The sequence below is a fragment of the Allobosea sp. UNC402CLCol genome (assembly GCF_000745475.1).
In the GTDB taxonomy this organism is placed as follows: Bacteria; Pseudomonadota; Alphaproteobacteria; order Rhizobiales; family Beijerinckiaceae; genus Allobosea; species Allobosea spartocytisi.
Genome location: NZ_JQJJ01000013.1, coordinates 170483 through 395066, shown reverse-complemented (window position 1 = coordinate 395066; position 224584 = coordinate 170483). Strand labels below are relative to the sequence as shown.

The 224584-nt window shown below is 67.7% G+C and carries 215 protein-coding genes, 1 tRNA gene, 1 other RNA gene, 1 pseudogene and 1 riboswitch (1 of these 219 only partly in view); of the genes and pseudogenes, 103 read left to right on the top strand and 115 right to left on the bottom strand.

Going from position 1 to position 224584, the window contains the following annotated elements:
* Positions 1–186 precede the first annotated feature (186 nt).
* From recQ to mutM, 10 genes are all read right to left on the bottom strand, one after another.
* Entirely contained in the window at positions 187–2025 is a 1839-nt protein-coding gene (gene recQ / locus GY40_RS18120) for a DNA helicase RecQ (RefSeq protein ID WP_038365313.1), read from the bottom strand.
* 229 nt (positions 2026–2254) lie between these two features.
* A complete protein-coding gene (locus tag GY40_RS26655) occupies positions 2255–2608 on the bottom strand; it encodes a hypothetical protein (RefSeq protein ID WP_051988243.1) in 354 nt (117 codons plus the stop codon).
* A 5-nt stretch (positions 2609–2613) separates the two neighbouring features.
* Entirely contained in the window at positions 2614–3228 is a 615-nt protein-coding gene (locus tag GY40_RS18115) for a LysE family translocator (protein WP_038365006.1), read from the bottom strand.
* A gap of 76 nt (positions 3229–3304) precedes the next feature.
* The gene (recF, locus tag GY40_RS18110; protein WP_038365003.1) at positions 3305–4432 is read right to left on the bottom strand and encodes a DNA replication/repair protein RecF; all 1128 of its coding nucleotides are present in this window, start codon (positions 4430–4432) and stop codon (positions 3305–3307) included.
* A 13-nt stretch (positions 4433–4445) separates the two neighbouring features.
* Positions 4446–5561 carry a DNA polymerase III subunit beta gene (dnaN, locus tag GY40_RS18105; RefSeq protein ID WP_038365001.1) on the bottom strand — a complete coding sequence of 372 codons (1116 nt, stop codon included), beginning with the start codon at positions 5559–5561 and terminating at the stop codon, positions 4446–4448.
* Positions 5562–5715: 154 nt separating this feature from the next.
* Positions 5716–7179, bottom strand: a complete 1464-nt coding sequence (gene dnaA / locus GY40_RS18100; RefSeq protein ID WP_051988271.1) for a chromosomal replication initiator protein DnaA — start codon at positions 7177–7179, stop codon at positions 5716–5718.
* An 841-nt stretch (positions 7180–8020) separates the two neighbouring features.
* On the bottom strand, positions 8021–8287 hold the full coding sequence (rpsT, locus tag GY40_RS18095; RefSeq protein WP_038365000.1) for a 30S ribosomal protein S20: 267 nt from the start codon (positions 8285–8287) through the stop codon (positions 8021–8023).
* A gap of 181 nt (positions 8288–8468) precedes the next feature.
* Entirely contained in the window at positions 8469–9452 is a 984-nt protein-coding gene (locus tag GY40_RS18090) for a threo-3-hydroxy-L-aspartate ammonia-lyase (protein WP_038364997.1), read from the bottom strand.
* 108 nt (positions 9453–9560) lie between these two features.
* Positions 9561–10334, bottom strand: coding sequence for an enoyl-CoA hydratase (locus GY40_RS18085; RefSeq protein ID WP_038364994.1), 774 nt, complete (start codon positions 10332–10334; stop codon positions 9561–9563).
* 202 nt (positions 10335–10536) lie between these two features.
* Positions 10537–11427, bottom strand: coding sequence for a bifunctional DNA-formamidopyrimidine glycosylase/DNA-(apurinic or apyrimidinic site) lyase (gene mutM, locus GY40_RS18080; RefSeq protein ID WP_038364991.1), 891 nt, complete (start codon positions 11425–11427; stop codon positions 10537–10539).
* A gap of 114 nt (positions 11428–11541) precedes the next feature.
* Between mutM and ubiE the strand changes: the two genes are divergently transcribed.
* Together ubiE and ubiB are read left to right on the top strand one after the other, a co-directional pair.
* Positions 11542–12303 carry a bifunctional demethylmenaquinone methyltransferase/2-methoxy-6-polyprenyl-1,4-benzoquinol methylase UbiE gene (gene ubiE / locus GY40_RS18075; protein ID WP_038365308.1) on the top strand — a complete coding sequence of 254 codons (762 nt, stop codon included), beginning with the start codon at positions 11542–11544 and terminating at the stop codon, positions 12301–12303.
* A gap of 16 nt (positions 12304–12319) precedes the next feature.
* Positions 12320–13876, top strand: a complete 1557-nt coding sequence (gene ubiB, locus GY40_RS18070; RefSeq protein ID WP_038364989.1) for a 2-polyprenylphenol 6-hydroxylase — start codon at positions 12320–12322, stop codon at positions 13874–13876.
* A 123-nt stretch (positions 13877–13999) separates the two neighbouring features.
* Here the strand turns inward: ubiB and GY40_RS18065 are convergent, their stop codons facing one another.
* Complete coding sequence (locus GY40_RS18065) at positions 14000–15454, bottom strand: AMP nucleosidase (protein WP_038364987.1); 1455 nt, start codon at positions 15452–15454, stop codon at positions 14000–14002.
* Between the two features lie 160 nt (positions 15455–15614).
* Here GY40_RS18065 and GY40_RS18060 point away from each other — a divergent pair, with 160 nt between their 5' ends.
* Genes GY40_RS18060 through GY40_RS18050 form a run of 3 tightly spaced genes read left to right on the top strand, consistent with a single transcriptional unit; the run spans position 15615 to position 17042 of the window.
* The gene (locus tag GY40_RS18060) at positions 15615–15962 is read left to right on the top strand and encodes an ArsR/SmtB family transcription factor (protein ID WP_038364985.1); all 348 of its coding nucleotides are present in this window, start codon (positions 15615–15617) and stop codon (positions 15960–15962) included.
* A gap of 39 nt (positions 15963–16001) precedes the next feature.
* Positions 16002–16547 (top strand): SRPBCC family protein, encoded by a 546-nt coding sequence (locus GY40_RS18055; protein WP_038364983.1) that lies wholly within the window; start codon positions 16002–16004, stop codon positions 16545–16547.
* Positions 16548–16607: 60 nt separating this feature from the next.
* Positions 16608–17042 carry a VOC family protein gene (locus tag GY40_RS18050; protein ID WP_051988241.1) on the top strand — a complete coding sequence of 145 codons (435 nt, stop codon included), beginning with the start codon at positions 16608–16610 and terminating at the stop codon, positions 17040–17042.
* A 141-nt stretch (positions 17043–17183) separates the two neighbouring features.
* Here GY40_RS18050 and GY40_RS18045 read toward each other — a convergent pair whose 3' ends face one another.
* The 5 genes from GY40_RS18045 to GY40_RS18025 form a co-directional block, all read right to left on the bottom strand.
* Positions 17184–17939, bottom strand: a complete 756-nt coding sequence (locus GY40_RS18045) for an SDR family NAD(P)-dependent oxidoreductase (protein ID WP_038364980.1) — start codon at positions 17937–17939, stop codon at positions 17184–17186.
* Positions 17912–18949, bottom strand: coding sequence for a ketopantoate reductase family protein (locus tag GY40_RS18040; RefSeq protein ID WP_038364977.1), 1038 nt, complete (start codon positions 18947–18949; stop codon positions 17912–17914). The genes GY40_RS18045 and GY40_RS18040 overlap by 28 nt, the downstream gene beginning before the upstream one ends.
* Positions 18950–18962: 13 nt before the next feature.
* Complete coding sequence (locus GY40_RS18035; RefSeq protein ID WP_038364974.1) at positions 18963–19910, bottom strand: isoaspartyl peptidase/L-asparaginase family protein; 948 nt, start codon at positions 19908–19910, stop codon at positions 18963–18965.
* Between the two features lie 73 nt (positions 19911–19983).
* Complete coding sequence (locus GY40_RS18030) at positions 19984–21576, bottom strand: ABC transporter substrate-binding protein (protein WP_038364972.1); 1593 nt, start codon at positions 21574–21576, stop codon at positions 19984–19986.
* A 32-nt stretch (positions 21577–21608) separates the two neighbouring features.
* Positions 21609–22139: a MarR family winged helix-turn-helix transcriptional regulator gene (locus tag GY40_RS18025; RefSeq protein WP_051988240.1), complete on the bottom strand. Its 531-nt coding sequence runs from the start codon at positions 22137–22139 to the stop codon at positions 21609–21611.
* A 157-nt stretch (positions 22140–22296) separates the two neighbouring features.
* Here GY40_RS18025 and GY40_RS18020 point away from each other — a divergent pair, with 157 nt between their 5' ends.
* From GY40_RS18020 to GY40_RS18000, 5 genes are read left to right on the top strand one after another with little or no spacing between them, the layout of a single operon-like run.
* Positions 22297–22998: a creatininase family protein gene (locus tag GY40_RS18020; RefSeq protein ID WP_038364970.1), complete on the top strand. Its 702-nt coding sequence runs from the start codon at positions 22297–22299 to the stop codon at positions 22996–22998.
* A gap of 22 nt (positions 22999–23020) precedes the next feature.
* Positions 23021–23995, top strand: coding sequence for an ABC transporter permease (locus GY40_RS18015; protein ID WP_038364969.1), 975 nt, complete (start codon positions 23021–23023; stop codon positions 23993–23995).
* Entirely contained in the window at positions 23992–24870 is an 879-nt protein-coding gene (locus tag GY40_RS18010; protein WP_038364968.1) for an ABC transporter permease, read from the top strand. The genes GY40_RS18015 and GY40_RS18010 overlap by 4 nt, the downstream gene beginning before the upstream one ends.
* Positions 24867–26579, top strand: coding sequence for a dipeptide ABC transporter ATP-binding protein (locus GY40_RS18005; protein WP_038364967.1), 1713 nt, complete (start codon positions 24867–24869; stop codon positions 26577–26579). The genes GY40_RS18010 and GY40_RS18005 overlap by 4 nt, the downstream gene beginning before the upstream one ends.
* Before the next feature lie 11 nt (positions 26580–26590).
* Entirely contained in the window at positions 26591–27496 is a 906-nt protein-coding gene (locus GY40_RS18000) for a polysaccharide deacetylase family protein (protein WP_038364965.1), read from the top strand.
* 57 nt (positions 27497–27553) lie between these two features.
* Here the strand turns inward: GY40_RS18000 and GY40_RS28305 are convergent, their stop codons facing one another.
* Positions 27554–27850 (bottom strand): hypothetical protein, encoded by a 297-nt coding sequence (locus tag GY40_RS28305; protein ID WP_248311209.1) that lies wholly within the window; start codon positions 27848–27850, stop codon positions 27554–27556.
* A 537-nt stretch (positions 27851–28387) separates the two neighbouring features.
* On the opposite strand from GY40_RS28305, the gene GY40_RS27160 reads away from it, so the two are divergent.
* From GY40_RS27160 to thiC, 4 genes are all read left to right on the top strand, one after another.
* Entirely contained in the window at positions 28388–29842 is a 1455-nt protein-coding gene (locus tag GY40_RS27160) for an OmpA family protein (protein WP_248311208.1), read from the top strand.
* 141 nt (positions 29843–29983) lie between these two features.
* A complete protein-coding gene (locus GY40_RS17990) occupies positions 29984–30265 on the top strand; it encodes a hypothetical protein (RefSeq protein WP_038364963.1) in 282 nt (93 codons plus the stop codon).
* Between the two features lie 45 nt (positions 30266–30310).
* A complete protein-coding gene (locus GY40_RS17985; RefSeq protein ID WP_038364961.1) occupies positions 30311–30508 on the top strand; it encodes a hypothetical protein in 198 nt (65 codons plus the stop codon).
* 77 nt (positions 30509–30585) lie between these two features.
* A riboswitch (TPP riboswitch) is annotated at positions 30586–30690 on the top strand.
* Positions 30691–30769: 79 nt separating this feature from the next.
* Positions 30770–32647 (top strand): phosphomethylpyrimidine synthase ThiC, encoded by a 1878-nt coding sequence (gene thiC / locus GY40_RS17980; RefSeq protein WP_038364959.1) that lies wholly within the window; start codon positions 30770–30772, stop codon positions 32645–32647.
* A gap of 88 nt (positions 32648–32735) precedes the next feature.
* Here thiC and GY40_RS17975 read toward each other — a convergent pair whose 3' ends face one another.
* Complete coding sequence (locus GY40_RS17975) at positions 32736–33620, bottom strand: DUF1311 domain-containing protein (protein ID WP_038364957.1); 885 nt, start codon at positions 33618–33620, stop codon at positions 32736–32738.
* Between the two features lie 345 nt (positions 33621–33965).
* Here GY40_RS17975 and dnaK point away from each other — a divergent pair, with 345 nt between their 5' ends.
* Entirely contained in the window at positions 33966–35879 is a 1914-nt protein-coding gene (dnaK, locus tag GY40_RS17970; protein WP_038364955.1) for a molecular chaperone DnaK, read from the top strand.
* A gap of 154 nt (positions 35880–36033) precedes the next feature.
* A complete protein-coding gene (dnaJ, locus tag GY40_RS17965) occupies positions 36034–37164 on the top strand; it encodes a molecular chaperone DnaJ (protein WP_038364952.1) in 1131 nt (376 codons plus the stop codon).
* Positions 37165–37235: 71 nt separating this feature from the next.
* Here dnaJ and GY40_RS17960 read toward each other — a convergent pair whose 3' ends face one another.
* Positions 37236–37427 carry a CsbD family protein gene (locus GY40_RS17960; RefSeq protein WP_038364949.1) on the bottom strand — a complete coding sequence of 64 codons (192 nt, stop codon included), beginning with the start codon at positions 37425–37427 and terminating at the stop codon, positions 37236–37238.
* An 86-nt stretch (positions 37428–37513) separates the two neighbouring features.
* Positions 37514–38335, bottom strand: coding sequence for a helix-turn-helix domain-containing protein (locus GY40_RS17955; RefSeq protein WP_038364948.1), 822 nt, complete (start codon positions 38333–38335; stop codon positions 37514–37516).
* A 127-nt stretch (positions 38336–38462) separates the two neighbouring features.
* Between GY40_RS17955 and GY40_RS17950 the strand changes: the two genes are divergently transcribed.
* Positions 38463–38879 (top strand): hypothetical protein, encoded by a 417-nt coding sequence (locus tag GY40_RS17950; RefSeq protein WP_038364946.1) that lies wholly within the window; start codon positions 38463–38465, stop codon positions 38877–38879.
* 70 nt (positions 38880–38949) lie between these two features.
* Positions 38950–41151 carry an esterase-like activity of phytase family protein gene (locus GY40_RS17945; RefSeq protein WP_038364944.1) on the top strand — a complete coding sequence of 734 codons (2202 nt, stop codon included), beginning with the start codon at positions 38950–38952 and terminating at the stop codon, positions 41149–41151.
* Positions 41152–41469: 318 nt separating this feature from the next.
* Here the strand turns inward: GY40_RS17945 and GY40_RS17940 are convergent, their stop codons facing one another.
* From GY40_RS17940 to GY40_RS17925, 5 genes are read right to left on the bottom strand one after another with little or no spacing between them, the layout of a single operon-like run.
* Positions 41470–42273, bottom strand: coding sequence for a MetQ/NlpA family ABC transporter substrate-binding protein (locus GY40_RS17940; RefSeq protein WP_038364941.1), 804 nt, complete (start codon positions 42271–42273; stop codon positions 41470–41472).
* Positions 42274–42328: 55 nt separating this feature from the next.
* On the bottom strand, positions 42329–42994 hold the full coding sequence (locus GY40_RS17935) for a methionine ABC transporter permease (protein WP_038364939.1): 666 nt from the start codon (positions 42992–42994) through the stop codon (positions 42329–42331).
* On the bottom strand, positions 42984–44090 hold the full coding sequence (locus tag GY40_RS17930; protein WP_038365299.1) for a methionine ABC transporter ATP-binding protein: 1107 nt from the start codon (positions 44088–44090) through the stop codon (positions 42984–42986). The genes GY40_RS17935 and GY40_RS17930 overlap by 11 nt, the downstream gene beginning before the upstream one ends.
* Positions 44091–44097: 7 nt before the next feature.
* Complete coding sequence (locus GY40_RS27650; protein WP_156115993.1) at positions 44098–44259, bottom strand: hypothetical protein; 162 nt, start codon at positions 44257–44259, stop codon at positions 44098–44100.
* Between the two features lie 5 nt (positions 44260–44264).
* Positions 44265–44516, bottom strand: coding sequence for a hypothetical protein (locus GY40_RS17925; protein ID WP_051988237.1), 252 nt, complete (start codon positions 44514–44516; stop codon positions 44265–44267).
* Between the two features lie 422 nt (positions 44517–44938).
* Here GY40_RS17925 and GY40_RS17915 point away from each other — a divergent pair, with 422 nt between their 5' ends.
* Together GY40_RS17915 and GY40_RS17910 are read left to right on the top strand one after the other, a co-directional pair.
* A complete protein-coding gene (locus GY40_RS17915) occupies positions 44939–45322 on the top strand; it encodes a hypothetical protein (protein ID WP_038364932.1) in 384 nt (127 codons plus the stop codon).
* A gap of 92 nt (positions 45323–45414) precedes the next feature.
* Positions 45415–45894: a copper chaperone PCu(A)C gene (locus tag GY40_RS17910; RefSeq protein WP_081925515.1), complete on the top strand. Its 480-nt coding sequence runs from the start codon at positions 45415–45417 to the stop codon at positions 45892–45894.
* A 98-nt stretch (positions 45895–45992) separates the two neighbouring features.
* Here GY40_RS17910 and GY40_RS17905 read toward each other — a convergent pair whose 3' ends face one another.
* Both GY40_RS17905 and GY40_RS17900 read right to left on the bottom strand, forming a co-directional pair.
* Entirely contained in the window at positions 45993–46922 is a 930-nt protein-coding gene (locus GY40_RS17905; protein ID WP_038364930.1) for a dihydrodipicolinate synthase family protein, read from the bottom strand.
* 26 nt (positions 46923–46948) lie between these two features.
* Positions 46949–47635, bottom strand: a complete 687-nt coding sequence (locus tag GY40_RS17900) for a fumarylacetoacetate hydrolase family protein (RefSeq protein WP_038364928.1) — start codon at positions 47633–47635, stop codon at positions 46949–46951.
* A gap of 233 nt (positions 47636–47868) precedes the next feature.
* Here GY40_RS17900 and GY40_RS17895 point away from each other — a divergent pair, with 233 nt between their 5' ends.
* Positions 47869–48078, top strand: coding sequence for a cold-shock protein (locus tag GY40_RS17895; RefSeq protein ID WP_038364926.1), 210 nt, complete (start codon positions 47869–47871; stop codon positions 48076–48078).
* A gap of 238 nt (positions 48079–48316) precedes the next feature.
* Here the strand turns inward: GY40_RS17895 and GY40_RS17890 are convergent, their stop codons facing one another.
* From GY40_RS17890 to GY40_RS17885, 3 genes are read right to left on the bottom strand one after another with little or no spacing between them, the layout of a single operon-like run.
* Positions 48317–49555: a multidrug effflux MFS transporter gene (locus GY40_RS17890; RefSeq protein ID WP_248311207.1), complete on the bottom strand. Its 1239-nt coding sequence runs from the start codon at positions 49553–49555 to the stop codon at positions 48317–48319.
* Positions 49552–49698, bottom strand: a complete 147-nt coding sequence (locus GY40_RS27645) for a hypothetical protein (protein ID WP_156115992.1) — start codon at positions 49696–49698, stop codon at positions 49552–49554. Before GY40_RS27645 ends, GY40_RS17890 begins: the two co-directional genes overlap by 4 nt.
* A complete protein-coding gene (locus GY40_RS17885) occupies positions 49695–50330 on the bottom strand; it encodes a glutathione S-transferase family protein (RefSeq protein WP_038364925.1) in 636 nt (211 codons plus the stop codon). The genes GY40_RS27645 and GY40_RS17885 overlap by 4 nt, the downstream gene beginning before the upstream one ends.
* 168 nt (positions 50331–50498) lie before the next feature.
* Here GY40_RS17885 and GY40_RS17880 point away from each other — a divergent pair, with 168 nt between their 5' ends.
* A complete protein-coding gene (locus GY40_RS17880; RefSeq protein ID WP_038364923.1) occupies positions 50499–51200 on the top strand; it encodes a hypothetical protein in 702 nt (233 codons plus the stop codon).
* Between the two features lie 3 nt (positions 51201–51203).
* Here the strand turns inward: GY40_RS17880 and GY40_RS17875 are convergent, their stop codons facing one another.
* The 3 genes from GY40_RS17875 to GY40_RS26640 all read right to left on the bottom strand — a co-directional run bounded on the left by GY40_RS17875 (position 51204) and on the right by GY40_RS26640 (position 56577).
* Positions 51204–52151, bottom strand: coding sequence for a lysylphosphatidylglycerol synthase domain-containing protein (locus GY40_RS17875; RefSeq protein ID WP_162737798.1), 948 nt, complete (start codon positions 52149–52151; stop codon positions 51204–51206).
* Between the two features lie 197 nt (positions 52152–52348).
* The gene (locus GY40_RS17870; protein ID WP_038364922.1) at positions 52349–54631 is read right to left on the bottom strand and encodes an NADP-dependent malic enzyme; all 2283 of its coding nucleotides are present in this window, start codon (positions 54629–54631) and stop codon (positions 52349–52351) included.
* 122 nt (positions 54632–54753) lie between these two features.
* Positions 54754–56577, bottom strand: coding sequence for a methyl-accepting chemotaxis protein (locus tag GY40_RS26640; protein ID WP_051988235.1), 1824 nt, complete (start codon positions 56575–56577; stop codon positions 54754–54756).
* Positions 56578–56682: 105 nt separating this feature from the next.
* On the opposite strand from GY40_RS26640, the gene mutS reads away from it, so the two are divergent.
* A complete protein-coding gene (mutS, locus tag GY40_RS17860; protein WP_038364921.1) occupies positions 56683–59409 on the top strand; it encodes a DNA mismatch repair protein MutS in 2727 nt (908 codons plus the stop codon).
* 4 nt (positions 59410–59413) lie between these two features.
* On the opposite strand, the gene GY40_RS17855 is transcribed toward mutS, so the two are convergent.
* The 3 genes from GY40_RS17855 to GY40_RS17845 all read right to left on the bottom strand — a co-directional run bounded on the left by GY40_RS17855 (position 59414) and on the right by GY40_RS17845 (position 62139).
* Positions 59414–60271: a C40 family peptidase gene (locus GY40_RS17855; protein ID WP_038364919.1), complete on the bottom strand. Its 858-nt coding sequence runs from the start codon at positions 60269–60271 to the stop codon at positions 59414–59416.
* 51 nt (positions 60272–60322) lie between these two features.
* A complete protein-coding gene (locus tag GY40_RS17850; protein ID WP_038364917.1) occupies positions 60323–60676 on the bottom strand; it encodes a MarR family transcriptional regulator in 354 nt (117 codons plus the stop codon).
* An 80-nt stretch (positions 60677–60756) separates the two neighbouring features.
* Complete coding sequence (locus tag GY40_RS17845) at positions 60757–62139, bottom strand: leucyl aminopeptidase family protein (RefSeq protein ID WP_248311206.1); 1383 nt, start codon at positions 62137–62139, stop codon at positions 60757–60759.
* A 122-nt stretch (positions 62140–62261) separates the two neighbouring features.
* On the opposite strand from GY40_RS17845, the gene GY40_RS17840 reads away from it, so the two are divergent.
* Positions 62262–63146, top strand: coding sequence for a tetratricopeptide repeat protein (locus GY40_RS17840; RefSeq protein WP_156115991.1), 885 nt, complete (start codon positions 62262–62264; stop codon positions 63144–63146).
* A gap of 58 nt (positions 63147–63204) precedes the next feature.
* Here GY40_RS17840 and GY40_RS17835 read toward each other — a convergent pair whose 3' ends face one another.
* Positions 63205–63951 (bottom strand): IclR family transcriptional regulator, encoded by a 747-nt coding sequence (locus tag GY40_RS17835; protein WP_197062773.1) that lies wholly within the window; start codon positions 63949–63951, stop codon positions 63205–63207.
* Between the two features lie 28 nt (positions 63952–63979).
* Positions 63980–64753 carry an IclR family transcriptional regulator gene (locus tag GY40_RS17830; RefSeq protein ID WP_038364913.1) on the bottom strand — a complete coding sequence of 258 codons (774 nt, stop codon included), beginning with the start codon at positions 64751–64753 and terminating at the stop codon, positions 63980–63982.
* A gap of 163 nt (positions 64754–64916) precedes the next feature.
* Here GY40_RS17830 and GY40_RS17825 point away from each other — a divergent pair, with 163 nt between their 5' ends.
* The 8 genes from GY40_RS17825 to GY40_RS17790 are packed head-to-tail and all read left to right on the top strand — an operon-like array spanning position 64917 to position 71866.
* Positions 64917–65708 carry a shikimate dehydrogenase family protein gene (locus tag GY40_RS17825; RefSeq protein ID WP_038365281.1) on the top strand — a complete coding sequence of 264 codons (792 nt, stop codon included), beginning with the start codon at positions 64917–64919 and terminating at the stop codon, positions 65706–65708.
* A gap of 42 nt (positions 65709–65750) precedes the next feature.
* The gene (locus GY40_RS17820; RefSeq protein ID WP_038364910.1) at positions 65751–66419 is read left to right on the top strand and encodes an amino acid ABC transporter permease; all 669 of its coding nucleotides are present in this window, start codon (positions 65751–65753) and stop codon (positions 66417–66419) included.
* Between the two features lie 7 nt (positions 66420–66426).
* Positions 66427–67077, top strand: coding sequence for an amino acid ABC transporter permease (locus GY40_RS17815; RefSeq protein ID WP_051988233.1), 651 nt, complete (start codon positions 66427–66429; stop codon positions 67075–67077).
* Between the two features lie 37 nt (positions 67078–67114).
* Positions 67115–67960, top strand: coding sequence for a transporter substrate-binding domain-containing protein (locus tag GY40_RS17810; RefSeq protein WP_038364908.1), 846 nt, complete (start codon positions 67115–67117; stop codon positions 67958–67960).
* 53 nt (positions 67961–68013) lie between these two features.
* Positions 68014–68793 (top strand): amino acid ABC transporter ATP-binding protein, encoded by a 780-nt coding sequence (locus GY40_RS17805; RefSeq protein ID WP_051988232.1) that lies wholly within the window; start codon positions 68014–68016, stop codon positions 68791–68793.
* A 60-nt stretch (positions 68794–68853) separates the two neighbouring features.
* Positions 68854–69321: a MaoC family dehydratase gene (locus GY40_RS17800; RefSeq protein WP_038364906.1), complete on the top strand. Its 468-nt coding sequence runs from the start codon at positions 68854–68856 to the stop codon at positions 69319–69321.
* The gene (locus GY40_RS17795) at positions 69321–70850 is read left to right on the top strand and encodes an acyl CoA:acetate/3-ketoacid CoA transferase (protein WP_038364904.1); all 1530 of its coding nucleotides are present in this window, start codon (positions 69321–69323) and stop codon (positions 70848–70850) included. The genes GY40_RS17800 and GY40_RS17795 overlap by 1 nt, the downstream gene beginning before the upstream one ends.
* A gap of 29 nt (positions 70851–70879) precedes the next feature.
* Positions 70880–71866 carry an aldo/keto reductase gene (locus GY40_RS17790; protein WP_038364902.1) on the top strand — a complete coding sequence of 329 codons (987 nt, stop codon included), beginning with the start codon at positions 70880–70882 and terminating at the stop codon, positions 71864–71866.
* Between the two features lie 91 nt (positions 71867–71957).
* Here GY40_RS17790 and GY40_RS28565 read toward each other — a convergent pair whose 3' ends face one another.
* Together GY40_RS28565 and GY40_RS17780 are read right to left on the bottom strand one after the other, a co-directional pair.
* Positions 71958–72953: a cupin gene (locus GY40_RS28565; RefSeq protein ID WP_038365272.1), complete on the bottom strand. Its 996-nt coding sequence runs from the start codon at positions 72951–72953 to the stop codon at positions 71958–71960.
* A gap of 538 nt (positions 72954–73491) precedes the next feature.
* A complete protein-coding gene (locus GY40_RS17780) occupies positions 73492–74073 on the bottom strand; it encodes a TetR/AcrR family transcriptional regulator (RefSeq protein ID WP_051988231.1) in 582 nt (193 codons plus the stop codon).
* 79 nt (positions 74074–74152) lie between these two features.
* Here GY40_RS17780 and GY40_RS17775 point away from each other — a divergent pair, with 79 nt between their 5' ends.
* The 4 genes from GY40_RS17775 to GY40_RS17760 all read left to right on the top strand — a co-directional run bounded on the left by GY40_RS17775 (position 74153) and on the right by GY40_RS17760 (position 80919).
* Positions 74153–75277, top strand: a complete 1125-nt coding sequence (locus GY40_RS17775; RefSeq protein ID WP_038365267.1) for an efflux RND transporter periplasmic adaptor subunit — start codon at positions 74153–74155, stop codon at positions 75275–75277.
* Complete coding sequence (locus GY40_RS17770; protein ID WP_038364899.1) at positions 75274–78396, top strand: efflux RND transporter permease subunit; 3123 nt, start codon at positions 75274–75276, stop codon at positions 78394–78396. Before GY40_RS17775 ends, GY40_RS17770 begins: the two co-directional genes overlap by 4 nt.
* Before the next feature lie 367 nt (positions 78397–78763).
* On the top strand, positions 78764–79759 hold the full coding sequence (locus GY40_RS17765; protein ID WP_038365265.1) for a sterol desaturase family protein: 996 nt from the start codon (positions 78764–78766) through the stop codon (positions 79757–79759).
* The gene (locus GY40_RS17760) at positions 79756–80919 is read left to right on the top strand and encodes a GNAT family N-acetyltransferase (protein WP_051988230.1); all 1164 of its coding nucleotides are present in this window, start codon (positions 79756–79758) and stop codon (positions 80917–80919) included. Before GY40_RS17765 ends, GY40_RS17760 begins: the two co-directional genes overlap by 4 nt.
* On the opposite strand, the gene GY40_RS17755 is transcribed toward GY40_RS17760, so the two are convergent.
* Positions 80843–82357, bottom strand: a complete 1515-nt coding sequence (locus GY40_RS17755; RefSeq protein ID WP_038364896.1) for a glucosamine inositolphosphorylceramide transferase family protein — start codon at positions 82355–82357, stop codon at positions 80843–80845. The genes GY40_RS17760 and GY40_RS17755 overlap by 77 nt on opposite strands.
* 206 nt (positions 82358–82563) lie before the next feature.
* On the opposite strand from GY40_RS17755, the gene GY40_RS17750 reads away from it, so the two are divergent.
* On the top strand, positions 82564–84702 hold the full coding sequence (locus tag GY40_RS17750) for a GumC family protein (RefSeq protein WP_081925492.1): 2139 nt from the start codon (positions 82564–82566) through the stop codon (positions 84700–84702).
* A gap of 59 nt (positions 84703–84761) precedes the next feature.
* Positions 84762–86096: a VpsF family polysaccharide biosynthesis protein gene (locus GY40_RS17745; RefSeq protein ID WP_197062772.1), complete on the top strand. Its 1335-nt coding sequence runs from the start codon at positions 84762–84764 to the stop codon at positions 86094–86096.
* Here GY40_RS17745 and GY40_RS17740 read toward each other — a convergent pair.
* Together GY40_RS17740 and GY40_RS17735 are read right to left on the bottom strand one after the other, a co-directional pair.
* Positions 86038–87282 (bottom strand): glycoside hydrolase family 5 protein, encoded by a 1245-nt coding sequence (locus tag GY40_RS17740; RefSeq protein WP_038364893.1) that lies wholly within the window; start codon positions 87280–87282, stop codon positions 86038–86040. The two genes, GY40_RS17745 and GY40_RS17740, sit on opposite strands and share 59 nt — an antisense overlap.
* Positions 87279–88448 carry a DUF1972 domain-containing protein gene (locus GY40_RS17735; protein WP_038364890.1) on the bottom strand — a complete coding sequence of 390 codons (1170 nt, stop codon included), beginning with the start codon at positions 88446–88448 and terminating at the stop codon, positions 87279–87281. Before GY40_RS17735 ends, GY40_RS17740 begins: the two co-directional genes overlap by 4 nt.
* Positions 88449–88620: 172 nt before the next feature.
* On the opposite strand from GY40_RS17735, the gene GY40_RS17730 reads away from it, so the two are divergent.
* Together GY40_RS17730 and GY40_RS17725 are read left to right on the top strand one after the other, a co-directional pair.
* Positions 88621–89760, top strand: coding sequence for a glycosyltransferase family 4 protein (locus tag GY40_RS17730; RefSeq protein ID WP_051988229.1), 1140 nt, complete (start codon positions 88621–88623; stop codon positions 89758–89760).
* Positions 89757–91013, top strand: coding sequence for a hypothetical protein (locus GY40_RS17725; RefSeq protein WP_051988228.1), 1257 nt, complete (start codon positions 89757–89759; stop codon positions 91011–91013). The genes GY40_RS17730 and GY40_RS17725 overlap by 4 nt, the downstream gene beginning before the upstream one ends.
* 841 nt (positions 91014–91854) lie before the next feature.
* On the opposite strand, the gene GY40_RS17720 is transcribed toward GY40_RS17725, so the two are convergent.
* The 9 genes from GY40_RS17720 to GY40_RS27155 all read right to left on the bottom strand — a co-directional run bounded on the left by GY40_RS17720 (position 91855) and on the right by GY40_RS27155 (position 100579).
* On the bottom strand, positions 91855–92832 hold the full coding sequence (locus GY40_RS17720; RefSeq protein WP_038364889.1) for a type II secretion system F family protein: 978 nt from the start codon (positions 92830–92832) through the stop codon (positions 91855–91857).
* Between the two features lie 9 nt (positions 92833–92841).
* On the bottom strand, positions 92842–93819 hold the full coding sequence (locus GY40_RS17715; RefSeq protein WP_038364887.1) for a type II secretion system F family protein: 978 nt from the start codon (positions 93817–93819) through the stop codon (positions 92842–92844).
* Between the two features lie 30 nt (positions 93820–93849).
* Positions 93850–95289 carry a CpaF family protein gene (locus GY40_RS17710; RefSeq protein ID WP_038364884.1) on the bottom strand — a complete coding sequence of 480 codons (1440 nt, stop codon included), beginning with the start codon at positions 95287–95289 and terminating at the stop codon, positions 93850–93852.
* A gap of 75 nt (positions 95290–95364) precedes the next feature.
* A complete protein-coding gene (locus tag GY40_RS17705) occupies positions 95365–96633 on the bottom strand; it encodes an AAA family ATPase (protein WP_051988227.1) in 1269 nt (422 codons plus the stop codon).
* Positions 96630–97373, bottom strand: coding sequence for a CpaD family pilus assembly protein (locus GY40_RS17700; protein ID WP_051988266.1), 744 nt, complete (start codon positions 97371–97373; stop codon positions 96630–96632). Before GY40_RS17700 ends, GY40_RS17705 begins: the two co-directional genes overlap by 4 nt.
* A gap of 29 nt (positions 97374–97402) precedes the next feature.
* Positions 97403–98854: a type II and III secretion system protein family protein gene (locus GY40_RS17695; protein ID WP_038364881.1), complete on the bottom strand. Its 1452-nt coding sequence runs from the start codon at positions 98852–98854 to the stop codon at positions 97403–97405.
* Positions 98851–99639, bottom strand: coding sequence for a Flp pilus assembly protein CpaB (gene cpaB / locus GY40_RS17690; RefSeq protein WP_038364878.1), 789 nt, complete (start codon positions 99637–99639; stop codon positions 98851–98853). Before cpaB ends, GY40_RS17695 begins: the two co-directional genes overlap by 4 nt.
* Before the next feature lie 124 nt (positions 99640–99763).
* Positions 99764–100276: an A24 family peptidase gene (locus GY40_RS17685; protein WP_197062771.1), complete on the bottom strand. Its 513-nt coding sequence runs from the start codon at positions 100274–100276 to the stop codon at positions 99764–99766.
* A 129-nt stretch (positions 100277–100405) separates the two neighbouring features.
* Entirely contained in the window at positions 100406–100579 is a 174-nt protein-coding gene (locus GY40_RS27155) for a Flp family type IVb pilin (protein ID WP_081925490.1), read from the bottom strand.
* A gap of 452 nt (positions 100580–101031) precedes the next feature.
* Between GY40_RS27155 and GY40_RS17680 the strand changes: the two genes are divergently transcribed.
* The 6 genes from GY40_RS17680 to GY40_RS17655 all read left to right on the top strand — a co-directional run bounded on the left by GY40_RS17680 (position 101032) and on the right by GY40_RS17655 (position 106633).
* Positions 101032–101508 (top strand): pilus assembly protein N-terminal domain-containing protein, encoded by a 477-nt coding sequence (locus GY40_RS17680; RefSeq protein ID WP_156115990.1) that lies wholly within the window; start codon positions 101032–101034, stop codon positions 101506–101508.
* Between the two features lie 203 nt (positions 101509–101711).
* A complete protein-coding gene (locus GY40_RS17675) occupies positions 101712–102254 on the top strand; it encodes a TadE/TadG family type IV pilus assembly protein (RefSeq protein ID WP_038364873.1) in 543 nt (180 codons plus the stop codon).
* On the top strand, positions 102251–102847 hold the full coding sequence (locus tag GY40_RS17670) for a TadE/TadG family type IV pilus assembly protein (protein WP_038364871.1): 597 nt from the start codon (positions 102251–102253) through the stop codon (positions 102845–102847). The genes GY40_RS17675 and GY40_RS17670 overlap by 4 nt, the downstream gene beginning before the upstream one ends.
* A 108-nt stretch (positions 102848–102955) precedes the next feature.
* Positions 102956–103630 (top strand): response regulator transcription factor, encoded by a 675-nt coding sequence (locus GY40_RS17665; protein WP_038364869.1) that lies wholly within the window; start codon positions 102956–102958, stop codon positions 103628–103630.
* A gap of 179 nt (positions 103631–103809) precedes the next feature.
* On the top strand, positions 103810–104994 hold the full coding sequence (locus GY40_RS17660) for a sensor histidine kinase (protein ID WP_248311205.1): 1185 nt from the start codon (positions 103810–103812) through the stop codon (positions 104992–104994).
* A 298-nt stretch (positions 104995–105292) separates the two neighbouring features.
* Positions 105293–106633 (top strand): patatin-like phospholipase family protein, encoded by a 1341-nt coding sequence (locus GY40_RS17655; RefSeq protein WP_051988226.1) that lies wholly within the window; start codon positions 105293–105295, stop codon positions 106631–106633.
* Here GY40_RS17655 and GY40_RS17650 read toward each other — a convergent pair whose 3' ends face one another.
* From GY40_RS17650 to GY40_RS17640, 3 genes are all read right to left on the bottom strand, one after another.
* On the bottom strand, positions 106634–107149 hold the full coding sequence (locus GY40_RS17650; RefSeq protein ID WP_162720004.1) for a retropepsin-like aspartic protease family protein: 516 nt from the start codon (positions 107147–107149) through the stop codon (positions 106634–106636). It lies immediately after the preceding gene.
* 180 nt (positions 107150–107329) lie between these two features.
* The gene (locus GY40_RS17645) at positions 107330–108238 is read right to left on the bottom strand and encodes a ribokinase (protein ID WP_038364865.1); all 909 of its coding nucleotides are present in this window, start codon (positions 108236–108238) and stop codon (positions 107330–107332) included.
* A complete protein-coding gene (locus GY40_RS17640; RefSeq protein ID WP_038364864.1) occupies positions 108235–109131 on the bottom strand; it encodes a 2-dehydro-3-deoxygalactonokinase in 897 nt (298 codons plus the stop codon). The genes GY40_RS17645 and GY40_RS17640 overlap by 4 nt, the downstream gene beginning before the upstream one ends.
* A gap of 129 nt (positions 109132–109260) precedes the next feature.
* On the opposite strand from GY40_RS17640, the gene GY40_RS17635 reads away from it, so the two are divergent.
* On the top strand, positions 109261–110169 hold the full coding sequence (locus GY40_RS17635; RefSeq protein ID WP_248311204.1) for an aldose epimerase family protein: 909 nt from the start codon (positions 109261–109263) through the stop codon (positions 110167–110169).
* On the opposite strand, the gene GY40_RS26635 is transcribed toward GY40_RS17635, so the two are convergent.
* The 6 genes from GY40_RS26635 to trpA all read right to left on the bottom strand — a co-directional run bounded on the left by GY40_RS26635 (position 110154) and on the right by trpA (position 115502).
* Positions 110154–110837: a L,D-transpeptidase gene (locus tag GY40_RS26635; RefSeq protein ID WP_051988225.1), complete on the bottom strand. Its 684-nt coding sequence runs from the start codon at positions 110835–110837 to the stop codon at positions 110154–110156. The two genes, GY40_RS17635 and GY40_RS26635, sit on opposite strands and share 16 nt — an antisense overlap.
* Positions 110838–110971: 134 nt before the next feature.
* Positions 110972–111814, bottom strand: coding sequence for an aldo/keto reductase (locus tag GY40_RS17625; RefSeq protein WP_038364861.1), 843 nt, complete (start codon positions 111812–111814; stop codon positions 110972–110974).
* Positions 111815–111834: 20 nt separating this feature from the next.
* Positions 111835–112254: a hypothetical protein gene (locus tag GY40_RS17620; RefSeq protein ID WP_038364859.1), complete on the bottom strand. Its 420-nt coding sequence runs from the start codon at positions 112252–112254 to the stop codon at positions 111835–111837.
* A 48-nt stretch (positions 112255–112302) separates the two neighbouring features.
* Complete coding sequence (locus tag GY40_RS17615) at positions 112303–113625, bottom strand: bifunctional folylpolyglutamate synthase/dihydrofolate synthase (RefSeq protein WP_038364856.1); 1323 nt, start codon at positions 113623–113625, stop codon at positions 112303–112305.
* A gap of 28 nt (positions 113626–113653) precedes the next feature.
* On the bottom strand, positions 113654–114562 hold the full coding sequence (gene accD, locus GY40_RS17610) for an acetyl-CoA carboxylase, carboxyltransferase subunit beta (RefSeq protein WP_038364853.1): 909 nt from the start codon (positions 114560–114562) through the stop codon (positions 113654–113656).
* A gap of 94 nt (positions 114563–114656) precedes the next feature.
* Positions 114657–115502: a tryptophan synthase subunit alpha gene (trpA, locus tag GY40_RS17605; RefSeq protein ID WP_038365238.1), complete on the bottom strand. Its 846-nt coding sequence runs from the start codon at positions 115500–115502 to the stop codon at positions 114657–114659.
* Between the two features lie 156 nt (positions 115503–115658).
* Between trpA and GY40_RS17600 the strand changes: the two genes are divergently transcribed.
* Both GY40_RS17600 and hrpB read left to right on the top strand, forming a co-directional pair.
* Positions 115659–116540, top strand: a complete 882-nt coding sequence (locus tag GY40_RS17600) for an alpha/beta fold hydrolase (protein ID WP_051988224.1) — start codon at positions 115659–115661, stop codon at positions 116538–116540.
* Positions 116541–116604: 64 nt separating this feature from the next.
* Positions 116605–119109, top strand: coding sequence for an ATP-dependent helicase HrpB (hrpB, locus tag GY40_RS17595; RefSeq protein WP_038365233.1), 2505 nt, complete (start codon positions 116605–116607; stop codon positions 119107–119109).
* Positions 119110–119118: 9 nt separating this feature from the next.
* Here the strand turns inward: hrpB and GY40_RS17590 are convergent, their stop codons facing one another.
* The 3 genes from GY40_RS17590 to aroA all read right to left on the bottom strand — a co-directional run bounded on the left by GY40_RS17590 (position 119119) and on the right by aroA (position 122037).
* Positions 119119–119925: a DUF1194 domain-containing protein gene (locus tag GY40_RS17590; protein WP_038365230.1), complete on the bottom strand. Its 807-nt coding sequence runs from the start codon at positions 119923–119925 to the stop codon at positions 119119–119121.
* Between the two features lie 124 nt (positions 119926–120049).
* On the bottom strand, positions 120050–120697 hold the full coding sequence (gene cmk, locus GY40_RS17585) for a (d)CMP kinase (protein WP_038364850.1): 648 nt from the start codon (positions 120695–120697) through the stop codon (positions 120050–120052).
* A complete protein-coding gene (gene aroA, locus GY40_RS17580) occupies positions 120694–122037 on the bottom strand; it encodes a 3-phosphoshikimate 1-carboxyvinyltransferase (protein ID WP_038364847.1) in 1344 nt (447 codons plus the stop codon). Before aroA ends, cmk begins: the two co-directional genes overlap by 4 nt.
* 227 nt (positions 122038–122264) lie before the next feature.
* Here aroA and GY40_RS17575 point away from each other — a divergent pair, with 227 nt between their 5' ends.
* From GY40_RS17575 to GY40_RS17530, 10 genes are all read left to right on the top strand, one after another.
* Positions 122265–122669 (top strand): TIGR02300 family protein, encoded by a 405-nt coding sequence (locus GY40_RS17575; RefSeq protein ID WP_038364845.1) that lies wholly within the window; start codon positions 122265–122267, stop codon positions 122667–122669.
* A gap of 167 nt (positions 122670–122836) precedes the next feature.
* Positions 122837–122912: transfer RNA gene (locus tag GY40_RS17570), tRNA-Ala, on the top strand.
* A gap of 903 nt (positions 122913–123815) precedes the next feature.
* Entirely contained in the window at positions 123816–123905 is a 90-nt protein-coding gene (locus GY40_RS27150) for a K(+)-transporting ATPase subunit F (RefSeq protein WP_038364842.1), read from the top strand.
* A gap of 30 nt (positions 123906–123935) precedes the next feature.
* Entirely contained in the window at positions 123936–125639 is a 1704-nt protein-coding gene (gene kdpA, locus GY40_RS17555) for a potassium-transporting ATPase subunit KdpA (RefSeq protein ID WP_038364840.1), read from the top strand.
* A gap of 10 nt (positions 125640–125649) precedes the next feature.
* The gene (locus tag GY40_RS27640) at positions 125650–125826 is read left to right on the top strand and encodes a hypothetical protein (protein ID WP_156115988.1); all 177 of its coding nucleotides are present in this window, start codon (positions 125650–125652) and stop codon (positions 125824–125826) included.
* A 30-nt stretch (positions 125827–125856) separates the two neighbouring features.
* Complete coding sequence (kdpB, locus tag GY40_RS17550) at positions 125857–127920, top strand: potassium-transporting ATPase subunit KdpB (protein ID WP_038364837.1); 2064 nt, start codon at positions 125857–125859, stop codon at positions 127918–127920.
* A gap of 12 nt (positions 127921–127932) precedes the next feature.
* Positions 127933–128538, top strand: coding sequence for a K(+)-transporting ATPase subunit C (locus GY40_RS17545; RefSeq protein ID WP_038364835.1), 606 nt, complete (start codon positions 127933–127935; stop codon positions 128536–128538).
* Positions 128539–128587: 49 nt separating this feature from the next.
* Positions 128588–131293 carry a sensor histidine kinase gene (locus GY40_RS17540; protein WP_038364833.1) on the top strand — a complete coding sequence of 902 codons (2706 nt, stop codon included), beginning with the start codon at positions 128588–128590 and terminating at the stop codon, positions 131291–131293.
* Positions 131290–131982 (top strand): response regulator, encoded by a 693-nt coding sequence (locus GY40_RS17535; RefSeq protein ID WP_038364830.1) that lies wholly within the window; start codon positions 131290–131292, stop codon positions 131980–131982. Before GY40_RS17540 ends, GY40_RS17535 begins: the two co-directional genes overlap by 4 nt.
* Positions 131983–132022: 40 nt before the next feature.
* Positions 132023–132469: a PTS sugar transporter subunit IIA gene (locus GY40_RS17530; protein WP_038364828.1), complete on the top strand. Its 447-nt coding sequence runs from the start codon at positions 132023–132025 to the stop codon at positions 132467–132469.
* Positions 132470–132490: 21 nt separating this feature from the next.
* Here GY40_RS17530 and GY40_RS17525 read toward each other — a convergent pair.
* A pseudogene (locus GY40_RS17525) lies at positions 132491–132679 on the bottom strand (helix-turn-helix domain-containing protein); the annotation flags it as partial.
* 274 nt (positions 132680–132953) lie between these two features.
* On the opposite strand from GY40_RS17525, the gene GY40_RS17520 reads away from it, so the two are divergent.
* The 3 genes from GY40_RS17520 (at position 132954) to GY40_RS17510 (ending at position 135564) form a co-directional block, all read left to right on the top strand.
* Positions 132954–133397, top strand: coding sequence for a hypothetical protein (locus GY40_RS17520; RefSeq protein WP_156115986.1), 444 nt, complete (start codon positions 132954–132956; stop codon positions 133395–133397).
* A 225-nt stretch (positions 133398–133622) separates the two neighbouring features.
* Entirely contained in the window at positions 133623–134642 is a 1020-nt protein-coding gene (locus GY40_RS17515) for an MraY family glycosyltransferase (RefSeq protein WP_038365228.1), read from the top strand.
* A complete protein-coding gene (locus tag GY40_RS17510) occupies positions 134635–135564 on the top strand; it encodes an NAD-dependent epimerase/dehydratase family protein (protein ID WP_038364822.1) in 930 nt (309 codons plus the stop codon). The genes GY40_RS17515 and GY40_RS17510 overlap by 8 nt, the downstream gene beginning before the upstream one ends.
* Here the strand turns inward: GY40_RS17510 and GY40_RS17505 are convergent.
* The 3 genes from GY40_RS17505 to GY40_RS17495 all read right to left on the bottom strand — a co-directional run bounded on the left by GY40_RS17505 (position 135488) and on the right by GY40_RS17495 (position 139803).
* The gene (locus GY40_RS17505) at positions 135488–137443 is read right to left on the bottom strand and encodes an SDR family NAD(P)-dependent oxidoreductase (RefSeq protein WP_038365225.1); all 1956 of its coding nucleotides are present in this window, start codon (positions 137441–137443) and stop codon (positions 135488–135490) included. The two genes, GY40_RS17510 and GY40_RS17505, sit on opposite strands and share 77 nt — an antisense overlap.
* Before the next feature lie 70 nt (positions 137444–137513).
* Positions 137514–138110 carry a TetR/AcrR family transcriptional regulator gene (locus GY40_RS17500; RefSeq protein ID WP_038364820.1) on the bottom strand — a complete coding sequence of 199 codons (597 nt, stop codon included), beginning with the start codon at positions 138108–138110 and terminating at the stop codon, positions 137514–137516.
* A gap of 211 nt (positions 138111–138321) precedes the next feature.
* Positions 138322–139803, bottom strand: coding sequence for a cobyric acid synthase (locus GY40_RS17495; protein WP_197062769.1), 1482 nt, complete (start codon positions 139801–139803; stop codon positions 138322–138324).
* 324 nt (positions 139804–140127) lie between these two features.
* Here GY40_RS17495 and GY40_RS17490 point away from each other — a divergent pair, with 324 nt between their 5' ends.
* Positions 140128–141279, top strand: a complete 1152-nt coding sequence (locus GY40_RS17490) for an aminotransferase (protein ID WP_038364818.1) — start codon at positions 140128–140130, stop codon at positions 141277–141279.
* A gap of 7 nt (positions 141280–141286) precedes the next feature.
* Here the strand turns inward: GY40_RS17490 and GY40_RS17485 are convergent, their stop codons facing one another.
* From GY40_RS17485 to hisF, 6 genes are all read right to left on the bottom strand, one after another.
* Positions 141287–142660, bottom strand: a complete 1374-nt coding sequence (locus tag GY40_RS17485) for a hypothetical protein (RefSeq protein ID WP_038364816.1) — start codon at positions 142658–142660, stop codon at positions 141287–141289.
* Between the two features lie 116 nt (positions 142661–142776).
* Positions 142777–143127: a RidA family protein gene (locus tag GY40_RS17480; protein WP_038364814.1), complete on the bottom strand. Its 351-nt coding sequence runs from the start codon at positions 143125–143127 to the stop codon at positions 142777–142779.
* 120 nt (positions 143128–143247) lie between these two features.
* On the bottom strand, positions 143248–143694 hold the full coding sequence (locus tag GY40_RS17475) for a YqaA family protein (RefSeq protein ID WP_051988223.1): 447 nt from the start codon (positions 143692–143694) through the stop codon (positions 143248–143250).
* Between the two features lie 56 nt (positions 143695–143750).
* Positions 143751–144725 carry a type I pantothenate kinase gene (coaA, locus tag GY40_RS17470; protein WP_051988265.1) on the bottom strand — a complete coding sequence of 325 codons (975 nt, stop codon included), beginning with the start codon at positions 144723–144725 and terminating at the stop codon, positions 143751–143753.
* A 67-nt stretch (positions 144726–144792) separates the two neighbouring features.
* A complete protein-coding gene (locus tag GY40_RS17465) occupies positions 144793–145113 on the bottom strand; it encodes a phosphoribosyl-ATP diphosphatase (RefSeq protein ID WP_038364811.1) in 321 nt (106 codons plus the stop codon).
* 1 nt (position 145114) lies between these two features.
* The gene (gene hisF, locus GY40_RS17460) at positions 145115–145879 is read right to left on the bottom strand and encodes an imidazole glycerol phosphate synthase subunit HisF (protein ID WP_038364809.1); all 765 of its coding nucleotides are present in this window, start codon (positions 145877–145879) and stop codon (positions 145115–145117) included.
* A gap of 136 nt (positions 145880–146015) precedes the next feature.
* Between hisF and GY40_RS17455 the strand changes: the two genes are divergently transcribed.
* Positions 146016–146810 (top strand): transporter substrate-binding domain-containing protein, encoded by a 795-nt coding sequence (locus tag GY40_RS17455; RefSeq protein WP_038364807.1) that lies wholly within the window; start codon positions 146016–146018, stop codon positions 146808–146810.
* Between the two features lie 178 nt (positions 146811–146988).
* Positions 146989–147720, top strand: a complete 732-nt coding sequence (locus tag GY40_RS17450) for a carbonic anhydrase (RefSeq protein ID WP_038364805.1) — start codon at positions 146989–146991, stop codon at positions 147718–147720.
* Positions 147721–147723: 3 nt separating this feature from the next.
* Here GY40_RS17450 and hisA read toward each other — a convergent pair whose 3' ends face one another.
* The 16 genes from hisA to GY40_RS17370 form a co-directional block, all read right to left on the bottom strand.
* Complete coding sequence (hisA, locus tag GY40_RS17445) at positions 147724–148464, bottom strand: 1-(5-phosphoribosyl)-5-[(5-phosphoribosylamino)methylideneamino]imidazole-4-carboxamide isomerase (protein ID WP_156115999.1); 741 nt, start codon at positions 148462–148464, stop codon at positions 147724–147726.
* Positions 148452–149108 (bottom strand): imidazole glycerol phosphate synthase subunit HisH, encoded by a 657-nt coding sequence (hisH, locus tag GY40_RS17440; RefSeq protein WP_038364801.1) that lies wholly within the window; start codon positions 149106–149108, stop codon positions 148452–148454. Before hisH ends, hisA begins: the two co-directional genes overlap by 13 nt.
* The gene (locus GY40_RS26630; protein ID WP_051988222.1) at positions 149105–149593 is read right to left on the bottom strand and encodes a DUF2628 domain-containing protein; all 489 of its coding nucleotides are present in this window, start codon (positions 149591–149593) and stop codon (positions 149105–149107) included. Before GY40_RS26630 ends, hisH begins: the two co-directional genes overlap by 4 nt.
* A 10-nt stretch (positions 149594–149603) precedes the next feature.
* Complete coding sequence (hisB, locus tag GY40_RS17430) at positions 149604–150191, bottom strand: imidazoleglycerol-phosphate dehydratase HisB (protein WP_038364799.1); 588 nt, start codon at positions 150189–150191, stop codon at positions 149604–149606.
* Positions 150192–150399: 208 nt separating this feature from the next.
* Positions 150400–151596 carry an O-succinylhomoserine sulfhydrylase gene (locus GY40_RS17425; protein ID WP_038365216.1) on the bottom strand — a complete coding sequence of 399 codons (1197 nt, stop codon included), beginning with the start codon at positions 151594–151596 and terminating at the stop codon, positions 150400–150402.
* A 120-nt stretch (positions 151597–151716) separates the two neighbouring features.
* Positions 151717–152457 (bottom strand): pyrimidine 5'-nucleotidase, encoded by a 741-nt coding sequence (locus GY40_RS17420; protein ID WP_038364797.1) that lies wholly within the window; start codon positions 152455–152457, stop codon positions 151717–151719.
* A 209-nt stretch (positions 152458–152666) separates the two neighbouring features.
* Positions 152667–153563 (bottom strand): acetylglutamate kinase, encoded by an 897-nt coding sequence (argB, locus tag GY40_RS17415; protein WP_038364795.1) that lies wholly within the window; start codon positions 153561–153563, stop codon positions 152667–152669.
* A gap of 85 nt (positions 153564–153648) precedes the next feature.
* Positions 153649–154017 (bottom strand): DUF423 domain-containing protein, encoded by a 369-nt coding sequence (locus tag GY40_RS17410; protein WP_038364792.1) that lies wholly within the window; start codon positions 154015–154017, stop codon positions 153649–153651.
* Between the two features lie 114 nt (positions 154018–154131).
* Complete coding sequence (locus tag GY40_RS17405) at positions 154132–154407, bottom strand: hypothetical protein (RefSeq protein WP_038364789.1); 276 nt, start codon at positions 154405–154407, stop codon at positions 154132–154134.
* A 39-nt stretch (positions 154408–154446) separates the two neighbouring features.
* On the bottom strand, positions 154447–155112 hold the full coding sequence (gene yihA, locus GY40_RS17400; RefSeq protein WP_038364786.1) for a ribosome biogenesis GTP-binding protein YihA/YsxC: 666 nt from the start codon (positions 155110–155112) through the stop codon (positions 154447–154449).
* A 9-nt stretch (positions 155113–155121) separates the two neighbouring features.
* Complete coding sequence (locus tag GY40_RS17395) at positions 155122–155754, bottom strand: CatB-related O-acetyltransferase (RefSeq protein ID WP_038364783.1); 633 nt, start codon at positions 155752–155754, stop codon at positions 155122–155124.
* A gap of 52 nt (positions 155755–155806) precedes the next feature.
* Positions 155807–157690 (bottom strand): membrane protein insertase YidC, encoded by a 1884-nt coding sequence (gene yidC / locus GY40_RS17390; RefSeq protein WP_051988264.1) that lies wholly within the window; start codon positions 157688–157690, stop codon positions 155807–155809.
* A 37-nt stretch (positions 157691–157727) separates the two neighbouring features.
* Positions 157728–158159, bottom strand: a complete 432-nt coding sequence (rnpA, locus tag GY40_RS17385; RefSeq protein WP_038364781.1) for a ribonuclease P protein component — start codon at positions 158157–158159, stop codon at positions 157728–157730.
* Between the two features lie 53 nt (positions 158160–158212).
* Positions 158213–158347 carry a 50S ribosomal protein L34 gene (gene rpmH, locus GY40_RS17380; protein ID WP_038364779.1) on the bottom strand — a complete coding sequence of 45 codons (135 nt, stop codon included), beginning with the start codon at positions 158345–158347 and terminating at the stop codon, positions 158213–158215.
* Positions 158348–158541: 194 nt separating this feature from the next.
* The gene (locus GY40_RS17375) at positions 158542–158757 is read right to left on the bottom strand and encodes a hypothetical protein (protein ID WP_038364777.1); all 216 of its coding nucleotides are present in this window, start codon (positions 158755–158757) and stop codon (positions 158542–158544) included.
* Positions 158754–159488: a COG4280 domain-containing protein gene (locus GY40_RS17370; protein ID WP_038364775.1), complete on the bottom strand. Its 735-nt coding sequence runs from the start codon at positions 159486–159488 to the stop codon at positions 158754–158756. Before GY40_RS17370 ends, GY40_RS17375 begins: the two co-directional genes overlap by 4 nt.
* A 138-nt stretch (positions 159489–159626) precedes the next feature.
* On the opposite strand from GY40_RS17370, the gene GY40_RS17365 reads away from it, so the two are divergent.
* The 5 genes from GY40_RS17365 to recR all read left to right on the top strand — a co-directional run bounded on the left by GY40_RS17365 (position 159627) and on the right by recR (position 163392).
* The gene (locus tag GY40_RS17365; protein WP_038364773.1) at positions 159627–160193 is read left to right on the top strand and encodes a Chromate resistance protein ChrB; all 567 of its coding nucleotides are present in this window, start codon (positions 159627–159629) and stop codon (positions 160191–160193) included.
* Between the two features lie 60 nt (positions 160194–160253).
* Positions 160254–160350: signal recognition particle sRNA small type (gene ffs, locus GY40_RS27145), an RNA gene on the top strand.
* An 80-nt stretch (positions 160351–160430) separates the two neighbouring features.
* On the top strand, positions 160431–162296 hold the full coding sequence (locus tag GY40_RS17360) for a DNA polymerase III subunit gamma/tau (protein WP_038364772.1): 1866 nt from the start codon (positions 160431–160433) through the stop codon (positions 162294–162296).
* 36 nt (positions 162297–162332) lie between these two features.
* Positions 162333–162653 carry a YbaB/EbfC family nucleoid-associated protein gene (locus tag GY40_RS17355; protein ID WP_038364769.1) on the top strand — a complete coding sequence of 107 codons (321 nt, stop codon included), beginning with the start codon at positions 162333–162335 and terminating at the stop codon, positions 162651–162653.
* Positions 162654–162786: 133 nt separating this feature from the next.
* Entirely contained in the window at positions 162787–163392 is a 606-nt protein-coding gene (gene recR / locus GY40_RS17350; protein ID WP_038364767.1) for a recombination mediator RecR, read from the top strand.
* A gap of 73 nt (positions 163393–163465) precedes the next feature.
* Here recR and GY40_RS17345 read toward each other — a convergent pair whose 3' ends face one another.
* On the bottom strand, positions 163466–164167 hold the full coding sequence (locus tag GY40_RS17345; RefSeq protein WP_051988221.1) for an outer membrane protein: 702 nt from the start codon (positions 164165–164167) through the stop codon (positions 163466–163468).
* A gap of 238 nt (positions 164168–164405) precedes the next feature.
* On the opposite strand from GY40_RS17345, the gene GY40_RS17340 reads away from it, so the two are divergent.
* The 3 genes from GY40_RS17340 to GY40_RS17330 all read left to right on the top strand — a co-directional run bounded on the left by GY40_RS17340 (position 164406) and on the right by GY40_RS17330 (position 167697).
* The gene (locus tag GY40_RS17340; RefSeq protein WP_038364765.1) at positions 164406–165455 is read left to right on the top strand and encodes a YihY/virulence factor BrkB family protein; all 1050 of its coding nucleotides are present in this window, start codon (positions 164406–164408) and stop codon (positions 165453–165455) included.
* Between the two features lie 3 nt (positions 165456–165458).
* On the top strand, positions 165459–166694 hold the full coding sequence (locus GY40_RS17335) for an NAD(P)/FAD-dependent oxidoreductase (RefSeq protein WP_038364763.1): 1236 nt from the start codon (positions 165459–165461) through the stop codon (positions 166692–166694).
* A 133-nt stretch (positions 166695–166827) separates the two neighbouring features.
* On the top strand, positions 166828–167697 hold the full coding sequence (locus GY40_RS17330) for a VOC family protein (protein ID WP_051988220.1): 870 nt from the start codon (positions 166828–166830) through the stop codon (positions 167695–167697).
* Positions 167698–167703: 6 nt separating this feature from the next.
* Here the strand turns inward: GY40_RS17330 and GY40_RS17325 are convergent, their stop codons facing one another.
* From GY40_RS17325 to dut, 4 genes are all read right to left on the bottom strand, one after another.
* On the bottom strand, positions 167704–168156 hold the full coding sequence (locus GY40_RS17325; protein WP_038364760.1) for a GNAT family N-acetyltransferase: 453 nt from the start codon (positions 168154–168156) through the stop codon (positions 167704–167706).
* Positions 168153–169139, bottom strand: coding sequence for a cysteine synthase A (cysK, locus tag GY40_RS17320; protein ID WP_038364757.1), 987 nt, complete (start codon positions 169137–169139; stop codon positions 168153–168155). The genes GY40_RS17325 and cysK overlap by 4 nt, the downstream gene beginning before the upstream one ends.
* A gap of 100 nt (positions 169140–169239) precedes the next feature.
* Positions 169240–169692, bottom strand: coding sequence for an RrF2 family transcriptional regulator (locus tag GY40_RS17315; RefSeq protein WP_038364754.1), 453 nt, complete (start codon positions 169690–169692; stop codon positions 169240–169242).
* The gene (gene dut / locus GY40_RS17310; RefSeq protein WP_248311203.1) at positions 169689–170165 is read right to left on the bottom strand and encodes a dUTP diphosphatase; all 477 of its coding nucleotides are present in this window, start codon (positions 170163–170165) and stop codon (positions 169689–169691) included. Before dut ends, GY40_RS17315 begins: the two co-directional genes overlap by 4 nt.
* 279 nt (positions 170166–170444) lie before the next feature.
* On the opposite strand from dut, the gene GY40_RS17305 reads away from it, so the two are divergent.
* Positions 170445–171617: an AGE family epimerase/isomerase gene (locus tag GY40_RS17305; protein WP_051988219.1), complete on the top strand. Its 1173-nt coding sequence runs from the start codon at positions 170445–170447 to the stop codon at positions 171615–171617.
* Between the two features lie 6 nt (positions 171618–171623).
* Here GY40_RS17305 and GY40_RS17300 read toward each other — a convergent pair whose 3' ends face one another.
* From GY40_RS17300 to GY40_RS17270, 7 genes are all read right to left on the bottom strand, one after another.
* Positions 171624–173450 carry an ABC transporter ATP-binding protein gene (locus tag GY40_RS17300; protein WP_038364748.1) on the bottom strand — a complete coding sequence of 609 codons (1827 nt, stop codon included), beginning with the start codon at positions 173448–173450 and terminating at the stop codon, positions 171624–171626.
* Positions 173447–174337 (bottom strand): ABC transporter permease, encoded by an 891-nt coding sequence (locus GY40_RS17295; RefSeq protein ID WP_038364746.1) that lies wholly within the window; start codon positions 174335–174337, stop codon positions 173447–173449. Before GY40_RS17295 ends, GY40_RS17300 begins: the two co-directional genes overlap by 4 nt.
* Positions 174334–175272 carry an ABC transporter permease gene (locus GY40_RS17290; RefSeq protein WP_038364744.1) on the bottom strand — a complete coding sequence of 313 codons (939 nt, stop codon included), beginning with the start codon at positions 175270–175272 and terminating at the stop codon, positions 174334–174336. The genes GY40_RS17295 and GY40_RS17290 overlap by 4 nt, the downstream gene beginning before the upstream one ends.
* Positions 175273–175471: 199 nt before the next feature.
* Positions 175472–177025, bottom strand: a complete 1554-nt coding sequence (locus tag GY40_RS17285) for an ABC transporter substrate-binding protein (protein ID WP_038364741.1) — start codon at positions 177023–177025, stop codon at positions 175472–175474.
* A gap of 97 nt (positions 177026–177122) precedes the next feature.
* Positions 177123–177836, bottom strand: a complete 714-nt coding sequence (locus tag GY40_RS17280) for an SDR family NAD(P)-dependent oxidoreductase (protein ID WP_038364738.1) — start codon at positions 177834–177836, stop codon at positions 177123–177125.
* A 14-nt stretch (positions 177837–177850) separates the two neighbouring features.
* Complete coding sequence (locus tag GY40_RS17275; protein ID WP_038364736.1) at positions 177851–179008, bottom strand: NAD(P)/FAD-dependent oxidoreductase; 1158 nt, start codon at positions 179006–179008, stop codon at positions 177851–177853.
* A 13-nt stretch (positions 179009–179021) separates the two neighbouring features.
* Positions 179022–179450, bottom strand: a complete 429-nt coding sequence (locus tag GY40_RS17270) for a RidA family protein (protein WP_038364734.1) — start codon at positions 179448–179450, stop codon at positions 179022–179024.
* A gap of 356 nt (positions 179451–179806) precedes the next feature.
* Here GY40_RS17270 and GY40_RS17265 point away from each other — a divergent pair, with 356 nt between their 5' ends.
* On the top strand, positions 179807–181333 hold the full coding sequence (locus GY40_RS17265; RefSeq protein ID WP_038364732.1) for an ABC transporter substrate-binding protein: 1527 nt from the start codon (positions 179807–179809) through the stop codon (positions 181331–181333).
* A 154-nt stretch (positions 181334–181487) separates the two neighbouring features.
* Here GY40_RS17265 and GY40_RS17260 read toward each other — a convergent pair whose 3' ends face one another.
* Positions 181488–182810, bottom strand: coding sequence for an NAD(P)/FAD-dependent oxidoreductase (locus GY40_RS17260; protein ID WP_051988218.1), 1323 nt, complete (start codon positions 182808–182810; stop codon positions 181488–181490).
* A 70-nt stretch (positions 182811–182880) separates the two neighbouring features.
* A complete protein-coding gene (locus tag GY40_RS17255) occupies positions 182881–183627 on the bottom strand; it encodes a GntR family transcriptional regulator (protein WP_051988263.1) in 747 nt (248 codons plus the stop codon).
* 216 nt (positions 183628–183843) lie between these two features.
* Between GY40_RS17255 and GY40_RS17250 the strand changes: the two genes are divergently transcribed.
* Genes GY40_RS17250 through GY40_RS17235 form a run of 4 tightly spaced genes read left to right on the top strand, consistent with a single transcriptional unit; the run spans position 183844 to position 189383 of the window.
* Positions 183844–184857, top strand: a complete 1014-nt coding sequence (locus GY40_RS17250) for an SIS domain-containing protein (RefSeq protein WP_038364728.1) — start codon at positions 183844–183846, stop codon at positions 184855–184857.
* A gap of 18 nt (positions 184858–184875) precedes the next feature.
* Positions 184876–185712, top strand: a complete 837-nt coding sequence (locus tag GY40_RS17245) for a PfkB family carbohydrate kinase (protein ID WP_038364726.1) — start codon at positions 184876–184878, stop codon at positions 185710–185712.
* A 15-nt stretch (positions 185713–185727) separates the two neighbouring features.
* Positions 185728–187779 (top strand): hydantoinase/oxoprolinase family protein, encoded by a 2052-nt coding sequence (locus GY40_RS17240; protein WP_038364724.1) that lies wholly within the window; start codon positions 185728–185730, stop codon positions 187777–187779.
* On the top strand, positions 187779–189383 hold the full coding sequence (locus tag GY40_RS17235) for a hydantoinase B/oxoprolinase family protein (RefSeq protein ID WP_038364723.1): 1605 nt from the start codon (positions 187779–187781) through the stop codon (positions 189381–189383). The genes GY40_RS17240 and GY40_RS17235 overlap by 1 nt, the downstream gene beginning before the upstream one ends.
* A 20-nt stretch (positions 189384–189403) precedes the next feature.
* On the opposite strand, the gene GY40_RS17230 is transcribed toward GY40_RS17235, so the two are convergent.
* Positions 189404–190681: a phosphopantothenoylcysteine decarboxylase domain-containing protein gene (locus GY40_RS17230; RefSeq protein ID WP_038364721.1), complete on the bottom strand. Its 1278-nt coding sequence runs from the start codon at positions 190679–190681 to the stop codon at positions 189404–189406.
* Positions 190682–190771: 90 nt separating this feature from the next.
* Positions 190772–191239 carry an Lrp/AsnC family transcriptional regulator gene (locus GY40_RS17225; RefSeq protein ID WP_051988217.1) on the bottom strand — a complete coding sequence of 156 codons (468 nt, stop codon included), beginning with the start codon at positions 191237–191239 and terminating at the stop codon, positions 190772–190774.
* Between the two features lie 160 nt (positions 191240–191399).
* Between GY40_RS17225 and GY40_RS17220 the strand changes: the two genes are divergently transcribed.
* The 3 genes from GY40_RS17220 to GY40_RS17210 are packed head-to-tail and all read left to right on the top strand — an operon-like array spanning position 191400 to position 193950.
* The gene (locus GY40_RS17220; RefSeq protein WP_038364717.1) at positions 191400–192425 is read left to right on the top strand and encodes an ABC transporter substrate-binding protein; all 1026 of its coding nucleotides are present in this window, start codon (positions 191400–191402) and stop codon (positions 192423–192425) included.
* A 5-nt stretch (positions 192426–192430) separates the two neighbouring features.
* Entirely contained in the window at positions 192431–193183 is a 753-nt protein-coding gene (locus tag GY40_RS17215; RefSeq protein ID WP_038364715.1) for an ABC transporter permease, read from the top strand.
* Positions 193159–193950, top strand: coding sequence for an ABC transporter ATP-binding protein (locus GY40_RS17210; RefSeq protein ID WP_051988216.1), 792 nt, complete (start codon positions 193159–193161; stop codon positions 193948–193950). The genes GY40_RS17215 and GY40_RS17210 overlap by 25 nt, the downstream gene beginning before the upstream one ends.
* Here GY40_RS17210 and GY40_RS17205 read toward each other — a convergent pair.
* Complete coding sequence (locus GY40_RS17205) at positions 193947–194795, bottom strand: SDR family NAD(P)-dependent oxidoreductase (protein WP_038364714.1); 849 nt, start codon at positions 194793–194795, stop codon at positions 193947–193949. The two genes, GY40_RS17210 and GY40_RS17205, sit on opposite strands and share 4 nt — an antisense overlap.
* A gap of 187 nt (positions 194796–194982) precedes the next feature.
* Between GY40_RS17205 and GY40_RS17200 the strand changes: the two genes are divergently transcribed.
* A complete protein-coding gene (locus GY40_RS17200) occupies positions 194983–197181 on the top strand; it encodes a protein-disulfide reductase DsbD family protein (protein WP_081925512.1) in 2199 nt (732 codons plus the stop codon).
* A 21-nt stretch (positions 197182–197202) separates the two neighbouring features.
* Positions 197203–197841, top strand: a complete 639-nt coding sequence (locus GY40_RS17195; protein WP_051988214.1) for a thioredoxin family protein — start codon at positions 197203–197205, stop codon at positions 197839–197841.
* A 65-nt stretch (positions 197842–197906) separates the two neighbouring features.
* Here the strand turns inward: GY40_RS17195 and GY40_RS17190 are convergent, their stop codons facing one another.
* The gene (locus GY40_RS17190; RefSeq protein ID WP_038364713.1) at positions 197907–199112 is read right to left on the bottom strand and encodes a penicillin-binding protein activator; all 1206 of its coding nucleotides are present in this window, start codon (positions 199110–199112) and stop codon (positions 197907–197909) included.
* 173 nt (positions 199113–199285) lie between these two features.
* Here GY40_RS17190 and rsmI point away from each other — a divergent pair, with 173 nt between their 5' ends.
* From rsmI to gshB, 3 genes are all read left to right on the top strand, one after another.
* Positions 199286–200194: a 16S rRNA (cytidine(1402)-2'-O)-methyltransferase gene (gene rsmI, locus GY40_RS17185; RefSeq protein ID WP_038365196.1), complete on the top strand. Its 909-nt coding sequence runs from the start codon at positions 199286–199288 to the stop codon at positions 200192–200194.
* An 8-nt stretch (positions 200195–200202) separates the two neighbouring features.
* A complete protein-coding gene (locus GY40_RS17180; RefSeq protein ID WP_038364711.1) occupies positions 200203–200586 on the top strand; it encodes a YraN family protein in 384 nt (127 codons plus the stop codon).
* 71 nt (positions 200587–200657) lie between these two features.
* Positions 200658–201596 carry a glutathione synthase gene (gene gshB, locus GY40_RS17175; RefSeq protein WP_038364709.1) on the top strand — a complete coding sequence of 313 codons (939 nt, stop codon included), beginning with the start codon at positions 200658–200660 and terminating at the stop codon, positions 201594–201596.
* Positions 201597–201724: 128 nt separating this feature from the next.
* Here the strand turns inward: gshB and GY40_RS17170 are convergent, their stop codons facing one another.
* Positions 201725–202507, bottom strand: coding sequence for a HesA/MoeB/ThiF family protein (locus tag GY40_RS17170; RefSeq protein ID WP_038365193.1), 783 nt, complete (start codon positions 202505–202507; stop codon positions 201725–201727).
* Between the two features lie 162 nt (positions 202508–202669).
* Between GY40_RS17170 and GY40_RS17165 the strand changes: the two genes are divergently transcribed.
* The 11 genes from GY40_RS17165 (at position 202670) to GY40_RS17115 (ending at position 213646) form a co-directional block, all read left to right on the top strand.
* Complete coding sequence (locus GY40_RS17165) at positions 202670–203668, top strand: BMP family lipoprotein (RefSeq protein ID WP_081925482.1); 999 nt, start codon at positions 202670–202672, stop codon at positions 203666–203668.
* A gap of 25 nt (positions 203669–203693) precedes the next feature.
* Positions 203694–205223, top strand: a complete 1530-nt coding sequence (locus GY40_RS17160; protein WP_038365189.1) for an ABC transporter ATP-binding protein — start codon at positions 203694–203696, stop codon at positions 205221–205223.
* Positions 205220–206338: an ABC transporter permease gene (locus tag GY40_RS17155; protein ID WP_038364708.1), complete on the top strand. Its 1119-nt coding sequence runs from the start codon at positions 205220–205222 to the stop codon at positions 206336–206338. Before GY40_RS17160 ends, GY40_RS17155 begins: the two co-directional genes overlap by 4 nt.
* Positions 206338–207312 (top strand): ABC transporter permease, encoded by a 975-nt coding sequence (locus GY40_RS17150; protein ID WP_038364707.1) that lies wholly within the window; start codon positions 206338–206340, stop codon positions 207310–207312. Before GY40_RS17155 ends, GY40_RS17150 begins: the two co-directional genes overlap by 1 nt.
* A gap of 17 nt (positions 207313–207329) precedes the next feature.
* A complete protein-coding gene (locus GY40_RS17145) occupies positions 207330–207740 on the top strand; it encodes a cytidine deaminase (protein ID WP_038364706.1) in 411 nt (136 codons plus the stop codon).
* Between the two features lie 38 nt (positions 207741–207778).
* A complete protein-coding gene (locus tag GY40_RS17140) occupies positions 207779–208591 on the top strand; it encodes a purine-nucleoside phosphorylase (RefSeq protein ID WP_038364705.1) in 813 nt (270 codons plus the stop codon).
* Positions 208592–208594: 3 nt separating this feature from the next.
* Positions 208595–209356, top strand: coding sequence for a deoxyribose-phosphate aldolase (gene deoC / locus GY40_RS17135; protein WP_038364704.1), 762 nt, complete (start codon positions 208595–208597; stop codon positions 209354–209356).
* On the top strand, positions 209356–210681 hold the full coding sequence (deoA, locus tag GY40_RS17130; protein ID WP_038364702.1) for a thymidine phosphorylase: 1326 nt from the start codon (positions 209356–209358) through the stop codon (positions 210679–210681). The genes deoC and deoA overlap by 1 nt, the downstream gene beginning before the upstream one ends.
* Positions 210678–211622 (top strand): 2-hydroxyacid dehydrogenase, encoded by a 945-nt coding sequence (locus GY40_RS17125; protein ID WP_038364700.1) that lies wholly within the window; start codon positions 210678–210680, stop codon positions 211620–211622. Before deoA ends, GY40_RS17125 begins: the two co-directional genes overlap by 4 nt.
* 148 nt (positions 211623–211770) lie before the next feature.
* Positions 211771–213129: an esterase-like activity of phytase family protein gene (locus tag GY40_RS17120; protein WP_038364698.1), complete on the top strand. Its 1359-nt coding sequence runs from the start codon at positions 211771–211773 to the stop codon at positions 213127–213129.
* A gap of 154 nt (positions 213130–213283) precedes the next feature.
* The gene (locus tag GY40_RS17115) at positions 213284–213646 is read left to right on the top strand and encodes an SPW repeat protein (protein WP_038365186.1); all 363 of its coding nucleotides are present in this window, start codon (positions 213284–213286) and stop codon (positions 213644–213646) included.
* A 42-nt stretch (positions 213647–213688) separates the two neighbouring features.
* On the opposite strand, the gene GY40_RS17110 is transcribed toward GY40_RS17115, so the two are convergent.
* The 4 genes from GY40_RS17110 to nth form a co-directional block, all read right to left on the bottom strand.
* Positions 213689–214507, bottom strand: coding sequence for an ATP-binding cassette domain-containing protein (locus GY40_RS17110; protein ID WP_051988212.1), 819 nt, complete (start codon positions 214505–214507; stop codon positions 213689–213691).
* Between the two features lie 10 nt (positions 214508–214517).
* Complete coding sequence (locus GY40_RS17105; RefSeq protein ID WP_038364695.1) at positions 214518–215822, bottom strand: sugar ABC transporter permease; 1305 nt, start codon at positions 215820–215822, stop codon at positions 214518–214520.
* Entirely contained in the window at positions 215815–216861 is a 1047-nt protein-coding gene (xylF, locus tag GY40_RS17100; protein WP_038364692.1) for a D-xylose ABC transporter substrate-binding protein, read from the bottom strand. Before xylF ends, GY40_RS17105 begins: the two co-directional genes overlap by 8 nt.
* A gap of 128 nt (positions 216862–216989) precedes the next feature.
* Entirely contained in the window at positions 216990–217691 is a 702-nt protein-coding gene (gene nth / locus GY40_RS17095) for an endonuclease III (RefSeq protein ID WP_081925481.1), read from the bottom strand.
* 20 nt (positions 217692–217711) lie between these two features.
* On the opposite strand from nth, the gene GY40_RS17090 reads away from it, so the two are divergent.
* Together GY40_RS17090 and GY40_RS17085 are read left to right on the top strand one after the other, a co-directional pair.
* Positions 217712–218242 (top strand): DUF2244 domain-containing protein, encoded by a 531-nt coding sequence (locus GY40_RS17090; RefSeq protein ID WP_038364690.1) that lies wholly within the window; start codon positions 217712–217714, stop codon positions 218240–218242.
* A gap of 174 nt (positions 218243–218416) precedes the next feature.
* A complete protein-coding gene (locus GY40_RS17085) occupies positions 218417–219313 on the top strand; it encodes a methylated-DNA--[protein]-cysteine S-methyltransferase (RefSeq protein WP_038365178.1) in 897 nt (298 codons plus the stop codon).
* 6 nt (positions 219314–219319) lie between these two features.
* Here GY40_RS17085 and GY40_RS17080 read toward each other — a convergent pair whose 3' ends face one another.
* A complete protein-coding gene (locus GY40_RS17080) occupies positions 219320–221026 on the bottom strand; it encodes a hypothetical protein (RefSeq protein WP_051988211.1) in 1707 nt (568 codons plus the stop codon).
* A 98-nt stretch (positions 221027–221124) separates the two neighbouring features.
* On the opposite strand from GY40_RS17080, the gene GY40_RS17075 reads away from it, so the two are divergent.
* Positions 221125–221532, top strand: coding sequence for an energy transducer TonB (locus GY40_RS17075; RefSeq protein WP_038364688.1), 408 nt, complete (start codon positions 221125–221127; stop codon positions 221530–221532).
* Between the two features lie 39 nt (positions 221533–221571).
* Here GY40_RS17075 and GY40_RS17070 read toward each other — a convergent pair whose 3' ends face one another.
* Entirely contained in the window at positions 221572–222750 is a 1179-nt protein-coding gene (locus tag GY40_RS17070) for a fumarylacetoacetate hydrolase family protein (RefSeq protein WP_038364686.1), read from the bottom strand.
* A 199-nt stretch (positions 222751–222949) separates the two neighbouring features.
* Here GY40_RS17070 and ugpB point away from each other — a divergent pair, with 199 nt between their 5' ends.
* Together ugpB and ugpA are read left to right on the top strand one after the other, a co-directional pair.
* The gene (gene ugpB, locus GY40_RS17065; RefSeq protein ID WP_038364683.1) at positions 222950–224275 is read left to right on the top strand and encodes a sn-glycerol-3-phosphate ABC transporter substrate-binding protein UgpB; all 1326 of its coding nucleotides are present in this window, start codon (positions 222950–222952) and stop codon (positions 224273–224275) included.
* 76 nt (positions 224276–224351) lie between these two features.
* Positions 224352–224584, top strand: partial view of a sn-glycerol-3-phosphate ABC transporter permease UgpA gene (ugpA, locus tag GY40_RS17060; RefSeq protein ID WP_038364681.1) — the start only. 649 nt of this gene lie beyond the right edge of the window; 233 of the gene's 882 nt are visible here — the first part of the coding sequence; the start codon lies at positions 224352–224354; the stop codon falls past the right edge of the window.

Sequence of the window (224584 nt, the reverse complement as noted above, 5' to 3'; positions counted from 1 at the left end):
CGATGGCTTTTTCACGCGCCTACGCGTGCGTGTGCGTGGAGGGGCGGTTTGGTTCGCCTGCCTCGTCATTCCGGACAAGCCGCGAAGCGGCGCCGATCCGGAATCCATCGGAGGGCTCCGGCGTTCGACGATGGATTCCGGGTCTCCGCTTCGCTGCGCCCGGAATGACGACGGACAGGGTGAGCCTTAGCCTCGAAACTCCGAAATCGCCTCGACGAAGGCCTCGCCATATTGCGCGAGCTTGCGCTCGCCGACGCCCTCGATCGCCCGCATCTCGTCCAGGCCCAGCGGCCGCTCGCGCGCCATCGCGATCAGGGTCCGGTCGGTGAAGATGATATAGGCCGCCACGCCCTCCTCGCGGGCGATCTGGAGCCTGAGCTTACGCAGATGCTCGAACAGGCCGGCCGTGCCCTCGTCGAGCCCGTCGGCGCGGGCCGCGTCGCGCTCCGAGCGGCGGGAGCGTCGCTCGGCGAACGGGTCGGCCCGGAGCGCGATCTCCTCTCGGCCGAACAGGATGTCCTCGCCCTTCGGCGTCAGCTTGAAGCCGCCATGTTCGGCGCTGGCTTCGGCCAGCGCCCCGGCGGCGAAGAGCTTGCGCGTCAGCCCCATCCAGGCGGCCTTGGGCTTGTCGGCGCCGACGCCGAAGGTCTTCAGCCCGTCATGGTTCTGGCGGCGGATGACCTCGGTCGTCGTGCCCGTCAGGATATCGGCGAGATGGCCGGCGCCGAAGCGCTCGCCGGAACGGATCACGGCCGAGAGCAGCTTGCGCGCATCGAGCGTCGCATCCTGCAGTGCGGGCGCCTCGGCGCCGCAGAGATCGCAGCGGAACGGCGCGTTGCCATGCCGGCAAGGCGGCGTCTCCTCGCCGAAATAGGCCAGCAAGGCGCTGCGCCGGCAGAGCGCGTTCTCGCAGAGATCGATCATCGCGTTGAGGCGCTTGTGCTCGATGCGCCGGCGCTCGTCGTCGATCTGCTTCTCGTCGATCTGGCGGCGCCTCAGAGACATGTCGTCGACGCCATAGAGCGTCAGCGTATCCGCCGGCAGGCCGTCGCGCCCGGCGCGGCCGATCTCCTGGTAATAGCCCTCGATCGAGCCCGGCATATCGGCATGGACGACGAAGCGCACATCCGGCTTGTTGATGCCCATGCCGAAGGCGATGGTGGCGCAGACGACGACGCCGTCCTCCTGCAGGAAGATGTCCTGGTTACGGTTGCGCGTCTCCTGTTCGAGCCCGGCATGGTAGGGCAGGGCATTCCAGCCCTTTTCGCTGAGCGCCGTGGCGAGACGCTCGGTCTTGCTGCGCGAGGAGCAGTAGACGATGCCGGAGCCGTTGCGGTGCCGGCGCAGGAAGTCGTCGATCTGCCGGCGCGGCTGCTCCTTCGGCGCGAAGGCGAGTTTCAGGTTCGGCCGGTCGAAGGAATGCACCACCATGCGCGGCGGCTGCGGGAAGAGTTGCTGGGCGATATCGGCCTGGGTCTGCCGGTCGGCGGTGGCGGTCAGCGCCGTCACCGGCACGCCGCCCAGCGCCTCGCGCGTCTTGGCGAGCAGGCGATATTCCGGGCGGAAATCATGGCCCCATTGCGAGACGCAATGCGCCTCATCGATGGCGAGCCGAGTCACACCGAGCCGCTTCAGGCGGGTGACCAGTCCCTCGCCGGCCAAGCGTTCGGGCGAGACGAAGAGCAGCCGGAGATCGCCGGAATTGAGCTTGTCCCAGGCCTCGCTGGCCTCGCTCTCGCTGTTCATTGAGTTGAGCGAGGCGGCCGATACGCCGGCTCGCACGAGCTGGCCGACCTGGTCGCGCATCAGGGCGATCAAGGGCGAGACGACCAGCGTCAAGCCGCCCGCGACCAGCGCCGGCAATTGGTAGCACATCGACTTGCCGGAGCCCGTGGGCATCACCGCGAAGACGTCTTCGCCGTTGAGCGCGGCTGCGATCACCTCCCACTGGCCGGGGCGGAAATCATCGTAGCCCCAGACGGATTTGAGGATCGCGCGGGCGTCTGATTCGCGGGATGGCGACATGGACAAGGGATGTGCCGCAGCCGGGCGCGCTTGGCCAGCCTTTCGAGCCGAAAGCCTGTGTCGGTATCCTTCGGAGCCACCACCGTCATCCCAGGCTTGACCCGGGATCCATCGAAAGGCGCCGCGCTTTACGATGGATCCCGGATCTCCGCGGAGTTTAGCCTTGGGCCGATCGAAGATCGGACCCGAGGGCTTCGTCCGGGATGACGGCGTAAAGCTTGGATGGCTCTCAGACTTTGACGGCCAGCAGGTGGATCGCGATCGCCAGAGCAAAAACCGCCGTGATCAACTTCGACGGCCAGGGTTTGAGGTCGAACCAGATGAATTGCAGCGTCAGCCGCAGGCCCCAGAAGGCGGCGCCCACGAGCGGCAGCACAGGGTGGACGCGGCCTTGCCCGGCCAGCCAGATCAAGGTCGCGCCATAGGCGAGGAAGACGAAGGTCAGCATCGCGTTGAGCGTCTGCGTGATCGCCGTGTTCAGGCCGCCGGATGGCGTCAAACGCTCCGGCCAGCCGAACAGACGCCGGAACGCGGCATGAAACAGCGCGAAGCCGAGATCGATGAGGCCGGCTGCCAGAGCCAAGCCGATCAGCTCCGCGTTGCGATCGTGGCGGCTGCGCCGGCCATCACGCCGCCGGTCGTCCGGTTGATCCAGCGCATCGCGCGCGGGCTGGCGACGAGGCGCCGGGCCCGGTCGGCCGCATAGGCATAGGCCATCAGCGTCCCCGTGATGATCGGGGCGATCAGCGCGGCGACTTCGACGAAGGCCAGCGTGCTCATCGCGTTGAGGTCGATCACCAGCGGCAGGATCGACAGGAAGAAGACCATGACCTTGGGATTGCCGAGCGTCAGCGCAATGCCGCCGAGGAACAGGCGCGCACCCTCGCCGCGGGCGGCAGCGGAGGGCTTCGGTGCTTCGGCCGGCGCCGTCCAGGCCTTGTAGGCGAGGTAGAGCAGATAGGCGCAGCCGGCATATTTGATCGCGACGAAGACGCCGTGGAAGCTCTGCATCAGCACGCTCAAGCCCAGCGCGGTCAGTGCGAACCAGACGAGATCGCCCGCGACGATGCCGGCGAGGAACGGCAAGGAGCGCCGGAAGCCCGATGACAGCGAGCGCGCGACCAGCGCCGCGATGGCGGGGCCGGGCGAGGCGACGGCGAGGAAATACACGCTGGCGAACAGGGCAAGGCTGGAGATGTCCATGGAAAGCCTCCGAGACTGCCCGCGAGATTAGCAGGAACCTGACGAAGCGTCCCATCGCAAGCCGTGGCCTGACCGATCAATCGAGCGGATCGATCCGCCCCGGCGTCACCGAAAAGCGCTGCGCGCCGGCCGGCAAATCGCCGAACAAGGCAGCGTCGGCACCGGTCATCCAGACCTGGCAGCCGAGCCCGGTCAGCCCGCCGTAGAGCGCCGCGCGGCGGCGCGGATCGAGATGGGCGGCAATCTCGTCGAGCAGGACCAGCGGCGCGATGCCGCTCATCGCGGCGACCAGCCTGGCATGGGCGAGCACGAGCCCGATCAGCAGCGCTTTCTGCTCGCCGGTCGAACCCTGGCCGGCTGGAATATCCTTCGGCCCGTGCCGGACCTCGAGATCGGAGGCTTGCGGCCCCGCGAGCGTGCGCCCGGCGGCACGGTCGCGGTGGCGGCCCTGACGCAGCAGGTCGCGATAGGCGTCCTCCGCGTCGACGGCCGGCAGGCGCGCGACCAGCGCGTCGATCTCGCCGGAGAGCTCGATATCCGCGAAAGGGAAGGGCGAGGCCTCGTCTCGCGTCTCGGCGATGATGGCGGAGAGCCGCGCCACCGTCTCGGCCCGGGCGGCGGCGACCGCGACGCCGAGTTCGGCGACCTCGCGCTCGACGGCGTCGAGCCATTGTCCCTGATTGGGGCTCTCTTCCAGGATACGGTTGCGCGAGCGCAGAGCCCGCTCCAGCGCGTTCGAGCGGGTCGCATGGCCGGGATCGATCGCCAGCACGAGACGGTCGAGGAAACGGCGCCGGTCGCCGGCGGCGCCGCGGAACAGCCCGTCGAGATCGGGCGTCAGCCAGACCAGCCGCAGATATTCGCTGAAGGCCAGCGCCGAGCCGGCGGTCGTGCCGTCGATGCGGGCGATGCGCGGGCGGCGCCCTTCCGCATCGAGTGGTCCGAGCCCGATACCAAGCCGGCCGGCCTCATCGGCCAAGGTGATGGACGCGGCGAAGCTGCCGTCGCCGCCCTGGCGCGCCATGCCGGGCAGCTCGGCCCGGCGCAGGCCACGGCCGGGCGCGAAGAGCGAGAGCGCTTCGAGGATATTGGTCTTGCCGGCACCGTTCTCGCCGATCAGCGCAACGATTTGACCCTCGACCGGGAGATCGAGGGCCTCGTAGGAACGGAAATCCTGCAGGATCAGGCGCGTAACGGCCGTCACGGCCGAAAGCCCTTCACACGCGCATCGGCATCAGCACATAGAGCGCGGAGGCGCCTTCGCGGTCCTGGATCACGGTCGGCGAACCCGGGTCGGCGAGCTTCAGCAGCGCCGTGTCGCCGTCGAGCTGGGCGGCGATGTCCATCAGGTAGCGGGCGTTGAAGCCGATATCGAGCGGGCTCGCCTCGTAATCGACCTCGATCTCCTCGGTCGCCGAGCCGGAATCCGGGTTGGTGACGGAGAGCGTCATGCGCCCGTCCGCCATCGAGAGCTTCACGGCCCGGCCGCGCTCGGAGGAGATCGTCGAGACGCGGTCGACGGAAGCGGCGAAATCGCCCCTGTCCACCGTCAGCCGCTTGTCGTTGCCGGAGGGGATGACGCGCTGATAGTCGGGGAAGGTGCCGTCGATCAGCTTCGACGTCAGCACGACATCGGCGGCGGCGATGCGGATCTTCGAGCCGGAAAGCTCGACCGCGACCTCGCTCTCGCCATCCTCCAGCAGCTTCTGGATCTCGGCCACGGCCTTGCGCGGCACGATCACGCCGGGCATGCCGGCCGAGCCCTGCGGGGCGGCGGTGTCGACCCGGGCGAGCCGGTGCCCGTCGGTCGCGACGGCGCGCAGCACCGGGCGGCCATCGACATCGATGGTGTGGAGATAAATGCCGTTGAGATAGTAGCGCGTTTCCTCGGTCGAGATCGCGAACTGGGTCTTGTCGATCAGGCGCTTGAGCTCGCCGGCCGGCAGCACGAAGCGATGCGCCATCTCGCCGGCGGTGATGTCCGGGAAATCGCTTTCCGGCAAGGTCTGGAGCTGGAAGCGCGAGCGGCCCGAGCGCAGCACGAGGCCGGTGTCGCCGGTGGTCTCCAGCGAGACCTGCGCGCCGTCCGACAGCTTGCGGACGATGTCATAGAGGGTGTGCGCCGGCACGGTCGTCGCGCCGGACTCGGTGACATCGGCCGGAATCGTCTCCACCACCTCGATGTCGAGATCGGTCGCCTTGAGGCGCAGGCCTCCATCAGTGGCGCTGAGCAGCAGGTTCGACAGGATCGGGATGGTGTTGCGGCGCTCCACCACGCGATGCACGTGGCCGAGCGATTTGAGCAGCGTGGAACGTTCGACCGTGACCTTCATGATTGTCTAGTCTTCTGACGCTAGCCGCCCAGGCATGACGGCCCGGGCCCGAATGAATGGCCAGCGACATTGCCGGACAGCAGCCGGGCGCGCAAGGGCCGCGCATCCCGGCAACCACAACCATTTGGCAGGACAGGCGCGAGCGGCCGCTCCCTCACTCCTGCAGCATGCGCTTCAGGAGATCGACCTCCTCATGCAGCGAGCGGTCCTCGCTGATCGCCTTCTCGATCTTGCGCACGGCATGCAGCACCGTGGTGTGATCGCGCCCGCCGAAGCGCCGGCCGATCTCGGGCAGCGAACGCGGGGTCAGCGCCTTCGACAGATACATCGCGATCTGGCGCGGCTTCACGACCGCGGCCGTGCGGCGCTCGGAGAGGATATCGGCGCGGCTGACATTGTAGCGCGTCGCGACCAGCTTCTGGATGTCCTCGATCTTGACCCGGCGCGGCTCGCGCGTCCGCACGAGGTCGCGGATGGCCGCCTCCGCCGTCTCCAGCGTCACGAACTGGCCGGACAGCGTCGCATGGGCGAGCAGCCGGTTGGCAGCGCCGTCGAGATCGCGGCCATTGGTGGCGACGACGCGGGCGACATAGGCCACCACATCCGGGCTGACCTGGAAGTTGGGATGGGCGCTCTGCAGCGCTTCCAGCCGGGTCGCCAGGATCTTGGCGCGCAAGGCTTCGTCGAGTTCGCCCACTTCGACAACCAGACCGCCGCCCAGCCGCGAACGGATGCGCTCGTCGAGGGCCTCGAGCTCGCCGGCAAGGCGGTCGCCGGCGACGACGATCTGCTTGCCCGCATCGAGCAGCGCGTTGATCGTGTGGCCGAACTCCTGCTGGATCGACTTGCCCTGGATGAACTGCACGTCGTCGACGACGAGCAGGTCGATGCCGCGCAGCTTCTCCTTGAAGGCCAGCGCCGTCTGCGATTTCAGCGCCGCGACGAAGCCGTACATGAAGCGGTCCGCCGTGAAATAGGCGACGCGCTTGCCCAGCCGCCTGGCTTCCTGCGCGATGGCCTGCAGCAGATGCGTCTTGCCCAGGCCGACACCGGCATGGAGATAGAGCGGGTTGTAAGGGCTCTGTCCGGCCGGCGCCGCCGCGATGCGCTCGGCCGCGGCGAAGGAGAGCTGGTTCGACTTGCCGACGACGAAGTTCTGGAAGCTCATCCGCCTGTCGAGCGTCGTGCCGCAGACATCGACCAGCTCGGGTTCGCCGGACTGGGCGGTCGCCGCGCCGGGCTTGGCCGCCTCGGCCGGGACCGGTGTCGTCGAAGAGGCGGGGCGGCTGCGCATCACGGCTTCCGCCAGCGGCGCCGGCGTGGTGTCGCGTGAAGCCTGGCGGACCGAGAGCAGCACGCCCTTCGGCGCCGGCAGCTCGGCGATGCAGTTCACCCGCAGCCGCTCGGCGTAATGGGCCTCGAGCCAGCTTTTCAGGAAGCGAGTCGGGACGGTGAGATAGGCGATGCCCCCCACGATGCCGGCGATTTCGAGCCGGGCGAACCAGCTCGAGAAGACATCCTCGCCGAGTTCGGCACGCAGGCGCCGGCGCACACGCTCCCAGGCGTCCTGGAGCGACGCGTCCTCTGCTCCGACCGGAGCAGTCTCCTCGACCGCCATTGTCACCACCACCGACGCTGCCTCGACCGTATCTCCGATTTGCTGCCGCTCGAACATCAATGGCCCCATTTGCTTCAAAATTGAACACGCCTTCGGAGGGGCGATTGCAGAGGCAACCGCCTTCCCGGCGCTGTTGTCCGGTTAAAAAGGATCCCGGCCCGGCAGGCGCATCCGCCCGACAGGTCAGGAAATCCCGGTTCTGTCGATTACGCTTGGAAGGCTCGCCGCTGGCTGGAGCCGCGCTTCATCTCAATACAGAAGACAAAGAGCCGCATTCTCCAACCTCCCTGGTCGCGAGCCAAAACACCGATAATCTATGGAAACCGCCACCGCGTTCATTGCTGTCCGCCCGGCGATGAAGTGACCTTACAGGGCGCGCTCGACGGGCTGCAATATCCCTTTCAGCCGGCTTCGGAGCGAGGTGGCTTCCGCCCCCCGGATCGAACGGGGTCGGGGGGCTGCAATTGGTTGGGGAACTTAATCTTTTCTTTACAGCGGGCGCGCTCGCGGCGGCCGAATCTTTTTTTTCAAAGGGGCGAATGGGTGCCTTGGAGTCGCCGCGATTCTCTCACCTCAAAATCCTTTGCCCGCTAAGGTGATGAAAAATAATGACTTTCCATGTGCGGCAGACTCTCGCTGAAGCAGCGATTCCGCGCCCCGAAAGCGCCCGGAGAGTCAAGTCCGTAAAGCCGTGGAAAGATTGCCGAATCGGCTTGCCGTAACGATTTTTTTCTTCCGTGGCGGCGCGTGGCGAGGCGGCAACAGGGGGCCTTGAAGCCAACAAAAAAGCCCGGCGTCGAGCCGGGCTTTTAAACGATGCGATGCGGCCCGCGAAGGTGGCTCAGGAGGCCAGCGCGCCGATGCGATGGGCGAGACGCGAAACCTTGCGCGAGGCGGTGTTCTTGTGAACCACGCCCTTCTGCGCGGCGCGCATGATCTCGGGCTGGGCAGCCTTGAGCGCCTCGGCCGCGGCGGCCTTGTTGCCCGTGGCGATCGCCTCTTCGACCTTGCGCAGGAAGGTGCGCATGCGCGAGCGGCGGTTCTTGTTGACCTCGGTGCGCCGCGCGATCTTGCGCGTGGCCTTCTTGGCCGACGTCGTATTGGCCATCCAAACGTCCTCGTCTTCATCACGGTCCGTCGCCTGGCGTTGAGCCGGCGGTTCTGACCGCTACCTTGCTGGAAACACGTGAGCGGCGGCCGAGCTTGCGCGGGCCGCCGCGAGTGGTGGGGCTATAATCGCTCGCGCGGCCGCCGTCAACGCGGAATCCGCGTGAGCTTTACCATGAGGCTCACACTGACGGCGCGATGAAGCGGGCGAAGCTCGCCAGATCGACATTGCCACCGGAGAGAATGACGCCGACGCGCCGCCCTTCGACGGGCACGGCGCCGGTGAAGGCCGCCGCCGCAGCGAGGCAGCCGGTCGGCTCGACGACGAGCTTCATGCGCTCCGCGAAGAAGCGCATCGCGTCGATCAGCGCCGCGTCGCTGACCGTGACGATGTCCTCGACGTCGCGCTGGATGATCGGGAAGGTGAGATCGCCGAGGAAGGCGGTCTGCGCCCCGTCCGCGATCGTCTTGGGCACGCCGATCTTCACGATCTCGCCCTTGCGCAGCGACTGCTGCCCGTCATTGCCGGCCTCCGGCTCGACGCCGAAGATCCGGCAGCCCGGATTGAGCGCCTTCGCCGCGAGCGCCGCGCCGGCGAGCAGCCCGCCGCCGCCGAGCGGCACGATCAGGATGTCGAAGGGGCCGGCATCCTCGATCAGCTCCTTCGTCGCCGTGCCCTGGCCGGCGATGACATGGGGATGGTCGTAAGGGGGGATGATCGTCAGCCCGCGCTCGCTGGCGAGGCGATCCCCGATGGCGAGCCGATCCTGCGTATAGCGGTCATAGCGCACGACCTGCCCGCCATAGCCCTCCGTTGCCGCCACCTTCGCGGCTGGCGCGTCGTTCGGCATGATGATCGTGGTCGGCACGCCCAAGAGCTGGCCCGCATAGGCGATGGCCTGGGCATGGTTGCCGGAGGAGAAGGTGACGACGCCGGCCTTCTTCTGCGCGGGTGAGAGCGAGGCGATGGCGTTGTAGCCGCCGCGGAACTTGAAGGCGCCCATGCGCTGCAAATTCTCGGGCTTGAAGACCAGGCTCGCATTCGTCCGCCGGTTGGCGGTGGCGGAGCTCATCGCCGGCGTGTGGTGGGCGATGCCCTTCAGCCGCTCGGCCGCCGCCTCGACATCGGCATAGGTCGGGAGGGACGGTCCGGTCTGGGCGTTCATGGCGGGAAATCCTGCTGGCGAAAGACGTGTGCTATCTGCCAGCAGGAGCGCCGGTCCATCAAGGCGGGGCCGCTCGACGCCGCCATGCGGCAGGCGATGGCCGGTTGCTCAGGCGTTCCTGAAATCCGGCTTCCGCTTCTCGGCGAAGGCGGACATGCCTTCCTTCTGGTCGGCGGTGGCGAAGAGCGAGGAGAAGACGCGGCGCTCGAAGCGCAACCCCTCCTGAAGGGTTACCTCGAAAGCGCGCTCGACCGCCTCCTTCGCCATCAGCACGGAGGGCAGCGACTTCGTGGCGATCGCCTCGGCCGCCTTCAGCGTCTCGGTCAGCAGGTCGGCGAGCGGCACGACGCGCGCGACGAGTCCGGAGCGCTCGGCTTCCTCGGCATTCATCATCCGGCCGGTGAGGATCAGGTCCATCGCCTTGGCCTTGCCCACCGCCCTTGTCAGGCGCTGCGTGCCGCCGGCGCCGGGGATGACGCCAAGATTGATCTCGGGCTGGCCGAACTTCGCGTTATCCGCCGCGATGATGAAGTCGCACATCATGGCAAGCTCGCAGCCGCCGCCCAGCGCGAAGCCCGCGACCGCCGCGATGATCGGCTTCTTGCGCCGGCCGATCCGGTCCCAGTCCTCGAACTTGTCGTCGAGATAGGTGCCCGGGAAGGTGCGGCCATGCATCTCCTTGATGTCGGCGCCGGCAGCGAAGGCCTTTTCCGAGCCGGTCATGACGATGCAGCCGATGCCGTCATCCCGGCCGAAGCCGTCGAGCGCCGCATTGATATCGTCGATGAGCTGGCCGTTCAGCGCGTTCAGCGCCTGCGGTCGGTTGAGCGTGATCAGCCCGACCTTGCCCTTCGTCTCGACGAGAATGGTCTCATAAGCCATGGCGGCCTCCCGGATGGTCCTGCTCCGCCAGCTTTAGCGAGCGGCGCGAGAGCGGTCCATGCGCGTTGCGCACATCCGCGCATTCGCTGTCTCCCCCAGCGCGTCATGCTCGGGCTTGACCCGAGCATCTCGTGCAAGAGGAGGCTCCAGTGTCACTTCCGGCCGGAGATTCTCGAGTCAAGCCCGAGAATGACGCGTGTCTCTACCGCCTCGGCTGGCAGCTCTCGCAATAAAACGTCGAGCGGCCCGACTGCACTAGGCGCTTCACCAGCTTGCCGCAGCCGGGCGTGACGCAGGTCTCGCCCTCGCGGTCATAGACCTTGAAACGGTGCTGGAAATAGCCGAGCGAGCCGTCGGCATGGGCGAAGTCGCGGAGCGTCGAGCCCCCGGCCGCGACGGCCTCCTCCAGCACCTCGCGGATGATGCGGGCGAGCTCATGCGCCTTCTCGCGCGGCCGCCCCGTCGGCGTCGCGATCGTTCCGGCTTCCGCCTCTGGATGGAGCCCGGCCCGGAACAGCGCCTCGCAGACATAGATATTGCCGAGGCCCGCCACGAGCCGCTGGTCGAGCAGCGCGGCCTTCAAGGGCGCGAACTTCCCCGCGAACAGCTTCGCCAGCGTCTCGCCGGAGAGTTCGTTGCCGAGCGGCTCGATGCCCATCCCGGCGAAATGCTTCGATGTCGCCAGTTCGGCGCGGGGAACGAGATCCATGAAGCCGAAGCGGCGCACGTCATTATAGGTGACGCGCGCGCCCGTCCCCATCTCGAACACGACATGGTCGTGGATCAGGTGCCGACCGATCTCGTTATAATAGGAGCCCGGCTCGGTCGGGGGCGTGCCCGGCGCCTCGACGATGAAGCGCCCGCTCATGCCCAGATGCATGACGAGCGCCTGGCCGTCGTCGAGATCGGCAATGAGATATTTCGCGCGGCGCGACAGCGCCTCGATGCGCCGGCCGGTCAGCCGCTCGGAAAAATGATCGGGCAGCGGAAAGCGCAGGTTCGGCCGGCGCAGCTCGACGCGTGCGAAGCGCTCGCCCAGCAAGGCGGGCTCCAGCCCGCGCCGGACGGTTTCGACCTCGGGTAGCTCCGGCATATCAGCGACCTCAAATAAAGCCTGCGTCGAGAGGGCCCGCGACAAGCCCGCCGCCTTTGGCTATTGATCGGCTCAGGCGAATACAAGACAGATTTGCACAAGGCCGGCCCGACCGTGACAGCAGCTTCCGACACCACCCATTTCGGCTTCGAGACGGTGAAGCTCGCCGAGAAGCAGGCCAAGGTCGACGACGTCTTCCACAAGGTCGCAGACCGCTACGACCTGATGAACGACATGATGTCGGGCGGCCTGCACCGGGCCTGGAAGAGCGCGCTGCTGACCGCGATCAACCCACCGAAGGATCGTGCCTTCCATCATCTCGACGTGGCCGGCGGCACGGGCGACGTCGCCTTCTCGGTGCTGGAGGCCGGCGGCCCTGAGACCGATGTCACCGTGCTCGACATCAATGCCGACATGCTGCGCGTCGGGCGCGAGCGGGGCGAGAAGCGCTTCCCGGATAATGATCGCATCCGCTTCGTCCAGGGCAATGCCGAGGAACTCGGCCTGCCCGACAACCATTTTGATTGCTACACCATCGCCTTCGGCATCCGGAACGTGCCGCGCATCGACAAGGCCTTGGCCGAGGCCTATCGCGTGCTGAAGCGCGGCGGGCGCTTCCTCTGCCTCGAATTCAGCCATGTCGACGTGCCCCTGCTCGACAAGATCTACGAGACCTATTCCTTCAGGGTGATCCCGCCGATGGGCCGCATGGTCACCGGCGAGGCCGAGCCCTACCAGTACCTCGTCGAATCGATCCGCAAGTTCCCGAAGCCACAGGCCTTCGCGGGGATGATCGAGGATGCTGGCTTCCGCCGCGCGAAATTCACGCCGATGACCGGCGGCGTCGTGGCGCTGCATTCCGGCTGGAAGCTGTGATGCTGGCTGCGGCGGCATGATCTCCTCCTTCTTCCACATGCTGCGCGGCGTGCGCGTCGGCTTCGTGCTGGCGCGCGAGGGTGCGCTGGCGCTCGTCGACCCCTCCGTGCTGCCGCCGCTGGCACGAGGCCTGATCCGTGTCGGCCGGCTGATCGAGCGGCGCGGCGCCGGTTCTTCCGCGACCCGCCTCGCGGCGGCGCTGACGCGGCTCGGCCCCTCCTACGTCAAGTTCGGCCAGTTCCTGGCGACCCGGCCGGACGTCGTCGGCATGAAGATCGCCGAGGATCTGTCCGCCCTGCAGGACCGGATGCCGGCCTTTTCGATGGCGGAGGCGCGCGCCATCGTCGAGGCTGCGCATGGCGTGCCGCTGGAGACGCTGTTTCCCGAGTTCAGCGAGCCGGTCGCGGCTGCCTCGATCGCTCAGGTCCACCGCGCCCGGCTGAAGGATGGCCGCGAGGTGGCGGTGAAGATCCTGCGGCCGGGCATCCGCGACCGCTTCAACCGCGATCTCGCCGCGATGCGCTTCGGCGCCGAGATGGCCGAGATGCGTTCGGCCGAGGCGCGCCGTCTGCGCTTCACCGGCGTGGTCGAGACCCTGGCGCGCTCCGTCGCGATGGAGATGGACCTCAGGCTCGAGGCCGCCGCCCTCTCCGAATTCGCCGAGAATACCAAGGAAGACACCGATTTCCGCGTGCCGGAGCCGGATTGGCAGCTCACCGCGCGCGAGATGCTGGTCGACGAATGGATCGACGGCGTCCGCCTCTCCGATGTCGAGGGCCTGCGCGCCGCCGGCCACGACCTGCCGGAGCTGGCCCGCAAGATCATCCAGTCCTTCCTGAAGCATGCGATCCGCGACGGCTTCTTCCATGCCGACATGCATCCCGGAAACCTGTTCGTCGATGCGGAGGGGCGCCTCGTCGCGGTCGATGGCGGCATCATGGGTCGGCTCGGCCTGAAGGAGCGGCGCTTCCTCGCGGAAATCCTGCTCGGCTTCATCACCCGCGACTACACGCGCGTCGCGCAGGTGCATTTCGAGGCGGGCTATGTCCCCGCCCATCACGATGTCGCGGATTTCGCCCAGGCGATCCGCGCCGTCGGCGAGCCGATCCACGACAAGCGCGCCGACCAGATCTCGATGGCCAAGGTCCTGACCCTGCTCTTCGAGATCACCGGCATGTTCGACATGGCGACGCGCACCGAGCTCGTCATGCTGCAGAAGACCATGGTGGTGGTCGAGGGCGTGGCGCGCTCGCTCGATCCGCATCTCGATATGTGGGGCACGGCCGACCCCGTCGTGCGCAGCTGGATCACCCATAATCTCGGGCCGATCGGCAAGCTGGAGGAGGCCGGGCGCGGCGCCCGCTCCCTGCTCGGCTCGCTGGCGGCGCTGCCCGACACGGTCGTTCGGGCCGAGCGCATCCTGGGCCAGCTCGAGGACGCCTCGCGCCACGGCTTTGCGCTCGACGAGCGCAGCGTCGCCGCCATCGGCCGAGCCGAGGCGCAGCGCAATCGCTGGGGCACGGCGGCGCTCTGGGTGATCGCGGCACTGGTCGCCTACGGCGTGTTCGGCTAGGTCAAGCCTCAGCCGTCATTCTCGGGCGAAGCACAGCTTCGACCCGAGAATCTCTCGCAGGAAGAGGCGCCTTTCCGTCCTGAGATGCTCGGGTCAAGCCCGAGCATGACGCGCCTCTCTAAGTTACCGAAACGGCGGCTCGTCAAAGCTCCTGAGCTTGCGCGAATGGATCGCCGAGCCGGTCTCCTTGAGCTTCTTCAGCGCGTCGAGTCCGATCCGCAGATGCTCGCCCACCGCCCGTTCGTAGAAGGCGTTGGCGGCGCCGGGCAGCTTGATCTCGCCATGCAGCGGCTTGTCGGAGACGCAGAGCAGCGTGCCGTAGGGCACCCGCAAGCGATAGCCCTGCGCTGCGATGGTGCCCGATTCCATGTCGACGGCGATGGCGCGCGACAGGTTGATGCGGCGGCGCTCCTTGGTCCAGCGCAGCTCCCAGTTGCGGTCGTCCTGCGTCACGACGGTGCCGGTGCGCAGCCGCTGCTTCAACGTATCGCCCTTCTCGCCGGTGATGTCGGCCGCGGCCTGCTGCAGCGCGACCTGCACCTCGGCCAGGGCCGGGATCGGGATGTCCGGCGGCACCAGCTCGTCCAGAATGCCGTCCTGCCGGAGATAGGCATGGGCGAGGACGTAGTCGCCGATGATCTGCGTCTGGCGCAGGCCGCCGCAATGGCCGACCATCAGCCAGCAATTGGGGCGCAGCACCGCCAGATGGTCGGTGATGTTCTTCGCATTGGACGGGCCGACGCCGATATTGACCAGGGTGACGCCGTCGCCATCCTTCCGGATCAGGTGATAGGCCGGCATCTGGAAGCGGTGCCAGGGCGCCGACATCACCCGCTCGGCCGCCGAGACGTCGACGCCGTCGCGGTCGATGCGGATGCCGCCGGGCGCGACCAGCGCCTCGGCCGTGCCGGCCTCGATCTCGGCCAGGCCCAACCGGACGAACTGGTCGACATAGCGATGGTAGTTGGTCAGCAGCACCCAGGGCTGCACCGCCCGCCAGTCGGTGCCGGTGTAATGCACCAGCCGGCGCAGCGAATAGTCGACGCGCACCGCGTCGAAGAGCGAAAGCGGCCGCGGCTCGCCCTCGACGATGTCGAAGGTGCCGTCGGCGATCTCGTCCCCGACCAGCGCGAGCAGCGGGGTCGGGAAATAGCGCGCGAGCTCGGCGGCGGTGATCTTGCCGCGCCCCAGCTCGTCGCCACCTTCGAGCGCATAGGGATAGGGGATTTCCTGCTGGCTGATGCCGGTCTCGATCATCGCGCCGTATTCGGCGACGAGCGGCTTGAGCTGGTCGAGCAGATAGCTCCTGAACTCGGCCGGCTGGGTCACCGTCGTCGAGTAGATGCCCGGCGCGGCGAATTTGGCGTAGCCGCGCCGCGTCGCCGCCGGCAGCTTGGACGGCTCGTAGCTCACCCGCAGCATGGGGTAGCGATAGCGCTCCCGCTGCTCCGGGGTCGGCGGCTCTCCGGTCTCGAAGAAGCGCTGGAGATCGCTGCGCAGCGCGCCGCGCGCCTCCTCATAGAGCCGTTCGAGGCGGTCGATGGCGGCTTCGGGCGTCGCGGCGGTCTCGAAGCTCATGGGCGGCGGCATCCTTCTCTCCCGTCGGTTCTAACCATGCGCCCTCGGTCCTGACAACAACCGGCGGTCCGCCCCGCCAGATTGGGGGAAAGGACGGCTTGACGCGGGTGGAATTCGGCATTACTAAACCAATCAGTTAATTAACTGATTGGTTTCATAGATGTCGGCGGACCCGCTCAGCCTGACCTTCGCCGCCCTCGCCGACCCGACGCGCCGCGCCATCCTGGCCCGGCTGTCGGAGGGCGAGAGCTCGGTGAAGGAGCTGGCCGAGCCCTTCGCGATGAGCCTGCCGGCCGTCTCCAAGCATCTGAAGGTGCTGGAGCGGGCCGGGCTGATCACGCGAGGGCGGGAGGCGCAGTGGCGACCCTGCCGGCTCGATCCCGGCCCGTTGCAGGACGTCTCGGAATGGCTGGAGCATTACAGCCGTTTCTGGGACCAGAGCCTGGGGCGGCTGGACGAGGTCCTGCGCGCGATCAAGGCGAAACCGCCGGGGGAACCGGGCGTTTGACGTCCAGATCTCTTCAATTGGATCAAAAGGCTTCTCGTCATGCTCAAGACAGCTCTCCTCAGCCTGCTCGGCCTCGTCGTGATCGCCGTCGCGGTGGTGCTGATCCTTGCCGCCCGCAAGCCCGACACCTTCCAGGTCACGCGCACGGCCACGATCAATGCGCCGCCGGAGCGGATCTATCCGCTCATCGCCGATTTCAAGGCCTGGGGCGCCTGGTCGCCCTGGGAGAAGAAGGATCCCGCCATGACGCGCAGCTATGGCGGGCCGGAAAGCGGGGTCGGCGCGACCTATGCCTGGGCCGGCGACAAGAATGTCGGTGAGGGCGGCATGCGCATCCTCGAGGCCAACCCGCCCGCCAGGATCGCGCTCAAGCTCGATTTTCTCAAGCCATTCGAGGCGCATAACGACGTCGTCTTCGCTCTCGCCCCGCAGGGCTCCGCGACGAATGTCACCTGGACCATGACCGGCCCGACGCCCTTCATCGGCAAGATCATGCATGTCTTCATGGATATGGACCGCATGGTCGGCGGCGATTTCGAATCCGGTCTGGCAGCGATGAAGGCGGCCGCCGAGCGGCCCGCCTGAAGCCTGTCGCCGCAGGGCCTGAACGCCGCCGATACGCGATAATCAAAGGAGGAGACGACGATGAAACTCTCGACCTATCTGATGTTCGGCGGCAATTGCCGCGAGGCCTTCACCCACTACGAGAAGGTGCTCGGCGGCAAGATGCTGGCCATGATGGACCACAAGGGCACGCCGGCCGAGGAGCACGTCCCGCCCGAATGGCGCGACAAGATCCTGCACGCCTGCCTCGAGATCGACGGCCAGATGCTGATGGCCTCGGACGCGCCGCCGGATCGCAGCGACGGCCCGATGCGCTCGGTCTCTGTCAGCGTTGGGGTCAAGACGCCGGAGGAGGCGGAACGCATCTTCGCAGGGCTCTCCGAAGGTGGCGCCAAGGTCACCATGCCGATGGCCGAGACCTTCTGGTCGCCGCGCTTCGGCATGCTGACCGACCGGTTCGGCACGAGCTGGATGGTCGGGGCGGAGATGCCGGCGGATCAGGCGAATTGCGGTTGACGCTGCCGGTTTCCTGAGGAAACACGCTGTCATCCCGGGCTTGACCCGGGATCCATCGTAAGGCTCTGCGCTCTGTGATGGATCCCGGATCTGCGCGGCTTCGCCGCTTGTCCGGGATGACGGCGTGTTTCCGAGCCGCCTCTACGAGCGCCCGCCGTCGACCGAGAGCACCTGTCCGCTGATCCAGCCGGCCTGCTCGCTCAGGAAGAACAGCGTCGCGTTGGCGATGTCCTGCGGCGTGCCGAGCCGGCGGGTGTGGATGCTCTCGACCAGCCGCTTCTGCCCTTCCGGCCCGTACGCCTCCCATTGCCGCTCGGTCGCGGGATTGGAGCGGACGAAGCCGGGCGCCACCGAATTCACCGTGATGCCATGCGGGCCGAACTCCCAGGCGAGCTGCCTGGTCAGCCCGACCAGAGCGTGCTTGGCGCTGGCATAAGCCTGAATGCCGGTGAGGCTCGGGCGCAGGCCCGCGCCCGACGAGATCGTGACGATGCGGCCATAGCCGGCCCGTCGCATCACCGGAGCCGCGGCTTGCGCCAGGAAGAAGGCGGCATCGACATTGGCGGCGAAGATGGCGCGCCAATCCTCTTCCGAGATGTCCTCGATCGGCCGGCCGACCTGCCCGCGCACGCCGCCGGCGGCATGGACCAGGAGATCGAGCCCGTCATCCGCGGAGGCGATGCTAAGGACCAGAGCCTGCGCCGCCTCGGGCGAGCCGAGATCGACGGCATGGGCGGTCGCGCCGAGGCTCCGGGCGGTCTCTTTGACGCCATCCGCATCGATGTCGGCGAGATGGACGCGCGCGCCGGCCTCTGCCAGCGCCGTGGCAATGGCGCGCCCGATGCCCTGGGCGGCACCGGTGACGAGGGCTACGCGGCCGTCGAAACGGATTTGCATCGGTCGATCAGCACCTTCAGCGTCTCGAAGGCCATCGGGCGGCGGCCTTCCTCGATGTCGTGGATGAGCGAGACCAGGGTCTCCAGCGCCGGCGTCGCGACGCCGGCCTCGCGTCCGAGCGTGGCGATGATGCCGATCTGCGGATCGACCTCGGTCCTGCGCTTGCGCACCGCAAGGTCGCGCCAGATGCCGGAATGGGTCTTGGCCGTCCGCGAGGTGTAGTCGGCGAGCCATGCGATCGTCGCGACCTGCGGCCCCTCGGGCGCGCCCGGCGCGAACACCATCGGGTCGAATTCGCCGAAGCCGAGCGAGGTGATGCCGCGCTTGCTCGCCACCGCGCCGACCTCGCGGCCGAGCGCGAGCCAGACCGGCAGGCGCTGCGGGTCGGCGAAGTTCGCCGACATCGAATCGTCGGTCAGGGCCGTGGCGAACAGCATCGCGCCATAGGCGAGCTTGCCCCAGAGATAGCCCCAGATGTTATCGGTCAGGATCGAATCCGGCTCGAACAGGCTGAGCAGGCGATGCATCTCGGCCGCCCGTTCGCTGACGGAGCCGTCGATCTCGCCGACGACCACGGCACCGCGATTGCCGTAGAGGATCTCGCCGTCGCCCAGCCAGTCGGCCCCGAAATTGACGAAGCAGCCGAGCGTGCGCCGCTCGCCGACCGCCCTGGCGATGGCGAGCTCGTTGAGCCCGTTCTGGGCGGAGAGCACGAAACCGTCCTCGGCCAGATGCGGCTTCAGCGCGGCGAGCGCGGCCTCGGTCGCTCCGGCCTTCACGGCGAGCACGATGCGCCGATAGCGGCCGTCCAGCTCCTGCGGCGTCACGGCCGGCACGACCTGCCGGAAATCCTCGACCGGTCCGGAGATGGCGAGCCCCTGCGCGCGGCAGGCCTCGACATGGCCGGGTACGACATCGACGAGGAGCACAGGCACGCCGGCCCGCGCCCAATAGGCGCCGAGCGTCCCGCCGATCGCGCCGGCGCCCCAGATCAGGATCGGTTCGCTCATCCGCGCCGGCTCATCAGGCCTGCCCGACCATCTCGACATCGCCATGGGTGGCGACGTGCAAAAGCCCGTCCGGCGTCACCCAGCCGCGATACATGCCTTCAGTGTTGTAGGGCGCGACGATCGTGCCGTCGGCGCCGACAGCCACCAGCCCGGCGCCGATCTTGTGGTCGGAAAGCTCGCCCAGAACCTCCTGCGTCGCCTGATCCAGCGTGAGGCCCTTATAGGCGATCAGCGACGCGATCTCGTGGCCGACGCAATAGCGGATGAAATACTCGCCCTTGCCGGTGCCGGAGACGGCGCAGCGCCCGTCGCGGGCATAGGTGCCGGCGCCGATGATCGGCGAATCGCCGACGCGCCCGGCCGGCTTGTTGGTGTAGCCGCCGGTCGAGGTCGCGGCGGCGAGGTGGCCCTGCGCGTCGCAGGCGACGGCGCCGACCGTGCCGTGCTTCTCGGCCTCGCTGGCTTCGGAAGCCGTGCCGACGATTTCGCGGATCTTCATCGAGGCGAGGTTCTTACGTCGCCGCTCGGTCGAGAAATATTCGTTGGGGACGGTGTCGACGCCCTCATGCTCGGCGAAGACGTCGGCGGCCGGACCGGCCAGCAGCAGCGGATCGCCGCGCAACATCAGCGCCTTGGCCGCGACGATCGGATTGCGGATGTGCTTGGCGGCGCAGATCGCGCCGGCAGCGAGCGTCGCCCCATCCATGATCGAGGCGTCGAGCTCATGCTCGCCATCGGCGTTGAAGGCGGCGCCGTGGCCGGCATTGAAATGCGGCGAATCCTCCATGACGCGCACGGCGGCCTCGACGGCGTCCACCGCCGGCCCACCCTTGGCGAGGATGGTCCAGCCGGCGCGCAACGCGCCGGCGAGGTCGGAGCGGGCCTGCGCCCATTCGGCTTCGGTCATCTCGGCCTTCGGCAAGGTGCCGCAGCCGCCGTGGATGGCGAGAGCAAGTGTCATGAAAGAAATTCCGTCGAAGTGATCTGGTCCGTCCCGGCCGGCACGGGGCCGGCCGGGAGGCGGAGGCGAAGGGTCACTTCTTAACAGGCTTGATGTCCATCGCCAGCGTGTCCTCGTCGACGCGCGGCGCGATGGTGACCTTGTCCTTCTGCATCGCCCAGGCCGAGCCGACGGCGGTGATCGGCAGGCGCGGCCGGTCCTTGGCGACGATCGCGGCGACATCCGAGAGCATCTTGTTGCGCTTGGCCTCGTCCATCTCGATGGCCGCGTCCTCGATCAGCTTGTCGACCTGCGGGTTGGCGTAGTTCTGGACGTTGAAGGCACCGAGCTTCTTGGCCGGGTCGTTCGAATGCACCAGCGAGGACAGGGTGTAGTTGGCCTCGCCCGTCAGCGTGCCCCAGCCGGACATCGCCATCGAGAAATCCCCGCGCAGGCGGGCCGGGAAGAAGACGGCGCCGGGCTGGGCATTGGCGTTCACCTCGATGCCGATGCGCGCCAGCATCTGGGCGATCGAGGTGCCGACCTGCCGGTCGCCGGGCAGGCGGTCATTGGTGAAGGAGAAGGTGACCTTGAAGCCGTTGGGGTAGCCGGCCTCCTCCATCAGCTTCTTCGCTTTGGCGAGGTCGGGCTTCAGCGCCGGCAGCTCCTTGTTGAAGCCGGCGATGGTCGGCGTCACCAGCTGGTTGGCCGGGGCGCCCAGCCCTTCCATGGCGATCTCGGCGAGCGCCGGCCGGTCGATGGCGAGGTCGATCGCCTCGCGCACCCGGACGTCCTGCATCGGGTTCTTCGGCAGGGGCGAGCCGTCCTTGGCGCTGACCTGCGGGGACTTGTCCCGCATGTCGAGCTCCATGTTGAAGAGATAGACGCTTTCGATGGTGGTGACGGTGAGCTTCGGGTCGCGCTTGAGCGTCGGCACGTCGGAAGCCGGCGCGCGCACGATGATGTCGACCTGGCCCGCCTTGAGCTGCGCGACGCGGGCGGCGTCGTTCGGCAGTTCCTTGCGCACGACCTTGGCCCAGGGCTCCTTCGGGCCCCAATAGCCGTCGAAGCGCTCGAGCACGAGCTGGTCCTTCGGCGTCCAGGACACGAATTTATAGGGGCCGGTGCCGATCGCGGCCTTGCCGGAGTTGAACGCCTCGTTGGCATTGTCCTTGGTCAGGCCGGCGGCCGCTTTGTGCGAGACGATGAAGAGGCGGATGAAGTCGTTCGGCAGGTTCGGCGCGGGCCCGTCGGTGACGACCTGCACCGTCAGCGGATCGACGATCTTCACCTCCTTGACGCGGCGGACATAGATCGTCGTCGGGTTCGGGCCGGCGACGACCGGAATGCGCTCGATCGAGAACTTCACGTCCTCCGCCGTGAAGTCCGAGCCGTCATGGAACTTGACGCCGGGCCGCAGCTTGAACTCCCAGACATTGGGCTCGATCGCCTTCCAGCTCGTGGCGAGCCGCGGTTCGAGCTGGAGCTTGTCGCCCGACCAGATCAGCGTGTCGAAGACCTGCTTCAGGGCCTCGGCATGGGTGCCGGTCGCGGTGAAGTGCGGGTCGATCGATTCCGGGCCGGCGCGGACGCCGATCGTCAGCGTCTGGGCCAGCGCGCCGGTCGAGACGGTGGCGCCGAGCAGGGCGGCGAAGGCGGCGAGACGAAAGCTGCGTGCCAGATTCATCATGGATCCCCTGTTGTTGGCGTTGATGTCGTCTAGAGTTCTTGCGGCCAGTCGGGCGAGGCGATGACGAGCTTGTCCATCAGCGTGCGGAGCTGGCGCTGCTCTTCGGAGCTGAGGCAGGCGAGCATGGCCTGCTGCTGCTCCACCATCAGCGGCATGGTCTCGTCGAAGATCTTGCGCCCGGCCGGCGTCAGATGCAGCACGTAGCTGCGCAGATCGGCCGGGTCGCTCTCGCGCTTCAGGAGGCGCCGCTGCAGCAGCTTCTGGATCGCGCGCGAGAGCGTGTTCTTCGGCAGGCCGGCCGAGGCGACGATGTTCTTCGCCGCCACGCCCTCCTTGAGGCCGACCGCATAGAGCGCGACGAAATCCGGCCGGACCAGGCCGTAGCGGGTCTCGATCCAGCGATAGACCGGGTCGTTGAAGCGGAAGGCGACGAAGTTCAGCCGGAAGGACAGCCAGCAGGGGTTTTCCCAGAGCTTGGTCACGATCAAGGGATCGAGCGCGCCCAGCGCCGCTTCGCGTGCGGGATCGACAGGCGAAAGGGGGCTCGGAGAGCGGCTCATGACGGCTGTCTCTTCGGTCAAATTAGTTCCAGATGGAACTTGACCGTATCTTGGGACGGAGTCAAGGGTAGTGCCGGGATCGCGCCATCGCAATCCATTTAGTCTATCGCATTAGTAGTTTGTCCGTCGCTCCAATGACCCAAGCAAGGAACGCACCGTGCTGGTTGCCGAGATGAACTGGATGCAGATCGAGGCGCAGGCGCGCCGCGACGATCGCTGCGTCCTGCCCCTCGGCAGCGTCGAGCAGCACGCCTATCTCAGCCTCGCGACCGATGTGATCCTGTCCGAGCGCGTGGCACAGGAGGCGGCCGAGCCGCTCGGCATTCCCGTCTTTCCCGTGCTCGCCTATGGCCTGACGCCGGGATTCTTGGATTTCCCCGGCAGCATCTCGCTGAAGCTGAGCACTTATGCGGTCCTGCTGGGCGACATCTTCGACGGCTTCTACCGCTCGGGCTTTCGCCGGATCGTGCTGGTCAACGGCCATGGCGGCAATTCGCCGGCCCAGAACTTCGCCACCGAATGGCTCGATCGTCACCCGGATGCGAGCATCCGCCTGCATAATTGGTGGGCGGCGCCGCAATTCCAGGCGGCGGTCAAGGCGGTCGACCCGGCCGCCTCGCACGCCTCCTGGATGGAGAACTTCCCCTGGACGCGGCTTGCGGGCGTGGCCATGCCCGATACGCTGAAGCCGCCCTTCAACGCCGCCGAATATCAGGCCGCCAGCCCGGCGAAGCGGCGCGAGATCCTCGGAGACGGCAATTTCCACGGCCTTTACCAGCGGCCGGACGAGGAAATGCTGGAGCTCTGGCAGGTCGGCGTCGAGGAGACCCGTGCAGCGATGGTGGAGAACTGGCCGTGACGTCGCGCCGAAGGCTTCACGGATGCTAGGCCACATCGCCTCCCGCCTGGCTCAGGCCCTCGTCGTCATGCTCGTCATGTCGGTGCTGGTCTTCGTCGGCGTCTACGCGATCGGCAATCCCATCGATGTCCTGATCGGCCCCGATGTCAGCCAGGAGCTCCGGCTCCAGACCATCGCGCATTACGGGCTCGACCGGCCGCTTTGGGAGCAGTACCTCACCTTCCTCGGCCGCGTGCTGCACGGCGATTTCGGCCGCTCCTTTGTCTTCGGCATGCCGGTGATGGATCTCATCCTGTCGCGCCTGCCGGCGACGCTGGAACTGACGCTGGCTGCGGTCTGCGGCGCGGCGCTGATCGGCATCCCCGCCGGCATCTATGCGGGCTACAGACCAGACAGCTTCGCCTCCCGGCTAATCATGACGGTCTCGATCCTCGGCTTCTCGGTGCCGACCTTCTGGATCGGCCTCGTGCTGATCATGGCCTTCGCCGTCGAACTGCAATGGCTGCCGGCCGGCGGGCGCGGCGATACCGTTTCCGTCTTCGGCGTCGAGTGGAGCTTCCTCACCTTGAACGGCTTGAGCCACCTCCTGCTGCCGGCGCTGAACCTCGCCCTCTTCAAGCTCGCCCTGATGACGCGCCTCGCCCGGGCCGGAACGCGCGAGACCATGCTCTCCGACACCGTGAAATTCGCCCGAGCAGCCGGCTTGTCCGAGTGGACCGTGCTGCGCCGCCATGTGCTGCGGCTGATCGCGATCCCGCTGGTCACCGTCTTCGGCCTCGAATTCGGCTCGACTCTGGCTTTCGCCGTTGTCACCGAGACGATCTTCTCCTGGCCGGGCATCGGCAAGCTGATCATCGATTCGATCCAGTCGCTCGACCGGCCGGTGATGGTCGCCTATCTCATGCTCGTCGCCTTCGTCTTCATCACCATCAACTTCCTCGTCGACCTCGCCTATGTCGGGCTCGATCCGCGACTCAGGAAGGGGGGCGCGCGATGACCGATGCTTCTCCAGCAGCCCGCTTCTGGGCCGAGTTCCGCGAGAGCAAGGTCGCGGTCGTGGCGCTCGCCGTGGTCGTGCTGATGATCGGCATCGCCTTGCTGGCACCGCTCGTCGCGCCGCAGGACCCTTACGACCTCGCCAATCTCTCGCTTTCCGATGCGCGCCGTCCGCCGGGTTTCGTCGGCGAGGGCGGCTATACCCATTGGCTCGGCACGGATGCGCAGGGGCGCGATCTCCTCTCGGCCATCCTCTACGGCCTGCGGATCTCGCTGGAGATGGGGCTGGTGGCGGGCGCGCTCGCCTTCACGCTCGGCGTCGCGCTCGGCATCGGCGCGGCCTATATCGGCGGGCGCTGGGAAGCCTTCATCATGCGCGTCATCGACCTGCAGCTCGCCTTCCCGGCGATCCTGCTGGCGCTCGTGCTTTCGGCGCTGCTGGGCCAGGGCAAGCTCCAGCTCATCGCGGCGCTGGCCTGCGCGCAATACGCCTATTTCGCCCGCACCGCCCATGGCGCGGCCTCGGCCGAGCGCGGCAAGGACTATGTCGAGGCGGTGCTCTCGACGCCCCTGCCCGGCTGGCGCGTGGTGCTGCGCCATATCTTCCCGAACTGCCTGCCGCCCTTGATCGTCGTCGCGACCGTGCAAGTGGCCAATGCCATCGCGCTGGAGGCGACGCTCTCCTTCCTCGGCGTCGGCCTGCCGGTGACGGAGCCCTCGCTTGGCATGCTGATCTCGAACGGCTTCCAGTACATGCTGTCCGGCCGCTATTGGATCTCGATCTATCCCGGCATCGCGCTCATCGTGCTGATCGTTGCGATCAATCTCGTCGGCGACCGCATCCGCGACCAGGTCAATCCGAGGCTGAAGCGATGAGCGACGCGCCTCTCCTTCAGGTCACCGACCTCGCCACCCATTTCCACACCCGCAACGGCGTGGTGAAGGCCGTCGACGGCGTCTCCTTTGCGCTGAAGCGCGGCGAGGTGATGGGGCTCGTCGGCGAGTCCGGCTCGGGCAAGAGCATCACCGGCTTCTCGATCATCGGGCTGATCGACGCGCCTGGCCGCGTTGAAACCGGCTCGTCGGTGAAGCTGGAGGAGCGCGAACTCGTCGGCTTGCCTTCGGCGGAACTGCGAAAAATCCGCGGCAAGCAGATCTCGATGGTCTTCCAGGACCCGATGATGACGCTGAACCCGATGCTGACCATCGGCACGCAGATCAGGCTCGCACTGGAAGCGCATGAAACGGTCTCCGGCGCCGAGGCCCGCCGCCGCGCCGTCGCAGCCTTGGCGCAGGTCCGCATTCCCGACCCCGAGAGCAAGGTCGATTTCTACCCGCACCAGTTCTCGGGCGGCATGCGCCAGCGCGTTGCCATCGCGATTGCCCTGTTGCATCGGCCGAAGCTGATCATCTGCGACGAGCCGACGACCGCGCTCGATGTCTCCGTCCAGGCCGAGATTCTCGTCGAGATGAAGGAGCTCGTCGCCGAGCTCGGCACGGCGCTGATCTGGATCAGCCACGACCTCGCCGTCGTCGCCTCGCTCGCCGACCATGTCTGCGTCATGCGCTACGGCAAGATCGTCGAGGCCGGGCCGACGCTCGATGTCCTGACCCATCCGCAGCATCCTTATACGCGGGGCTTGCTCGATGCGCTGCCCTCCCGCTCCGAGCCCGGAACGCTGCTGGCTGGCGGCGCCGGCGCGGAGGCTGCTCCGCCGCCACGTGTCGCGAAGGAGACCGCGCCGCAAACCGGCGACGCCGTGCATTACGTCCGCATCGAGCATGTCGCCAAGCGCTTTGCCCAGACGCCCGGCCTGTTCCGCAAGCTCGCGCAGAAGGCCGGCCTGTCGAAGGCACCGGCCGCTGTGCAGGCCGTCGACGACGTCACGCTGGTGCTGAAGCGCGGCGAGGCGCTCGGTCTCGTCGGCGAATCCGGCTCGGGCAAATCGACGCTCGGACGCGTCGCGGCCGGCATCTATGCGCCGGACAGTGGTTTCGTGCGCATCGACGATGCGCCGGTGATGAGCGCGGGCGACCATCCGCACAAGGTCACGACGCGCGTCCAGACGATCTTCCAGGACCCCTTCGCCTCGCTTAACCCCCGCATGAGGGTGGGTGACAGCATCGCGGAAGGTCCGCTGGCGCACGGCCTCATCAAAAGCGGCGAGGCGAAGACTTACGTCCGGCAATGGCTGGCGGCGGTCGGGCTCAACCCCGATTTCGCGGACCGCTACCCGCACCAGTTCTCCGGCGGCCAGCGCCAGCGCGTCGCCATTGCCCGCGCGCTCGCCATGCAGCCCGATGTCGTGGTCTGCGACGAGCCGGTCGCCTCGCTCGACGTCTCCATTCAGGCGCAGATCATCAACCTGCTGATCCGCCTGCGGCAGGAGCTCGATCTCACGCTGATCTTCATCTCGCATGACCTCTCGGTCGTCCGCCATCTCTGCGACCGCGTCGCGATCATGTATCGCGGCAAGATCGTCGAGAGCGGCCCGGCGGGCGAGGTCTACGACCATCCGCAGCACGACTACACCAAGCGCCTGCTCGCCGCCGTGCCGGTATTACCGGGCGCCGTGACGACCTGAGGAGAGCGACCATGACGAGCCAGTCCGAAGAACTCCTGCCCTGGCAATGGCCGGAAGAGGTCTGGCGCGGCAAGGTCGAGCAGGTTCGCGCCGGCCGGAATCTGAAGCCCGCGAAGTGGAAGAACGGCGCCCGCTGCGCGGTCGCGCTCTCCTTCGACGTCGACCACGAGACCAACGAACTGCGCGACGGCGGCAAGTCGGTCGGGCGGCTTTCCTGGGGCCAGTACGGCAACCGTGTCGGCGTGCCGAAGATCCTCGATCTGCTGAAGCGTCAGGACATCAAGGCGAGCTTCTTCGTGCCCGCCGTCACCGCCTTGCTCTACCCGGAAGAGCAGCGCCGCATCATCGGCGAGGGCCATGAGATCGGCCTCCACGGCTGGATTCACGAGGTCAATACGGCGGTTCCGCCCGCCCACGAGCGCGAACTGCACCTGCGCTCGGCCGATACGCTGGAGAAGGTCACCGGCGTCCGCCCGGTGGGCATGCGCACGCCGTCCTGGGACTTTTCCGACGTGACGCTCTCGATCGAGCGCGAGCTCGGCCTGCTCTACGATTCCTCGCTCTTCGCCGATGACGACCCCTATGAGATCGTCGAGAAGGGCGAGCCGACCGGCATCGTCGAACTGCCCGTCGAGTGGATCCGCGACGACGCGCCCTATCTCAGCATGAACCGCTTCCAGGCGCTCCGACCCTATACGCCGCCGGAAGCGGTCTTCGACATCTTCCGCCGCGAATTCGAGGGCGCCTATGCCGAGGGCGGGCTCTTCCTGCTGACCATGCACCCGCATGTCATCACCTACCGCTCGCGCTTCTGGATCCTCGAGGAGCTGGTTCGCCTCGCCAAGGCCAAGGGCGATTGCTGGTTCGCGACCCATGCCGAGATCGCGGCCTATGTGAAGGACGAGGCCGGCATCTGACCCGCTCGGGCGGTGGAACCGCTGCCCGATTCCCGCCGTTTTCGCTTCATCGCCGGTTCAGGCCGCAAGGGCCCTGATACCGCGCAGGTTGAACGAATGACGGGAATCGCGATGCGCACGAAACGCTTGCTGCTGGTCGGAACGGTCCTGCCGGCCCTTATCCTCTCCCAGGCGGGGCAGGCCTTCGCGCCGTTGGGCGTCCAGCTCGCCCAGGCGCCGGGAGGCGACGACGATCGTGGCCGCGGCCAGCGTGAGCGCCAGCCCGGCCCCGGAGGAGGCCAGCCCGGCCAACCCGGTCAGCCGGGGCATCCAGGAGCCGGCGGCCAGCCGGGGCGTGCCGGAGCGGGCGGTCAACCCGGCCAGCCCGGCCGCCCGGGACAGCCGGGACAACCTCCCGGCGAGCGCGCCCCCGCAGCGCCCCGCCCGCCCATGCCTGCCGCGCCGGCACCGGCCGAGCGGACCGCCCCGCCGCCTCCGCCGCAGAGCCAGCCACGGCCTGCGCCGCCGGCCCTGCAGCCCCGGCCCGAGCGCCCGGCGCCGCCGAGCGCTGCGCCGGCTCCTCAGGAACGCCTCGCGCCGCCTGCCGCGCCTGCGCCGTCGCGGCCTGCGCCCGTGCCGCCGCCGGCAGCACAGCCCGGCGTGCCCCCGGTGCAGCGTCCGGCCGTTCCGCCTGCGCCGCAGACCGGCGCTCAGCCGACCCAGCGACCCGTGCCTCCCGCGGCACCGACGGCTCCGGCTCAGCCCAACGCGGCTTCGCCCGGTGCGCCCCAGCCCGGCCTCAGGCCGGATCAGCGCCCGGCTGCGCCCGGTGCGATCCCATCCACCCCGCAATCCGGCGCGCAGCCCTCACAGCGACCCCTGCCGCCGCCGGGAGCGCCCGTGCAGCGGCCCGTGCCTCCGCCCGCGCCGACGGCTCCGGCCCAGCCCAACGCGGCGACGCCGGGCGCGCCCCAGCCCGGCCTCAGGCCGGATCAGCGTCCGGCTGCCCCCGGCGCGATTGCGCCTGCGCCGCAACCCGGCGCGCAGCCGACGCAGCGTCCCCTGCCGCCTCTGGGAGCGCCGACACAGCCGAACGCCGCTACGCCCGGCGCAACCCAGCCCGGCATCCGCCCCGATCAGCGGCCCGTGCCGCCGATTCCGCCCGCCGTTCCCGGCCAGCCCTCGACCCCGGCTCAACCGGGTGCGGTTCCTCCTGCTGCGGCCCCGGTTCAGGGCCAGCCGAACCCGGCTGTGCCGCCCGGAGCTGCGCCCGGTGCCGCCGCGCCCGGCCGTCCCGGCGTCGCCCCGCCTGCACCTGGCGCCGTGCAGGGGCAGCCGCCGGCAGGTCTTCCCGGCCAACTTCCCGGTCAGCCGCCCCAGCGCGAGGGGCGTCGCGGCGGCATTTCGCCCGGCGTCGCCGGGGCGATCGGCCTCGGGGCCGGCGTCATCGGCGGTATCATGGCGACCCAGGGCGCCGAGCGCTTCGATGACATCCGCAGGGAACGGCAGGAGCAGCGCGAAGGTGACCTCACCATCATCCGTGAACCCGGCCGCACGATCATCCGCGACGATGACGGCCGCGCCATCATCCGCCGCGACGAGGACCAGCGCTTCCGGGATCTCGGCTGGCAGGGCCGCGCCGAGCGCCGCGACGGCGAGACGCGCACCGTCTTCGAGCGGCCCGACGGAACGCGCATCGTCACCGTCACCGACGAGGAGGGCCGGCTGATCCGCCGCAGCCGCATCGGCCGCGACGATCGCGAGGTGATCATCATCGACAACACGCTGCGGGACCGTCCGGGGCGCTTTGCCGACGATGTCGTGGTGCTGCCCCCGCCGCCGCTGCCGATCCCGCGCGAGCGCTATATCGTCAATGCGGACCAGGCCGATGAGAGCCTGATCTACGAGACGATCATGGCCCCGCCGATCGCCGCGATCCCGCGTCGCTACACGCTGGACGAGGTCCGCTACTCGCCCGACCTGCGTGCCCGCATGCGCAGCGTCGATATCGACACGATCAACTTCGAGACGGGCTCCTGGCAGGTCACGGCCGACCAGGCGCAGCGCCTCGCGGTGATCGCGGATTCGGTGCGGCGTGTGCTGCAGGGCTCGCCGAACGAGGTCTTCCTCGTCGAGGGCCATACCGATGCCGTGGGTTCCGACATCGACAACCTCTCGCTCTCCGACCGCCGGGCCCAGTCCGTCGCCGAGATCCTGACGCGCGACTTCCAGATCCCGCCCGAGAACCTGACGACCCAGGGCTATGGCGAGCAGTATCTGAAGGTGCAGACGCAAGCTGCCTCGCGCGAGAACCGGCGCGTCACGCTTAGGCGCATCACGCCGCTGCTGACGGGCCAGAGTCGCTGATCGGCGCGGCGTCGAAACGCCGCTATCGCACAGAGCGGGGCTGCACAAAGTGCAGCCCCGCTCTTCGTCGGAAGCAAGGAACCGCTGCTTCGTTTCGCCAGTTCTATCTTCCGGAGGAGTAGTCCGAAGGGAGATGAAGCCATGAAGAAGCTCTCCTTGATGCTGGCATGTCTGGTTCTGGCCGGATCACTTCTGGCGCCGGCCGCGCAGGCCCAGAGCACCTCGTCGCCCAGCCCTGCGGTCAAGCAGCGGGCGCCCGGCGTGCCGATCGCCCCGCAACCGGGGGAGGTTTCCCGCTTGCGGTCCGAGGAGCGAGGGCTGTTCCATCAATACGGGCGCGTGGCGCAGGACGGACGCGCGGCGCAGGAGGCCAATCGCGATCTGCCGATGCCGCGCGGCGTGCCTTCGATCATTGCGCCCTGAGAGGCGTTCAGGATTGTTCAACGCTTGCGGCCTAAGCATCGCCGCATGAGTGACGTTGCCGCCATCGCCCAAAGCCTCGTCTCGATGCAGTCAGCCTCGACGCAGCAGGCCCTCGGCACCGAGATGCTGCGGCAGAATGCCGAGGCCGAGCGCGGCGTGGTCGCCATGCTCGAGCAGGGCGCTGAGCAGGCGAAGGCCGTCCTCCCCGCAGGCCAGGGCCTGCAGGTCGATCGCACGGCCTGACGTTTTTTGCATGCCGGCCCCTGCGTGCCGGCTTTCCTTTGCCGGTTGCGTCTCCCCGGTCGAAGCCCTAACCTTGGAATCGTTCCGAGGGGTGCTCGCAAGGGCTGAGATGGCTGATGAGGCCGAACCCGTCGAACCTGATCCGGGTCATACCGGCGGAGGGACTGGAACGCGGGTCGGGCCGTACCTTATCCGCAGACAGCGACTGGACCGCTTCCAAACCCGGATCTCCTGAACCTTGGACCAAGGAGGAGATCCCGCATGAACGCCCATACCAAGCCGCAGAAGAACAGCGTCAAGACCGCGCCGCAAAGCGTGACCACGGGGCCAATCATCGGCTCGCGCAAGATCTATGTGCCGACACCCGAGGATGGCTCGATCCGGGTGCCGTTCCGTGAGGTGCAGCTCACCACGGACGCCGAACCGCCGGTGCGGATCTACGACCCGTCCGGCCCCTTTACCGAGACCGACGCGAAGATCGACCTCGATGCGGGCCTGCCCCAGCCGCGTCGTGCCTGGCTCGACGCCCGCGGCTTCGAGCGGGTCGCCGGGCGCGCGGTCACCGCCGCCGATAACGGCCATATCAGCGAAGCGCAGCTGGTTCCGGCCTGCCCGGCTGAGCGCCCGATCCTCGAGGCGAAGCCCGGCCAGATGGCGACGCAGTACGAATTCGCCAAGGCCGGCATCATCACGCCCGAGATGATCTATGTCGCGCATCGCGAGAATCTCGGCCGTGCCGCGATGATGGAAGGCGCCCGCGAGCGCCACGCCGATGGCGAGAGCTTCGGTGCCAGCGTGCCGGAATTCGTCACGCCCGAATTCGTCCGCGAGGAGATCGCCCGCGGCCGCGCCATCATCCCGGCCAACATCAACCATCCCGAGCTGGAGCCGATGGCGATCGGCCGCAATTTCCTGGTCAAGATCAACGCCAATATCGGCAATTCGGCCGTGACCTCCGGCGCCGCCGAGGAGGTCGAGAAGCTGGTCTGGGCGATCCGCTGGGGCGCCGACACCGTGATGGACCTCTCCACCGGCCGCAACATCCACAACATCCGCTCCTGGATCCTCAGAAACTCGCCGGTGCCGATCGGCACGGTGCCGATCTACCAGGCGCTGGAGAAGGTCGGCGGCGATCCGATCAAGCTCGACTGGGAGGTGTTCAAGGACACCCTCATCGAGCAGGCCGAGCAGGGCGTCGATTACTTCACCATCCATGCCGGCGTCAGACTTCCCTATGTTCCGCTCACGGCATCGCGAGTCACCGGCATCGTTTCGCGTGGCGGCTCGATCATGGCGCGCTGGTGCCTGGCGCATCACAAGGAGAGCTTCCTCTACGAGCGCTTCGACGAGATTTGCGACATCATGCGCAAATACGACGTCTCCTTCTCGCTGGGCGATGGCCTGCGTCCGGGCTCGATCGCCGACGCCAATGACCGCGCCCAGTTCGCCGAGCTGGAGACGCTGGGCGAGCTGACCCAGGTCGCCTGGAAGAAGGGCTGCCAGGTGATGATCGAGGGCCCCGGCCATGTGCCGATGCACAAGATCAAGGAGAACATGGACAAGCAGCTGCGCGAATGCGGCGAGGCGCCCTTCTATACGCTCGGACCGCTGACCACCGACATCGCGCCGGGCTACGACCACATCACCTCGGGCATCGGGGCTGCGATGATCGGTTGGTATGGCTGCGCCATGCTCTGCTACGTCACGCCGAAGGAGCATCTGGGCCTGCCGAACCGCGACGACGTCAAGACCGGCGTCATCACCTATCGCATCGCGGCCCATGCCGCCGACCTCGCCAAGGGCCATCCGGCCGCGAAGATCCGGGACGACGCGGTCTCCCGCGCCCGCTTCGATTTCCGTTGGGAGGACCAGTTCAACCTGGCGCTCGACCCCGACACGGCGCGCGAGTTCCACGACGAGACCTTGCCGAAGGACGCCCACAAGGTCGCGCATTTCTGCTCGATGTGCGGGCCCAAATTCTGCTCGATGAAGATCACGCAGGATCTGCGCGCCGAGGTTCTGGCGATGGGCGAGAACGAGCGCAAGGCGCTCGAAGCGCTCGCGGATGAAGGCATGGCGGCCAAGTCGAAGGAGTTCCTCGACAAGGGCGGCAGCATCTACCTCCCCGCGGCGGAGTGAACAGAGCCTCCGGAGGTCGCGACGCGGCTCGCGTTGCGGCCTTCGGGCGGCCGGAATAACCCGCCGGCTGTCGCGGACCGAGAAATCGCTACTGCGTGGGCGTAAGCGGGAGCGGCGCGGGCTTCGGTGCCGCCGGGCGCGGTTTCGGCTTGGCCGCCTGCTTCGGCTCGGTGCCGAGCCCGAGCCTCGCCCGCAGCTCGGCCGCGCGCGCCTCCGTGACCCGCGCGGCGCAGAAGCCGTATTGGCCCTCGCGCTGGAAATCGCGGCAGATCATCTCGCGCTCGCCCGAGAAGCCGGCCTGCTCACGGGCAAGCGTCCGCTGGTCGACCGCGTTCGCCTTCGCCGTCAGCGTCCGGTAGCCGTCGCGCAGTGCGCGCTCGGCCGCGCCGCGCGCACGTTCGATCGCCTTGGCCTGGCTCGCGACGACACCCTGATCCGGCCCCCAGAGCCCCCGTGGATCGATCCGGCATTGCGCGGCTTCGACGATGCAGGGCGCGGCTGGCTCCGTCACCAGCAGGGCGCCGTCGAGCACGTCGAAGACGATCGGGCAGATCGGCGCCTCCAGCCTGTAGCGCGGCAGGCCCGCCGGCTTGCCAAGGGGGGTGACGGGAAGGGGCGCATCGCCGAAGGAAACGGCGCAGGGTTCGACCAGATTGGCGGCCTGATAGCCGTCGAGATTGAGCTTCAGCCCGTAGCCGCCGCCGAGCTTCTCGAAGACGGCGGTACCATGGTGGCCGTTCAGATGCAGGGTCTTGCCGAGGATCGCCTCCTCGCCCGCGATCTTGAGGGCCGGCAGGCTCTGCTGGCGCGGCGCCGCAGGCGCGCCCGCCGCCGGCGGAGCGGCCTGGTGGGTTCCCGGAGCGTTGAAGGGCTGGGCGCCCGGCAGTTGCAGCGGCTGCGCCCATGCGGCGGTGCCGGCGGCTGCCTGAAGCAGCGCTGCGAGGCCGAGGACGATGCGCTTGCGTGCTTTCATCGGGTTCATGTCAAGCCAAACGGCCCTTTTGAATGAGCCGTGCTTTTGGCGTGCGCAAGGACGCAAAGGCCACACTCGGCCGGGAAAGCGCCGCAAAGATAACGTTAGGGCAAGTCCCGCCGCATACTCGGGAATGTGTAATCCCCGATTCTTAATCGGCTCGCCTGTCTTGCAAGGGCGGGAACACCCTCACTATATACGCGCCCAAGGGGCGGTTTCACCACCGTCAAACGTGGAATGCCGGGTCGTTCGCCGCTGAAGCGGGTGCGAGCCGGTCCATGGGCCGGCAGGCGGCGTGAACGCGTCGCAGGTCGGCGATCTGCTCAGTCGAAAGGGATCCCATCCATGGGTAAAGTCATCGGTATCGACCTTGGCACGACCAATAGCTGCGTCGCAGTGATGGAAGGCTCTACACCGAAGGTCATCGAGAATTCGGAAGGCGCGCGCACCACGCCCTCCATCGTCGCCATCACGGATGACGGCGAACGCCTTGTCGGCCAGCCCGCGAAGCGGCAGGCCGTCACCAATCCGGAGCGCACCTTCTTTGCGATCAAGCGCCTCATCGGCCGGACCTACGACGATCCGATGACGCAGAAGGATCTCAAGCTGGTCCCCTACAAGATCGTCAAGGCCCCGAACGGCGACGCCTGGGTCTCGGCCGACGGCAAGGAATATTCGCCGTCGCAGATCTCGGCCTTCACGCTGACCAAGATGAAGGAAACGGCGGAGGCCTATCTCGGCCAGCCCGTCACCCAGGCCGTCATCACGGTTCCCGCCTATTTCAACGACGCCCAGCGCCAGGCGACCAAGGATGCCGGCAAGATCGCCGGCCTTGAGGTTCTGCGCATCATCAACGAGCCGACTGCGGCCGCGCTGGCCTATGGTCTCGAGAAGAAGTCGTCCGGCACCATCGCGGTCTATGACCTCGGCGGCGGCACCTTCGACGTCTCGATCCTCGAGATCGGCGACGGCGTCTTCGAGGTGAAGTCGACCAACGGCGACACCTTCCTCGGCGGCGAGGATTTCGACATGCGCCTCGTCGAGTATCTCGCGGACGAGTTCAAGCGCGAGCAGGGCATCGACCTGAAGAAGGACAAGCTCGCCCTCCAGCGCCTGAAGGAAGCGGCCGAGAAGGCCAAGATCGAACTGTCGAGCGCCGCGCAGACCGAAATCAACCTGCCCTACATCACGGCGGATGCCTCCGGTCCCAAGCACCTCGCCATCAAGCTTTCGCGCGCCAAGTTCGAGAGCCTGGTCGACGACCTGATCCAGCGCACCATCGAGCCCTGCAAGAAGGCGCTCAAGGATGCCGGCCTCTCGGCGGGCCAGATCGACGAGGTCGTCCTCGTCGGCGGCATGACCCGCATGCCGAAGGTGCAGGAGGTCGTGAAGCAGTTCTTCGGCAAGGAGCCGCATAAGGGTGTGAACCCTGACGAGGTCGTCGCCATCGGCGCCGCGATCCAGGCCGGCGTGCTGCAGGGCGACGTCAAGGACGTGCTGCTGCTCGACGTGACCCCGCTCTCGCTCGGCATCGAGACGCTGGGTGGAGTCTTTACGCGTCTTATCGACCGCAACACCACGATCCCGACCAAGAAGAGCCAGGTCTTCTCCACCGCCGAGGACAACCAGAACGCGGTGACGATCCGGGTCTTCCAGGGCGAGCGCGAGATGGCGGCCGACAACAAGCTGCTCGGCCAGTTCGACCTGATGGGCATTCCGCCGGCCCCGCGCGGCATGCCGCAGATCGAGGTGACCTTCGACATCGACGCCAACGGCATCGTGTCCGTGACGGCGAAGGACAAGGCCACCAACAAGGAGCAGCAGATCAAGATCCAGGCTTCCGGCGGTCTCAGCGAGGCCGATATCCAGAAGATGGTGAAGGATGCCGAGGCGAATGCCGCCGAGGACAAGAAGCGCCGCGAGCTCGTCGAGGCCAAGAACCAGGGCGAGAGCCTGGTGCATTCGACCGAGAAGTCGCTGAAGGACTTCGGCGACAAGGTTTCGGAAGCCGACAAGTCGGCGATCGAGACGGCGGTCGAGGCGCTCAAGACCGCGCTCACGGGCGAGGACGCCGAAGCGATCAAGGCCCGCACCAACGAGGTGATGCAGGCTTCGATGAAGCTCGGCGAGGCGATGTATGCGGCCAGCCAGGCCGAAGGCGCTGCCGCCGAGGGCGAGCATCACGAGGAAGCCAAGAAGGACGACGTCATCGACGCCGACTTCAAGGATGTCTCGGACGACAAGAAGAAGAGCGCGTAACCGCGCGCTCGGGATGACGACGTCATGGCCGGGCTTGACCCGGCCACCACGTTCGGGAATGGCGTTGAGGCCAACTGACGACGCTTGACGCGCGGATGGCCGGGCTTTCGAGTCCGGCCGTCTTGCGTCGGGACCACAGGGACAGAACGTTTCGATGTCGAAGCGCGATTACTACGAGATCCTCGGCGTCAGCCGGACCGTGACGGATGTCGAGCTCAAGGGCTCCTTCCGCAAGCTCGCGATGCAGCATCATCCGGACAAGAATCCCGGCGACCATGAAGCCGAGATCAAGTTCAAGGAAATCAACGAGGCCTATCAGGTCCTCTCCGACGGCCAGAAGCGCGCAGCCTATGACCGCTTCGGCCATCAGGCTTTCGAGAATGGCGGCGGAGCCGCCGGCGGGGCCGATTTTTCCGACTTCATGTCGGATATCTTCGATTCCTTCTTCGGCGACGCCCGTCGCGGCGGGCCGCGGGGAGCCAATGCCCGCGAGCGTGGCGCCGATCTGCGTTACAACCTCGAGATCGGGCTGGAGGACGCCTTCACCGGCAAGAACGCCTCGATCCGCGTGCCGACCTCGGTTTCCTGCGAGGCCTGCACCGGCAGCGGCGCCAAGCCCGGCTCGAAGTCGCGTCAGTGCCCGACCTGCGGCGGCCATGGCCGCGTGCGCGCCAATCAAGGCTTCTTCTCGGTCGAGCGGACATGCCCGACCTGCAATGGCCGGGGCGAGGTCATCGACGACCCTTGCAAGAATTGCCAGGGCTCGGGCCGGGTCACGCGGGAGCGCACGCTTTCGGTCAACATCCCCGCCGGCGTCGAGGACGGCACGCGCATTCGCTTGGCCGGCGAGGGCGAGGCCGGCCTGCGCGGCGGCCCTGCGGGCGATCTCTACATCTTCCTGTCGATCAAGCCGCACGCGATCTTCCAGCGCGACGGTGCTGATCTGTTCTGCCGCGTGCCGATCGGCCTGGTCTCGGCCGCGCTCGGCGGCGAGATCGAGGTGCCGACGCTGTCTGGCGAGCAGGCCCGGGTGAAGGTCCCGGAGGGCACGCAGACCGGCAAGCAGTTCCGCCTCAAGGGCAAGGGCATGAGCGTGCTGCGCTCGCGCGAGGTCGGCGATCTCTACATCCAGGTCGTGATCGAGACCCCGCAGAAGCTGACGGCGCGCCAGCGCGAACTGCTCGAGGAGTTCGAGCGCGAGAGCTCGCACAACAACCATCCGGAGACCGCCGGCTTCTTCGGCCGGGTCAAGGATTTCCTCGGCGGGCTCGGCGGCACGGCCTGAGCCGCGCCGGAGCAAAGCAAGAAAAAGGGCCGCCCCGAGGGCGGCCCTTTCCGTTTCTGCGGGCTTGCGCCTCAAGCCTTGTCGACGACCTTCTTGATCGCGTCCTTGCCCTTGCCGATCGCCTGCTGGGCCTCGCCCTTGAGCTCCTGGGCCTTGCCCTCGGCTTCCCATTCCGGCTTGTTCACCGCCTTGCCGGCGGCCTGCTTGATGTTGCCGGCGGCCTCGTTGGCCAGGCCCTTGATCTTGTCGGTCGTGCTGCCCATGGCGTGGGATCCTTTCGATGTCGATGCCGCTCGCGCGGCCTTCGCATAGGCAACCGAGCTTGCCGCGAAAGGTTCCGGTCCGGTTCTCAAGCGCGTCCCGCGCCCGTCGCCGCCAGCACGCGCAAGGCCTCGGCGGTCGCCGGGTCGGCCGGGAAGAAGGTTTCCAGGGCAAGCTCCGATAGGGTCACGTCGACCGGCGTGCCGAACACTGTGGTCGTCGAGATCAGCGACAGCGTGGCGTCGCCGAGCCTGAGCTTGAGCGGCACGGCGATGGCGGGCTCGGTGCCCGCATCGTGCTGGGGCGGCGCAGAGCCTTTCGGATCGGGATAGGCCGAGAGCTCGGTGAGCAAGGCGCCGAGTTGCGTATCCGCCGTCGCCCGGACCTGCTGGCGCAGCCTTGCGAGCAGATGCCCCTTCCATTCCGCGAAGTTGACGATGAAGGCTGCGAGCCCGCCCGGATGCAGCGAAAGCCTGAGGACATTGATGGGCGGCTTCAGCAGCTCCGCCTCCGCGACAAGGCCGAGGAAGCCGGCCACGGCGTTGTTGGCGGCGAGCAGGCTCCAGTGCCGGTCGACCGCGAGCGCCGGATAGGGCTCGTGGCCTTTCAGGATGAGGTCGATCGCCGTGCGGGCGGCCTGCAAGGAAGGATCCTCCAGCGACCGCTCGCGGTAGACCGGGGCATAGCCGGCCGCCAGCAGCAGGGCGTTGCGCTCGCGCAGCGGGACAGTGAGGTGTTCAGCCAGCAGCAGCACCATCTCGCGGCTTGGCCGGGCGCGGCCGCTTTCGATGAAACTCAGATGCTTCTGGGAGATCTCGGCTTCCAGCGCGAGATCGAGTTGGCTGAAGCGGCGAAGCTGGCGCCAGTCGCGCAGCAGCGAGCCGATGGGCGGAGCGTGATGTGTCGTCATGCCAACAAGCTAGCCGGGCGGCCGGCCGGTTCCAATTACCTCCCGCTTAATCGACGGGCCGACGCGATGGCGCCAGCATCCCCCCCATCGCAACGGGCATTCGGCCCCAGACGAGAAGGAGACTGCCATGTCGACGATCCGCTCCTCGCGCTTCCTGCGCAACGCCCTGGCCCTCGATGCCGCCGCATGTGCCGGCATGGGCCTCGTGCTCGCCGGCGCCGCCGGCGCGCTTGCCGGCCCGCTTGGCTTTCCGCCGGGCTTCCTGCGCGGTGCGGGGCTGGTCCTCTTGCCCTGCGCGGCCCTGCTCGCCTTGTTCGCCAGCCGCGAGACGCTGCCGCGCCGGGCGGTCTATCTCGTCGTGGCGGTCAATCTGCTCTGGATCACCGACAGCGTCCTGATCCTGCTCATGGGCTGGTTCGCGCCGTCTTCGCTCGGCATCGCCTTCGTCCTGGGGCAGGCGCTTGCCGTGGCGGTCGTGACGGAGCTGGAGGTCGTCGGCCTGAAGCGTTCCACTGAGGCTCCAGCCCCGATGATTCCGGCCTGAGGACTGTCACGTGGCTGTCGCATAGGCTCTCTAGCCGACGGGTTTCTCCTTCAGCCAGCGGACCCGACCCATGCGCCAGCCCCTCGCCCTCGCGGCTCTCGCTTCGTTGCTTCTCGCCGGCACCGCCGGCGCGGAGCCGCTGTTCAACCGCATCGCGACCTTCTCGGTGCCGGACAACCTCCCGGCCGATCGTGATCGCAGCAAGAAGACCGTCTCGGAGATCATCGCCGCCAGCGAGGACGGCATGCTGCTCGCCTATACCGACGCGGAGCAGAAGGCGCTCGGCATCATCGACATCGCCGATCCCGCCAACCCGAAGCCGGCCGGCTTCGTGCCGCTCGAGGGCGAATCGACCTCGGTGACCGTCCTTGGCGACAAGGCCTTCGTCGCCGTCGTCACCTCCGGCGACAATTTCAAGGAGCCGGCCGGCCATCTCGCCACCGTCGATCTCAAGACCAAGCAGGTCGTGGCGACATGCGACCTCGGCGGCCAGCCGGATTCGGTGACCCTGACCAAGGACAAGGGCAAGATCGTCATCGCCATCGAGAACGAGCGCGACGAGAAGCTCAACAAGGGCGCCCTGCCGCAGCTTCCTGCCGGCAACGTGACGCTGATCGGCATCAAGGACGGCGCCATCGACTGCGCCTCGCGCCAGGTCGTCGACCTCACCGGCCTCGCCACCGTCGAGCCGACGGACCCGGAGCCGGAATTCGTCGACGTCAACCAGGACGGCCTCGTCGTGGTGACGCTGCAGGAGAACAATCACCTCATCATCGTCGACAGCAAGACCGGCAAGGTGGTGACGCATTTCTCGGCCGGAACGGTCGATCTGAAGAACATCGACAAGACCCGCGACGGCAAGATCAGCCCCACCGAGGAGCTGAAGGACGTGCCGCGCGAGCCCGACGCCGTGCGCTGGATCGACAATGACCGCTTCGTCACCGCCAATGAAGGCGACTGGAAGGGCGGCTCGCGCGGCTTCTCGATCTTCCGCAAGGACGGCACGATCGAGTTCGACTCCGGCTCGGATGTCGACCACCTCGCCATGCGGCTGGGCCATTATCCGGAGCGGCGCTCGGCCGCCAAGGGCAGCGAGCCCGAGGGCATCGAGGTCGCGACCTATGGCAACGACCGGCTGATCTTCGTCGGGCTGGAGCGCGCCTCGCTGGTGCTGGTCTACAAGGACGAGGGTCCGGGCAAGGCGCCGCGCTATTTGCAGGCGCTGCCGACCGGCATCGGCCCGGAGGGGCTGCTCGCCATCCCGCAGCGCGACCTCTTCGTCTCGGCCTCGGAAACCGATGTCGGCGAGAAGGGCGGCGCGCGCTCGGCCGTGATGATCTACCGCCGCGCCGAGCAGGTCGCTGCTTATCCGACCATCCGTTCGGAAAACGAGAACGGCCTGCCGATCGGCTGGGGTGCCCTCTCCGGCCTTGCGGCCCGTGCCGATGAGCCCGGCAAGCTCTTCTCGATCACCGACAGCGCCTATACGCCCTCGCGCATCCTGGAGATCGACGCCACGGCGAAGCCGGCCCGCATCACCGGCGCGATCACGGTGACGAAGGACGGCAAGCCCGCCTCCTACGATCTCGAAGGCATCGCGACGCGCGCGGGCGGCGGCTTCTGGCTCGCTTCCGAGGGCAATCCGGAGAAGAAGGATGCTGTTCTGCCTGACCTGCTCCTGCGCGTCTCGGCCAAGGGCGAGGTCGAGGAGGAGATCCGCCTGCCGGAGGCGCTGGCGAAGCACGCCGTGCGCTTCGGCTTCGAGGGCGTGGCCGTGACTGGTACTGGCGGGGACGAGACCGTCTGGCTCGCCGTGCAGCGCGAATGGCAGGACGATCCGAAGGGCAAGACCAAGATCCTGTCCTACAAGCCCGCCACCAAGGAATGGGGCGTGCTGCATTATCCGCTGAGCCAGCCGGCGAAGGGGCACTGGATGGGCCTCTCCGAGCTCGTCGCGCTCGGCGACGACCGCTTCGCCGTGCTCGAGCGCGACAATGCCTTCGGCGCTCAGGCCTTCAAGACGATCCAGACCTTCTCGGTGAAGGGGCTCAAACCCGCCGCGATCGGCGCGAGCGAGATCCCGGCCGTGACCAAGACCCTGCTGCGTGACCTGACGCCGGATCTGATGAAGGCCGGCGGCTACGGCCTCGACAAGGTCGAGGGCATGGCGGTGGACAAGGCTGGCCACCTCTTCGTCGTGACCGACAATGACGGCGTCGAGGATTCCTCCGGCGAGACCCAGTTCTTCGTTTTCGGGCCGCTGCCTCGGTAAGCCGGAACCGCGCCGTCATTCCGGGGCGGCCCGTAGGACCGAGCCCGGAACCCAGAACCGAGATGCCTGGCGTCATGGTCGGGCTTGTCCCGACTATCCACGTCTCCGTTCGGCGAAGGCGGAGTTCAAGACGTGGATGCTCGACAAGGGCGAGCATGACGTCCTTCCGAATTCGGTCGTGGTCATGGGTTCCGGGCTCAAGCGCTGCGGGCTTGCCCCGGAAAGACGGTTCCGGTCCCAGAAACAAAAAAGCCCGGATGCGTGAGCATCCGGGCAGGTGCCTGGCTGATGATCGAAAAGCCAGGTGGGAGGAGAGGGTTACCAGCCGGCGAGGACGGCGCCCTTGAAGCGCTCGGCGACGAAAGCCTTGATCTCGGGCGTGTGGTAGGCGCCGAGCAGGGTCTTGACCCAGGGCTTGTCCTTGTCGGCGCTGCGCACGGCGATGACGTTGACATAGGGACCCTTGGCGTCCTCGCGCAGGATGGCGGAGGCCGGGTCGATCTTGGCGTCGACGGCGTAGTTGGTGTTGATCGCGGCGGCGGCGACGTCATCGAGCGAGCGCGGCGTCTGGGCGGCCTCGATCTCGATGATCTTGAGCTTCTTCGGATTGGCGGTGATGTCGGCGACGGTCGGCTTGAAGCCGACGCCGTCCTTCAGCTTGATGATGCCCTTGTCCTGCAGCAGCAGCAGCGAGCGGCCGCCATTGGTCGGGTCGTTCTGGATCGCGACGCTCGCGCCGTCCGGCACCTCGCTCCAGCTCTTGTATTTCGACGAGTAGATGCCGAGCGGGAAGTTCACCGTCAGCCCGACCGTCTCGATCTTGAAGCCGCGATCCTTCACCTGATTGTCGAGATAGGGCTGGTTCTGGAAGGAATTGGCCTCCAGCTCGCCGGCGTCGAGCGCCTGGTTCGGCACGACGTAGTCGGAGAACTCGATGATCTTGAGCTCGACGCCCTGCTTGGCCAGCAGCGGCTTCACCTTCTCCAGGATCTCGGCATGGGGGCCGGGCGAGACGCCGATGCGGACGACCTGATTCTGCTGGGCGAGCGCGGGCACGGCTGGGCCGAGCGCCAAAGCGAGGCCGGCGGCGAGCGTGAGGCGGCGGGTGAGGGAGATCGTCATGGTCGATGGTCCTTTGGATGGAAGACGGGATGGCTGGAATCAGGCTTGGCGGTGATCAGCCCTGGCGCAGGCGCTTGTTGAGGCGGCGCGCCAGGCGGTCGCCGAAGCTCTGCACGAACTGGACGAGGACGATGAGCACGGCGACGACGGTCGCCATCACCTCGGGCATGAAGCGCTGGTAGCCGTAGCGGATGCCGAGATCGCCGAGCCCGCCGCCGCCGACCGCGCCGACCATGGCCGAGAAGCCGATCAGGCTGACGATGGCCAGCGTCAGGCCGAGCACGATGGCGGGCAGCGCCTCCGGCACCAGCACCTTTCTGACGATCTGGAGGGGCGTCGCCCCCATGGCGCGCGCCGCCTCGACCAGCCCCTGGTCGACCTCGCGCACCGCGCCTTCGATCAACCGCGCGATGAAGGGCACGGATGCGACCGTCAGCGGCACGATCGCCGCCGTGGTGCCGATCGAGGTGCCGGCGATCAGCCGCGTGAACGGGATGATCGCGACCACGAGGATGATGAAGGGCGTCGAGCGCGTGGCGTTGACCAGCACGCCGAGCGCGGCGTTGAGGGCCGGCGCCGCGAAGAGCTCGCCGCGCTTGCTGGTGGCGAGGAAGACGCCGAGCGGCAGGCCGAGCAGCGTGCCGATGCCGGCGGCGACGGCGACCATGCTCAGCGTGTCGAGCGTCGCCTGCCCGATCAGGCGCAGGATTTCAGGAGACATGGCCGATCACCTCCGCCTTGAGACCGAGATTCCGGAGCGCGCCGAGCACGGCCTCGCTCTCCGGGATGCGCGACGGCACCGAGACGAGCAGGCTGCCGAAAGGCTTGCCGGCGATGGCGTCGATCCGCCCGGCCAGGATGTTGACGTCAACCCCGACCACCGAGCTCAGCCGGCTGATGACGGGGGCGGTGGCGTTCTCGCCGGTGAAGGTGATGCGCAGCACGATCTCGGAGCCGGGACGGGCCTCCGGCCGGATGCGATCCGCGAGATGGGCGGGAACCTCGACGCCGGTGACGGCCTCGACGAAGCGCGCCGTCGTCGGATGCTGCGGGTTGGTGAAGACGGCGAAGGTCTCGCCCTCCTCGACGATCCGGCCGCCCTCGATCACCGCGACGCGGTCGCAGATTTCCTTGATCACCGGGATCTCGTGGGTGATCAGCAGGATGGTGATGCCGAGCTCGCGATTGACCTGCCGCAGCAGCGCGAGGATCGATTGCGTCGTCTCGGGATCGAGCGCCGAGGTCGCCTCGTCGCAGAGCAGCAGCTTCGGGTCGGTCGCGAGCGCGCGGGCAATGCCGACGCGCTGCTTCTGCCCGCCGGAGAGCTCGGCCGGGTAGCGCCCGCTCTTGTCGGCGAGCCCAACCAGCGCCAGCAGCTTCTCGACCTTGCTGGCGATGGTCGCCTTCGGCGTGCCGGCGATCTCCAGCGGCAGGGCGACATTGTCGAACACCGTGCGCGAGGACAGCAGGTTGAAGTGCTGGAAGATCATGCCGATCTCGCGCCGGCGGCGACGCCATCCGGCCTCGTTCAGCGCGGTCACATCCTCGCCCTCGATCAGGATCCGGCCGGCGGTGGCGCGCTCCAGCCCGTTGACGAGCCGGATCAGTGTCGATTTGCCGGCGCCGGAGCGGCCGATGACGCCGACGATGGCGCCGGCCGGCACGGTGAGGTCGATGCCCGACAATGCGGCCACGGCCTGCTGCCGGCTGCGGCCGGCATAGGTCTTGCCGACCTGCTCGAAACGGATGATCGGATCGGGAACGGCAAAAGGCCGTGCGCCGATGCCCAGAGCATCGGGTTTGACGGGGGCGTTCATCATGTCCTCAGAAATGCGGATGGCAGGACCAGTGGCTGATGCCGAGCTGTTCCAGCGTCACGGCCTGCACCGAGCAACGCTGATCCTCATTGCCGGCCGGCCCCGTTTCCGGAACCGCCCGGCGGAACCAGGCACTGAGCGCCTGCCACAGGGAGAAGACAATCCGCATGGCCGTTACGACGCCAGGCGGAGGGCCGGCGTACCCCGGCGGGGCCCGGCCAGCATGCGCGCGGCCAGTTCCGCGGCGCCGGGGGTGGCGAAGCGGTGGCCGTCGAGGGCGCGGAAGGCGGCGCTCGCCGCGATGAAGGTGAAGAAGCGCTCATCGGCGCGCCGGTTGACGAGGCCGGCCTGCGTCTCGCCGACCTCGATGACATAGGCTTGCTGGGCCGGGCTGTGCCGGCCGGCGGATGGCAATGGAAGGGACATGGCTCTGCTCTCGGGCCGCGTTGCGGCGTTGAAGGTGACGATGGAACGAAGGGGCTTGAGGCGCCCGATGGTCTCAGCGTCGACAGCGGCAGAGCGGGGAACGGAAGCGCGGTCGGTTCCGGAGGTCGTTCGCGTCGGTCATGTCAGTCTCCTCGGTCTGGAGCCCACGACCCAGTCGTGGCGCTTTAGCGTTTGGTGACGCGGCGCAAGCTGCTGCTCAAATCTCCGCGGCTCCCGGCACGCCGGAAGCACCGTCAATCTGGTTCAGGAAGTCCTGTTTGTCAATCGCTCCGTTCTTTTAAAGAAACGAGCCGTCGGAGAATAATCTTCTCCGCGACGAGAGGGCGAACGCTGCCGGGGCAGGCGCGCTGCGGCAAGAGGTGGGCTTGACCACAACCTCGAACGGGCGCCATGGATGCCGCATGCCGGCCCGTGCCCACCTTTTCCAACGGCTGCGCCGCTCCGTTCTCGGGGCGTGGTTCGCTGCCGCCTATGCGCTGACGGTGCTGGCGCTCGCTCTGGCGCCGACGCCTTCCGTCGCGTTAGGGCTGCCCGGCGGCGTTCTGCTCTGCTCGGGCGTGCCGGCGCCGGATGGCCGTTCGGAGATCCCCGCGGCGCCGCTCGGCGATCTCGCCCATTGCAAGGGCTGTCCGCATAATCCCGTTCTCGGCGCCCCTCCCGTGCTCGCGACGCTTCTCGTTGCGCGCCCGGGTGTCCGTCAGGTGCTTTCGCGGCAATGGGATGAGGGTCAGCTCTCCGTCGCCGCGACCGGCCTGCCGCCGTCGCGTGCGCCGCCTGCCATCTGAGCGGCACGTCTTTTCTTTTCGTGATTCCCTTTGATGCCGAAGTGCCGCCGAAAGCGCTGTCGCGCCGGCCGCCGTTCCGCAGGACCATTCCGATGAAGCTCTCGCTTTCCCTCGCCGCCGCCATGCTGGCGCTCTCGGCCGGTTTCGCCTCCGCCCATGACTTCAAGGTCGGGCCGCTCAAGATCGGCCATCCCTGGTCGCGTGCCACGCCGGCTGGCGCCAAGGTCGGCGGCGGCTACCTCACCCTCGAAAATACCGGGACGACGCCGGACCGGCTGGTCTCGATCGCGGTTCCCTTCGCCGCGCGCGCCGAAATGCACGAGATGGCGACCAAGGACGGCATCATGACCATGCGCCCGCTGGAGAACGGCATCGAGGTGCCGGCCGGCGGCAAGGTCGAGTTCAAGCCCGGCGGCTACCACATCATGTTCATGGAGCTGAAGCAGCCGCTGAAGCAGGGCGAGATGATGAAGGGTTCGCTGACCTTCGAGAAGGCCGGCACGGTCGATGTCGAGTTCAAGGTGGATTCGATCGCCGCCAAGGGCGGCGAGGGCGAGCACAAGGGGCACTGAGTCAAGCTTCAGGGGAGATGCCCGGGCTCGATCCGGGCATCTCCCCGACGAGAGTCTCGGGTCGCCGCGGCGCGGCGCCCGAGAATGACGCTGTCGTCTCAGATCTTCGCGCGCGGGTCGTGCTTGGCGATCCGGGCCAGCAGATAGTCGACCTCGGCCTTTGCCGCTGCGCTCAAGGCGGAGCCCGGCTTGCGCTGGGCGTCATGGGCCAGGATGCCGCGCTTGGCCATCACATATTTGCGCACGGCCAGGCCGACGCCCTGCTGCTGCTCGTAGCGCATCAGCGGCAGGTGCAGGTCGAAGATGTCATGCGCCGCATCGCGCTGGCCGGCCTTCTGCAGCCTGACCACGTCGATCAGCAATTCCGGGAAGGCATAGCCGGTATTGGCGCCATCGGCGCCGCGCTCCATCTCGAAATCGAGGAAGAGGCCGCCATTGCCGGTCACGATCGAGATCGGCCGCAGCGATCCCTCTTTCTGGAATTTGCGCAGCGTCGAGATCTTCTCCAGCCCCGGCCAGTCCTCGTGCTTCAGCATCACGCAGGAGGGATTGTCCATGACGATCTTGCGGATCACCGCCGGCGTCATCACCACCGAGAGCGTCAGCGGATAGTCCTGGATGACGAAGGGGATGTCGGTCCCGATCGCCTCGACGGCCTGCGCGTAATAGCCGGTGATCTGGTCGTCGGTGCGCAGAGAAGGCGGCGGGGCGATCATCACGCCGCCGGCGCCGAGATCCATCACCTGCCGGGCGAGCGAGCGCATTGCCGCGAAGCCCGGTGCCGAGACGCCGACGATGATCGGCTTGCCGCCCATCCTGGCGACGCAACGCTTGACCAGCTCGACCGATTCCTCCGGCTCGAGCTTGGGCGCCTCGCCCATGATGCCGAGCACGGTGACGCCGTCCGAGCCGATGTCGTGATAGAACTGGAACAGCCGGTCGGCCGAGGCCCAGTCGATGCTGCCATCCGGGTTGAACGGGGTCGGCGCGATCGGGAAGACGCCCGAGGCGTCGGAGGTCAGCGGCATGATGGTTCCTCGTCCTGCGCGTGTGATCAGACGATGCGGGTGCGGACGGTGCCGACGCCGGCGATCTCGCCTTCGAGCACGTCGCCCTTGGCGACCGCGGCCACACCCTCGGGCGTGCCGGTGAAGATCAGGTCGCCGGGCTTGAGCTCGACGAGGCCGGAGAGATAGGCGATCGTCTCCTCGACGTTCCAGATCTGCTTGGCGAGATCGGAGCTCTGGCGCACGACGCCATTGACGGTGAGCGCGATCTTGCCGGCGCTGGGATGGCCGGCCTGGCTTGCCGGCACGATCTCGCCGACCGGGCCGGACAGGTCGAAGCCCTTGCTCATGTCCCAGGGGCGCCCGGTCTTCTTCGCAGCGTTCTGCAGGTCGCGCCGCGTCATGTCGAGCCCGGCGGCGTAGCCGTAGACATGGGCGAGCGCCTCGGATTCGGGGATGTCCTTGCCGCCGGTGCCGATCGCGACGACGAGCTCCATCTCGTGGTGGAGATCCCCGGTCTTCGTCGGATAGGGCATGTCGGCGCCGTTGATCAGCAGCGCGTCGGCGGGCTTGGTGAAGAAGAACGGCTCCTCGCGGTCGGGGTCGCCGCCCATCTCGCGGGTGTGCTCGGCATAATTGCGCCCGACGCAGAAGACGCGGCGGACCGGGAAGGAGCCGCCGCCGGCAACCGGCACGGCGGTGATCGCCGGCGGGTCGATCACATAGTTGCTCATCGGATGTCTCCCTCTCGATTATCTCCGCGCCGTTCATGCGGGAGCGGCCGCGTTGCCGCAAGGGCTCCCGTTCCGGGAACGGGCCTGCGCGGGAGGCATTGCGCCTAAAGATCGAGGGGCTTTTCGCTCTCGCGGCAAGGTTTTGTGCACCGCGTCGTTGCAACCTCGGCGAAATGCCCCCTACAGTGTCGCGCCGGGTCGATCCGGCTGACGCGTATAGGAAGGGAACACACGTGAGCACGGGAACCGTCAAATGGTTCAACGAGACGAAGGGTTACGGCTTCATCACCCCTGATCAGGGCGGCGGCGACATCTTCGTTCATATCAGCGCTGTCGAGCGCTCGGGCCTGCGCGGTCTGAACGAGGGGCAGAAGATCAGCTATGATCTCGAGCCCGATCGCAAGACCGGCAAGAGCTCGGCGGTCAATCTGAAGGTAGCCTGAAGCGGCGGACCGGAAAGCGCAATCCGCTTTCCGGAGACATCCGGCGCTGAAACAACAGGATAGATCGCCAGTTTGCGCCTGATAAGGGCGCATGGCGATCTAGCGACCAACGACTACGGGAAGACGGGCGGCGGCGGCATCGTTTCCCAAGCCACGGCGAATCTCGATCGCACGGATTCGATTGCTAGGATTCCGGGCCTGTCCGTCGCCTATGGCGGCGGAACGAAGGGGAGGCGCCTCAGGAGCGCCCGGGCGCCGGATGGAAGAGCCGGCCCTTCTCGACGATCAGCACGATGCCGAGCGCGACCAGCCCGCACAGGAAGAAGCCGAGCGTGATCGGCACGACCGTGCCGTCGAAATGCTGGCCGATATAGAAGCCGAGCAGCGCGCCGACCACCGTGGTCACGAAACCCTGGACCGAGGAAGCCGTGCCGGCGACATGGCCGAGCGGGTCCATGGCGAGTGCGCCGAAATTCGGGCCGATCAGGCCGAAGCAGAACATGGCGCCGCCCTGGAAGAGCGCGAACAGCAGCAGCGTCTCATGGCCCGAGAGCGCGACCAGCGCATGGGTTCCAGTGAAGAGGATGTAGCCGATCAGCGCGCCATGCGAGACGCGGCGCATGCCGAGCCGCCCGACGATGCGCGAGTTCAGCAGCGAGGCAGCGGCCATGAACAGCGCGATCCCCGCGAAGACGATCGTGAAGAGGTGGGGCACGTTGAAGACGTCGACGAAGACCTGCTGCGCCGAGTTGATGAAGCCGAACAGCCCACCGAGCACGAAGGCCATGGCCAGCATGTAGCCGACGCCGATGCGGCTCGTGAGGGTGGTGCGGAAGGCGGCCGAGACATTGGCGACGTCGATCGGCTTGCGGTCCTCCGGGTGCTGCGTCTCGGGCAGCTTGAACATCACCCAGATCATCACCGCGGCGCCGAACGCCGTCAGGATGCCGAAGATCCAGCGCCAGGGCGCCACCAGCAGGATCGCCTGGCCGATCGAGGGGGCGAGAATCGGCACGGCCAGGAAGACGATCAGCGCCAGCGACATCACCCGCGCCATGTCGCGGCCGGAATAGCAGTCGCGCACGATCGAGACGGTGAGGACGCGCGTCGCGGCCGCCCCGATGCCCTGCACCACCCGGGCGATCATCATCGCTTCGAAGGAGCCGGACAGGGCCGCGCCGATGCTCGCCAGCACATAGACGCTGAGCCCGAACAACAGCACCGGCCGCCGTCCGTAGCGGTCGGAGATCGTGCCGTAGAAGATCTGCGAGACGCCGAAGCCGAGCAGATAGGCCGTGATGATCCATTGCCGCTGATTGGCCGCGGCGATGCCGAGCGCCTCGGCCATCTCCGGCAGGGCCGGCAGCATGGAATCGATCGCGAGCGCGTTCGTCGCCATCAGCGCGGCGGTCAGCCCTACGAAAGGATAAAAGCCCATGCCGTGGCGCGGCCGGACGATGGCTGTCATGTCGTTCATGGCGAAACTGCGAGGTAGGCGCGCAAAATGGCGCGCAAAGGCAAGCTGCCCAGCTTGCCTTCACCGTGTAAATCGGCCGGCAAGACGCGGCAACCCGCGATGTCGGCGGCGCGCCATGCGCTGGGCGCGAGGCCGGGCGTCATCCGGCCTTCTGCATCTGCGCCATCAGCTCGTCGTCGATCTGCTTGGCCCGCAGGGCCGCCGGCCGTGCGGCGAGCCGCGCGCCATAGGCTTCGAAGGCGGGGCGCTTCTCCATCGTGCCGAACTGCAACCCCCACAGGACCTGCGAGCCGACATAGACATCCGCCGCGCTGAAGCGGTCGCCAGCGATATATTCGCTTTGCGAGACCGCGTATTCGAGCGTGTCCATCGCATCGGCATAGGTGCCGTAACCGACCGATCTTGCCCGTTCGGGCGGAGCTTCCAGCCCGAAGGCCTTGTTGGTCACGGCAGCCTCGACCGGCCCGGCGGCGAAGAACATCCAGCGGTAATACGGTCCGCGCCGATGGTCGCCGGGCGCGGGCGCAAGCCCCGCCTGCGGGAAGGCGTCGGCGAGATAGGCGCAGATCGCGGCGCATTCGGTGACGACCGTCGCGCCGTGCACCAGGGCCGGCACCTTGCCCATCGGATTGATCGCCTTGTAGGCGGCGCCCTTCATCGGCCCGCCGAAGCCGACGATCTCGGCACGGTAGGGCTGGCCGAGCTCCTCCATCATCCAGCGCGCGATCCGGCCGCGCGACATCGGGTTGGTGTAGAGCACGAGTTCGTCGGACATGGGTTCCGCTCCTGAGAGATCGCGCGGCTTCTATCCTGCGATAGTGACACGCTCCTGTCAGGAGCGTGCCTGACGCGCCGGTGCCGAACTGTTAGTCTGCGCGCGAAGCAGGGCGGGAGCATGAACGAATCACAGCCAATACCCAGCGTCTCCGTCAGCGATGGATGGATGACGATCGACGGGCTGCCGCATCGGTATCAGCAGGGTGCGGCGCGCCGTTTCCGGCTCGATGCAGCGGCGCTGCGCGTCATCCGTGGCTATGCCAGCCGCGACGGGCGGCTCGAGGATGTGCAGCGGCTCGAGGCGGAGGCGCGGATCGTCGGGGGCGCGCTGCGCCGAGCCGGGCTGGATGGAGCGGCGGGCCGGCTGCGCCTGACGCTGCGACCGCTTGCGACCTCGAGCGAGGCGGCGCGGCTCCTGCTGCTGCTCGGCTATCGCGACGAGAACGGCGAGGCCGAGCCTTTCGCCGAGGGCTTTCTCGCGCCCTCCGTCTTCGAGGCCCTGAAAGCCGACATCTTGAGCGGCCTCGCGCAGGAGCTCTCGCTGGAGGCGACGACCAGCCTCTGGATTCGCGAGGAGGACCGCGACACCCCGGCGGGGCAGCCGGTCGACTGGTATCTGGGGCCGGCGGCGGATGGGCAGGGCAGCGCGCCCGCCCGTGGCTTCATCGAAAGCATCGAGTGGTGCCAGGCCGCCGCGGCCGAGGCGCCTGATCCGGCCGGATCGGAACCGACGGCTCCGCTCGATCACGCCGAGTCGGAGGACCCCCATCTGGATGACAGCGCCGACCAGCTCCGCCGCATCAACTGGAGCCTCAAGCAGCTCCTGCTGATTCTGGCCTTCATGCTGATCATCATCGCGATGAAATAGATCTCAGCGCTCGCGGCGCCGGATGCGGCGGATCATCTCGTTGAGCGCCAGCAGCACCAGCGCGAGGATGAAGGGCAGCAGGTAGTAGATCACCCGGAACAGCAAGAGCGCGCCCAGCACATATTCGAAGGGCAACCGGTTGAGCGCGACGAGCATCGTCGCCTCGAACACGCCCAGCCCGCCCGGCGAATGGCTGGCGATGCCGATCAGGCAGCCGAAGATATAGGCGGCGAGGAAGGTCGGGTAGTCGAGATTGTAGCCGCCCGGCAGCAGCACGAAGAGCACGGCGGCGGCGGCGCAGACCTCGCTGGCGCCGAGCGCCATCTGGCCGAGCGTCGTGCCGAGGCCGGGCAGGTGCAGGTTCCAGCCCTTGACCCGCAGCGTCCGCTCATCGGTCGCGACCCAGACGAGATAGCCGAGGATGCCGGCCGAGATCAGCCCGCCCACCGCCTGGACGACAAGCGGCGAGGTGCGCGCCAGCATCGCGACCGAATCGGCCGAATAGAACAGGCTGACGCTGAGGATGGCGCCGAGGCCGAGCCAGAAGGTGAGCCCTGCGATCACGGTCAGGCTCGCGACTTCCGAGGCGCGCACGCCCTTGGGCGCATAGATCCAGTAGCGCACCGTGCCGCCGGTCACGATCGGGAAGCCGAGCGTGAAGGACACCGAGTAGCTGGTGAAGGAGGCCAGCGCGGTGGTTCGGTAGGGGATCGACAAGCCCAGCCGGCGCAGCGCCAGGGCGTCGTAGCCGGTGAGCAGCAGATAGCTCAGCGCCGTGAAACAGGCGGCGAGGCCGAGCTGGCGCGGGCTGGCGTTGGAGAAGGCCGCGGCGAGATCGCCCGGATTCATCTGGCCGATGATGTGCCAGAGAACCGCGAGCGAGGCGCCGAAGATCAGGATGCTCGCCAGCGGCCCGAGCCACCACCAGCGGCTGCGCCTGCGCAGGTGCATTCCTGGCTCATGCGGGCCGAAGGACATACGCTCTCTTGGTCGGTTGCGCGCCGCCGGCGGGGAAGGCGGCGCGGTTGCGGAAGCGAGGTCGCCGATGGCGTCCCGGCCCGAGACATAGCGCTTCGACGGCGATGCACAAGCCGTCGAAGCGAATGGAGCGCATGAGGCGGGCGCCGGCCCGCCCCATGCGTTGGGCCTCAGCCGCCGATATTGAAGGCGGCGAGCGCGGCCATGTTGACGATGTCGGAATCCTTGGCGCCGAGCGGCACGATCTGCACCGGCTTGTCGAGGCCGACGATCAGCGGGCCGATCACAGTCGCCCCGCCGAGCTCCTGCAGCAGCTTGGTCGAGATCGAGGCGGAGTGGAAGGCCGGCATCACCAGCACATTCGCCGGCCCGGAGAGGCGGCAGAACGGATACTGGCTCATGATCTCGCGGTTGAGCGCGACATCGGCGGCCATTTCGCCGTCATATTCGAAATCGACGCGCTGGCCGTCGAGGATCTTCACGGCCTCGCGCACCTTCTCGGAGCGTTCGCCGGCCGGATGGCCGAAGGTCGAGAAGGCGAGCATCGCGACCCGAGGCTCGTAGCCGAGCCGCCGGCCGACGCCGGCGGCCTCGATCGCGATCTCGGCCAGCTCCTGCGCCGTCGGCATCTCGGTGATCGCGGTGTCGGCGACGAGCACGGTGCGCTCGCGCGAGATCACCACCGAGACGCCGATCAGCCGATGGCCGGGTTTCTCGTCGATGACGCGGCGGACCTCGTCGAGCGCGATCGAATAGTTCCGGGTCACGCCCGTCACCATCGCATCGGCATCCCCGAGCGCTACCATCGCGGCGGCGAAATGGTTGCGGTCCTGATTGATCAGGCGCTGGCAGTCGCGGAAGAGATAGCCTTCGCGCTGCAGACGCTCGTAAAGATATTGCGCATAGGCCGAATTGCGGTGCGAGAGCCGCGCATTCTGGACCTCGATGCCCTTGCCTTCGAGATCGACGCCGAGGAAGGTCGCCGTCTCGTAGATGCGCTCGTCGCGGCCGACCAGGATAGCCTGGCCGAGCCCCTGATTGACGAAGGAGGCGGCGGCGCGGATGACCTGCTCCTCCTCGCCCTCGGCGAAGACCACGCGTTTCGGATAGCGCCGGACACGCTCGAAGATGCCGTTCAGCGTGCCCGCGATCGGGTCGCGACGGGCCGAGAGCTGGGCCTTGTAGGCCTTGGTGTCGACGATCGGCTTGCCGGCGACGCCGGAATCCATCGCGGCCTTCGCGACCGCCATCGGCACGACATGGATCAGCCGCGGATCGAACGGCACCGGGATGATGTAATCCTTGCCGTAGCGCGGGCGGGTGCCCTGATAGGCGGCGGCGACCTCGTCGGGCACGTCCTCGCGGGCGAGCGCCGCCAGCGACTCGGCGGCGGCGATCTTCATCTCCATGTTGATGGTGGTGGCGCGCACGTCGAGCGCGCCCCGGAAGATGAAGGGGAAGCCGAGGACATTGTTGACCTGATTGGGATAGTCCGAGCGGCCTGTCGCCATGATCGCGTCGTCGCGGATGGCATGGACCTCCTCCGGCGTGATTTCCGGATCGGGGTTGGCCATGGCGAAGATGATCGGGTTCGGCGCCATCGAGGCGACCATCTCCGGCGTCACCGCGCCCTTCTGCGACAGGCCGAAGAAGGCGTCCGCCCCCTCCATCGCCTGCGCCAGCGTGCGCCGGTCGGTGACGGCGGCATGGGCCGATTTCCACTGGTTCATGCCCTCGGTGCGGCCCTGATAGATCACGCCCTTGGTGTCGCAGAGGATGACGTTGTCGGGCTTGAAGCCCATCGCCTTCAGGAGCTCGATGCAGGCGATGGCGGCAGCGCCCGCGCCGTTGATCACGAGCTTCGCCGAGGTGATGTCGCGCCCGGTCAGGTCGAGCGCGTTGATCAGGCCGGCGGCGGCGATGATCGCGGTGCCGTGCTGGTCGTCATGGAAGACCGGGATGTCCATCAATTCGCGCAGGCGCTGCTCGATGATGAAGCACTCGGGGGCCTTGATGTCCTCGAGATTGATGCCGCCGAAGGAGGGGCCGAGATAGCGCACCGCGTCGATGAACTTGTCCGGATCCTCGGTATCGACCTCGAGATCGATCGAGTCGACATCGGCGAAGCGCTTGAACAGGACGGATTTGCCCTCCATCACCGGCTTCGAGGCGAGCGCCCCGAGATTGCCGAGGCCGAGGATGGCCGTGCCGTTCGAGATCACCGCGACGAGGTTCGAGCGGGTCGTGTAGTCATAGGCGCGCGACGGGTCTTCCGCGATCGCCAGCACCGGCACGGCCACGCCCGGCGAATAGGCGAGCGAGAGGTCGCGCTGCGTCGCCATCGGCTTGGTGGGAACGATTTCGAGCTTGCCGGGCCGCCCTTGCGAGTGGAACAGCAGCGCCTCCTGGTCGGTGAAGGTCGGGCGTGAGCGCTTCGTCGGTCGGTCGGTCATGAAAGGCGTCTTTGTTCTTGAGCGTTTCCTCGGGGGCCGAGACCATAGGGCAGCGCGCCGCCGCACCACAAGCAGCGCCGTTCGACAATACCCATGCCGGAATGGATAAAATCGCGGAGGGGTCAGAGCCTGCTGCGGACGCGCCGCGCGAATTCGCCGACATAGCGGTCGAGCGCCTCGGTCTGCTCGTCGACCTTGCGCGCGGCGGCGGCGACCCGGATGGCGGCGTCGCCCGTAACGCGCGCCTCGGTTCCCACGGCGCCGATATTGGCGCTGACGGTGTTCGCGCTCGCGGCGACGGCCTGGGCGTCGGCCGCGATGCCGGTCGCGATGTCGGCCTGGCGATTGACCACGCTGGCGATGGCGCCGGAGGTTTCCTCGATCGTCGTCATCGTATCCTGGATATGGACCACGGCTTCGAAGGTCGTGGCGGCGGCGTGGCGGATCTCGCCCAGCGTCGCGGCGATGTCGCGCGTCGCCTTCTGCGTCTGCTCGGCCAGCGTCTTCACCTCGCTTGCGACCACCGCGAAGCCGCGACCGGCCGCTCCGGCACGGGCCGCCTCGATCGTGGCGTTGAGCGCGAGCAGATTGGTGCGGGCCGCGATCTCCTCGATGAAGTCGAGCACGGCGCGGACCTTGTCGGCGGCTTCCGCGAGGCCGGCCACGTCCTGGCGCGTGCTGCGGACATAGCTGGCGGCGGCGCGCACCGTCTCGTCGGCATGGCCGGTCTGGCGGGTCAGTTCGCGGATCGAGGCCTCGATCTCCTCGGCCGCCCGCGCCACGCTGCCGACGCGCAGGGAGGCCGTGCCCGCCTCCTGCGTCACGCCGTCGGCGCGGTGGGTGGTCTTGTTGGCGCTGTCGACCATCTGGCCGGCGGCCTGATGCATGTCGTGGATCGCCTCGCTGACATCGCCCAGCGCCCTGCCGACCGTGCGTTCGAGGTCGCCGGCGAGCTCGTCGAGCGCGGTCCGGCGCAGCGCTTCGATCTCGTCGCGGCGCGTCACCAGCGTCTTCTCGGCGGTGACGTCGAGCAGGATGCCGTCCCAGACATAGGTTCCGTCGGGGAGTCGGCGGCGCGTCGATTCGCTGCGCAGCCAGACCGTGCCGCCATCGGGGGCGTGATAGCGCCCCTCGAAGCGCCAGACCCCGTCATCGGTCATGTCCTCGCGGCGCTGGCCGTCGAAGCGGGCGCGGTCCTCGGCGAACATCTTGCCGAGCCAGACCTCCGGATCGCGTTCGACCTCCTCCCGCGTGATGCCGAGGGCCTTGTCGATGGCAAAGGAGGCGAACTGATAGAACAGCCGGCCGTCCGGCTTCAGGATGCACTGGTAGAGCGTGCCGGGCGCGCGCCGGATCAGCGTCCGCAGCCGATAGGCGGTTTCGCGGCGATCATTGTCGTGGATGACGACGATGCCGGTGAGGATGATGCCGACCGTGCTGACCAGGATCATGGCCGGCACGGCCTCGCGCAGGAAGCGCTCTCCCGCCTCGCCCGGGATGAGGGGCACGGAGGCGAGCAGGCAGACGGCATCGAGCGAACATAGCAGGATCAGGTCGCGCGCCATCAGCGGGCGCCTGCGCCGTGCCAGCCAGATCGCGAAGGCGATGCCGATCAGCATGCGCATCACGATGCCGCTGATGCCGGTGGTGACGCCGACGCCGCCCGTCAGGTAGCGCGCGATGACGAGGGGCACTGCGGTCAGCACCGAGGCCCATGGGCCGCCAATCGGGCCTGCCAGAATGGCGAAGGTGTTGCGCGAATCGACCACCAGCCCCGGCTGGAGCGTGACCGGGTTGGCCATGCTGACCAGCGCGCCGCCCGCGAAGAGCAGGCCGACGACGCAGGAGCGCAGCCAGCTCCGCCCGGCGAACCAGGGAGCGATCACTGTCAGCACCAGCCCGGCGAACAGCAGGAAGAACAGGCTCTGGACGAGATTGATCAGCAAGCGGGCGGCCTTCCGCCGGAAACGATGGAGCCACCCTGCTTTCAATTGTTGAAAGCCGTCCTAACGGATGGCCTTGGCCGCGCATTTTGCTAGCTTGCGCGGCCCATGCGTCACAGCCCTCCCAGCGAAGCCACCCGTTCCGCCGCCCCGGCCGAGGCTGCGCCCGAGCGCGTCACGCCGATGATGGCGCAGTATGTCGAGATCAAGGCCGCGAATCCGGACTGCCTGCTGTTCTACCGGATGGGCGATTTCTACGAATTGTTCTTCCGGGACGCGGAAATTGCCTCGCGCACGCTCGGCATCGTCCTGACCAAGCGCGGCAAGCACCAGGGCGACGACATCCCGATGTGCGGCGTCCCCGTGGACCGCGCCGACGACTATCTCCAGCGGCTGATCGCCGCCGGCCATCGCGTCGCCGTCTGCGAGCAGACCGAGGATCCGGCCGAAGCCAGGAAGCGCGGCAACAAATCGGTGGTGAAGCGCGATGTCGTGCGCCTCGTCACGCCCGGCACCATCACCGAGGAGCGCCTGCTCGAGCCCGGCCGTGCCAGCCTGTTCGTTGCCGTGGCGCGCCGCAAGACCGGCGAGGCCGCCGCCCTCTACGGCGTCGCCGCCATCGACATCTCGACCGGCCGCTTCACCGTGATGGAGACGCCGCAGGACCGGCTCTCCATCGAGTTCTCGCGTCTGGAGCCGCGCGAGATCGTCTGCCCCGATGCGATCCATGACGATCCCGAGCTGAAGGAGTTCTGGCGCGAGATCGCAGTGCCGGTGACGCCGCTTGCCCGGGACGGGCTCGATGCGGCTTCCGCCGAGCGCCGCCTCAAGGAATTCTTCGGCGTCGCGACGCTCGACGCCTTCGGCAGCTTCAGTCGTGCCGAGATCGCGGCCGCCGGCGCGGCCTTGGCCTATGTCGAGCGCACCCAGCTCGGTGCCCGCCCGCCGCTCTCCGCCCCGGTGCGCGATTCCGGCTCGGCGACGATGCTGATCGACGCGGCGACCCGCGCCAATCTGGAGCTGACCCGCACTTTGGGCGGCGAGCGCCAGGGCAGCCTGCTCGCCGCGATCGACCGCACCGTGACGCCGGGTGGCGCCCGCCTGCTGGCCGAATGGCTCGCCGGACCGTTGACCGAGCAGGACGCGATCGCCGCGCGCCATGACGCCGTGGAGCTGCTGGTCGCGGATGGCGCGTTGCGCGAGGATCTGCGGCGGGCTTTGGAAAAGGTGCCGGATGTGGCGCGCGCGCTGGCGCGGCTCTCGCTCGACCGGGGCGGTCCGCGCGATCTGGCCGCGCTCGGGGGCGGCCTGACCGCGGCGCGCGACGTCGCGGCCCTGCTCCTTCGCCGCGGCGACCTGCCGGACGAACTCGCGCGCGCCATCCGGGCGCTCGGCGAGACCGACCCCGATCTGCCCCTGCGTCTGACCGAGGCGCTTGCCGAGGAGCTACCGCTCAACCGCCGCGACGGCCGCTTCGTGCGCGAGGGCTACGATGCGGCGCTGGACGAATTGCGCCTGCTGCAGGTCGATTCGCGCAAGGTCATCGCCCAGCTCCAGGCGCGCTACGCCACAGAGACCGGCTGCCGCACCCTGCGCATCAAGCACAACGCGATGCTCGGCTATTTCGTCGAGGTGCCGCAGGCGGCCGGCGAGGAGTTCCTGCGCGATCCCTGGCGCGCGACCTTCGTGCATCGCCAGACCATGTCCGACGCGATGCGCTTCTCTTCGGTCGAGCTCGGCGAGCTCGAAGCCAAGATCGCTTCCGCCGCCGACCGCGCGCTGAAGCTCGAACTCGCGATCTTTGCGGCGCTCAGCGAAGCCGTTCTCGCCCAGGCCGAGCCGATCAAGGCCGCCGCCCTGGCGCTGGCGGCGCTCGACGTCGTCGCGGCGCTGGCCGATCTCGCCGCCCGCAAGGGCTGGAGCCGACCCATCGTCGATGCGGGCGCGGCCTTCTCCATCGAGCGCGGCCGCCATCCGGTGGTCGAAGCCGCGCTGAAGCGCGACGGAAAGCCCTTTGTCGCCAACGATACCGAATTGTCACCGCCCGGCACCGAGGTGACTGGCGGGCGCATCTGCCTGATCACCGGTCCGAATATGGCCGGTAAGTCGACCTTCCTGCGCCAGAACGCCCTGATCGCGGTTCTCGCGCAGATGGGCTCCTTCGTGCCGGCGGCAAAAGCCCATATCGGCATCGTCGACCGTCTGTTCTCGCGCGTCGGCGCCGCCGACGATCTGGCGCGTGGCCGTTCGACCTTCATGGTCGAGATGGTCGAGACCGCCGCGATCCTGAATCAGGCCGGTCCGCGCGCGCTCGTCATCCTCGACGAGATCGGGCGGGGCACCGCGACCTTCGACGGCCTCTCCATCGCCTGGGCGGCGATCGAGCATCTGCATGAGGTCAATCGCTGCCGCAGCCTGTTCGCGACGCATTATCACGAGCTGACGGCATTGGGAGACCGGCTCGACCGCGTCGCCAACGCGACCGTGCGCGTCACCGAATGGAAGGGCGAGGTCGTCTTCCTGCATGAGGTTGTGCCGGGCGCGGCCGATCGCTCCTACGGCATCCAGGTCGCCAAGCTCGCCGGCCTGCCGCCGGCGGTGGTCGAGCGCGCCCGCGCCATTCTCGGCGAGCTGGAGAAGACCGAGCGTGAGAAGCCGGTCGCTTCGCTGGTCGACGACCTCCCGCTCTTCGCCGCGCCGCTCCGGCGCCCGACGGCCGTGGTCACGGAAGATCAGCCCGACGGCTTGCGCGAGGAGCTGGCGGGGATCGAGCCGGACGAGATGACCCCGCGCGAGGCGCTGGAAGCGCTCTATCGGCTGAAGGGGCTGGCCTGAAGCTCTATCCCAGCCGCTTGATGCTGGTGATCGCGCCGAAGCTCTTGTCGCGGATGCGGTCGCGCGCCTCGCGCAGCGGCTCGCGATGCACGTCCATCGTATAGCCATTAGCGTGCAGCAGCGTGTCGGGAGCGGTCAGGATGCCGACATGGCCCTTCCAGAAGACCAGGTCGCCGCGTTTGAGCCCGGAGAGGCTCTCGTCGAAGGCGACGGCCGTGCCGAGCCCGGCCTCCTGCATGTCGGAATCGCGCGGCGCGGCGATGCCGGCGGCTGCGAGCGCAAGCTGCGTCAGCCCGGAGCAGTCGAGCCCGAGGCTGGTCTTGCCGCCCCAGAGATAGGGCACGCCGAGGAAACGCTCGGCGACCCCAGCGTAATCGGGCTCGAAGCGGTCGAGCGTGGCGAGATGCTTCAGGAAGACATGGCCGCCATCGCTGAGGACAGCGAAATCGCCCGTTTCTCCTGCCACCGTGACGGCGGCGTTGAGCGAGAGCACCGCGAGCGGCGGCAATTTGATCGAGGGACCGGGATAGACGAAGGTCCTGAGCGCGCTGACGCGATGCGTCGGAGCCGGAGCATCGGCTCGCAGGCAATCATCCGGCAGATAGCCGACATAGCCATCGCCTGCGAGCTGAACCCAGGCCCAGCCTTCATAACGCTCATAGACCTGCACCAGCTCGCCCGCGAGCGCTTCGGTATCGAGGGCCGCGTCCGGTCGCGGTTCGCGCCGCAGCGGCGCGGAGGCTGCGACCACGCGCATCGGCTGCGGCTCGGCGAAGGCCGGCGCCTTGACCTGCCCGCGCAGATGGCTGGCGGCGAGATCGGGGCGGAAGGCGGTGATGCGACGGTCGAGAATCACGGTCATGGCGGCACCCTAGAGCATGTCGGACGAGATCGTCATTGTGGGGAGGAGGTCTCAACTCGCCCCGATCTCCTTCGCATGCTCGGTGACGAGGTCTCCCAGCCGCTCCACGGCCAGCGCCCCTGCGACGGTGCGCTGGATCACGACATTGCGCCGGTCTTCCTCGTCGCGCTTGCGGGTGAGCAGGCCGAGCTTGCCGAGCGTGTCGAGCGCGCGGGTGATGACCGGCTTGGTCACGCCGAGCTGCCTCGCCAGCCCCCTGACCGTATGCGGCGGCAATTCGAGATAGACCGTGAGCAGGATCGCGGTCTGGCGGGCCGAGAGATCGGCCTGCCCGTCCCGCACCAGATCGAGATGCACCTGCCGCCAGAGCCTGAGTGCCTGCGAGGGCCTGATCTCCAACGGCATGTGGACGGGGTTCCAGATCGTTACGGACCCGTATCATTATCCTGCAGGAGGAAAGGCGCAATCGGCTTCGCCGATCAGCCTTAACCGGCCGGGTAGAGTTGCTTCGCCAGCGCATAGCTCAATCGCGCCGCCTGGCATTCGCCGCCTTCCGGGCGGCCTGGTTTGGTTGTGGGGTTCCAGCCATAGATGTCGAAATGGGCGTAGGACTGCGTGCGTTCGACGAAGCGGTTGAGGAAGAGCGCCGCCGTGATGGAGCCGGCCATGCCGCCGCTCGAAACATGGTTCACATCGGCGATCTTGGAATCGAGCATGCGGTCATAGGGAGCCCAGAGCGGCAGTCGCCAGACCGGATCGTTCACCGCGAGGCCGATCCGCGCGATCTCGGCGGCGAGCCCTTCGTCATGCGTGTAGAAGGGCGGCAATTCCGGCCCCAGCGCCGTGCGGGCCGCGCCGGTCAGCGTGGCAAAGTCGATCAGCAGCTCCGGCGCCTCCTCGTCGGCGAGCGCCAGTGCATCGGCGAGGATCAGCCGCCCCTCCGCATCGGTGTTGCCGATCTCGACGGTGAGGCCCTTGCGGCTCGGCAGGATATCGCCGGGGCGAAAGGCCGAGCCGGAGATCGCGTTCTCGACCGCCGGCACCAGCAATCGCAGGCGCACCGGCAGCTTCGCCAGCATGATCATCCGGGCGGCGGCGATCGCGGCCGCCGCGCCGCCCATATCCTTCTTCATCAGCAGCATGGCGGCCGCGGGCTTGATGTCGAGCCCGCCGGTGTCGAAGGCGACGCCCTTGCCGACGAGCGTGACCTTCGGATGGGCCGGATCGCCCCAGACCAGATCGATGAGGCGCGGCGCCCGTGGCGAGGCCCGGCCGACCGCATGGATCATCGGCAGGTTCTCGGCGATCAACTCGTCGCCGGCGATGCTGATGACGCTCGCGCCGCATTCGGCCGCGAGCACCTGGATCGCCGCCTCGATCTCGTCGGGGCCCATGTCGTTGGCCGGCGTGTTGACGAGGTCGCGCGCCAGCATCGCCGATTCCGCGATCAGGCTGATCTCCGCCCCGTCCACGCCCGCGGGCAGGACGAGCCGGGCCTTCGCCGGCGCAGGCTTGCGGTAGCGGTCGAAACGGTAGCCCTGCAGCAGCCAGCCGAGCGTGGCCAGGTCGGGATCGTCGATCTCTCCCGCGAGCGCATAGTCCCCCGCCGGCAATTGCGCCGCCAGCCGCGCGGGCGCGAAGGGATCGCGGTTGCGGCCCGGCCTGTCGAGGCCGAGCAGCACGGCGGCGAGCCGCCCTTGGGCATCCGGCAGGAAGCAATGCTGCCCCGTCCGCGCCGTGAAGCCCTGCGCCAGCGTGAAGCTGCGCTGCTCGGATGTCAGGCGTTCCTGAAGATCGGGCCAGCCCGGCGCGGAAACGGCATGAACGGGGATCGCGGCGGCGGCGGCGGAGGTCAGGAGGCTGTGCACGGGCGGGAACCGGTTTCGGGGCGGTGGGAGCGGCTGGTTAACAATGCATTAGGGTTAACGCTTTATCACCGGAGCGACCAGACGAACCCATCAGGACGTAAGTCCGCGAGGCTATCCGGCCCATGTCGCAAACACAGCCCGCTTCCCGCCCTCCGTTCCCGCGTCGCCGGCGTGCCGGTCTCGGTTTCGCCGTTGGCCTTGCGGCGCTGGCGCTCGCCGGCTGCCAGAGCCGCGGCGGCCCCGGCGACATCACCGGCTCGATCGGCCGCAGCCAGCCGGCTCAGCCGCGCACGGCCTCCGACTGGCAGGCCGAGCGCGATAGCTGGGCCAGGCGCTACGACGCCAATCCGAAGGACCGTGACGCGGCGTTCTACTATGCCCGTGCCTTGCGCGCCTCCGAACAACATGCACAGGCCCTCGCCGTTCTCCAGAACGCGGTGCTCGTGCATCAGGACGATCGCGAACTGCTCGGGGCCTATGGCCGTTCGCTCGCCGACAATGGCCGCCTGCGCGAGGCCGACGAAGTGCTCTCCCGCGCGCATTCGCCGGAGCGGCCGGATTGGCGCATCCTCTCGGCCCAGGGCACCGTCGCCGACCAGCTCGGCGAGCACGACCGGGCGCAGCAGCTCTACCAGACCGCATTGAAGCTCGTGCCGAACGAGCCGACGGTGATGTCCAATCTCGGCCTCTCGCTGGCGCTGTCGCGGAACCTGCCGGAGGCGGAGCGCGTCCTGCGCGAGGCGGCGGCTACGCCCGCGGCCGATGTGCGCGTCCGCCAGAATCTGGTTCTCGTCCTCGGGCTGCAGGGCCGCTTCGGCGAGGCGGAGACGCTCGCTCGCCAGGACCAGAGCCCGGCGGAAGCGGCGGCGGCCATCGCCTATCTCAAGCGCAGCGTCAGCCAGCAGAACAGCTGGGATCTGCTGAAGGGAAAAGCCCGCGTGCAACCGGCGCCGAAGCCGCCCTTGGCGCGAGGGCCGGGCGCGGCCAGCACACAGGATCAAGGCTGACCCGTCGAGGAGGACGCCGGCGATCGGCCGGCTACGAGCGTGGCCCGATCAGGGCCAGCTAATGAAGACTGAACAAGGGTGATGAAGCCGCCGCCGCGCCGAGTTCGTTGGCGCTCGCCTGCAGCCAGGGGGCAATCTCGGCCATCCGTTCCCGGGTCATCCGGATCGTCGGGCCTGCTACGCTGATCGTTCCGACCGGATGCCCGACGCCGCGCTTGCGGATCGCGGTGGCCATGGCTGATGTGCCGACCTCGTAGGCCTCGGTCACGCAGGCGTAGCCGAGCCTGCGCGTCTGCTCGATCTGCTCGAGCAGCTGATCGATCGTGCGCGGCGCGTTGGGCCCCAGATCCGGTCGATGCAAGCCTTGTCTTTCGACCACCATCCGCAGCTGCGCATCGTCGAGGCTCGCGAGCCAGGCCTGCCCGTTCGCGGTGGCGGCAAGATAGACTTCGGTCTCGGTATGGGGGACGTAGAACAGTCCGCTTTGCGCGCTCTGGGATTTGGCGACCCAGGTCAGATGGTCGCTTTCGACGACCGCGAGCCTCACCAATTCCCCCGTTCGCTTGGCGAGGTCGTCGAGAATGGGCTGGACGAGGTCGGTGATGCCGCTGGTTCCGAGATAGGCGAGCCCCAGCGCCGCGAGCTTGACGCTGAGGCGCACCGCGCCATCGGGCGAGCGGAAGACGAAGCCGCCTTCGACGAGCCCCTGAACCGTCCGCTCGGCTGCGGCCTGTGGAATCTTCAGCAGTTGCGCCAGTTCGCGCGGGGCAAGGCCGTTCGGATACTGCGCCAATGTTTCAAGCATGCCGAGAGCCCGGATTCGACTGGACATGTCAGTGCGCCGTCCCGGGGAACAAGGGCAGTTCCTCGCTGGCCTTGGCGATCGCCTCCGCCGTTTCGCGCAGCGGCGGCAGGATGCGATCCATCGCTTCGCTCGTCATGCGGATGACGGGGCCGGCAACGCTGATCGTGCCGATCGGGCGTTTCGAGCGCTCGCTGAAAGCCGCGACGGCGATGGCCGCGGTTCCTGGCTCGTAGGTCTCGAAGATCTTGGCGTAGCCCAGTTCCCGCGCGGTCTCGACGAAACCCAGCAGCTCGCGCATCGTCCGCGGCGCATTGGGGCCGTATCCCTCGCGCTTCAGGCCCTGCCGGGCCGCCAATTGCAGCGCCTCGTCCTCGTCCAGGCAGGACAACCAGGCATGGCCGTTCGAGGTCGCGGCCAGATAGACCTCGGCGCCTTCATCGGGGTTGTAGAGCAGCCCGCGCCGCGCACCTTGCGCCTTCGCGACGCGGATCAGTTTCTCGTCGTGGATCACGGCCAGCGTCACCAGCTCGCCGGTCTTGTCGGCGAGTTGGTCGAGAAGCGGCTGGATCCGGGTGGTCACCCCGGCGGAAGCCAGGTGGCTGAAGCCGAGCGCGACGATCTTGGCCGTCAGCCGATAGGCCCCGCCCTCGAACTCCTGGCGGACATAGCCTTCGTCCTTGAGATCGGCGAGCAGCCTATGCGTCGCACTGCGGGGGATCGCCAATGCGTCGGCGATCGCCATCAGCGGCAGGCCGCCGGCGTGGCGCGACAGCATCTCGATTATCGCGATCGCCCGATCCATGGCACCTCCATTCCAATTGGAAGCTTATTCAAATTGGAACGCAGTGTCACTTCTCTTGACCGCAGTGGAACTATGATATTTATGGAACCAGTTCCACTTTATCGAACGGGCCCGATCCGTGGCGGTAGCCTCCTTCGTCAACGACAAGCGCGATGCTCCAGCCGTGGAGTCGATCACCGGTCGCACGCGCCTCTTCGCCGTGCTCGGCGACCCGGTGGCGCAGGTCATGGCGCCGGCCATGATGAACCGGCTCTTCCGCGAGCGTGGCGTGGATGCCGCACTGATTCCGGTGGAGGTGTCGCCCGGCGATCTGGCTGCCGTCGTCGAAGGCCTGAAGCGGATCGGCAATCTCGACGGCTTCCTCGTCACGGTGCCGCACAAGCTCGCGGTCTGCCGTCACGCGGATCGGCTCAGCGAGGCCGCGCGGCTGGCGGGGTCCGTCAATGCGATGCGGCGCGAGGCAGACGGCAGTTGGTCTGGCGACAATTTCGACGGTGCGGGCTTTGTGCGGGGTCTTCTCGGCGCCGGCCACGCCATCGCGGGCAAGCGCCTCACCCTCGTCGGCGCGGGAGGGGCGGGCGTCGCGATCGCCGCCGCGGTCCTGCAGGCGGGGGCATCGACAGTGTCGGTCGTCGATATCGATCCGGTGCGGGCAGAAGCGCTCGCGGGCCGTCTTGGCGAGCGCTGGCCGGGTCTTGCGCGGGCCGCAAGCTCTCTCGATCCGGCGAGCGACGTGGTGGTGAACGCCACGCCGCTGGGTTTGCGCGAGGATGATCCGCTGCCCTTCGCGCTGGATGGCCTGCGCGCCGAAGCCATCGTCGCCGACATCATCATGAAGCCGGCGCAGACGCGGCTGCTGCGCGAGGCTGCTGCGCGCGGCCTGCGAACGCATCCCGGACTTCCGATGCTGAACGAGCAGATTCCCCTCTACCGGGAGTTCTTCCGCATCCCCTGAGACACCGACCCCGGCGAAAGACCGGGGCGCCTGGAGGAAACCTTGACGTATCAGTTCGATTTCTCGGTCCTGCTTCCCTACTGGGAGCAGCTGCTGCGCGGCTGCTGGCTGACGATCCTGCTCTCGGCGATCTCGATCTCGGCCGGGCTTACGATCGGCATCCTGACGGCGCTTGCCAAGCGAAGCCGGTTCACGACGGCACGGATCGCGGCCGGCACCTATGTCGAGATCATCCGGAACACGCCGTTCCTGGTGCAGGTCTTCTTCATCTTCTTCGGCCTGCCGGCGCTCGGCATCAGCTTCCAGCCCTGGAGCGCCGCCATCCTGGCGCTGAGCCTCAACTGCGGGGCCTTCTCGGCGGAGGTCATCCGCGGCGGCATCGACGCGATCGCGCGCGGCCAGTACGAGGCCGGCACGGCGCTCGGCCTCAAGCCGCTGCAGATCTTCCGCCACATCGTCCTGAAGCCGGCGCTGCGGATCATCTTCCCGGCTCTGTCCGGCCAGTTCGTGCTGACGCTGCTGACGACCAGCATCGTCTCCTCGATCTCGGCGGAGGAGCTGACCTCGATCGCCCAGTCGATCGATACGCTGACCTTCCGCAGCTTCGAGATCTACATCGTCGCGACGATCCTCTACCTGACGATGTCGTTCGGCTTCGCGACTTTGTTCAAGCTGATCGACCGCGTCTATTTCTCCTATCCGGTGAAGTGAGGGCGCCATGATCAGGCAATTCGGTCTGCCGGAAGCGCTCGCCATCCTCTCGGGTGTGCAGGCGACGATCCTTCTCTCCCTGATCGCCTTCGTCGGCGGCGGTGTCGTCGGGCTCGCGGTCGCGCTGATGCGCACTTCGGAACGGACATGGCTGCAGCGCTGCGCCGGCTTCTATATCGATTTCTTCCAGGGAACGCCGCTGCTGATGCAGCTCTTCCTCGTGTTCTACGGGTTGCCGGTGCTCGGCTACAAGGTGAACCCCTGGATCGCCGTCGCCATCGGCTTCACGCTGCATGCCAGCGCCTTCCTCGGAGAGATCTGGCGCGGCAGCATCCAGGCCGTGCCACGCGGGCAGACCGAGGCCGCCTATGCTCTGGGCCTGAGCTATGCCTCCCGCATGCGCAACGTCGTGCTGCCGCAGGCGATGCGGATCTCCGTCGCGCCGACCGTCGGCTTCATGGTGCAGCTCATCAAGGGCACTTCGCTCGCCGCGATCATCGGCTTCGTCGAATTGTCCCGCGCCGCCCAGATCATCGCCAGCGCGACCTACAAGCCGCTGCTCGCCTATGGCTGCGCGGCGATCGTCTACTTCGTCCTCTGCTTCCCGCTTTCACGCCTGAGCATGCGCCTCGAGAAGCGCTTCGCCGTGAAGACCTGACGACCCCTGAAAACAACATCAACCGGAGGAAACACCCATGAACTGGATTCAGACGTTCCGGCGTACGGCGCTGGCTTCGGCCATCGTGCTGGCAGCCGCATCCGCGATGGCCGGAGCCGCTGCGGCGCAGACGGTGGAGTCGATCAAGAAGGGCGGCGTGCTCAAGATCGGCTCGCAGGTCTCCCAGGTGCCCTGGGGCTTCAGTGATGCTTCCGGCAAGCTGACGGGCTTCGACATCGAGCTCGGCGAGATGCTGGCGAAGGATCTCGGCGTGAAGGCCGAGGTCACGCCGGTCACGTCGAGCAACCGCGTCGCCGCGCTGCTGACCGGGCAGGTCGACGTGCTGGCGGCGGTGATGGGCATCTTCGCCGACCGGCAGAAGGTCGTGCTGTTCTCGCGGCCCTACACCACCAACGACACGATCTATATCGGCAAGGCCTCGGCCAACATCAAAGGCTGGAACGATCTGAAAGGCGTCCGGGTCGGTGTTCCGCGCGGCACGCCGCAGGACATCGCCATCACCAAGGCGGCGCCGGCGGGTGCCACCATCCAGCGCTTCGACGACGACGCTGCGACCGTGCAGGCGCTGATCGCGGGACAGGTCGACATGATCGGTGGCGCCGCGACCCAGGTTCCGAACATCGCCCAGGTGGCCGGTCCCGGCAAGTTCGAGCAGAAGTTCATCGTGGCGCGCGCCTATAACGCCTTCGCGGTACGGCCCGGCTCGCGCGAATGGGCCGATTATCTCAGCGATTTCGTCGCCCGGAAGCTGGCGAGCGGCGAGTTGCCGGCGCTCTACAAGAAGTGGATCGGTGGTGAGCTCGCCGAGATGCCGAAGACGGGCGAGGGCGAAGCCGCGCTCCCGGTTTCGATGGTGCAGTGACCGCGCGCGGGCGGCGTCCCCGCCGCCCGCCACTCTCCGGAATGAGCAAGACCATGTCAGTCAATCCCGATCAACGAAGCCGCGCGAGCGCATCCGCCGACGCCCCGATCATCGAGATCGCGGGCCTGCGGAAATGGTTCGGCACCTTCCAGGTCCTGCAGGACATCGCGCTGACCGTTGCGCGCGGTGAGCGGATCGTCATCTGCGGGCCGTCGGGCTCCGGCAAATCGACGCTGATCCGCTGCGTCAACAGCCTCGAGCGCTATCAGGAAGGACGCCTCGTCGTCGACGGATACGATCTCGGCGCCGGGCAGAAGAACATCGACACCGTGCGCGCCGAAGTCGGCATGGTGTTCCAGCAGTTCAACCTCTTTCCCCATCTCACGGTGATGGAGAACTGCATGCTGGCGCCGATGAAGGTGCGCGGCACACGGAAGAAGGAGGCGCAGGAGCTGGCGATGCGCTTTCTCGCCCGCGTGCGGATCGCCGACCAGGCGCTGAAATATCCCGCCCAGCTCTCCGGAGGCCAGCAGCAGCGCGTCGCGATTGCCCGCGCGCTCTGCATGACGCCGAAGATCATGCTGTTCGACGAGCCGACCTCGGCGCTCGACCCCGAGATGGTCAAGGAGGTGCTCGACACCATGGTCGGCCTCGCCGAGGACGGCATGACGATGCTCTGCGTCACCCACGAGATGGGCTTCGCCCGCAAGGTCGCCGACCGCGTGATCTTCATGGATGCCGGACAGATCGTCGAGATGGGCAAGCCTGAGCCCTTCTTCGCGAACCCGCAGAATCCCCGGACGCAAGCCTTCCTCGGGCAGCTCCTGCACTGACGCATCGCAAGCCGCGCGGGCAGCGCCCATCGCCGCAGACGTTTTCCAAAGGGACCCATCATGCTTCCGGGCAAGTTCTACGAAGAGATCCAGATCGGCGACGAACGCCTGACGCCGCGCGTCACCGTCACCGAGGGCCATGTCCTGGCCTATGCCGGCGTCGCCGGCGACTTCTCGCCGATCCATATGGACGAGGTTTATGCCCAGTCGACGGTGTTCGGCGGACGCATCGCCCATGGGCTGATGGGCTTGTCGCTGACCGACGGCATGAAGGTGCAGTCCGGCTTCTTCCATGACGGCATCGCGCTCGGCTGGAGCTGGAACTTCAAGAAGCCGATCCGGATCGGCGACACCTTGCAGGTGAAGTTCCGCGTCGCCGATATGCGCATTCCGAAGAGCCGCAGCGACATGGGTATCCTGACCATCGCCATCGCGCTCCTCAACCAGCATGGCGAGGTGGTGCAGGAGGGCGAGCACCGGCTGATGGTGCCGCGCAAGCCTGACGCAGGCCAGGCGGAGGCCAACTGATGGCCCGCAACAAGTTCATGAGCGCCGATCAGGCCGTCGGGCTGATCAAGGATGGCGACACCGTCGCGCTGGTCGGCGGCGGCGGCGGCCTGATGGAGGCGACGCATACCTTCCGCGCGGTCTCGCGCCGCTTCCTCTCGACCGGCTATCCGCGCCAGCTCACCGTGCTCCATGCGCTCGGGATCGGTGACAAGAAGAGCGAGGGGATGAACCACTTCGCGCATGAGGGCTTGGTCAAGCGCGTCATCGGCGGCCACTGGGTCTGGTCGCCGAAGATGCAGGAGATGGCGCGCGACGAAAAGATCGAGGCCTATGTCCTGCCGAGCGGCTGCGTGATGCAGCTCTATCGCGAGATCGGCGGGCAGCGGCCGGGCCTGTTCACCCATGTTGGCCTCGGCACCTTCGTCGATCCGCGGCACCAGGGCGGCAAGATGAACGCCTCGGCCAAGGAGGATCTGGTCGAGGTCGTCAATCTCGGCGGGCAGGAGCTGCTCTGGTACAAATCCTTCCCGATCAATGTTGCGATCATCCGCGGCTCCTTCGGCGATGCCGACGGCAATATCAGCCTCGATCAGGAGGCCGCGAATGTCGATGTCTATGCGGCTGCCCTCGCGGCGCATAATTCCGGTGGCATCGTCATCGCGCAGGTCCGCACGGCCGTCGACGTCAACTCGCTGCCGGCGCGGTCGGTCCGGGTTCCCGGCGCCATCGTCGACGCGGTGGTGGTCGATCCCGACCAGCGCATGAGCTACGACCTGCCCTATGATCCGCTGATCTCCGGCGAGCGCCGCGGGCCCACCCCGCTCGATCCGCCTGAGCCGCTCAACATTCGTTCGCTGATCGCCCGGCGCGCCTACCAGGAATTGACCGAGGGCGACGTCATCAATTTCGGCGTCGGCATCGGCGAGGGCGTCGCCAAGATGGTGGCGGAGCGCGGCGAAGTCGGGCGCTACTACCAGACGATAGAGCACGGCACCTATGGCGGCTCGCTGCTCGTGGGCCTGCTCTTCGGCTTCGCGCGCAGCGCCTCGGCCATGATCGACGGCCCCTCGCAGTTCGACTTCTATGCCGGCGGCGGGCTCGACACGGCCTTCCTCGGCTTCGGCGAGCTCGACGAGGCGGGTGACGTCAACGTCTCCAAGCTCGGCGGGCTGACGGTCGGGCCCGGCGGCTTCATGGACATCGCGCAGAACGCGAAGAAGGTCGTGTTCTGCGGAACCTTCGATACCAAGGGCAGCAAGCTTCAGCTCGGCGACGGCAAGCTGACGATTGCACAGCACGGCCATGTGCGAAAGCTTGTCGGCAAGGTCGAGCAGATCACCTATTCCGGCAAACAGGCGCTGAAGCGCGGCCACAAGGCGGTGTTCGTGACGGAGCGGGCTGTCTTCAACCTCGAAAACGAGGGGCTCGTCCTGAGCGAAGTCGCGCCCGGCGTCGATATCCGCCGCGACATCCTCGAGCGGATGGACTTCATGCCGCTCATTCCCCGCGATCCGCAGCTCATGGACAGCGCGATCTTCACCGACTGAACCGGCCTTCGATCCGTTCCGAGGACATCATGGACTATCGCAATCTCGGCCGCAGCGGCCTCAAAGTATCGCGCATCGCCCTGGGCTGCATGAGCTATGGCGACCCGACCCGCGGCAATCATAGCTGGGTGATGGGTGAGGAGGAGGGGCGCCCCTTCATCCGCAAGGCGCTGGAAGCCGGCATCAACTTCTTCGACACGGCGAATGTCTATTCGGACGGCGCCAGCGAGGAGGTGCTCGGCCGCGCCATCCGCGACTTCACGACGCGTGAGGCGGTCGTCATCGCCACCAAGGTCTATGGCCGGATGCGTCCCGACGCGAACGGCCAGGGCCTATCGCGCAAGGCGATCTTCTCCGAGATCGACGCCAGCCTGAAGCGCCTCGGCACCGACTATGTCGATCTCTACCAGATCCATCGCTGGGATTATGAGACGCCGATCGAGGAGACGCTGGAGGCGCTGAGCGACGTCGTAAAGGCGGGCAAGGCGCGCTATCTCGGCGCGTCCTCCATGCATGCCTGGCAATTCATGAAGGCGTTGGGCTTGCAGCGCCAGCATGGCTGGGCGCCGTTCGTTTCGATGCAGAACCATCTGAACCTCCTCTACCGCGAGGAGGAGCGCGAGATGCTGCCGCTCTGCCGTTCCGAGGGCATCGGCGTGGTGCCGTGGTCGCCGCTGGCGCGCGGCCGGCTGACGCGGCCCTGGCAGGACGAGCCGGCGACGGCGCGTGCCGCGGCCGATGAGGTCGGCAAGGGCTTTTACGACAAGTCAAAGAGCGCCGACCGCGCCGTGGTCGACCGGGTGGGGGACATCGCAGAACAGCGCGGGGTTCCGCGCGCCCAGATCGCGCTGGCCTGGCTGCTGCACAAGAACGGCGTCACGGCGCCTCTGATCGGTGCCACCAAGATGGCGCAGCTCGACGATGCGCTGGCGGCGCTGCCTTTGAGGCTCTCCGAAACGGAGATCGCCGCCCTGGAGGAGCCCTATATCGCCCATGAGCTTTCGGGTTTCGCTTAGGTCAAGGACCGCGCCTTCGGTCACGCGATCATAAAAGCGACCTCCGCGAGGCGGGTATGCCAATCGCGGTCGTCCAACGCCTCGGCGGGCCTCAAGCCGGCGCGATGACCACGGCCTCGCAGGAGCCCGCGGACGCAGCCGGCCGATGCTCGACGCCGTGCGGAATTACGATGAACTCGCCTTCGCGCACGGTTTCCTCGCGATCGCGGAACTCCATGAGCAGGGTGCCCCTGTGCACGAAGACGAGCTTGTCGTCGTTCAGCTCGAAGCGCCAGGCCGAGGGGGACTCGATGCGGACGAGCTTGATCGCCATTCCGTTGATGCGGCCGGGGACGACGGCCTCGCCGGAGGTCGGCAACCCCGCGAAGGAGGCGGCGAGGTTGTTCTTGCTGAACGGCGAGAGATGGTTGTTCAGCCGCGCGACGTCGCGGATGATGGCGGAGAGCTGGTCGGGCACGCTCTTGCTGCCGGCGGGGTACTTGCCGTCAAGAGCGGCAGTGCCGATGGTGAAGCCGGCTGCACCAGCCTCCTTCACGATGGCGATGCGCTCGGGCGTGTCAATCGATCCGGCGATGTAGACCGGCTTCGAGACCGCCTTACAGACCGCCATCATCAGGGCTGGAACGTCGCCCTTGGAGCGATAGGCGAGGAGATCGAGCCCATGCACGCCGTCGCGCGCGGCGAGCGACCTCGCGCTGTCGACGATCTCCTCGATGCTGCCTTCCAGCACGCTTGGGTGGCCGACGATGCGCCCAGGGAAGGGGCAGTATTGGATCGACGAGCCTGCAATGATCGGCAGCACATCCTCGGCGTGGGTGCCGCCGAGCAGCATGTCGACACCGATGTCGAGGGCGGCCCTGGCCGATGCGGTCTCGCTGTCGCGGTCGAGCGAGACGACCTCGAGATAGGAGGTCGCTCCCCCCGCCTTGATCGCAGCGTTCAGTGCCTTGAGCTGCGAGATCGGGAGACCGATATCCTTGAAGCCGATATGGCGGACGCCGAGGCTGAGCGCAGTCTGCAGCTGCTGCGCGGCGTCCTCGACCGTGCGGTCGTTGCGCGTCAGCATGAAGATGAAGCGAAGTCCCATGACGCTGCCTTTCAGATGCGGCTGTTCGTGGCCCCGCATGGCAAGAGGCCATCGTCTCCATCGAGCGAATATTTGTGGAGTGGCCTCATGAGATTGCCGATTTGACCGCTGCCTGTGTGCGATAATTCAGCCCGAGTCGACGGAAGATCTGCAAACCGAGCCCGACCAGTGTCGAAAAAGCAGCTCTGCTTTTGCCGATGCCCCGGCCGACCGGAGGCGTCGGCATAGTCCTTGCGGTCTATGCTGTATCCGGTTGCAATCTTACGAGCGATCCGCATCGAGGATCAATCGCTTCTGCTCCACACCGACACCCCATGTACGCCGTCCGATTGGGAAAACCGTTCGGCGATATCTGCTATACCGGTGGTGGCGAAGTCGCACGGTACCTGGCGCGGCATGGCGGACTGGCAGGCCCGCCAGCGTGCCGAGGGCGGCTGGATCCGCGGGAAGCAGGACGATGGGGCCACTGACGACGTGGACCTCGGATCGAAGCGGATTGAGGCCCGATGCGGTCCGTTGAGCGCGGTTTCTGCTGCGCTTACTGCGCGTCTTTGGTCGTTTTCGTATGGCCGTCAAACTGGGAGCCGGCTGCGTTCAGGATCCGGCGCGCCAGCGTTTCGTCGTTGACCGTCCTCGACAGCAGGACCGCACCGACCATCATCGACAGTTTTGCCAGAAGCGCATCGCTGTTCTCCTCACCGGACAGGCTTGCGATCATGTCGAGGTTCGCGCGGATGCCGGCTTCGAACTCGGCCTTCACCTCCGGGCCCTGCCGGGCCGCGTCGGATGCGAGCGCGACGAACGCGCATCCTTCGGCGCGCTCCGCGACGTGCTCCGGGCTGAGGTAGAACTCCGCCACGGCCGAGAGCGGGTCTCCCGGGCGAGAGGCGGCTGCGGACGACCAGCGCTCGGCCGAACTGGCGATCGCTCGCCGCGATGCCAGCGCTGTCAATTCATCCTTCGAGGCGAACTGCTTGTAGAAGCCGCCCTGCGTCAGGCCGGCTCCGGCCATCAGGTCCTTGAGGCCAATGCCGTCGAAGCCGTGCTCGCGAAAGAGCCGGCTCGCCGTCTCGATCACCCGCTCCCTGTTCTGTGCCGCTTGCTCTCGGGAGACCCGCATGCCGTGCTCCAAAAAATTAGATTGCGTTCACACTCTATAACCGCCATAGATGTCGGACGCAATCTATTTGGTAAGCATCATGACAAGGAAATCCCGGTTCGCCCTGCTCGCAGTCGGGGGCATCGTGGTCGCCGCCGGGATCGGGGGCGCCGTTATGCTGATCGGGCACAAAGCCGCTCCTTTGGCGGCTGTCGACTCCCGGCAGGAACCGCCGATCGTGCGCGTGTCGACGGCAAGCCCGGTCACAGGCGCCGACCGGCGCTTTACGGGCGTCATTGCGGCACGCGTCCAGAGCAATCTCGGCTTTCGCGTCCCGGGCAAGGTCGTCGAACGGCTGGTCAATATCGGCCAGTCCGTGAAGGCGGGACAGCCGCTGCTGCGGGTTGACGAGACCGATCTGCGGTTGGCGCTCACCGCCAAGCGCAACGCGGCCATCGCCGCCCGGGCCGTGCTGACGCAGGCGACGGCCGACGAGGCGCGCTACGCGGTGCTCGTGAAGAACGGGTTCGCCGCCAGCCCCCAGCGCTACGAGCAGGCGAAGGCCGCGCTCGACACCGCCAAGGCCCAGGCCGCCGCGGCAGAAGCTGAGGCGAATGTCGCGGAAAACGAACTCAACTATGCCGTACTGGTCGCCGACGCGGACGGGATCATCGTCGAGACCCTGGCGGAGCCCGGGCAGGTCGTCGCGGCAGGGCAGGTGGTCGCCCGGCTCGCGCAGACGGGTCCGCGAGAGGCGTTGGTGGTCCTGCCCGAAACGGTCAGGCCCCCGATCGGCTCCGCCGCGCAGGCGACGCTCTACGGCGTCGCGGGGCGCAGCTTCCGCGCCACTCTGCGCCAGCTATCCGACTCGGCCGATCCGCAGACCCGGACCTATGAGGCTCGCTACGTCCTCGAAAGCGAGGCTGCGCTGGCGCCTTTGGGCGCGACCGTTACGGTCCGCTTGTCCGATATAGCGACTGACGCCGAGACGGAGATTCCGCTCGGAGCAGTTCTCGACGACGGACAGAAGACCGGCGTCTGGCTTCTCGACGATGCGGGCTCCGCCGTGACGTTCCAACCCGTGCGTCTCGTTCGCGTCACAAGCGAAACGGCGGTCGTCTCGGGGCTGCAGGCCGGCCGCCAGATCGTGTCGCTCGGGGCGCATCTCCTGCGCGAAGGCCAGCCGGTCCGGACTTCCTCGAACGTCAAGGCGGCCTCGCGATGAGCTTCAATCTCTCGGCCATCGCGGTCCGCGAACGCGCCGTCACCCTCTTCACGATCCTCCTGCTCGTCGCGGCCGGCGCCTACGCCTTCGTCAAGCTCGGACGTGCCGAGGATCCGAGCTTCACCATCAAGACGCTGACGGTCACCTCCGTCTGGCCTGGCGCGACGGCCCGCGAGATGCAGGACCTCGTCGCCGAGCCGCTGGAGAAGCGGCTGCAGGAGCTCGCCTGGTACGACCGCGTCGAGACGACGACACGACCGGGCTATGCCTACCTCACGGTCAACCTGAAGGACGCCACGCCGCCTTCCAAGGTGCAGGAGGAGTTCTATCAGGCGAGGAAGAAGCTCGCCGACGAGGCGCGCAACCTGCCGCCCGGCGTGCTCGGTCCCTTCGTCAACGACGAGTATTCCGACGTCAGCTTCGCGCTCTATGCGCTGAAGGCGCAGGGTCTGCCCATGCGGGAGCTGGCGCGGCAAGCCGAAACCATTCGGCAGGATCTCCTGCACGTTCCCGGCGTCAAGAAGGTCAACATCCTTGGCGAGCGCCCCCAGCAGATCTTCGTCGAGTTTTCCTATGCGAAGCTCGCGACGCTGGGCGTTTCCGCCCAGGACATCGTCACCGCCCTGCAGCGTCAGAATACGGTCACGGCGGCGGGCTCGGTCGACACCAAGGGCCCGCGCGTCTTCATCCGGGTCGACGGTGCCTATGAGGGCGTCCAGGCCATCGCCGACACGCCGATCGTCGCCGGAGGCCGGACCCTCAAGCTGTCCGACATCGCCGATGTCCGCCGCGGCTACGAGGACCCGCCGAGCTTCATCATCCGGCATCAGGGCGAGCCCAGTCTCATGCTCGCCGCAGTGATGCAGGACGGCTGGAACGGGCTGACGCTCGGGAAGGATCTCGAGAACAAGACCGCCGCGATCGGCCGGACATTGCCGCTCGGCATGTCGCTCGAAAAGGTAACGGACCAGGCGGTCAACATCGCCGCGTCCGTCGACGAATTCATGATGAAGTTCGCGATGGCGCTCGGCGTGGTGCTGCTCGTCAGCCTGCTCAGCCTCGGCTGGCGCGTCGGGATCGTGGTTGCAGCGGCGATCCCCATCACGCTCGCGGCCGTCTTCTTCATCATGCTGGAGACCGGCCGGTTCTTCGACCGGATCACGCTCGGCGCGCTGATCCTGGCGCTCGGCCTCCTCGTCGACGACGCCATCATCGCCATCGAGGTCATGGTCGTGAAGATGGAAGAGGGCATGGACCGCATCAAGGCGGCCGCCTATGCCTGGAGCCATACTGCCGCGCCCATGCTCTCGGGCACGCTGGTGACGATCGCCGGCTTCCTGCCCGTCGGCTTCGCCTCTTCCACGGCCGGCGAATACGCCGGCAACATCTTCTGGGTGGTCGGCTTTGCGCTGATCGTGTCCTGGATCGTGGCGGTGGTGTTCACGCCCTATCTCGGCGTCAAGATGCTGCCGGAGATCAAGCCGATCGAAGGCGGTACGCACGGGATCTACGACACGCCGAACTATCGGCGTCTGCGGCGGCTCATCACCTTCGCGGTCGACCACAAGTTCCTGACCTGCGCGATCGTCGGCATCGCCTTCGCTCTCTCCGGCGTCGGCATGGGCGGGCTGAAGCAGCAGTTCTTCCCCACCTCCGACCGGCCCGAGGTGCTCGTCGAAATCCGCCTGCCGGAAGGCAGCAGCATCGAGACCACGACCGCCGCAGTCCAAAAGGTCGAGCGCTGGCTCGAACGGCAGCCCGAAGCCAAGATCGTCACCAGCTATGTCGGTCAGGGCGCGCCGCGCTTCTTCCTCGCGCTTTCGCCGGAGCTGCCGGATCCGGCTTTCGCCAAGATCGTCGTGCTGACGCCGGACGCCCATGCGCGTGAAGAGCTCAAGCTTCGGCTGCGAGAGGAGATCTCGAACGGGCTCGCGCCCGAGGCCTATGTCCGCGCCACGCAATTCGTCTTCGGGCCTCCCTCGGTATTCCCCGTCGAGTTCCGCATCGTCGGTCCCGACCCGGCTGAACTCTACAAGATCTCCGAACAGGCCCTGCAGGTCATGCGGGGCATCCCCGATGTTCGGGAAGCCAACCGCGACTGGGGCAACCGCACGCCGGTCCTGCGCTTCGTGCCGGACCAGGACCGCCTCAACCTGATCGGCCTGTCGCCGGCGCAGGTCGGCCAGCAGCTCCAGTTTCTGCTGAGCGGGGTGCCGGTCACGCAGGTCCGGGAAGACATCCGCAACGTGCCGGTCATCGCCCGCAGCGCCGGCGCCGAACGTCTCGACCCGACGCGTCTCGCCGACTTCTCCCTGATGAGTCGGGACGGGCGGCAGATCCCCCTCGACCAGATCGGACACTCCGAGATCCGCTACGAGGAGCCGGTGCTGAAGCGGCGCGATCGGATGCCGACGATCACGATCCGCTCGGAAGTTAACGAGGCGACGCAGCCTCCGGAGGTCTCCAAGCAGGTGCGGGCCGCGCTCCAGCCGCTGATCGACGCGCTGCCGGCCGGCTATCGCATCGACATGGGCGGCTCGATCGAGGAGGCAGCCAAGGCGAACGATGCTCTCGGCAAGATTTTTCCGCTGATGATCGCCGTGACCCTGATCGTCGTCATGGTCCAGGTGCGGTCGTTCTCGATGATGACGATGGTGCTGTTCACCGCCCCGCTCGGCCTGATCGGCGTGGTGCCGACGCTGCTGGCCTTCAACCAGCCCTTCGGCTTCAACGCGATCCTGGGCCTCATCGGGCTGGCGGGCATCCTGATGCGCAACACCTTGATCCTGACCGACCAGATCAAGGAGAACCAGATCGCGGGTCTGGACGACTATCATGCCGTCATCGAAGCGACGGTTCAGCGCACGCGGCCGGTCATCCTGACGGCGCTCGCCGCGGTCCTGGCCTTTATCCCGCTGACCCACTCCGTCTTCTGGGGTTCGATGGCCTATACGCTTATCGGCGGCACGGCGGTCGGGACGGTGCTGATCCTGCTCTTCCTGCCGGCGCTTTATGCTGCGTGGTTCCGGATCAAGCCGACGGTCGCGACCGCCCATGAGGTCGAGGCCGGGCCGAGCGCCGAGACTTCGCCACTCGCCTATGCGCACGCGGCTGAGTAACCATGCGAGACAAGCGACAATTCGCTCTGGCGTGCGTCTTGCCTGGCGCCCGGCGCGCCTACTGTAAGATCTCATTCAAAATGAGCCTGGAGACGGCTATCCCCGCCCCAAATCTCATAGAAGCTCAAGGCCTATCTCACTTAAGCTGAGCCTGTGCGGAATTCGTCTCACTCAAGGTGAGGCTGTGCAGATTTTAAAAGGCGGCCGCAGGGCCGCCTCTTTATTCTGCGAGTGCGGTCGCCCGGGCTTAACCAGAAATGGCTTAACCCTGAGCAACGGTCTTTCATCGCATCGGCCGAAGCCTTAATCACCTGCGTGCCAAAGATGTGGCCCCGCATCGATGATTGAGATGCCGATGTTTGCGCAAATGACCGACTTCGTCGGCAAGATCCTCGACAAGATCTCGGCGACGAGCCTGATCGCGACCGGAATGCTCCTGCTGACGGCGCTCGTCAGCGCGCTGGTCGCCTATCTCAGGACGACGAAGGAGCGCAGCTTCCGCGAGTTCTTCGATTTCGTGTTCCCGCATGAGATCATCATGCATCCTTCGGCGAAGGCGGACCTGCTGTTCTGGGTCACGCGCAAGGCGATCATGCCCTTCCTGATGCTGCCGGCGGGGATCACCTTCGTCGTCGCGGTCGGCTATGCGACCAACCGGGTGCTGGCGACGCTCTTCCACATCGATCCGCCCCTTATCCCCGGCCCGGCCGGCCCGCTCACCACGGTGATCTTCACCGTGACGATGCTGCTCGCCTACGACATCTCCTATTACCTGTACCATGTCGCGCAGCATCGCTTCCCGATCCTGTGGGAGCTGCACAAGGTCCATCACTCCGCCGAGGTCATGGTCGGCATCACCAAGGACCGCGTCCATCCGCTGGACGAACTGATGAACCGCGCCTGGGACGGGGTCATTCCCGGCATCTGCTTCGGCATCTGGTCGCTTGTCTCGCTCAACCTCGTCGAGCTCACCGTCTTCGGCATCAACGTCTATGTGATGCGCAATATCCTGATGATGGATTTCGTCAGGCACACGCATTTCAAGATTTCGTTCGGGCCGCTCAACAATGTCGTGCTCTGCCCGCACTGGCACCAGTTGCACCACAGCGTCGACCCGCGCCACTACGACAAGAATTTCGGCCTGCTCTTCTCGTTCTGGGATCGCTTCTTCGGGACGCTCTGCGTGCCGAAGCCGGACGAGGACTTCAAGTTCGGGCTGATGGAGCGCAATGTCCGCGACTACCAGTCGCTTTCGGGCCTTTATCTCATGCCGCTGAAGCGGATGTGGCGCCAGATCAAGCTGCGCCTGCGCCCCCGCGCGGCCCGCCAGACGGCCCAGGAGATCGAGGAAACCCAGTCGTGACCGGCCCGACGCGAGTTCCCGCAGCAGCCGGCCGCGAACTGGAGATCGTCACCTCCTACGAGCGGCTCGCGGCACTCGCGCCGGCCTGGAACGACCTGTGGCGGCGCGCCGATGGGCTCGTCTTCCAGAGCCATGCCTGGATCGACGCCTGGTGGCGCACCGCGACGCGCCGCGACGATCGCGACCTGCTGATCGGGCTGGTCTGGAACGGCGCCGCGCTCGAAGCTGCCCTGCCCTTCGCCACGATCCGCCGCCGCGGCGTCACCGTGCTCGAATGGGCCGCCAAGGAACATAGCGACTATGGCGATGCGCTCCTGGCGCCTGACCGGAACCGCGATGCCGTCAGCGCCCTGTGGTGGGAGATCGCCGCGGCTGGCGGCTTCGACATGCTCTACCTCAACCGGCTCCTGCCCGACGCCGAGATCCGGAGTATCATCGCGCAGGACCTCACGGCCGGCACCTTGCGCCCGAACCACCGCAGCGAGATCAGCTATCGCGTGGCGGGGCCCTGGCAGCGTGGCGGGGACTGGTTCGAGACTCAGTCGAAGAAGACTCGGCAGAATTACCGGCGCGGCCGCAAATTCATGGAGGAAGGCGGCGAGCTCCGCTTCCGCCTGATGGGACCCGACGAGCCGTTGGAGCCGGTGCTCACCCGTGTCGCCGCGCTCAAGCGCAAATGGCTGGAGCGGCATGGCCGCGCCTCCGACCTGTTCGACGAGGGCGCGCCTGCGCTCGCGGCGCTGGTCGACGTGATGCGGCGCCTCGGCATCCTCCATGTCTTCGTGCTCGAACTGGCCGGCGCGATCGTCGCCGTCTCGATCAATGTCGTCCAGCGCCGGCGGATGATGGCCTTCATCACCACCTACGACCCGGAATTCGAGCGTGCCTCGCCCGGCATGGTCCTGATGATGGATTACATCCAGTGGTCGATCGACCAGGGGCTGGAGATGGTCGACTTCATGTGCGGCGGCGAGGATTTCAAGCGGCGCTTCGCGACGGAATCCGCGACGCTGGAATCGGTGACGGGCGCGCGCACGGTGGTGGGCCGGCTGGCGATGCTCGCCGACAGCGCCGGCCACGCTATCAGGAACTGGCGCTCGCGCCCGGCGGCTGCCGGCGCGCCAGGGGATTCCGCCGAACCATCGCCGAGCCATCGATAAACTCGAATCCCCCTGCGCTGTTCAGGCTGTGCAGGCGGCGGCCGGGCCAGAGCGGCCCTCCCGCCTCCAGAATGGTCTCGACCTCCTGCGCGAAACCCGTGTCGTCGAGCTGGGTCACGCGGGCGATGCCGAGCGCCTTGCCGTACCCCTGACGGCAATCCTGCACCGGCCGCAGCAACTGCCCGTCGCGCAGCACCATCCGCCCCGCAGGCCGAGCCGAGGCGATGTCGATCAGCACGGGGTTGCGCGGATGCGGCTTCCACGGCCCGCGGAAATCCGGCGCCGACCACAGGTGCAGCGCGTCCGAGAACGAGCCGCCGCCGTCGCGCACCGTCGCGAACAGCCACCACCGCCCGTCCTGCTCGATGAGGGTGGCGTCGCTCGCGACCACCCCCTCGATCAGGGTCGCCTCCTTCACCCAGCCACCCGGAAAAGCCGTGGCGCGGAAGAGATCGACCCGCGCCGCGCTGCAGCTTTCCGGGATCATCCAGACCTCGCCGTCGCGGGCGAAGACGAACGGATAGGACAGGTGGCCCGGCTGCTCGAACACGGGTTCGGGCCGGCCCAGCGGTCCGTCCGACCCGAATTCCACCGCCGAGATGATGCCCTTGCCGGCCGCATGGGCGAAATCCTCGACGAAGAGCGTGAGCTTGCCCTTGTGCAGGATCGGAAAGGGGTCGGCATAGAAGCGGGTGCCGTCATCCGGCAGGTCGGTCCAGCCGCTATCCGGATGCCGCTGCAGGGTGAACAGGTCAGGCCCGTGGAGCTTGCGCCAGCCGACCCGCCAATGCGGCGCGTGGAAGCCCGTCCGGTAGACCAGCTCGATTGCCTTCCCGATCCCGGCCTTGACGACCGTCTTCGCGATGCCGGCGGGCGTCGTCGGCGGCCCCGTCTCGGTCGCAGGCAGAACCGGAACGCGCAATCGCCCGCCGGCCATGGCCGCGAGGATCAGCGTCACGATCCGGGCAAGGATATCGTCCAGCTTCGCCAGGAGGATGCGACCGTTTTCAGAGCCCGGCCGGCCCGCGGCGACGACATCGCCGCTTTCCCTGAGCTCGACGAGGGGAAGCCCGCCGCCGAGCAGGGCGGCGACCAGAGCATCTTCTCCCGCCTTGCCGTCGAAATGCAGGCTCCAGCGCCGCCCGACTTCCGCCGCGCTCCCGTCCCCGAGATCGAGAACCAGATCGACGGGGCCGGCCTGCCGGCTGATCGGAACGGCCGCATCGCCGGGCTCAGCCACGGCGAACAGGCTGTCGGGGCGCAAGCCATGGAGCAGGCCCTCGACGCGAAACAGAGGGCCGAGCCCGCTCCGGTCGACAGGAGCTCTCTCCGGCAGGCAAAGCGACAGGTCGAGGCCCGGAAGGCTCCGCAGGCGATCGATCAGCAGGAGATGCCATCGCCGCAACGGCGAAGCACCGATAGTCAACCTCAGTCGCATGCCCCATCCCACGCGGCTGCGTGCACCAGGCGGCCCGCGAGCGGAGGGTAGCCTGCCATGTCGGGATTTCGATTTCGTTAGCCCTGCCGGCGCAGTGGCGCGGGGGTAGAGCGGGGCTTGTTAAGGACTCGATGCCATTGTCCCCAGCGGTATCGCGATCGGGAAAGGCCGCGGTGCCGGCGTTGTTGTGTTGGTAGAGTAGAGGAATGGCCAGCCTGGCTGCGACCGATCATCGGCAGGAGGAAGCGGTGCAGCCGGCTCCTCGGGAGGCTTATCGCCGGCGTCAGGATGGCGCTGTCGAGATCTCCGAGCTCTGGCGCATCCTCTGGCACCGCCGTTTCATGATTCTGGCCATTGCCGGCCTGCTCGCAGGCCTGACACTGGCCTATGGCGTCGTGACTTCGCCCCTCTACACGGCATCAGCCCAGCTCCTGATCGACCCGCGCGACCGCAACGTCGTCAGCAACGACGTCAATCCGAGCTCCGTCTCGCCGGATGGCGGGCTTGCGCAGGTCGAGAGCCAGGCCAGCGTCATCCAGTCCACCAGCGTGCTGATGCGCGCGATCCGCACGACCAAGCTCGCCGAGGACAGCGAGTTCAACGGCCAGGGCCTGCTGTCGCGTCTGCTCGGCCGGGTCGCGGCCGACCCGCCGAACGCCGATGGCAGCCTGACGCCCGCGGAGGCGCGGGCGCTCGCCAACCTGCGCCGCAAGTTCTCGGTGCGGCGCGCCGACAAGGTCTTCGTCGTCGACGTCGTCGTGACGACGAAGGACGCGGAGAAATCCGCGAAGCTCGCCAATGCCATCGCCGAAGCCTATCTCGCCGACCAGGCTGACGCCCGCAGCAAGGCGGCCACCGAGGCAGCCGACTCCCTGACTGCCCGGCTCGCCGAACAGCGCAAGCGCGTCGAGAAGGCCGAGAACGCCGTCGAACGCTACCGTGCGGAAAACAATCTCGTCGCCTCCTCAGGCCGGTTGATCAGCGACCAGCAACTCGGCGAAATCAGCAATCAGCTTTCGGCGGCGCAGGCCCGGACGGCTGCGCTCAAGTCCCAGGTCGAGCAGATCGCCCAGCAGCACCGTGGCGGCAGCCTCGCCGGCAACTCGACCGAGGCCATCCAGTCACCCGTCATCGCCAAACTGCGCGAGCAGGAGGCGGCGCTCGTCCTGCGCGGTGCAGACCTGCAGAGCCAGCTTGGCCCGCGCCACCCCTCGATCGGGGCGGCCCAGAGCCAGCTCGTCACCATCCGCCGGATGATCGCGACCGAGATCACCCGCGTCGAACAATCCGTCCGCACCGATTACGAGCGCGCGCAGGGCAACGAGAAGCTCCTCGTCAGCAAGCTGGAAGCCCTGACACAGCAGACACAGGGAGCGGACCAGGCTTCGGTCCGGCTGCGCGATCTTCAGCGCGACCTGGAGGCTGCCCGCACCGTCTATGCCAATTTCCTGCTGCGCGCGCAGGAAACGCGCGAGCAGGCCAATCTCGACACCACCAATGCCCGTATCATCAGCCGCGCCCAGGCGCCGCAGCAGGCGAGCTGGCCGCCGACCCTGCCGCTCGTCGCCGCAGCCGGAATGCTCGGGCTCGGACTTGGCGCAGGCCTGGCCTTGATTCGCGAATATGCCGCGCCCCATCTCATCTCCCGCGCCCAGGCCGAGGCGCTGGTGGGCGCGCCGGTCATAGCCGTGCTGCGCCCCGGCAAGCCCGCCGCGAAGCAGCGCTGGCGCCTGCGCAAGGTGCCGCCCGCGCCGTCCGGGCCCGATGGCGAGGCCGGGCTTGCCCTGCTCAGACTGTTCAATACGTCGGAAGCGGCTGCCGCTGCGGCGCGCAGCCTGCTCCTGACCTCGGTCGAAAGCGACGCTGTCGATCGCGAGCGTGTGACGGACCAGCTTGCCGAAGCAGCCCTCGGGCAGGGCGAGCGCGTCCTGCTGATCGATGCCGATTTGGAAAAGGAGCCAGAGGAAACCGGCCTCGGCCTGATGGACCTGCTGCGCGGCGAAAGCAGCCTGGAGTCATCGATCCATTTTGGCGCCAGCAAGGATGTCGCGATGATGTCCGGCGGGCGCCGCAAGGCCCCGCCGCAGAAGCATGTCGGCCGGACCTTCGCGGCGCGGATGCTCGCCGATGCCAGCCGGCATTTCGACCTCGTCGTGATGGATGGCGGCGCGCTCGGCCGCAATGTCAGGATCGCTCCGCTCGTCGGCATGGTCGAGGAGATCGTGCTGGTCGCACGCCTCTACGGCACGCGCCAGCAGGACATCGTCCAGGCCATGGAGGCCGCGCGCATCATGGGCCGCTCGATCACGGCCACGATCCTCGTCGATCCCGGCGGGCGCGGCTAGAGCATTTTCAAGCGAAGTGGACACCGGTTCGCGTGAAGAAAATGCAACAAAATCTCCTCATGCGTGCCGCCGGGCTGCGGGCGGCACCGGGCTGGGCCCGGCTCGACAGGATCAGCCGCATCGGCCTCGTCGCCACGGTGCTCGTGCTGTTCTGCATCTCCGGTGGCATGCTCTGGCTCGTCGGCTACAATTACGACGGCCTCGCCGGCTCGGCCGCAACCAAGATCCATCCCTCGACCTATATGGTCGTTCTGTTCTTCTGCTGGAGCGTGCTCGCCAGCGGCGATCCGGTCAGCCGCGCCATCCACCTCGCCAGCGCCCGGCCGGCGACGCTCCTGATGCTGGTCGTCACCATCGCCGTGATCGTCGTGACCATCCTGCGCGGCGGCGCCGGCATCGGCGGCATGGTCGACACCTATGTCGCCGCCTGCTTGCTGGTCTTCCTGCTCGCCGACGCCGATGACGAGACCATGGCGACACTGACCACGCTGCTGCATGTCGTGATGACGCTGAACGCCCTGCTCGCGCTCGTCGAATTCGTCACCCAGACCCGCTTCTTCCCCTACCGCTTCGACGGTATCGCCTTCGAGACCGACACGCGCTCCGCCGCGCTGCACGGCCATCCGCTGGCCAATGCCATGATCACCGCGTGCTATCTGATGGCGTTGATCAGCGGCTCCCGCCCGCTCTCGCCGGCCGTGCGCGGCACGCTGATCGCCTTGCAGAGCGCCGCCCTCGTCGTCTTCGGTGGCCGGACGGCGCTGCTGGTCTCGCTGGCGCTCGGCCTCTGCTACGGCGTCGCCATGCTGTTCGCCTCGTTGCGCGGCGGGCGGGTCTCGCTCGTCGGCGCCGCGATCGCCTGCCTGCTGGCGGCGCTGCTGCCGGTCGCGATCGGCGGATTGGCGACCATCGGCTTCTTCGACGACCTCGCGACGCGCTTCGTCTCCGATGGCGGCAGCGCCAACGCGCGCAAGGAGATGCTCGACCTGCTCGGCATGTTCTCGCTGGGCGATCTCGTCTTCGGTCCCGACAACGACCTCGTCGACACGCTCCGGCGCGTCAACGGCCTGGAATGGGGCATCGAGAACCCCTTCATCCGCATGACGCTCTACCAGGGCGCGATCGTCACCGCGCTGGTGACCGTGGCCTTCGGCCTGTTCATGTACGAGCTCGCGCGGATCGGGCGGGCGGGCGGTGTCTGGCTACCGATGCTCGTCTGGATCGTCCTCCTGAACGGCTCGGAGAGCATCGCGACGAAGACGAACCTGCCCGCCAAGTTCGCGATCGTGGTGCTCTGCCTCTATCGCCCGGAGCGGCAGACCAAGGCAGCGCCGCTCAGCCTGGCATCTTCAGCCCGAGCGCCTCGATCATGGCCGGGTCGAGCTGCCGGCTGACATCGTCGACCAGCAGCCCCAGGCTGTCGAACAGGTTCCAGAATGCCCAGGGAAAACCGAGCGCTTCGGCGCTCGTTCGAACATCCCTGACATAGCGTGCGCGGTCGGCGGGAGCCGATGCGGCGATGCCCGCGCCTGTCCGGACCGCCCCGAATTCGCCCATCAGGACGCGGCCGGGCGCGACGCTTTCGCGCTGCGCCCAGGCCCCGACCTGGCGCAGATAACCCTCGATGAAGGGGCGGTCCGGCCGGGCGTCGAAATACTCCTTCAGCACCCGCTCGGTCTCCCGATAGGTCGCGGCGCCGCTCCCCGATGCCGGCTGGCCGAGCTCCGCCATCCGGGCGCGGACGGCAGCAAGCGTCGTCTCCAGCGTGCCGCGCGACGCGGGCCAGGGCACCGCGTTGAGCGCGGGATAGAACGGCTCGCTCATCCATTTCGCGCCCTGATGCGAGAACAGGTAGGGCTCGTAGAAATGGAAGGTGAAGAGCAGCGGCTCGAAGGCGGCGAGCGCGCTCGCCTTCAACGGCTCCAGCCCGGCGATCATGCTGCCGCAAGCCCCCGTCGCGACCAGGGTGAGATCGGGAGCGGCGCTGCGCGCGGCGCCGAGCATGCGTCGCTGGAGCCGATCCCATTCGGCTGCGCCGCAAGCCTGGAACGGCTCGTTGACGGGTTCGAGCGCGACACGATCCGGCCCCAGCCGCACGAGCCGCCTCGCCAGTTCCGCAACCAATGCGAGATAGGCCGGGAGGCCCGGCGCGGCCTCGCTGCCGAAGAGATGTGTCGGCGTCCAGTGATGCGTGGCCGCATTGGCATGGAGATTGAGGACGACGGTGAAACCTTGGCCGAGCGCCGATGCGACCGCCGCCATGACCTGATCCAGCAGGATCGCCCGCTCGCGCGGCGCAGCGGCCAGGATCGGCCCGGGATCGACGGGGATGCGCACGAAATCGAAGCCTGTCCGGCGCAACCGGCCGAGGTCGCGCGCCGTCGGAACGGGACGATCGAGCTGGAAGGGTGGCCAATCGTAATCGGTGCGCGGCGCCGGAAATTCCCGCGTCAGCGAGAACCACGGCCATAGATTGATCCCGCGCCGAAGAACGAGCGGCTGTACGGCCTGCGCCGGTCTCGCGCCGAGCAGCGTTGCCCCGACGCCTCCCGCCAGGACGGCCCGGCGGCTGAAGCTCATCCGGAACTCTTGTCGGCCAGCTTGACGGCAGCCAGTTCGGGTGCCGCGGCCCCACCCGTCAAGGCCAGCGCCTCGCGCTCGTAATGTTCGAGCACGGCCTGCCACTTGAACTTTTCCTGCGCCCGCGACAAGGCCGCCTTCTTCAGACGCCCGGCGAGAATGTCGTCGGCGATCAGCCTGCCGATCGCCTCGGAGCAGCTGGCCTCATCCTTGAAGAAAAGCCCGGCCTCGCCCGCCGTCCAGCGATTATAGGGATTGTCATGCGCGATGACCGGGTTGCCGGCCCAGAGCGCCTCGACCAGCGACGGGTTGGTGCCGCCGACCGTATGGCCATGCATATAGGCGCGTGCGTGGAAGCGCAGCGCCTGCACGATGCTGGCATCATAGATCCCGCCGGGCGTCAGCACCTCTGGCCCGGTCGCGGCCATGACCTCGCGGTGATACGCGATCTTGTCCGAGAACGTGCCGAGGACCACGAGCTTCATGCCGCGCGGCTCGCGCGAGAACGCCTCGACCAGCGTCAGGATCGAATTGTCCGGCTCGATCCGGGCGATCGAGACGAGATAGCGGCCGCTTTCGAGACCGAGCTTCGCCAGGGGAGCCATCGATGCCGCCGGGATCGGCACGCCGCCATAAGGGATCATGGCTGTCGCCGAGCGCGGGCGCCGCGTTGCCAGATGGTCGGCGATGATGGGATGGTCGGCCACCAGCCGGTTGGACGACCAGGCCGCGATCCATTCGTTGAGCCAGAACCAGGCGCGGACCGGAAAGGACCATTTCGGCCGGCGCCATTCGATGCCGTCCATGTTGGTGAAGATCTTGCGCCCGGCCAGCCGGAGATAGGGCAAGAAGACCGCCCCGTTATAGCCGAGCACCAGGCTCACCGCGTCGCGTCGTGCCGCATCCCGCACGCAATGCCAGTCGAATTCGAGCGTCGCCTTCGGTCCGTCCGATGCGACCTGCGTCCGGATCAGCTCGATGCCGCGCCACATCTCGCTGCGAAACCGTTGCGTGACGGTCGGAACCTCGTCCTGGCAGTAGACGCCCACGCGCCAGCCGCGCTCGACGAGAAACAGAGCAAGTTTCTCCGCAAAGGTCTCAAAACCGCCATGCGCTGCCGGAATCCCGCGTGTTCCAAGGATCAGCAGGGTGGGAGGAGTGTCCATTTTCAATCTGTCCAAACCGACCCACGCACCGGCGCAGGCAAAGCGTCGCAGTTTCATTATGCCTTGAATTTCCGTGATTTATCTTCCTTTCATCCAGAATGGTTAGGACGGGCTTTCCCGGATTGCGACCTTGTCCAGAACGGACCGACGCGGCCTCGAACGGAATTGGATCGTGACGCTCCGTATCGCCTGCATACATCAAGGGTACGAACTCTACGGCTCGGACCGCAGCTTCGCCGAAAGCGTCGCGGCGCTGCGCCAGGCCTACCCCTCGGCTGAGATCGAAGTCGTGCTGCCGCGCGATGGGCCGATCCGCCGGCTGCTCGAAGGCAACGCGAGCCGGATCGTCGTCGAGCCGCTCTGGGTGCTCCGCCGCAAGGACCTGCCGCGGCTGGTCGCGACCGCGCCGATCGCCCTGCCCCGCGCCATCTTCCGGGCTGCCCGCCGCTTCAGGCGCTCGGACCTCGTCTACATCAACACCTCGGTCATCGTGGACCATGTGCTGGCCGCCCGGTTCTTTCCGGGCAAGGCACTCCAGCACATCCACGAGATCCCGGAAGGCGCGACCCGCACGCTGCTGCGGCGGCTGATCCTCTGGGGTCGCGCCCGCCTGATCTTCAACTCCCGTGCGACGCGCAAGGCCTTCGAGGCTCCGCCCGGTATCCCCTCCGACGTCATCTATAACGGCGTCGCCGGCCCTGCCGACTGGGCACCGACCGACTATGACGGGCAGCGCGCCTTGCGCGTGCTGATGCTCGGCCGGATCAACCGCATCAAGGGGCAGGAGGTGCTGCTCGCCGCGCTGGCATCCCTGCCGCCGGAGATCCGCGACCGCATCGAGACCCGCATCGTCGGCAGCGCCTTCGAGGATCCCGGCCTCGAAATTGCTCTGCGCGAAGCCGTGACCAGCGCCGGCCTCGCGTCCCATGTCAGCGTCGAGCCCTTCCTCGACGATCCGACCCCGCTCTATCGCTGGGCGGATGTCGTCGCCGTGCCGTCGCGCCGCCCGGAATCGCTCGGCCGCGTCGCGATCGAGGCGATGGCCTTCGGCCGCCCGCCGCTCGCCTCGGCCATCGGCGGGCTGCGCGAGGTCGTGGCTGACGGCGTAACCGGCCGCCTCCTGCCGCCGGGGGATGCCGACGCGCTGGCACAGGCTCTCGCCGGCATCGTCAGCCATCCGAAGGCTCTCGCCCCGATGGCGCAGGCCGGTCGCGAACGCTTCAACGCCCTGTTCAGCGAGCAGGCCGTGGCACAGGCGATCGCAGCGGTGGCCGCCGACATGCTTCGCCAGGGCTCGAGCCGCCCGCGATGAACCTCCAGGCCCTCCGCCATATCGTGCTGCGACTCGTCGTCATGGTCGGCGGCGAGGCGATGCAGAGCGCCTTCCATCTCGGCCTCAACATCGCGCTGCTGCATTCCGTATCGGCCCGCGACTACGGCATCTTCGCCCTGGTGATGGTCGTCGGCGGCCTTGGCCTGACCTATATCCGTGCCTTCACGGCGCTGCCTGCCAGCATCGCGATCGCCCAGAGTCGCGGCTCCGGCGCGGCCGGCGCCTATGAGGTCAGCTTCGGTTCGGCTGCGATGCTGCTGTCGCTGCTGCTCGGCCTGGTCGTCACCGGCGTCCTCGGCGTCTGGCTCGACGAGGGCGCGCTGTTCGGCGGGGCCTTCATCGGGCTGTGGTCGATGCGGGCGCATGTCCGCACGGTCCTGTTTGCCCGCAATCGCCAGATGCTGGTGAGCCTCAGCGATTTCACCTTCACCCTCTGCGGCGCCGCGGGTACCGCCTGGGTGATCTGGGACGGCACCCATATCCTCCAGCACACTTTCGCGGTGATGACGGCAGCCAACGCGCTCGGCATCGCGGTGCTGCTGATCCTGTCGCGCCGGCGCCCCCTGCGGATCAATTTCGGCCGGCATGTCTGGCGGCGCTACCGCAAGCTCTGGCGCGAGCTCAAATGGTCGGTGCTGAGTGTAACGATCACCAACCTCCAGGGCCAGGGCATGGCCTTGATGGTCGCGGCGATGGCGGGGCCCGCGGCCTATGCTCCGATCGCGGCGGCGCTGGTCAATTTCGTGCCGCTGCGTATCGTCTCCACCGCCTTCGCCAACATGATGCATCCCGAGCTCTCAAAGCTCATGGCGCATCGCGATTTCGCCAAGGTCGGGCAGCGGCTGCGGCGCTGGCCCCTGCCGCTCGCCTGCCTCGGCATCCTCTACGGCATCGTCGTCCTGATCGCCCTGCCCTTCATCGAGCCCGACAGCCTCGAAGGCACGCGCTTCTTCAAAATCTCCGTCCTGGCCTGGGTGATGAGCAGCCTGCCGATGCTCTATGTCATGCCGCGCATCTGGCTGGAGATCGCGCAGGACTACCGCTCCATCGCCATTCTTTCGGCCATCGCCGCCGCTGCCGGCTTGCTGCTCGTCTTCGTGCTGCTGCTGACCGTCCCGCCGTCCTGGGCCCTGCTCGGCGGCGCGCTCTCGGAGGTCATCGTGCTCATCGGCTCCTGGGCGATCGTCCGGCCACGGCAGCGCGCAGCCGAGCAAGCCGCCAGCCGGCGCTGAGAGGGGCGAGCCATTCCAAGCTAGGCAATATCGATTTGCCTGCGCCCCTCGGCTGAAATCCTGAGATCGATGGTTCGCTCGCCATGGCAAAGCGGACCTACGTCCCGTAGCAGCTCCCACCCGGCCTGGCGAAGAGGAGTAAGCGGTGTCTGGAGGGCACGTTACCAACGTCAGAGGGTAACGCTCGGCCTTAGCCACCACAGGAGCAGAGCCGCAACAGCCAGGGGTCGGAACAAGAGCAGTGCGAAATCGTACGCTAAAGGAGCATACGGTTTCCCCGAGGTTCTCAGCTAATTGGCGCTCATGCACAGATCGGGCTGAATGCTCGCGTCGACAGACCCCCCGGACTGCCGGAACGGAGCGAAGCCCGACTTGGCCGGGCGTCGCATGTCAGACTGCGGAACTTTTCCTACAATCGCGGTAACACTATGCCTCGCTCTTCAACAGCTCGGTCGTAGTCCTACATCCGTCGCGATCCCATCATTCCGATACGCAGCAGTGCTAAACTGTTCGAATTTCTGCGCCAATTTGCGCCTCGCTGCGCCAGTCATTCCGCGTTCCTAGAAGAGCCGCGTGATTGGAATAATGCGGCGCTTCTCGCGCCATCCCATCACAACAGTGTCGTGCTGCGGGCTACGCAAAAGGACGGGTCTGCAAGCACCTGTGGCAACGGGTTCAATGGATTGCATAGAAAGTTTGGGCAATTCGATTTTATTTAAAACTTTGAATTGCAAAGGGAATTCCATATTTGTCCTGTGCATATCGCGCTGAGATGAGCCACTGTCAGGCTCAGGTTAAATGAGACAGGCTCATTTTCAGTGAGATCCTACACTCGGCGCGCTTACTGCCACTTGAAGACCTGCACCAGCGCCGGCGTCATGATGATGACGAACAGCACCGGCAGGAAGAACAGGATCATCGGAACGGTGAGCTTCGGTGGCAGCGCGGCGGCCTTCTTCTCGGCGGCGTTCATGCGCTGGTCCCGGCTTTCCTGAGCGAGCGTCCTGAGCGCCGTGCCGAGCGGCGTGCCGTAGCGCTCCGCCTGGATCAGGGCGGTCGAGACGGATTTGACGCCTTCGAGCCCGGTTCGCAGCGCCAGGTTCTCATAGGCGAGCCTGCGTTCGGCGAGATAGGAGAGCTCGGCCGTGCACAGCGCGAATTCCTCGGCCAGCGCCACGGACTGGCTGCCGATCTCGGTCGAGACCTTGCGGAAGGCGAGCTCGATCGACATGCCGGATTCGACGCAGATCAGCAGCAGGTCGAGGGCATCGGGAAAGGCCTGGCGCATCGAGGCCTGGCGCTTGCTGATCTGGTTGGACAGGAACAGCTCGGGAGCCTTGATGCCGAGATAGGCGGCTGCGATGGCGATGCCGCACCGGACCATGAAAGGCTGGCCGAAATCGTTGAGCACGAAGACGTAGAGGAGGGTGAACAGGAAGAGGCCGACCGGGACGGCAAGCCGGAAGAACAGGAAGCCGATCTCCGCCTGCGGACCCCTGTAGCCCGCCATCGAGAGCTGCCGCTTGGCAGTCTCGGTGCCGAGCCAGTCGCCCAGTTTGAACTGTTCGACGATGCGTCGCATATAGGCCTTGGGTTCCTGGCGCAGGCTCACCTTCTCGCCTAGGCGGTTCAGCCTCTCGCGTTCGCGCGCGCGGATCTTGTCCCGTTCGGTCGCGACGTTCTTCATCCGCTTCTGCAGGCTGTTGCCCTCGGTCAGCGGGATCGCGATGGTCAGCACCGTGGCCGCCGCCGCGACGGCGGCCAGCAAGGCCAGCAGGAACTGCGGATCGGTGACTTTGGCGATGATCAGGGACAGCATCGCATCGCCTCAGATGTCGAAATTGATCATCTTGCGCATCACCAGCACGCCGATGAGCATCCAGATGCCGCTGGCGACCAGCGCGAATTTGCCGACCTGGGTCAGCCAGAGTAACTCGATGTATTTCGGTGTCGTCAGGTAGACGAGCCCGGCGACCACAGGCGGCAGCGACCCGATGATCGCCGCCGATGCCTTGGCCTCCATCGACACCGCCTGGATCTTGTCGCGCATTTTACGGCGCTCGCGCAGCACGCGCGAGAGATTGCCGAGGGTCTCGGACAGGTTGCCGCCCGTCTTTTGCTGGATCGCGATGACGATGCCGAAGAAATTCGCCTCGGCGCAGGGCATCCGCTCGAACAGTTTCACCGTCGCTTCCGAGAGCGGAAGGCCGAGCGCCTGCGCCTCGATGATCTGGCGGAACTCGCCGCGCACCGGCTCGGCCGCCTCGCTGGCGATGATGCGCAGGCAGTCATTGACCGGCAACCCGGCCTTGATGCCGCGCACGATCACGTCGATGGCATCGGGGAACTCCATCCCGAACTTCTTGAGCCGCCGGACCTTACAGCGTTTGAGGAACCAGACCGGCAGGCCGAAACCGCCGATGAAGAGGCCGACGACGCCGAGGACCGGGTTGCCGCTGGCGATGAACAGCAGGAAACCCAGCCCCGCCGCGCAGGCTGCGCTGACGACGTAGTATTTCTTCCGCGACCAGGTCAGGCCGGCCTGGGCGATGCGGGTTTCGAGCGTGACCTTATTGCGAGCGTTTTCCCGGTTCTCGATCTCTTTCAGGCTCTGCGCGATCTGGCCGCGCTTCATCCGCGCCTGGGTCTCCCGGTCCATGCCGCGCGCCGCGACCGGGGTCGCGAACTCCTTGCGTCGCTTCTCGGCGCGCTTCTCGCCGCTGAGCATCGGGTAGAACAGCGCGTAGAACACGCCGCCGACCGCGAGCATGGCCAGAGCGGCGACGGCGAGGACGCTCGTGTTCATGGCCTGCCCATCCTGCCGGGGCTGCTGCGATCAGGTGACATGGCCCTCATTCATCTGTTCGAGCTGGTCGAGGGCGGCGGCCAGGCGCTGCTCTTCCCCGAAATAGCGGGCGCGCTCCCAGAAACGGGGTCGCCCGACGCCGGTCGAGCGGTGGCGCCCGATCAGCTTTCCGGCGGCGTCCTCGCCGAGAATCTCGTAGGTCATCAGGTCCTGGGTGATGATGACCTCGCCTTCCATGCCCATCACCTCGGTGATGTGGGTGATGCGGCGCGAGCCGTCGCGCATGCGCTGGGCCTGGATGATCACGTCGATCGAGGAGCAGATCATCTCGCGCAACGTCTTCGAGGGCAGCGAGAAGCCGCCCATGGTGATCATCGATTCGATACGGCTCAGGCACTCGCGCGGCGTGTTGGCATGCAGCGTTCCCATCGAGCCGTCATGGCCGGTGTTCATCGCCTGCAGCAGGTCGAAGGCCTCAGGCCCGCGCACCTCGCCGACGATGATGCGCTCGGGGCGCATGCGCAGGCAGTTCTTCACGAGATCGCGCATCGTTACCGCGCCGGTGCCTTCGAGATTGGGCGGGCGGGTTTCGAGGCGCACGACATGGGGCTGCTGGAGCTGAAGCTCGGCGGCGTCCTCGCAGGTGATGACGCGCTCGTCATGCTCGATATAGTTGGTCAGGCAGTTCAGCAGCGTCGTCTTGCCGGAGCCCGTGCCGCCGGAGATGACGATGTTGCAGCGGACCTTGCCCATGATCTTCAGGATCTCCGCGCCCGGCGGCGAGATTGCGCCGAACTTGGTGATCTGGTCGAGCGTCAGCTTGTCCTTCCTGAACTTGCGGATGGTGAGCGCGGGCCCGTCGATGGCCAGGGGGGGCGCGATGACGTTGACGCGGGAGCCGTCGGCGAGGCGCGCGTCGCAGATCGGCGAGCTCTCGTCGACGCGCCGGCCAACCTGGCTGACGATGCGCTGGCAGATGTTCATCAACTGCGCGTTGTCGCGGAAGCGGATATTGGTGAGCTGGATCTTGCCGCCGGTCTCGATGAAGGTGCGGGATGCGCCGTTGACCATGATGTCGGCGATGTCGTCGCGCGCCAGCAGCGGCTCCAGAGGGCCGTAGCCGAGCACGTCGTTGCAGATGTCGTCGAGCAGTTCCTCCTGCTCGGCGATCGAGAGCACGACGTTCTTCAGCGAGATGATCTCGTTGATGATGTCGCGGATTTCCTCCCGCGCCGATTCGGCATCGAGCTTCGCGAGCTGCGACAGATCGATGGCCTCGATCAGCGCCCCGAAGATCATGCTCTTCATCTGGTAGTATTCTTCGGAGCGCGGCGTCTCCTGGGCCGCGACCTTGCGGTCCTCCGACAGGGCCGCGATCGGCTCGGGCTTGCGTGGCGCCGTGGCGGCGGCAGGAGCTCTTGGGGCCAGGACCGGCGCGGTCGCAGCGCCTGCGGATCGCTTGCCGAACATCTCAATCGTCTCCGGCGCAGGCGCTCACGGCGCCCGGCGCCGCGATGACGTCGAAATCTGGGAGGCCGCGGCGCGTCATGAGGCTTTGCGGCGCTTCAGCTTGGAGACCAGCGGCTCGAGCAGGCTGCGCCTGCTGCGCCTTGCCTCGCCACGCCCGGTGAGCGCGCTGGCGATCTGAGTAAAGGCCTCGTTCGCCTTGCTGCCGGCCTGCACCTCCGCGATCATCTGGCCGTTGTTCGCGGCCGTTCCGAAGAGCTGGGCATCGAAGGGGATCGTCGACAGCACCTCGACGCCGAGGGTCTTGGCGAATTCGGCGGCGGCGATCTCCGGCCGCTTCGGCATCCCGATCTGGTTGAGCACCAGCCTGGCACCGTTGTCGTTGGGGCGCGCGGCGCGGGCGAGGTCGATGAAGTTCTTGGCGTTGCGCAGCGAGGCGAGCTCAGGCTCCGCCACGATCACGATTTCGTCCGCGCCCAGCAAGGTGCGCTTTACCCAGGCGCCCCATTGGTGTGGAACGTCGAGCACGATGTAGGGCACGCTCGCGCGCAGCAGGTCGAGCAGTTGCTCGAGCGCATCCTCGCCGAGATCGACGGTCCGGTCGAGCATCGCCGGCGCCGCGAGCAGCGCGAGGTTGTCGCTGCAGCGCGAGAGCAGCCGGTCGAGCATATTGGCGTCGAGGCGCTCGGGAGCGAAGACCGCCTCGGCGATGCCTTGCGGCGGATCCTGGTTGAAGTTGAGGCCGGCCGTCCCGAAGGCGATGTCGAGATCGACGATGACGGTCGAGGCGTCGAGGCTGCGGGCGATCGCCCAGGAGATGTTGTGGGCGACCGTCGAAGCGCCGACGCCGCCCTTGGCGCCGGTCACGGCGATGACGCGCCCGAGATGGCGGGCCTCCGGCGCGATATAGAGCTCCGACAGGGTGCGCAGCACGTCGAGCGTTTCGAGCGGCGCGATGAGATACTCGCTGACGCCGCGACGGATCAGGTCGCGATAGAGCTGGACGTCGTTGACATGGCCGATGACGACCACCTTGGTGCCGGCATCGCAGCTCTCCGACAGCGCGTCGAGATTGGCGACCAGCGTCGCCGGATCGGAGACGGTTTCGAGCACGATGACATTGGGCGTGGGCGCGGCGCGGAAGGCTTCCACCGCCGCAGCGGGGCCGCCCATCTGGATGCGGGCATGGGCCTTGTCCATGCGCCGGTCCGCCACGACCCCCTGCATGGCGGCGGCCACCGCCGGCGTTTCGCAGAAGGCCTGAAGTGTGATGCGCGGCAGCGGCGCCACGATCTCCTCGCCGCCGGGCACGCCCGGCTGGATTTCGCCCGATTCGGGAAACGTCATGTCCCGCCTCCGACCGCGGAGTTGATCTGCGGCGTCGTCGACCGGTACTCCGTCGACGGATCCTTGCCTTCGCGGATCTTGGCGATGGCGCCCATGCGCTTGACGATGTCCGGCCGGCCCTCGTTGCGAGAGCGCACGAGATCGATCGGATCCGCGACCTGCGCGGCGAGCGTCGCCTGCGTCGAGCAGCCGAAGTTCCAGTAGGGCTCGTTGGAGGCGGAGAACTTGAAGTCCGAGCTGCCGAGATCGGTCGGCCATTGCCCGCATTCATGCGGCAGCGTCGCCTGCAGCGAGGCGAAGGTCAGCCGGATCGGCGAGGCCAGGCCGGGATCCCGGACCGGATAGGTCCGCACGGAGAGCGCACCGGGCGAGACGCCGCCGCGCGCCAGCGCCGCGCGGATGCCGCCCAGCGTGTCGCGGGCCGCGAGGTCGCGCCGATCGCCCGTCGGAACCTCGGCGACCATTCCGCCCCGTCCGGAGCGGCGATATTCGCGGGCGAAATCGACGACGTCCTCGCTCTGGCGGTGGTCGAGCGCAGCGCCCGAACGGCCGACGAAGACGTCGAGGGAGCGGGGAGCGTCCTTCAGCACGATGGGATGTCTTTCGCGCACGTCGATGGGGGCGAGCGAGGCAGTTGTTTCAGCCTTGCCGGCGCATCCGGCCGCCAGCGCGCCGGTGACGAGAAGAGCGGCGACCATCCGCGCGGAGGGCGGGGAGCTGGATCGGGAGCGTGCGGTCATCGTCAGGCCATCCACTTCTTGTGACGCGCTCAGTCGGCGATGAAGCCCACCCGGCCCCGATAGGCCTGGGGAACTGCGCCGCCGCCGCTGCCATAGATCTTGTTGAGACGCCCGAGCAGGATCGCCTGGGCATCGTGGGATTCGACGAAGCCGTCATCGGGGCGCTGGACCTGGGTCGGCTGCATCGGCTTGGCGATGTAGGGCGTCGCCGTGATCATCAGCTCGGTCTCCTCGCGCTGGTAGTCGCGCGAGCGGAACAGCGTGCCGATGACCGGCAGGTTCATCAGGCCGGGCAGGCCGTTGAGGGATTGTTTCGAGATGCGCTGGATCAGGCCGGCCGTGGCCAGCGTGCCGCCGGAGGGCAGCTCGACGGTCGTGTCGGACTTGCGCACCCGAAAACCGGGCGCGTTCAGGCCGGACTGGTTCGATTCGCTGATGCGGAACTGGTTCTCGAAGTCGAGTTCGGTGACCTCGGTAGCGATCCGCATGCTGATCTTGTTGTCCGACAGGACGATCGGCGTGAAGTTCAGCGTGACGCCGATCGGCCGGTACTCGATCTGTACCGTGCAGGTCTGCCGGTTGAAGGTATCATAGGAGCAGCTCTGCCCCTTCGGGATCGGAACCTCGCCGCCGGCCGTGAACTTCGCCGTCTCGCCCGAGATCGCGGTGACCGTCGGCTCGGCCAGGACGCGGGCCATGCCGGCGCGCTCCAGCGCGCGCAGCGTGAAGTTCTTGGCGTTGCCGAGGCCGGCCGTGATCGCCGTGGCGGAGAGGGCCTGCGGCTGGATCGGCAGCGGATTGTCGATCGAGGGCGTGACGGAGAAATTGCCGAGCTTCCATTCGCCGGTGGAGTTGATGCCGAGCTGCTTGATCGCCTTGCGCTGCACCTCGGACACCACGACCTTGACCATGACCTGGTCGCGATCCCGGATCGTCAGCGAGTTGATCACCGTCCCCTTCTTATCCGACTTGTCGGAGACACCGACGAAGGCGTTGGCGATGTCGACGGCCTGGGTCGCCTCCGAGGCGTTGGGCACCGTGCCGATCAGCAGGATCGAGTCGCCGGCCGGCTTGATCTCGATCTGCGAGTTCGGCAGAGCGGTCCGCAGCGTCTGGCGCAGGACGTTCAGGTCGCGACCGACATTGATCTCGAGCGCGGTGATCTGGCGCCCCTCGCTGTCCATCACGAACATCGAGGTCGCGCCATCGGCGATGCCGATGACGAAGAGCTTGCGCGCCGTCCGGACCACGGCGTTGGCGACCTTCGGGTTGGCGACGAAGACCTCCTTGGCGTCCCGCGGCAGTTCCACGACGAGCGACCGGCCGATCGAGAGGTCGAGCTTGCGCGAGAGCGCGTATTCGCTGGTGCCGACATTCAGGACGGGCGCCGGCCCGGTCGCCTGCGCGAAGGCATGCGAAGCCGACAGCAGAAGCGCGGCGGCGAGGCTGGCGGAGGTTAGGCGGGCAGGCGGTCGGATCATGGCTTCACGCTCTTGGTGGTGATGCCGTAGCGCACCAGGGTCATCGCATTGTCGTTGTTGCGGGCAGGCTGCGAAGCGTTGTCGCCGGCGTCCTTCAGGCTGCGCAGGGCCAGTGAGAGCGTTCCGGTCTTCTGGCCTTGGATCAGGGTCTCGACCTGTCCGGGGTCGACCTCGAGGGTGGCGGTCTCGCCGACGACCACTTTCTCGCCGTTGCGTTCCTGCACGTTCTGGCCGATGGCGAGGACGCGGATGTTCCGCAGCAGGGTTTCGCTGACGAACGCCTCGGCGCCGCGCCCGTTGGCCGATTCACCCTTCCAGGTGCAGATCACGTCGACACGGTCGTTCGGCAGGATGAAGCCGCCGGCCGTGCTGGCGCCGCGGCTGTCGGTCGAGATCGCGATCGCGCGCATGCCCGTGGGGAGGACGGCTGAAAGGAAGCCGGTTCCGTCGGTCCTGATGAGCTTCTCGCGACGGATCGGTTCGGCAGCGAGGACGGCATAGCGCGCGAGCTGCCCGATGATCTCCTTCTCGGCTTCCGGAGTCTCGTCCTTGCGAATGACGCCGGCCGGCACGCTGGCGAGCGGCCAGTCGAGCCAGCGCAGGTCGTTCTGGGAGACGGTGTTACCGATCGGGATGTCCGCTGCGGCCACCAGCACGGGCACGGTCGGCGCCGGCTCGACCTTGGCGATGGGAGCAGGCGCTTGCGAGGGCTTTTGGACGAGGAGCGCGGCGCCCAGACCGGCGGCCAGCGCGACGACGAGAATGATGATGCGGGCGGGGCTCATTGACGTTGGATCCTCGGCCAATCGAAGCTGGCCCTTGACCCGGATCGTCTTCGGGAAACGTCAATTTATAGTTAATGAGGCGTATACGCTTCGATCTCAATGCCGCTACGGCAGGAGGCTGCCGTCACAGGCCAATGGCGGCCCGCCAGATCGTGGTCTCGGGCAGTACGATAAGTGCGGCGAAGGCGAGCGCTATTCCGTAGGGGACGCCCTCATTGGGTGCATGCAGGCGCTTGGCCCAGCCCCAGCTTGCCGCTGGAGCTGGCAGCGGCCTCGAGCGGACCATTAGAATCAGGATGGTCAATACGCCGCCGAGGATACCGGCGAGCGTCAGATAGTCCATCAAACGATCGAAACCGAACCATAGGGCTGTCGTGGCCGCGAATTTGGCATCGCCCCCGCCGATCCAGCCCATGGCGAAGAATCCGAAAGCGACTGACAGGACCAGCACCCCTGCGGCCAGATGCCAGCCGATTTGGGACATGTTGAGGTGAAGTAGAGTCGCGCAAAGCGCGAAACCAACCAGGAGTGCCAAGCAAAGGCGGTTCGAAATCGTCATCGAAACGAGATCGCTGGAAGCAGCATAGGCCATAGCGAATGGAAAGAGGCCGAGCAGCACAATCTGTGAAAGCAGCATGGCAGCTTACCTTGTGGCCTGACGGAGGCGCAATATTCGCGCCCCGCTAAGCTAAAAAATGATATCCGGCGACGATTTAAACAGAGAAAGCCCCGGATTGCCGGGGCTTTCCCAAATATCGGATTTGAATTACTGCGCCGCCGTCAGGTTGTCGGCGACCTTCTGGAAGGTGGCAACCAGATTTTTACCGACGGTGGTCATCGCGGTGATGGCGGCAACGGCGACGAGGGCGGCGATCAGGCCGTATTCGATGGCGGTGGCGCCGGACTCGTCCTTGACGAAGCGAGCGAAAACATTGGTCATGTGAGAACTCCTCTTACCACGGTTTGACGGCTGCCTTCGCTCTAGCTGGCTTCGGTCAGCGACAGGAACGACGTTAGCGGGAGCATCTTGCCGAACTGTTAAACGGAACGAAGAATTCGATTCGGATAAAAAGCAATTGTTCCATGGTTAACGTGCAATTTACAAGCTAAAATACCACAGATCCGTAATTATATTTGAATAAACCGAAATCGAATTCGGTAAATATTCAATTTAAGGATTTTCGAGAACGGAGTTGAATCACGGAAATGCACCGTGAAGGGAAGCCTCTCGCGACTTCTTCCTCTCAGTCAAGGCCGGCGGGCGCTCGAAAGAACGTTGCGCCAGCGAGGTTTAGGGTTTGGTTCATCATTTTGCGCTTTGCTGGCCGGGTCGCAAACTTCGAGGCGCCGCCCATGTTCACTCTCCGGAGTTCGGCAGGACATCGTTCCCGCATGTGCCGAACCCTCGCAGGCCTGCTGCTTGTGCCGTTTCTGTCGGTTCAGGCCGCGCTCGCGGCGCCGCAATCCGTGACATTGGAAAGCGTCGTGGTGCTGGTCGACCATGCCAAGGTCGTCCGCCTGCCGGAAAGGGCGCAGACCGTCATCGTCGGAAATCCGGCGATTGCCGATGTCGCCGTTCAGCGCAACGGGGTGATGGTCGTGACCGGCAAGAGCTTCGGGGTCACCAATCTCATCGCGCTCGATGCCGGCGGCTCCCTTCTCGCGGAATCGCTCGTGCGCGTGAGCGCGGCTTCCGATTCCGTACTGACCGTCCAGCGCGGCATGGATCGCGAGAGCTACTCCTGCACGCCGGAGTGCCAGCCATCGGTGCAGCTCGGCGATGCGCCGAAATATTTCGGCGAGGCCGGGGCGCAGACGTCGAGCCGCAACGCGCTGGCCACGGGCCGCAGCGGCGCGCCTGCGCAATGAGCGGCCGGCGGGGCCGACCGCCATTGGTAAACGAAGTCTTCCTGCTGCTTTCGAGGAAGCTTGTCGGGCTCTAACCGATCCGAAATTCTTTGGCTGTAAGACGTCCGCATCGGGCGAGGGCTCGAGAGCAGCAGCGGGTTGCGGATCGGATGACGTCTCTTCCTTTTGATGCCGGTGACGATGGGCCCCGCGGGCGCGGCAGGATGTGGCTGATCGGGAGGTTCCGGCGCGCGCAGGACGGCGCCGCCGCCATCGAGTTCGGCATCGTCGCGCTGCCATTCTTCGGCCTGCTCTTTGCGATCATCGAAACGGCACTGATGTTCTGGACGAACCAGGTGCTGGAGGAATCGCTGTCCCAGGCCTCGCGTCGCCTGCTCACAGGCGAGGCGACGAAACGCTATATCTCGGCAAATCCGACCGTGAACGCCCAAGCCTTCCGCAACGACATCTGCGCCCTGGCGCCGATGGGCCTGATCGATTGCTCCAAGCTGTTCATCGACATCAAGGTCTACACGAACTTCGCCGACGCGAACTCCGGCACGACCAACCCCGCCGCCAATGGCGTGCTGAACACCAACGGCTTTTCCTATAATCAGCCGCAGCCCGGCCAGATCATCGTGGCCCGTGCCGTGCTCGATTATCGCCTTTTCCTGACGGCCTGGGCCTCGACGTCGCTGGCCAATCTCGGCGCGGGCCACCGCGCGCTGGTGGCGACGACGACCTTCCGGGCGGAGCCTTTCACGTGACGACATCTTCGAAAGCGCGGAGTTGGTGCCGTTTTCGGCGCGATACGGAAGGATTCGCGCTGGTCGAATTCGCCGTGGCGCTGCCGGTGATGCTGGTGGCCTATTGCGGAACCGTCGATGTCGCGCAGATGGTGATGGCCAATCGCAAGGTGACGCAGTTGACCCTTGCCCTGGCCGACCTGAGCGCGCGGCACTCACCGCTCCCCCCCGCCGAGATCGATAATATCTTCAAGGCAGCTCAGGCCGTGCTGATGCCGTTCGACTCCGCGAACATCAGCATGGTCATCTCCAGCGTCGTCATCGACGCCGAGGGCATCGCCAAGGTCTGCTGGAGCAACGCGCCGCCCAACGGCCAGGCGCTCGCGCGCGGAACGACGGTGCCATTGCCGGACAGCATTCGCGTGCCCAGCACCTCGGTGATCATGGCGAAGGCTAGCTACACATACACGCCGATGTTCGGCAATGTCCTGACCGGCACCTTCACGCTCGGCGGTGATCCGATCTATACGCGCCCGCGCTCGGGCCAGGCGGTCGGCTCAGCCAGCATCGAGCAGGTCGTCCGCACCGGGACGCTTCCCTGCCCGGACTTCTGAGGGCGCTTCGCGGCGCCGCAGGCCAGCGAAGGCAGGTGCCGAGGGTACTTTACGGCCTGGACTGGACATGCGACCGCTGCGTCGCAGCGTAGCAACCGGGCCGCATCGATGCGTATTCTCCTTGTCGAGGACGAGCCTGAGATGGCGGCGGCGCTGCGGGCCGCCCTCGGCCAGAACGGCATGGTGGTGGACCATGCGTCGACCTTGGCCGAAGGCGAGGAGGCGGTCGCGGCGAGCGTCCACAGCGCGGTGCTGCTCGATCGCAACCTGCCCGATGGTGACGGTCTGACGCTGCTGGCCAGCCTGCGCGCCCGAAAATCGACGGCACCCGTCATCGTACTCACCGCGCGCGGCGAGCTCGGCGAGCGGATCAGGGGCCTCGACGTCGGGGCGGATGATTATCTGGCCAAGCCCTTCGCGGTCGAGGAGCTCCTGGCGCGGCTGCGTGCCGTGCTGCGCCGGCCTCATGATCTGGCGCCGGACATCCTGCGCATCGGCGGCCTCGAATTCGATTGGCGCCATCGCTGCGCCACCGTCGAGGGGCGCGTGCTCGAGCTGCCGCGTCGCGAATTGCTGGTGCTCGAAACGCTGTTGCGCCGGCATGGACGAACCGTCCAGCGCTCCGCCCTGGAAGAGGCCGTCTATGGCTTCGATGACGAGATTCAGTCGAATGCCCTCGACATGCATGTCTCGCGTCTCCGGCACAAATTGGCGAAGGCCGGGGCGAAGCTGGAAATCCACGGCATTCGCGGCATCGGATATCTGCTGAAGCGGGCGGCATGATCCGGCCCGTCCCTCCTTCATATTCCTTGAAATGGCGGCTTGTCCGGCGCCTGCTCGCCCTCCAGGCGGCGCTTTTGTCGCTTCTCGTGCTGCTGATCGTCGGGGCGCTCTATTTCGGCGGTCATCTGTTCAATTTCGAATCAGAGGATGTCACCATCGATGCCTTGAAGACCGCGGTCGTGCGCGGTGCCGATGGTGGTCTCGCATTGCAGGCGACGCCGGAGCTCGAGCGGTTGCGTTCCACCGTGCCCGACCTCTGGTTCATCGTGCGCGATCGGCAGGGACATAAGCTGACCGAGGGCGCGCCGCCGCCTCATTTCGCGCGCATGGGCAATGGCCTGGACGATGTCGGCAATGCACGTCTGGGCTGGAACCTGGGGGATCCGCCGCGGGCCAACGCCCAGATGCGCTGGATCGCGAGTGCTGCGGGCGAGATCCAGGTCGTGACCGGGCCCGGGGCCGAAGCGCCGCTGGGCTGGCTGATACAGGCCGTCCTGATCGTCTTCGCGAGCTTCGTCCTGCCGGCGCTTGCGGTTATGGCGCTCGCCACCGTCGTGGGGACGCCGGCGGTTGTCAGCCGCGCGCTCGGGGGGCTCGAGGCCGTCGCCGGGGAAGCGGAGCAGATCGACCTCGACCGTCAGGGCGCGCGGCTCACCGCCACCTTCACCCCGAGCGAGGTGACGCCGCTGGTCGACGCGGTCAATCGCGCCTTGCAACGGCTCGACGAGGGCCATGCCCGGCGCAAGCGCTTCCTCGCCGACGCGGCTCACGAATTGCGAACGCCCATCGCGATCCTGCAGACGCGGTTGGAAACGCTCGAGGACAAGCCGCAGCGTGTGCGGCTGTTGGAGGATGTCGCGCGGCTTGCCGTCATGGCCGAGCAATTGCTTGATCTGCAGCGGCTGGAGCGGGATCGGGAGGTCTTCGCCGCGCTCGATCTCGTCGCGCTGGGGCGGCGCGTCGCAGTCGATCTGGCTCCTCTCGCCATCGCCGGGGGCTACGAACTGGCTTTCGAGGCGGAGGCCGAACCTGTTGACGTCTTTGGCGATCGGGCCGCGCTCGAGCGGGCTCTGGCCAATCTGGTGCAGAACGCCATCCAGCATGGCGGGCGACGCGGGACGATCACCATCCGCGTCGGCCACGAACGCACGGTCGATGTCACCGATGAAGGATCGGGTATCCCTGCCGAAGAGCGGGAGCGCATCTTCGAGCCGTTCTCGCGCATGGCGCCGCGGGATCGCGGCGCTGGCCTCGGCCTGCATCTGGTGCAGGAAATCGCCCGGCTCCATGGCGGGTCCGTGGCCGTGCTGGATCGCCCGCTCGGGGCCTGCTTTCGCCTGAGCCTGCCCCGACCTGCTTGCTGACGACCATGTGCCGGGCTGCCGGGCCGACGTGGATAATGCTGGGATAATCGACGCAGGCGATGCCGGATCGCCCGCGCAATCCCGACGATGAGGACCTGTCGCGGCGGAGATGGCACGCGACATGGTTTCAAGATCGCTCAGGCGACCGGGCGCCGACAACACGCGAAAGCAATGCCCTCTCGCCTCCGGAGACATTCCGCATGTTTCCGAAACGCGGGAACGCTCCCTCGCCCTGTTCCATCGCATGTTCGTCGAGCAAGCCGGGGCCCGCTTTGCTCGAAAATGCGCTCGCGTCACGATGATGATGCTCGCGCTCGGCCTCTGTGCCTGCGCGAGCCCGTCGAACCAGCCCTCCAATCTGCCGCTGGCGGAAACGACGGCGTCGCTCCACACGTCCTCTTTCCCGGACGAGACGGGATCGACCGCGATCATTCTGGCTTTCTCCGGGGGCGGAGCGCGTTCGGCCGCCTTCGGCTATGGCGTGCTGTCGGCCCTGGCGGAGCAGCCCGCGCGCGACGGAACGGCGCTGACGCTGGCGGATCAGGTCGCGGCGGTGGCCGGCGTTTCCGGCGGCGGCATCCTCGCCGCTCATTTCGCCTTGTACGGCCCGGCGGGGCTCGGCGCCTTCAGGCGGGACTATCTCGACCAGGATCCCGAGGCGGCCCTGCGGACGGCGATCACACCGGTCAATCTGCTGCGCGGCTATCGCGGCGGCGTCAACGATCTGACCGGCTTCGGGGCCTGGCTCGACACGCACCTCTATCACGGCGCGACCTTGGGGAGCCTCGACCGTGGCAAGGGCCCCCGCCTCCTGCTGCACGCGACCGATCTCTACAACCGCGCGCCTTTCGCGTTCGATCGCGCAAGCTTCCGGGCGATCTGCAGCGACTATGACAGCTTTCCGCTGGCCCATGCCGTCGCCGCCTCTTCCGCGGTGCCGGTCCTGTTCGCGCCGGTCGTTCTGGAGAATTTCAGTCCGGACTGTCCGCTTTCGGCCCGAAAAGCAGCGACGCCCGGAAGGTCGGCCCTCGCCCGCCATGTCGAGGAATCGCAGAAGCGCTACGAAACCGAAGCGGATCTGCGCTATCTCAAGCTGCTCGATGGCGGCCTGGTCGATAATCTCGCGGTCCACAACCTCGTCAGGGCCATGAACCGGCCCACTCCGGCCCCTTTGCGTGCCGGCGCGGCCCGCCACCTCCGGCGCGTCATCCTCATTGTCGCCGACGCGTCGCTACGCATCGGCGGCGACCTCTCGAAGACTGTGGAAGGGCCCGGCGCTGTGGACACGATCACCGCCTCGATCGATGCGATGATCGACACGGGGAGCCGTACCGGTCTCGACATGCTCGAGCACGAAGCCGGGCTTTGGCGCGAGCGATTGATACGGTGGCGTTGCGGCGGCAAGGACGCGGAGCGGGATTGCGACAGGCTGGATGTCACGGTGGTGCGGCTGTCGCTGGCGGATGTGCGGGACGCGGCGGAGAAAGCCCGTATCCTTCAACTCAGCTACAAGCTGTCGCTGAAAGCGGACGAGGTCGATTTCCTGTCCGGGCTCGGCCGCGGGCAGCTTTTGGCGAATGCCGATTACCGCCGCCTCTTCGGCGCGCGGGGCGCCTTGCGAACCGTCGCGGCGAGATAATCAGCCGCGCAGCACCATCCGCCCGGTCTGGACCTCATAGCCTTGCAGCTTGCCGAGGAAGGAGTTCCCGAGCAGGCTCATCGAGAGCGCTCCGGGCGGCATCACCACCGCCTCGACATTGCGGACGATGATCTCGCCGAGCCGGATTTCCCGCAGCATGGTGCTGGTCGCGGCCACCGCGCCATTGGCGGTGTTCAGCATCATGCGCCGCCCCTGCCTGTCGGGCTTGATCCCGAGAGCCCGGGCATCGTCGGCCGTGAGCGCGACGATGCTGGCCCCCGTATCGACCATCATCTTGACCCGGTAGTTGTCGATCGTCGGATGGACGATGTAGTGGCCGCGATAATCGGCGGCGACGGCGAGTGTCGTCGGTCCGCGCGGTGCCGCGGCGCGCGAAGCGGTTGCCGCTGCGGGAACCTCGGCCTCGACCTTGGGGGCGAGCCATTGCGTATAGGATAGCGCGACGCCGATGGCGGTTGCTGCCACGCCCAAAGCCCAGCTCGACGGATTCGCCACGGCTCCTCGCTCCGCTTCTCGCAAGCAGGGTCTCCCGCGACATGGGGCGGCGGCACTGCTCGGGGCGGAGCATCACGCCGTCAAGCCTGACGAAGCGTGAACGGCGAGCCGCGAAATCGGCGGAAATCGCGAATGGAGCGCGCCTTTGTCGCCGTCAGGCTTAACCCGGGCTTACCGCATTCATAGAAAGGACTGCCCGACGAGCGTGGCGATCTCCTCGGCGCGCGGGATGCTCGGCTGCGCGCCGGCCCGCGTGCAGGCGAGCGACCCGGCCGCCAGCCCGCGCTGCAGCGCGCCCGAGAGGCCATAGCCGGCCGCCAGCGCGGCGGCGAAGGCGCCGGTGAAGCTGTCCCCCGCGGCGACCGTGTCGACGACCGTGACGCGGGGTGCTTCGAGGCGCCGCCGCACCCCGCTTTGCCAGCCGACGACGCCGGCCGCGCCCAAGGTGGCGATGCCGATGATGCCGCGTTCGGCATCGAGGCGCTGGGCGATGGCGTCGGGGTCGCGTTCGGGCCAGCCGAGGGACTGCGCGAGGACGAGCGCTTCATGCTCGTTGACGATCAGGATGTCGACGAGGTCGAGCAGCGCCGGCGCGGGAGCCCCGGCCGGCGCGAGGTTGAGGATGACGCGGCCACCCGCGTGCTTCATCAGCCGCGCGGCCTCGAGGCAGCCATCCTCCGGCACCTCCCGCTGCAGCAGCAGGATGTCCTCGGACCCCAGGGTCATCTGTCTCAGGGCGTCGGGGCTGGCCTGCGCATTGGCGCCCGCGGCGACGATGATCTGGTTGGCGCCCTCGCTGTCGATGGCGATGAAGGCCGCGCCGGTCGGCGCATCGACCTGCGCGACATAAGCGAGGTCGACGCCGTCGGCGGCCAGCAGCGACAGGGCCGTTTCGCCGAAGCCGTCCCGGCCGGTCGCTCCGACCATGGTGACGGCGGCGCCGGCACGCCGCGCTGCCAGCGCCTGGTTGGCGCCCTTGCCGCCGGGGTGGACCGCGTAATCCGGCCCGAGCACCGTCTCACCGGCGCCGGGCAGGCGCTCGACCGGGGTGACCAGATCGATATTGATCGAACCGAAGACGAGGATCATCGGGTGAGGCCCGCTGCGAGGCGCCGCACGCCGGCGACGAAGGCGGCTTCCGGCGTCGTGACGACGGCCGCGATGCCCGCCGCCGCGAGCCCGGCGCCATAGCTCTCCGCCATGACGCCGTCGGCGACGAGCTGGATGTGACCCGTCCGGCCGAACAGCGCCTGCGCCCCGGCGATCTCCTGCGCCACCAGCAGCGAGGAGAGGAAAGGCCCGACCTCGCCGCCCTTCATCCGGCCGGCGAGCACCTCGGTCCGGGCGCCGAAGGCGGCGTTGAGCAGGCCGGCGGGGCGCTTCGCCGCAGCAAAGCCGCGTGCGGCGCCGCTGTTGGCGTCGTCACCGGCGGGCTCCTCGGCAAGCCGCGCGAGGATCGACTGGTTGCGCAGCAGCCCATAGATCTCGCCGGTCATGAAGCTGGCGAAACGCGTGATCCGCCCGCCCTTGACCTCCGCCCATTTCGAATGGGTTCCCGGCAGGCAGGCAAGCCCGTCCGTGAGACCGAGCCCGACGACCAGCGTCTCCTCGCCGCGCATCACGTCGAAGCTGCCATCGTCGCAGCTCAGCCCCGGCAGGATCGTCGCATGGTTGCCCGCGGTGAGTTCCACGGCGATGCCGGCGGCGGCGATCGCGTCAGGCGAGGCCGGGCAGGCGACATAGGGCGCTTCGACCCAGCCATTGCGGCTGCCGACCATGCCGGCCAGCACGATCGCCGCCTCGGGTGCGGCGCGCCGGAGATCGCCCGCGAGCGCCTCGAAAGCCGCCGGATAGCCACCTGCCGGCACGGACTGGATGCCCTGATCGGCCATGCGCCGCATCGCGACCTCACCGGCTTCGGAGATCAGGAAGGCGCGCGCGCGGGTTGTGCCCCAGTCGAGCGCGATCAGTGGTTTGGGCATGGCAGGCTCCAGAAGGGAGCGCAATGTCCTCGCGGCGCGAGGCCCGGTCAAGAGCCCCATGGCGAGACTTGTATGCCGATCGCCATGGCGCGAATCTCCATCGCGCATTCCCTGATTCTGGACATCCCGATGCTCGAGCTCGAAGCCGCCGGCCTGAAGGCCATGATCGTTCCGGAGGCGGGCGGCATCGTCTCCCGTCTCGACTGGCTTGGGCCGGACGGGCGCCTGCACGCTCTGCTGAAGCCGTCCGGCGACGAACCGCTTTCGACGGCCTCGCCCATCTTCTGCGGAACATGGGCGTTACTGCCCTTCGCCAATCGCGCCTTCGGGAGCGTGGTCGACGATGGCGAGCGGCGTTTCCTCGTCCCGTCCAACGATCCGGGCGGCGGCGGTACGATCCACGGCTTCGGCTGGCAGGCGAACTGGCAGGTGCTGCGGTATGACCGCAGCCATACCGTGCTCGAACACCGCCGCACCGACGGCCCCGACCCCTATCGTTACCGGGCCCGGCAGGAGATTGCGCTCGGCCAGGACGGTATGACCATTCGCCTGTCGATCGAGAACGAGGCGGACACGGCACTCCCTTACGGAATCGGGCACCATCCCTGGTTTCCCTGCGCCGCGGATACGCGCCTCGTCATGCGGGCCGCCGGCGCTCTCGTCTTCGGCGAAGCCTTCCGCGCGACCGGGCAGCAGAGTTTCGATGATGGCGGACCCTATGTCGCGCCAAAACCCTTTCGCCGCGACGACGTCACCGCCTGGAGCTTTCTCGACTGGGACGGGACGGCGCGGATCGAGACGCCCTCGACCGGCCTCGCGGTCACGCTGACCGCGAGCGAGAGCCTGAACTGCCCGGTGGTCTGGGCCCCGGCGGGCGCGGATTTCCTCTGCGTCGAGCCGCAGAGCCACGCCATCGGCGCGCCGAGCGAGCCGGCGGCCCGCACTGCTGCGCCGCTGAAGCGACTTCAGCCGGGCGAGACGCTGGAAGGCTGGCTGAGGATCGCGCCCGAGGCGCTTGCGCCTCAACGCCAGCCGTAACCGTAGCCGCTCGGATAATAGGGCTGATAGCCATAGGCGTCGGCGGGGATGGCGGGCCGCAGCATGATCTGGCCGCGTGCCGCTTCCCAGCCATGGCTCCCGCCCTGCCGCGCCGTGGCAACGGCCGGGCTGCGCTGCGTCTTGGCCTTGGCGACCTTCGCCTTGCTGCCGCCGAGCTTGGCGACATGGGCGGCCTTGGCCTTGTGCGTGGAGGCCTTGGCGAAGCGCGAGAGATTGTCGGGCGCGGCGCCGTTGAGCGCGATGCGCGTCTGGCTCGCGCCGTATTTCTTCACCAGCGCGAAGAGCTTCGCGGCGTTGGCCGGATGCAGCCGGATGCAGCCATGCGAGGCCGGGCGGCCGAGCGCGGCGATCGAGGTCGTGCCGTGGATGGCATAGCCGCCGCGGAAGAACACGGCATGGGGCATCGCGCCGCCATATTTGCGCGAGTACCAGTTCTTTTCGAGGCGCGTCGGCCGGTAGACGCCGTTCGGCGAGCGGAAGCCGGTTCGCCCTGACGAGATCTTCCAGTCATAGGTCTCGCCATTGGGAGCGGTCACCGTCATCCGCTGCGCGGCGATGTCGACCTTCACATCGACGCCGGCCTGGGCTTTGGCGGCACCGAAAACGGACAGGAACAGAACGGCAAGAATGCCGAGAAAGCGACGCATGGCCGAGACTCCGAAAACGCAACAACTGTCGAGCGGGCGTTCGCGGGCTCTGTGACGGCCTTGCCCTTGACTCTAGGAAAGCGCGGGCAGGCAGGCCTGTAAAGCGATAAGGCGGATCGTGGTTTCCAGCGCCCTCAGATCATCGGCAACGAGGATGGTTTGCGCCCGCGCGGGAAGGCGGCATCGATCCGGGCGACGTCGCTTTCCGACAGGGTGAGATTCAGCGCGCCGGCATTGTCCTCGACATGGGCGACGCTGCCGGCCTTCGGGATGGCGAAGACGGCGGGCCTTCGCGTCAGGAAGGCGAGCGCGACTTGCCGGGGCGTTGCGCCATGCGCTTGCGCGATCTCGGCCAGCACCTTGCCCTGCGCGCTGCCCGGTTCCGGAAAGTCGTGATGGCCGAAGGGGCTGTAGGCGGTGACGGCGACGCCGTGCCGCTCGCACCACGGAATGACGGCGTGCTCGATGGCGCGCTCGCGCAGGTAATAGAGCACCTGGTTGCAGGCGATCTTGCCCTTGCCGGCGGCGGCCAGCGCCTCGTCGAGATCGTCCTCGTCGAAATTGCTGACACCCCAGGACAGGATCTTGCCCTCCTGCTTCAGCGCCTCGAAGGCAGCGAAGGTCTCCGCCAGGGGATGCGGCCCGCGCCAGTGCAGCAGGTAGCAGTCGAGCCGGTCGGTCTTCAGATGTTGCAGCGAGCGCTCGCAGGCGGCGCGCACGCCCTGCCGCGAGGCGTTGTGCGGCAGCACCTTCGAGACGAGGAAGACCTCATCGCGCCGCCCGGCGATGGCCTCGCCGATGATCGCCTCGGAACGGCCGTCGCCATACATTTCGGCGGTGTCGATATGGCTCAGCCCGAGATCGAGCCCGCGCCTGAGCGCCGCGATGGCCGCGCGCCGGTCACCCTGCTCGATATACCAGCTGCCCTGGCCAATGGTGGAAACGGCCGGTCCGCCGGCTCCGAAGCTGCGCTGCATGGGGGACCGCCTTTCGCTGTTCAGTAGACCTCGACCTTGAACCGCGCCTGGCGGATCTCGCCGTCATTGTAGCGCACGCGTACGCCGAAGCTGTCCGGGCCGCGATAACCCGGCCGTCCCGTGTACTCGAAGGCGAGCGAGGGGCCGAGCTTGCCGTCGCAGTGCTGATGGTCTCCCGGCCCGTATTCGGCCTTGGCGTTTTTCGTCGCCATCCGGACCTTGCCGTGAACGGGCGGCTCGGTCAGCACGCCGGACGGGCGCTTCACCGGTCGGCAGTGCTCGTCCATCGTCATATAGGTCTGCCGCAGGAAGGTCGGCTTGCCGGCCGCCACGCGTTCGGCGCCTTCCTCGGACGCGGTCGTGCCGCCGGAGGTGACGCAACCGCCGAGCAGGCCGCAGAGAAATGTCGCGGCCAGGATCGTCAGACCGGGAATGGGCATGGATGTTTCCTCAGCGGCAGTGCAGGGCCGACCTTCCCCTGTGGCGGCTCAAGCTGGCAGCGTGCCATTGGCCGAAAGCACCTCGCCGGCCAGATAGAGCGAGCCGCAGATCAGGATGCGCGGCGGCGCGGGCCAATCGCCGGCGGCGATCGTTCGCAGCGCCTGCTCGACGGAGCTGGCGGTCTCGGCCGGCAGGCCCGCGCCGCGCGCGGCCTCCGCGACCTCCTCGGCCGGGCGGGCGGCGAGCGAGTTCTGGATCGGCACGGCGTAGAGCATCTGGGCCAGGCCCTTGAAATGGCCGAGCGTGGCAGCGGCGTCCTTGGTCGAGAGCAGGCCCGCGATCATCACCAGCGGCGCCGGGTTGCGGTCGGCGAGATCGGCCATGGCCTGCGCCAGCACGCGCCCGCCATCGGGATTGTGTCCGCCATCGAGCCAGAGCTCGGCGCGTTCCGGCACCAGCGCGGCGAGATGTCCCCGTGCCAGCCGCTGCAAGCGCGCCGGCCAGTCGGCGTTGCGCATGCCGTCCTCGAAGGCGCGTGTGGGCAGCCCGCCATAGCCGGCGGCGCGCAGGGCCGCGATCGCCGTGCCGGCATTGATGTGCTGGTGGCGCCCGGCGAGACGCGGCAGCGGCAGGTCGAGCAGACCGTCCTGATCCTCGTAGACCAGTCGCCCGCCGGCTTCGTGGACGTTGAAGTCCTGCGCGCCGATCAGGATCTTCGAGGCGCCGGCCCGTTCGGCGGCGGCTTCGAGAACCGCGGTCGGCTCGGGCTCCTGCGGCGCGATCACGGCCGGGGCGCCGCGCTTGAAGATGCCGGCCTTCTCGCCCGCGATCTTGGTCACGGTGTCGCCGAGATATTCGGAATGGTCGAGCGAGACTGGCGTCACCACCGTGCAGGCCGGGTGGGCGATGACGTTGGTGGCGTCGAAGCGACCGCCGAGTCCGACCTCCAGCAGCAGCACGTCGGCCGGATGTTCGGCGAAGAGCAGCAGCCCCGCGGCCGTCGTCATCTCGAAGAAGGTGATGGGATCGCCGGCATTGACGGCCTCGCAGCGCTCCAGCGCCTCGACCAGCGTGTTCTCTTCCACGAAGCGCCCGCCGCCGGGCGCGCCCAGCCGGATGCGCTCATGGAAGCGCACCAGATGCGGCGAGATGTAGACATGCACCGACAGGCCCGCCGCCTCGAGGATCGCCCGCATGAAGGCGATGGTCGAGCCCTTGCCGTTGGTGCCGGCGACATGGATCACCGGCGGCAGCTTTTTCTGGGGATCGCCCAGCCGTTCCAGCAGGGTGAGGATGCGGCCGAGCGAAAGGTCGATCAGCTTGGGATGCAGCGCCATGAAGCGCGCGAGCAGCGTGTCGGAAGACCCCATGATGCGCGCGCCCTTGGTCGAACGAGCCTCAGACCGCCTCGGCGACCGGCTGCGGCGGCAGAGCCGGTGCAGCTTTGCCGGCTTCGCCCGCGGGCTGCTTCATCAGCAGGCGGCCGAGGCGCGAGAGCGTCTCCGGCAGGTCGCGGCGATGCACGACCATGTCGACCATGCCGTGGTCCTTGAGATATTCCGAGCGCTGGAAGCCGTCCGGCAGCTTTTCGCGGATCGTCTGCTCGATCACGCGCGGCCCGGCGAAGCCGATCAGCGCGCCGGGCTCCGCGATGTGGATATCGCCGAGCATCGCGTAGGAGGCGGTGACGCCGCCGGTGGTCGGATTGGTCAGCACCACGAAATAGGGCAGGCCTGCCGCGCGCAGGCGCCGGATCGCAACGGTGGTGCGCGGCAATTGCATCAGCGAGAGGATGCCTTCCTGCATGCGCGCTCCGCCGGAAGCCGCGAAGACGACATAGGGCGTCTTCTTCTCAAGGGCCGTCTCTGCGCCCTTGATGAAGGCCTCGCCGGCCGCCATACCGAGCGAACCGCCCATGAAGTGGAAATCCTGCGCGGCGATGGTCATCGGCAGGCCCTTGACCCGGCCATAGCCGACCTTGAAGGCGTCCTGTGCGCCGGTCTTGGCGCGGGCATCCTTCAGCCGGTCGACATAGCGCTTCTCGTCGCGGAACTTGAGCGGGTCGATCGCGACCTCAGGCAGCGCGACGTCGAGCCACTTGCCTTCGTCGAAGGTCAGCCGCAGCCGCTCCGGCGCGGTGACGCGCATATGATGCTCGGAGCCGGGGATGACGTAGCCATTGGCCTCGACATCCTTATGGAAGACCATCTGCCCGGAATCCGGGCATTTGATCCAGAGATTCTCCGGTGTCTCGCGCTTGAACAGCGTCTTGATGCGCGGCCGGACGACTTCGGAAATCCAGTTCATCGGATCATCCCTGATGGGCCTTCGGCGGCATGCGCCGTCAGGCGAGAGATGGGGATTGGCTTTTCGCCGGCAAAGGCCCGGCGTGCAAGCCCGTTCACGCGGCCTTCGCCACCGAGCGCACGCCTTGCGCGAGTTCGGCGACCAGCGAGGTGACAGCCGAAACGGTCTTTTCCGTGGCCTTGCCCTCGGCGTCGAGCGAAAGTCGGACGCGCTCCACAAGCGCCGAACCGACGACGACGCCGTCCGCGCTCTTGGCGATGGTGGCGGCGTCAGTCGCGGTCTTCACGCCGAAGCCGACCGCGACGGGCAGGCCGGTGTGGCGCTTGATGCGGGTGACGGCATCGCCCACCGCGCCGTAATCGGCGATGGCGCCGCCGGTCACGCCGGTCATCGAGACGTAGTAGACGAAGCCCGAAGTGTTCTGCAGCACCTTGGGCAGGCGCTTGTCGTCGGTCGTCGGCGTGGCCAGGCGGATGAAGGAGACGCCGGCCTTGAGCGCCGGCAGGCAGAGCTCGGAATCCTCCTCCGGCGGCAGGTCGACCACGATCAGCCCGTCGACACCGACACGGCGCGCCTCGGCCAGGAAGGCCTCGACGCCATAGACCCAGATCGGATTGTAGTAGCCCATCAGCACGATCGGCGTGTCATGGCCGGCCTTGCGGAAGCTCTCGACCATGGCGAGCGTCTTGCGCAAGGTCTGCCCGGCCTTGAGCGCGCGCTGCCCGGCGAGCTGGACCGGCACGCCGTCCGCCATCGGATCCGTGAAGGGCACGCCGAGCTCGATCACATCGGCGCCGGCCGCGGGGAGGGCGGCGAGAATGGCGCTCGCGGTCTCGAAATCGGGGTCGCCTGCCGTGACGAAGGTCACGAGCGCAGCCCGCCCCTCGCGGGCGCAGGTCTGGAAGCGGTTCTGGATGCGGGTCTGGCCGGTCTCAGTCATGAGGTCAGCGGTTAGCATGACGCGCGCGGGCTGGCGAGTGGCTCTCTCGCCCTCACCTCGCCGCATGCCGGATCCGGGGGCGCAGCCTTGCTTTCGGCTGGCGCGCATGATCGCTTGGGGGAGGGCGCCACAAGGCCGGATCACGTCGTTTCCATCATGCTCGAACATCGCACCATCCGCATCGCGGCGGACTTACGTCTGCATGCGGTTTTCGCCGGGCCCGAGCACGGGGAGACCGTGCTGCTGTTGCATGGTTGGCCGCAGACCTCCCACGCCTGGCGCAAGGTCATTCCCCTGCTTGCGGCAGCGGGGTTTCGCGTCATTGCTCCGGATCTGCGTGGTTTCGGTGACAGCAGCAAGCCGGAAGGCATTCATTCCAAGCTGGTCGTGGCGAGTGACCTGGTGGCGATGTTCGATCGTCTCGGCATCGCGACGGCCTGGATCGTCGGTCACGATCTCGGCGGCCAGGTCGCCTATCCGCTCGCGGCCAACTGGCCCCGGCGGACGCGCGGGCTCGTCTTCATCGAATCGGGCCTGCCCGGCTTCGGGCAGGAACGGGCGATGGATGTGGCAAATGGCGGAAGCTGGCATTTTGGTTTCAACCGCGCCGGGGACATTGCCGAGGAACTCGTGCGCGGCCGGGAGCATCTCTTCATCAAGGCGATGATCCGCCGCGAGAACGTGGGCACTTTCGATCCGACGAGCATCACCGAGGAGGATATCGGCCATTACGCCCGCGCGGCGGCCGCGCCGGGTGGCCTTCGGGGAATGTTCGCGCATTACCGCGCCTTGATCCCCCAGGACCGGGACGACAATCTCAGGCTCGGCGCATCGCCCCTGCTCTGTCCGGTGCTGGCCGTGGGTGGCGACCATGGCTATGGCGAGGCAGCCCTGAACACGATGAAACGCGTCGCGACGGAGCCCGAGGGTGCCATCATCAAGGATTGCGGGCATTATGTGCCGGAAGAACGTCCGCGCGAGCTCGTCGAGACCATGGTGAGCTTCTTCGCGCGCCGTCAGGACCGTGCTGCGGATTGATCCTGCGGGCCGGAAGCTGCGATCCGCTTGCGTGCGGGCCGCGGCTGCGCCACATCGGCCGGACATGCGCGCCTTCGATCAAGCCCTGCCCATCGATGCCGTCCTCGACGACCTCGCCGCATCCTTGCGCGCACGGCCGAATGCCGTGCTGGTCGCTCCGCCCGGCGCCGGCAAGACCACGCGCGTGCCGCTCGCCCTGCTGGACGAACCCTGGACGAAAGGCGGCAAGCTCATCCTGCTCGAACCGCGCCGTCTGGCGGCGCGCGGCGCGGCGAACCGGATGGCCCAGACGCTCGGCGAGCAGGTCGGCGAGACGGTCGGTCTGCGCGTGCGCCTCGGCTCTAGGATCGGTCCGAAGACGCGCATCGAGGTCGTGACCGAGGGCGTCTTCGCCCGGATGATCCTCGATGATCCCGCGCTGGACGGCGTCGCGGCCGTGCTCTTCGACGAATTCCACGAGCGTTCGCTCGACGCCGATTTCGGCCTGGCGCTGGCGCTCGACGCCCAGGGCGGCCTGCGCGAGGATCTGCGCATCCTCGTCATGTCCGCGACGCTCGACGGCGCCCGCGTCGCGAGGCTGCTCGGCGATGCGCCGGTGATCGAGAGCGAGGGCCGCGCCTATCCTGTCGAGACGCGCTATCGCGGCCGCGATCCGCTGAAGCGCATCGAGGATCAGGTTACCGAAACCGTGCTGCTGGCGCTGAACGAGCAACCCGGCTCGCAGCTCGTCTTCCTGCCGGGGCAGGGCGAGATCCGCCGCGTCGAGGAGCGCCTGCGCGAAAGGCTGCGCGATCCAGCTGTCGAGATCGCTCCGCTCTATGGCGCGCTTGACCAGCGCGAGCAGGACCGGGCCGTGCTGCCGGCGCCTGCGGGCAGGCGCAAGGTCGTGCTCGCCACGGCGATCGCCGAGACGTCGCTGACCATCGAGGGCGTACGCGTCGTGATCGATTCCGGCCTCGCCCGCGTGCCCGTCTACGAGCCCGATATCGGCGTGACGCGACTGGAGACGCGCCGCGTCAGCCGCGCTGCCGCTGACCAGCGCCGTGGCCGCGCCGGCCGCACAGAGCCGGGAATCTGCTACCGGCTCTGGGAGGAGGCCGCGACGGGCGCGCTCGAACCCTTCGCCCGGCCTGAAATCCTGTCCGCCGATCTGAGCCCGTTGTTGCTCGACTGCGCCGCCTGGGGCGTCGCCGACCCGACGACGCTGGCCTTCCTCGATCCGCCGCCCGCGCCCGCCCTCAAGGAGGCGCGCGGTCTTCTGGAGGCGGTCGGCGCGCTCGATGCGGATGGGCGCATCACGCCGGACGGTCGCGCCTTGCAGGCCCTGCCCTTGCCGCCCCGCCTCGCGCGTATGGTCATGGCCGCCGCCCGCTTCGGGCAAGCCGGCGCCGCCGCCGATCTCGCCGCCGTGCTGGTCGAGCGCGGCCTTGGCGGCGATGCGATCGATCTGGCCGAGCGGCTGGAGCGCTTGTCCCGCGAGCGCGGCGGCCGGGCCGGCGATATGCGCCGTCTGGCGGAGGGCTGGGCCCGCACCGCCGAACGCCATGCCCGGACAGACGGGGCTGCGGCGGGCGAGCCGCTCTCGCCCGGCCTCCTGCTCGCCTTCGCCTATCCCGACCGGGTCGCCAAGGCGCGTGCGCCGGGCTCCGGCCAGTATCTCCTCGCCAATGGCCGCGGCGGCGCGCTCGAAGCATCGCAGCGCCTGGCGCGCGAACCTTACATCGTCGTCGCGGAGATGACGGGGTCGGCGCAGCAGGCCCGGATCATGGCCGCCGCAGCGATCAGCGAAGCGGAAATCGGCATGCTCGTCGGCCATGGCCTCGCGCCCTACGCCATCACCGAGCGCGAGGAGGCGAGCTTCGACCGGGCCGCCCGCGCCTTGCGGGTACGAGCGGTGCGCCGTTACGGCGCACTCGCTTTGGCGGAACGCCCCTTGCCCGTCGCCGGGACGCTTGAGAATGCTGGGGCGCTGGCGAAAGGCATCGCCGCGCTGGGCATCGGCCTGCTGCCCTGGACGAAGGGGCAGAATCAGTTGCGCGAGCGTGTCGCCTTCCTGCGCAAGGCCGAAGCCGAGCAGGGCTGGCCCGATCTCTCCGACGAAGGGCTCGCGCAGAATCCCGAAGACTGGCTCGCGCCGCATATCCTCGGCCGCGCCTCGCTCGCGGCGATCCAGCCGGCCGATCTCGATTCGGCGCTGGCGGGCCTCGTCCCCTGGGAGCTGAAGCGCCGGCTCGATGCCGAGGCGCCGACGCATTTCACCGCCCCGACCGGCTCCTCTTTCGCCGTGGACTACGCGGCCGAGGCCGGGCCGACGATTTCAGTGCGCGTTCAGGAGCTCTATGGGCTGGCGAGCCATCCGGCGCTGGCCGGCGGGCGCGTGCCGCTGGTCCTCGAATTGCTTTCGCCCGCGCATCGGCCGATCCAGGTGACGCGCGACCTGCCCGGTTTCTGGCGCGGCTCATGGGCGGCGGTGAAATCGGAGATGAAGGGCCGCTATCCCCGCCATCTCTGGCCCGACGACCCCGCCGCCGCCTTGCCGACGACGCGGGCGAAGCCACGGGGGACCTGAGACCTACCCTCAATTTCCCATCCGGTCGCGCCATTGCCGTTCCCCGGCAAGGCAGGTCGACGGGTCGCCGGCCTGCGCCTTCTGGACCGTTGCATCCGGCGGCACGGCAGCGATCTCGCGCAGGAGCTTGGTGCGCGTCGCCTCGACGAACTGGTGCTTCTCGCGGATCGGGATGACGAAGGCGCCGATGCCGGTGACGACGCAGTCCTTGTAGTAGACGTCGAGATTGTCGATGTCGAAATAGCCCGCCTGTTTCAGCATCACCGGCAGGCCGTTGATGGCGATGCCCTTGGCGCCTGCCTCGTCGCGCGCGGCGGTGACGGGGCGCCCGTCATTGTTGGCGCCGTCGCCGGAGATGTCGATGACGCGGCGCATCGCCGTGACGTTGGACTGTTCGAGCAGTTGCACGCCGAGATCGATCGCCCCCGAGATCGAGGTGCGCCGGCCGCGCCGCGTCGGCGCCTCGCCGAGCTCCTCCGCGAAGGCATTGGCGGCGGCCGGGCCGTCGATGATCTTCCAGGGCCGCACGATGTGCTGGAAATTGCCGCCGGCCCATTCGAAATAGGTCACGGCGATCTTGCCGATCGCGCCATTGCTGATGGCGTCCTGCAGCGGCTTGGAGCGGAAGGCCTCGATATAGCCGTTGCGCTGCAAGGCGAGCTCGTCGAGATCCATCGAATAGGAAATGTCGACCGCCAGCACGAGCGCGACGTCGACCTCCTCGGGCGGCGCATTTGCCGGCTGCGCATTCGGCGCGGCCTGGCTCCACAGCGCCGCCGCAGCCAGACCTGAGAGACCGTACAGCCAGCGCCGCATCGCCACCTCCGCCATCCCGTCGCGGTGGTGAGTGTGCGCCGGCTTCTCGACGAGGCCAAGGCTGAAAAGCCGGCTTTCAGGCCTGTTTAGATAGCAATCTCGCGAGAACGAGCGGGAAAGCGCCTCAGGCCGCGCGTCGCCGCTCGACGATGCCGATGGCGGCGGCGACCACCTCCTCGACGCTCAGCGCCGAGGTGTCGAGAATGATCGCGTCCTCGGCCGCCTTCAGCGGCGCGTCGCTGCGGCCCGAATCGCGCGCATCGCGCCGGCGGATATCGGCGAGGATGCTCTCGAAGGCGACATCCTCGCCCCGGCCGAGGAGCTCCTTGTGGCGCCGCGCCGCGCGCACCTCCGGCGTCGCGGTGACGAAGAGCTTGGCGGGAGCGTCCGGGCAGATCACCGTGCCGATGTCGCGCCCGTCGAGCACGGCTCCGCCCGGCTGCGCGGCGAAGCGCCGCTGCCGGGCGAGCAGCCCCGCCCGCACCGCCGGCATCGCCGCGACGACGGAAGCCGCCTCGCCGATCTCGCCGCCGCGCAGGCGCTCCTCCGGAAAACCGGTCTCGTCGAAGCTGCCGACGAGGTGCTCGGCCGCCGCCGCGTCATGGATGTCGTGTCCGGCATCGAGCATGGCGCGCGCCACCATGCGGTAGAGCAGGCCGGTGTCGAGGCAGGGCAGGCCGTAATGGGCGGCGAGCCGCTTCGCCAGCGTGCCCTTGCCCGATGCGGCGGGGCCGTCCACGGCGATGACGAGGTCGCCCGTGGCTGGCTTCATCCGATCCGGCCTCCGAGACCGTTCATCAGAGCGGTGAAGCTCGGGAAGCTCGTCGCGATCATCAGACCGTCATCGACCACGACGGGATTCTGGGTCGCAAGGCCCATCACCAGGAAGCTCATCGCGATGCGGTGGTCGAGATGGGTCGCGATCGGCCCGCCGCCGCGCACGGGCGCGCCGCCCGAGCCCTCGACGATCAGATCGTCGCCCTCGATCCAGCAGGTCACGCCGGCAGCCTTCAGCCCGGCCTCGACTGCGGCGAGGCGGTCGGATTCCTTCACGCGCAATTCCTGCAGGCCGCGCATCCGCGTCGTGCCGGTGGCGAAGGCGGCTGCGACCGCCAGCACCGGATATTCGTCGATCATCGAAGGCGCGCGTTCCGGCGGCACCGTCACGCCCTTGAGCTGCGAGCCGCGCACGCGCAGGTCTGCGACGGTCTCGCCGCCTTCATTGGCCTCGCGCTCGACCGTGATGTCGGCGCCCATCTCGATCAGCGTCGTCAGCAGGCCGGAGCGCAGCGGATTGGTCATCACGCTTTCGAGCAGGATGTCGGAGCCGGGCACGATCAGCCCCGCCACCAGCGGGAAGGCGGCGGAGGAGGGGTCGGCCGGCACGACGATCGGCGCCGCCTGCAATTCGGGCTGGCCCTTCAGCACGATGCGCCTGCCATGCGCGCCTTCCGGCGTCACCGTGATCTCGGCGCCGAAATGGGCCAGCATCTTCTCGGTGTGGTCGCGCGTCGCCTCCGCCTCGATCACCGTGGTCTCGCCGGGCGCGGCAAGCGCCGCGAGCAGCACTGCCGATTTGATCTGCGCCGAGGCGACCGGGGGAGCGTAGACGATCGGGATCGCCTCCTTCGGGCCGCGCAGGGTCAGCGGCACGCGGCCGCCCTCCTGCTGCGAGACGACGACGGTGCCCATCTGCTCGAGCGGGTCGAGGATGCGCCGCATCGGCCGCTTGCGCAGCGAGGCGTCGCCGTCGAAGGTCGTGGTGATCGGATGCGAGCCGCAGACGCCCATCATCAGGCGCGAGCCGGTGCCGGCATTGCCGAAATCGAGGATATCCGCCGGCTGGTGCAGGCCGCCGACGCCGACACCCTGCACGCGCCAGGCGCCCGGCCCGTCATGGTGGACGACGGCGCCGAGCGCGCGCGCGGCGGCGGCGGTGCGCATCACATCCTCGCCTTCGAGCAGGCCGCTCACCTTCGTCTCGCCGATGGCCAGGAGGCCGAAGATCATCGCCCGGTGGGAAATCGATTTGTCGCCGGGCACGCGGACGCGGCCCTTGAGCGGGCCCCCAGCGCGGGCGGTGACGGGGACGGGGTCATGGTCGTGGGACACGGGGTCGGAATCTCTGCGCTTTGGGCCAAACGAGCTGCGCGCCCGCCCTAGCATGCCCGTGCGAGCCGCGCCAATGCGCGCGTCCGGGGCGCGCGCAGGGGCTCTGGAAAACGCATTGGACTTGCGCGGGGTGATCACATCGCGCAAATCAGCATTTGACAGCGCCGTCCGCCCCGATTAACGGACGCGCCTGCTTTTCAGAACATGATGGTTGAAGGTCCGACGCAGTGGCGAAACCGGAACTCGGAACGAAGCGCGTTTGCCCGGTCACGGGTCGCAAGTTCTACGATTTGAACAAGGACCCTATCGTCTCCCCCTATACCGGGCAGGCGTATCCGCGCGCGATGTTCGAGCCGCAGGCCAAGGCGGCTGCGGCCGTGGCGGCGAAGCCGGCAGAGGATGAGGACGAGGTCGAGGTCGCCGATGGCGCGGTCGAGCTCGTCTCGCTCGAGGATGCCGACGCCGAGGCGAGCGAGAAGGACGTCGTCGTCACCAGCGAGGATGACATCGAGGTCGAGGACGACATCGTCGCCGACGACGATGACGACACCTTCCTGGAAGAGGACGAGGAAGGCGACGACGATGTTTCCGATCTGATCGACGGCGACATCGAGGGCGACGAGGACAACTGATCCACAGCCTTCAAAAAAGATGACGGCAAGGCGACATTAGGCGCTTGTGTCTTCAGCCCGGGCCGCCTATAGAGCGCTGCGTCGCCGGCAGGCGGCCCGGACGGAACCGCCGAGGCGGTTTGAATAAAGTCCGATTGACGGCCGATCCCAACTCGGTCGTCTCGTGTGGGGCCATAGCTCAGTTGGGAGAGCGCTTGAATGGCATTCAAGAGGTCGGCGGTTCGATTCCGCCTGGCTCCACCATCTCCTCCTTCACGGAAGACCGCAGATCACCGCAACCGGCCCCGCAAAGGCCGGTTTTTTGCTGTCCTCGTGTCAGGAGCGTTCGCAGGCCGCCACTGGGAGCCAGGACGATCGTCCCTATCCTAGATCGGCCTGAAGAGCGCTCGCGCCAAGCGTGATTCGGCCAAGGCCCAGCTCCGCGGCGGTATCGACCCGTCTGCGCGGTCGCGGCATCATTGCCCCGCGACGGTTTCGCAGGCGCCTCACCTGCAAACGACGCCCTGCCCCCTCATCGTGCAGGACGAGGTCATCTGATTGTCGGCACGGGATGGCTGAAAGTCGTTGGCGCCTTGAGGCACCTGGGGTTGGCCTCCCCACTCCATCGGAGCGCTCTGCTCCGGGCCGGGGAACACGAACCCTCCGCACCCCGTCAGGAGCAGGCAGCACGCGACTGCGAAAAGCTTCTTCATGTTGCACCGCCTCGCAAGGGACTGTCTGGGATCGTGCGACAGATGGCGCTCATCATACCGCGCGCATCGCCTTTCGATAGGGATGATGCGGAGGGTCTGCTCCACGCGGACGATCGTGCCCGGCTCGGGACGTATCGGCCGATGCCGGCGCCCGGCGGGCCTCTTGCGCATGGCGAGCCGCGGAATTCCTATAAGATTCCTATATTGAGACGCGCCCGCCCGTCTCGAACGGCTATGCCGGCCTCACGATAATCCCCTGCACGGTCGATCCGTCTGCCCACGCCCCTTTCCGCTGGAAAGCAGGCGCGGCGGCAGCCGGGGTTCGCCCGCAATGCCTCGGCCAAAGGGACCACGGCAATGGATATCGTCATGATCGGGCTGGGCCTGGCCTTCTTCGCCGCCTCCCTCGCCTATGTCGCCGCCTGCGACGCACTTTGAGTCGGGGAACCGCGCCATGATCCTCGACTACCTCCTCGGTGGGGCCGTGACCGCGATTCTGCTGGTCTACCTCACCTATGCGCTGCTCCGCCCCGAGCGGTTCTGACCGCGCTCGGCGCCACCGGAAGCTTTTGCCATGACTCTCTACGGCTGGATCCAGATCCTCGTCTTCTGCGCGCTCGTCGTCGCGCTGACCAAGCCGCTCGGCGGCTATATGACGCGCGTCTTCAACGGCGAGCGCACTGTCCTCTCGCCGCTGTTCGCGCCGGTCGAACGCGGGCTTTATGCCTTGGCCGGCACGCATGGGCGCGAGGAGCAGCATTGGAGCGGCTACGCCGTCGCGCTGCTGCTGTTCAACCTCGCCGGCCTGTTGCTGCTCTACGGGCTGCAGCGCGTCCAGGCTGGGTTGCCGCTGAACCCGGACGGCATGGCGACGGTCGCCCCCGATCTCGCCTTCAACACCGCCGTGAGCTTCGTGACCAACACGAACTGGCAGAACTACGGCGGCGAGAGCACGATGTCCTATCTGACGCAGATGCTCGGCCTCACCGTGCAGAACTTCGTTTCGGCGGCGACCGGCATCGCGATCGCGGTGGCGCTGATTCGCGGCTTCGCCCGCGCCTCGGCCAAGACGGTCGGCAGCTTCTGGGTCGATCTGACCCGCGCCATCCTCTACGTCCTCCTGCCGCTCTGCGTGGTGCTGACGCTGGCCTATGTCGCGCTGGGCATGCCTCAGACACTCGACGCCGCCGTCACGGCGACGACGCTCGAAGGCGCGCAGCAGACGATCGCGCGCGGCCCCGTCGCCTCGCAGGTCGCGATCAAGATGCTCGGCACCAATGGCGGCGGCTTCTTCAACGCCAATGCCGCCCATCCCTTCGAGAATCCCGACGCCATCTCGAACATGCTCCAGATGGTCTCGATCTTCGCGATCGGCGCGGCCCTCACCAATGTCTTCGGCCGCATGGTCGGCAATGAGCGCCAGGGCTGGGCGATCCTCGCCGCGATGGGCACGCTGTTCATCGCTGGCGTCATCGTCTGCTACTGGGCCGAGGCCGCCGGCAACCCGCTCGTCCAGGCGCTCGGCCTGCAGGGCGGCAATCTCGAGGGCAAGGAAATCCGCTTCGGCATTCCGCTCTCGGCGCTCTTCGCGGTCGTCACCACCGCGGCCTCCTGCGGCGCGGTCAATGCCATGCATGGCAGCTTCACCGCGCTCGGCGGCCTGATCCCGCTGATCAACATGGAGCTCGGCGAGGTCATCGTCGGTGGCGTCGGCGCCGGCTTCTACGGCATCGTGCTCTTCGTCGTGCTGGCGATCTTCGTCGCCGGGCTGATGGTCGGCCGCACGCCGGAATATCTCGGCAAGAAGATCGAGGCCAAGGAGGTCAAGATGGCGATGCTCGCCGTGCTGTGCCTGCCGGCTGGCATGCTGACCTTCACCGCCATCTCCGCGGTGTTGCCGGGCGCCGTCGCCAGCGTCGGCAATAGCGGGCCGCACGGCTTCTCCGAGATCCTTTACGCCTACACCTCGGCGGCGGCGAACAACGGCTCGGCCTTCGCCAGCCTCTCGGCCAACACGCTCTGGTACAACCTCACCCTGGGCATCACCATGCTGGTCGGGCGCTTCCTGGTCATCGTCCCGGCGCTCGCCATCGCCGGCTCGCTCGCCGCGAAGAAGTCGGTGCCCGCCTCCGCCGGCACCTTCCCGACGGACGGCCCGCTCTTCGTCGGGCTCCTCGTCGGCGTCATCGTGATCGTCGGCGGCCTGACCTTCTTCCCGGCGCTGGCGGTCGGCCCGATCGTCGAGCATCTGGCGATGCTCGCCGGGCAGAGCTTCTGAGGAGGCTGCCATGTCGAGCTGTCTTCGCAATCTGCGCCGTGATGCCCTGCCGCCCCACCGTGCCGACGGCGCGGGAGCCGGCAAGGCAGGGCCACGCCCTTCCACCCTCATCCTCGCCGTCACGGCCGGGCTCGCGCTCTTCGTGCTGGTCGCCCGGGCGCTGGCCGCGCTGCTTGCCGGCGCCTAACCGGCAGCCCCTTCTTCGCTGGAGTCTCTCATGAGCCAGTCCAAATCCGCGAGCCTGATCGACGCCCGCATCCTCGTGCCGGCGCTGGGCGACGCCCTCCGCAAGCTCGATCCGCGCAGCCTCGCCCGCAATCCGGTGATGTTCGTCGTCGCCGTGGTGTCGCTGCTCACCACCATCCTTTTCCTCCGGGACCTCGTCACCGGCGGCAGCCATCTCGGCTTTTCCTTCCAGATCGTGATCTGGCTGTGGTTCACCGTGCTCTTCGCCAATTTCGCGGAAGCGGTCGCGGAAGGGCGAGGCAAGGCGCAGGCGGATTCGTTGCGCAAGACCCGCGCGGAAACGCAGGCCAAGCTGCTTTCGGGCGAGGATCGCAGCCAGTTCCGGCTCGTGCCCGGCACCTCGCTCAAGGTCGGCGATGTCGTGCTGGTCGAGGCCGGCGACATCATCCCCTCGGATGGCGAGGTCATTGAGGGCGTCGCCTCGGTGAACGAGGCCGCGATCACCGGCGAATCCGCGCCCGTCATCCGCGAATCCGGCGGCGACCGCTCCGCCGTGACCGGCGGCACGCAGGTGCTCTCCGACTGGATCCGCGTGCGCATCACCGCGGCCGCCGGCTCGACCTTCATCGATCGCATGATCGCGCTGGTCGAAGGCGCCGAGCGCCAGAAGACGCCCAACGAGATCGCGCTCAACATCCTGCTCGCCGGCATGACGCTGATCTTCGTGCTCGCCACCGCGACGATCCCGAGCTTCGCCGCCTATGCCGGGGGCTATATCCCGGTCGTGGTGCTGGTCGCGCTGTTCGTGACGCTGATCCCGACTACCATCGGGGCGCTGCTCTCGGCCATCGGCATCGCCGGCATGGACCGGCTGGTGCGCTTCAACGTGCTCGCCATGTCCGGCCGCGCCGTCGAGGCCGCCGGCGACGTCGACACGCTTCTGCTCGACAAGACCGGCACGATCACGCTCGGCAACCGCCAGGCGACGGAGTTCAAGCCGGTCTCCGGCGTCAGCGAGCAGGAGCTTGCGGACGCTGCCCAGATCGCCTCGCTCGCCGACGAGACGCCGGAGGGCCGCTCGATCGTCGTGCTCGCCAAGGAGAAATACGGCATCCGCGCCCGTGACATGGGCGCCCTCCATGCCAGCTTCGTGCCCTTTACCGCGCAGAGCCGGATGAGCGGCGTCGATCTCGAAGGCTCGCAGATCCGCAAGGGCGCCGTCGATGCCGTGCTGAACCATGTCGAGGCCGGCGCTATAGGGGCACGCCCCGCGGCCGGCGTGGTGCGCGAGGTCCAGGCCAGTGCCGCCGAGATCGCCAAGGCCGGCGGCACGCCGCTCGCCGTGGCGAAGGATGGGCGCCTGCTCGGCGTCATCCACCTCAAGGACATCGTCAAGGGCGGCGTCCGCGAGCGCTTCGCGGAACTGCGCCGCATGGGCATCCGCACCGTGATGATCACTGGCGACAATCCGATGACCGCCGCCGCCATCGCGGCCGAGGCCGGCGTCGACGATTTCCTCGCCCAGGCCACGCCGGAGAACAAGCTCACTTTGATCCGCGAGGAGCAGGCCAAGGGCAAGCTCGTCGCCATGTGCGGCGACGGCACCAACGATGCGCCGGCGCTGGCGCAGGCCGATGTCGGCGTCGCCATGAACACCGGCACGGTCGCGGCGCGCGAGGCTGGCAACATGGTCGATCTCGACTCGGACCCGACCAAGCTCATCGAGATCGTCGAGATCGGCAAGCAGCTCCTGATGACGCGCGGCGCCCTGACAACCTTCTCGATCGCCAACGACGTCGCCAAGTACTTCGCCATCATCCCGGCGATGTTCCTGGCCTTCTACCCGCAGCTCGGCGCGCTCAACATCATGGGTTTGCAGACGCCGCAGAGCGCCATCCTGTCGGCCATCATCTTCAACGCGCTGATCATCGTCGCGCTGATCCCGCTCGCGCTGAAGGGCGTGAAGTACCGGGCCGTCGGCGCCGGCGCTTTGCTTAGCCGCAACCTGCTCGTCTACGGGCTCGGCGGGCTCGTCGTGCCCTTCATCGGTATCAAGGCCATCGACATGGCCGTGACCGCGCTGCACCTCGTCTAAGGAGCCGCCACCATGCTCAAGCAGATCCGCCCCGCTCTGGTGATGATCCTCGCCCTCACGGCGATCACCGGCCTCGTCTACCCGCTGGCGATGACCGGCATCGCCCAGATCGTCTTCCCACGCCAGGCCAATGGCAGCCTGATCGAGAAGGACGGCAAGATCATCGGCTCCAGCCTGATCGGCCAGAATTTCACCGGCGAGCGCTATTTCCACGGCCGCCCCTCGGCGACGGTCGCGACCGATCCGGCCGACAGCACGAAGACCATCGACGCGCCCTATAATGCCGCGAGCTCCGGCGGTTCCAATCTCGGCCCGACCAGCCAGAAGCTGGTCGAGCGCATCAAGGCGGATGCCGAGAAGCTCAAGGCCGAGAATCCCGGCGCGCCGGTGCCGATGGATCTGGTGACGACCTCGGGCAGCGGGCTCGACCCGCATATCTCGCCGCAGGCCGCCTATTTCCAGGTCGCGCGCGTCGCCAAGGCGCGCAATGCCGACCCTGCGGGCATCAAGGCGCTGGTCGACGCCCATGTCGAGCCGCGCAAGCTCGGCTTCCTCGGCGAGCCCGTCGTCAACGTGCTCGCGCTCAACCTCGCCCTCGACGGCGCCGCTTCGCGCTGACACAAAGGCAATGGCGGCTCCCGATCCGCCATTGCCCCGCGATACCGACATGCCAACCGCCGAGAATCATCGCGAGATCAGGGCCAGGCCCTCGCCCGAGGCGCTGCTCGAAAGCGCCCGGCGGGAGGGGCGCGGCCGCCTGAAGATCTTCCTCGGCGCGGCGCCGGGCGTCGGCAAGACCTATGAGATGCTGACCTCCGGCAGGGCCCGGAAGGCCGAGGGCATCGATGTCGTCATCGGCATCGTCGAAACCCATGGCCGCAAGGAGACGCAAGGGCTGGTTGACGGCTTCGAGATCGTCCCGCGCCGGAGCGTCGACTACAAGGACCGCGAGCTGGAGGAGATGGATCTCGATGCCATCCTGGCCCGGCGGCCGGCGCTCGTGCTGGTCGACGAGCTCGCACACACCAATGTCCCCGGCAGCCGCCATCCGAAGCGCCATCTCGATGTCGAGGAACTGCTCTCGCAGGGCATCGACGTCTACACCACGCTGAACATCCAGCATGTCGAGAGCCTGAACGACGTGGTCGCGCAGATCACCCGCATCCGGGTGCGCGAAACCGTGCCGGATTCGGTTCTCGACCGCGCCGACGACATCGAGGTCATCGACCTGACCCCGGCCGACCTGATCAGGCGGCTCCAGGAGGGCAAGGTCTATCTCGGCAATACGGCTCGGCGCGCCATCGAGAACTACTTCTCGCCCGGTAACCTGACGGCCCTGCGCGAATTGGCGTTGCGCCGCACGGCGCAACGGGTCGACGAGCAACTGCTCAGCCATATGCAGAGGCACGCGATCCCCGGCCCCTGGGCGGCAGGGGACCGCATCCTCGTCTGCATCGATGACGGTGCCGGCTCCGCTGCCCTGGTCCGCCTCGCCAAGCGCCAGGCCGACCGGCTGCGCGCGCCCTGGAGCGCGCTCTATGTCGAGACGCCGCGCGCCGCCGCGCTGACGGAAGCGGCCAAGACGCGTGTGGCCGGCGCGTTGCGGCTCGCCGAGCAGCTCGGCGGCGAGGCGGTCACCCTGCCGGGACAGGACGTTGCCGGCGAGATCATTCGCCATGCGGCGGCGAACAACGTCACGCAGATCGTCGTCGGCAAGCCGGCCAAGCCGCGCTGGCGCGAGCTGTTCAGCGGCTCGGTCTCGCATGACCTGATCCGCCGCGCCGGCGACATCAGCGTGCATGTCGTCTCGGTCGCGGAAGGCGAGAAGGACGCCCGCCCGCTCGCAGCCGACGGCCCGCGCCCGTTCAGCCTGCGGCCCTATCTCGGCGTGCTCGTCTCGGTTGCGATCGCGCTCGGCGTCGCCGAACTGCTCAGCCAGGTCATGGACCTTCGCAATATCGCGCTGGTCTTCTTGATGAGCGTGCTGATCTCGGCCGTCACCGGCGGCTTCTGGCCGGCGCTCCTCGCTTCGGTCCTGAGCGCGCTGGCGCTGAATTTCTTCTTCATCCCCCCGCTCTACACCCTGACGATCAACGACCCGGAGAACGCGGTCGCGCTGGCCTTCTTCCTGCTCGTCGCGGTGATCGCCAGCAACCTCACCGCGCGCGTCCAGCGCCAGGCCGATGCCGCCCGCCAGCGCGCCCGCACCACGGAGGATCTCTATCTCTTCTCCAAGAAGCTCGCCGGCACGGGCACGCTCGACGACGTGCTCTGGGCGAGCGCCTTCCAGATCGCCTCGATGCTGCGGGTGCGCGTCGTGATCCTCATGCCCGAGGAGGGCTCTCTCGCGGTCCGCGCCGGCTATCCGCCCGACGACACGCTGGTCGATGCCGATATCGCCGCGGCGCGCTGGGCCTGGGAGCATAACCGTCCGGCCGGGCGCGGCGCCGATACGCTGCCCGGCGCGAAGCGCTTCTATCTGCCGTTGCGCACGGGGCGGACCGCTGTCGGCGTGATCGGCCTCGACGACGACCGGGAAGGCCCGCTGCTGACGCCCGAGCAGCAGCGCCTGCTCGATGCGCTGGCCGATCAGGCAGCCGTCGCCATCGAGCGCATCCAGCTCGTCGCCGATGTCGACCGGGCCAGGCTCGCAGCCGAGGCCGACCGCCTGCGCTCGGCGCTGTTGACCTCGATCTCGCACGATCTCAAGACGCCGCTGGCCTCGATCATGGGCGCCGCCGGCACCTTGCGCGACTATCGCAACGCCTTGCCGGAGGACGACCGCGCGGCCCTGCTCGCGACCGTGATCGACGAATCCGAACGTCTCAACCGCTTCATCGCCAATCTGCTCGACATGACCAAGATCGAATCCGGCGCGATGGAGCCGAATGCGGCGCCGGTGGATGTGGCCGAGGTGGTCGGCAGCGCGCTGCGCCGCGCCGCGAAGATCACCGCCGGCCATCGCGTCGAGACCGGGCTTCCCGAAGATTTGCCGATGCTCAGGCTCGATCCCGTGCTGTTCGAGCAGGTGCTGTTCAACCTCGTCGACAACGCCGCCAAATACGCGCCGGCCGGCAGTACGATCGCGATCAGCGCCCGGCTGGATGACGGCGCGGTCGCCATCGAGGTCGCCGACGAAGGCCCGGGCCTGCCGCCCGCCGATCTGGAGCGCGTCTTCGACAGCTTCTACCGGGTCAGGAAGGGCGACCAGGTTCGCGCCGGCACCGGGCTCGGCCTCTCCATCTGCCGCGGTTTCGTCGAGGCGATGGGTGGCACGATCAAGGCCGGCAACCGGCAGGACCGCACGGGCGCGGTCTTCACGATCCGGATGCCCAGCGAGGCGCGGCAGGACAGGTTGGAGCCGCTGACATGACGACATCGGATATCGAGGTTCTGGTCGTCGACGACGAGCCGGCGATCCGCCGCCTGCTGCGCGTCGGCCTCTCGACCGAGGGCTATGCCATCCGCGAGGCCGCCACGGCGCGCGAGGCGATCGAGCGGATCGCGGAGCAATTGCCCGATCTCGTCATCCTCGATCTCGGCCTGCCGGACATGCCCGGCCAGGAGCTGCTGCGGAAATGGCGGGAGGAGGCGCTGGCGCTGCCGATCGTGATCCTGTCGAGCCGCACCGACGAGGCCGGCATCGTCGAGGCGCTCGAGAACGGAGCCGACGACTACGTCACCAAGCCTTTCGGCATGAAGGAGCTCGCGGCGCGGTTGCGGGTCGCGCTGCGTCACAAGCTGCAGCAGCAGGGCGAGAAGCCGATCTTCCAGACCGGCGAGCTCTCGGTCGATCTGGTCAAGCGCATCGTCCGGCTGGGCGATAGGGAAGTGAAGCTCTCGCCGAAGGAATACGATATCCTGCGCATCCTCGTGCAGCATGCCGGCAAGGTGCTGACCCACCAATATCTGATGAAGCAGGTCTGGGGCGCTTCGGCCGACGTGCAGTATCTGCGGGTCTATGTCCGGCAGCTCAGACAGAAGATCGAGCGCGCCCCCGACCAGCCGCAATACATCACCACCGAAACCGGCGTCGGCTATCGCCTGCGCGAGGCGGAGTGAGCCGGCCTCCGGCCCGCCCGAACGTGACGAAGACCAAAGCATGACCCCGTCCGACATCATCCTCCCACGCTCCATCATCGCGCTTTCGGCGCGCTCGAAGGGCGCGCTGCTGCAGGCGCTCGCGCGAACGGCCGCCGAACAGCTCGCGCTGCCGCCGGCCGCCATTCTCGATGCGCTGATCCGGCGCGAGGCTCTCGGATCGACCGGGGTCGGCGGCGGGGTCGCCATGCCGCATGCGCCCGTTCCCGGGCTGGAGAAGCCTTTCGGCCTGCTGGCGCGTCTCGAACGGCCGGTCGCCTATGAGGCGATCGACGGCAGGCCGGTCGATCTCGTCTGCCTCGTGCTGACGCCCGAGAACGGCGGCAAGGGGCGGATCGACGCGCTCGCCTGCATCGCGCGGCGGCTGCGCTCGCCGGAGGCTTGCGATCGGATTCGCGGCGCCGCGAGCAGCGAAGACATCTATGCCATGCTGCTGGAGGGAAGCTGACGGAAAGGCGCGGCGGCGCCGTTACGAGGCCGCACCCTGCGGCGGTTCCGGCACGTCGTAGCCTTCGGCGGCGTAGAGGTTGATCTTGTTGCGCAAGGTGCGGATGGCGATGCCGAGCAGATTCGCGGCATGGGTCCTGTTCCCATCCGTTTCCCGCAAGGTCGCCAGAATCAGATCCCTTTCCACCTCCGCAACCGGCAAGCCGACGAGTTGGTCCATGACGGCCTGCTCATGTTCGAGGTCGTGCATTTGATCGTCCTTTCCGAGCCCCCAGAAGCCCCGCCGGACAGGTCAAGGGGAGGACGACGTGGTTAAGAAACCGTAAATCCATGCCGCGACGGGGCCTCAGGCCCGATGGCGCCGTGCCTTCCGTCGCTCCGCGGATGGGATCTCCACGCATCGATTTGTCGGCATGGGATCGAAATGCCCGCTCGCGCGTTGAGTCGTCGGCGCTGCTACCGGCGCGCGGAATAGGACGATGACGATGATCAGACAGACAGCAGTTTCCTTGGCCGCCATGATGATGCTGGCCACGCCGGCACTGGCGCAGCAGCGCAATCTCGGTCCCTCGACCGGCACGGTGCGGATCGAGCAGGTGCAGGCCGGCTTCATCGCCGGCGGCGAGGCCGGTGGCGGCACGCTGCGCTATCATGGCCGCTCCTATCCGATCACGGTCGGCGGCCTCGGCGTCGGCACGGTCGGCGCCTCCAAGACGACCGCCTCGGGCACCGTCTACGGGCTGCAGCGGGTCGGCGACTTCGCCGGGGCCTATGTCCAGCTCAAGGAGGGGTGGGCCGTCGGCGACCAGGGCCGCGGCACGGTCTGGCTGCGCAACGACAAGGGCGTGACCCTGCGCCTCGCCACGCGCCGGCAGGGCTTGCAGCTCTCGCTCGGGGCCGACGGTGTCCTGATTGGCTTCAAGCAGTAGAGCCCGTTGATTTGGACGGAGCCACGCGGTGGTCATCCCGGATTTGACCCGGGATCCATGCCGGAGCGCTTCCGATCAAGGCTCAGACATGGATTCCGGATCTCCGCTTCGCTGCGTCCGGGGTGACGCTGCTTTTTGTGAAAACACGGCACGTTCCAGCAAGGGCACTGCGCGATAGCCTCTAGGTTTTTGGGCCGCCTCGATTATGGTGCGGCCACCTTGGCTATCGTGCTCGTCCCCTTCGCGATCTCTGTCGCCGCCGCGCTAGCGGCGGCGCTGCTCTGCGTGCTGCTGCGTCCGCTGCTGCAACGCTACGCGCTGGCGCGCCCCAACGCCCGCTCGAGCCACACGGTGCCGACACCGCAGGGCGGCGGCATTGCCGTGCTCGCCGGCGCGTTCCTGGCCATCGCGCTGGCTTTCGGCCTGAGCCCCGTCGAGGCCGAAGCCGGGCGTGCGCTGCTCGTCGTCGCAACGGGAGCGACGGTGCTCGCCGTGGTCGGCGCCTGGGACGATATCCGGCCTCTGCGGGCGAGCCTGCGATTGGCGCTGCAGGCGGCCTGCGTCGGCTTCGTGCTGTTTCGGGCCGCGCCGGAACTGCGGTTGTTCCCGGAATTCCTCCCGCTCGCCGTCGAGCGGGCCTTGGCGCTTGTCGCCGGCATCTGGTTCGTCAATCTCGTCAACTTCATGGATGGGCTCGACTGGATCACCGTCGCCGGCATCGTGCCGCTTGCGGCGGCCCTCGCATTGGCCGGCAATGCGGGCGTGATCGATCCCGCCACGGGCTGGCTCGCGGCTGCCCTCTGCGGCGGGCTCATCGGCTTCGCGCCCTTCAACCGGCCGGTGGCGAAGCTCTTTCTCGGGGACGTCGGCTCGCTGCCGATCGGCTTGCTGACCGCTTATCTGCTCTATCGTCTCGCCGGGACGGGCGCCTTCGCGGCGGCGCTCATCCTGCCGCTCTATCATGTCGCCGATTCCACCATCACGCTGCTGCGGCGCCTCGCCGGCGGCGAGAAGGTGTGGGAAGCGCATCGCTCGCATTTCTACCAACAGGCCACCGTCAACGGCTTCAGCGTCCGCGGCGTCGTCGGACGGGTCGCGTTGCTGAACATCGTCCTGGCGGCGTTGGCGGGACTGTCGATCGCTTGGCCGGGTCTCTGGGTTCAAGGCGCGTGCCTGGCATTGGCGGCCATGCTGACGGGCCTGCTGTTACGTGCCTTCGCGACGCCACGGGCTGGCCATGGCTGAGGGAACCGTCCTCCTCACCGGTGCCAGCGGCTTTGTCGGGCCGCATGTCGTGGCGGCGCTGACGGGTGCGGGCTGGCGCCTGCGGCTCGCATTGCGGCGGCCGGTCCCGGTGCCTGCCGGCGTCGAGACGGTTAAGATCGGCGATCTCGCCCAACCGCTGGATTGGAGCGAGGCGCTGCGCGGCGTCGACCATGTCGTGCATATGGCGGGTCTCGCCCATGCCGGGCCGGGGCTCGACGAGGCGCTCTACCAGCGCATCAACACCCAGGCGACGCTGGAGCTGGCGCAGGCGGCGGTTACGGCGGGGGTGCGCCGCTTCGTCTATCTCTCCTCGATCAAGGCGCTGTCGGGTGCCTTCGACGGGCCTCCGCTGACCGAGGATGCGGCGCCCGCTCCCGACGATGCCTATGGCCGCTCCAAGCTGGCTGCGGAGCAGGGCCTCGCGGCGCTCGCTCTCGACTGGGTCGCCTTGCGCCCGGTGCTGATCTACGGGCCGGGCGTCAAGGCCAATATGGCGGCCCTGCTGAAGCTGGCGAGGCTGCCGCTGCCCCTGCCGCTCGGCGGGCTTCAGGCACCGCGCTCGCTGCTCGCCGTCGAGAACCTCGCTGAGGCCATCCGCTTCGCCCTGACACCGGCTTGCCCGCCCCGGCGGAGCTACATCGTCGCCGATCCGGAGCCGGTCAGCGTCGCCGGGATGCTCACGGCCTTGCGCAGCGGCCTCGGCCGTGGATCCGGCTTGCTGCCGGTGCCGGAAGGCTGGCTGTGGCTGGCGGCGCGGCTGGCGGGGCGGGAGGAGACCTTCCTCAAGCTCGCGGGCAGCCTCGTGGCGCGCCCCGAAGGCCTGCTCAGCGCTGGATGGCGGCCGCCGGTAGAGACCGGGGCGGCGCTGGCGCGGCTGGCGGGCTCTGCTCGCGCCGGCTGAAATCCGGGATCGCCTCGTCGAGCACGGCGTTGGCGGCGGCGCGGTCATTCGCCTTGATGGCTTCGTCCAGTTGCGCGAGCCAGCTCTGGATCTTCGCCCGCCCGGCGAAGCTGGGCTTGGCGGCCATCACCCCGTCGAGGCCGGTCTCGGCCATGGGCTCGTCGCGGGCGAAAAGGATCTCGTTGAGCCGCTCGCCCGGCCGCACGCCGCTGACGACGATCTCGATATCCTCGCCGGGCTCGTAGCCCGCCAGCCGGATCATCCGCTCGGCCAGGTCCATGATCCGCACGGGCTGGCCCATCTTGAGCACATAGACGGCGGCCCGCTCGGAATCGGTATCCTCGGCCCCGGTATGGGACGCTGCCGTCAGCACGAGATCGCAGGCTTCGCGGATTGTCATGAAATAGCGGATCATGTCGGGGCTGGTGACCGTGACTGGCCCGCCGCGCGCGATCTGCGCCTTGAACTTCGGCACGACCGAGCCGGCCGATCCCAGCACATTGCCAAAGCGCACCGCGACCAGGCGCACGCCCGAGGCGGCCGCGACGAACTCGGCATCGCGCGACTGCGCATACATCTCGGCGAAGCGCTTCGTCGCCCCCAGCATCGAGACGGGCTCGATCGCCTTGTCGGTCGAGATCATCACGAAGGTCTTCGCTCCGGCGGCGATCGCCGCGTCGGCGACGTTCACCGAGCCGAAGATATTGGTCTTGATGCCCTCGCTCCAGTCGGCCTCGAGATAGGGCACATGCTTCAGCGCGGCGGCATGGACGACGATGTCGGGTTGGAAACCGGCGAAGAGCGGCATGATGCGCTCGCGGTCGCGGACATCGGCGAGCACGCCGGAGACGACCGTGTCGCGCTCCTGCACGGCGAGCAGCTCGGTGATCTGGAACAGGGCGGGCTCGGAGCTCTCGACCACCAGCAGCTCGGCGGCGCCGAAGGCGGCGCAGCGCAGGCAAATCTCGGAGCCGATCGAGCCGCCGCCGCCGGTGACGATGACGCGCTTGCCTTTCAGGAAGGCGCCGAGGCGCCCACGGTCGATGGTCACCGTCGAGCGCACCAGCAGATCCTCGATCTCCAGCGGCGCGACGTCGGTGTCGCGCGTGCCTTCGCCGGAGGCGTCGATCCGGGAGATCGGCACGGCGAGCCGGCGCGTCTGGCTGAGCCATTTCTCCGGATGGGCCTCGGGCACCAATGCGGAGGGCGTCGCGACGATGCGGCGATAGCCCTCGCCACGGTCCGCCGCCTCGCCCGCGACCGTCCCGATCTCCGAGAGCAGGCCGAGCACCGGCACGCCACGGATCGACTGGCCGAGATCGTCGTGACGCGGCGAGAGGATGCCGGCGGGGCGCAGCCGGCGCATCGTCCCGGCTTCCATGGCCCGGATCACCATCTCGACCTCGACGCCGCGGCCGAGCAGCAGGGCCGGCAGCACCGCCTCGCGCTCGGCATTGGTCCGGCCGCGGGCATATTTGAAGTAGCGATAGGCCAGGCGCGGGCCGCCGAGCAGGGCGATCTGGACCAGCCAGTAGAGCGCGATCGAGATCTTGCCGAAATAGAAGGCGCCGTAGAAATCCGGGGCGACGAGGAGATAATCGACCGCAAGCAGCGTCACCGTCAGGACCGAGACGGCCTTCACGATGTTGGAGAGGTCCGGCAGCGAGGCGAAGCGCCATTTCGAGCGGTAGAGCGAGAAGAACCAGTAGACCAGCCCGGCATAGGCGACGAAGAAGGGCAGGAAGCGCGGCAGATAGCGCAGATGCTCGGTGAGCTGGCGGCCCTCGAAGCGCACGACGAAGACGAGCCAGATCGCCAGCGCCGTCATCACCAGATCGTGCAGGACGATGGCGGACTTCTTCAGGTTCTGTTTGGGCAGGATGGCCATGTCAGCGGGGGTATCCCGCTCCCTCGGCGGCTTGTCAACGCGCGAGCCGGTCTAAAACGGGTCAGCCTCGTGGCGGTCGGGCTTCGAGCCCGCTCAAGACGAAGGAGATCATCTCGTCGGCCGAGGGGCCCGGCAGACATTCGAACTGGTTGATGAGCAGCGGGTGCATGAAGCGGGTCATCGCCGTGCGGATGCAGCCGGTCGCCTGGACCGGGTCGATGTCGCGGAACTCACCATTGGCGATGCCATCCACCACCACGCGGCGCAGCACGGCATCGAAGCGCTCGATATGGGCGATGATCGCGTCCCAGCTTTCCTCCATCGCCGCGCAGACCATCTCCTGCATCCGCACATGGCCGGCGAAGCGAGCGACATTGAGCCGGAACGAGGTCTCCAAGATATCGCGCAACCTGTCAGCGGCCGGCCGGTCCTGACCGGCGATGACGATCATCGCCTCTTCCTGCTCGCGCTTGTAGCGCTCCAGCACCGCCTCGTTGATCGACTTCTTGGAGTCGAAGAAGCGGTAGACATTGGCAGGACTCATCCGCAGGGACTTGGCGATGTCCGCAACGGTCGTCTTCTGGTAGCCGATGTCGCGAAAGAAGCGCTCGGCGGTGTCGACGATGGTCTGCCTGGTATCGCGTTCGGCGTGGGTCACGGCGCGGCCGCTTTGTTTGCTTTCTAGTGTAGGCGGTGAGTATTGATCGCTATGACGAATTTCGTCATTCGTCAACGCTATGGCGAATAAAAGTTTTTCTCCCATGTGGCAACAATCGCGCGCGGCCCAATAAGTTCCGCGCGGCGCGCGGGACGTGCGATTTCGGCGGGATGGATGCTTCTCCTCAACGGGGCAGGAACAGGATCCTCGCTCAAATCGCAGCGTCCCGGTGCCGGCGCGCGATCTCCAGCAAGGCTTCGACATCGAGATGCCCCGCGAGATGGGCGGCGAGATCGTCGAGGGTCTGCTCGATGAGCACGTCGAACCGGACATCCGAGCCTTGCGTGCCGCCGCCGATCGCGCCGAGCCAGGCCGCCCGCATCGCATCCGACGCGAAGGCGCCATGAAGATAGGTGCCGGCGACGCGGCCGTCCGGGCTGGCTGCGCCCTCGGCCCGGCCATCGACCGCGAAGGGCGCGCGCCGGGTGTCGGGGCCTTCGGTCCGGCCGAGATGGATTTCGTAGGCGCGTCCCTGCGCCGCGCTGGCCGCATGGGTGAAGCGGGTCTCGCGCACCGTCTTGGCGGCGTCGAGCACCGTCTCGACATCGAGCAGCCCGAGGCCGGGCGCCTCTCCGGCCGGCCCCTCGATGCCCGACGGGTCGCGGACGACGCGCCCCAGCATCTGGTAGCCGCCGCAGAGCCCGAGCACATGCCCGCCGCGACGGCGATGCGCCAGGATGTCGATGTCCCAGCCTTCGGCGCGCAGCGCGGCGAGGTCCCGCAGCGTCGTCTTGGAACCGGGCAGGATCACCACATCGGCGATCGGCAGGGGCTGTCCCGGTGGCACCAGCACCAGATCGACCTCCGCTTCGAGCTTGAGCGGATCGAGATCGTCGAAATTGGCGATGCCGGGCAGGATGGGCACGGCGATGCGGATGCGGGCACCGGGTTTGCGCTCGGAACGCAGATCGAGGCCGTCCTCAGCCGGCAGCCGGTGCGCCGCCGCGAACCAGGGCACCACGCCGAGGCAGGGCCAGCCGGTGGCTGTGGCGATGGTCTCGACGCCCGGCCGGAACAATTCGACCGCGCCGCGGAAACGATTGACGGCGAAGCCGCGGATCATCGCCCGGTCGGCGGGGTCGAGCACCGCATGGCTGCCGACGAGGCTGGCGATCACGCCGCCGCGGTCGATGTCCCCGATCAGGATGGCAGGCACGTCCGCGGCGCGGGCGAAGCCCAGATTGGCGATGTCGCGGGCGCGCAGATTGGTTTCCGCGGCCGAGCCGGCGCCCTCGACGATGACGAGATCGGCGTCGGCGCAGAGCCGCTCGTAGCTTTGCAGGACCTGCGGCAGGAAATCGCCGCGCCGGGCGAAGTCGCGCGAGGCGAGGCGACCGGCGACGCGGCCCTGCAGGATGATCTGGCTGCCCTGCTCGCCCTCGGGCTTCAGCAGGACCGGGTTCATGTCGGGATGCGGCGCGACCCGCGCGGCCCGCGCCTGCAGCGCCTGCGCCCGGCCGATCTCGCCTTCGGCGGTGGCGGCGGCATTGTTGGACATGTTCTGCGGCTTGAACGGGCGCACCCGCAGCCCGCGATCGGCGAAGAGCCGGCACAAGCCGGCGACGATCAGCGACTTGCCGACATTCGAGCCGGTGCCGAGAATCATGATGGCGGGCGTGCGGGCGCGGTCCATGCGCCTGCTTAGATCATCTGCGAGGGAAAGGGAGAGGCTTTGCGATCAAAGCAGGGCGTTTGCGCCGACGGGCCAGATGTCGCGAGGCCCCTGACATAATTCGCCGGCCTACTGCGGCATCCTGCTGCGCCAAAGGGGCGAAGTCGCAACGGGCGTCCGCCGTAGACCGGCTGAAAGTGAATAGACACTGACCGGTGATGAATGTCAACATTCATCATTCGATATTTTCAGGCGCCGGAACGACGACCCCGAACGGGGATGCACACGTTCCCACGGCATGGTAGAGCCGGGCCCAGCAAAAGCCTGCCGGACGCCGAAATCCCGATGAATCCGATCTTTTCCGCCCTTCAGACCAGTGTCTTCGAGGTCATGTCCCAGCTCGCGCGCGAGACCGGCGCGGTGAATCTCGGGCAGGGCTTTCCGGATGATCCCGGGCCGGAGGATGTCCGGCGCAAGGCGGCCGAGGCGGTGATCGATGGCTGGAATCAGTATCCGCCGATGATGGGCCTGCCGGAACTGCGGCAGGCGGTGGCTGTTCACTACAAGCATTGGCAGGGGCTCGATCTCGATCCCGACAGCGAGATCATGGTGACCTCCGGCGCGACCGAGGCCATCGCCGGGGCGCTGATGGCGCTGGTGACGCCGGGCGACGAGGTCGTGCTGTTCGAGCCGATGTACGACGCCTATGTGCCGCTGGTGCGCCGCGCCGGCGGCATCCCGAAATTCGTGACGCTGACGCCGCCTCATTTCGGCCTGACCGAGGAGGCGCTGGCGAAAGCCTTCTCCCCGAAGACGCGCGTCGTGTTGTTCAACAACCCGCTCAACCCGACGGCGACGATCTTCAGCGAGGCCGATCTCGACCTGCTCGCCGCCTTCTGCAACCGCTATGATGCGATCGCGGTCTGCGACGAGGTCTGGGAGCATGTCGTCTTCGACGGCCACCGCCATGTGCCGGTGCTGGGGCGGCCCGATATGCGCGAGCGCACCGTCAAGATCTCGTCGGCCGGCAAGATCTTCTCGTTGACGGGCTGGAAGGTCGGGCTGGTCATGGCGGCGCCCGCGATCATGCGGGTGCTGGCCAAGGCGCATCAATACATCACCTTCACCACCCCGCCGAACCTGCAGGCCGCGGTCGCCTACGGGCTTGGCAAGGAAGACGGCTATTTCGAAGGGATGCGGGCGGATTTCCAGCGCTCGCGCGACCGCTTCGCCACGGGGCTTCGCGACCTGGGATTCCAGGTGCTGCCGAGCGCGGGCACCTATTTCCTCAATCTCGATATCGCGCCGCTAGGCGAGCGCGACGATGTCGATTTCTGCCGCCGTCTCGTCACGGAGAACGGCGTCGCCGCCATCCCCGTCAGCGCCTTCTATGCGGAGGGGGCGGTGAAGAATGTCGTGCGTTTCTGCTTCGCCAAGCGCGATGCGACGCTCGACGCGGCGCTGGAGCGGCTCGCGGAGCGGAGCCCGCGCGGCTGATTCGGGACTATTCCGAGAGCAGGCGCGTCGCCAGCTCTCCAGCCGCGGCCAGGCGTTGCTGGAGACCCGCGGCTGCGCCGGGGTCGGCCTTGCGCGCGGTTTCCACGGCCTCGACCAGCTGCGCCAGAGCTTTTTGGGCGAGGTCCTTGTCCTTGCCGCGGCGTGCGAGCTGGAGCATGGCCTCGGCCTGGGCCGCGCGCGTCTGAGCCCAGAGCAGCGGCACGGTCTCGCGTCGGCGCTCTTCCAGCGCGGCCGCAAATGTCGCAATGGCCTCCTCGATCACCACCGGTTCGGTGTAGCGTTCGGCCATGGCGCCGAGAACGCTGCCCATCTGGTCTTGAAGTTCGGCCCAGCGCAGCGGCTCCTTTTCGCGGTCGACGGCCGCAGCGACCCGGGTGAGGCTGTTGAAGGCGCGCTCCAGCAGGGCCAGATCGTTGCGGTGGCTGCCGAGCACCGCGCGTGCGCGCGCGATCATGTGCTCGGCCTCGAGCCAGCGCGTCTCGTCGCTGCTGCGGTCCCAGGCGGCAAGCACGGTCGCGAAGGCGGAAATCGCCTCTTCCAGCAGGGCCTCGTCCTGTTGTCTCTTGCCGAGAATGAGCGCGAGCCGGCCGAAGCGGAGCTTCAGCGCGCGCCAGAGCAGCGGAGCTTCGTCGCGCTGGAGATGTTCCAGCGCGCGCCGGCAATGCGCCAGGGCCTCGCTGCGAAGCGACTTCTCATCCGTGACCTGCGCAAGCCCTTCGAGGGCGCCGGCCAGCGCTTCCTCGGCTTCGGCGAAGGCGGTGGTATCTTCCAGGCTGTCCAGCCCTTCGATCTGGCGACGCAGCACTGCCGCGGCGGCGTCATAGCCCTCGCGGCCGCCGAAATCCTCGCTGATGCGGACGAGCGCGCTGGCTTGGTCGAGCGCGGCCCGGCGGCTGTGTTCGATATCGACGAGCCCGATCAGCGCTGAAGCCTCGCCATAGCGCGCCGCTGCTTCGCGGTAGCTTTCCGGCGCGGCGCGCAGGAAGCTGAGTGCTGCGCGGTCGGCCCGGTTTTCGCCGATCCGCACCCGGCTTCCCGCCGACAGGGCGGTGAGGTCGGTGACTTTTCCGATCAGATGGAGTTCGGCCTTCGCCAGAGCCTTGTCGGCTTCGGCGAGCCGGCCGGCGGCGATGGCGGCCGCCGCTTCGGCGCGCAGCCGCCGGATCTCCGCATCGTCGAGCGGCGATGTCAGGCGACGGGCCAAGGCAAGAAAGTCCTGGGCCTTGCGGTCGAGCAGCGTCTCGTTCGGCAAGGCCTTGCCGGCATCGGTGAGCCAGTCGCCGACCATCGCGGCCAGCGCGACCGGCGGCAATCCGTGGCGTCCGGCGACCCGGGCCAGAAGCGGTGTGATCTCGTCCAAACGGCCGATAGCCGCCTCCCGCCAGGGCTACCGCCATGCTCCCGCTGGGCTCATGGCGGCGATGCATGTCCCCGGGCCGGAAGCGGCTTCCGCGGCCGGCCCGGGGGCGTCCAATCTCACTTCGCGGCGATGACCGCGATCTCGACCGTGAACTGCGGCGCGGCGAGCTTGGCCTCGACCGTGGCGCGGCCCGGCGTGGCGCCCGCGACGACCCACTTGTCCCAGACGGCGTTCATCTCGGCGAAGGTCGACATGTCGGCGAGCCAGATATTGACCATCAGCAGCTTCGACTTGTCCGTGCCAGCCTCGGCCAGCAGGCCGTCGATGATGCCGAGGATGTCGGCCGTCTGCTCCGCCACGCTCTTGCCCGCTGCGGCGCCAGCGACCTGGCCGGCCAGATAGACGGTATCGCCGTGCACGACGGCCTTGGACATACGGGGACCGGGCTGGATACGCTGGATGCTCATCGTCAAATCTCCTTGAACGGATAGCTTCGCTGGTAGCCCGGCCGGCCCGGTTTCGCAATTGCCAAGGATGCAGGAGCGCTTTCTTCGCGCGAACCGGCATCCGCCTCGCGCCAAAACGCTTCAGGCGAGGCTCGTCCAGCCTGCCCAGAGCATCGCATAGCGCGCCGCCTTGCCGACCAGCACCAGCAGGATGAAGCGCCCGAGCGGGAAGTTCAGCGTGCCCGCGACGAAGGTCAGCGGGTCGCCGACGATCGGCAGCCAGGCGAAGAGCAGCGAGGGCCAGCCGAAGCGCTCGAACCAGCCCTGTGCCTTGGCGAGGCGGGCCGGGTCGGGCCGCAATCGCACCGGCAGCGCCTCGACGCCGCGCTGTGCGATGAGCCGGCCAAGCCACCAGTTGAGGAGCGAGCCGGCGGTATTCGCCAGGCTCGCCGTCAGGAAGAGTGCGAGCGGATCGACGCTCTTCGCCGCCAGCAGCCCGACGAAGACGGCTTCCGACTGCGCCGGCAGCAGGGTCGCGGCAATGAAGGCCGCGCTCGCCATGCCGGCGAGCGACCAGAAGGCTTCCATCAAGATGCGGAGCCGGAGAGGGCGGGCCGGGGCGGGAACGACATCGCGGCTGGATTCTACAGCCGCCGCAGGGCGACCTGCTGGATGCGGTGGCTCGCGCCTTTGGTCAGGATCAGGCTGGCGCGCTGGCGCGTCGGCAGGATGTTCTCCTGCAGGTTCGGCAGGTTGATGCCGGTCCAGAGCTTCTCGGCGATGGAGAGGGCTTCCTCCTCCGCGATCTCGGCATATTTGCGGAAGAAGGAGCGCGGATCGCGGAAGGCGGTGTGGCGCAGCGTCATGAAGCGGTTGACGTACCAGCGGTGCAGATCGTTCTCGTCGGCGTCGAGATAGACCGAGAAGTCGAAATAATCCGAGACGAAGGGGATCACCGTGCCGTCCTTCGGCATGCGGCTCGGCTGCAGCACGTTCAGCCCCTCGAGGATCAGGATGTCCGGCCGCTCGACCGTCACCGTCTCGCCCGGCACGACGTCGTAGACGAGGTGCGAATAGACCGGCGCCGACACTTGCGGCTTGCCCGCCTTCACATCGGAGAGGAAGCGCAGGATCGCCTGGCCGTCATAGCTCTCCGGGAAGCCCTTGCGCTGCATCAGCCCGCGCCGTTCCAGCTCGGCGTTGGGAAGCAGGAAGCCGTCGGTGGTGACGAGCTCGACCTTCGGCGTATTGGGCCAGCGCGAGAGCAGGGCCTTGAGCACGCGCGCCGTGGTCGACTTGCCGACTGCGACCGAGCCGGCGACCCCGATGATATAGGGCACCTTGGGCTCGGATTCGGCCAGCAGGAAGCGCTGTGTCGCCTTGAACAGCCCCTGCGTCGCCGCGACATAGAGCGAGAGCATGCGCGACAGCGGCAGGTAGATCGCGACAATCTCGTCGAGCGAGATCGGATCGTTGAGCGATTGCAGCTTGGTCAGGTCGTCGACCGAGAGCGTCAGCGGCTGATCGGCGCGCAGATGCGCCCACTCGTCGCGCGAGAAGATGCGATAGGGCGAGACGAGGTCGCGTTCCGGCGGGGTCGAGATGAGGCGCTGGTCCATGACGCGACCCGCAATCCAGGATTCGAGGTTCAAAGGGGGATCATCCTCGCCGGGTCTTCGACGCTACTCAACCGGATCTGGCCGCCTTCTCCGCCAGTCCGGACCGGGCCGTACGGGCTTCAAGCTGGCTCAAGACGTCTTGCAATGCAATATCGCGGCTCTTGAGCACGACCAAAAGATGATACAGCACGTCGGCGCTTTCGGCGATCAGCTCTGCGCGATCGCCCTTCACGGCCGCGATGACGGCCTCGACCGCCTCCTCCCCGAACTTCTTGGCGGCACGCTCAGGACCGGCGGCGATGAGCTTTGCCGTCCAGGATTCCTCGGGCGAGGCGCTGGCGCGTTCGGCGATGCGGGCTTCGAGATCGGCGAGGGTGAAGCCGGTCATGTCAATCGAGCCTCATCCTGAGGCCCGCTTCCGCCATATGCGCCTTGGCCTGACCGATCGTGTAGGTGCCGAAATGGAAGATCGAGGCGGCGAGCACGGCTGAGGCATGGCCTTCGCTGACGCCGGCGACGAGATCGTCGAGGTCGCCGACACCGCCCGAGGCGATCACCGGCACGGAGACCGCATCCGAGATGGCGCGCGTCAGGCCGAGATCATAGCCGGACTTGGTGCCGTCCTTGTCCATCGAGGTCACCAGCAATTCGCCCGCGCCCAGCGAGACGACCTCGCGCGCGAAGGCGACGGCCTCGATGCCGGTGGCGTTGCGCCCGCCATGGGTGAAGATCTCCCAGCGGCCGGGCGAGACCTGCTTGGCGTCGATCGCGACCGTGATGCACTGGGCGCCGAACTTCTCCGCCGCTTCCTTGACGAAGAGCCGGTTGGTGACGGCGGCGGTGTTGATCGAGACCTTGTCGGCGCCGGCCAGCAGCAGCGCGCGGATATCTTCGACCTTGCGCACCCCGCCGCCGACGGTGAGCGGCATGAAGCAGGCTTCAGCCGTGCGCGTCACCACGTCGAACAGGATGCCGCGATCCTCATGGCTTGCGGTGATGTCGAGGAAGCAGAGCTCGTCCGCGCCGGCCGCGTCATAGGCCTTGGCGGCCTCGACGGGATCGCCGGCATCGACCAGGTCGACGAACTTGACGCCCTTGACGACGCGGCCGTCCTTGACGTCGAGGCAGGGAATGATGCGGGTCTTCAAGGTCATCGTCGACAGGGCCCAGGCCGTTGAAAAAAAGCCGCCGGAAACCGGCTCCTCTAAACCATTGCGGCGCCGGTTGACAGTCCGTCGCGCACGTTCCTTGCTTGGCCTGCGGTTTCGACAGCTCCGAGGTCATCCGATCATGCGCCTGTTCTCCCTGCTCCGCCCCGGCCTGCTGCTGCCGGCCTTGTCCTTCGGCCTGACGCTGGCCGGCGCCGTCCACGCGCAGACGCCCGCGAGCCTGCTCGACACCGTGCAGAGCCGAGGCAGCCTGCAAATCTGCACCACCGGCGACTACAAGCCCTTCACCCTGGCCAAGGACGGCAGCTTCGAGGGCATCGACATCGATCTGGCGAAATCGCTCGCTAAGGCGCTCGGCGTCGAGGCCAAGTTCGTCCAGACGAAATGGGCCGATCTGCTGACCGACATGGGCTCGGGCAAATGCGACGTCGCGATGGGCGGCATCTCGGTGACGCTCGACCGGCAGAAGAAGGTGTTCTTCTCCGCGCCCTATCTCGTCAACGGCAAGGCGCCGATCGTGCGCTGCGCCGACAAGGACAAGTTCCAGACGGTCGCGGCCATCGACAAGCCGGAGACGCGCGTCATCGTCAATCCCGGCGGCACCAATGAGCGTTTCGTGCGCGCCAATTTCAAGCAGGCCAAGATCGAGGTCTTCCCCGACAACGTCACGATCTTCGACCAGATCCTCGCCGGCAAGGCCGACCTGATGATCGCCGAATCGATCGAGGTGAAGGTGCAGGAGAAGGCCAAGCCCGGCCTCTGCGCCGTCAATCCGGACGAGCCGCTGCAATATGGCGAGATGGGCTACATGCTCCCGCGCGGCGACGCGACCTTCAAGGCCTTCGTCGACCAGTGGCTGCATCTCGCCAAGGCGACGGGCGAGTTCGCCAAGATCTACGACCAGTTCGTGCGCTGAGGATGTTCGTCGCGCTGCCGGGGCTGGAACCGGCGGCGCGGTGACCGCGCGACCCGGTCGGAGCTGATCGGGCGGGGGCGCGCTCGATGTCCGCCCCGATAGTCATTCTTCATCACTTGTCGATACGGTGGCCGCGCAAGGCGGAAGGCTCCGCCGGCTTTCCGGGGGGAATGCTGCCATGTGCGAGAATTGCGTCGCTCGTCATCCGTTGCCGCGCCCGTCGCGTCGCTCCCTCCTCGGTCTGGGCGCCGCGCTTGCGCTCGCGGGCGGGATGGCCGGCGGCGTCTCGACGGCCTCCGCGCAGACCGCGAGCCCGGCGGATGTGCCGACCGGGGAAGAGGCGTTGAAGCGGCTGATGGCGGGCAATGCCCGCTACGTGGCCAACAAGCCGCGGCATCGGGATTTCTCGGCTGGACGCGCGGCCCGCGCCAGTTCGCAGCATCCCTTCGCCTCGATCGTCGGCTGTGCCGATTCGCGCCTTGCTCCCGAGCTGACCTTCGACCAGAGCGCCGGCGATCTCTTCGTCGTCCGGGTTGCGGGGAATTTCGTCAACGAGGATGGGCTGGCGAGCCTCGAATTCGGCGCGGCCGTCCTGCAGTCGCCCTTGATCCTGGTGCTCGGGCATACGCGCTGCGGCGCGATTTCCGCGACCATCGATGCAGTGAAGAACGGGACGCAATTGCCCGGCCACCTGCCTGCCTTGGTCAATGCGATCCGGCCTGCCGTCGTCGAGGTGCAGAAAGCCGGCGCCGCCGATATGCTGGAAGCGGCGACGGAGGCGAATGTCCGGCTCAATGTCGAGCGGCTGAAGACGGCGGCTCCGATCCTCGCCCAGCGCGTCGCCGAGAAGAAGCTGACGGTCGTCGGCGGCGTCTACGACCTCGCCACCGGCAAGGTGAAGCTGATCTGAGGCTCAGGCGGCCCGGGCCAGCCGGTCGAGTGCTGCCGTCGGATCGATCCGACCGTCATAGAGGGCCCTGCCCGTGATCGCGCCTTCGAGGATCGAGGCGTCATCAGCGCAAAGGCGCTCGATATCGGCCATGGAGGCCAGGCCGCCCGAGGCGATCACCGGGATCGAAACCGCCTTCGCCAGCGCGATCGTGCCGTCCCAGTTGATGCCCTGGAGCATACCGTCGCGGGCGATGTCGGTGTAGACGATCGCGGCCACGCCGGCATCCTCGAAGCGCTTGCCGAGATCGGCCGCCGCCAATGTCGAGGTCTCGGCCCAGCCTTCCACGGCCACGAAGCCGTCGCGCGCGTCGATGCCGACCGCGACCTGGCCCGGAAAGGCCTTCGCCGCCTCGCGCACGAAACCGGGATCGCGCACCGCCGCCGTGCCGATGATGACTCGGGCGATGCCCTTGTCGAGCCAGCCGGCGACCGTCTTCATGTCACGAATGCCGCCGCCGAGCTGCACGGGAAAGGCGACGCGCTTCAGGATGGCTTCGACCGCCGCCGCGTTCATCGGCTTGCCGGCGAAGGCGCCGTCGAGATCGACGACATGCAGCCACTGGAAGCCCTGGGCCTCGAAGGTCGCAGCCTGCGCGGCCGGATCGTCGTTGAAGATCGTGGCCTGCGCCATGTCGCCCTGCTTCAGGCGGACGCAGCGGCCTTCCTTGAGATCGATCGCGGGAAAGAGGATCACGGCTTCCAGCTCAGGAAATTGGCGATGAGCTTGAGGCCGAGCGCCTGGCTCTTCTCGGGGTGGAACTGCGTGCCCGCGACGTTGCCATGCGCAACCATTGCAGTCACCGGGCCGCCATGGTCGGTCAGTGCGACCACGTCCTGCGCCCGTTCCGGCGTCAGGGCATAGGAATGGACGAAATAGGCGTGCAGTCCCTGCGGGCCGGTCTCGATGCCGGCGAGCAGCGGGTGCTCGTTCTGCCGGTGCAGCGTGTTCCAGCCCATATGCGGGATCTTGAGGCTCTCGTCGCGCGGCTTGATCAGGGCGACATCGCCCGGAATCCAGCCGAGCCCCTCGGTTATCGTGTATTCGAGCCCGCGCGAGGCGAGGAGCTGCATGCCGACGCAAATGCCGAGGAAGGGTCGGCCCTTGCCCCGCACCACCTCTTCCAGCGTCTCGACCATGCCGGGAACGGCGTCGAGCCCGCGTCGGCAATCGGCGAAGGCTCCGACGCCCGGCAGCACGATGCGGTCGGCCGCACGCACGACATCGGTGTTGCTGGTGACGTGGATGGTCGAAGGGATGCCGGCCTCGTTGGCGGCCCGCTCGAACGCCTTGGCGGCCGAGTGCAGATTGCCCGAGCCGTAATCGATGATCGCGACGGACTGGCTCATCGTCCCTGCGCCTCCGGGAAGAGGCCGATGATCGGCAGCGCGCCGCTCGGTCGTGCTGCCGTGGCGGGCGTTGCGGTTACGATCCGCGGCGCGACGGGCTCGTCGCCGAGCGCGCGTTCGAAATAGCGGCGCTCGGCCTCGGCCAGTGAGCGCGCCTCGACGACATCCGCCAGGCGCCAGCCCTTGCGGGTGAGCTTGCGGATGACGAGATTGCGCCCCTCGACGCCGAGGAAGAACGCGATCGTCCAGTAGATCAGCCCGAGCGCGGTCGGGTGGAAGCCGAAGCGCGTCTGGAGAAAGAAGATCGCAGCCCAGGCCAACACGAGCAGCAATGTCGCCAGCCAGAGCCGTTGGCCGAGCAGCCAGAGCCCGTGAAGCAGGAACGCGCCCCAGGAGAAGCTGTCGGGAACGAGGCGTGCCCGCTCGACCGCTTCGCTCTCGCCGCCTTCGGCCGAGGGCGGCGTCATCACCGTGTAGAATGCCATCCTCGCCTCCTCAGAGCGCGCCCTTGGTCGAGGGCACGCGGCCGCCTTCGCGCGGATCGACCTCGAGCGCCTGCCTCAGCGCCCGCGCCAGCCCCTTGAAGCAGCTCTCGGCGATATGGTGGGCATTGTCGCCATAGAGCGTCTCGACATGCAGCGTGATGCCGGCATTCATCGCGAAGGCCTGGAAGAATTCGCGCACCAGCTCGGTGTCGAAGGTTCCGATCTTCTGCGCCTTGAACTCGGTGCGGAACACCAGGAACGGCCGGCCGGAGACATCGAGCGCGACGCGGGTCAGCGTCTCGTCCATCGGCAGGTGGACATCGGCATAGCGGCGGATGCCCTTCTTGTCGCCGAGCGCCTGCCTGAGAGCCTCGCCGAGCGCGATACCGGCATCCTCGACCGAATGGTGGTCGTCGATATGGGTGTCGCCCTTCACCTTGACCTTGAGGTCGATCAGCGAATGGCGGGCGAACAGGTCGAGCATATGGTCGAAGAAGCCGACGCCGGTGGCGATCTCGGCCTTGCCGGTCCCGTCGATCGTGAGCGAGACCGCGATATCGGTCTCGTTGGTGCGACGCTTCACTTCGCCCGAACGCATGCTGGCCTCTCAGGGCAGGCTGGAAAACGGCTTCGCTTTAGCAGGGGCAAGCGGGGATGGCCACAGGGGCCCGCATGACGCCGGTTCAAACCACCGTCATGCTCGGGCTTGACCCGAGCATCTCGTGACGGATGAGGCTCCTGCGCTGCGTCCTTCCAGAGATTCTCGGGTCTGCGCTGCGCTTCGCCCGAGAATGACGGCTGGCGTCTCACACCTTTGCCAGCGCCTGCTCCAGATCGGCGATCAGGTCGTCGGCGTGCTCCAGCCCGATCGAGAGACGGATCATGCCGTCGGTGACGCCCATATCGGCCCGGACTTCCGGGCTGAAGCGCTGGTGCGTCGTCGTCGCGGGATGGACGATCAGGCTCTTGGCGTCACCGAGATTGTTCGAGATGCGGATCAGCTTGCAGGCGTTGAGCAGGCGGTAGGCGGCGTCCTTGCCGCCGGGCACCTCGAAGGCGATCAGCGTCGAGGGGCCGCTCATCTGGCGTGCGATGACCGCGGCCTGCGGATGGCTGTCATGGCCGCAGAAGATGACCTTTGAGGGCTTCGCGTGAGCGGCGAGCCAATCCGCGACCTTGGTCGCATTCTCCGCCTGCTTGGCAACGCGCAGCGGCAGCGTCTCCAGCGCCTTCAGCATCACCCAGGCGTTGAAAGGCGAGATCGCCGGGCCGGTCTGGCGCAGGAAGGTCTGGATATCGCCTTCGATCAGCGCCTTCGAGCCGACGATCAGGCCGCCGAGGCAGCGCCCCTGCCCGTCGATATGCTTGGTGGCGGAATAGACGACGAGATCGGCGCCGAGCTCGAGCGGGCGCTGGAAGAGCGGCGTGGCGAAGACGTTGTCGACGACGAGCGTCGCGCCCGCTGCCTTCGCGATCTCGGCGACGGCGGCGATGTCGATGATCTCCAGCGTCGGATTCGACGGACTTTCAAGGAAGAGGACTTTGGTGTTCGGCCGGATCGCCTTGCGCCAGGCCTCGAGATCGGTGCCGTCGACCAGCGTCGACGCGACGCCGTAGCGCGGCAGATGGTCCTCGACGACGTAGCGACAGGAGCCGAAGAGCGCGCGCGCCGCCACGACATGGTCGCCGGCGCGCACCTGCGCCATCACGGCGGCGGTGACCGCGGCCATGCCGGTCGCGGTGGCACGGCAGGCTTCGGCGCCCTCGAAGGCCGCCATGCGGCCTTCCAGCATCGCGACGGTGGGATTGGAGAAGCGGGCATATTGGAAGCCCGGATCCTTGTTCAGGAAGCGCGCCTCGCATTGCTCGGCGCTGTCATAGACATGGCCCTGCGTCAGGAACAGCGCCTCGGAGGTCTCGCCGAACTGCGAGCGCATGGTGCCGGCATGGACCAGACGCGTCTCGGGATGCAGCTTCGCTGCGGCGTTGTCCGATGTCGACATGATCAGCCTCAATCCGTTCTTTATAACGGACAGAGCCAGTAGCAGCTTCCCTTCTGTTCGTAAAGAAGAACAGAAATTCCTTTTCGGGAAACGCGCGGCGCGGCAATCCTTCCGCCGGGTTCAGCTCCTGCGTTCGGCAGGCCGTCCGAGCGGCTTGAGGAAGCCGGCGAGATCCGTCGTGACATGGTGGACATGGCCGGCTTCGACCGCGACCTGCTCCCAGGCCTCGCGGAAGGGGTCGGGCGTCCGCGGCACGATCAGCACGGTCTTCATGCCGAGCGCGCTCGGGACGACGAGATTCTTCTCGATGTCCTCGAACATCGCCGCCCGCCCGGGATCGACGGAGTGCTTGGCCAGGAAATTCTCATAGGTCGCGCGTTCGGGCTTGGGCAGGAAGCCGGCCTGCACGATGTCGAAGATATCCTCGAAATGGTGGAGGATGCCGAGCTTGCCGGCGACGTTCTCGGCATGGCCGCGCGAGCCATTGGTCAGGATCAGCTTGCGGCCGGGCAGAGCGGCGATGGCCTCGCCCAGTTCCGGGTTGGGGTCGAGCAGCGACAGGTCGATCTGGTGGGCGAAGTCGAGGAAGTCGTCGGGATCGACGCCATGCTCCTCCATCAGCCCCTTCAGCGTCGTGCCGTAGCGCTGGTAGTAGTATTTCTGCAGGGCCCGTGACGAAAGGCCGTCGAGGCCGAACAGCTCCGCCAGGAACAGGGTGATGCGCTCGTCGACCTGCGGCCAGACCTTGGCCTCGTGCGAATAGAGCGTGTTGTCGAGGTCGAAGACCCAGTGATCGACATGCGCGAAGCCTTCCGCCGTCAGGGGCGGGGTCGCGACCGGGATGTCAGGAAGTGTTTTCATCGGACTCCGAGATGTGGCGAGCCGGAGTCTGCGCTGCAAGTCCTTGGCCAAGGCTTAATCGCGGGCGCGCTCGACACCCTCCACCCCATCATTCCGGACAAGCCGCGGTAGCGGCGCTGATCCGGAATCCATCATAAGGCTCGGTGCTCTACGATGGATTCCGGGTCTCCGCTGCGCTCCGCCCGGAATGACGGGCTGGAGTCGTGACGTCACCGCCGGATGATCGTGCCGGCGCCGGTGTCGGTGAAGAGCTCGATCAGCGCCGCATGCGGCACCTTGCCGTCGAGGATGACCACGGCCTCGACGCCCTTTTCCAGCGCGTAGATGCAGGTCTCGATCTTCGGGATCATGCCGCCCGAGATCGTGCCGTCCGCGATCAGATGGCGGCATTCCTCGACCGTCAGCTCCGGAATGAGCTGCTTGTCCTTGTTGAGGACGCCGGGCACGTCGGTGAGCAGCAGCAGGCGCTTGGCATTGAGCGCCCCCGCAATGGCGCCGGCGAAGGTATCGGCGTTGACGTTATAGGTCTGCCCGTCGGCGGCGGCGCAGACCGGCGCCAGAACCGGGATCAGCTCGGCCTTCAGCACCGCGTCGAGCACGGTCGTGTTGACCTTCTCGGGCTCGCCGACGAAGCCGAGGTCGAGCACCTCCTCGATCTTGGAATCCGGATCGACGATGGTGCGGGTCACCTTGCGGGCGGTGACCATGTTGCCGTCCTTGCCGCAGAGCCCGATGGCGCGCCCGCCCTCACGGGTGATGTAGCCGACGATCTCCTTGTTGACCGAGCCGGCCAAGACCATCTCGACGACCTCGACCGTGGCCTCGTCGGTGACGCGCAGGCCCTGCCTGAACTCGGACTGGATGCCGAGCTTCTTCAGCATCGCCGCGATCTGCGGCCCGCCGCCATGGCAGACGACGGGCTTCAGGCCGGACTGCTCGAGCAGCACGATGTCCTCGGCGAAATCCTCGGCAGTGGCGGCGTCGCCCATGGCGTTGCCGCCATATTTGATGACGATGACCTCCTGGTCGTAGCGCTGCATATGCGGCAGCGCCTGTACGAGCAGCTCGGCGGATTGCGACGGCGTCAGAAGGGGGTGGTCGGTCATTCGGGCAGGCTCCGCACGGCCGCGAGGAAGGTGCGGCGCGCTTCTACCCGAAGTTTCCCGGCGGCGGAAGGATGCTTGATGTCGTTCAGTCGCGCTTCGCCATCACGGTCGCGACGGCAAGCCCGAGCCAGCCGCCCAGCATGAACCAGCCGCCGATCGGCGCGGCGCGCGGGAACAGCGCCTCGTTGGTGAAGCCGCGGCGCGCCAGATCGGCCGCGAAGAGAGTGGCGCCCAGGATCAAGGCCGACAGCGCGATCCGGGCGAGCGCGTCATGGAGATAGCCGCCCTTGCGGGCAACCGTCGCTCCGAACACGATGGGAGCGTGGAACAGCAGGATCTGCCCGGCGGTCTGGACATTGGCCGTGCCGGTGATGTGCGCGGCGGCGGCGAGCAGCGCCACGCCGGCGACCCCCATCAGGGCGGCGAGGAAGAGGTGAATGCGCGTGGCGGTCATCGGGACTCGCTGTCGTCGGTTCGCTCGGCTGCTGTCATGGCGCATCGGCCGGCAGCGATCCATCGGCTTTGGCTCCGATGCCGCGCGACATGGTGAAGCGCTGCGACCCGTCCGTCAGCTCTGCGCGCGCAAGGTCCTGATGAATTCCGCCAGCGGGTGGATGCTCGGCGTTTCCGGCAGCAGGGGCTCGAGCGCATCGGCAATGGCCGGATAACCCTCCGGCGAGAGCGTCCGCAAGCTGGAGGAGACTTTGTTGTAGCTTGCCGAGCCGCGGCTCGCGATCGAGCGATCGATGACGAATGTCTCCAAAGCCCCGTCCAGCCGTTCGACGAAAAGGGCGAGCGAGCCGCCATCGGCGGCTGCGGCGCTGTCCGAAACGGATGTGAACATCGACCCTCCGACGGCTTCTTCGGCGGAGCTCGACCCGGCCTATGTCCGCTCTGACAGCACGCGCGCGATGGTGGCGCGCAATTCGGGAATGCCGAGCCCCTTTTCGCTCGAGGTCAGCAGCACCTCGGGATAGGCGGCGGGGCGGCGCTTGATCTCGTCATAGGTCGCTTCCGCCATGAACTGCTGCTCGGCGGGCTTCAGCGCATCGCCCTTGGTCAGCACGACCTGATAGGACACGGCGGCCTTGTCGAGCGTCTCAAGCACGGCGCCGTCGACATCCTTGATGCCGTGGCGGGCGTCGATCAGCACATAGACGCGCATTAGGTTCGAGCGTCCGCGCAGATAGTCGTGGATCAGCCGGGTCCAGGCCGCGACCTTCTCCTTGCCGACGGCGGCATAGCCATAGCCGGGCATGTCGACGATGGTCAGCCGCTCGTCATGATCGACCTGGCGGAAGAAGTTGAGCTGCTGCGTCCGGCCCGGCGTATGCGAGGTGCGCGCCAGCGCGTTGCGCCGCGTCAGCGCGTTGATCAGGCTCGATTTGCCGACATTGGAGCGGCCGGCGAAGGCGATCTCCTGCCCCACCATCGGCGGCAGGTCGTCGATCTTGGTCGAGGCCCAGACGAAGTCCCACGGGCCCTCGAAGAGCTTGCGGGCGGATTCGATCTCGTCCGCGGCGAACGGCTTGGTCGTGCTGGATGTCATGGCCCCTGCCTACACGGCCGCGCGCAGCGCGTCGATGTCCGCGCCCTGGATTGCGTCGACGTTGCGGCCGATCTTCGCCGCATCCCAGTCCCACCAGCGGATCGTCAGCAGTTCCGCGACGATCTCGGGCGGAAAGCGCATCTTGACGATTGCTGCGGGATTGCCGGCGACGACCGCATAATCAGGTACGTCCTTCGTCACCTGCGCCCGCGTGCCGATGATCGCGCCGTCCCCGATGGTGACGCCGGGCATGATCACGGCCTCGCGACCGATCCAGACATCGTTGCCGATCACCATGTCGCCGCGACTATTGGGGCCGGGACGCTTCAGCGCCGCGGGATCGCCGAGGCCGAACATCTGGAAGGGGAAGGTCGAGAAGCCGCCGAGCGGATGGTTGGCGCCGTTCATGATGAACTGCGCGGCCTGGGCGATGGCCACGAATTTCCCGATGATCAGCCGGTCGCCGATGAAGTCGAAATGGTAGCGCACGCAGCGGGCGACGAAATGCTCCGGCCCGCGCGAGTCGTCGTAATAGCTGTAGTCGCCGACCGCGATCAGCGGATGGTCGACGATCGCTTTCAGGAAGGCCGTGCCCTTCCAGCCGGGGATGGGGTGGCGCGTGGTCGGATCGGGCAGAGGCATCGCGCGGGCTCGCCGAAAAAGGCGAAGGGCGGGAAACCCGCCCTTCGTTGTCTCACTTCTTGTTGCCGTTGGCGGGCTTTGGCGGTGCGGGCACGGCGGGTGTGGTCGCCGGCTTCTTGCCGAACATGCCCTTGAGGTTGTCGAATAACTCGATCTTCACCCCGTTCTTGCGCATGATGAAGCCCTGCTGGGTCACCGAGAGCAGGTTGTTCCAGCTCCAGTAGATCACCAGGCCGGCCGGGAACGAGCCGAGCAGGAAGGTGAAGAACACCGGCATCCAGGTGAACATCATCTTCTGCACCGGGTCCGGCGGCTCCGGGTTCATCTTCATCTGGATGAACATCGTGATGCCCATGATGATCGGCCACAGGCCGAGATGCAGCATGGCGGGCGGCGTGAACGGCAGGGCGCCGAACAGGTTGAACAGGTTGGTCGGGTCCGGCGCCGCGAGGTCGTGGATCCAGCCGAAGAACGGCGCGTGCCGCATCTCGATGGTGATGAACAGGATCTTGTAGAGCGCGAAGAACACCGGGATCTGCAGCAGCACCGGCCAGCAGCCGGCGACCGGGTTGATCTTCTGCGTCTTGTAGAGCTCCATCAGAGCCTGCTGCTGCTTCATCTTGTCGTCCGCGTAGCGTTCGCGGATCGCCGTCATCTCCGGCTGCATCGCCTTCATCTTCGCCATCGAGGCGTAGGACTTGTTGGCGAGCGGGAAGAACAGCGTCTTGAGCAGCACCGTGACGATCAGGATCGCCACGCCGAAATTGCCGACATGCTTGTAGATCCAGTCGAGCACGACGAAGAGCGGCTTGGTGAAGAAATAGAACCAGCCCCAGTCGATCAGCAGGTCGAAGCGCTTGATCTGCTGGCTTTCCTCATAGCCGTTGATCGCCGCGACCTCCTTGGCGCCGGCGAAGAGCCGGGACTGCGAGGCGGTCGAGGCGCCGGGGGCGACAGTGACGCCTTCGCCGAGGAAATCGGCCTGATAGGTCCGTTCCGTGCCGGTCTGGACCGAGGAGAAGCGGCCTTCATATTTGCGCTGCTGGTCCGGGATGACGGTCGCGGCCCAGTACTTGTCGGTGATGCCGACCCAGCCGCCGACAGCATCCTTCCAGGTCCGGCCGACGGTGCCGGGCGCCAGCGCCGGCTCCTTGTCGAGCTTGTCGTAGGTCCATTCCTGCAGGCCGTTCTGCTCGCCGAGATAGCCGACGAGGCCCTCATGCAGCACGTAATAGCCGAGCGTGTGCGGCTTGCCCTGCCGGACGACCTGTCCGTAGGGAAAGAGGGTGGCTGCCGCCGAGCCCTTGTTCTCGACCTCGTCGCGGATCGTGAAAATGGCGTTGTCGTCGACGCTGAGGATGCGCTTGAAGGTCAGGCCCTGGCCGTTGTCCCAGGAGAGCGTCACCGGCTTGGCCGGGGTCAGCGTCTGGTTGTCGGCCGTCCAGACGGTCTTGGCATTCGGAACGGTGACATTGCTGCCGGGCGCCGCGACCCAGCCGAAATCCGAATAATAGGCGTCGGGGCCGCCGGCCGGCGAGAGCAGGACGATGATCGGGCTCTTGGGGTCGACCGTCTCGTGATAGGCCTTGAGCGAGACGTCGTCGATGCGCCCGCCCGCGAGCGAAATCGAACCGGCGATCTTCGGCGTGTCGATCTTGATGCGCGGGCTCGCGGCGAGCGCCTGCTCGCGCGTGCCGGCGATCTGCGTCCCGGCGGCGCCGGGCACCGTGCCGGGAGCGGCCGAGCCGGGGGGCGCTGCGGTCGCGGCGGGATTGGCGGCGCCGGCCGGAGCGGACTGGCTCTGCGTCTGCTGGTTCTGCCGGGCGATCTCCTGCTGCCTGTCCATCTGCGGCTTGGCATAGAAGAACTGCCAGCCAAGCAGGATGACCACGGACAGGACGATCGCGAGAAGCAGATTGCGGTTGTCTTCTTTCATCATGATCGGAAACGGGTCTCGCTCGGGTCCGGCTGGTTCAGGCGGAAGAAACGGAAGACGAAGGCGGCGTGCCGCGCGCAGTGCCTGCACGGCGCCGGTCGGCCTGCGGCTTTTGCGGCCTTGCCCTGTCGATGGCAATAGAAAGATCGGCGACCAGATGCCCGAAATCGGCGCCGAGCACCTCGGCGCGGGCGATAATCACGACGTCGCAGGGGCGGTCGGTCTGTGCGGCGAGCGCTTTTGCCGCAGCTGCGCGCAGGCGGCGGCGGATCCGGTTGCGCTTCACGGCATTGCCGGTCTTGCGCGAGGCGGTGAGGCCGAGGCGCAGGCCGCGGGCCGCTTTGCCGTCCCGTCCATCCTCAGCCGCGGCGTCGCGCACCTGCACGGTGAAGACGGACGAACGAAAACGGCGGCCGTGCTCGGCCGCCGCGAGAAATTCCTTGCGTTGCGTCAGACGGGCGAGGCGCATGGCGGTTGGCCAGTCTTCCGGAACGGGCGCGTGATCGTCACGCGCCGCTGTCGTCAGGCCGACAGGCGCTTGCGGCCATGCGCGCGGCGGGCGGCGATGACCTTGCGGCCACCCTTGGTCGCCATGCGGGCGCGATAGCCGTGGCGGCGCTTGCGAACCAGCTTGCTGGGTTGATAGGTTCTCTTCACGGTCCGTCTCCGGGGGCCTTGGTCAGCGCGACGACTGCGGCTTTCCGGGGAAAGCGTGGCCGATCGAGCCTGTCATGCAATAGGGTTCGGCGCCGCCCTGAGGCTGCGCAGGTCGCGGGCTTATGACGGATGGGCGACACCGAGTCAATGCCGAATGATCCGTGAAACGGCTGTCTGCGAGCTTCGCGGATCATTCAATGGGGTTTGCGCCTCGCGCCCTGCCGGACGCTGAACGCCAGGATCACGATCGAGCCTGCGGTCAGCGCCCCGGCGATCCCGGACGCGGGGCCGTGCAGGCCGAACGCCAGCACGGCGCAGAACGCGACCAGCGCGAGAATGGCGAGCGCGAGCCGCCCGTCATCGACGAACAGCGCGGCAATTTCGCGCAGGATCATGGCGATGGTTTTCATGCCGTCATCTCCACGGAGCGCTTGCGAAAGGCCGCGACGAGGGTGAGCGCGCTGGCAAGCAGCAGCGCCGCCAGCGCGAGGATTGCCAGATCGGCGCCGGGCCAGCTCACGCCGAGGCCCTCGCCCGTCCAATAGATGCCGAAGGCCGAGATCATCACGCCGACCGCGAATTTCAGGGTGTTCTCGGGAACGCGGGCCAGCGGCTTGCGCAGGATGAGGCCGAGCGCCAGCACGAGCGCGCAGGCCGCCAGGGCTCCGAGACTGGCGGGCCAGAGCAGGCCCCGGCCGGCGCCGACGGCCAAGACGATGAAGACGACCTCGATGCCTTCGAGCATCACCGCCTTGAAGGCGGTGAGCCCGGCCAGCCAGTCGCGGCGGCTCGCCGTTCCGCTGTCGCCGGCTTGCAAGGCCCCGGTTTCCTTGGCGAAAGCCGCCTCCTCGTCATGGAGCGCGATGAAGCCGGCGGCCCGCAGGATGGCCTTTCTGAGCCAGCGCAGGCCGAACATCATCAGCAGCACGCCGATGACGAGCTGCAGGGCCTGCAGCGGGATCAGCGTCAGGGCCGGGCCGAGCAGCAATACCAGCAGGGCGAGGGCCCCGAGCGCGCAGCCCGTGCCGATCAGCGCCGGCCGCCAGCCGCGCACGGTGCCGACGGCCAGCACGATGGTGAAGGCCTCGACGACCTCGACCAGCGAGGCGAGGAAGGCGGCGGAGAGAGCCGGGGCAGCCATGGTCCAGGTCACGGGAAACCTCGCGTGAACGATCGAGCTTGCAGGCGACAGCGGCAGCTTTTGCTGTCACGATGGCAGCAGCATCAAACGACTTTGATGCTATCATATTTGTAACGATGGTAACATTCAAGGAGTTCCATGGCGTCGCTCGAATGGTTGCTGCTGACCTACAAGGTTCCGGCCGAGCCGGCGCGCAAGCGCGTCTCGATCTGGCGCAAGCTCAAGGGCATGGGCGCGGTCTATCTGCAGGGCGGCGTCTGCCTGCTGCCCAAGACGGACGACCATCTGCGGCGGCTCAAGATGCTCGAGAACGAGATCGCCGAGGCCGAGGGCGAGGCGCTGCTGCTGGCGACGGTCGGCCTCGACCAGAAGCAGCAGGAGAAGGTCGTCGCGCGCTTCAATGCCGACCGTGACGACGAGTACAAGGAGTTCATCGAGAAATGCCTCGCCTTCGAGGCCGAGATCGACGACGAGACGCGCAACGCGCATTTCACCTTCGCCGAGCTCGAGGAGAACGAGCAGGAGCTGATGAAATTCCGCAACTGGATCGAGAAGATCCGCAAGCTCGATTTCTACGGCGCCCCCCGTGCCGGGGAGGCGGCCGAGCGCCTCCAGCGCTCGGAAGCGATTCTCGACGCCTATGCGCATAACGTCTTCGCGGCGCAGGAGGAAAACCGCCCGCCCGAGGCGGCGAAGCGGTCCTGAGGTCGCGGATCTCTCGCCGGCAGGCTTGCGCTTCGCACGGACATCCCCGATATAGCGCCCGGGAGGTTGGCGAGGGACGTCTCACTCGCCAACCGGGTCAGGTCCGGAAGGAAGCAGCCCTAACGAGACCGAACGGGTCTTCGTCCAGCCTCCCACCTCATGCGAGTCGCGTGTAACCGGGCCTTCTGGCCCGCGGCGGCATTGACCCTCGCCTCCCGATTGGCGAAACCAGTTTTCATGACCGACGAGATCGACGCCGCCACCGCAGACGAGCCGGGCTTCGCCGGCTTCGACCCCGCGCCTGTGCCGGCCGTCGTGGCGCCGACGCCCTATCGCGTGCTGGCCCGCAAATACCGCCCGGCCCATTTCGGCGATTTGATCGGCCAGGATGCGATGGTGCGCACCCTGACCAACGCCTTCGCGGCGGGGCGCATTCCGCAGGCCTGGATGCTGACCGGGGTGCGCGGCGTCGGCAAGACCACGACCGCCCGCATCCTCGCCCGCGCCCTCAACTTCCAGACGGCCGATGGCGGCGGCGCGCCGACCACCGATCTGCGCGAGTTCGGCATCCATTGCCGCGACATCATCGAGGGCCGGCACATCGACGTGATGGAGCTCGATGCCGCCTCGAACAACGGCGTCGAGAATGTCCGCCAGCTCATCGAGGGCATCCAGTACGCGCCGGTCTCCGGCCGCTACAAGGTCTACATCATCGACGAAGTCCATATGATGTCGACGGCCGCCTTCAACGCGCTCCTCAAGACGCTGGAGGAGCCGCCGGCCCACGCGAAATTCATCTTCGCGACCACCGAGATCCGCAAGGTGCCGATCACCGTGCTGTCGCGCTGCCAGCGCTTCGATCTGCGCCGTGTCGAATCCGACGTGCTGGTGAACCACCTCTCCGGCATCTGCCGTACCGAGAGTGTCGAGGCCGAGGATGAGGCGCTTGCCGCCGTCGCCCGCGCCGCCGAGGGCTCGGTGCGCGATTCGCTCTCGATCCTCGACCAGGCCATCGCCCATGCGGCCGGACGAATCACGCTCGACGACATCCGTTCCATGCTCGGCCTCGCCGATCGGGCGCGCGTCATCGATCTGTTCGAGTCGGTGATGAAGGGCGACATCGCCGCTGCGCTCGGCGAATTGCGCGCGCAATACGATGCCGGCGCCGATCCGGTCGTGGTGTTGAACGACCTCGCCGAATTCACCCATCTCGTCACCCGCCTCAAGCTCGTGCCGGACGCCGTCAAGGACGCGACGCTCGCCCAGGCCGAGCGCGTGCGCGGCGGCGACTTCGCCCAGCGCCTCTCGCTGCGCGTGCTCGCCCGCACCTGGCAGATGCTGCTCAAGGGCATTGCCGAGGTGAAGCAGGCCGACCGGCCGGTAATGGCAGCGGAAATGGTCCTGGTGCGCCTCGCCCATGCCGCCGACCTGCCGACGCCGGACGAAGCCTTGAAGATGCTGCGCGACGGCGCGGGCGCCATCCCCGGCGGCAATGGCCAAGGAAACGGCCATGGTGGCGGCGCGCCGCGTCCGCCCTCCGGCGGCGGCAACACCGCGCTGGCCGCGCGCCCGATCCTCGCCAGCGCCAATCCGGCGCCTGTCGCCGCACCGCGCGCCGTTGCGGCCCCGCAGGCGATCGTCGCCTCGATCGAGGATGTGGTGGCGCTGGCCTCCCAGCATCGCGAGATCACCCTGAAGATCGCGCTCGAGCGCGATATCCGCCCGGTGCGCTTCGAGCCCGGCCGCATCGAGTTCTCGCTGGTCGAGGGCGCCTCGCGCACGCTGGCGCAGGATCTCTCGCGCAAGCTCAAGGAATGGACCGGCCAGACCTGGATGGTCGCGGTCGTCAACGCCGAGGGCGGCGCGACGATGCGCGAGCAAGCCATCGCCGCCAAGGATCAGCGCGAGAGCGATGCTGCCGCGCATCCCTCCGTCAAGGCGGTGCTGGAGCGCTTTCCCGGCGCGCGCATCGTCGATGTCCGCGATCCGCGCGCCGTCGAGGCGGCCGAGAATGCCGCAGCGCCGGCCGGCGACGAATACCTGCCCGATGCCGAACCGCTCTTCGACGATGCCGAGCCGGATTTCGACGGCATCGACTTCTGATCACGATCGTTTGCAGTTTCCCGAGGAGGATTTCCGATGCGCGACATGATGGGTCTGATGAAGCAGGCTCAGCAGATGCAGCAGAAGATGGCCGACATGCAGGCCGAGCTCGAGACCATCGAGGTCGAGGGCGCTGCGGGGGGCGGCATGGTCACGGTGACGATGACGGCCAAGGGCGCGCTCAGGAGCGTGAAGATCGACCCCAGCCTGATGGTGCCGGACGAGCGCGAGATCCTGGAGGATTTGATCGTCGCGGCAGCCGGCGATGCCCGCGGCCGCGCCGAGCGCGTCATGCAGGAGCGCATGGCCGAGGTCACCAAGGGCCTGCCGATCCCGCCGGGCATGAAGCTGTTCTGATTTCATATCCGCACGGGTCATCCCGGCCGAAGCGAAACGCGGAGCCGGGATCCATGCCTGAACCGTTCCGGCATGAATCCCGGGTCTCCCTGCGGTCGCCCGGGATGACGCCTCCCTTCTTCTGAGAAGCAGCATGTCCCGCGCCATTGCCGGTCCCGAGATCGAAAGGCTGATCCAGCTTCTGGCCAAGCTGCCGGGGCTTGGGCCGCGCTCGGCCCGGCGCGCGGCGCTGCATCTGGTCAAGAAGCGCGAGCAATTGCTCGGCCCGCTCTCCGAGGCGATGGCGGTGGCGCGCGAACGCATCGTCGTCTGCTCGACCTGCGGCAATGTCGATACCAGGGACCCTTGCGGGCTCTGCAGCGATCCGCGCCGCGACGACAGCCTGATCGTCGTCGTCGCCGATATCTCGGACCTCTGGGCGCTGGAGCGCTCGGGCGCGGTCTCGGGCCGCTATCATGTGCTGGGCGGCGTGCTCTCGGCGCTCGATGGCGTCAGGCCGGAGCATCTCTCACTCGACGCGCTGGTGGCACGCGCCTCCGATCCGGCGGTGAAGGAGGTCATCCTCGCGCTCAACGCCACGGTCGACGGCCAGACCACGGCGCATTTCATCACCGATCTCATGGCGCATCTGCCGGTCAAGGTGACGAAGCTCGCCCATGGCGTGCCGGTCGGCGGCGAGCTCGACTATCTCGACGACGGCACATTGGCCGCCGCCATCCGCCAGCGCACGGGGTTTTGAGCAGATCCGCACCACATGTCATTCCGGATCGGCGCTGCTTCGCCGCTTGTCCGGAATGACGTGTTGGGGACGCTCAGAACTTGTAGGCGATGCTGGCGCGGGCGCTGTGCGTGGTCAGCTCCTGCTCGCCGCTCAGGCCGGGCAGGGCGCCCGAGGTCGCGAAGCGGTTCTTGCCGAAATCGGTGTAGCGGTATTCGGCGCCGAGGATCAGGTTGTCGGTGAAGGCGAAGTTCACGCCGGCGCCGACATTCCAGCCGGTCCGCGTGCTGCTCAGCCGCTCCCCGAAGCCGGCCGGGTCGAAGACGCGGCGTTCGAATTCGCTGAAGGAGGCGCCGCCGGTGGCGTAGATCATCAGCCGGTCGAAGGCGTAGCCGATACGGGCCCGCGCCGAGCCCTGCCAGTTCTGGTCGGTGCGCGCGGCGATGCCGACGCCGTCGAAGCGGCTGCGGCTGTTGAGCGCCTCGATGTCGCCCTCGATGCCGAGCACGACGCTGCCGAACTGGTAGTTGAAGCCGGCATGGGCGCCGCCGAAGGCGGAATCATCGTCGGTCCGGAAGCTCGTCGGCGCGAAGGGGCCGACGGGCCCGCCGATGCGGACGCGGTTGCTGCCCCAGGAATATCCGCCCTGCAGGCCGGCATAGAGGCCGGTCCAGGAATAGAAGGCCGGCAGCTCCGGCGCCGGCGGCAGCGCGACGCCACGCAGATCGGCCGCGCCGGCCGCTCCCGAGAGCAGGATCGCGAGGCTCGTCAGGCCGGCTTTGAGCAGCTTCGTCATCGGGCTTCCGTTGAATCGCAAGCGCCGGCCCATCGAGGGCGGCGCCGGCCGATAACGAAGCATTAAGGTTAACAATCGGCTAAGGCGGCCTTCTCGCCCGCCCTTCAGGGAACAATTGCGGGCCGGGCCTGTTGCCCGCAAGCTGGGCCCGGAGCATTTTCGGCGAAGCGGACGCCGGTTCGCGTGAAGACGATGCGGCAGGACAGAAGACTCTTCGTAACGGAGACCGGACCCCGAGATGGCTTTCCTGAAGCGGATCACCGGCGCGGCGGGCATCGGCGTCGCGCTCGGCTATCTCTCGGGGGTCGTCTCCAGCCGTCGCGTCCGCCGCAGGCGGGAGGCGGCGCGCGGCCGGCTGGCGCGGACACCGCTGCAGATGACCTGGCTCGGCTGGAAGGATGTGCTGCTGCGCTTCGTCGGCAATGTCGGCGACAACCGGCTGACCTCGCTGGCCGGCGCCGTCGCCTTCTTCACCCTGCTCTCGCTGGTGCCGGCGCTCTCGCTGCTGGTCACGATCTATCGCTATTTCACCGACCCGGCGACGATCGCCGGCCAGCTCGACGCGATCACGGCCATGTTTCCGCAAGCCGCGCGCGAGCTCATTCACGAGCAGGCGATGCGGCTTTCGGGCCAGTCCGGCTTTTCGCTCTCGCTGACCTTCGTGATCAGCTTTCTGGTCGCGACCTGGTCGGCCAATGCGGCGGTGAAGGCGATCTTCGACGCGCTCAACATCATCTATCGCGAGCAGGAGAAGCGCAGCTTCCTCAAGCTCAACGCCGTCTCGCTTTTCACCACGGTGAGCGGCATCGTCCTGCTCGCCTCGGTGCTGGTCATCATCGCGAGCTTGCCGGTGGTCACCGCGCTCTTCCCGTTCCATTCCGAGCTGGAGCGGCTGATCCGGCTGGTGCGCTGGCCCATCTTCCTCGTCGTCGCGATTCTCTCGATCGCTTGCCTGTACTGGATCGGTCCGAGCCGCGAGCGCATGCGCTTCGTCTGGGTGATGCCGGGCGCCGTCGCTGCCGCGCTGCTCTGGGCCGCGGCCTCCTATGCCTTCTCCTGGTATGTCAGCACGCTCGGCAACTACACGGCGGCCTATGGTTCGCTCGCGACCGTCGTCGTCTTCATGACCTGGCTCTGGCTCTCGGCGACGATCGTGCTGGCCGGCGCCGAGCTCAACGCCGAGCTGGAACACCAGACCGCGCATGACACCACCGCAGGTCGGGCGAAGCCGCTCGGCGAGCGCGGCGCGACGATGGCCGACCGGGTCGGCCCGCCACGGGCCGGCTGAGGGATGCTCGATCCGGAAACGACCCGCCATGAGGATCTGCGCAGTGGCACCGGCCCCTGGCGCCCGGCCTTGCAGCGCCCGCAGGGGCGCCCGCTCGAGCGTGACATGCGCTGCGACGTCGCCATCGTCGGTGCCGGCATCACCGGCGCCTTCCTCGCCGAGCATCTCACCGCGATCGGGCTCGATGTCGTGGTGATCGATCGGGAACGCGGAGGGTTCGGCAGCACGGCGGCTTCGACGGCGATGCTGCAATGGGAAATCGATCTGTCCTTGCGCGAGCTCGCCGCGCTCTACGGCTTCGAGCGGGCGGCCGAGATCTATCAGTTGAGCTTCAGGGCCGTGGCGGGACTGGGGAGCCTCGTCGAGAAGCTGGCCCTGCCCTGCAGCTTCGCCCGGCGCGATTCGATCTATCTGGCGGCAGGCAATGTCGGGCCGCGCGAGCTGCGCGATGAAGCCACTCTGCGCGAGAGGGCCGGGTTGCCGGGCAGCTTCGTCGAGCATGCGGCGCTGCTGAACGCGTTCGGCTTCGACCGCGCCGCCGCGATCGTATCGCCCGGTTCGGCCGAGGCCGACCCGCTTTGCCTCTGCCATGGTCTGCTCGCGGCGGCGGCGCGGGCCGGTGCGCGCATGATCCGCGACGAAGCCGTTGCTTACGACGATGCCGGCCGGTCGGTGGCGATCTCGCTCTCCGGCGGCGCCACCGTGGAGGCCGCCCATGTCGTGCTCGCGACGGGTTACGTCATGCCCGATTGCGTGAACGACGATCTGCACAGCACCGCCTCGAGCTGGGCGATCGCAACGGTTCCGCAGTCGCCGCAGGCGCTCTGGCCGGGGCCGGCTCTCGTCTGGGAGGCTTCGGAAGATTATTCCTACTGCCGCACGACCCTGGAGGGACGCATCGTCTTCGGTGGAGAGGATGAGGACTTCGCCGATCCCGACCGCCGCGAAAAGCTCGACCCGGCCAAGACCGAGGCCCTTCGCGCCCGCCTTCATGCCTTGCTGCCGCAGGCGCGGCTCGATGTGGACTTTGCCTGGTCCGGCGCCTTCGGGCAGACGGCGGACGGCTTGCCGCTGATCGGGCGCGTGCCCGGCGGGCCACGCCTGTTCGCCGCCTATGGCTATGGCGGCAACGGCATCACCTTCAGCTTCCTCGCTTCGAGGCTGCTCGGCGGATTGCTGCGCGGCGGGGAGGAACGCTGGTTTCGCCATTTTGCCATCGACCGCCCGCGCCCGGCCTGAGATCCGCATTCTCACCGGTCTCGTCATTGCGGTGGTGCAATCCCGCATTTGCCGACCGGAATGGCGACAAATGCGCCGCGAAGGACCATCTTCCCTGGAAGCGTGGCCTGGCCGCGCAAGGAAGGACAACGACATGCTCGCAGTTCAGGACAAGGCGGGAGCGGCCACGCGGCTCGAAGCTCACGACGCACCCTATCACATCGGCGCGGTGACCTTGCGGGCCCGCGATCTGCCGAAGCTCACGGCCTATTATCGCGATGCCATCGGCTTGAAGCTTCTGCGGGAAGCTCCCGGCCTCGCCGAACTCGGCGCTGGCGAAGCCGTTCTGGTCCGCCTGATCGAAGGCGCCGCGCAGCCGACCTCCGCCGCCGGGCTCTTCCATCTCGCGATCCTGCTGCCGTCGCGGCGCGATCTCGCCAACTGGCTGCGCCATGCCGCCACGACCGGCATCCGGCTCGAAGGCGCCTCCGACCATCTCGTCAGCGAAGCGCTCTATCTCTCCGACCCGGAAGGCAACGGCATCGAGATCTATCGCGACCGCCAGCGCCAGGAATGGCCGCGCAAGCCGGGTGGCGGCATCGCCATGGCGACCGAGCGGCTCGATCTCGACCGTTTGCTGGCCGAGGCGGCAACCGGCGCCTATGCCGGCATGCCGGAGGGGACGGGCATGGGGCACATCCATCTGCGCGTCGGCGACACGGCCGCCGCCGAGGCGTTCTATCACGGCCTGCTCGGCTTCGATGTGATGGTGCATTATCCGGGCGCGAGCTTCCTCGCCAGCGGCGGCTACCACCATCACATCGCCGGCAATATCTGGGGCAGCCGTGGCGCCGGCCTTCGCGGCGTCGGCGAGGCCGGGCTCGACCGTTTCGAGATCGTGGCGCGCGACACGGCCGATTTCGCGGCCATGCGGGAGCGCATCATCGCGGCCGGTGGCGAAGAGGCTGACGGGGTGCCGTCCATCGCCGACCCCTGGGGCAATCGGCTCGTGCTGACGCGCTGAGCCGGCTCAGCGCGTCAGGAGATGCGAGCGGCGCGTGCCGCCGTTATCGGGCGTGAAGCCGTTCGCTTCCCAGAAGGCCGCGGCGCGTGGATCGGCCGCCCGCAGCGAAAGCCGCGGCGCCAGCTCCAGCCCCTGCTGGATCAGGGCCGTGGCGAGCACCCGGCCGACACCGGCCGCGCGATGCAGCGGCCGGACATAGACATGCCGCACCCGCAGCAGATCGGGCGCCGGGTCGTAAGGGTCCGGCGTCACCGCGCCGATACCGGCGAGCTCTCCCTCGCGGTAAGCCGCGAAGGCGGCGAAGCGGTCGTCATCGCCGCTATATTGCCCGGACAGCCACTCCGCGCGCAGCCCCTCGATGAAAGCGAAGCTCTCGGCGCTCGCCTCGCTGCGCAGCGCCTCGAACTCGTCCGGCAGGCTTTCCGCCAGCCGGACGATATGGACGCTGCCTTCGCTCACAGACCCTCGAACAGGGCGCTGGAGATGTAGCGCTCGGCGAAGGAGGGGATGATCACGACGATGGTCTTGCCGGCATTCTCCGGCCGCGCCCCGACTTCCAGCGCCGCCGCGACCGCCGCACCCGACGAGATGCCGGCCGGGATGCCCTCGCTCTTGGCGAGCGCGCGGGCCGTCTCGAAGGCCGTCTGGTTGCCGACGGTGACGACCTCGTCGATCACGGCGCGGTCGAGCACGCCGGGCACGAAGCCGGCGCCGATGCCCTGGATCTTGTGCGGGCCGGGCTGGCCGCCGGAGAGGACGGGCGAATCCTCGGGCTCGACCGCGACCATCTTCACGCCCGGCTTGCGCGCCTTGAGCACCTGGCCGACGCCGGTGATGGTGCCGCCGGTGCCGACGCCGGAAATGACGATGTCGACCTGGCCGTTCGTGTCGTTCCAGATCTCCTCGGCCGTCGTCTTGCGGTGGATCTCGGGGTTGTGCGGGTTCTCGAACTGCTGCGGGATGATCGAGCCCGGAATCTCGCTCTTCAGCTCCTCGGCCTTGGCGACGGCGCCGCGCATGCCGCCGGGGCCGGGCGTCAGGACGAGCTCGGCGCCGAGCAAGGCGAGCATCTTGCGCCGCTCCAGCGACATCGTCTCGGGCATGACGAGGATGAGCCGATAACCGCGCGCGGCGGCGACGAAGGCGAGCGCGATGCCGGTATTGCCGGAGGTCGGCTCGATCAGCGTGCCGCCGGGCTTGAGCGCGCCGGAGGCTTCCAGCGCATCGATCATGTTGACGCCGATGCGGTCCTTGACGCTCGAGATCGGGTTGAAGAATTCGAGCTTGGCCAGGATCGTCGCCTTGACGCCGCGCTCGGCCGGAAGCCGGTTCAGCTTGACGAGCGGCGTGTCGCCGATGGTGTCGGTGATCGAGTTGTAGATCCGGCCGCGACCGGGGGCCTTGGCGGGGGGCGTCGAGGATTTCTGCGCTGCTTCAGCCATGGGAGACTCCTTGGGTCGGGCCGTTTTGGGATCGGGCCGTTTGGCCGGTGAAGCTAACGTAATTCACACGTTCTGTCGAAGAAAGAGATAAATCACATCTTTATATTGTGAAATCGGGGTGGGACCTGCCATCCGCGGCCGCCGCCCGGTCCAAAGCGCGCCGGCAGAACTCTTCCACAGTGACCTCCTCCAGTGACGACAGGAAGGCGGCTGAGGCGGCCTCGACCTGGGGCGCGATCACATCGTCGATCAGGGCCGAATGCGGCATCGGGCCGAGCGCATCCTCGCCATCGTCCTCCATCGCGGCGCGCACGATGTCTCCGGCCGTGATCCTGCGGCGCTCGCGTGCCAGCTCGTAGCCGCCGCGCGGGCCGCGCACGCCTTTGAGGATTCCGGCGCGCACCAGCGCCTGCAGCAGCGTCTCGAGATGGCGCGGCGGCAAGGCGTGCCGCGCGGCGAGCAGCTTCGCCGCCACCGGCGAGGGCCGCGCATGCAGTGCGATGTCGACCACCGCGGCGATGGCGAGAAGGCTGCGGCGGGAGAGGAGCATCATGACCGGCCTCCCGGAGCCTCGCCGCCGGCGATGCCCGTCGAGCCGAAGCCGCCGCCGCCTCTTTTCGTGGAAGCCGAGAAGGCTTCGACGACTTCGAAGGTTGGCCGCAGGATGGGCAGGAAGACGAGCTGCGCGATTCTGTCGCCGGGGGTTATTCGAAGTGGCGCGCTCCCCGGCGGCGTTCTCAGCCAGGCGCTGATGAAGATCTGGTTCTGGTAATCCGCGTCGATCGTCCCGACGCTTTGGCCGAGGATGAGGCCCTTCTTGTGGCCCAGCCCAGACCTCGCGAGCAGGAAGGCGGCGACGTTGGGATCGTTCATCTGGATCGCGATGCCCGATGGAATCAGGACCGCGTCGGCTTGCGGCTGAAGATCGAGCGGTTCGTCGATGCAGGCGAAAAGGTCGATGCCGGCCGACATGTCCGTTTGATATGTCGGGAGGCCCCAATCGAAGATCCGGTCGTCGAGGACCATCATCTCGAAGCGGGGGCTGTCGTGCAGTGTGCTCAAGATGACCCCTCGCGTCGCGGACGCCCCGTTCTAGGCCGCATGCAGGGCGCTGTTCAACTCCCATTCCGGCCGCTGCCTGAGCTCCCGACATGCCCGCGCCCGACCCATCTGCAGGCCGGGGAATGGGGCCGCTCAGAAGGCGCCTTGACGGGGCTGCCCTGAATCGGGCTCGTGCCCGAACGAGGAGAGGGGACCGGCCGCGCGCGGCCCGGCCCCGGCGTTCCTCGGGGAGGATATCGATCGATGAAGCGCATCGAAGCGTTGGAAGCGACCATCGGCTCGCCGCGGGACTGGCTGGCGCAGGTTCTGATCCCCGGCTGGATCGAGCGGGCCCTGCAGCCGGGCCGCCCGGGCTTCGTCGAGCATTTCGATCCGGCGCAGGCGAGGCACGATGCCGGCGCGGTCAGGACGACGCTGGTCACGGCCCGGCTGACCTATGTGTTCAGCCATGCGCATCTGCTCGACCCTTCCGGTCCGGCGCTCGCCGCCGCGCAGCACGGTTTTGCGTTCCTGCGTGATCGCTGCCGCGACGGGCAGGGCCGGTTCCGCCATGTCGTCGGCGAGGACGGCACGCCGGTCGACGCCCGCACCGATCTCTACGATCTGGCTTTCGTCCTCTTCGCCATGGCCTGGTTTCATCGGGCGACGCGGGACGGGCAGGCGCTCGCCATCGCGGACGAGGTCATCGGCTTCATCGAGCGCGAGATGTCGCATCCGGAGGGCGGCTTCGCCGAGGACACGCTCGGCACGCTGCCCCGCCGACAGAACCCGCATATGCATCTGCTCGAAGCCTTCCACGCGCTTGCCGAGGCCACGGGCGAGAAGCGCTGGCTCGACCGCGCCGGCGATATCGTCCGACTGGCCCGCGAGCGCATGGTCGACACCGAGACCGGCTCGCTGGGCGAATATTTCACGCAGGACTGGCAACCGGTCCCCGGCGCCGCCGGCGCCTTGCGCGAGCCGGGGCATCATTTCGAATGGACCTGGCTGCTGCTGCATCACTGGCGGCTCACCGGCGATGTGGCGGCGCGCGACCTCGCGGACAGGCTCTACGCCTTCGCCATCCGTCACGGCCTGGATGATGGCGTTGCGGGGCCCGTCGCGGCCTTCGACGGTGTCGACCGGACCGGAAAGCTCGTTGCGCCGACGAAGCTGCTCTGGCCGCAGACCGAGGCGATCAAGGCGTTTCTGGCCCGGATCGAATTGCTCGGCGATGACGACGCGGCCCGGCGCTTCGAACCCCATCTCGACGGTCTGTTCAGCACTTTCGTCGCGCCCGATACGGGGCTCTGGTTCAATCAGGTCACAAGAAGCGGGGCGCCCGCACAGACCGTGATCCCGGTGCGCGTGCTGTATCATCTCGTGCTGGCCCTAGCGGAATGGGACCGTGTGGGCCGCGGAGCTGCGCCGGGTTGACCGGCGCTATGCCCTCGCATCGACGGGCTGGCGGATGAAATGGCCGGGAGCGACCTCCACCAACGCCGTCGGCACCGCCTGCCAGTCGAGCTTGCGGATCGGGCTCGGCAACTCGTCGACCGCGAGTTCACGGCGTAGCGCGCGGCGGCGCGGATCGGGAACGGGGACCGCTGCCAGCAGCTTGCGCGTATAAGGGTGGCGCGGGTCAGAGAACACCGCCTCGCGCGGGCCGATCTCGACGATCTCTCCGAGATACATCACCGCGACACGATGGCTGACGCGTTCGACCACCGCCATGTCGTGCGAGATGAAGAGATAGGCGAGGCCGAGTTCTGCCTGCAGGTCGAGCATCAGGTTCAGCACCTGCGCCTTCACGGAAACGTCGAGCGCCGAGACCGCCTCGTCCGCCACCACGAGCTTGGGCGAGAGCGCCAGCGCCCGGGCGATCGCGATGCGCTGGCGCTGGCCGCCAGAGAATTCATGCGGAAAGCGCACATGCATCTCGGGGGCGAGCCCGACCTTGCGCAGGAGTTCGGCGACGCGCTCGCGTGCTTCGTTTCCCTTGGCGAGCCCGTGCACCAGGATCGGCTCGGCCAAGGCGCTGCCGACGCTCTTGCGTGGATTGAGGCTGGCGAAAGGATCCTGGAAGATCATCTGCATCTCGCGGCGGACATCGCGCAATTCGCTTTTGCCGAGCCCGGTGACGTCGCGCCCGCCGAAGCGGACGGTGCCGAAGGAGGGCTCGACCAGCCGCAGGATCGAGCGCCCCGTCGTCGACTTGCCGCAGCCGGATTCGCCGACCAGCGCCAGCGTCTCGCCGCGCCGCAGGCTGAAACTGACGTCTTCGACCGCATGGACTTGACCCCGCAAGCGGCCGAGCAGGCCGCCGCGGATGCCGAAGCGGGTCGTCAGTCCGGAGACTTCGAGCAAAGGCGGCTCGGTCGCCGCGACCGTGTCGGGCTGCTCGACCGGCTTGCCCTCGACCTTGCCGTTATCGGGGTCGATGCGCGGAAAGCGCAGCGGACGGCCATGGCCGGTCATGTCGCCGAGCTTGGGCACCGCCGCGAGCAGCGCCTTGGTGTAGCCGTGGACAGGATTATTGAAGACCTGTGAGGCCGGCGCGTCCTCCAGCTTCTTACCCTTCCACATCACCACGACGCGGTCGGCGATCTCGGCGACGACGCCCATGTCATGGGTGATGAAGAGCACCGACATCTGCTCCTCGTCCTGCAGCGTCTTGATCAGCTCAAGGATCTGCGCCTGGATCGTCACGTCGAGCGCCGTCGTCGGTTCGTCGGCGATCAGGAGCTTGGGTTTGCAGGCGAGCGCGGTCGCGATCATCACGCGCTGCCGCATGCCGCCGGAGAGCTGGTGCGGGTAATTGTCGAAGCGGCTCTTCGCCGAGGGGATGCGCACCTTGTCGAGCATGCGCAGCGCTTCGGCCTTGGCCGCGCCGGCATCGAGGCCGCGATGGTAGCGCAGCGCCTCGGCGATCTGGAAGCCGACGGTCAGCACCGGGTTCAGGCTCGTCATCGGCTCCTGGAAGATCATCGCGACGTCGTTGCCGCGGACCTTGCGCATCTCCTCCTCGCTGAGCGCGAGCAGGTCGCGGCCCTCCAGCGCGATCCTGCCCTGGATGCGGCCATTGGCCGATGAGACCAGCCGCATGATCGAAAGCGCAGTCACGCTCTTGCCCGAGCCGGATTCGCCGACAATGGCGACGGTCTCGCCGGGGGCTACGTCGAAGCTCAGGTCCTCGACGGCCCAGCGCCATTCCCCGCCGACGCGGAAGGCGGTCTGGAGGTTCTCGACGGAGAGGACGGGGCCGCTCATCGCTCGCCCTTCAGCTTGGGGTCGATGGCGTCGCGCAGGCCATCGCCGAGGACGTTGAGCGCGAAGACGACGACGAGGATCGCGAGCGACGGAGCCAGCACCAGCCAGTAGCTGTCGAGGATGTTCTCGAAACCCTCGCGGATCATGCCGCCCCAGGTCGCGATCGGCGGCTTGACGCCAAGCCCGATGAAGGCGAGCGAGGCTTCCGTGCGGATGGCGTTGGCGAGCCAGAGCGAGGCCATCACCAGGATTTCCGGGAAGATATTGGGCAGGATATGCCCGGCCATGATCCGTGCGTCGGAGAAGGCGAGCGCCCGGCCGGCGCCGATATAGTCGCGCTCCTTGACCGTGATCGTCGGCGCCCGCGCGATCCGGGCGAAGGAGGGGATCGAGGTCAGCGCGATCGCGATGGTGATGTTCTCCACCGAGGGGCCGAGCATCGCCACGAGGATCAGGCCCAGGATCAGCGAGGGGAAGGCGAGGAGGATGTCCATCGCCTGCATCACGACGACGTCGAAGCGGCCGCCATAGTAGCCGGCGAGCAAGCCGATCAGAGAGCCGACGACCATGGCGATCACGGTCGAGGCGATGCCGATCACCAGCGAGATGCGGGCGCCGTAGAGCAGCCGCGAGAGGATATCGCGGCCGAAATAATCGGTGCCGAGATAGAAGTCGTCATGCGGCGGCTGGAGCCGCGACAGGATGTTCTGCTCCAGCGGGTCATGCGGCGCGATGACGGGCGCGAGCACCGCCGCCAGGATCACCGCGACGACGATGGCGAGCCCGACCCAGGAGGTCTTGTTGGCATTGAAGGCGCCGATCGTCGCCTTCAGCCAGCGCAGGCGCGGCGGGGCGACGGGGGCGGCATCATGGACGGAGGTGCTCATGACAGCTTCACCCGGGGGTCGACGAGGGCGTAGGTGATGTCGGTCGCGATGTTCACGAGCACGACGATCAGCGTGTAGATCACCATCATGCCCTGCAGCATGGTGTAGTCGCGCTGGTTCAGCGCACCGACGATCAGCTTGCCGAGGCCCGGCCGGTTGAAGACGATCTCGGTCAGCACCGAATTGCCGATGAGGATGCCGAGATAGAGCCCGACGATGGTGATGATCGGGATCAGCGCGTTGCGCAGCGCATGCCGCCAGATCACTACCCGCCAAGGCACGCCCTTGGCGCGGGCACTGCGAACGTAATCCTCCTGCATCACCTCCAGCATGGCCGAGCGGGCGACGCGGGTGATGTAGGCCGCCATGATCAATCCGAGATTGAGCGCCGGCAGCGCCATCGACTGGAACCACGCCGAGAACGAGCCGCTGCCGGCCGAGATCACCGGGAACCAGCGCAGCATGATCGCAAAGACGATCAGCAGGATGATCGCCGAGACGAAGGGCGGGAAGGAAAGCCCGAGCAGCGAGGCGATGCGGGTGACATAGTCCGGCATGCGGTTGCGGTTGACGGCGGCCCAGACGCCGAGCGGCACGCCAATGACGATGCCGATCGCCAGCGAGACGATAGTGAGTTCGATCGTCCAAGGCAGGACGGCGAGCACCTCCTGGATCACCGGCCGGCCGGTGACGAGCGACACGCCCCAATCGCCGCGCACCGCGCCGGCGAGGAAGCTGACATACTGCTCGCCCATCGAGGCATCGAGGCCGAGCCGCGTGCGCATCGCGGCGATGGCCGTGGCGTCGGCCTGGTCGCCGAGGATCACCTGCGCGGGATCGCCGGGCACGATGCGCACGACGACGAAGACCAGCGACAGCACCGCCCACAATGTGACGATGGCGAAGCCGAGGCGTTTGACGAGGAAGGCGCTCATGATGCCGCCGGGTTGGAGGAGGGAGCTGCAGCGTGCCGCCTGGGTCGGGCCGTCATGCCCGGGCCTGACCCGGGCACCTCTCGCGGAAGCTACGCGTCATTGCGAGGAGGCGAAGCCGACGAAGCAATCCAAGGGGGCGTGGAGCTCTACGTCTCCTGGATTGCTTCGCTGTGCTCGCAATGACGGGTGTCGGATTAACTCACTTCGTGAAGTGCGTCGTCTCCAGCACCGGCGGGCCGAGATTGAGCGAGGCCTTGAGCTCGTAGCCGAGGTCGAGGCTGTCCTTGTAGGCCCAGAGCTGCATCATCTCGTTGACGGGAATCGCGCAGACCTCGGCGATGATCTTCTCCTGCGCCGTCTTCCACAAAGCGAGCTGCTTGGCCTTGTCGGTCTCGGAGCGCGCCGCGTCGATCTCGGCATCGGCCACCTTGCAATGCGAGAAGTTCGTCACCGCCGTCGGCGTCTTCACGATCGCCCGCGAATGGAAGAACTGCGAGAGATAGACATCGGCCACCGGGAAGCGCGCCGCCTGGAAATGCACGATCTGCGAGAGATCCTGCCGGATCTGCTGGTGGAAGGTCGCGTGCTCCACCGGCTGGATCTCCAGCGTGATGCCGGCGCGCTTCAGCAGGGCCTGCACCGCTTCGGTGAAGCTGAGCATCGAGGGCAGAGTGGTGTTGATCGCCTTGATGGTGATGCCGTTCGGAAAGCCGGCCTCGGTCAGCAGTGCCTTCGCCTTGGCGAGATCGTAGGGCGGGAGCGGCGCCTTCTCGTCGGTACCGAGATAGCCGGAGGGCACGACCGAGACGGCCGGGCGCGAGATGTTCTTGCCGCGGAACTGCCAGATCGCATTGCGGTCGATGGCATAGGCGATGGCCTGCCGGACCTTGAGGTTGTCGAGCGGCGGCTGGCTCTGATTGAGGTGCAGCACCGACATTTCCGCCGGTCCCATGGCCACGACCTTGACGCCGGGAATGGCGTTCATGCGGTCGACCCAGGCCTGCTCCTGCCGGCCCAGCATCATGTCGAGCTCGCCGGACTGGAAGGCGAGATCGCGGGAGGAATCCGAGGGGATGAAGCGGTAGAGGATCTCGGTCAGCTTCGGCTTGCCGCGGAAATAGTTCGGGTTGGCGACGAGCTTGGCATATTGCTGCGGCACATATTCCTGGAACATGAACGGGCCGGTGCCGACCGGCTTCTTGGCGAAGCCCTCTTTGCCCAGCTCTTCGGCGGCCTTCTTACAGACCATGTTGCCGCCATGGTAGTTCATGACGATGCCGAGCAGGCTCGGGATCGGCTCCTTCAGCGCGATCTTGACGGTGTACTTGTCCGGAGCCTCGATCGACTGCACCGCGCTGTAGTCCGACGAGAAGGCGGAGCTGTCCTTTGAGGAAGCGCGCTTCAGCGAATAGACCGCGTCCTCCGCGGTGAACTCGCCATAGCCGTGGTGGCACTGCACGCCCTGGCGCAGCTTGAAGGTCCATTCCTTGCCGTCGGTGGACGAGGTCCAGCTCTCGGCGAGATCGGGCTCCATGAATTCGGGCGAAAGCTCGCCGGGCTTGATGCGGACGAGCCCGTTGAACATCCATTGCAGCATCGCCTTGCCGGGCGTGCCGGAATTCAGGTGCGGGTCGAGCACGCCGGCGTCGGAGCTTTGCATGCCGACGGTGAGCACGGTCTTCTGCGCGAGGGCCGGGCTGGCCATCAGCGCGCCGGCCAACGCGGCGGCGAGGATCGAGACGGGTCTCTTCATGATTTTCCCCTGCTTTTGTCGTTGAATACGGGTCTTCGTGATCCGGCATCGGCCTGTCCGGGGGAGCTATCTCCACCCCGGTTCCGGCCCGAGCCGCTTAAAGCGTGTCCTCCAGCCTGCAGTTGACGAGCAATTCCGCGACGGTCGCATTGTTGGGCAGTGCCAGCACGGTGGCAACCAGTTCGGCGAGATCGGCCGGCTGGGTCATCGCCTCTGGCGGCAACGCTGTGCTCGACGCGGTCATGTCGGTGCGCACGAAGGAGGGGCAGAGCGCCGTCGCGCGCACGCCCTTGTCCCAGGCGATGCGCCGCGCCGCATGGTTGAGCGCGATCATCGCATGCTTGGTCATGTTGTAGGCGACATGGTCGTTGCGCACCCGCTTGCCCGAGAGCGAGGCGACATTGACGATTCGCCCGGCGCCGCAGGCTTCGAGATGCGGCAGGGCGCAGTGGATCAGATTGAGCGGCCCCTTGCAGTTCGCCGCCCAGATCGCGTCGAGCGTGGCTTCGTCAGGCGCGCGCAGGGTCATGGCGCTGTGCATGCCGGCATTGTTGACGAGCCCGTCGATCCTGCCGAAGCGCTCGGCCGCGGCATCGACCCAGGCGCGATGGCTCGCCCAGTCGCCGGCATCGTAACGGGCGACATGGACCCGCGACGGGTCCCAATCGGCGCTCATCGCCCGCAGCGAAGCGAGATCGCGCCCGCCCAGGCTGAGGCTGTAGCCTTCCCCATGCAGAAGCTCGGCGACAGCGCGGCCGATGCCGCGATTGGCACCGGAGATCAGGATGACGCGTCCATCGGGGGGTAGCATGGCGGGGCGATGTCCTATCCGTGCAAGGTGAGTTCGGCGGCCGGTCGGGTGCCCTCGGCGAAGCGGTTCAGCCGGAAGGGCGAAAGATCGAAGCGCGGTCGCCGTCCCAGGGCGAGGTCGGCCAGGATCTCGCCGGTGACGGGGCCGATGCCGAAGCCATGCCCGGAAAATCCTGCGGCGACGACGAGCCCGTCGATTCCGGTCTCGGCATCGATCGCGGGCAGGGCGTCCGGCGTCAGATCGATCAATCCGCCCCAGAGCCGGGCGATGCCGGCATCAGCCAGCGCCGGCAGGACCAGCGTCGTGCGCGCGATCAACGCTGCGACATCGCGGCTGCGCGGGGCGAGCAGCGCCTCCGTCCAGCCGCGTGGATCATGCGGCCAATCGCCGATGCCGGTGGTGACGCGCAGGCGCCCGTCGATCTCCTGCCGCCCGGCTGCATCGGCATTGGCGACGCCGAAGACCGGCGCGAGCAGCGGCGGCAGCGGCACGCTCTGCATGACGCAGACCAGCCTGATGGTCAGCGGCAGGGAGAGGCCGAGCGGCGCCAGCAGTTCGGGGGAATGGATGCCGGTCGCCAGGATGACGCGGTCGGCCGCGATGGTTTCGCCGCTCGACGTCTCGACCCCGGTGATCCGCTCGCCCGAGCGGACCAAGGCGCGAACCGGCACACCTTCGCGGATCACGGCGCCATGCCGGCGGGCAGCCTCGGCATAGGCTCGCACGGCGGGCACCGGATCGGCATGGCCGTCGCCGGGGCAGAAGGAGGCGGCGAGGATGCCGGGCCCGATCGCCGGGGCCATGGCCCGGATCGCCGCATTGTCCGGCAGGTATTCGATGGCGAGGCCGAGCTTGCTCTGCTGCGCGACCAACTCGCGGATGACGGCGACTTCCGCTTCTGTCCGCGCCAGCCGCAGATTGCCGTGGCGGCGATAGCCGGTCGGTGCGCCGAGTTCTTCGTCGAGCCCGCCCCAGCGCTCGACGGCCGCCTTCGCCAGCGGCAATTCTGCGGGATCGCGCCCTGATTGGCGGACGCCGCCGAGCGTCCAGCCCGACGCCATCGCCGCGAGATTGCGCGCCTCAAACAGCGTCACGGAATGGCCGGCCCGCGCGATCTCATAGGCGGCCGAAACGCCGCTGATTCCGCCTCCGACGATGAGGACGTCCGGCATGGTGGCGTGGTCCTCAGGAGAGGTCGACGCTGATGCGCTGTTCGGGCTTGTCCGGATCGCGCCGCTTATAGGCCGTCACCTCGAACTCGACCTTGAGCTCGGGCTGGCCGAGCGGCGTGCAGGTCGTGGTGTTGGCGGGGTCGATGCCCCTGAACTTGCGGCCGACGACCGCGTTGACCGCCTCCATATCGGCGATATCCGGTACGAAGACCTTGACCGCGACGACATCCTTCAACGATGCGCCGACGGCGGCGAGCGCGCCCTCGATATTGCGGAAGGCCTGCTCGGCCTGGCCCCCGGCGTCGGAGGCGATGGCACGGGTCTTGTAGTTCCGTCCGGCGGTGTTCGAGACGAAGATCATGTCCCCGGCGACGACGACGCGCGAATAGCTGTTCAGCGTCTCGTATTTGCTGCCGGATTTGACTTTGACGATCTCGCTCATGGCAGTCTCCGGAGGCGCGGCCTGCGTTGCCGGGCGTCCCGACCGGCAGCATCCCCTTGCGGGAATTGGTGTATACCATTCGAGTTGTTTTGGGCTGTCAAGGATGGGGATGCCCGGCGAGAGCGATGCCATGGAAGTGGCTGGCGTGGAACGATCTTCCTGACAATAGGTCGACCGCGCAAAAAAGATACCGGGATACGCTGCTTGCGGGAGTGATCCAGGCTGTTCGCGCCCTGCGTGTCTTATGCCTTGTCGCGTCTTTCGGCGCCGGGTCGAGTCACATTGACAAGCTGGTATATACCAAATCATTCTGCGCTTTCGGCTGATCAAGCCGCCAGAACAGAGAGGGGTATGCGATGGTCTCGATCTCCCGCCGCAATCTGCTCGCCGCCGGTGTCGCCTTGCCTCTTCTGGGATTGCGAGCCCATGCCCAGGCTGCCGGCAAGGTGCTGCGCTTCGGCCTGTCGAGCTTTCCGCCCAGTCTGCAGCCCTGGCTCCATACCGGTACGGCGGCGCTGACCGTCAAGCTGCTGATCTTCCGCGGCCTGACCGGCTTCGACGAGAAGGGGGAGGTCAGGCCGGAGCTCGCCGAAAGCTGGGAGCGCGAGGGCGAGACCGGCTGGGTCTTCAAGCTGCGCCAGGCGAGCTTCCAGAACGGCAAGCCGGTCACCTCCGAGGATGTGAAATGGACGCTGGAGCAGATCGCGGCGCCTAATTCGACGGCCTTCATGAAGGCCGAGTTCGGCGGCGTCGAGCGCATCGAGACGCCCGATGCCCGCACCGTCCGCATCGTCATGAAGCAGCCGACCGTGACGCTGCCGATCTGGCTCGCCAGCCCCCATGTGCCGATCATCGCCAAGGATTCGATCGAGGGGCGTGCGGGTCTCGGCGTCGGCGCGGGGCCCTTCATGATCAAGGCACAGGAGCGTGGCGCTTCGATCGAGGTCGTGAAGTTCGACAAATACTACAAGCCGGGCCAGCCGAAGCTCGATGGCATCAAGCTCGTCGCCTATGCCGACGAGAACCTGCGCGTCGCGGCGCTGCAGGCGGGCGATATCGACCTCATCGAATATGTGCCCTGGCAGTCCATGGGGACGATCGAGAAGGATCCGCGCCTGCGGCTCGTTGCCGTCGACGGTCCTTTCATGGGGCTGAACTTCAACGGCGGCGCCGGCCCGTTCAAGGATGTGCGGTTGCGCCAGGCGGTCGCCCATGCCATCCGCCGCGAGGATATCGTCCAGGCCGCCTTTTTCGGCCGGGGCAGCAAGCTCGAGGGCATTCCGATCCCGTCGAGCAGCCCCTATTTCGACAAGGCCCGCTCAGAATACTGGAACTACGACCCGACCAAGGCGAAGAGGCTGATGGCCGAGGCCGGGGTGCCGAACGGCTTTTCCTGCACGCTGCTCTCGACGGCGCAATATGGCATGCACAAATCGACGGCCGAGGTCGTGCAGGCCAATCTCGCCGAGATCGGCATTCAGGCAAACCTCAATCTGCCCGATTGGGCGGCGCGCGTCGATCTGGCGGGCAAGGGCCGCTATGATTTCATGGTGCAGGGCACGACGGCTGACAACAACGATCCCGATGGGCTCGCGCCACTGATCGACGGTGACCTGCCGGCCAACATGGCGCGGAGCTGGCAGATCCCGACCCCCGAGATCCACGCTCTCTTCGCCAAGGGACGCGCCGAGTTCGATCCCGCCAAGCGCAAGGCGATCTATGCCGAGCTGGAGAAGTCCGCCCTGGAACAGGCGCCGCTCGTCGGCCTCGCCTGGCGCTCGCAGGGCTATGCGATGGTGAAGGGCCTCAGCGGCTTCAAATGCTATCCCGGCGGAACGAATTTCTTCTCCGCCTATTCGCTCGACGAGGCCGCGCTGGCGTGAAGCGCTGCGGCGCACCGCATTTCAATGGAAACACGCCGTCGTTCCGGGCTTGACCCGAAATCCATCGTAGCGCGCTTCGTTCTACGATGGATTCCGGATCGGCGCCGCTGACGCGGCTTGTCCGGAATGACGCCGCGTCCCCAGCGCCCTTCGCTCACCCCACCCGCGTCGTCCGCTCCAGCCGTGAAAACCGCTCCAGCCGGAAGGGTTTCGGATCGATCATCGGCGTGCGGTCGCTGACCAGGTCGGCGGTGAGCCGGCCCGCGCCGGGGCCGATGCCGAAGCCATGGCCCGAAAAGCCGCTGGCGATGAAGAAGCCGGGTAGCCGCGGCACCTCGCCGATCACCGGCACGCCATCGGGCGTCGCGTCGATCAGCCCGCCCCAGCTCTCCTTCACCTTCAGGCCGGCGAAGGCGGGGAAAGCGGCGGTCAGGTTGCGTTGCGCCTCCTGCAGAATGGCTTCGGAGGGTTTGGGATCGAGGATGCGCATGCGCTCGAAGGGCGTTTCCGCGTCGAGCGACCAGCGCCGCGGCGTGCGGGCTTCGTCGGGGAAACGATGGCCGAGACTGAGCCGCAATTCATGGCGCTGCTTGACCAGCGAGGGCAGGAAATCGAAGAGCAGCCGGAAGCTGTCCGGCACGATCTCGGCCACGCTCGCGCCGCGATGGGCGATGGTGTAGCCGCCGTCTTGCCGTTTGCGGAAGGCGAAATCGGAGGCGCCGACGGCGTGGACGGGGGGACCGTCCAGAGGCTCGGTCCGGAACACCGAACCCAGGATCTTGAGAGCGGGCAGGTCGATGCCGAGATTGCCGAGGAAGAGCCGCGACCAGGCGCCGCCGGCCAGCACGACGCGCTGGCAGGCGATCGGGCCGCGCTCGGTGACGACCCCACTGACGCGGCCCGCCGCCGTCTCGATGCCGCGCACCGCGCAGCGTGTCAGCACGGTGCCGCCATGGCGGCGCAGCGCCCGGGCCATGGCCGGAACGGCCTTCTGCGGCTCGGCCCGCGCATCGCTCGGGGTGAACAGCGCTCCGGCGAAGGCGCGCTTGCCGCCCGGCAGCACGGCGTCGATCTCGCGCGTGCTGAGCAGGCGCGAGTCGAGCTGATAGGATTTGGCGTGGTCGAGCCAGGCTTCGTGCTCGGCGAGCTTGGCGGGCGTGTCGGCGACATAGACGATGCCGGAGCGGGTGAAGCCGGTATCGCCCCCGACCAGCCGGTCCATCTCCGACCAGAGCCGCATGCTTTCAAGGCCGAGCGGGATCTCGCCGGGGTCGCGCCCCATGATGCGCACCCAGCCCCAGTTGCGGCCGGATTGCTCGTGGCCGACCTCGCCCTTCTCGCAGACGGTGACCGAGATGCCCTCGCGCGCCAGGAAGAGCGCGGTGGTGATGCCGATGATGCCGCCGCCGATGACGACGACGTCGCTGGCGGCGGGGAGGGACGGGTCCGGCTCTATGGTCTCGATGGTGATGCCCATCACGAAGGCTCCGGCGGCAGGAAGGAGGAGGCGCCTTGACCGGCCGTCCGCGGCCGGACCGGGGCTGCGATCACGTCTGCGCGGATGGCGCCGCGCTGCGAAAGACGACGTGGTGGGGGTGGTTGATGGACCGCATATATTCGATCGGCCGGCCGTCGCCGTCGCGCGCCACGATCCGCAGCACGAGCGTCGGCGAGCCCGGCGCCAGCGCGAGAAGCTGGGCTTCCCGCTCGGTTGCCGTCCCGACGCTGATCTCGCGGTCGCGGATGCTGATCTCGATGCCGTAGCGCTGCCGCAGCAGCTCGTAGAGCGATTGGCCGCCGAGCAGATCCTCGGCCGTGAGGCCCGGGACGCGTTGCGCCGGCAGATAGCTCGTCTCGATGCAGAAGGCCTCGTCGTTCACGCTGCGCAGGCGGCGCGCCATGATGAGCTCGCTGCCCGGCGGCACCTCGAGACGCCGGGCGACGCTCTCGCTCGCGCCTTCCTCGCCGAAATGCAGCAATTTGCTGCCGGGCTCGCCGCCGGCATTGCGGATGATGCGGGTGATGCCCAGCGAGGCCGGCGCATCGATCGGCCGCGACACCTGGACCAGCGGGATGCGCGTGCCGCTGGTGCCGTTGCGCTCCAGCACGTTGCGCTCGACCAGCCGGTCGATCGCCTTGCGCACCGTCATGCGGTTGATGCCGAGCGTGTCGGCGAGCGTCCGTTCCGAGGGAATCCGGTCGCCGGGCCCGTAATCCGGCCCGCCAATGAGGTCGAGGATATAGTCCTGGGCCTCGACATAGATCGGTTTCACCCGCTTCAGCGGCTTGGACATGCCCTGCATCTCTATGCGTTGCGTCTCTCTCGGCGACCGTGGGCCCCGTCGACGGCAGCCGAGGCCGCTTCCTTCGTGTTTAAGGCGAAAAACCTGCGGATGGCTACTGTCCGAAGGGCGCGTGCACCGAAACTGGAATAGGCTTGACAGTCATTGGTATATGGAATTGGTGTATACCAATTCCATCGCCCTTTGAAAGCCCGTCCGGAGCCTTCCATGTCCATCGCCTTCGACCGCGGCGCAATCCTGTCCGGGCTGGAGCCGACGCGCGCGGCGCTACCGGCGGCTTTCGCGCTCGGACAGGAGCTCGCTCCGCAGATCGACCGCGTCTACATGGTCGCCTGCGGCTCGGCGAACCGGGCGATGCTCGGCATCCAATACTGGCTCGAGCGCTCTTCGCCGGGCATCGAGATCAGGCGCTATTTTCCGGCCGAGTTCATGGCGATCGACCCGCCGCGCTTGAACGAGCGCACGCTGGTCGTGCTCGCCTCGAAATCCGGCACGACGCCGGAGACGGTCGCCGCCGCGCATTTTCTCAAGGACAGGCCCTGCCAGGTCGTCGCCTTCAGCCAATATGGCGAGAAACCGCTGGCGCAGGCCGTGCCGCGGCATTTCCTCGTCGGCGACACCAGCGAATCCTTCGCGGCGATGTTCATGCTGATGCAGGCGCTGATCGGCGGGCTGATGGCGGCCAAGGAAGGCTGGCCGCTCGGCGCGAAACTGTTGGCCTCGCTCGACGCGCTCCCCGCGGCGATGTGCGATGCGGCCGAGCAGAACGAGGCCCGCGCAGCCGCCGATGCCGCCACCTATGCGGGCGACGATCGCATCTACCATGTCGCCTCGGGGCCGGGCTTCACCACGGCCTATGTCTTCGGCGTCTGCATCCTCATGGAGATGCTCTGGTTGCACAGCTACCCGATCGAGGCGGCCGAGTTCTTCCACGGCCCCTTCGAGATCGTCGACAAGCAGACGCCGCTGATCCTGATCACCGGCGAGGATCCGAGCCGGCCCCTGATGGAGCGGGTCGTGAAGTTCTGCGACACCTATGCCGGGCGCGTGATGAACTACGATTCCCACGCTTTCGCGATGGTGGGTGTCGACCCGGACATCCGCCCGATCGTCGCACCCTACATCCTCCAGGCGGCACTCAAACGCTTCTCGGCGCATCTCTCGGTGCTGCGGAACCAGCCCCTGACCACCCGCCGCTACATGTGGAAGGTGGCATACTGATCCGGGGGAGTTGCCGCGATGGCGCAGAGGCTTCTGGGACTGGGCGACAACACCGTCGACACCTATGTCGATCGCGGCCTCCAGTTCCCCGGCGGCAACGCGGTCAACGTTGCGGTGCAGGCAAGGCGGCTCGGGGCCGAGACGGGTTATCTCGGCTGCATCGGTTCGGACGAGGCCGGCATGCTTCTGAGCGACGCGCTGAGGCGGGAAGGCGTCGATGCCACGCGCTGCCGGATCAGGCTTGGCCCGAACGCCCGCGCCTTCATCGGCCATGACGGGCAGGACCGGCGCTTCCTGCGTTCCGAGCGTGGCGTGCGCGGCGAATGGGGAACGTTCGACGCCGAGGACCGCGCCTATATCGCCGGCTTCGACCTCGTCCATTCCAGCATCTACAGCGAGCTCGGCGACGCCTTGCCGGTCGTCCGCGGCGCGGCCCGGCGCCTGTCCTACGATTTTTCCGAGCGCTGGACCGACGCGAACCTCGCCGCGACGCTGCCGGCCGTCGATATCGCTTTCCTCTCGCATCCTTCCGCCTCGGACGCCGAGTGCCGCGTCCTGCTGGAGCGCTGCATCGGCTGGGGTGCGGGCATGGTCGTGGCGACGCGCGGCGTGAAGGGTGCGCTGGCGCTCATGGCCGGCAGCTTCCACGAGCAGCCGGCCAGCCCTGCAATCGTGGTGGATACGCTCGGCGCCGGTGACGGTTTCATCGCCGCTTGCCTGCTCGCCATACTCGACGGAGCCGGCATCGCCGCCGCCCTGACGGCCGGGGCGGAACGGGCGGCGCAGGTCTGCGGCTATCAGGGCGGTTTCGGCCATGGCGTGGCGTGGACGCCCGCCGAGACGACGGCGATATAAGGGAGGACGACAGAGATGGCGTGGCGGATCGGGATCGATTCCGGGGGCACATTCACCGATGTCTGCCTGTTCGACGACGCGACCGGCATGGTCGCGGTGTGGAAGGTGCCCTCGACCCCTGACGATCCCTCCCGCGCTATCGCGCGCGGCACGCAGGAAGGCGTCGAGCGCGTCGGCGCCAGCCCCGCCGACATCGCCTATTTCGGCCATGGCACGACGGTCGGCACCAACGCCCTGATCCAGCATCGCGGCGTGAAGACGGGCCTCGTCACCACCGAAGGCTTCCGCGATCTGATCGAGATCGGCCGGCAGAAGCGGCCGGACCTCTACGATCTCCAGGCCGACAAGGCCCCACCGCTCGTCACCCGCGATCTGCGTTTCGGCGTGGCAGAACGCGTCCGCCATGACGGCTCAGTCGAGACGCCGCTCGACGAGGATGCCGTGCGGCACGCGGCGCGGGCGCTGAAGGCGGAGGGCGTCAAGGCGGTGGCCATCGGCTTCCTCTACGGCTTCGTCCGGCCAGAGCATGAGGAAGCGGCCAAGCGCATCGTCACCGAGGAATTCCCCGAGGCCTTCATCTGCGCCTCGCACGAGGTCGCGCCGGAATTCCGCGAGTACGAGCGCATCTCGACTGCGGTGGTGAACGCCTATCTCGGCCCGGTCATGCAGGGCTATATCCGCCGCCTCGCCGACCGTTTGAAAGAACTCGGCCTGAAGGCTGTGCCGCATCTGACGCAGTCGAATGGCGGCGTCATCGGCTTCGACATGGCGGCGCGCCTGCCGGTGCGCACGGTGCTTTCCGGCCCTTCGACCGGCGTCGTCGCGGCGCAGGCGATCGGCGCGATGATCGGCATACCCAGCCTCATCACCTTCGACATGGGCGGCACCTCTTCCGACGTCGCCCTGCTCAGCAACGGCGAGGCCAAGCTCGCTTCCGAGGCCAATGTCCACGGCTACCCGATCAAGGCGCCGATGCTCGACATCCACACGGTCGGTGCCGGCGGTGGCTCGCTCGCGGCGATCGATTCCGGCGGCTTGCTCAAGGTCGGGCCACGCTCGGCCGGCGCCGATCCCGGCCCCGTCTGCTACGGCCGCGGCGCGACCGAGCCGGCCGTCACCGACGCCAATGTCGTGCTCCAGACCCTGAATTCGACGCATCTGCTCGGCGGCCGCATGCCGATCGACCAATCGCTGTCGAAACAGGCGATCGGCCGCTTGGCGGACGAACTCGGCCTCGACCTGATGGCGACGGCGCAGGGCATCATCTCGGTCGTCACCGCCAACATGGCGAAGGCGATCCGCGTCATCAGCGTCCAGCGCGGGCATGATCCGCGCGATTACGCGCTGGTCGCCTTCGGCGGGGCCGGGCCACTGCATGCCGCGAGGCTCGCGCGTGAGCTCGACATGAAGCGCATCGTCGTGCCCCGCAATCCCGGCATCGGCTGCGCGCTCGGCCTGCTTCTGACCGACCTGCGCGCCAATTTCGCGACGACGCGATTGGCGACGCTATCCGAGGCGCTGGTCCCAGACATGGCCGAGATCTTCGTCGCCCTGCAGGAACAGGCCGATCACTGGTTCGCGGAGGAAGGCGTCGCCTCGGCCGATCGCCGGCTGAAGCGGACCGCCGACCTGCGCTATCACGGCCAGAACTACGAGCTCGCCATCGACGTGCCGGACGGGCCGATCACGCCCGCGACCATCGCCGCACTGGCTGAAGGTTTCGCCGCAGCCCATAAGAGACTCTACGGCTTCGTCGCGGAAGGCGAGGCGGTCCAGCTCGTGACCTATCGCGTCGAGGCGGTCGGCCTCGTGCCCAAGGCCGCCTTCCGGCCGGAGCGCGATGCCGGCCCGGATGCCTCCCACGCCGTGATCGGCAGCCGCGAGGTCTGGTTCCCCGAGGCCGGCGGCTTCGTCGCCTGCCCGATCTACGACCGCGACAAGCTGAAGTCCGGCAACCGTTTCACCGGCCCGGCCATCGTCGAGCAGATGGATTCCACCACCGTGCTGCTGCCGGGCATGACCGCCACCGTCGAGCCCTATCTCAACCTGATCCTGGAGATGCCGTGATGACCGCGACTGCATCCGTCAGCGTCGACCCGATCACCGTCGAGGTCATCGGCTCTTCCTTCGCCTCGATCGCCGAGGAGATGGGTGAGGCGCTGGTCAAGGCGAGCTACTCGACCAACATCAAGGAGCGCCGCGACTGCTCGACCGCGCTCTTCGACGTCGGGGGCCAGACGCTCTGCCAGGCCGAGCATATCCCGATGCACCTCGGCTCCTTCATCGGCATCATCCCGCATATCCTGAAGCGCCACTCCGTCGCGGATATGAAGCCGGGTGATGTCTTCATCGGCAACGACGCCTATGAGGGCGGCGGCACCCATCTGCCTGATATCGTGCTCGCCGAGCCGGTCTTCCACGAGGGCGTGATGATCGCCTGGGCGGTCAACACCGCGCACCATTCCGATTTCGCCGATCGCGGCCACGCCCATATCTACCAGGAGGGCCTGCGCATCCCACCGATCCGCCTCTATGACGGCGGCGTGTTGATGAAGGACGTGCAGGAACTCATCCTGCTCAACTGCCAGGTCCCGCGCGAGCGCCTCTCCGACCTGCGCGCCCAGATGGCGGCGAACCGACTCGGGGTCGAGCGCTTGCGCGCGCTTTGCGACAAATACGGCCGCGACACCGTGCTCGCCGCCGGCAAGGCACTACAGGACTATGCCGAGCGCAAGATGCGCGCCGGCATCGCCTCGATCCCCGACGGCACCTATCGCTTCTCGGATTCCTTCGACAATCCCGAGATCGACGAGGCCCTGACCTTCTCGGTCGCGATCACCGTCGCGGGCGAGGAGATGCGGCTGGCCTTCGACTCGCCGCCGCAGATGCGGGCGGGCTTCAACATGGTCTACACCGCGCTGCTTTCGACCGTATATTACGCGGTCAAGACCGTGGCTGACCCGACCATTCCGCCCAATGCCGGTCTAGCGCGGCCGCTCACCGTCACCGCGACCGAAGGCACGGTGTTGAACTGCGTGCATCCCGCCGCCGTCAACGGCCGCATCGCCGCCTGCCAGCGCGTCGTCGACCTGATCCATGGCGCCCTTGCGCAGGCCGTGCCGGACCGTGTGATCGCGGCCTGTTCGGGCGCGGTCGCCTCGGCGACCTTTGCCGGGGAGCAGCCGGGCAGCGGCGAGCTCTGGGTCTATCTGGAGACGATCGGCGGCGGTTCCGGCGCCCGCACCAACAAGGACGGGCTCCACGGCGTCCATGTCCACATGACCAACACCTCGAACCTGCCGGTCGAGGCGCTGGAACTCGAATATCCGCTGACGCTGCTGCGCTACGAACTGGTCGACGGCTCGGGCGGGGACGGCCGCCAGCGCGGTGGCATGGGCCTGCGCCGCGTCTACCGGGCGGAGGCGCCGTGCCGGCTCAACGTCGACAATTCGCGCCTGACCTCGCGCCCCTGGGGACTGGCCGGCGGCGGCGAGGGGCAGGGCGGCTCCTTCGCCTTCAGCGAGGGCGTCGTGCCCTTCTTCAAGGGCGACGGCGCGCTGGAAAAGGGCCAGATCGTCGAGATCATCACGCCCGGCGCCGGCGGCTACGGCCCGCCTTCGGAGCGCAGCGCCGAGGCGCGGGCGCGCGACCGGGCGGAGCAGCGCCAGTGATCTAGCGCGCCCCTTGGAGCTCAGTCTGCCTTCGCGGCGGCGAGCTTCTGGGCGAGATGGGCGATGAGGCGGCTCGCGACCTCTTCCTTGGGCAGGGTCGGCCAGGTCTCGACGCCATCGACTGTCACGAGATGCACGGTATTGGCGTCGCCGCCCATCACGCCCGTACCGCCAACATCGTTGGCGACGATCAGGTCGCAGCCCTTCTTGGCGAGCTTGACCCTGGCGTAGTCGATGACGTGCTGCGTCTCGGCCGCGAAGCCGACGACGAAGCCCGGCCGCCCGTTCGGGCGATGCGCGACGGTGGCGAGGATGTCGGGGTTCTCGACCAGCGAGAGCGGCGGCAGGGCTCCGCCGTCCTTCTTCATCTTCTCCGATGCGGCGTCGGCCACGCGCCAATCCGCGACGGCAGCGGCGAAGATCGCAAGATCGGCCGGCAGCGCCGCCTCGACGGCCGCCAGCATCTGCCGGGCGGATTCGACATGGATGGTCTCGACCCCGGCTGGATCGGGCAGCGTGACCGGCCCGCTGACCAGCGTCACGCGGGCCCCGGCGGCGGCCGCCGCCGCCGCGATGGCGTGGCCCTGCTTCCCGGAGGAGCGGTTGGCGATGTAGCGCACCGGGTCGATCGGCTCATGCGTCGGCCCCGAGGTGATCAGGACATGCTTGCCGGCGAGCGAGCCGGCGGCCGGAGCATGGTCGCCGCCGGGCAGCCGGCCGAGGAAGCCGATGGCGCGGGCCGAGGGCTTCTCTCCGGCGAGCGCGAGCTCGATCGCGGCCAGGATTTCCGGCGGCTCGGCCATGCGGCCCGGCCCGCTCTCGCCGCGCTCGGCCATGGCGCCGCTATTAGGCCCGACGACGAGGATGCCATCCTTTTCGAGCTGCGCCATGTTCCGCCGCGTCGCCGGGTGCTGCCACATGCGCGGGTTCATCGCGGGCGCGATCAGCACGCGTTTGTCGGTGGCGAGCAGGGCGGTCGAGGCGAGGTCGTCGGCATGGCCATTCGCCATCTTGGCGATGAGATCGGCGGTCGCCGGCGCCACCACCACGAGATCGGTCGAGCGCGAGAGCTGGATATGGCCGATATCGGCCTCGTCCGTCAGCGAGAACAGATCGGTGAAGCAGCGCTCGCCCGCCAGCGACGACACCGCGAGCGGCGTGACGAACTGCTCGCCCGCCTTGGTCAGGATGCAGCGCGAGGCGATGCCGCGATCCTTCAGCCGGCGGATGACTTCGAGCACCTTGTAGGCGGCGATGCCGCCGCCGATGATCAGGAGAACGGAGCGGGATGCGGACAAGGCGGCTCCTCGGGCAGCGCGGGCGTCGGGCTGCTTCCTAGCATCCGCGACGCCGGCCTGTCATGCGCCGGCGAGGCCGGCCCGTGCCGCTCATGGGCGCGGCAGGTCCGGCACCTTGTAGGCGGTCGTCGCCTTGATCCGTTCCATGGCGAAGCGCGAGGTGACGTTCTTGAGCGGGATCGTCTCGATCAGCTTCTTGTAGAAGGTGTCATAGGCGGCCATGTCGGCGACGACGACGCGCAGCATGTAGTCGACATCCCCCGCCATCCGGTAGAATTCCATCACCTCCGGCATGGCGGCGGCCGTCTGCGCGAACTTGTCGAGCCAGGGGCCGGAATGGTCGGCCGTCTCGATCTGCACGAAGACGGTGAGCCCGAGCCCGATCTTTTCCGGCGAAACCAGCGCGACGCGCTTCAGGATGACGCCCGCCTGTTCGAGCTTCTGGATGCGCTTCCAGCATGGGGTCTGCGAGAGCCCGACCCGATCCGCCAGATCGGCGATCGAGATGTTGGCGTCGTTCTGCAGCACGGTCAGGATCTTGCGGTCGATGGCATCCATTCTCTGAAATCCGTCATAGGAGAAAATTCGTTCCGTTGATCGCGATCATAAGAGAATAAGTTTCTTTTTGATGTCGATCACTTGCATCCAGATAGAAAATCCTTTTCTCCATCTGTCAATGGGTGCTGTTTTGGCGCCGTCTTGCGAGAGGATTTGAACGATGGATCGCCGCCAGTTTCTCATCGCGGGTGCGACCCTGGCAGCGGCGGCCCCGTTCGCCGGCGCGGCTCGTGCCCAGGCCGTCACGGCACGGGTCGGTTACATCCCGGTCGTCGGCACCGCGCCCTTCTTCGTCGCCAATGGCGAGGGCTGGTTGAAGCAGGGCGGCCTCGAAAGCGCGGTCACCGTCTTCGAATCCGGCCCGAACATGATCCAGGCGCTCGCCTCGGGCACGCTCGACATCTACGTCGCCGGCGTGGCCCCGCTGGCCGTCGCTCGCTCGCGCGGCATCGATGTCCGCGTCGTCGCCTCGACCGCCATCGGCGAGAATGTCGTCGTCGCCGCGCCGTCGCTGTCGAAGTTCTTCACGGCCGGCACCGCGGCTGCGGCCGCCTTCAAGGCGTTCAAGGCGGCAAATGGCAAGCCGGCCCGCCTCGCCACCCAGCCGGCCGGCTCGGTGCCCAACACCACGCTGCAATACTGGCTCTGGGAGGTCGCGAAGGTCGACAAGGCCGATGTCGAGATCGTGCCGATGGGCATCGACGCGACCCAGCAGGCGATCCTGGCCGGCGCGGTCGACGGCGGCAGCGTGCGCGAACCGGCGCTGACCATCCTCCAGAGCCGCAACAGCGCGATCAAGCTGGTTGCCGGCGGCGAGGAGGTCTTCCCGGGCCAGCCGGGCACGGTCGTCGCCGTCTCCGGCGCCTTCGCCACCAAGAACCCCGACGCCGTCCAGAACCTCGTCTCAAGCCTCGTCAAGGCGGCGGCGCTGATCAAGGCCGACCCGGCCAAAGCCGCGCCGCATGTCGGCGCCGCGCTCGGCAAGGGCATCGTCGATCCCGAGCTGATCCGGAAGGCGCTGGGCTCGCCGGCAAGCGTCTTCGAGATCGATCCGCGCAAGATCATCGAGCCCGCGCGCGCCATGCAGGCCTATCAGGTCAAGCTCGGCTCGCTCGACAAGGAATTGCCGTTCGACGGATTGTTCGAGACCCAGTACTACGAGCGCGCGATCAAGGCGGGCGGCTGACCACTGTGAAGAGACTTCGGGCTCCGGCCCTTGCCCTTCTGGGCCTGATCGCCTTCCTGCTGATCTGGGAGGCGGTGCCCTATTTCGGCTGGGTGAACCCCGCCTTCCTGCCGCCGCCGAGCGCGCTGCCCAAGGCCTTCATGCGCGAGGTGTCCTCGGGCGCCTGGCTCGCGGCGATCCTCGGCTCGCTCTGGCATTATTTCGTCGGCCTCTTCGTCGGCGCCGGCCTCGGCATCGCGCTCGGCGTGCTCGTCGGCATGTCGCGGATTGCCGAGGAGGCGACGGCCTGGGTCGTGCGCGTGCTGCGGCCCGTGCCCGGCCTCGCCTGGGTGCCCTTCGCCATCATCTGGTTCGGCGTCACACCGGGCGCGGCGGTCTTCATCATCGCCATCGGCGTGTTCTGGATCAGCTTCTTCGCGGCGCAGGGCGCGATCCGCGGTGTCGACCGCGACCTCGTCGAGGTCGCCGACGCCTTCGGCTTCCGCTCGCCCTGGCAGCGCCTGTTCAAGATCCTGCTGCCGGCGGCGATGCCGGGCATCCTCGTCGGTTTTCGCACGGCGCTCGGCCAGGCCTGGATGGCGGTGGTCGCGGCCGAGATCTTCGGTGTCGCCGGCGTCGGCCAGCGCATGATGCAGGCGTCCAGCCTGCTCGCGACCGACATCGTCGTGGTCTACATGCTGACGATGGCGGCGCTCTACGGGCTGCTCGACACGGCCTTCGTCGCCTTCCAGAGATGGGTGCTGCGTTGGAAAGCGTGATCGAGAAGAGCGTGATCGAGATCAAGGGCCTGTCGCTGACCTTCACCCGCGACGGCGAACAGACCGAAGTGCTGCGCAAGCTCGACCTTAAGGTCGGGCGCGGCGAGTTCCTCGCCATTGTCGGCCCCTCCGGCGTCGGCAAGTCCACCCTGTTGCGCGTCATCGCGGGCCTTGCGAAGCCGAGCGGCGGCGAGGTCGTCATCCACGCGAAGGACAATGCGCGTCGCCCTGTCGCCCTGGTCTTCCAGGATTCGCGGCTGCTGCCCTGGCGCAAGGTGATCTCGAATGTCGGCTTCGGCCTCGAAGGCCGGACATCGCGCGGCGAGCGCCTGAAGAAGGCGCAGGAGATGCTCGATCTCGTCGGGTTGGGCGGGCTCGCGCAACGCTGGCCGCATCAGCTCTCCGGCGGCCAGCGCCAGCGCGTCTCGCTGGCGCGTGCGCTCGCGGTCGAGCCCGAGATCCTGCTGATGGACGAGCCCTTCTCGGCGCTCGACGCCCTGACGCGCGAGAACCTGCAGGACGAATTGATCCGCGTCTGGCAGCGCACCGGCAAGACCGTGCTCTTCGTCACCCATGACATCGACGAGGCCGCCTATCTCGCCGACCGTGTCGTGATCCTCTCGGGCGCGCCCGGCCAGATCATCGCCGAGCACCGCATCGATGCCGCTCGTCCGCGCAGGCGTGGCGCGGCGGCGGAGGCCGAGATCGTCCGCGCTGTCCGGCAAGGGCTCGGCGCCGACATCGTGACGGATGGCGCGGCGATCTAGGTCTTTGCGACGAAGGCTTTGAACGCCTCGCCATAATCCTTGTGCCAGCGCGAGAGCGGCGGGCGGTTCTCGATGATGTCGCCCATCGCCCATGCCATGCGCTTCTCGTCGAGGGTGCGCGTCGTCTCGTCATCCGGGCAGAGGATGTAGAAGTCGCCGGCCTTCAGCCGCTCCAGCATGAAATCGACGGTCTGCTCCGGTGTCCAGGCACCCTCCGGCTTCTCGACGCGCCCGCGCGCCGTCAGCGGCGTGAAGACGAAGCCGGGGATCAGCAGATGGGCGCTGACCTTGCAGCCTTCGGTGTTGCGGAGTTCATGCGCCAGCGCCTCGGTGAAGACCTTCACGCCGGCCTTCGAGACATTGTAGGCCGGGTTGCCCGGCGGCGTGGTGATGCCCTGCTTCGAGCCGGTGTTGACGATCAGCGCCGGCGCACCATGGGCGACCATGCCCGGTCCGAAGATCTGCGTGCCGTTGACGATGCCGCCGAGATTGACCGCGAGGGTGCGCTCCCACGTCTCAGCCGGGCCGAAAATGCCGCTGCCCTGCTGCATCCCGGCATTGTTCATCAGCACATGCACGCGCCCGAAGCGAGCGAGCACCTTCTCCTGCAGCGCCGCGACCTCCTCGCGATGCGAGACATCGGTCGCGACCGCCAGCACGTTGTGCTCGCCGACCAGCGTGGCGAGCACCTGCCCGGCGGCCTTCAGCCCTTCCTCGTCGCTGTCGGCGATGGCGACCCTCATGCCGAGGCCGGCGAAGGCGCGGGCGGCGGCGAAGCCGATGCCGGAGGCGCCGCCGGTGATGACGGCCGTATTGGCGGCGATGAGGGCGGGGTGGATCGTCATGGTCTCGGATCTCGCGATTTCAGCGGAGGCGGGAGATAAGGAGCGGTGCGCGGCGACATCATGGCGCGCTGCGGGCGGCGGCGCGATGGCGCAGGATCGCCCGAGACACTGCCTCACCGCCTTGTCATTGGCATGAACGGGTCGTTTGAGGCATCTGGGTCCGATGATATCAGACAGAAGTGGGATGATGGCGCCGTATTCCGAAAGACCTGACAGGGCGCGCGGCGTTTCGGCCCGGCGGCTTCTGACCGGCGCCCTGCTGGCCCTGGGGCTGGCGTTGCCGGGCGCGGCGCTTGCCGCCGAATCGGCGGCCGTCACCTCCCAGCGGGTCACCGCCACGCTGCTGTCGAGCCGCGACACGGTCGCGCCCGGCGAGCACTTCCACGTGGCGCTGACCCAGAAGCTCGCCCCGCACTGGCATACCTATTGGCTGAACCCCGGCGATTCCGGCGAGCCGACGCAGATTCAGTGGGATCTGCCGGCCGGCGCGAAGGCCGGAGACATCGCCTGGCCGGCGCCGCGTGCCATCCGCGTCGAGCCGCTGGTGAATTTCGGCTTCGAGGGCGAGGTCCTGCTGCCGGTCGAGATCACCGTGCCGGCCGATGCCAGGCCCGGCGAGACCTTTTCGCTCAAGGCGAACGCGACCTGGCTGGTCTGCGAAAAGATCTGCATTCCCGAGGAAGGCAGCTTCACGCTCGACCTGGCCGTCGGCGCGGCAAGCGCAGTCGATGAGGCGGCGCAGCAGCGCATCGATGCCGCGCTCGCCGCCCTGCCGAAGCCGGCCGGCTTCCGTGGCAGGCTGAGTGCCGATGGCGACAACCTCGCCTTGGCACTGCCCGGCCTTCCGGCCGGCGCGAGCGATCTGCGCTTCTTTCCGATCTCCGACACGCTGATCGAGCACGCCGCCGACCAGCCCATGAAAGCCGGCGATGTGCCGGGCCTGACGCTGACCCGCTCCAGTGCCTTCAAGCTGGAGCAGCCTGATATCTCCGGCGTCCTGACCTTCAGGCAGGATGGCGTGCCGCGTGCGCTGACGCTGGTGGCCGATGCCGATCCGGCACTGGTCTCCAAAGCGGCCGAGACCGGTTCCAACGCGCCCCGCCCGGCGGTCGTGCGGATTCCCGTCCCGGCGGAAGGCGCCGACCTCACGCTGCTCGCCGCGCTGGCCTTCGCCTTCGCCGGCGGGCTCATCCTCAACCTGATGCCCTGCGTGCTGCCGGTGCTGTTCATCAAGGCGCTTGGCTTCGCTCAGACGGCGCATCGCAGCCGCACTGAGACGCGTGAGCAGGGCCTGATCTTCCTCTGCGGCGTGCTGCTGACCTTCCTGGTGCTGGCCGGAGCTGTCATTGCGCTGAGTGCGCTCGGCGGTAGCGTCGGCTGGGGTTTCCAGCTCCAGTCGCCGCTGCTGGTGATCGCGCTTGCCGTGGTGATGGTGCTGATCGGGCTCAACCTGATCGGCGCCTTCGAGATCGGCGGCGCGGTGGTTGGCCTCGGTGACGGGCTCGCCAGCCGGGGCGGACGCCTCGGCGCCTTCATGACCGGCGTGCTCGCCGTCGTCGTCGCCACGCCCTGCACGGCGCCCTTCATGGGCGCGGCGATGGGCTATGCGGTAACGCAACCGCCGGCGCTCGCGCTCTCGGTCTTCATGGCGCTGGCCCTCGGCTTCGCTCTGCCGGTGGTGGCGCTCTCCTTCGCGCCGGGCCTGCTCAGGCTGCTGCCGAAGCCCGGCCGCTGGATGCTGGTGCTGAAGCAGGCCTTCGCCTTCCCGATGTTCGCGACCGCGATCTGGCTGATCTGGGTCGCTTCGGTCCAGACCGGCCCGCAGGGCGTGCTGGCGGCGCTGGTCGCCGTGCTGGCGGCGGGTTTCGTCGTCTGGCTCGTCGGCGTCACCCGTGGCTCCCTGCCGCGCCGCGCCTTCGGGACTGTGCTGGCCGTGCTGGTCGCGCTCGGCGCCGGCTGGTTCACCGTCGAGAACGCCGTGCCGGGCACCAATGCGGAGGCGCGGGCCGGGGATATCCAGGCCTGGAGCCCTGAGCGCGTCGCCACGCTGCAGGGGCAGGGCAAGCCGGTCTTCGTCAACTTCACCGCCGCCTGGTGCATCACCTGCCTCGCCAATGAACGCGTCGCTCTCTCGCGGCAGGAGGTGAAGGATGCTTTTGCCAGGCTCGGCGTCACCTATCTCAAGGCGGACTGGACCAACCGCGATTCCCGCATCGCCCAGGCGCTGGCCGAGCAGGGACGCGCCGGCGTGCCGCTCTACCTGTTCTATCCGGCGCGCAAGGACGGGCAGGCCGAGATCCTGCCGCAGCTCCTGACGCCGGATGCCGTGATCGCGGCCGCCGAACGCGCGGCGGGCCGGGATAAGACCGCGGCCAACACGCCGTAGATTCCAACCAGGGAGACAGACATGAAAAGCCTGACCAGACAGACTTTCATCGCCGGCCTCGCTCTTGCCGGGTTTTCGCTCACGACCGGTGCGGCCTTCGCTGAAGGCGCCGCCCGCGTCGGCCAGCCCGCGCCGGCCTTCCAGGCGGTCGATATCGAGGGCAAGACCCGCAATCTCCAGGAATTCGCCGGCAAGACCGTGATCCTCGAATGGACCAATCACGACTGCCCCTATGTCCGCAAGCACTACAACAGCGCCACCATGCAGACGTTGCAGAAGGACATGGCCAAGGAGGGCATCGTCTGGCTCTCGGTGATCTCCTCGCCGCCCGGCGAGCAGGGCTATGTCGAGGCGGCGAAGGCGAAGGAGCTGACCGTCCAGCGCGACGCCGCCCCCGCCGGCATCCTGCTCGACCCGAAGAGCCAGGTGGCGCGCGCTTATGGCGCCCAGACCACGCCGCACATGTACATCATCGATCCCAAGGGCACGCTCGCCTATATGGGTGCGATCGACGACAAGCCGTCCTCGAACCCCGCGAGCCTCAATGGCGCGAAGAGCTATGTTCGGCAGGCGGTCGCCGAGCTGAAGGCCGGCAAGCCGGTCTCCGAGGCCAGCACCAAGGCTTATGGCTGCGCGGTGAAATACGCGCCGGCGAGCTGAGCTCTGTCAGCGCTCAAATGCAAAAGGCCGGGCATTTGCCCGGCCTTTTTGTCGGTACGGCAGCGCTACTGCGAACGCGGGCCGAGATCGCGCGGCGCGGCGTTGATCGTGACGATCTGGCCGTTGCGCAGTTCGAGCACCGCGAGCCCGCGCTCGACCTGCCCGTCCGGCCGGAAGCGGAAGACGCCGTCGGCTCCCGCGAAGCCCGAGGCATTGGTCAGCACCGCCTCGGAGAAGCGCTGCGAGCCTTGCGTGCGCGCCAGTGCCGCCGCCAGCGAAACCGCGTCGTAGGAGAGGGTCGCGGTGCGGGTCGGGCTGCTGTTGAAGCGCTGCTGGTAGCGTCCCGCGAAGGCGTTGAACCCGGCCGTGTCGGGCGAGGCGAACCAGCCGCCCTGGATCGCCTGCACCTGTGCGATGCCGCTGTCGTTCCAGACGCCGGTGCCGAGGGGCTTCACCTTGCGCGGGTCGAAGCCGGCCTGCTGCAGCGCCTGCCCGAGCGCCGGCATCGCATCGGCCGCGGCCGGAACGAAGAGCGCATCTGCCTGCTGCAGCGAGGGCATCAGGCGCTGGACGGCTGTGCGCATCGCGGCCGGGTCGGAGCCGAAATGCTCGATCGCCGCGACGCGGGCGCCGCGTGCCGCCACCGCCTGCTGGAAGGCGGCCTCGACGACCTTGCCATAGGCGGTGTCGGGCAGCAGCGCGGCGAAGGATTTGCGGCCCTGCTGCGCGGCATAGGCGATGACGCGGTTGACGTCGTTCTCGGGCGGGAAGGAGAGCAGGTAGACGCCGCGCGAGGCGACGTTGGAATCGCTGGAGAAGGCGATGACCGGCCGGTTGGCCGCCCGCGCCACCTGTCCCGCCGCCTGCACGGTCGGGGCGAAGAGCGGCCCGATGATGAGTTCGGCGCCTTCCGAGATCGCTTCCTGCGCCGCGGCGCGCGCGCCTTCCGGCGTGCCGCGGTCGTCCTTGACCAGCAGCGTCAGGTCCGCGTTGGGGAATTCGGCCAGGGCCATCTCGGCGGCGTTCTTGAGTGAATTGCCGACCACGCCGCCCTGGCCTTCGGCGCCGAGCGGCAGGATGAGGCCGACCTTGACCTTGCCGGTGCCGATGGTCTGGCCGCTTGGCGCGGCCGGTTCCGTTGAGGCGGGGCCGTCGAAGCCCGGCAGGCCGGCGGGGCCACCGCTGCAGCTCGCGAGCAGCAAGGACAGGGAGACGGCCAGCGCGCCCGCCTTGAACCGCAGAACCGGTACGAAGTGCCGATGGTGCAACACGGGCGATCTCCAGTCGTGACCGGGCCGGCAAAGCCTTGCCCGGTGATACAGTCCCCCCGCGGGACTCTCGTGCCAGTGCCACATGCTATTTTCAAGTTGTTAACTATGGGTTGCATCGGGCCCGTCGCACGCACGCCATGGCGCGGCCGGGGGCGCTGTGGCAGCTTGCGGCCATGTCGAACGCCGCTCCGCCCCGCCCCGCCAGCTACACCGCCTTCGGTCTCAAGGCCGAGGCCGAGCCGCTGTCACCGGGGCTGCACATCGTCGCCACGCCGATCGGAAACCTGCGCGACATCTCCTTCCGGGCGCTCGCGACGCTCGCCGCCGCCGATGCGGTCCTGGCCGAGGACACCCGCACCTCGAAGACGCTGCTGGCGCATTACGGCATCTCGACGCCGCTCCTGCCCTATCACGAGCACAACGCCGCGCAGATGCGCCCGAAGGTGCTGGCGAAGCTGCGCGAAGGCGGCAAGCTCGCTTTGATCTCGGATGCCGGGACGCCGCTCGTTTCCGATCCCGGCTACAAGCTCGTGGCCGAACTGGTGGCGGAAGGCCTGCCGGTTACGGGTATTCCCGGCCCCTCCGCCGTGCTGGCGGCGCTGGTGCTCGCCGGGCTCCCGACGGACCGCTTCTTCTTCGAGGGCTTTCTGCCTCCCAAATCGGGAGGGCGCCGCACCCGGCTGACCGAGCTCGCCGCCATTCCCGGCACGCTGGTCTTCTTCGAATCGCCCCGCCGCCTCGCCGAGATGCTGGCTGATGCCGCCGCTGTGCTGGGCCCAAGGCCGGGCGCTGTCGCGCGCGAACTGACGAAGTTCTACGAGACGGTCAGGCGCGGCACCCTCCCCGAGCTGGCCGCGCATTACGAGACGCAGGAGGAGGCGCGCGGCGAGATCGTCGTCATCATCGGCCCGCCAGGCGCCGTCGATCTCGTTCCCACCGATGAGGCGATCGATGAGCGGCTGCGCGTGGCGCTGGCGAAGGTCTCGCTCAAGGAGGCGGTGGCGCAGGTCGCGGCCGAGCTGGGCCAGCCGCGGCGCAAGGTCTATGCGCGCGCCCTCGAACTCACCCGCGACGATCCGTGACAGAACCGGTGACGCGCTCGGCATTGCGCAGCCGCCGGGCGCGGCGTTCCGGCCTTTCGGGCCGTCGGGCGGAATGGCTCGCTATCCTCTGGCTGATGGCGAAGGGCTATTGGCTGCTGGAGCGGCGTTTCGGCGGCAAGGGCGGCGAGATCGATATCGTCATGCGGCGCGGGCGCACCGTCGCTTTCGTCGAGGTCAAGGCGCGCGGCCGAATCGAGGATGCGCTCACGGCCGTGACAACGGAAAAGCAGCGCCTCGTCGAACGGCGCGTCCGGCAATGGCTCGCCCGCAACCCCTGGGCGCTGGGCTACGATCTCAGGGCCGATGCGGTGTTCCTGGCGCCCTGGCGCTGGCCGCGCCATGTGCCGGCCGCCTTCGCGCTTGTCCTGTGACGCAGGGCCACCTACTTGCAGGAACCCGACCGGCAGCCCGATAAGAACGGGCCGCAACAGGAAGCCCGCCCATGACTCTCTCCGTCGCCATCCAGATGGACCCGATCGAGCGCATCCGGATCGCCGGCGATACCGGCTTCGCCCTGATGCTGGAAGCGCAGGCGCGCGGCCACACGCTCTACACCTACACCCCCGACAAGCTCTCGCTGCGCGACGGCAAGGTCACGGCGCCGATCCGCCCGGTCACGGTGCGCGACGTCGAGGGCGATCATTTCACTCTGGGGGCCGAGGAGAAGGTCGACCTTTCCCAGCTCGACGTCGTGCTGCTCAGACAGGACCCGCCCTTCGACATGGCCTATGTCACCACCACCCATATGCTGGAGCGCATCCACCCCAAAACACTGGTGGTCAACAACCCGGCCGAGGTGCGCAACGCGCCCGAGAAGATCTTCGTCACCCATTTCCCCGAGCTGATGCCGCCGACGCTGATCACCCGCGACAGGGCCGAGATCGAGGCCTTCCGCGACGAATACGGCGAGATCGTCATGAAGCCGCTCTACGGCCATGGCGGCGCGACCGTGTTCAAGACGGGCAAGGGCGATCCGAATTTCGGCTCGCTCTTCGACCTGTTCAGCAATCTCTTCCGTGAGCCCTGGGTGGTGCAGGGCTTCATCAAGGAGGTCACCGAGGGTGACAAGCGCATCATCTTGATCGACGGCAAGGCGGCGGGCGCGGTCAACCGCGTGCCGGCGGTCGGCGATCTCCGCGCCAACATGGTGCGCGGCGGCGCGGCGCGGCCGACCGATCTGTCGAAGCAGGAGCTCGCGATCTGCGAGGCGATCGGCCCCGAGCTCAGCCGGCGCGGCCTGCTGCTGGTCGGCATCGACGTGATCCACGGCAAGCTCACCGAGATCAACGTCACCGCGCCGACCGGCGTGCGCGCCATCAAGAAGCTGGGCGGGCCGGATCTGGCGGCGCAGCTCTGGGATGTGATCGAAGCGAAACGCTGAGAGGTTCCCTTAGACCTCTGACATGGTCATCCCGGGCGAAGCGAAGCGCAGACCCGGGATCCATATCTGAACCTCGGCCGGAAGCGCTCCGGAATGGATCCCGGATCGGCGCCGTTAATCGATGGCGTTCAGGCCGCGACGTTCGTCCCGTTCAGCGGGTTCGTCTCGTCCCAGCCATAACGCAGCGTCTCGAAGCGCATCGTCAGCGAATCGACCAGCAGGAGCTTGCCGACCAGCGGCTCGCCGAAGCCGGTGACGGCACGCACGACCTCCAGCGCCATCAGCGAGCCGATGATGCCGGGCAGCGCGCCCAGCACGCCGGCCTCCGCGCAGGTCGGGATCGAGCCCGGCGGCGGCGCATCCGGGAAGAGGCAGCGCCAGGTCGGGTTCGGCCGCCCGTCCGGCCCGGTTTCATGGGCACGGATCGTGGTCAGCGAGCCGTCGAAGCGGCCGAGCGCGCCCATCACCACCGGCCTGTGCTCGTGGAAACAGGCGTCGGAGACGGCATAGCGCGTGGCGAAACTGTCCGAACCCTCGGCGACGACATCGTAGAAGGCGATCATCGCGCGGGCATTGTGCGGGTCGATGCGGGTGACATGTTCCTCGACCACGACATTCGGGTTGAGCCGGCGGATGAAGTTCGCGGCCGCCACGGCCTTGCGCTTGCCGATGTCGTCGGTGGTGAAGATGGTCTGGCGCTGTAGGTTCGAGAGCGAGACCACGTCGTCGTCGACGATGCCGATCTTGCCGATGCCGGCCGCGGCCAGATACTGGATCAGCGGCGCGCCGAGCCCGCCGGCGCCGACGACCAGCACGCGGGCGTTCTTCAGCTTCTGCTGCCCCGGCCCGCCGATCTCCGGCAGGACGATATGGCGCGCATAGCGCTCGATCTCGTCGTCGTTCAGCATCATCCCACAGGATAGGACCGGATGGCCTTCTTCGGCAATCGCATCGCGTTGCCGCGCCTGCGAAAGAGTTGACCTCATCGCCAGCTTGGCCGCGCCGCCGAGCCATGTCATCGTGGCACCATCGAGGGCCGGCTAACGGCACCCGGCTTCAACAGGGGATATGCGATGCGTTTGGGTTCTTTCGCGGCGGCGCTGGCCGGCATGGTGTTTTCGGCGGCGGCTTTCGCGCAGCAGCCGATCAAGCCGGCGATCGTCTACGACAAGGGCGGCAAGTTCGACAAATCCTTCAACGAGGGCGTCTTCATCGGCGCCGACAAGTTCAAGAAGGAAACCGGCGTCGAGTTCCGCGATTTCGAGCCGACGAACGATGCGCAGATCGAGCAGGCCCTGCGCCGCTTCGCCCGCGACGGCAATTCGCCGATCATCGCGGTGGGCTTCTCGCAGGCGACCGCGCTGCAGAAGGTCGCGGCAGAGTTCCCGGACCTGAAATTCACCATCATCGACATGGTGGTCGAGCTGCCCAACGTGCAGTCGATCGTCTTCAAGGAGCATGAGGGCTCCTATCTCGTCGGCCTGCTCGGGGCGATGGCCTCGAAGACCGACAAGCTCGGCTTCGTCGGCGGCATGGACATCCCGCTCATCCGCAAATTCGCCTGCGGCTACATCCAGGGCGTCAAGGCGGCCAAGCCCGGCGCCGAGATCTTCCAGAACATGACCGGCTCGACGCCATCGGCCTGGAACGACCCGGTGAAGGGCGGCGAGCTCGCCAAGTCGCAGATCGACCGCGGCGCCGACGTCGTCTACCACGCCGCCGGCGGCACCGGCATCGGCGTGCTCCGGGCCGTGACCGATGCCGGCAAGCTCGGCATCGGCGTCGATTCCAACCAGAACGCGCTGCATCCCGGCAAGATCCTGACCTCGATGCTCAAGCGCGTCGACGTTGCCGCCTACAACTCCTTCATGGCGGCGCGCGACGGCTCCTGGAAGCCCGGCATCTCCGTGCTCGGCCTCAAGGAAGGCGGCATCGACTGGGCGCTCGACGACAACAACAAGGCGCTGATCACGCCCGAGATGAAGGCCGCCGCCGAGAAGGCCAAGGCCGCCATCATTGCCGGAACGGTCCAGGTCCACGACTACATGTCCGACCAGAAATGCACGATGTGAGGCGCGGGCCGCGCTCTTGAGCCTCGTGCCTTCCCCTCCCGCGATCGAGCTCGTCGGCATCTCCAAGCGCTTCGGCGCGGTCGCGGCGAACCGGGACGTTTCGCTTGCGGTCGCGGCCGGCTCGATCCACGGCATCGTCGGCGAGAACGGCGCCGGAAAATCGACGCTGATGTCGATCCTCTACGGCTTCTACGAGGCCGATGCCGGCGAGATCAGGATCGCGGGCGAGCCGCGTCGCATCCGCTCCCCCGCCGATGCGATCGCGGCCGGCATCGGCATGGTCCATCAGCATTTCATGCTGGTCGAGACGCTGAGCGTCGTCGACAACGTCGTGCTCGGCGCCGAGGGCGGGGCCAGCCTCAAGGGCGGGCTGGCGAAGGCGCGGGCGGAACTGGCCCGCCTGTCGCGCGAATACGGGCTCGCGATCGACCCCGATGCCACGGTCGGCGATTTGTCCGTCGGCCTGCAGCAGCGCGTCGAGATCCTGAAGGCGCTCTATCGCGGGGCGCAGATCCTGATCCTCGACGAGCCGACCGCCGTGCTGACCCCAGCCGAGGCCGACCAGCTCTTCGCCCTGCTCCGGGCGCTGAAGGCGCAGGGCAAGACGGTGATCCTGATCACCCACAAGCTGCGCGAGGTCATGGACGCCACCGATACGGTTTCGGTGATGCGGCGCGGCGAGATGGTCGCCGGGTTCCGGACGGCGGAAACTTCGCCGCCGGCGCTGGCCGAGGCGATGGTCGGCCGGCGCGTGCTGCTGCGCGTCGAGAAGCCGCCGCGCGAGCGCGGCGCTGCCGTTCTCGAAGCGGTCGGCCTGTCCTGCCGCGACGCGCGCGGCACCGAGACGCTGCGGGATGTGAGCCTGACCCTCCATGCCGGCGAGATCGTGGGCATCGCCGGCGTCGCCGGCAACGGCCAGAGCGAGTTGCTGGAGGTGCTCGCCGGGCTGGTCCAGCCCACGCGCGGCGTCATCCGCCTGGGCGGCCAGATCCTCGCGGCGGCGGATCGTCATCCGGCGCGGCTGCGCGAGCGCGGTCTCATGCATATCCCGGAGGATCGCCATCGCAGCGGCCTCGTCACCGCCTTCAGCGCGGCGGAGAACGCGATCCTCGGCTATCAGGGCGATCCGGCCTTTCGGGCCGGGCCCTTCCTGTCGCCGTCGCAGATCGAGGCGCATGCGCTGACGGCCTTCGCGGCCTATGACGTGCGCCCGCCCGATCCCGCCCTGAAGACTGCGAAATTTTCCGGCGGCAACCAGCAGAAGATCGTGCTCGCCCGCGAGATCGAGCGGCATCCGAAGGTGCTGCTCGTCGGCCAGCCGACGCGCGGCGTCGATATCGGCGCGATCGAGTTCATCCACCGCAGGCTGATCGAATTGCGCGATGCCGGCGTCGCGATCCTGCTGGTTTCGGTCGAGCTCGAGGAGGTGATGGCGCTCTCGGACCGAATCATCGCCCTCTGCGGCGGCCGGATCACGGGAGAACGCGCAGCAGAAGCGGCGGATGAGCGCGATCTCGGCCTGCTGATGGCCGGCGTCACGGACGAAGCCGCATGAGCGCCGCCCCGCTCGAACTGCCGCGCTGGGCCGATACTGCGCTGGTGCCGCTCGTCTCGGTGGCGGCGGCCCTACTGGTCGCCGGCCTCGTCGTCCTCGGCATCGGGGAGAACCCGCTGGAGGCGACGGCGCTGCTGCTGCGCGGCGCGCTCGGCAGCGCGGAAGGTATCGGCTTCACGCTCTATTACGCGACGAATTTCATCTTCACGGGGCTCGCCGTCGCGGTCGCCTTCCATGCCGGGCTGTTCAATATCGGTGGCGAGGGGCAGGCGACCGTCGCCGGCATCTGCGCGGCGCTGGCCTGCGGGGCGCTCTCGGCCATGCCGGGTTTCCTCTCCGTGGCGGGCTTCCTCGCCGCGCCGCTCGCCATCCTCGCGGCGGCTGCGGGCGGCGCGGCCTACGCCTTCATCCCCGGCTGGCTGCAGGCGAAGCGCGGCAGCCATGTCGTCATCACCACGATCATGCTGAACTTCGTCGCCGCGACGCTGATCGTCTATCTGCTGCGCGAAGTGATCGGCAAGATCGGCTCGATGCAGCCCGAGACAGCGGATTTCCCGGCACAGGCCGTGCTGACGCCGATGCACCAGCTCCTCGCACCGTTCGGAATCAAGCTGCCCTCGACCCCGCTCAACAGCGCCTTCCTGCTCGCCCTGATGGCGCTGGTCGCGGTCTGGTTGCTGATCTGGCGCACGCGGCTGGGCTATGCGATCCGCACCGTCGGGGCCAATCCCCGCGCCGCCGCTTATGCGGGGATCTCGCCCGCCGCGGTCACCATGATCGCCATGGCGATCTCGGGCGCGCTCGCCGGCGGACTCGCGGTCAATGAGGCGCTCGGCGTGCAGCACCGGCTGGTGCTCGATTTCACCGCCGGCTACGGCTTCGTCGGCATCGCCGTCGCGCTGATGGGGCGCGGCCATCCGGTCGGCGTGGGCCTGGCGGCACTGCTTTTCGGCGTGCTCTACCAGGGCGGGGCAGAGCTTTCCTTCGACAAGCCGGCGATCACCCGCGACATGGTGGTGGTGATCGGCGGCGTGCTCATCCTCTTCGCCGGAGCCCTCGACGGGTTGTTCCGCCGGCTGGTGGCGACGGCGCTCGGCCGCGGGGCAGCCGGCTGATGGAGTGGCTCCAGACCCTTGCCGTGGTGCTCGATTCGATGGTCCGGCTCTCGATCCCGCTGATCTGCGCGGCGCTTGCCGGGCTCTGGTCGGAGAAGGCCGGCGTCGTCGATATCGGCCTCGAAGGCAAGATGCTGATCGCCGCCTTCGCCGCTGCGGTCGCGGCCCTCGCCACCGGCTCGGCCTGGGCCGGCCTGGGCGCCGGCATTCTTGCCTCGGTCCTGCTGGCGCTGCTGCATGGCTTCGCCGCCATCACCTGGCGCGGCAACCAGATCGTCTCCGGCGTTGCGATCAACATGCTGGCGGCGGGGCTCACCGTCGTCCTCGGCAATGCCTGGTACGGGCAGGGCGGGCGCACGCCGCCGCTCGAAGGAGCCGCCCGCTTCGGAGAATTGTCGCTGCCCTTCGGCCCATGGGCGCGCGAGCATGTGCCGGTGCTCGGCCTGCTCTATGACGAGGTGGTTTCCGGCCATGCCGCGCCGGCCTATCTCGCCTTTCTCTGCGTGCTGGCCACCGCGCTTGTGCTGAGGCGCAGCCGCTTCGGCCTGCGCATCCGCGCCGTCGGCGAGAACCCCGCCGCCGTCGATACGGCCGGCATCTCGGTGGCCGGCCTGCGTTATGCGGCGGTCGCGACCTGCGGGCTGCTCTGCGGCATCGGCGGCACTTATCTTGCTGTGGCGCAATCGGCCGGCTTCCTGCCGCAGATGACGGCGGGGCGCGGCTTCATTGCGCTCGCAGCCGTGATCTTCGCCAATTGGCGGCCCTGGCCGGCGCTCGGCGCCTGCCTGCTCTTCGGACTGCTCGATGCGGTCGCGATCAGGCTTCAGGGCGTGACGCTGCCGGGCATCGGGCTGGTTCCGGTGGAGGCGATCCAGGCTTTGCCCTATCTGATGACCATCATCCTGCTCGCCGGCTTCATCGGCCGCGCGACACCGCCAAAGGCTTCCGGGATACCCTATGTCAAGGAACGCTGACATGAAGGACCGCTGACTTGGCCGCCGATCCCGATTTCGACGCGCTCTTTACAGCCGCTTCCCGCCTCCAGCCGCGCGCCTACGCGCCCTATTCGCGCTTCAAGGTCGGGGCGGCGCTGCTGGCCGATGACGGCACGGTCCATGCCGGCTGCAATGTCGAGAACGCCGCCTATCCGGTCGGGACCTGCGCCGAGGCCGGCGCCATCGCCGCGATGATCGCGGCCGGCGGCACGGCGATCCGCGCCATCCTCGTCTTTGGCGAGGGGGACGAGCTGGTCACGCCCTGCGGTGCTTGCCGCCAGCGCATCCGCGAATTCGCGAGCCCTGAGACTCCGGTCGCCATCGCCGGACCCGAAGGCATCCGCGCGCGTTTCACGCTGGAGCAGTTGTTGCCAGCGTCCTTCGGACCGGCCAATTTGCCGCGGTGATTTGCGGCGGCCGCACGGACGGCCGGGAGAGGGTTTGCATGGCGGTCGATCCGGCTTTCGACGAAGCGGCATCGGTGTTGATCGACAGGGGGATCGACGGCCCGATCGAATGCGCCCTGGTGCTCGGCACCGGGCTCGGCTCGATCGTCGACGATGTGCAGGACGCCGTCACGATTCCCTATGCCGATATTCCGGGCTTTCCGCATGGCGAGGTGTCCGGCCACGCCCGCCAGCTCTGCTACGGCACGCTGTTCGACCGCAAGGTGCTGATCTATCAGGGCCGCGCCCATTATTACGAAGGCGGCGATTCCGCGGTGATGCGCGTGCCGCTCGGCCTGCTCACCGCCTTCGGCTCGCCGCCGCTGATCCTGACCAATGCGGCCGGCTCGCTTTCGCCGTCGATGGGGCCGGGCAGCCTTGCGCTCATCACCGACCACATCAACCTCAACGGCCCCAATCCGCTGGTAGGCGACCGGGGGGACGGCCGCTTCGTGCCGATGGTCGATGCGTATGATCCGTTGCTGCGCGGGCGGCTGAAGCGCGCCGCGGCGAACGCGATCGTGCCGTTGGGCGAGGGCGTCTACATGTGGTTCTCGGGGCCGAGCTTCGAGACGCCGGCGGAAATCCGCATGGCGAAGACGCTCGGCGCCGATCTCGTCGGCATGTCGACCGTGCCGGAAGTCATCCTGGCGCGGCGCTACGATCTCCGCGTCGCCGGCCTGTCCATCGTCACCAATATGGGCGCCGGCCTCCATGGTGGCGCCCCTCACCACGGCGAGACGCGCGATGTCGCCGCCGTGGCCTCGCGCTCGCTGCGCCGCCTGCTGCGCGCCTTCCTGTCGGAGCTTTGAACGATGTCGGACGACGCTTTCGCCAGACGCGCGCTCGCGCTGCTCGACCTGACCGACCTCGCCGACGACGCCACCGAGGACGGCGCCCGCGATCTCTGCCGCCGCGCCGTCTCCGGGCCGGTTCCGGTCGCGGCGGTCTGCCTCTGGCCGCGCTCCGTCGCGACGGCGCGCGAGGCCTTGGGCGACGGTCCGGTGCGGATCGCGACGGTCGTCAATTTCCCGGAGGGCGGGACGCCGATCGCGCCGGTCATCCGCGAGACCGAGGAGGCGCTGGAGGCCGGCGCCGACGAGATCGACCTCGTCCTGCCCTGGCAGGCCGTGCTCGCCGGCCATACGACGGCGGCGACCGCGATGCTTCGCAATGTCAGGATGCGCTGCGGCGACAGGCTGATGAAGGTCATCCTTGAGACCGGGGAATATCCCGATCTCGAAAAGGTCAGGACGGCGGCCGAGCTCGCCATCGCCTGGGGCGCGGACTTCATCAAGACATCGACCGGCAAGACCGCCCGTTCGGCGAGCATCCCCGCCGCGCGCGTCATGCTCAACGTCATCGCCATGGCCGGCCGGCCGGTCGGGCTGAAACCCTCCGGCGGCATCCGCACACTCGCCGACGCCAAGGGCTATCTCGACCTCGCCGATGCGATCATGGGGCCGGACTGGGCGACGCCGCGAACCTTCCGCTTCGGCGCGAGCGGCCTGCATGGCGCCTTGCTCGCGGCGATCGGCGGCGCCGCGGCCGGTGAGGCCGCACCGGGGACTTACTGATGCGGCTGACGCAGGAGATCATCGCGGCCAAGCGCGACGGCCATGAAGTGCCCGATGCCGATATCCGCCAGATCGTCGCCGGGCTGACCGACGGCTCGGTCAGCGAGGGGCAGGCGGCGGCCTTCGCCATGGCCGTGTTCTTCAACGACATGACCGAGAAGGAGCGCGTGGCGCTGACGCTCGCCATGCGCGATTCCGGCACGGTGCTGAACTGGAACGACCTGCCGGGCCCCGCCCTCGACAAGCACTCGACCGGCGGCGTCGGCGATACGGTGAGCCTGCCGCTGGCGGCGGCGGTTGCGGCCTGCGGCGGCTATGTCCCGATGATCTCCGGCCGCGGCCTCGGCCATACCGGCGGCACGCTCGACAAGCTCGATGCCGTGCCGGGCTATGTGACGCAGCCGGGCATCGATCTCTTCCGCAAGGTGGTGCGCGAGGCCGGCTGCGCCATCATCGGCCAGACCGCCGATCTCGCTCCGGCCGACAAGCGCCTCTACGCCATCCGGGACGTCACCGCGACGGTGGAATCGCTGCCGCTGATCACGGCCTCGATTCTGTCGAAGAAACTCGCCGCTGGCCTGCACGGCCTCGCCATGGACGTGAAGTTCGGCTCCGGCGCCTTCCTGTCGGAACCCGCGAAGGCGCGCGCCCTGGCGCAGGCGCTCGTCGGCGTCGCCAATGATTCCGGTCTGCCGACCACGGCGCTGCTGACCGATATGGACGAGCCGCTCGCCAGCGCCGCCGGCAATGCGCTCGAGGTTGCCTATGCGCTCGACCATCTGACCGGTCGCCGGCGCGAGCCGCGCTTCCACGAGGTCACGGTCGCGCTCGGCGCCGAGATGCTGCTGCTCGGCCGTCTGGCGGCGAACCTCGACGAAGCGCGTGGCAGGATCGAGGATGCTTTCGCCTCGGGCGCGGCCGCCGAGCGCTTCGCCAGGATGGTGGTGGCGCTGGGCGGCCCTGCCGATCTGCTCGAAGCGCCGGCAAAGCATCTCGCCGCGGCGCCGGTCGTGAAGCCGGTCTTCGCCGAGACGGCCGGGACGGTCTCGGGCATCGATACCCGCGCCGTCGGCCTCGCGGTCGTGGCGCTGGGCGGCGGCCGGTTGCGGCCGCAGGACGGCATCGACCACGCGGTCGGCCTCACCGATATGGCCGGCATCGGCGCGACGCTCGGGCCGGACCGTCCGCTCGCCATCGTCCATGCGCGCGGCGAGGACGCTTTCCTTGCGGCAAGCGAACGCTTGCGCAAGGCCTATCGGATCGGAGAGGGTGCGGCGCAGGGCGAACTGGTCGCCGGACGGATCACGGAGAGAACACGGGCATGAGTTTGCTTCTGGCCATGACGGGCTGGCATGTCGAGGACTGGCGGGCGCGCTTCCAGGCGCTGCTGCCGGAGATGCCGATCGTGGTGCCGGGCGAGCCCTTCGACCGCCGGGCCGTGCATTATGTCGCGAGCTGGAAGCATCCGGCCGGCAGCCTGACCGGCCTGCCGAACCTCGCGGCGATCTTCTCGCTCGGTGCCGGCGTCGATTTCCTCTTCGCCGACGACAAATTGCCGGAGGTGCCGATCGCGCGCGTGGTCGACCCCGACCTGACGACGCGGATGAGCGAATATGTCGTGCTGCATTGCCTGATGTATCTGCGCCAGCAGCATCGCTACATGCGCCAGCAGCAGGCGAAGCTCTGGGAAGACGACCGCAACCAGCCGGCGGCCCGTTCCGTCCGTGTCGGCATCATGGGGCTCGGCGAGCTCGGCCTCGATGCCGTGGCCAAGCTCAAGGTCATCGGCTTCGACGTGGCCGGCTGGAGCCGCTCGCCGAAGAGCGTCGAGGGGCTGCAGACCTTCTTCGGCGAGGACGGCATGAAGGATTTCCTGGCGCGGACCGACATCCTCGTCAGCCTGGTGCCGTTGACGCCCGAGACGCGCGGCATCCTCAACGCCGGGCTTTTTGCGGGGCTCGCGCAGGACGGCCGGCTCGGCGGGCCCTTCCTGATCAATCCGGGCCGCGGCGGCCTTCAGGTTGCCGATGACATCATCGCCGCGCTCGATGCCGGCACGCTCAAGGGTGCGACGCTCGACGTCTTCGAGACCGAGCCGCTGCCGGTGGAGTCGCCGCTGTGGAGCCATCCGGGCGTGACCGTCACCCCGCATAATGCCGCGATGTCCGAGCCGGAGGCGATCGCCACGCTGGTCGCGGCACAGATCAGGCGGCTGGAGGCGGGCGAGCCGTTGCTGCATGCCGTCGATCCGGCCCGGGGCTACTGAGCACTGGCCCGAAAAGTCGAATCCGGTTTTCGGAAGCGGCCGATGCCGTAGCGCCATCTGGCGCCTTCACCGAACCGTCACCCCGTTGTTGTCGGGGTGCCATCCGGGCGCGCGAAGCCGGCTGGTCCTTTTCAGCCCGGAGAATTTCATGCGCTCGTCGCTCGCCATTATCCTGCTTCTGTCGTCCACCATGCTCGCCGGAGCGCAGGAGTCTCCGAAGGAATTTCCCGCGAAGCTTCTGAGCCAGGCGCTGCTGCCGGCCGAGACGATCATCCCCGCCCCCGCCGATGCGCCGGCCGATCTCAAGGTTTCCGGCAAGTTCGTCACGCCGGGCAAGCGCGTCGAGGCCGTCAGCACGGTGATGGGCACCTCGGGCGGGCGCCCGACGGGGCTCTCGACCCCCTTCGCCGGCCAGCCGGTCCAGGGCTTCTCCGGCATCCGTTCGCTGGGCAACAACGAGTTCCTCGTGCTGACCGATAACGGCTTCGGCGCCAAGGTGAACTCGCCCGACGCGATGCTGTTCTTCCATCGCCTGAAGGCCGATTTCGGCAAGGGCGCGCTCGAACGTGTCTCGAGCACCTTCCTGCACGACCCGGACAAGAAGGTCCCCTTCCGCATCGTCCATGAGGGCACCGAGAAGCGCTACCTGACCGGCGCCGATTTCGATCCGGAATCGATCCAGCCGATCGGTGGCAAATACTGGATCGGCGAGGAGTTCGGCCCCTATCTCATCCGCGTCGACGCCAATGGCAAGGTCGAGGCCGTGTTCGAGACGCTGGTCGACGGCAAGCCGGCCCGCTCGCCCGATCACTACGCCGTCACCACCCCGGCCGCGCCGAACCTGCCGGTCGAGTTCAATGTCCGCCGCTCGAAGGGCTTCGAGGGCATGGCCCAGTCGCCGGATGGCCGCTTCCTCTACCCGCTGCTCGAAGGCCCGCTCTGGAACGCGGAAACCAAAGGCAACGAGGAAGTCGACGGCAAGGAAGTCCTCCGCATCCTCGAATTCGACGTCCAGAACGAGAAGTGGACCGGCCGTTCCTGGTTCTTCCCGCTCGAAGCCAAGGGCCTCGCCATCGGCGACTTCAACATGATCGATGCTACGACGGGCCTGATCATCGAGCGCGACAACGGCGAGGGCACCGCCGACAAGGCCTGCGCGCCGGGAAGCCGCGGCCCGGACTGCTTCCACGACATCGCCAAGCACAAGCGGATCGTCAAGATCGAGATGACCGACGCCAATGTCGGCAAGCCCGTGCGCCGTATCGGCTATATCGACCTGATGAAGATCGCCGATCCCGACGGCAAGGCGAAGCAGGGCACGAAGGACGGTGTCTTCACCTTCCCGTTCTTCACCATCGAGAACGTCGACGTGGTCGACCGGGCGAATGGCGTGATCGTCGTCGGCAACGACAACAACCTGCCCTTCTCCTCCTCGCGCGACCCGAAGAAGGCCGACGACAACGAACTCGTCCTGCTGTCGGTGAAGGACCTGCTCGACGCGAAGTGAGATCGTGCCCGCGCCGGCACCGCAGTGCGCGGGGTCGGCGCGGTCGTTCCTCGTCTGTTCTTGAAATATTGCCGGCTCGGCGTATAATAAAATCGACCAAGCGCCTCGTGCGCGAGGCGTAGTGGTTGGATGATCTTCACCGATGGAGGTGATCATGTTGACCGCGAATACGAACATCAGACGGTCGCAGGACTGGCTAAACCTGATCCTTGCCGCGCTGCTGTTCTTCTCACCCTGGTTCATGGGCTTCGTCGGCGACTTCATGCCGACGCGCAATGCCTGGATCGTCGCCGTGGTGCTCGCTCTGGTCGCGGTCGCCGCGCTGACGGCCTTCGCGGAGTGGGAGGAATGGCTGAACCTGGCGCTCGGGCTCTGGCTGGTGGCCTCGCCCTGGATGCTCGGCTTCACCGGCAATCCCGCCGCCTTCCGGACCCATATCGTCCTCGGTCTGCTGACCGCGGCGGTTTCGGCCTGGGCGGTCTGGGATTACCATCACGAGCCGCACGCAACGGCCTGAGGAGCTTCGTGCTCCCTTAGTGGATGCCGGTCCCGGCGCGGTCTAATTCCGCAGCGCGCCGGGGCCGGCCACTGCCGCCGGCGGGCATTTGCCCGAGATGATCATGCCCAGCACCTCGTCCTGGGTGACGTCGGCGGTACGGGCCGTGCCGACCACCTTGCCGTTCTTCATCACCGTGACCCGGTCGGCGAGATCGAAGACATCGTGCAGATCGTGGCTGATCAGGAAGATGCCGATGCCCTGTTTCTTGAGCTGCAGGATCAGCTCGGCCACCTGCTTCGTCTCGGCCGGGCCGAGCGCGGCGGTGGGCTCGTCCATGATCAGCACACGGGCGTTGAAATAGATCGCGCGGGCAATCGCGACCGATTGGCGCTGGCCGCCGGAAAGCGCCTTCACCGGCTCCTTGAACCGGCGGAAATGCGGGTTGAGCCGGCCCATCACCTTGCGGGTTTCGGATTCCATCGTCGCATCGTCGAGCGTGCCCCAGCCGGTCAGCAATTCCCGGCCGAGGAAGATATTGGCGGCGGCGTCGACATTGTCGGCGAGCGCCAGCGTCTGGTAGATCGTCTCGATGCCGTAGCGCTTGGCGTCACGCGGGCTCGCGACCGTCACCTCCTCGCCATTCACCCGGATCGTTCCGGCATCGGCCCGGTAGGCGCCGGAGAGGATCTTGATCAGCGTCGACTTGCCGGCGCCGTTATGGCCGAGCAGCCCGACGACCTCGCCCGGCATCAGGTCGATGCTGGCGCCGTCGACCGCCTTGATGCCGCCGAAGGCGATCGAGATGTCGCGCATCTCGATCAGCGGGGTTCCCTGGCCGGGATGGGTCTGGGCGAGATCGGCCGGCTCTGCGATGCTCATCGGCGCCTCCTCACCCCAAACGCTTGCGATAGAGCCCGTCGAGCCAGACCGCGATGACCAGGACGATGCCGACGACGATGTTCTGCAAGGGCGCGTCAACGCCGATCAGCACCATGCCGGATTGCAGCGACTGCATCACCAGCGCGCCGAGCATCGCGCCGACGATGGTGCCGACGCCGCCGGCGAGCGAGGTGCCACCGATCACCGCCGCGGCGATGACATAGAGCTCGTCGAGCGAGCCGGCGGCATTTGTCGCGGCGTTCAGCCGGGCCGTGGAAATGCAGGCGGAGATGCCGACCAGCGCGCCCATCAGGCCGAAGACCAGCATCAGCACCTTGCGGGTGTTCACGCCCGAAAGCTGCGCCGCCTCCGGATTGCCGCCGATGGCGAAGACGTAGCGGCCGAAGCGCAGACGGTTGGCGACGAAGGTCATGGCGATGCCGACGCCGAGCGCGACCAGCACCGGCACGGCGAGACCATGGCCGATGGTGAGTCCGCCCTCAGGCCAGATGCCGCCCTTCGCCTCGACGAGGCGGCGCGCGATGCCCGCCGGCAGCGCGTAGGAATTCGCCATCGTCACGGTCGCGATCACCGCGCCGCAGCCGAGGGCGGCGATCAGGGCTTCCGCCCAGAGCGGGCGCAGCGTGAAGCCGAAGCGCTTGCGCCGGCGCCGGATCAGCGCGGCGGCGACGCAGATCGCGATGCAGGCCAGGATGCCGATCGCCCAGGAGGCGCTGGTGCCGATGGCGCCCTCGACGCCGCCGCCGAGCGGGCGGAAGCGCGAATCCATCGGCGCGATGGTCTGCCCCTGTGTCACCCACCAGGCCGCGCCGCGCCAGATCAGCAGCCCGCCCAGCGTCACGATGAAGGAGGGGATGGCGAGATAGGCGATCAGCGCTCCCTGCAGCAGCCCGACCATGCCGCCGAGGCAGATGGCGACGATCAGGCTGACCAGCCAGGTCAGCGGATGCTCGAAGCCCCAGAGGCCGGGCAGGAGCCTGACCTGCACCAGCCCGACCACCATGCTGACGAAGCCGAGCATGGAGCCGACCGAGAGGTCGATATTGCGGGTCACGATGACCAGCACCATGCCGCAGGCCATCACGGCGATGGAGGAGGTCTGGACCAGGAGATTCCAGAGATTGCGCGCGGTCAGGAAGGCGCCGTCCGAGAGCCAGTCGAAGCCGAGCCAGATCACGGCGAGCGCCGCGACCATGCCGATCATGCGCGGATCGAACTCGATCTCGCGCAGATGGTCGGCGAGGCTGCGGCGCTCCTGCGCCGGGTTTGCCGGCGCCGGGGTGGCTTCAGTCACAGGCCTTGACCTTGCCGGGCGCGACGCCCTGGCAGACCGCGGATTTCGGCGCCCAGCCGGCGTCGATCACGACGTTGAGGTTTTCCTTCGTCACCGGCACGGGCGTCAGGAACAGCGCGGTCATCTTCTGCTTGGACGGTCCCTGGTCCCAGCTCATCGATTTCGGAATCTCGGAAAGCTTGCTGCCGCCGGCGAGCTTGATTGCAATCTCGGCGGCGTTGCGGCCAAGCTCGCGCGCATCCTTCCAGATCGTCACGGTCTGGGTGCCCAAAGCGACACGGTTGAGCGCGGCGCGATCCGCATCCTGGCCGGAGACCGGCACCGAGCCGGCGAGCCCTTGCGCGTCCATCGCCGCGATGGCGCCGCCGGCCGTGCCGTCATTGGCGGCGATCACGGCATCGACCTTGTTCTGGTTGCGCGTCAGGATCTGCTCCATGTTGCGCTGGGCATTGGCGGGCAGCCAGCCATCGGTGAAGGCTTCGCCGACATTCTTGATCTTGCCGCTATCGATGGCGGGCTTCAGCACCTCGACCGAGCCCTGGTAGAGGAAGCCGGCATTCGGGTCCTGGCTCGAGCCCTTGATGAAGACGTAATTGCCCGCGGGCTTCGCCTTCTGGATCTCGCGCGCCATCATCCGGCCGACCTCGACATTGTCGAAGGTCAGGTAGAAGACCTGCGGGATCTCGATCAGCCGGTCATAGCCGACGACGCTGATGCCCTCGTTCACCGCCTTCTCGACGGCGGGACGGATGGCCTGCGCGTCCTGCGCCAGAATGATCAGCGCCTTGGCGCCGCGGGAAATCAGGCTCTCGACATCGGTGAGCTGCTTGGCGGGGGAGGATTGCGCGTCGGCGGAAAGATAGGTGCCGCCGACCTTCTCGATCGCGGCCTTGATCGCGGCTTCGTCGGTCTTCCAACGTTCTTCCTGGAAATTCGACCAGCTGACCCCGATGACGGGGCCTTTCGATTGCGCAAAGGCGCCTGCGTGAATGGACATGGCGGCAACGGCGATGCTCGCCGCAAGGACGAAACGCTTCATCACTGACCTCCTGAGCTTCCTCTGCCGCAGACTCTCAGGCTTCTCCGAGCCTCCAGGGCGTCCGGCCCATGAAGCTCAGCCCAGCACCGATGGGCTGTCAAGCAGACTAAGGGAGGTCTGACGAAGCGTCAGATGACGCGCTTGTCCGCGGAATCGCAGAGGTCGTTCTGGATGCAGCGTCCGCATTCGGGCCTCAGCGCCTTGCAGGTGTAGCGCCCGTGCAGGATCAGCCAGTGATGGGCGTGGCGGCCGAATTCCGGCGGCACCGCCTTCTCCAGCCCGAGCTCGACCTGCAGCACGTTCTTTCCCGGCGCGATCCGCAGCCGGTTGGCGACGCGGAAGACATGGGTGTCGACGGCATGGGTGGTCTCGCCGAAGGCGATGTTGAGCACCACATTGGCCGTCTTGCGGCCGACGCCGGGCAGGCTTTCGAGCGCCTCGCGCGTGGTCGGCACCTCGCCGCCGAATTCGGCGATCAGCTTCTCGCTGAGCGCGATCACGTTCTTCGCCTTGTTGCGATAGAGCCCGATCGTCCGGATATGCTCGCGCACCGTCTCCTCGCCCAGCGCCAGCATCTTTTCCGGCGTGTCGGCGATGGCGAAGAGCTTGCGCGTCGCCTTGTTGACGCCGGCGTCGGTCGCCTGTGCCGAGAGCACCACCGCGACCAGCAGCGTGAAGGCGTTCACCGATTCCAGCTCGCCCTTGGGCTCGGGATTGGCCGCCCGGAAACGCTCGAAGATCTCGCGGATCTCGGCCGGCTTTCGGGCGCGCGGTAACGTGATGCGCTTTGCGGGCGCGGCCTTGCGCAAGGGCCTGTTCTGCTGATCCATGCCCGCGTTATAATCCGCCGATGGACCTCGACAAGAGCCTCGTCGACGACAGCCGCGACGCCGCCCGGCGCCCGGTCTTCGACGCGACCATCACGCCGCATCGCTCGCTCGGCCAGCACGGCTTCCGCATCGTGATGACGCTGGTCTGTCTGGCGAGTGTGGTCTCCTCGATTCCCTTCGTCGTGCTCGGCGCCTGGCCGGTCGCCGGCTTCTTCGGTATCGACGTTCTCGCGCTGTTCATCGCCTTCCACGTCAATTTCCGTCATGCCCGCGCCTTCGAGCGCATCGTCGTGACGCCGCTCGAGGTCTTCCTGCGCAAGGTCTCGCATCATGGCCGCGAGGCGGTCTGGCGCTCCAACCCGGCCTGGACGCGGCTCGAGAAACAGGCCGACGAGGATTACGGCCTGCTCGGCCTCACTCTCGTCTCGCGCGGGCGCAGCGTCCCGGTCGCCGCCGCGCTCTCGCCGCAGGAGCGGGCGGGCTTCGCCGATGCGCTCGGTGCGGCGCTGGCGCGGGCGCGGCGCGGGCCGGATTATGATCCGCCTCGGTGAGGTTCGGCTGCCGGAGCTTGTCAGCTTTCGGGTGGGAGCGGCATGGTTGGCGCCCTAGATTCGCATCATAATGACAGATGCGAGGATTTAGCCATGAACGCCCAGGCCCCGATGAAAACGGCGATGACCCCGACGCGCTTCTCCAATGCGGTGCTGTCCCGCGCCGCTGAAGCCATGCCCAACGAGGCGGATTTCCCCGCCGCGGCACCGGGCTCGGACTACGACACCGTCCGGCGCATCCTTTCCTTCATCACCCATAACTGGCGCGAGCAGCCGACGATCGAGGCGATCGCGGATGCGGCGGGCGCAACGCCGACCGATGTCCACCATCTCTTCCGGCGCTGGTGCGGGCTCACCCCCAAGGCCTTTTTGCAGGCGATCACGCTCGACCATGCCAAGGGCCTGCTCGCCTCCTCCGCCAGCGTCCTCGACACGGCGCTGGAAGTCGGGCTCTCCGGTCCCGGCCGGCTGCACGATCTCTTCGTCACCCATGAGGCGATGTCGCCCGGCGAGTGGAAGCTCGGCGGCGACGGGCTGAAGCTGTCCTACGGCTTCCATGCCTCGCCCTTCGGCGAAGCGCTGATCGTGGTCACGGATCGCGGCCTTGCGGGTCTGGGTTGGGTCTCCAACAGCGTCGACGGCGGCAAGGTCGTCGGCGGCCGGGCCGAGGCTCTGGCCGACATGATGCGGCGCTGGCCCCATGCCGATTACCATTACGACCCCGCGCTGACGGCGCCCTATGCCGGCCGCATCTTCGATCCCAAGGCCTGGGCGGCCGAGACGCCGCTACGCGTCGTGCTGATCGGCACGGATTTCGAGGTGCGGGTCTGGGAGACGCTGCTCAGGATCCCGGTCGGCCGCGCCACCACCTATGGCGACGTCGCCAGCCATATCGGCAAACCGAGCGCGGCGCGTGCCGTCGGCATGGCGGTCGGCAAGAACCCGATTTCCTTCGTCGTGCCTTGCCACCGCGTCATCGGCAAGTCCGGTGCGCTCACCGGCTATCACTGGGGCCTGACGCGCAAGCGCGCCATCCTCGGCTGGGAGGCAGGACAGGCCGCCGCCGGCTGAGCCGCGCTACGGGCGCAGATACATGTCCCAGCAGGGCGCGAGCGCGATGCGTTCGCGCCCTTCGAGCGCCTTGCCGAAATGCTCGCGCAGCATGGCGCGGGCCGTGGTCGGCGGGCATTTCGGCGCCAGGATGGCGTCCGTGCGTGCGAGTTCCGCGAGCGTATCGGAGTCGAGTTCGGGCGTGCTGCGACCGGGATCGGCACCGACCGGCACGGCGCGCGGCGGCGTGCGGTCGAGCAGGCGGTTCATCGGATCGACGAAATCGAGAGTGAAGAAGCCGTTGAGCTTGCGCCGGTTCGCCGCCTCCCAGTTCCGGATGGCGCGCACGGCCTGCTGCACTTCCAGCAGCCAGCTCGCCTGATAATCGATCTCGGAATAGAGGATATAGGACGGCGGCAGGTCGCGCCGGACAAGATCGTCATAGGTCGCCTGATGGGTCGCATAATGATCGAGCATCGCGGCGGCTCGCGCCTTGATGTCCGGCTTCACGCTGACGCGTCCGAGCGGGCCGAGTTCGGGCAGGTCGAGCGCGGCATAGCTCGGCGCGCCCAGCAGGGCCCGCATGCTGCGCTCGATATAGATCACCGCCGTCGGCAGGCTCACGGCGAGCGCCAGCACCAGAACCAGCGGGCGCATCGGGTCGTCGCGGCGCTGCCACCAGTCGCGGAGCAGGGTGAGCAGGATCGGCCAGAGCCCGATGAATTCGAGCGAGCCGGTATTCTGCGTCTCGAAGAAGGTCAGCGCCGCGAATCCCGCTGCGAGCCAGCCGAGGGGGCTGTTGGCCAGCGCCCGCCAGCCGGCGAGGGAGGTAGGCAGGCCGCTCCGCCAGGATGCGAGGGCGAGCGCTCCGAGCAGCAGCAGCACCGGGCCGACCACGTTGAACTTGACCGAGGCGACGGTGAGGAAGCGCGGCAACAGCGCGCCGGTGTTGAGGCCGAGCAATTGCAGGATGTCGGCGAGATAGGCCGAGACGATGCCCGTCGCCAGCTCGAGCCCGGCCAGTGCCGCGATGACGAGGCCGGCGGCGATGGCGACGTCGAGCAGGCGCATCCGCCCGGCGACCAGCGCATAGCCGACGATGAGCGTGCCCGTCACCGCGCCGGTGATCTTCACAAGGAAGAGGCTCAGCATCAGCGCGGCGACGAGGCCGATCCGCAAGGCGCGATGGCGCGCGAAGAGCAGCGTCGCGATCAGCAGGTAGAGCAGCAGGCTGACATGGCGGTTGTAATAGCCGTAGCCGTCGAAGCCGGGCGACGGGTAGAGCGCGTGCAGGTTGATCGGCAGCGCGGCGAACAGCAGCAGGGGTAGCAGCAGTGCGAGCGCCTGTCCGCGCGCCCTTGGCGCGAGATCGGCCATCAGCAGCGCGGCGAGCGGCAGCAGCACCGGCAGCAGCGCCCAGTTGACCAGCAGCATCGGCTGCGCGGCCGGAAAGAGCGCGTCGAGCCCCGCGGCGAGATAATAGCCGAGCGGCCCGACCGGCGCGAAGAAGTCCAGCCCCGGCGCCTGCCCGACATGGATGCGCTGGATCGCGTCGAGATAGACGACCGTGTCCCAGGCGTTGGGACCGAGCGGCAGTCGGAGCGGCAGGCTCAGCGCGGCGATGGCCGCGATGAGGAACGCGGCCATCCAGAGGAGAGGCGTGCGCAACAGGCGCGCGGCGAGGCTGTCGCGCTCGCCTTGGGGGAGCCCTGTGCTGATGTCGCCCGCCGCCACCGCCAACCCTCCTGGTCGAGCGTGCTGTCTGGCAGAAAAACCTTACCAGCAAGCTGACGCGATTGCCGACTCGGTGCGACGGCTGCCAGATTGGCGGCATGGCACGGCACCGCCCCAACCCGCTTTTCCTGTCCCTGGCCATGCTCCCGCTGCTCGCGGGACAGGCCGAAGCGCTGGTCCGCCGCGAGCGTGACGATGGTGCCGGCAGGGCCTTCGATGCCAGGCTCGCCCGGCAACTGCATGGGCTGATCGCCGCCTGTTGGCTGCCGCCGCTGGCGGCGCAGGACATCGGGGCGGTGAGGCTTCGCATCGCGCTGCGCCCCGACGGTTCACTCGACGGCGATCCGGTCGTGCTCGATGCAAGGGACGATCCGGCCTTCCGGACGCTCGCGGACAGCGCCCTGCGCGCAGTGAAGCGCTGCGCGCCTTTCGCAGCACTCGCGCAGGAGCAGAAACACTACGAGCGCTGGCGCACGATCGTGCTGAATTTCCGAGCCCCGCACTGATGCCGAGAGGGGCGGCAAACGCCGCCCCTGCGGCTCCGCTCAGAGCAGCCCGCGCCTGGCAAGGTGCCGCATCAGATGCGAGGCGCCATAGGTCCAGGGCTCGCATTCATCCGTGCGCTTCATCCGGTTGACGAGGCTGCCGAGTTCGGGCGCCGCGATGGTGACGATATCCCCGTATTTATGGGTGAAGCCGCCGCCCGGCGCACCGCGATCCTTGATCGGCGCGAACATGGTGCCGAGATAGAGCGCCGCCCCGTCCGGATACTGGTGATGCGGGCCGATCATCTGCGCGGCAAGATCGGCCGGGTCGCGGCTGATCTTGGCGATCGAGGAGGAGCCTTCGAGCGTGAAGCCGTCCTCGCCCGCGACGGTCAGCGTCACGGTCGTCCTGCGGACGTGGTCGAGCGTGAAGCCCGCGTCAAAGAAGCGGATGAAGGGGCCGACCGCGGCCGCGGCATTGTTGTCCTTGGCCTTGCCGAGCAGCAGCGCCGAGCGGCCCTCGACATCGCGCAGATTGACGTCGTTGCCGAGCGTCGCGCCGACGATCGTGCCGGTCGAGGCGACGATCAGCACGATCTCCGGCTCCGGATTGTTCCAGCTCGAGGCCGGATGCAGGCCGGCATCGACGCCGGTCCCGACGGTCGACATCGCCGGCGCCTTGGTGAAGATCTCGGCGTCCGGACCGATGCCGACCTCGAGATACTGGCTCCAGGCGCCCTGCTTGATCAGCACCTCCTTGAGATGCATCGCCTCGGGCGAGCCGGGCTTCAGCTTGGACAGGTCGTCGCCGATGAGCTTGCCGATCTCCTCGCGGATCGTCGCAGCGGCGGCCGGGTTGCCGCGGGCCTTCTCCTCGATCACGCGCTCCAGCATCGAGACGGCGAAGGTGACGCCGGCGGCCTTGACCGCCTGCAGGTCGAGCGGCGAGAGCAACCAGGGCTTCGAGGGGTCGCGCCTATCCACGGGCGTGTTCGCCAGGATGTCGGCGAGCGAGGCGATCGCCTCGCCCTCGACCGCGCGCAGCGCCTTGGCGGGATCGGTCGATTCGCATAGATCGCGGCTGGTCGGGAAATGGGCGCTGACGTCGATCACCCGCCCGTTGCGGACGGTGACCACCGCCGGGCCGCCGAGATCGGGCCGCCAGACCCGGCCGGCCAGGACGGCGGTTGCGGCATCCTGCGGCAGGGTCGCTGCGACGGAGAGGTCGAGATCGGGCATGGCGTCGTCCAGGAGAGAAATCGTTCGGGAGCCGGAGAACAGCCGCTTATGCGCAAATGCGCAAGCCGGTTCGCGACCATAGGTGGATTGCGCCGGGCGTCATCGATTTGTCATTGAAATGTCGCCCGCGCTTCATGCTAGCTTGCGCACCAACGACAAGAACCGCGGCGGGGTCCGCCCGCGGAAGGGAGATCGACCCATGAGCATCAAATCCCGTATCCTGATAAGCGCGGCGGCGTTCGCGCTCGCCGGTGCTTCGCCGGCTTTCGCCCAGACCGAGATCCAGTGGTGGCACGCGCTGACCGGCGCCAACAACGACGTCGTCGTCAAGCTCGCCAATGATTTCAATGCCTCGCAGAAGGAATACAAGGTCGTTCCGGCCTATAAGGGCTCCTATCCCGACGCGTTGAACGCCGGCATCGCCGCCTTCCGTGCCGGCCAGGCGCCGCACATCCTGCAGGTCTTCGAGGTCGGCACCGGCACGATGATGTCGGCCAAGGGCGCGATCAAGCCGGTCCATGAGATGATGAAGGAAGCCGGCGAAAAATTCGATCCGAACGCCTATCTCCCGGCGATCAGCGGCTACTATTCGACGGCGAAGGGCGAGATGCTCTCGATGCCGTTCAACTCGTCCTCGATGGTGATGTGGTACAACAAGGACGCCTTCAAGAAGGCCGGCCTCGACCCCGCCAAGCCGCCGAAGACCTGGCCGGAGGTGTTCGCGGACGCCAAGAAGCTCAAGGCCGCCGGCTACGACAAATGCGGCTTCTCGAACGCCTGGGCGACCTGGGCCAATATCGAGCAGTTCGGCGCCTGGCATAACATTGCGCTGTCGACCAAGGTCAACGGCATGGCCGGCACCGATGCGGTGATGACCTTCAACAAGGACCCGATCTTCCTCAAGCACTGGACCAATCTGGTCGAGCTGCAGAAGGACAAGACCTATGACTATTCCGGCCGCACCAACAATGGCGAAGGCCGCTTCACCTCGGGCGAATGCCCGATCTTCCTGACCTCCTCGGGCTTCTATGGCAACGTCGTCGCCAATGCGAAGTTCGACTGGGGCAACGCCCCGATGCCGTACTATCCCGACGTGCAGGGCGCGCCGCAGAACTCGATCATCGGCGGCGCCTCGCTGTGGGTGATGGGCGGAAAGTCGGCGAACGAGTACAAGGGCGTCGCCAAGTTCTTCACCTTCCTCTCCGACGTCGACCGCCAGGCGAAGCTGCACACCGAGTCGGGCTATCTGCCGATCACCAAGGCCGCTTATGAGAAGGTCAAGGCGTCCGGCTTCTACAAGGACAAGCCCTATCTCGAGACCCCGATCCTCGAGCTGACCAACAAGACCCCGACCGACAACTCGAAGGGCCTGCGCTATGGCAGCCTCGTCCAGATCCGCGACATCTGGTCGGAGGAGCTGGAGGCGGCGCTGAACGGTCAGAAGTCGCCGCAGGCGGCGCTTGACGCGGCTGCCGAACGCGGCAACCAGATGCTGCGCCAGTTCGAGCGGACCGCGGCCCGCTGAGCGGTCTGCGCTTGCACATCCAAGGCCATCCCGGACCGATTCCGTCCGGGATGGCCGTCTCGTTCCAGGGAAGCCGATGCAGAAGAACGCATACTTCAAGGGGCTGACGATCCCCTTCCTGCTGCTTCTGCCGCAGCTCGCGATCACCATCGTGTTCTTCTACTGGCCGGCGACCCAGGCGGTCTGGCAGAGCTTCCTGCTCGAGGACGCCTTCGGCACCGCGACGCAATTCGTCTGGTTCGAGAACTACCAGACCCTCTTCGCCGACCCCGGCTACCTCCGGGCCTTCTTCAACACGCTCATCTTCTC

What these genes read in the sequence shown, in the direction of transcription:
- GY40_RS17255 (WP_051988263.1), bottom strand. Translation starts at nt 183,627, where the DNA reads ATGTCCAAGCCGCTGAAGCGGGTGAAACCGATCTATGTCGAGGCCCAG.
- GY40_RS17830 (WP_038364913.1), bottom strand. Translation starts at nt 64,753, where the DNA reads ATGGATCGGGCGATCGCGATAATCGAGATGCTGTCGCGCCACGCCGGC.
- GY40_RS17925 (WP_051988237.1), bottom strand. Translation starts at nt 44,516, where the DNA reads ATGTCCCTTCCATTGCCATCCGCCGGCCGGCACAGCCCGGCCCAGCAA.
- rpsT (WP_038365000.1), bottom strand. Translation starts at nt 8,287, where the DNA reads ATGGCCAATACGACGTCGGCCAAGAAGGCCACGCGCAAGATCGCGCGG.
- dnaK (WP_038364955.1), top strand. Translation starts at nt 33,966, where the DNA reads ATGGGTAAAGTCATCGGTATCGACCTTGGCACGACCAATAGCTGCGTC.
- GY40_RS17745 (WP_197062772.1), top strand. Translation starts at nt 84,762, where the DNA reads ATGCGTGCCGCCGGGCTGCGGGCGGCACCGGGCTGGGCCCGGCTCGAC.
- GY40_RS17815 (WP_051988233.1), top strand. Translation starts at nt 66,427, where the DNA reads ATGATCAGGCAATTCGGTCTGCCGGAAGCGCTCGCCATCCTCTCGGGT.
- GY40_RS17990 (WP_038364963.1), top strand. Translation starts at nt 29,984, where the DNA reads ATGAAGAAGCTCTCCTTGATGCTGGCATGTCTGGTTCTGGCCGGATCA.
- GY40_RS17165 (WP_081925482.1), top strand. Translation starts at nt 202,670, where the DNA reads ATGCGTTTGGGTTCTTTCGCGGCGGCGCTGGCCGGCATGGTGTTTTCG.
- GY40_RS17775 (WP_038365267.1), top strand. Translation starts at nt 74,153, where the DNA reads ATGACAAGGAAATCCCGGTTCGCCCTGCTCGCAGTCGGGGGCATCGTG.
- GY40_RS17085 (WP_038365178.1), top strand. Translation starts at nt 218,417, where the DNA reads ATGCCCAACGAGGCGGATTTCCCCGCCGCGGCACCGGGCTCGGACTAC.
- GY40_RS17695 (WP_038364881.1), bottom strand. Translation starts at nt 98,854, where the DNA reads ATGATCCGACCGCCTGCCCGCCTAACCTCCGCCAGCCTCGCCGCCGCG.
- GY40_RS17450 (WP_038364805.1), top strand. Translation starts at nt 146,989, where the DNA reads ATGTGCGAGAATTGCGTCGCTCGTCATCCGTTGCCGCGCCCGTCGCGT.
- rsmI (WP_038365196.1), top strand. Translation starts at nt 199,286, where the DNA reads ATGTCGAACGCCGCTCCGCCCCGCCCCGCCAGCTACACCGCCTTCGGT.
- GY40_RS17875 (WP_162737798.1), bottom strand. Translation starts at nt 52,151, where the DNA reads ATGCACCTGCGCAGGCGCAGCCGCTGGTGGTGGCTCGGGCCGCTGGCG.
- hrpB (WP_038365233.1), top strand. Translation starts at nt 116,605, where the DNA reads ATGCGCGCCTTCGATCAAGCCCTGCCCATCGATGCCGTCCTCGACGAC.
- GY40_RS18035 (WP_038364974.1), bottom strand. Translation starts at nt 19,910, where the DNA reads ATGACACTTGCTCTCGCCATCCACGGCGGCTGCGGCACCTTGCCGAAG.
- GY40_RS17140 (WP_038364705.1), top strand. Translation starts at nt 207,779, where the DNA reads ATGGCGGTCGATCCGGCTTTCGACGAAGCGGCATCGGTGTTGATCGAC.
- GY40_RS18030 (WP_038364972.1), bottom strand. Translation starts at nt 21,576, where the DNA reads ATGAATCTGGCACGCAGCTTTCGTCTCGCCGCCTTCGCCGCCCTGCTC.
- GY40_RS17545 (WP_038364835.1), top strand. Translation starts at nt 127,933, where the DNA reads ATGCTCAAGCAGATCCGCCCCGCTCTGGTGATGATCCTCGCCCTCACG.
- GY40_RS17770 (WP_038364899.1), top strand. Translation starts at nt 75,274, where the DNA reads ATGAGCTTCAATCTCTCGGCCATCGCGGTCCGCGAACGCGCCGTCACC.
- GY40_RS17540 (WP_038364833.1), top strand. Translation starts at nt 128,588, where the DNA reads ATGCCAACCGCCGAGAATCATCGCGAGATCAGGGCCAGGCCCTCGCCC.
- recQ (WP_038365313.1), bottom strand. Translation starts at nt 2,025, where the DNA reads ATGTCGCCATCCCGCGAATCAGACGCCCGCGCGATCCTCAAATCCGTC.
- GY40_RS17125 (WP_038364700.1), top strand. Translation starts at nt 210,678, where the DNA reads ATGAGTTTGCTTCTGGCCATGACGGGCTGGCATGTCGAGGACTGGCGG.
- dut (WP_248311203.1), bottom strand. Translation starts at nt 170,165, where the DNA reads ATGGTCCTCGACGACCGGATCTTCGATTGGGGCCTCCCGACATATCAA.
- GY40_RS17950 (WP_038364946.1), top strand. Translation starts at nt 38,463, where the DNA reads ATGTCGACGATCCGCTCCTCGCGCTTCCTGCGCAACGCCCTGGCCCTC.
- GY40_RS17700 (WP_051988266.1), bottom strand. Translation starts at nt 97,373, where the DNA reads ATGACCGCACGCTCCCGATCCAGCTCCCCGCCCTCCGCGCGGATGGTC.
- GY40_RS17115 (WP_038365186.1), top strand. Translation starts at nt 213,284, where the DNA reads ATGTTGACCGCGAATACGAACATCAGACGGTCGCAGGACTGGCTAAAC.
- GY40_RS17715 (WP_038364887.1), bottom strand. Translation starts at nt 93,819, where the DNA reads ATGAACACGAGCGTCCTCGCCGTCGCCGCTCTGGCCATGCTCGCGGTC.
- GY40_RS17885 (WP_038364925.1), bottom strand. Translation starts at nt 50,330, where the DNA reads ATGTCCGACGAACTCGTGCTCTACACCAACCCGATGTCGCGCGGCCGG.
- GY40_RS18065 (WP_038364987.1), bottom strand. Translation starts at nt 15,454, where the DNA reads ATGAGCTTCGAGACCGCCGCGACGCCCGAAGCCGCCATCGACCGCCTC.
- GY40_RS17930 (WP_038365299.1), bottom strand. Translation starts at nt 44,090, where the DNA reads ATGAACGCCCCCGTCAAACCCGATGCTCTGGGCATCGGCGCACGGCCT.
- GY40_RS18000 (WP_038364965.1), top strand. Translation starts at nt 26,591, where the DNA reads ATGACGAGCCAGTCCGAAGAACTCCTGCCCTGGCAATGGCCGGAAGAG.
- GY40_RS18050 (WP_051988241.1), top strand. Translation starts at nt 16,608, where the DNA reads ATGAAACTCTCGACCTATCTGATGTTCGGCGGCAATTGCCGCGAGGCC.
- GY40_RS18015 (WP_038364969.1), top strand. Translation starts at nt 23,021, where the DNA reads ATGCTAGGCCACATCGCCTCCCGCCTGGCTCAGGCCCTCGTCGTCATG.
- xylF (WP_038364692.1), bottom strand. Translation starts at nt 216,861, where the DNA reads ATGAAGCGTTTCGTCCTTGCGGCGAGCATCGCCGTTGCCGCCATGTCC.
- GY40_RS17855 (WP_038364919.1), bottom strand. Translation starts at nt 60,271, where the DNA reads ATGACCGTGATTCTCGACCGTCGCATCACCGCCTTCCGCCCCGATCTC.
- GY40_RS17455 (WP_038364807.1), top strand. Translation starts at nt 146,016, where the DNA reads ATGCGCCTGTTCTCCCTGCTCCGCCCCGGCCTGCTGCTGCCGGCCTTG.
- GY40_RS17890 (WP_248311207.1), bottom strand. Translation starts at nt 49,555, where the DNA reads ATGAACGACATGACAGCCATCGTCCGGCCGCGCCACGGCATGGGCTTT.
- GY40_RS17275 (WP_038364736.1), bottom strand. Translation starts at nt 179,008, where the DNA reads ATGCCGGACGTCCTCATCGTCGGAGGCGGAATCAGCGGCGTTTCGGCC.
- GY40_RS17280 (WP_038364738.1), bottom strand. Translation starts at nt 177,836, where the DNA reads ATGCTACCCCCCGATGGACGCGTCATCCTGATCTCCGGTGCCAATCGC.
- GY40_RS18005 (WP_038364967.1), top strand. Translation starts at nt 24,867, where the DNA reads ATGAGCGACGCGCCTCTCCTTCAGGTCACCGACCTCGCCACCCATTTC.
- dnaJ (WP_038364952.1), top strand. Translation starts at nt 36,034, where the DNA reads ATGTCGAAGCGCGATTACTACGAGATCCTCGGCGTCAGCCGGACCGTG.
- GY40_RS17345 (WP_051988221.1), bottom strand. Translation starts at nt 164,167, where the DNA reads ATGACGAAGCTGCTCAAAGCCGGCCTGACGAGCCTCGCGATCCTGCTC.
- GY40_RS17300 (WP_038364748.1), bottom strand. Translation starts at nt 173,450, where the DNA reads ATGAGCGGCCCCGTCCTCTCCGTCGAGAACCTCCAGACCGCCTTCCGC.
- GY40_RS17370 (WP_038364775.1), bottom strand. Translation starts at nt 159,488, where the DNA reads ATGGCTGCCCCGGCTCTCTCCGCCGCCTTCCTCGCCTCGCTGGTCGAG.
- GY40_RS17490 (WP_038364818.1), top strand. Translation starts at nt 140,128, where the DNA reads ATGAATCCGATCTTTTCCGCCCTTCAGACCAGTGTCTTCGAGGTCATG.
- GY40_RS17975 (WP_038364957.1), bottom strand. Translation starts at nt 33,620, where the DNA reads ATGAAAGCACGCAAGCGCATCGTCCTCGGCCTCGCAGCGCTGCTTCAG.
- GY40_RS17290 (WP_038364744.1), bottom strand. Translation starts at nt 175,272, where the DNA reads ATGAGCGCCTTCCTCGTCAAACGCCTCGGCTTCGCCATCGTCACATTG.
- GY40_RS17395 (WP_038364783.1), bottom strand. Translation starts at nt 155,754, where the DNA reads ATGCCTCTGCCCGATCCGACCACGCGCCACCCCATCCCCGGCTGGAAG.
- GY40_RS17720 (WP_038364889.1), bottom strand. Translation starts at nt 92,832, where the DNA reads ATGCTGTCCCTGATCATCGCCAAAGTCACCGATCCGCAGTTCCTGCTG.
- GY40_RS17705 (WP_051988227.1), bottom strand. Translation starts at nt 96,633, where the DNA reads ATGACGTTTCCCGAATCGGGCGAAATCCAGCCGGGCGTGCCCGGCGGC.
- GY40_RS17780 (WP_051988231.1), bottom strand. Translation starts at nt 74,073, where the DNA reads ATGCGGGTCTCCCGAGAGCAAGCGGCACAGAACAGGGAGCGGGTGATC.
- GY40_RS17520 (WP_156115986.1), top strand. Translation starts at nt 132,954, where the DNA reads ATGATCAGACAGACAGCAGTTTCCTTGGCCGCCATGATGATGCTGGCC.
- GY40_RS17245 (WP_038364726.1), top strand. Translation starts at nt 184,876, where the DNA reads ATGGCGCAGAGGCTTCTGGGACTGGGCGACAACACCGTCGACACCTAT.
- GY40_RS17620 (WP_038364859.1), bottom strand. Translation starts at nt 112,254, where the DNA reads ATGCCCATTCCCGGTCTGACGATCCTGGCCGCGACATTTCTCTGCGGC.
- GY40_RS17120 (WP_038364698.1), top strand. Translation starts at nt 211,771, where the DNA reads ATGCGCTCGTCGCTCGCCATTATCCTGCTTCTGTCGTCCACCATGCTC.
- GY40_RS17900 (WP_038364928.1), bottom strand. Translation starts at nt 47,635, where the DNA reads ATGAGCAACTATGTGATCGACCCGCCGGCGATCACCGCCGTGCCGGTT.
- GY40_RS17090 (WP_038364690.1), top strand. Translation starts at nt 217,712, where the DNA reads ATGGACCTCGACAAGAGCCTCGTCGACGACAGCCGCGACGCCGCCCGG.
- GY40_RS17110 (WP_051988212.1), bottom strand. Translation starts at nt 214,507, where the DNA reads ATGAGCATCGCAGAGCCGGCCGATCTCGCCCAGACCCATCCCGGCCAG.
- GY40_RS17270 (WP_038364734.1), bottom strand. Translation starts at nt 179,450, where the DNA reads ATGAGCGAGATCGTCAAAGTCAAATCCGGCAGCAAATACGAGACGCTG.
- GY40_RS17755 (WP_038364896.1), bottom strand. Translation starts at nt 82,357, where the DNA reads ATGCGACTGAGGTTGACTATCGGTGCTTCGCCGTTGCGGCGATGGCAT.
- GY40_RS17880 (WP_038364923.1), top strand. Translation starts at nt 50,499, where the DNA reads ATGACGATCGACGGGCTGCCGCATCGGTATCAGCAGGGTGCGGCGCGC.
- GY40_RS17800 (WP_038364906.1), top strand. Translation starts at nt 68,854, where the DNA reads ATGCTTCCGGGCAAGTTCTACGAAGAGATCCAGATCGGCGACGAACGC.
- GY40_RS18040 (WP_038364977.1), bottom strand. Translation starts at nt 18,949, where the DNA reads ATGAGCGAACCGATCCTGATCTGGGGCGCCGGCGCGATCGGCGGGACG.
- mutS (WP_038364921.1), top strand. Translation starts at nt 56,683, where the DNA reads ATGCGTCACAGCCCTCCCAGCGAAGCCACCCGTTCCGCCGCCCCGGCC.
- GY40_RS17410 (WP_038364792.1), bottom strand. Translation starts at nt 154,017, where the DNA reads ATGACCGCCACGCGCATTCACCTCTTCCTCGCCGCCCTGATGGGGGTC.
- GY40_RS17945 (WP_038364944.1), top strand. Translation starts at nt 38,950, where the DNA reads ATGCGCCAGCCCCTCGCCCTCGCGGCTCTCGCTTCGTTGCTTCTCGCC.
- kdpA (WP_038364840.1), top strand. Translation starts at nt 123,936, where the DNA reads ATGACTCTCTACGGCTGGATCCAGATCCTCGTCTTCTGCGCGCTCGTC.
- GY40_RS27640 (WP_156115988.1), top strand. Translation starts at nt 125,650, where the DNA reads ATGTCGAGCTGTCTTCGCAATCTGCGCCGTGATGCCCTGCCGCCCCAC.
- GY40_RS17735 (WP_038364890.1), bottom strand. Translation starts at nt 88,448, where the DNA reads ATGGACACTCCTCCCACCCTGCTGATCCTTGGAACACGCGGGATTCCG.
- GY40_RS17960 (WP_038364949.1), bottom strand. Translation starts at nt 37,427, where the DNA reads ATGGGCAGCACGACCGACAAGATCAAGGGCCTGGCCAACGAGGCCGCC.
- GY40_RS17840 (WP_156115991.1), top strand. Translation starts at nt 62,262, where the DNA reads ATGTCGCAAACACAGCCCGCTTCCCGCCCTCCGTTCCCGCGTCGCCGG.
- GY40_RS17405 (WP_038364789.1), bottom strand. Translation starts at nt 154,407, where the DNA reads ATGTTCACATCCGTTTCGGACAGCGCCGCAGCCGCCGATGGCGGCTCG.
- ugpB (WP_038364683.1), top strand. Translation starts at nt 222,950, where the DNA reads ATGAGCATCAAATCCCGTATCCTGATAAGCGCGGCGGCGTTCGCGCTC.
- GY40_RS17955 (WP_038364948.1), bottom strand. Translation starts at nt 38,335, where the DNA reads ATGACGACACATCACGCTCCGCCCATCGGCTCGCTGCTGCGCGACTGG.
- GY40_RS17420 (WP_038364797.1), bottom strand. Translation starts at nt 152,457, where the DNA reads ATGAAAACACTTCCTGACATCCCGGTCGCGACCCCGCCCCTGACGGCG.
- GY40_RS17335 (WP_038364763.1), top strand. Translation starts at nt 165,459, where the DNA reads ATGCTCGATCCGGAAACGACCCGCCATGAGGATCTGCGCAGTGGCACC.
- GY40_RS17170 (WP_038365193.1), bottom strand. Translation starts at nt 202,507, where the DNA reads ATGATGCTGAACGACGACGAGATCGAGCGCTATGCGCGCCATATCGTC.
- GY40_RS17375 (WP_038364777.1), bottom strand. Translation starts at nt 158,757, where the DNA reads ATGAAAACCATCGCCATGATCCTGCGCGAAATTGCCGCGCTGTTCGTC.
- trpA (WP_038365238.1), bottom strand. Translation starts at nt 115,502, where the DNA reads ATGACTGAGACCGGCCAGACCCGCATCCAGAACCGCTTCCAGACCTGC.
- GY40_RS17285 (WP_038364741.1), bottom strand. Translation starts at nt 177,025, where the DNA reads ATGAAGAGACCCGTCTCGATCCTCGCCGCCGCGTTGGCCGGCGCGCTG.
- GY40_RS17685 (WP_197062771.1), bottom strand. Translation starts at nt 100,276, where the DNA reads ATGCTGCTTTCACAGATTGTGCTGCTCGGCCTCTTTCCATTCGCTATG.
- cysK (WP_038364757.1), bottom strand. Translation starts at nt 169,139, where the DNA reads ATGGCTGAAGCAGCGCAGAAATCCTCGACGCCCCCCGCCAAGGCCCCC.
- GY40_RS17985 (WP_038364961.1), top strand. Translation starts at nt 30,311, where the DNA reads ATGAGTGACGTTGCCGCCATCGCCCAAAGCCTCGTCTCGATGCAGTCA.
- GY40_RS17615 (WP_038364856.1), bottom strand. Translation starts at nt 113,625, where the DNA reads ATGGGGTCTTCCGACACGCTGCTCGCGCGCTTCATGGCGCTGCATCCC.
- GY40_RS17425 (WP_038365216.1), bottom strand. Translation starts at nt 151,596, where the DNA reads ATGTCGACATCGGACAACGCCGCAGCGAAGCTGCATCCCGAGACGCGT.
- rnpA (WP_038364781.1), bottom strand. Translation starts at nt 158,159, where the DNA reads ATGCGCCTCGCCCGTCTGACGCAACGCAAGGAATTTCTCGCGGCGGCC.
- GY40_RS17220 (WP_038364717.1), top strand. Translation starts at nt 191,400, where the DNA reads ATGGATCGCCGCCAGTTTCTCATCGCGGGTGCGACCCTGGCAGCGGCG.
- accD (WP_038364853.1), bottom strand. Translation starts at nt 114,562, where the DNA reads ATGAACTGGATTTCCGAAGTCGTCCGGCCGCGCATCAAGACGCTGTTC.
- GY40_RS17315 (WP_038364754.1), bottom strand. Translation starts at nt 169,692, where the DNA reads ATGATGCTCCTCTCCCGCCGCAGCCTTCTCGCCATCGCCGCGGTGGTC.
- thiC (WP_038364959.1), top strand. Translation starts at nt 30,770, where the DNA reads ATGAACGCCCATACCAAGCCGCAGAAGAACAGCGTCAAGACCGCGCCG.
- GY40_RS17680 (WP_156115990.1), top strand. Translation starts at nt 101,032, where the DNA reads ATGTGCCGAACCCTCGCAGGCCTGCTGCTTGTGCCGTTTCTGTCGGTT.
- recR (WP_038364767.1), top strand. Translation starts at nt 162,787, where the DNA reads ATGTCCCGCGCCATTGCCGGTCCCGAGATCGAAAGGCTGATCCAGCTT.
- dnaN (WP_038365001.1), bottom strand. Translation starts at nt 5,561, where the DNA reads ATGAAGGTCACGGTCGAACGTTCCACGCTGCTCAAATCGCTCGGCCAC.
- GY40_RS17765 (WP_038365265.1), top strand. Translation starts at nt 78,764, where the DNA reads ATGACCGACTTCGTCGGCAAGATCCTCGACAAGATCTCGGCGACGAGC.
- GY40_RS17740 (WP_038364893.1), bottom strand. Translation starts at nt 87,282, where the DNA reads ATGAGCTTCAGCCGCCGGGCCGTCCTGGCGGGAGGCGTCGGGGCAACG.
- GY40_RS27650 (WP_156115993.1), bottom strand. Translation starts at nt 44,259, where the DNA reads ATGCGGATTGTCTTCTCCCTGTGGCAGGCGCTCAGTGCCTGGTTCCGC.
- GY40_RS17795 (WP_038364904.1), top strand. Translation starts at nt 69,321, where the DNA reads ATGGCCCGCAACAAGTTCATGAGCGCCGATCAGGCCGTCGGGCTGATC.
- GY40_RS17360 (WP_038364772.1), top strand. Translation starts at nt 160,431, where the DNA reads ATGACCGACGAGATCGACGCCGCCACCGCAGACGAGCCGGGCTTCGCC.
- GY40_RS17240 (WP_038364724.1), top strand. Translation starts at nt 185,728, where the DNA reads ATGGCGTGGCGGATCGGGATCGATTCCGGGGGCACATTCACCGATGTC.
- GY40_RS17155 (WP_038364708.1), top strand. Translation starts at nt 205,220, where the DNA reads ATGAGCGCCGCCCCGCTCGAACTGCCGCGCTGGGCCGATACTGCGCTG.
- GY40_RS17475 (WP_051988223.1), bottom strand. Translation starts at nt 143,694, where the DNA reads ATGGAAGCCTTCTGGTCGCTCGCCGGCATGGCGAGCGCGGCCTTCATT.
- GY40_RS17295 (WP_038364746.1), bottom strand. Translation starts at nt 174,337, where the DNA reads ATGAGCACCTCCGTCCATGATGCCGCCCCCGTCGCCCCGCCGCGCCTG.
- GY40_RS17225 (WP_051988217.1), bottom strand. Translation starts at nt 191,239, where the DNA reads ATGGATGCCATCGACCGCAAGATCCTGACCGTGCTGCAGAACGACGCC.
- GY40_RS17305 (WP_051988219.1), top strand. Translation starts at nt 170,445, where the DNA reads ATGAAGCGCATCGAAGCGTTGGAAGCGACCATCGGCTCGCCGCGGGAC.
- hisF (WP_038364809.1), bottom strand. Translation starts at nt 145,879, where the DNA reads ATGACCTTGAAGACCCGCATCATTCCCTGCCTCGACGTCAAGGACGGC.
- GY40_RS17665 (WP_038364869.1), top strand. Translation starts at nt 102,956, where the DNA reads ATGCGTATTCTCCTTGTCGAGGACGAGCCTGAGATGGCGGCGGCGCTG.
- GY40_RS18045 (WP_038364980.1), bottom strand. Translation starts at nt 17,939, where the DNA reads ATGCAAATCCGTTTCGACGGCCGCGTAGCCCTCGTCACCGGTGCCGCC.
- GY40_RS18060 (WP_038364985.1), top strand. Translation starts at nt 15,615, where the DNA reads ATGTCGGCGGACCCGCTCAGCCTGACCTTCGCCGCCCTCGCCGACCCG.
- GY40_RS17510 (WP_038364822.1), top strand. Translation starts at nt 134,635, where the DNA reads ATGGCTGAGGGAACCGTCCTCCTCACCGGTGCCAGCGGCTTTGTCGGG.
- GY40_RS17910 (WP_081925515.1), top strand. Translation starts at nt 45,415, where the DNA reads ATGAAGCTCTCGCTTTCCCTCGCCGCCGCCATGCTGGCGCTCTCGGCC.
- GY40_RS27645 (WP_156115992.1), bottom strand. Translation starts at nt 49,698, where the DNA reads ATGACGCCCGGCCTCGCGCCCAGCGCATGGCGCGCCGCCGACATCGCG.
- GY40_RS18115 (WP_038365006.1), bottom strand. Translation starts at nt 3,228, where the DNA reads ATGGACATCTCCAGCCTTGCCCTGTTCGCCAGCGTGTATTTCCTCGCC.
- GY40_RS17340 (WP_038364765.1), top strand. Translation starts at nt 164,406, where the DNA reads ATGGCTTTCCTGAAGCGGATCACCGGCGCGGCGGGCATCGGCGTCGCG.
- GY40_RS17870 (WP_038364922.1), bottom strand. Translation starts at nt 54,631, where the DNA reads ATGACCGACCGACCGACGAAGCGCTCACGCCCGACCTTCACCGACCAG.
- GY40_RS17200 (WP_081925512.1), top strand. Translation starts at nt 194,983, where the DNA reads ATGGCGCCGTATTCCGAAAGACCTGACAGGGCGCGCGGCGTTTCGGCC.
- hisH (WP_038364801.1), bottom strand. Translation starts at nt 149,108, where the DNA reads ATGAGCCAGTCCGTCGCGATCATCGATTACGGCTCGGGCAATCTGCAC.
- GY40_RS17195 (WP_051988214.1), top strand. Translation starts at nt 197,203, where the DNA reads ATGAAAAGCCTGACCAGACAGACTTTCATCGCCGGCCTCGCTCTTGCC.
- GY40_RS17725 (WP_051988228.1), top strand. Translation starts at nt 89,757, where the DNA reads ATGAACCTCCAGGCCCTCCGCCATATCGTGCTGCGACTCGTCGTCATG.
- deoA (WP_038364702.1), top strand. Translation starts at nt 209,356, where the DNA reads ATGCGGCTGACGCAGGAGATCATCGCGGCCAAGCGCGACGGCCATGAA.
- cmk (WP_038364850.1), bottom strand. Translation starts at nt 120,697, where the DNA reads ATGAAGCCAGCCACGGGCGACCTCGTCATCGCCGTGGACGGCCCCGCC.
- GY40_RS18010 (WP_038364968.1), top strand. Translation starts at nt 23,992, where the DNA reads ATGACCGATGCTTCTCCAGCAGCCCGCTTCTGGGCCGAGTTCCGCGAG.
- GY40_RS17710 (WP_038364884.1), bottom strand. Translation starts at nt 95,289, where the DNA reads ATGTTCGGCAAGCGATCCGCAGGCGCTGCGACCGCGCCGGTCCTGGCC.
- GY40_RS27155 (WP_081925490.1), bottom strand. Translation starts at nt 100,579, where the DNA reads ATGACCAATGTTTTCGCTCGCTTCGTCAAGGACGAGTCCGGCGCCACC.
- GY40_RS17150 (WP_038364707.1), top strand. Translation starts at nt 206,338, where the DNA reads ATGGAGTGGCTCCAGACCCTTGCCGTGGTGCTCGATTCGATGGTCCGG.
- GY40_RS17645 (WP_038364865.1), bottom strand. Translation starts at nt 108,238, where the DNA reads ATGATCCTCGTCTTCGGTTCGATCAATATCGATCTGGTCACCCCGGTC.
- nth (WP_081925481.1), bottom strand. Translation starts at nt 217,691, where the DNA reads ATGGATCAGCAGAACAGGCCCTTGCGCAAGGCCGCGCCCGCAAAGCGC.
- GY40_RS17250 (WP_038364728.1), top strand. Translation starts at nt 183,844, where the DNA reads ATGTCCATCGCCTTCGACCGCGGCGCAATCCTGTCCGGGCTGGAGCCG.
- GY40_RS17210 (WP_051988216.1), top strand. Translation starts at nt 193,159, where the DNA reads ATGGGTGCTGCGTTGGAAAGCGTGATCGAGAAGAGCGTGATCGAGATC.
- GY40_RS18055 (WP_038364983.1), top strand. Translation starts at nt 16,002, where the DNA reads ATGCTCAAGACAGCTCTCCTCAGCCTGCTCGGCCTCGTCGTGATCGCC.
- GY40_RS18085 (WP_038364994.1), bottom strand. Translation starts at nt 10,334, where the DNA reads ATGGCTTATGAGACCATTCTCGTCGAGACGAAGGGCAAGGTCGGGCTG.
- GY40_RS17625 (WP_038364861.1), bottom strand. Translation starts at nt 111,814, where the DNA reads ATGCAGCGCAGCTTCGGAGCCGGCGGACCGGCCGTTTCCACCATTGGC.
- GY40_RS17365 (WP_038364773.1), top strand. Translation starts at nt 159,627, where the DNA reads ATGGCGTCGCTCGAATGGTTGCTGCTGACCTACAAGGTTCCGGCCGAG.
- GY40_RS17075 (WP_038364688.1), top strand. Translation starts at nt 221,125, where the DNA reads ATGGCACGGCACCGCCCCAACCCGCTTTTCCTGTCCCTGGCCATGCTC.
- GY40_RS17915 (WP_038364932.1), top strand. Translation starts at nt 44,939, where the DNA reads ATGCCGGCCCGTGCCCACCTTTTCCAACGGCTGCGCCGCTCCGTTCTC.
- GY40_RS17655 (WP_051988226.1), top strand. Translation starts at nt 105,293, where the DNA reads ATGATGATGCTCGCGCTCGGCCTCTGTGCCTGCGCGAGCCCGTCGAAC.
- GY40_RS17070 (WP_038364686.1), bottom strand. Translation starts at nt 222,750, where the DNA reads ATGCCCGATCTCGACCTCTCCGTCGCAGCGACCCTGCCGCAGGATGCC.
- GY40_RS17835 (WP_197062773.1), bottom strand. Translation starts at nt 63,951, where the DNA reads ATGCTTGAAACATTGGCGCAGTATCCGAACGGCCTTGCCCCGCGCGAA.
- argB (WP_038364795.1), bottom strand. Translation starts at nt 153,563, where the DNA reads ATGACCGACCACCCCCTTCTGACGCCGTCGCAATCCGCCGAGCTGCTC.
- GY40_RS17850 (WP_038364917.1), bottom strand. Translation starts at nt 60,676, where the DNA reads ATGCCGTTGGAGATCAGGCCCTCGCAGGCACTCAGGCTCTGGCGGCAG.
- GY40_RS17640 (WP_038364864.1), bottom strand. Translation starts at nt 109,131, where the DNA reads ATGCCCAAACCACTGATCGCGCTCGACTGGGGCACAACCCGCGCGCGC.
- GY40_RS27150 (WP_038364842.1), top strand. Translation starts at nt 123,816, where the DNA reads ATGATCCTCGACTACCTCCTCGGTGGGGCCGTGACCGCGATTCTGCTG.
- GY40_RS18025 (WP_051988240.1), bottom strand. Translation starts at nt 22,139, where the DNA reads ATGAGCCGCTCTCCGAGCCCCCTTTCGCCTGTCGATCCCGCACGCGAA.
- GY40_RS17600 (WP_051988224.1), top strand. Translation starts at nt 115,659, where the DNA reads ATGCTCGAACATCGCACCATCCGCATCGCGGCGGACTTACGTCTGCAT.
- gshB (WP_038364709.1), top strand. Translation starts at nt 200,658, where the DNA reads ATGACTCTCTCCGTCGCCATCCAGATGGACCCGATCGAGCGCATCCGG.
- GY40_RS17805 (WP_051988232.1), top strand. Translation starts at nt 68,014, where the DNA reads ATGTCAGTCAATCCCGATCAACGAAGCCGCGCGAGCGCATCCGCCGAC.
- kdpB (WP_038364837.1), top strand. Translation starts at nt 125,857, where the DNA reads ATGAGCCAGTCCAAATCCGCGAGCCTGATCGACGCCCGCATCCTCGTG.
- dnaA (WP_051988271.1), bottom strand. Translation starts at nt 7,179, where the DNA reads ATGGCGGTCGAGGAGACTGCTCCGGTCGGAGCAGAGGACGCGTCGCTC.
- GY40_RS17635 (WP_248311204.1), top strand. Translation starts at nt 109,261, where the DNA reads ATGCTCGAGCTCGAAGCCGCCGGCCTGAAGGCCATGATCGTTCCGGAG.
- mutM (WP_038364991.1), bottom strand. Translation starts at nt 11,427, where the DNA reads ATGCCGGAGCTACCCGAGGTCGAAACCGTCCGGCGCGGGCTGGAGCCC.
- GY40_RS17530 (WP_038364828.1), top strand. Translation starts at nt 132,023, where the DNA reads ATGACCCCGTCCGACATCATCCTCCCACGCTCCATCATCGCGCTTTCG.
- yidC (WP_051988264.1), bottom strand. Translation starts at nt 157,690, where the DNA reads ATGAAAGAAGACAACCGCAATCTGCTTCTCGCGATCGTCCTGTCCGTG.
- GY40_RS18090 (WP_038364997.1), bottom strand. Translation starts at nt 9,452, where the DNA reads ATGAACGCCCAGACCGGACCGTCCCTCCCGACCTATGCCGATGTCGAG.
- GY40_RS17940 (WP_038364941.1), bottom strand. Translation starts at nt 42,273, where the DNA reads ATGACGATCTCCCTCACCCGCCGCCTCACGCTCGCCGCCGGCCTCGCT.
- cpaB (WP_038364878.1), bottom strand. Translation starts at nt 99,639, where the DNA reads ATGAGCCCCGCCCGCATCATCATTCTCGTCGTCGCGCTGGCCGCCGGT.
- GY40_RS17535 (WP_038364830.1), top strand. Translation starts at nt 131,290, where the DNA reads ATGACGACATCGGATATCGAGGTTCTGGTCGTCGACGACGAGCCGGCG.
- GY40_RS17935 (WP_038364939.1), bottom strand. Translation starts at nt 42,994, where the DNA reads ATGTCTCCTGAAATCCTGCGCCTGATCGGGCAGGCGACGCTCGACACG.
- GY40_RS17750 (WP_081925492.1), top strand. Translation starts at nt 82,564, where the DNA reads ATGGCCAGCCTGGCTGCGACCGATCATCGGCAGGAGGAAGCGGTGCAG.
- GY40_RS17810 (WP_038364908.1), top strand. Translation starts at nt 67,115, where the DNA reads ATGAACTGGATTCAGACGTTCCGGCGTACGGCGCTGGCTTCGGCCATC.
- GY40_RS17495 (WP_197062769.1), bottom strand. Translation starts at nt 139,803, where the DNA reads ATGGACCGCGCCCGCACGCCCGCCATCATGATTCTCGGCACCGGCTCG.
- GY40_RS17235 (WP_038364723.1), top strand. Translation starts at nt 187,779, where the DNA reads ATGACCGCGACTGCATCCGTCAGCGTCGACCCGATCACCGTCGAGGTC.
- GY40_RS17790 (WP_038364902.1), top strand. Translation starts at nt 70,880, where the DNA reads ATGGACTATCGCAATCTCGGCCGCAGCGGCCTCAAAGTATCGCGCATC.
- GY40_RS17260 (WP_051988218.1), bottom strand. Translation starts at nt 182,810, where the DNA reads ATGGGCATCACCATCGAGACCATAGAGCCGGACCCGTCCCTCCCCGCC.
- ubiB (WP_038364989.1), top strand. Translation starts at nt 12,320, where the DNA reads ATGATCTCCTCCTTCTTCCACATGCTGCGCGGCGTGCGCGTCGGCTTC.
- deoC (WP_038364704.1), top strand. Translation starts at nt 208,595, where the DNA reads ATGTCGGACGACGCTTTCGCCAGACGCGCGCTCGCGCTGCTCGACCTG.
- GY40_RS17480 (WP_038364814.1), bottom strand. Translation starts at nt 143,127, where the DNA reads ATGAGCATCCAGCGTATCCAGCCCGGTCCCCGTATGTCCAAGGCCGTC.
- GY40_RS17265 (WP_038364732.1), top strand. Translation starts at nt 179,807, where the DNA reads ATGGTCTCGATCTCCCGCCGCAATCTGCTCGCCGCCGGTGTCGCCTTG.
- GY40_RS26630 (WP_051988222.1), bottom strand. Translation starts at nt 149,593, where the DNA reads ATGGCATTCTACACGGTGATGACGCCGCCCTCGGCCGAAGGCGGCGAG.
- GY40_RS17675 (WP_038364873.1), top strand. Translation starts at nt 101,712, where the DNA reads ATGTGGCTGATCGGGAGGTTCCGGCGCGCGCAGGACGGCGCCGCCGCC.
- GY40_RS17355 (WP_038364769.1), top strand. Translation starts at nt 162,333, where the DNA reads ATGCGCGACATGATGGGTCTGATGAAGCAGGCTCAGCAGATGCAGCAG.
- GY40_RS17205 (WP_038364714.1), bottom strand. Translation starts at nt 194,795, where the DNA reads ATGACGATCCACCCCGCCCTCATCGCCGCCAATACGGCCGTCATCACC.
- GY40_RS17590 (WP_038365230.1), bottom strand. Translation starts at nt 119,925, where the DNA reads ATGCGGCGCTGGCTGTACGGTCTCTCAGGTCTGGCTGCGGCGGCGCTG.
- GY40_RS17465 (WP_038364811.1), bottom strand. Translation starts at nt 145,113, where the DNA reads ATGACCGGCTTCACCCTCGCCGATCTCGAAGCCCGCATCGCCGAACGC.
- GY40_RS28565 (WP_038365272.1), bottom strand. Translation starts at nt 72,953, where the DNA reads ATGGGACTTCGCTTCATCTTCATGCTGACGCGCAACGACCGCACGGTC.
- coaA (WP_051988265.1), bottom strand. Translation starts at nt 144,725, where the DNA reads ATGGACCAGCGCCTCATCTCGACCCCGCCGGAACGCGACCTCGTCTCG.
- hisB (WP_038364799.1), bottom strand. Translation starts at nt 150,191, where the DNA reads ATGCGTTCGGGCGAAGTGAAGCGTCGCACCAACGAGACCGATATCGCG.
- GY40_RS17330 (WP_051988220.1), top strand. Translation starts at nt 166,828, where the DNA reads ATGCTCGCAGTTCAGGACAAGGCGGGAGCGGCCACGCGGCTCGAAGCT.
- yihA (WP_038364786.1), bottom strand. Translation starts at nt 155,112, where the DNA reads ATGACATCCAGCACGACCAAGCCGTTCGCCGCGGACGAGATCGAATCC.
- GY40_RS26635 (WP_051988225.1), bottom strand. Translation starts at nt 110,837, where the DNA reads ATGCGTCGCTTTCTCGGCATTCTTGCCGTTCTGTTCCTGTCCGTTTTC.
- GY40_RS17905 (WP_038364930.1), bottom strand. Translation starts at nt 46,922, where the DNA reads ATGCCGCTGACCTCCGACGCCTCGGGCGTCTTCCCGATCGCGCCGACC.